Genomic DNA, 230,686 nt, shown 5'->3' with positions numbered 1-230,686 from the left:
TCACTTCAAGCTGCCTTGCATCGCCACCGATAACAGCTACGTTTAATCCTGTTAACATGTTGATCGTTCACCTTCTTTTCGGCATGTTATCTGTTTTGAGTTCTTTGATTTCCTAGAATAACTTACTTCAACATACTATGTAGAAACTTCAATATGGGTGAATAACATGAGGAAATTTGATGGGAGGGACTTCGTTTATGCTCTTTTAAGGAAGACGCTTCATTTAAAAGCGATCTTACATGAATGATGAAAAGTGTTGTGTAAGAATTTAAAAAAAGGCTGTCTCAGTTAAAAGGTTTTATCCTTCCTGAGTCAGCCCAATATGGTTCTATTCAACATTTTCATTCTGATCATCTGGAATATCAAGGATGATCATATCCGTACCAATTTTTTTTATATGCTGCCATGGAACACGAATCTCCTGGCCCTGTTTCCTAAGACCAAACCACTTTAATGAAGGGATAATTAAGGTTGTGATTTGACCAGTCTGTTCATTAATTTCAAGATCTGTTTGGCCTAAAACTCCTAATCGTTCAGCACGCTTAACATCGACAATTTCTTTTCCGCTTAACTCACTTAATCTCATGGCCATTCCCCCTTTTTACTATCATATCGTTTAACATCATAAAAAAATGCCTACAATTTCTATAAAATTGCAGACATTCAATCATTTATTTTAGTTTTTCCGGCAACTGACCATCCGGACTTATTAAGGCAATCGAATAAGCATCTGAAAATAATTGATTTGCGAGCTTATTCACACTATCTTCAGTAACCTCATTGACCTTTTCAATAATCGAATCCAGTGAACGGTGGCGACCAAGCAAAAGCTCATTTTTTCCATTTCTGCTCATCCGGCTATTTGTACTTTCAAGACTAAGCATTAAGCTCCCCTTCATTTGCTCCTTGCTATTGGCTAATTCTTTTTCCGTTATTCCTTCTGCTTTTAAAGTAGCTAATGTTTCTTGAATGGTTTCAAATAACATATTCAACTGGCTGTTTCCAGTACCGCCATAAATCGTAAGCAGACCATTATCCTCATAGGATGAGTGATAAGAAAATACGGAGTATGCAAGGCCCTTTTGTTCTCTCACATCTTGGAACAAGCGGCTGCTCATACTTCCGCCTAAAATATTATTTAGAACAATCAAACTGTAAATATTATCATGTCCTACCTCCAAGCCGTTAAAGCCAATACAGAGATGCGCTTGTTCCGTATCTTTTTTTCTCGCAAGCTTTTGATCCATAAAGCTCGGCTTTTCAAATTCACGTTTTTTCGAACCAGTTTCATAAGCACCAAAAAGCTTTTCAATTTCTTTAATAAAATCTTCATTAACATTACCGGCCACTGAAACAACAACATTATCTGGTGTATAATAGTTATTCATGTATTCTCTTAACATATCGCCATTAAATGTTGCCAGCGTTTCTTCCGTTCCTAAAATAGGGTATCCAAGCGGATGTTCACCATATGTAGCACGACTTAAAATATCATGTACAATATCATCTGGAGTATCTTCATACATTTTGATCTCTTCATAAACTACATTCTTTTCTTTTTTAAGCTCTTCTTCATCAAAGGTGGAATGAAAAAACATATCTGCTAATACATCTAATGCATATTTGGCATGGTCATCAAGTACCTTTGCATAATAGCATGTATATTCTTTAGAGGTAAATGCATTGACCTGGCCACCAATACTATCAAAGGACTCAGCTATTTCTCTTGCTGTTCTTGTTTTGGTTCCTTTAAAAAACATATGCTCTAAAAAATGGGAGATCCCGTTATTTTTCAAGTTCTCATTACGGGATCCAGTCCCGATCCATATACCAATTGCAACAGAACGGACAGTTGGTATGTTTTCTAATACTATTCTTACTCCGTTTTGACAAGTATATTTTTTTATCACACTTGTTCCTCCTTCATAGGTGCTACAATTCTTCATTCGTCTAGTTTGTTATTTTTTCCAATAACTGATAATCTTTTTTCGTCAACAAGCATTGAGACAGAACCGAATGAATAGCCTTTTTCCTTTATGGATAAGATAAGTGTTTCTAAACTTTCAGCTGTCGAGGAAGTTGGATGCATCAAGATTAATGCTCCGTTATGAACCTTACTCATAACTCTTTGAACTAAAACATGTGGTTGAGGCCGCTGCCAATCTATTGTATCCACACTCCACATAATTGTACCCATATTCATTTCGTCTGCAATTTTTACAACTTCATCTCTGAAGCTACCGCTAGGCGGTGCAAACCAGGTAGGTGTTACATCTGTTACAGACTTAATCACTTCATTTGTTTTTAGCAGCTGTTCTCTAATTTTCGCCTGTGACAACTGACTCATATCAGGATGTGTATAGGAATGATTTCCAACCTCGTGTCCGGCATCAACGATCATTTTCGCCATTTCCGGATTTTCTTTTGCCCACCTTCCTTCTAGAAAGAAGGTAGCTTTTACATGGTATTTATTCAACGTCTCTAACATATCTGGAATATACTCATTTCCCCAAGCGACATTAATGATGAATGAAACCATCGGCTTATCAGGATGTCCCCGATAGATCGGCTCTGCAGGCAGATCTTCTAAATGGACAGATGGTTCAACCTGACGATAGACCAGAAGGTTTTCATCAAAGACTCCCTTTGCCTTCATTTTTTTATAGGATTGATCAAGATCTACCTCTATACCATTATAGCCTGGTGTAGCCTTCCATACTTTATGTATTTCCGCATTTTGGGCAGGGATATTATATTCTATCGCTCTTTTTGCAATCTCTTCGTACAATTCATCCTTTTGCTTTGAGACTGTTACACTTGCTGTCTTCATTTGCTCAACATAAGAAGATGTAAATGGATTTTCAATAAACCCTATGCTAACCGTCAAGATTATAAGAAATCCAACGAATTGAATAATTTTCCTTTGCATTATGTATCCCCCTTTTTACTAAAAAATATGTAAAAAGGGGACAAGGTAGAACCGAAATGCGTAAGTGCCTTGATTAGGTCCGAAAATCATAAGACGAGCATGAATAGAAGGTGTACTTTGCCTTCAATTCATGATTGGCTAGACTTTCGAACCTAGGCGCTGGAGCTAGACACCAAAGTAATTTGCAATAATTACCAATTCATAGTGGAAAATCTCATACTAAATCTCTCTAAGTAAAATCGCAATACCTTCATAACCGAAAAAGAAGCCCGGTTACCCCGGCCTCCACGATCAACCTTCTTGCTTTTCTTGTTCCTTTTGTTCTTTTAAGACTGCTTTACGAGATAAATTTACACGGCCTTGCTTATCGATTTCTGTGACTTTTACTAGAATTTCATCACCAATAGAGACAACATCCTCAACCTTGCCAACACGTTCTAAAGCAAGCTCGGAAATGTGAACCAGTCCATCTTTTCCGCTAAAAATTTCAACAAATGCACCGAACTTTTCAATACGTTTTACTTTTCCGAGATACATTTGACCAACGACAACTTCACGAACGAGGTCTTCGATGATTTTCTTAGCTTTTTGATTCATTTCTTCATTAATAGATGAAATGAATACAGTTCCGTCCTGTTCAATGTCGATTTTAACGCCTGTTTCTTCAATAATTTTATTAATTTGTTTTCCGCTTGGTCCTATGACATCTCTAATTTTTTCAGGATTGATTGTCATCGTTAAAATTTTAGGTGCATATTGTGAAAGCTCCTGCTTAGGTGCCTGGATTGTTGCAAGCATTGATTTTAAAATTTCCATACGGCCTTTCTTTGCTTGCTGTAATGCCTCTTCTAAAATCTCCCTGGAAAGACCTTCAATTTTAATATCCATTTGTAATGCAGTTACCCCTGATTCGGTACCTGCAACTTTAAAGTCCATATCCCCTAACGCATCTTCCATACCTTGAATATCTGTTAGCACTGTATAGTGTTCACCAGATTTTACAAGCCCCATTGCAATACCTGCTACAGGAGCTTTAATTGGCACACCTGCATCCATCATCGCTAATGTACTTGCACAAATACTTGCCTGTGACGTTGATCCGTTTGATTCAAGTACCTCTGACACTAGTCGGATTGTATATGGAAAATCCTTTTCAGAAGGTATAATTGGTTCTAATGCTCTTTCACCCAAAGCACCATGACCGATTTCTCTACGTCCTGGCCCTCTCATTGGTCCTGTTTCCCCGACACTAAATTGCGGGAAATTATAATGATGCATGAAACGTTTTGATTCTTCAATTCCCAAGCCATCTAAAATTTGCACATCACCTAGTGCACCAAGTGTACAAATACTTAACGCTTGAGTTTGTCCGCGTGTAAACAAGCCTGAACCATGAGTTCTTGATAAAAGCCCTACCTCTGATGATAAAGGACGGATCTCATCGACACCACGGCCGTCAGGTCTTACCTTTTCTTCAGTAATGAGACGGCGAACCTCAGCTTTTACGATTTTAGACAGGATTTGCTTTACCTGTTTTAATGTATCTTCATCAGCTTCATTCTCTTCAAATTTCATGACAACTGCATTTTTTACTTCATTGATTGTATCTTCTCTTGCATGTTTTTCTTGAACTTGAATGGCTTTTAGTAAGTCATTTTCTGCGATTTCACGAATTTGTTTTTCTAGATCAGCATCTAACTCAAATAATTCAATTGCCATTTTTTCTTTTCCAACAGCTTGAGCGACTTCTTCTTGGAAAGCGATAAGGCGTTTAATTTCTTCATGTCCAAACATGATCGCTTCTAGCATCGTTTCCTCAGGTACTTCTTTTGCACCCGCCTCAACCATGTTGATGGCATCCTTTGTCCCAGCTACCACTAGATGAATATCACTTTGTTCAGCCTGTTCAACGGTCGGATTAATGATAAATTCATTATTGATTCTTCCAACTGTTACACCAGCGATTGGCCCTTCAAACGGGATATCTGAAACACAAAGTGCTAAAGATGAACCAAACATAGCTGCCATTTCAGATGAACAATCCTGATCAACACTCATCACAATGCTGATAACTTGTACTTCATTTCGAAATCCATCTGCAAATAATGGTCTGATTGGACGATCAATTAACCTGCTCGCCAAAATCGCCTTTTCACTTGGACGACCTTCTCTTTTTATAAAACCGCCTGGGATTTTCCCGACCGCATATAAGCGTTCCTCATAATTCACTGTTAACGGGAAGAAATCAAGTGGCTTTGGATCCTTTGATGCAGTTGCTGTACTTAATACAGCCGTATCACCATAACGAACCAGAACAGAACCGTTTGCTTGTTTGGCTAATTGTCCAATTTCAACGGTTAAATTTCTGCCGGCCCATTCTATGGAAAATGATTGCTTATCTTGTCCCATAAAGTTAAAAAACCCCTCTCATATAATAAAGATTATGTATTAGTATGAACCATTTAAATTCAACATATCAATGTTGTTATTGTATGTAAATAGGTTTTAAAAAAACGTAATAAGTTAGTTGTTAGCTTATATCATTTTTGCCTATTTATATTTAAATACACTAAAAAAGCGGGAAAAATCCCGCTTTTAAAGGTATTATCGACGTAAACCAAGCTTGTTGATTAACTCACGATAACGAGTTACGTCCTTATTACGTAGGTAAGTTAGTAAGTTACGACGTTTACCTACCATTTTTAATAGACCGCGACGAGAGTGGTGGTCTTTTTTGTGAACACGTAAGTGATCATTTAAGTTATTGATGTCCTCAGTAAGGATAGCAATTTGAACCTCTGGTGAACCAGTATCAGATTCATGTGTTCTATAAGTAGCAATTAGTTCGTTTTTACGTTCTTGTGTGATAGCCATCCTTTTCACCTCCTTAATTTCAAAAAACCCCAATTACCGAGCAAACGTTGGTGAATCGATTTGCCAAGCAATGGTTTTAAGTTACATCCATTAGAATACTATTTTTCCAAGCAAATTGCAAGGACTAAACGGTTTTTTGTCCAAAGAATTGTTCAACTGCCGCTTTGTCTTTCGCAATTTGACTGATTAGCTCCTCAACATTATTAAACTTTTGTTCACTTCTTATACGTTTAAACCATGATATTGAGATAGTTTGATCATATATGTCCTGTTGGAAATCAAAAATATGCACTTCTATGCTTGGTTTAGCAGCTTTTTCTTTATTAAACGTAGGCTTGTAGCCAATATTGCACATTCCTTTATATTCTTGGCCATTAATTAAAGCAGAAACCGCATAAACACCTGTTGGAGGCATTAAATATATGTCAGGGACATCTATATTTGCTGTAGGAAAACCGATTGTTCTCCCCCGTTTATCACCATGAATAACTGTTCCGGTAACAGTATGAGGTCTTCCGAGAAGATTATGTGCATATGAAACATCACCGCTTCTAATAACCTCTCGTATGAGCGAGGAGCTAATTTTACGATCACGGTCAGTTTGCTTTTCTACAGTTGTTTGCAAAAATTGCTCCCTGGAATGGAATGGCATTGTTTCCATCGTACCCTTTCCTAAGTGGCCATATGTAAAATCAAAGCCTGCAACAACATGCTTAACATTTAAGTTGATAATATAGTCATCAACAAATTGCTGTGGCAATAAAGCTGCAAACTCCTTTGTAAATTCTACAACAAATAAAATATCCACATTTAATTGACTAATTAAATGTATTTTTTCTTCAAGAGGTGTAATATAATCAATTTCCTTTTGGTTTCGCAGGACAACAAGTGGATGGGGATTAAAGGTCATGACTGCACTTTTTCTCCCAAGTCGATCAGCAATCTCTTTTGCTTTTAGGATTACTTTTTGATGTCCTTTATGAACTCCATCAAAATACCCCAATGCAAGCACCATTTCATCAAAATCATCTTTGTTAAAATGATGTGGTTGAGACAGTTTTATTAGTTTCACGGTCACTTCACCTTTTCTCACTTATAACATATTAAGTTTCATTATATAGCACCTTCAAAGGCTTCATTAGATAATCCTTGGTAGGGTGCTTAGAATAGATAGCAATACAGCGGCCATCCTCAGCATAAATGGCAATAGGAGAGCCTGCTTTAATGTCTTGAAATGTTTCAGGCAATTCAAGTACTGCTCCATTTTTAACTTTCTCTGCTAGCGTATCATGGATAACTAGATTCGGCAAATCTTTTAATGCCTGACCAATTGTCAATAATTCACGTTGAAGTGTACCTTTTTCGATTGCAGCTTCGATTTGCTCAAAGGTTAAACAATTGGACAAATCAAATTGCCCAGATTTCGTACGAATAAGATGTGACATATGCGCAGGATATCCAAGTCTTTCGCCGATCATGACAGCCAACGTCCGAACGTATGTACCTTTTGAACAAGTGACACGGAACTTGAATTTAGTTAAACCGGCATCGTTCGTAATGCCACTTATAAGCACTAGTTCAGTAATTGTAATCTTTCGTGCTGGTCTTTCCACCTCAATACCCGCTCGAGCATACTCATAGAGCTTTTTTCCGTTCACTTTTACAGCAGAATACATCGGTGGTATTTGCTCGATCGTACCAACCATCGCATTTAAAACCTGTTCAATCTCTTCTTTTAAAATAGGTGGATTTACAGGTTTTCTTTCAACTTCTTCACCTGAAGCATCTTCCGTTGTTGTAGAATAACCAATCGTTATTTCAGCTTCATATGTCTTTGAAGCTGCTGTTAAATATTCAACAATTTTCGTTGCTTTTCCCAGACAAATTGGCAATACACCTGTTACATCCGGGTCAAGTGTACCCGTATGACCCACTTTTTTCGTTTTAGCAAGCCTGCGCATCTTTGCAACACAGTCATGGGATGTCATGCCAACTGGTTTATTTAATAATAGCACACCTTCCATTTAAAAGACCTCCTAGGGCATCTTTTCATTTTTACATATAGAAAGGGATAGACGAAGGTGTCTATCCCTTTAAAAAAGGAGTTATTCCTCCTCTTTATTTTGAACATTTAACTCATGAATAAGTGTCTCAATACGATTTCCGTAATCGATTGATTCATCAAATTCAAATTGAATTTCGGGCGTTTTTCTTAGTCGAATGCGCTGTCCGATTTCAGAACGAATAAAGCCTTTTGCCTTTGCTAACCCTTTTAGTGTGTTTTGTCTTTGTTCTTCGTCTCCCAATACAGAGATATACACCTTTGCAATTTGGAGATCACCAGATACATTTACATCTGTTACTGTCACAAAGCCAATACGCGGGTCCTTTATTTTTCGGCCGATAATATCGCCCAATTCTTTTTTCATTTGTTCGCCGACACGGTTTGCTCTTAAGCTCATGTCATCACCTCTTCATTAAAACCATTCAAACGAAGTAACAGTTCTTTCAATTTCAGGAAAGGAATCGATGAATTGCAATACCCTTTGCAATTCCCTTTCAGTTTGAACCTTATTGGAACTTACGGCAACAATTCCAAATTTTGTATGCTGCCATGTATCCTGAAAGTCAATTTCTGATATTGACACATTATACTTTTGTTTGGTTCTTGTTAATACTCTTTGTAAGACAGATCTTTTATCTTTTAATGAATGTGAGTCATAAATCATGCATTCACACTCTACATATCCGATCATTTACGTTCGATTTCCTCCATCACAAATGCTTCAATAATATCGCCTTCTTTAATATCATTAAAGTTTTTAATTGTGATTCCACATTCATAGTTGCGCGCAACTTCTTTTACATCGTCTTTGAAGCGTTTCAATGTATCAATTTCACCCTCATAAATGACTATTCCATCACGGATTAATCTTATCCCACTGTCACGGGTGATTTTACCTTCTGTTACGTATGCTCCTGCAATTGTACCGATTTTAGATACTTTAAATGTTTGGCGAATCTCAACTTGACCGATCACTTTTTCTTCAAATTCAGGGTCAAGCATTCCTTTCATTGCCGATTCAATTTCTTCAATAACCTTGTAGATAATACGGTGTAAACGAATATCAACTTCTTCAACGTCTGCTGTTTTCTTCGCACCACTATCAGGGCGGACATTAAAGCCAATGACAATTGCATTTGAAGCAGCTGCAAGGATAATATCAGACTCAGTTATCGCACCTACACCAGTATGGATAATTTTTACGCGAACACCTTCAACATCAATTTTTTGTAAAGCTGCAGTCAAGGCTTCAACAGAACCTTGGACATCTGCTTTCACAATTAAATTAATGTCTTTGATTTCACCTTGTTTAATTTGTTCAAACAAGTCATCGAGGCTTAGTTTTGAGCCTTCACTTCGTTGAGCATCAAGCTGCTTTTGCGCTCTTGCTTCACCTACTTGACGTGCTTGTTTCTCATCTTCAAATACCATAAATTGATCCCCAGCTAAAGGTACATCATTTAAACCTGTAATTTCAACAGGTGTTGATGGTGCAGCCTCTTTAACACGACGGCCAATATCATTTACCATTGCACGAACACGTCCATAGGTATTACCTACTACAATTGGGTCACCAACTCGAAGAGTACCGTTTTGTACAAGTAGTGTTGCTACTGAACCGCGGCCTTTATCTAATTGCGCTTCAATTACTGTACCAGTTGCTCGTCTGTTTGGATTTGCTTTAAGCTCTTCAACTTCCGTCACCAATAGGATCATTTCTAGAAGCTCATCAAGTCCTTGACCTGTTAGTGCAGAGACAGGTACAAAGATAGTATCTCCACCCCAAGCCTCTGGTACTAGGCCATGTTCTGTTAATTCCTGCATAACACGATCGGGATTTGCTGTTGGCTTATCAATTTTATTTACGGCAACAATAATAGGCACTTCAGCAGCTTTGGCATGATTTATCGCTTCTATTGTTTGCGGCATTACTCCGTCATCTGCTGCAACAACTAGGATCGTAATATCTGTTACTTGAGCACCGCGAGCACGCATTGTTGTGAACGCAGCATGTCCTGGTGTATCAAGGAACGTAATTTTTTGATCATTCGCAACGATTTGATAGGCACCAATATGCTGAGTGATTCCGCCAGCTTCTCCCTCAGTTACTTTAGTATTTCTGATTGAATCAAGAAGTGTTGTTTTACCATGGTCAACATGACCCATGATCGTTACAACCGCAGGTCGAAGCTGAAGATCCTCTTCACGATCTTCTTCTTCATATTTTTCAAATTCTGTTTTTTCAAATACAATTTCTTCTTCTACTTCGACACCATACTCACCGGCAATTAATTCAATTGAATCTTTATCAAGCTCCTGATTAATTGTGGCCATTGTGCCTAGGAGAAGGAGCTTTTTAATAATTTCAGAAGGTTCTTTACCAAGCTTTGATGCTAATTCACCTACTGTCAAACTGCCTGTAAATGTAATTTTGCTTGGCAGTTCCTTTTTAGGTTTAGGCTGTGCCTGCTGTTGGAAATTCCCTTTATTTTTCTTATTATTTTTCTTGCCTTTGTATTGGTTAGAAGGTTGATTAGTTGGTTGATTTTGCTTTTTGTTATTTGAATGATTTGGAGTATGCTTTAGTGATTTGTTTTTAGCAGGTTTTTCTCCATTATTTGATTTGACATTTTCTGTATTATTTTGTTTTGTTTTATTCACTTGTTTCCCCAGTTTCTGATTTGATTCATTATTTTTTTTCTCTTGATTTGCTGTTTTGAATTTTTTGTCAAGCTTAATAATCACATCATTTTCAATAGTTGACATGTGATTGTTAACCTCTACATTCATCTCTTTTAACGTAGAAATAATGTCTTTACTAGATACATTTGTTTGTTTTGCATATTCATATACTCGCATTTTTGTCATACGTTCACCCCCAAGAATATTAATCGAGCAAGGTTTTTAACTTTGCAGCAAAGCCTGCATCATTTATCGCTACAACGACTCTCGCTTCTTTACCAATTGCTTGACCTAACTGGTAGCGATTTTCTACTATCATAAAGGGGACCTGATAAAACTTACATTTATCTGTTACCTTTTTCATTGTGTTAGCAGATGCATCCTGAGAAAGAAGAACAAGCTTAGCCCGTTTTAGCCGAACCTCTTTTACAACTAGTTCCTCTCCTGAAATAACTTTTCGTGCTCGATTTGCTAAGCCCAATAAGGACGTCCATTGTTGCTGCTGTTTCATGTTATCGATTATTTCTCCTTCTCCGCCAATTGAAGAAGCTCTTCGTAAACTGAATCTTCAATATTTGCCTTTAAATGATTAGCAAGTGTATTTTTCTTTTTTGCTTGGAGAATACACTCCTTATCGAGTGTGATATATGCACCGCGTCCATTTTTTTTGCCGGTCAGGTCGATAGAAACATCGCCTTCCTTAGAGCGAACAACACGGATTAATTCTTTTTTTGCTTTCATTTCCCCTGTTACAACACATTTACGTAAAGGAATTTTGCGATTGTTCATGTGATTTCACCTCTTATTCAGCAAGCTCATCATTTACACTTGTTAAAAGTGGTTCATCATCAATATCGGATCCAGATGATTGAAGCGGATAAATCCCGGCTTTTTCAGCATCTGATTCGCTTTTAATATCTATTTTCCAACCGGTAAGTTTAGCAGCAAGACGTGCATTTTGTCCGCGCTTACCGATTGCTAAAGATAATTGATAGTCAGGAACAATGACCGTTGTCGCTTTTTCTTCTTCATTGACAAGAACCTCTACTACTTTAGAAGGACTTAAAGCATTAGCAACAAATTCGATCGGATCCTCTGACCAGCGGACAATATCAATTTTTTCCCCTTTTAATTCATTCACAATTGCTTGTACGCGTTGGCCCTTAGGTCCCACACATGAACCAACCGGATCAACTTCGGGATTATCGGAATGAACAGAAATTTTAGAGCGATCCCCTGCTTCACGAGAAACGGATTTAATTTCAACTGTTCCATCATAGATTTCCGGAACTTCAATTTCAAACAACCTTTTTAAAAGACCTGGATGTGTTCTTGATACGAAAATTTGCGGACCTTTTGTTGTTTTTTCTACCTTTGTAATAAAAACTTTAATCCGATCATGCGGCTTATACGTTTCGTTTGGCATTTGCTCACTTACAGGTAATAATGCTTCGATTTTTCCTAAGCTCACATAGATAAATTTTGAATCAATGCGTTGAACGATTCCTGTCATAATATCTTCTTCACGGTCAATAAATTCGCTGTAGATAACACCACGTTCAGCTTCACGAACACGTTGGGTAACAACCTGTTTAGCAGTTTGCGCTGCAATCCGGCCGAAATCCTTTGGTGTAACCTCCATTTCAATGACATCATTTAACATATAATTAGGATTGATTCCTTGTGCCTCACTAAGGGAGATTTCAAGACGAGGATCATAAACCTCTTCAACAACATCTTTTCTTGCAAAAACCCTCATGGTGCCTGTTTCACGATTTAAATCAACGCGTACATTTTGCGCTTGATTAAAATTTCGTTTATAAGCAGAGATTAATGCAGCTTCAATTGCTTCAATAATAACTTCCTTGCTAATGCCCTTTTCCTTTTCCAATATCGTTAAGGCATCTAATAATTCACTACTCATTTCAACGGCTTCCCCCTTAAAAAATTAGCTAAATAAAATTTCTATTGCTTCTCCATACTTCTTTTAGATAATGATAAGAATGATTCATTCGCAGGATATTGTGACCGTGAGCGGATTTGTAAGTCAGATCCCTGGAGATAACAATTTCATTAGTTGAATGTGACGGCTAATCTTGCTTTGGCCACTTTCTCATAAGGGATTTCAACCTGTTTTTTTCTAGTCTTTACCGTTACTGTTACTGTAACCGTTTGACCGTCAAAATCAGCTAAGACACCTTCTAATGTCTTTTCTCCATTAATTGGTTCATATGTTTTAATATGGACATGTTTTCCTATTGCTTTTTTGAAGTCATCTTCTTTTTTTAGCGGTCTCTCCGCACCTGGTGATGATACCTCTAAAAAGTAATTATGTGGAATGGGATCTAATTCATCAAGCTTTTCGCTTAATCGCTCACTTACGATTCCACATTCTTCGATATCAATACCTGTCTCGGAATCAACAAATAATCGAAGAAACCAATTAGAGCCTTCCTTCACATATTCAATGTCGACTAATTCCAATTTCATTTCATCTAAAATTGGTGTAACTAATTGTTCGACAATTTCCGTAACTCTTTTGCTCATTCTCTTCCTCCTTATAAGAAAAGCGGAAGCGCCTGCTCAGCGACTTATGAACTGGATCACTCCGTATGAGATAAAGCGAGACTTATCAGACCTTTACGGGCAGTGTTGTCAACACATACTGCTATACCTTTTCTCTCCAATACTGCACGTTAAAGTGCGGCAAAGGAAACAAGAAGAGCGAGAGCGATTCGATGTTGACTTACGCATGCGAGGAGTGTGAAGTTCATTAATCGCTAGGCGCTGTAGCTAGACACTAAAACTAAGTTCAATAACTTTTTATTTTAGAAATACAAGCTTCTGCGACTAAAACAGCAGTTTTTAATTCCTTTTTAATTGCTGAAAAACCCTGCCTTTTGAGCAGGGAATGGTATGTACTACACTATCCGAATTGCGAGGACGATTACAATACGAAAGAGTGGGTTTCCCCACTCTTTTCCTCTGCTTATCGTTAGCATTTCCAAATAAAGCATAACATAACCGTCATTTTTATGCAAATTAGAATAGCGATAACTGGTTTTGATCTGGCAGTTCATCTAAACAGCCTTGTGTATCAAGATATTCAAGAATTGTTTTTGATACCTTTCCTCGTTGCTGTAAATCTTCTTTTGATAAAAATTCTCCATCTTTTCTAGCTTTCACAATATTTAATGCTGCATTTGTTCCTAAGCCAGGAATAGAATTAAATGGCGGAATCAAGCTATTCCCATCAATAATAAAGTCTGTTGCACTAGATCTGTAAAGGTCTACTTTTTGAAAGCTAAATCCTCGTTCACACATCTCTAACGCTAATTCTAAAACGGTTAGTAAGCTTTTTTCTTTAGGGGCAGCATCCAATCCCTTTTGATTAATTTCTTCGATTTTGGCCCGAATAGAAGTGGACCCTTTTACCATAGTTTCGATATCAAAATCATCAGCACGAACAGTAAAATATGCTGCGTAATAGAGTAATGGAAGATGTACTTTAAAATAAGCAATCCTAACAGCCATTAAAACATATGCTGCCGCATGCGCCTTAGGAAACATATATTTTATTTTCAAGCAAGAGTCGATATACCAGGCTGGTACTTCCTGCTTTTTCATTTCTTCTTCCATCTCTTCAGTCAGCCCTTTTCCTTTACGGACAGACTCCATAATTTTGAAGGCGAAAGAAGGTTCTAGACCTTGATAGATAAGATAAACCATGATGTCGTCACGACAGCCGATAACTTCGCTTAGTGTACAAATATTATTGTGAATTAATTCTTGTGCATTTCCTAGCCATACATCAGTACCATGCGAGAGTCCTGAAATTTGGACAAGTTCAGAGAAGGTTGTTGGTTTTGTATCTTCAAGCATCTGCCTAACAAATCGCGTACCAAACTCTGGAATTCCAAGGGTTCCTGTTTTACACATTATTTGTTCCTCTGTGACACCTAATGACTCGGTACCGCTGAATATTTTCATAACCTCTGGGTCATCTGTCGGAATTGTTTTTGGATCGATGCCGCTCAGATCTTGAAGCATACGAATGACGGTTGGATCATCGTGTCCAAGGATATCAAGCTTCAATAAGTTATCATGAATGGAATGGAAATCAAAATGAGTCGTCCGCCATTCAGATCCTGTTGCATCAGCAGGATATTGAATCGGGGAAAAATCATAGATGTCCATATAATCAGGGACAACAATAATTCCTCCAGGATGCTGCCCTGTTGTCCTTTTCACCCCTGTACAACCTTGAACAAGACGATCTATCTCTGCTCCTCTTAAGGTGAGATTATGATCATTTGCATAGCCTTTTACATAACCATAGGCAGTTTTTTCTGCAACTGTACCAATTGTTCCTGCACGATAAACATTGTCCTCACCGAAAAGGACCTTTGTATAGTTGTGGGCGGTAGGTTGATATTCACCTGAAAAGTTCAAATCGATATCCGGAACTTTATCCCCTTTAAAGCCAAGGAAGGTTTCGAAAGGAATATCATGTCCATCTTTTTGGTATTGCGCCCCGCAATTCGGGCATTCTTTATTAGGTAAATCAAAACCTGAGCCGACAGAACCATCATTAAAAAACTCTGAGTGCTTACAATCAGGGCAAACATAATGTGGAGGCAGCGGATTTACCTCTGTGATTTCCGTCATGGTTGCAACAAATGATGAACCGACAGAACCTCGTGAACCAACGAGATACCCATCATCAAGTGATTTTTTAACGAGCTTATGTGAAATAAGATAGATAACGGCAAACCCATGACCGATGATACTTTTTAACTCTTTCTCTAATCGAGCCTCGACAATCTCAGGAAGATTCTCTCCATAAATGCTTTTTGCCCTTGAATAGCTCATTGCCCGTATTTCTTCATCTGCACCTTCAATTTTAGGTGTGTAAAGATCATCTTTAATCGGTTTAATTTCTTCAATTATATCGGCAATTTTATTTGGATTCTCTATGACAATTTCCTTTGCTTTATCTTTTCCAAGGAACGAGAAACAATTAAGCATTTCATCGGTTGTGCGAAAATGAACATTTGGCAGCTCATGACGATTTAGCGGATTGGCACCACCTTGAGAACTGATTAATATTTTTCGGTAAATTTTATCAACCGGATTTAAATAATGGACATTTCCTGTTGCAACAACCGGTTTTTCCAGTTTGTCACCAAGCTTTATAATATTCGTAACAATTTCTTGCAGGGCATGTTCATCCTTCACATAGTCTAATTGAATAAGATGATGGTAAACCTCTAATGGATGGACCTCTAGATAATCATAATAAGCAGCAATCTCTTCAACTTCTTCAGGAGATTTTTGCATCATCCCTTCAAAGACCTCACCCTTGTCACACGCAGACCCAACAATTAAACCTTCTCTAAATTTATTTAGAACAGACCGCGGAACTCGCGGGACCCGGTAAAAATACTCGATATGAGAGATGGATACGAGTTTAAATAAGTTTTTCAAGCCCTTTTCATTTATGGCAAGAACTGTTGCGTGGTATGGACGTGACCTTTGATAGGCATTCCCCTTACCCATATTGTCATTAAACTGGTTATGGTAGACAATACCCTTTTCTTCGGCATCCTTTAACATCTTAATAAGCAAATATCCCGTTGCTTCAGCATCATAGATCGCTCTGTGGTGCTGGGTTAATTCAATATCAAATCTTTTACAAAGAGTATTTAGTCGATGATTTTTTAATTCAGGATACAAGAACCTTCCCAGCTCCAATGTATCAATTACAGGGTTTTTAGCTTTTTCTTCACCAAGTAGCTTCTTAAAGCCTACATTAATAAATCCCATATCAAAGCTGGCATTGTGTGCGACTAAAATATCATTTGCGATCCAATCCCTAAATTTACGCAACACCTCATCGACATTTGGTGCATCTCTAACCATATCATCGGTTATCCCGGTTAAATCAATGGTCGTCGCCGATAATGGATGATGGGGATTTGCAAATGATTCAAAACGGTCAATGATTTCCCCGCCGCGCACCTTTACAGCAGCCAATTCAATGATCGTATCATATACGGCAGAAAGACCAGTTGTCTCCACGTCAAAAACAACATAGGTTTCTTCAGGTAAATACCGATTATCATCGTTGTATGCAATCGGTACTCCGTCATCTACTAAATTAATTTCGACTCCGTATAACACCTTTATGCCGTTTTTCTTTCCTGCTGAAAAGGCTTCAGGAAAGGATTGAACAACTGCATGGTCGGTTAGAGCAATTGCCTTATGGCCCCATTTTTTAGCTTGTTCAATATACTTGCTAACTGATGTTACGGCATCCATTTGACTCATTGGTGAGTGAAGATGGAGCTCAACCCGTTTTTCATTTTCAGGTGATTGATCAATTCGCTCAATTGCTTTTACTTCATTGATATCATTTGCAATCATCACCAAGTCTCTAACAAAGGTGTCATTTTGAATACTCCCTCGCACCTTAAGCCACATACCTTTTTTTACAGCTTGTACCAATCCCGCATCCTCTTTATCTCGCGCAAACATTTTAACGAGAATGGAACTTGTATAATCGGTAATTTTAAATGTGAGGAGTGTTCGTCCACTTCTTAACTCTTTTGTTTCAGCATGGAACACATATCCCTGAATTGCAATCCTTCTTTCTTCATCCTCTATAGAAGCAAGCGTTCTAATTTCCTCATCATTTTTAATCGTATAACCGATTGTCAATGGACCCGTTATTTCAGTTGGATTAGCTTCTTCCTTGTCAGCATTCTCCATATCTACGAGTGCCTGCAAGCCTCTTTCCTTATCTTCTAGCAGCTTTTGTTCATTAAATTTCTTAATTTCCTCTTCTGTTACGGCCACAGTTGTATCCAACTGAAAAATCGGAAACCCGAGCTGCTGGAAGCTCGCTTGAATTAGCGGTGCATATTTTCGTTTGATTGTTAAAGCTTCGGTATCGTTCTTCGTTTTAACGATGACCTTTACTCCTTGTACAGATGGTATTTGCTCATTTAAAAGGGCAAGCATTGGTGGTGATATCCCGTCCATTTGCTGAATACAAATTGACCAATAATCCTGGATCAATTTTTCATCGAAAGTCTGATCCCTTGATTCAATTGTAAATGTAACATCTGCAATATGAGAAAATGCCTTGACTAGTTTGCTGTGAAACAGCTGATACACATCAAAAGGAAGAATTTTTTCAAACTGAAAATGGAAATGCCATTTTTTTGTTTGTTTATGAACGGTCAACTTGGCAATTGTACCGTTTCTAAAATGGACAACTGCTGCATCTTCAGTTAAGTTTATCTGCTGAAGCAGTAGTTGAAATCGTTCGATTTGGTTAGTCTGATCAGTGCCCATTATCTTTCCCCTCCCCCACTACTAATTTCGTTTCATGGTTTCTAGTAAAATACGTAAATGATTTAACTCATGTTACTTTTTGGATAATCGTTATCACAATTGAAGAGGCTGCCTCCTGTAATAGACAAGGATTTATAAACAACGAGTGTATATAAAGTCATGTCTATTTTTTCGAGTCAGCCTCTTCACGGTATTACACTTGTATTATTTTATCATGCTTTGCAGCTTACTGTAACCTTTTTTAGTTGCCAAGAATTTGCTTCACTTTATTATAAAGCTCTTCAACGGTAACTTCAAATGATTCACCTGTTTTACGAATCTTCACTTCAACAATGCCTTCTTCCGCTTTTTTACCAACGGTTATTCGAACAGGAAGACCAATTAAATCAGAGTCAGCAAATTTAACACCAACACGTTCCCCACGATCATCAAGCAAAACTTCGTATCCGTTTTGGTAAAGTTCTTGATAAAGCTTCTCTGATAAATTCCTTTGTGAATCATTTTTCATATTTACTGGAATTACATGAATTTGAAATGGTGCCACAGCTTCTGGCCATACAATACCATTTTCATCATGATGCTGTTCGATGATGGCAGCTAATGTTCTTGAAACCCCAATACCATAACAACCCATAATCATTGGCTGTGTACGGCCATTTTCGTCCAGGAAGGTAGCATTCATTGCTTCACTGTATCTAGTACCAAGCTTAAATACATGTCCAACTTCGATTCCTTTGGCAAATTTAATGATACCTTCACCATCTGGAGATTTGTCCCCTTCTTGGATAAAACGGAGATCAGCAAATTGCGACACAGCCGCATCTCGTGCAATGTTAACCCCTTTATAATGAAATTGTTCCTCATTTGCTCCGCAAACTCCGTTTACAATTGCAGCAACAGCATGATCTGCAATCACTTCAACACTTTCAGATACATTTATAGGGCCAATAAAGCCAGGCGCACAATTCATCACCGTCTTCGTATCTTCTGGTTCAGCTAGTTCAACAACCGATGCTCCAAAGAGATTCTTTACTTTTATATCATTAACTTCATGGTCTCCACGTACAAGCACTAAAACAAAACGATCATCAACCTTGAACAGCACAGATTTGATACACTCTTCCTTTGATACCTGTAGAAAATCTGTGATTTCTTCAATTGACTTTTGATTAGGAGTTTCAATTTTTTCTAAATCCACCAGCTCTTCAGTACTTTTTTCATACGTAGCAATAACTGGCGCCATTTCAATATTTGCTGCATATTGTGACGTATCGGAATAAGCAATCGTATCTTCACCGATATCTGATAACACCATAAATTCATGGGTATCAGTTCCACCCATAGCCCCGGAATCTGCAATAACAGCTCTGAAATCTAGTGAACAACGCGTGAAAATATTTTGATAGGCTGTAAACATTTTTTCATAACCTTCATCCAGACTCTCCGATGTTGCATGGAACGAATAGGCGTCCTTCATAATAAATTCACGTCCGCGCAATATACCAAAACGGGGACGCTTTTCATCACGGAATTTCGTCTGAATTTGATATAAGGCAAGCGGAAGTCGTTTATATGATTTAACCTCATCACGGATCAAGCTGGTAATCATTTCCTCATGTGTTGCACCTAATGCGAACTCGCGGTTATGGCGATCATGCAATCTCATTAGCTCTGGTCCATAGGAATACCAGCGGCCAGATTCCTGCCATAATTCTGCTTGTTGGAGAGCTGGCATTAATAATTCTGCTGCACCGGCTTTTTCCATTTCTTCTCGGACAATTGCTTCAATTTTCTTTAATACTTTTTGTGCCAAAGGTAAATAGCTGTAAACACCACTTGTGTTTTGTCTAATAAACCCTGCCCGCAGCATAAGCTGATGGCTTTTTACTTCAGCATCAGCTGGAACTTCTCTAAGGGTAGGAATAAACGTCATACTTTGTTTCATAACGAGCACCTCTATTTTATCTCAAACTTTTTTAATTTTTAAAGGAATAATCGTTGAATATCATTCCAGGTCACTACAAGCATCAACAGCATTAATAACGAGAAGCCAATAAAATGAACAATTCCTTCTTTTTGCCGATCAATTGGCTTTCCTCGAAGTGCTTCAATAAATAAGAACAACAGGCGGCCGCCGTCTAATGCAGGAATCGGTAATAGATTGACAATTCCTAAATTGATGCTTAATAATGCTGCCCATCTTAGCAGATTGATTGTTCCAGATTCTGCAACTTGGTCTGTCATATCATAAATCCCAACTGGACCTGAGAGCATATCAATTGAAAATTGGCCGGTCACCAAATGACCAAATCCGATTAATATTTCCTTTGTCCATGTATAAGTTTCGACAAAGCCATATTTTAACGAGCTTCCAAACGATTTATCTACCGGATTATAGGCACCAATTCTCCCCATCGTTTGTTCGCCTACTTTCGTTGATTCTGGAACAACTTCAAAGGTAAGAATATCTCCATCACGTTCTACTTCAAAGGTTAGTTCTTTTTCAGGATTATCACGAATAATGGTAACAACCTCTTCCCAAGTGGATGTAGGCTGTCCATCAATTGACTGAATAACATCGCCTTCCAGCAGCCCAGCTTCCTTTGCAGAACCGTCACTTGTTAACTCTCCTAATCTTGGATCATTGACAGGAGCTCCTTGAATTAAGCCTAGTGCAAACAAAATGACAAACGCAAGTAAAAAATTCATGAATGGCCCTGCAAAAATAGCTGCAATTCTCTGTCCAACTGTTTTTGACTGGAATTGACGGTTATACGGAGCTATTTGAACCTCCTGACCATCTACAATAAAGTATGACGTTTCACTAACTTCAAATCGCTTGATAAACTCTTCTTCCCCATGCTCATAGCCGGATATAAACATGCTATGCTCTAAATCAACATTCTCCACTTCAATGATGCGTGCCTGAGGATATTTTTCTTTATTATTTAAAATAATCTTTTCAACCTTATTCTCTTGGTTAAAAAGCAAGCCTACATTATGACCAGGCTTTACCTCAATCACTTCAGGATCCTCGCCGGCCATTCTTACAAATCCGCCAATAGGCAATAAACGAATGGTATAGACTGTTTCATTCTTTTTAAAAGAGAGAATCTTTGGACCAAATCCAATCGCGAATTCTCGACATAAAATGCCGGCACGATTTGCAAGGATGAGATGTCCTAGCTCATGAAAAAAAACAAGGGCACCGAAAATGAGGATAAACGCTATCACTGTATTCATTTTTGTATGACCACCTTTATGAGATTAATGTTTGTACAAAATTACGTGTTAGTTGATCAACTTCTTGAATTTGCTCCAAACAAGGATCGGCGATATTAACATGATGATCCATCGCTCTTTCAATACAATCTTCAATCTGAAGGAATGAAAGATCTCCCTGTAAAAATGCAGCAACAGCTACTTCATTTGCAGCGTTTAAAACAGTCGGCATTGTTCCTCCTATTTTACCTGATTCAAAGGCAAATTTTAAGCATCGGAATCTGTTAAAATCTGCTTTTTCAAAATGTAATTTGCCAACTTCCCACAGCTCTAATCTTTTAGAATTTTTTAATGGCATTCTATCTGGATAGGTTAAAGCATACTGAATTGGAACCCTCATATCTGGTGTACCTAGCTGAGCAAGAACACTGCTGTCTTTAAATTCAACTAAGGAATGTATAATACTTTCTTTATGTAATAAAACATCGATTTTTTCATAGGAAATATTGAAGAGCCAGTGGGCTTCAATCACTTCTAACCCTTTATTCATCATCGTAGCAGAATCGATCGTGATTTTCGCACCCATCGACCAGTTTGGATGGTTCAAAGCTTGTTCAACAGTAACCCCAACAAGCTCATCCCTTTTTTTATCACGAAAGCTCCCGCCGGATGCTGTCACGATCAGACGCTCGATTGCCTTCGGATTCTCACCCTGTAAGCATTGAAAAATAGCAGAATGTTCACTGTCAACTGGCAATAAATCAACTTTATATTTTTTGGCATGCTCTGTAACTAAATGCCCTGCGGTAACAAGCGTCTCCTTATTTGCTAGTGCAACTGTTATATTATTTTCAATAGCTTTTAGCGTTGGAACAAGTCCTACGCTCCCAACCACTGCATTGACTAAACATTCCACTCCATCATAAATGGCAGCTTCAATAAGCGCATCTTGTCCATAACCAAACTTCACATCAGAATTTGAAAACTCCTGTAAAAGGATTTCATATGTTTCTTTATCCTTAACAGCAACAAATTCAGGTTTGAATCTCTTTATGATTTCCCTTCCAGATTGATAATTACTTCCGAAAGACATGGCTACAAGCTTAAATTGTTCTTGATGGGCTTCAATCACGTCAAGAGTTTGAATTCCAATTGAACCAGTAGCTCCTAACAAGCTGATTTTTTTCACAAAGTCACTTCCAATCAAAACGGTTTAAAAAATAATTCTTAAAAAATGTAATAATGGTAACACAAATAACAAGCTGTCGAAACGGTCTAATATTCCTCCGTGTCCTGGAAGGATGGTACCAGAATCTTTTACTTGGTAGTGACGTTTTAGTGCAGATTCAACAAGGTCTCCCATTTGACCAAAGACTGATAGGAAGATCGTCATAAAAGTTACGACAAGATAATTATCAAGTACCCCTGTGAAATAATGGTAGATCCAAGAAAAGATTACTGCAAAGACTACGCCTCCGACTGCACCTTCAATGGTTTTATTGGGACTGATTTCCGGCCACAATTTTTTCTTACCCATTGCACGTCCAACAAAATAAGCACCTGAATCAGTTACCCATATCAATATTAATGCATAAAAAACAAGTTCTAGACCACCTGGATGAAGGTTTCTCGTTTCGATTAGAAAATAAAAACCAATTCCTAAATAAAAAATCGCAATAACAACAAAACCTACATCATCGAATGTAAACTTATTTTTCGTTACAACCGTATAGGTTAATAACAGAAGCAGAGCTAATAATGCAAATTCCGCTTTAGAAAATTTAACAAAAATCTCAATATATGCAGAAGGGATTAAAAGAACCCATAAAATGACTAAACTGACTAACCCAGGTATACTAGCCAACGAGATTTTTTTCATCTTTAATAATTCATGTAAAGCAATTGTAGCTAATAAATAAACAAAAATCGTAAACGGAAGTTTTCCGTAAATAACGAATGGAAGAAAAATAGCTGCAGCCAATACTGCAGTTAATATTCGTTGTTTCATTGTACATCATCACCTTTTATACGCCGCCAAATCTGCGTCCTCTTTGTTGATATGTGTGAATTGCTTCAAGTAAGTTTTGTTCAGTGAAATCCGGCCAAAGGATATCCGTAAACCAAAATTCAGTATATGCCAGCTGCCACAACATGAAATTACTTAATCGTATTTCACCACTTGTTCTTATTAATAGATCAGGGTCCTTTAGCGGGTTTGTCATTAAGTATTCAGAAAAAAGCGACTCATTGATTGCCGTTTCATCGATTCGCCCGTTTTTTATGTCATTCGCAATTTTTTGCACGGCTGAAATAATCTCGGATCGACTTCCATAATTCAATGCAAAATTTAATATGAGTCCAGTATTTCTCTTTGTGTCGCTCATTGCTTTTTCAACTGCTCTTAACGTATGTACCGGTAGTCTATTTTTTTCACCGATAATTCGGACTTGTACATTTTCCTCTATCAATTCTGGTAAGAAGGTATTTAAGAATTCTTCGGGCAGCTTCATTAAATATTCAACTTCTGTTTTAGGTCTTTTCCAATTTTCAGTAGAGAATGCATATAAGGTTAGAGCTTTAACACCAAGTTCATTCGCCTGTCTAGTAATTCTCCGTACAACCTTCATTCCCTCATGGTGTCCCGCAATCCTTGGAAGAGCACGTTTTTTTGCCCATCTTCCATTCCCATCCATAATGATCGCAATGTGTTCAGGTATTTCTCCCTTTAAAACATCCGCTTTGACTATCGTTTCTTCTTTAGTGGTTTGAGAACTTCCTTTCCACTTTTTTAATATGTTGAGCATGTGTTTCCTCCATCACCCAATAATTCATGATCTCTTTTTACCATGATGATGTTAACAGTATTAACAAAAAAACCCCCTGTAAACATTAGAGGGTCTTTCACATATCTATTGTACCTATTTTTTATTGTTTAGGAAACTATAAATTTCCTTGCACTATGGATTAGCTTACGTGACATCCAGCTCTAGCGACTATTGAACTTCACACTCCTCGCATGCGTAAGTCAACATCGAATCGCTATCGCTCTTCGTGTTTCCTTTATCTCATACGGAGTGCTCTTTTTTCTACGTCGCTGAGCAAGGCGCTTCCGCTTTTGAATTAAACTTCCATGATTTCTTTTTCTTTATCTTTTGCTACATTATCTACTTTAATAATGTATTCGTCCGTTAATTTTTGGACGTTTTCTGTATTGCTTCTTAATTCATCTTCGGTTATTTCGCCATTTTTTTCAAGCTTTTTAAGGTCATCGTTTCCATCTCGTCTAATATTACGGATGGCAACTTTTGCATCTTCTGCATATTTTTTCACTAATTTTACAAGTTCTTTACGTCTTTCTTCTGTAAGAGCAGGTATAGAAAGACGAATTAATGAACCATCATTTGCAGGTGTTAAGCCTAAGTCAGACTTAAGAATCGCTTTTTCAATATCACCTAAAATAGACTTATCATAAGGTTGAATAACAAGAAGACGTGCTTCTGGAACACTGATAGAAGCAAGCTGATTAACCGGTGTAGGAGCACCATAATAATCAACTGATATCTTATCTAATAAGTTAGCACTCGCTCTGCCAGCTCTTACGGATGCTAATTCACGAGTTAAAGACGCAACTGCTTTTTCCATTTTCTCTTTTGTGTTTGCCAATACTTGTTTAGCCAAGATTATTTCCCCCTTACGATTGTTCCAATATTTTCGCCTATAACAGCCCGTTTAATATTCCCTTCTTCCATAATGGAGAAGACAATTAACGGTATATCATTATCCATACATAAAGAAGATGCTGTTGAATCCATTACCGCAAGACCTTCTTTTAGTACATCTAAATATGATAAAGTATCATATTTCACGGCATCTTTATCCACACGAGGATCAGCGTTGTAAACACCATCCACATTGTTTTTTGCCATTAAAATAACATCCGCCTCGATTTCAGCGGCACGTAAGGCAGCTGTTGTATCTGTTGAGAAGTATGGATTTCCTGTCCCAGCTGCAAAAATAACAACGCGTTTTTTCTCTAAATGTCGGATCGCTTTTCTTCTTATGTAAGGCTCAGCAACCTGTCTCATTTCAATAGAAGTTTGAACACGGGTTTGAATACCTAATGTTTCAAGACTGTCTTGTAAAGCAAGGGAATTCATAACAGTTGCCAGCATTCCCATGTAATCGGCAGTCGCACGATCCATACCCATTTCACTACCTATTTTTCCTCGCCAAATGTTTCCTCCGCCTACGACTACTGCAACTTCAACATCTAATTCTGCAATTTCCTTTACCTGTTTTGCAATTGATTGAATAACTGCAGGGTTTATACCAAAGCCGCTGTCACCCGCAAGTGCTTCTCCACTTAATTTTAGAACAATACGTTGATATTTTGGTTTACTCATAATTACCTCCAACTTTGCTTTTGTTACATTTAAAATTTGAAAGAAATAGTATGTATCTCCAAAAGAAGGGAACACAGCCTTGTGTTCCCTTTTTCATTTTAAGAAATGATGTATAATCAATACACACAAACACTATAAGCTATAATGAGAGTGATCGATAATTATACTTATTTTTTCACTTGATTCATTACTTCTTCAGCAAAGTTGTCTTGGCGTTTTTCAATACCTTCTCCAACTTCATAACGGATAAATGTTTTCACAGTACCGCCTTTTGATTCAACAAATTGTTTAACTTTTTGATCTGGATTCTTAACAAAGCTTTGATCAAGTAAGCAAATCTCTTCAAAATATTTTCCTAAACGGCCTTCAACCATTTTCGCTACAATATTTTCAGGCTTGCCTTCGTTAAGAGCCTGTTGAGTTAAAATTTCACGCTCATGCTCAGCTTCTTCTGCAGAAACTTGATCACGTGACACATATTTAGGGTTAACAGCAGCAACATGCATTGCAACATCTTTCGCTGCTTCTTCATCAGTTGTTCCTTCTAATAACGTTAGAACGCCGATGCGTCCTCCCATATGTAAGTAAGCACCAAATGCATCGTTATCTGTTTTATTAACAATAGTAAAGCGGCGAAGAGTGATTTTCTCACCAATTTTGGCAATTGCAGCGTTAATATAATCTCCAGCAGTTTGACCATTGTCCATAGTTTCTGCAACAGCTGCATCAACATCAGCTGGTTTTTTTGCTAATAAGAAATCGGCTAAACCGTTGATTAGCTCTTTGAAGCCTTCATTTTTCGCAACGAAGTCTGTTTCAGAGTTTACTTCTAAAATAACTGCTTCATTGCCGTTAACTTTTACTAATGTAGAGCCTTCAGCTGCGATACGATCAGCTTTTTTAGCTGCCTTTGCAATACCTTTTTCACGTAGGAAGTCGATTGCTTTATCCATGTCGCCATTTGTTTCAGTTAACGCTTTTTTACAATCCATCATTCCTGCGCCTGTTTTTTCACGTAGTTCTTTTACCATTTGTGCAGTTACTGCCATAACGGTATTCCTCCTTAAGGGTCAATTTTTATTGTTATTTGTCATTGAGTGCTTTATGTAAATATGGCTTAAAAAAAGGTGATAAAAGGCCAATTCCCCTTATCACCTTTTGCACATTAAGCAGGTGTTGTTGTTTCTTCACCTTGTTTAGATTCTAAAATTGCATCAGCAATTTTTGCAGTTAACAGCTTAACAGCGCGAATTGCATCATCATTTGCTGGGATTACGTAATCAATCTCATCCGGATCACAGTTAGTATCAACGATACCAACGATTGGGATATTTAATTTACGAGCTTCAGCAACAGCGATACGCTCTTTACGAGGATCGATAATGAATAATGCATCTGGTAATTGCTTCATGTCTTTAATTCCGCCTAGGAATTTTTCAAGACGCTCAAGCTCTTTGTTCAGTTGAACAACTTCTTTTTTAGGAAGTACTTCAAAAGTTCCATCTTCCTGCATTCTTTGAATATCTTTTAAACGCTTGATACGTTTTTGGATTGTTTCAAAGTTTGTTAACGTACCACCTAACCAGCGTTGGTTAACATAGTACATTCCAGAACGTTCAGCTTCTTCTTTCACTGAATCCTGTGCTTGTTTTTTTGTACCAACGAATAGGATTGTACCGCCTTCAGCTCCAAGTTCTTTAACGAATTTGTAAGCTTCTTCAACCTTTTTAACCGTTTTTTGAAGGTCGATAATGTAGATGCCGTTACGCTCAGTAAAGATGTAACGTTTCATTTTTGGGTTCCAACGGCGTGTTTGGTGACCGAAGTGAACACCAGCTTCAAGCAATTGCTTCATAGAAATTACTGACATGTGTTTGTTCCTCCTAATGGTTTTTGATCTCCTCCGCTTACATCATCTTTAAGCATAACTGTTAAAAGAACTAACAGCACCAATGCTTAAATCTATAAGCGTGTGTATTAACACCAAAAATTAATATACCATATCAAAATATGACAATCAAGGCTAAAGTTCAACTTCTTTAGATTTGTTTAGTTCTGTCGAAATTTAAGAAGCAGCTCAATTTCTGTCTTGCCCCTATTTAACTTTTTTGCAATCTGTTCAAGAGTATAACCTTTTTCATAAAGATTTATAGCCTCCATTTCAAAAGGAAGACTTTTTTCCTGTGAAAAATGAGATAGTTCAATAATATCTTCGATTTTATTTACACTGTTTAAATATTCAGGAAGCTCTTTCTGAGTTTTATCCATTTCCGTTCCATGTTCAAGTAGTTTTTTTGAAGAAACTTCTACCCTTTCTTCTGATACGGTCAATTTCTCTTGCTGTTTTAATTCGGAGAGGAGCCGTTCGTTCTCATCCTTTATTTCGATTAAAAAGCCTGTCATCGCTTCTTCCGTTTCCTCAAGTAATTTTTTCTGAGTATTTGCAAGATCTTTTATTGTAGAGTACTTTGTAAACAAAACAATAATAAAATAAAATGAAACAATATGTAGCAGTAAACTAATGATGAAAAGTAAGATTGTCATTTTCAGCATCCCTTGGAATAATCTTCGGTATCCTATTTCAAGGATTGGTATTAAAGTCTATTTAATATTAATGAATCACGTTTGCTAAAATTTTTCTTAATTTAAATAATGCCTTTGAATGGATTTGCGAAATTCTTGATGTAGATAAGTTCATTACTTGACCTATTTCAGTTAACGTTAGTTCTTCTTTGTAAAAAAAGCTAATGACAAGCTGCTCCTTCTCACTCAACTCATTTATCACTTCAGCTAATTGGCAGATAAGTTCATCTTTTAAAATCATTTCTTCTGGACTTGGCTGCTGTTCATCCTTAATGGTAAATCCAATGCCCTCTCCATCATCCTGGTCAAATAGCTGATCATCAATTGAGAGTACATTAGCAAAAAATCCTTCATTCATAACAGTTATTACCTCGCTTTCAGAAAGACCCAGTTCAGAGGCAATTTCTTTTGAGGTAACATTACGAAGATGCTTTTGCTCCAATTTTTCAATGGCAGCTTCCACTCGCTTTGCTTTTTCCCTTGAGCTGCGCGGTAACCAATCTTCTTTTCTCAGTCCATCAATAATGGCTCCTCTTACTCTGAAGGAAGCATATGTATCAAATTTCAAATCACGATTTGGATCAAATTTTTCTAATGCATCATATAAACCAAATAAGCCTAAGCTCATTAAATCATCTTTATTCACGTTTTTTGGAAGTCCTACAGAAATTCTTTGTACATGATAAGAAACAAGGGGCATGTACCGTTTAATGAGGATATCTCCTGCATGTGAATCACGTACACTTATCCATCTTTGCCATATTGCTTGTTCGTCTGTTTTTGTTAATTGTGTCATTTAGATCCCCCTTAGCAAGAGTTTAAGGCCAAACTCTTCTAATCAAATCACTTTTGTACCTTGATTTACTGTTCGTATGGTAAGTTCACATGTTTTTGGATCAAATTCAATGGTTCTTCCACTATTACCACCAACATCCGAACTTATAAGGGTAATATGAAATAAGTTCAACACGTCGATGATGGCCTCTACATTTCTTGGCCCGATCCTCATCATGTCACTGACTGATTGAAATTGAAACATTTGAGCACCGCCCGCCATTTTGGCTTGCAGCGACCTGCTTTTCGCACCAGCTGCTACTAAACGATTAATTAGCTGCGGTATAGCAGTATCAGCATATTTCGCATGATTGAATATCCCTTTATTTGCAAGCGAAGAATCTGGCAGCATAATATGTGCCAATCCTGCAACATCATTTATTTTGTCAAATAAAACCAACCCTACACAAGATCCTAAACCAGATGTTCTGATACGATTAGGAGCCTTTACCACGTTTAGATCAGCAATACCAACTTTTATTATTTCAAAGGAATCATTCTTCATCATTTACACCTAGTGCCTTAAAAAGCTTGTTAAACGAGCTTGGATCAGGCAAAAGAAAAAAATGACCCTTTACGGTATCAAACTTCTGCTGATCTTCTTCTTTTATAACTGTATCGATAATGATTGCATAATCACCAATATCAGATAATTCCAATAAGCCATGACTGATCACTGCACCAAACATATCGAATGATAAAGCAGGAACAGAAGGATAAAGATGTAAATCTGTGAGGTCAGACAAGGATGAAAGGTAGGATCCGGTTAAAATATTCCCTAGTTCCTGAAATGCTGATAATCCTATTTCATTATAAAATGGCTCCTTTAATGTAAAAGTGGAATCCCCGATTAATTGACCAATAAAACGTTCAGCTTGTTCAATACTAAGAACAAAAAATAATGACCCCGGTATGTCTCCTTCAATTCGCAAATACACACTTGCAATCACAACCTCCGGACCGCCAAGCCATTCCGTTAATTCGTTGAAAGAGACTACCTTTACATGAGGAACCATCATGTCAATTTTTTTATTTAACAACTTTGAAAGTGCAGTAGCCGAGTGACCGGCCCCGATATTACCAACCTCTTTTAATACATCTAGATGTTTATTAGAAAGAAGATTTACATATTCCATATTCTGCACCTACATAAGCATGTGGGGTTCTCGTTCCATCTCTAAAATCTCGTCTAAATCAATCATGACGATCAGACGTTTTTCAAGCTTAGCCACACCTTGAATATATTTTTCATGGACGGCACCCACTACTTCAGGTGCAGGTTCGATAAGGTCAGAATCAATATCAATTACATCGTTTGCAGCGTCGACTATAAATCCGACTTCCTTATCATCCTTTGAAACAATAATTATACGGGTGCTTTCATCAGTAGAAAGCTCTTCAAAACCAAAGCGATTACGTAAGTCAATTATTGGTGTCACTACACCTCTTAAGTTAATAACCCCTTTAATATAAGGAGCTGTTCTAGGAACTCTAGTAATTTGTTGAAACTTTTCAATTGATCGAACTTGTTGCACAGGAATACCATATTCCTCATCTTTTAACTGAAACACGATGATTTTTATGTTATCCGATATGAATTCACTCATATGATATACCCCTTCCCGAGCATTTCCTCTATTTTAGCCATCTTAACGGGCAGCAAAATTCCCTCTTCAAGTTTCAAGAAAAGCTAAGAAATAAGTTGGGAATAACTGCCCGTAAAGATCCGACGAAGGACAGGATGTCCAAGTCAGGCGAAGCCACATGATGTGGCGGTTTAAGTGTAATAAGTCTCGAGAACCATCAGTGGGGATGAAGAAAACACCCACTGAAGGAAGTCTCACATAATTAAAGCATTACAATCAATAATTAGAGCAACTTGTCCATCTCCTAATATTGTTGCACCAGAGATTGCAAAAACGGAAGTTAAATAGTTTCCAAGTGATTTTAGAACGACTTCTTGTTGACCAATAAAGGAATCAACTACAAGTGCCGCCATTTTTTCCCCTTTTCGTACAATTATTATAGAAACATAGTCTTCATTCACTTTTTCTACCGGTACTTCAAAGATCTCTGTCAAAAATACTAAAGGTACAATTTTGCCACGGTAATCAATAACCATTTGATTATGGGCATGAAGGATATCTTCATTTTTTATAACCGCTGTTTCAATAATTGAAGAAAGCGGAATGGCGTATTTCTCCTTTTGTAATTCAACAAGCATTACTGAGATAATCGATAAAGTGAGTGGTAGTTGAATAGAGAATAACGAGCCTTTTCCTTGTTCTGCATCGATTGAGATTGAGCCTCCGAGTGATTCGATCGTACTTTTTACCACATCAAGTCCTACACCTCGACCGGATATATCAGAAATTTGTTCTGCAGTTGAAAAACCTGATGAGAATATAAGCTCATACACTTGTTTATCAGTTAAGGCTGCAGCTGATTGCTCTGTAACAACTCCTCGCTCAATCGCCTTTTGTAAAACTTGTTCACGATTAATACCAGCCCCATCATCCTCAATCTCGATGAATACATGATTTCCGCTATGGTATGCTCGTAAACTAACGTTTCCTTCCTCTGGTTTCCCATTTTCCAACCTAACTTGGGGCATTTCTATGCCATGATCAATCGCATTTCGTAATAAATGCACAAGCGGATCACCAATTTCATCAATGACAGTTCGATCCAATTCTGTGTCTGCACCGCTAATTTTCAGGTTTATCTTTTTATTTAGATCCTTTGCAAGCTGACGAATCATCCGAGGGAAACGATTAAAAACTGTTTCGACCGGTACCATCCGCATATTCAAAATAATGGTTTGAAGATCTCCGGAAATCCTCGACATCCTTTCAACCGTTTCATCAAGTTCACTATTATTTAAATCCTTTGAAATCTGTTCTAATCTGCCACGGTCAATCACAAGCTCTTCAAAAAGATTCATTAAGATGTCTAAACGCTCAATATTAACGCGAATCGTTTTGCTACTTGTTGCAGCAACCTGTTTTTTCACCTTTTGCAAATTGGTTTCCTTGTCCTGTTCATCTTTTTCTTCCCTTTTTCTCACATTCTCTCCGCTCTGGACTGTACCAGGAGTTGACTTTGTTTCTAGGGAGCTATTTGCATTGTCGGGGTCTATTATTTGTACAAACACCGCTTCAATTTCAGATACCTTCATAATTTTTTCTTTAATTACATCACTTGGTTCTTTTGAAATAATGGCCACAGTAAATTTGGAATCAAATTTTTCCTCTTCTAAAAGCTCTACAGCTGGAACGGCCTTGATCACTTCACCAATTTGTTCTAAAATTTCAAATACCATAAAAACTCTTGCACCCTTTAATAAACAATCCTCACGAAGAGAAACCGTCAATTCATAGGCGCTAAAGCCTTGTTCTTTTGACTGCTTAATAACTGTATATTCAAACTCATCATATTCATCGATTGCTTGTTTCTTATCTTCATTGCCGGTTTGATCAGGATTGGCCGGATTTTGACTAATTTCACCATGTTCGATTGCTTTTAGCATCTCAACAATAGCAGATACGTTCTTTTTACCATCACCACCTGCTGCAATAGAAAAAACCATTTCCTCAAGCGCATCTAAAGAGGCAAAAACGGCATCAAACAGGGAAGCTGTCACAAAAAGCTTTTCTCTTCTAATTGCATCTAATACATTTTCCATTTGATGGGTTAAATTTGCTATATCTTCATACCCCATCGTTGCACTCATTCCTTTTAACGTATGAGCTGAACGAAAAATTTCATTGACAATAGATAGATCATTAGGATTTTTCTCTAAATCTAGTAATTTTTCATTACATGATTGTAAATGCTCTTTACTTTCTTCAATAAAAACTTCTAAGTATTGATTCATATCCATTCGGACAACACCTCTTATTTTCGAATAAACTCCATGATAGAAGCTGCGATATTATCTAAATGTTCTACTTTATCAACTAAGTTCGTTTTTTGCGCTGATTTAGGCATCCCAAAAACGATGGAAGATTGTTCTGATTCTGTAATGGCATTTACAGCACCTGATAATTTAAGCTTTTTTAGTCCTTCCGTCCCGTCAGAGCCCATGCCAGTGAGAATAACGGCAATTTTCCGATAATCAGGTAGTTCACTTAATGCTTCAAATAACTCATCAACAGAAGGCCGATGACCGTTCCGTGGATCCGTTTTATCCAGAATCACCTTTAAAGAATCGCCGGATTTTTGGACCTTAAGATGAGAACCTCCTGGGGCGATATAAGCTACTCCTTTTTTTACCTCTTCACCATGCCTGGCTTCCTTTACTATAATCCTCGAAATCGAGTTAAGCCGGTTTGCAAGTGATTCCGTAAAACCAGACGGCATATGCTGGACAATAAAAATCGGCACATCAATGTCAGCTGGTAATTTTGGCAAAACTTGCTGCAAGGCTCTTGGTCCCCCTGTAGAGGTTCCTATACAAACAATTGATTTCAAGGAAGTCGATTTCGGAATGTAAAGTTGTCGATTATTAAAATATGAGTCTATTTTACTATATCCTTTTTCCTTGTTGATACTATTTTTTATATTTGGATTCCTTTGTAATTTCCCAATGTTAGCAGACTTAGCAAGCAGCACTTTTTTGATTAGCTGTTCCTTCACTTTATATAAATCTAATGAAATGGCTCCAGAAGGCTTTGCGATAAAATCAAATGCTCCATCTTGCAATGATAAAATCGCATTTTGGGCACCTTCTTTTGTGGTGCTGGACAACATAATAACAGGCTTCGGAAATTGTTTCATGATCTTCTTTAATGCCTCAAGTCCATTCATTATGGGCATTTCAACATCCATCGTAATAACATCAGGATTTAATAATTCAACTTTCTTTACTGCATCTTGACCATTTCTCGCAGTTCCTATCACTTCAATCTTTTCTTCTTCGGAAAGTAAATCAGGAATTAATTTTCTCATGAAGGCTGAATCATCTACGACAAGGACGCGAATTTTCCCCACTCCCTTTACCTCCCTCTCACGAAGAAACTTTTAAGCTTTGAAATAAAAGGTGCTTGTTCAGCTTCCGTAAAAATGAACGTTTGATTCTTTAAATATTCCTTTGACATTTTACTAATCACCTTACTAGCTTGTGAGCTTGGCTGATAGACAATAAAAGGTTTTTGAGCAATTACGGCTTTCAGGATTGCAGAATCATCTGGAATGATTCCTAATAATGAAGCCTCACGCTTAAGAAACTGTGACATTGTTTGTTGAAGTCTACTAAATGCAGCAGCCCCTGTACTGTAATTTAGAGCACGATTAACAACAATTGAAAAGGCAGTTGAATCATGATTGATACAAACATGTTTTATTGCTGCATATGCATCTGTCAGTGCGGTAGGTTCCGGGGTGGTTATCACAATTATTTCATCTACTGAAAGTAAAAAAAGTAAGCTGTCTTCAGAGATTCCAGCACCCATATCAAAAATAATAAAATCATATTCTTTCATTATTTGTTCTAATTCTCTTAAAAATCGCTGAAATTTCCTGTCATTCATTCGAAATATGGTCCCCAATCCGGTTCCCCCAGAAAGATAATCCAACCCAATTACCGATGTTGAGATGGTTTCTTTTAAAGAAAGATTCTTTTCAAAAAAATCAACGATTGTGAATGTTGAGCTTTCCCCCATAAGAATTTCGATATTCCCCATACCGATATCTAAATCACACAATAAAACTTTTTTATGTACATTTTGTAAAGCTAAGGAAAAATTCAAGGAAAAGTTAGACTTTCCGACTCCTCCTTTCCCGCTCATTACTGCTATTGATTTCGATTTTGTATGAAAAGCGTTCAGGCGCTCTCTTAATTTATCAGCTTGATCGTTTCCCATATTCCTTTACCTCAATATCTGTTCGACTATCCGTTCTCTTGTTGCTTCTTCGATATCATCGGGCACATTTTGACCATGTGTAGTATAGGCAATTCCCAAATTTGTTTTCATGATCACATCAAGCAAAGGGCCTCTTGTTGATGTTTCATCCAACTTTGTAAAGATAAGCTTATCTATTGGAATTACTGAGAATTGCTCATAAACAGCGAGCATATCTACTGTTTTTGCAGTAGCAGCTAAAACGAGAAATGTTTCAATTTCATGATTAAAATCAATGATTTTCTGGAGATCCTTAACATATTGGGACTCTAAAAAGTTTCGACCAGCAGTATCAATAAAAATAAAATCATACTGATCAAGCTTTTTTTTCGCAGCAATAAAATCATCTATGTTATAGCAAACCTCAATCGGTACTTTTAAAATATTTGCATAAGTCTTTAACTGATCTATTGCTGCAATACGGTATGTGTCTGTTGTGATAAAAGCTACACTTTTTTTCTTCTCCAATACACATTCTGCAGCTAATTTTGCTAAGGTTGTTGTTTTCCCAACACCCGTCGGACCGATTACATTTATATATTTCTTTTGAAAAGAGATGCCGCCAAACTCTATTCCCTCAAGTTCATTTTTGAAGAGTTCTGCTTCTTTTTCTCTAAGCTGTTCAAAAGTTACATCTCCATTTTCACTATGCCAATACTCTATTAGCTTTGATATCACCCTCCCTCGTAAAGAAGGGTGAACCTCTTGTTTTGTCATTTCTTTTAGTATCATTTTAAGCGGTTCAGGATAAAATTCACTTTTTTTATTAGTAGAAAAGGACTGAATTACCCCCTTTAACTGTTGGATTTCATCCAATAACTGCTGATTTTGTTCTTTCACAAGCGGTTCATTATCAGTCGCAGCCTCCCTCTTTGGCGTTTCAAAAGCAGCAGCGTTACGAACATGCTTCGTCTTTCCTACAAGTTGTTGTGATATTTCAGGGTCAATAGCCGCTATAACTTCAATGTTTTTTTTTGAAAAAAGCCCTAAAAACCCGCCTGTTTGCGTTACTTTTGAATTTAAAATAACAGCGTCATTGCCCATTTCAGAACGAATCTGATTCATTGCTTCCTGCATTGATGAAGCAACATATTTCTTTACCTTCATTCAATATTCACCACCCCAACACTTTGAACTTCTACATTTGATTCCAATTCGTTATAAGATAAAATTGGCACTTGTGAAAAATAGCGGTCTGTAAGCTGTCTTACATACATCCTTACTGCAGGGGAACACAGGACAATAGGTGTTTGCTGCTGCAGTGAAAGTTTTTCAACCTCTTTGGCGATTCCTTCAATAATCGCTTGCGAGACATCAGGGCTTAATGATAAGTAATTGCCATGTTCTGTTTGTTGTACACCATCAGCAATCATTTTCTCAATTCTTCCTGATAATGTGACAACCTTTAGCATTTGATCTTGATCAACATATTGAGCTGTTATTTGTTTAGCTAATGCTTGTCTTACATATTCACCAAGCAACTCTGAATCAGAGGTCATTTTGCCAAAATCAGCCAATGTTTCAAAAATAATTGGGAGATTTCGAATCGAGACCTTTTCTTTCAAAAGCTTAGCAAGCACCTTTTGAATGTCGCCAATCCCAAGTGGTGTTGGTGTGACCTCTTCTACTAAAATAGGATAATTCTCCTTAAGATGATCCACTAATTGTTTTGTCTCCTGTCTGCCCAAAAGCTCATAAGCATGTTGTTTTATCACTTCTGTTATATGTGTTGAGACAACAGAAGGCGGGTCAACAACTGTAAATCCATACATTTCTGCTGAATCCCTTACTTCTTCTGCAATCCATTTTGCTGGCAGTCCGAATGATGGCTCGATCGTATCGATCCCTTCAATGGTTCCATCCTCAATTCCAGGTGCCATTGCTAAATAATGATCGAGAAGAATTTCTCCTCTTGCCGCTTCGTTGCCTTTGATTTTTAATCGGTATTCATTAGGCTGCAGTTGGATGTTATCACGGATACGGACAACTGGTATAACAATTCCTAATTCGATGGCTAATTGCCGTCTTATCATTACGATCCGATCTAGCAGATCCCCCCCTTGATTCGCGTCTGCAAGAGGGATTAATCCATAACCGAACTCAAATTCAATCGGATCGATTGTTAATAAATTGACAACACTTTCCGGGCTTTTCATTTCATCCAACTCATGTTCCTGTTCCAGCACTTCTTCATCTGGCACCTGTTCTATCTTCGATTTTGAAATCATATATCCTCCAAATGCGAGAAGACCTGCTATAGGCAATGTAAGAAATATCCCAATCGGTGTAAAAAGGCCCAATAATAAAATGGTACCTGCAGCAACATAAAGCATTTTTGGAAATGCAAATAATTGTGCTGTTATATCCGTTCCTAAATTCCCTTCAGATGCTGCTCGTGTCACAACAATTCCCGTTGCTGTAGAAATTAAGAGAGCAGGAATTTGGCTCACAATCCCATCGCCAACTGTCAGCATCGTATAATGGGCTGCTGCTTCACTAATTCCCATGCCATTTTGCATCATGCCAATAATAATGCCAAACAGCATATTAATTAACACCATAATAATTCCAGCAATAGCATCACCTTTTACAAACTTACTGGCACCATCCATTGCTCCATAAAAATCTGCTTCTTTTGCAACTTTTTCTCTTCGCTCTCTTGCTTGTTGCTCAGTTATCATTCCAGCATTTAAATCTGCATCGATACTCATTTGCTTTCCGGGCATAGCATCTAATGTAAACCGGGCAGCCACTTCAGAGACACGCTCTGAGCCTTTTGTAATAACAATAAACTGAATAATAATCAGAATGATAAACACGACAAAACCAACTAGTACATTTCCTCCAGTTACAAAGGTTCCAAATGTTTCAACAACCTTTCCTGCATCACCTTCCGATAATATTGCTCTAGTTGTTGAAACATTCAACCCTAGACGGAACAGTGTCAAGAGTAAAATCAGCGATGGAAAAATCGAAAATTGCAACGGTTCATTCATATTCATTGATGTAAGGATCACTAACAATGCAAGAGAAATATTAATGATAATTAAGAAGCTTAATAACCACCCCGGAAACGGAATGATCAGCATGGCAACGATTAAAATAACACTAAGTAATACAGATAAGTCCCTTGCAGACATGTATCTTCTCTCCTTAAATCAATCAATCTTTCATCTATCTTTTATGCATCGAATGTCTATCTATCATTTAATAATACTAATTTCTTTCGATTGCTTTTGCTTGATAGACATAGGCAATTATTTCTGCAACTGCCTGGAAAAACTCCTCAGGTATCGCTTGTCCAATTTCAACTTGTTCATATAAAGCTCTAGCAAGAGGTCTATTTTCAACGAGCATAATATCATTGGACTGAGCAATTTCTTTTATTTTTTGGGCAATAAGATCAACCCCCATCGCTACAACGAAAGGAGCATCCATTTTTGATTCATCATATTTTAATGCAATGGCATAGTGTGTTGGGTTGGTAATGACAACATCTGCAGTTGGGACATCCTGCATCATCCTTCTCATTGCCATTTCACGCTGCCTTTGCTTAATTTTCGATTTTATTAATGGGTCACCTTCAGATTTTTTATATTCATCCTTAATGTCCTGCTTTGACATTCGGAGATTTTTTTCATGATCATAACGTTGATAGAGATAATCTAAAAATGATAAAAACAATAGTGCTGCTGATGCAAACAATCCCATTTTGACGGTTAATGTTGAGATAAACAGAAAAGATTGTTCAATTGCCAATTGCGATAAGCGCAGAATATTATCCATATCAAACCAAATAACTGCAAAGGTGACAAAACCTACAAAAGAAATTTTTAATAATGACTTACATAGTTCAACAATTGCACGAATTGAATAGATCCTTTTAAAACCTTCGATAGGATCCAATTTATTTAACTTCATTTGAAGCACTTCGGTTGAAAACAAAAATCCAACTTGAAGATAATTTCCAAGAATACCAGCTACTAATGCAATAGCCATAATTGGAGCAAGAATTATGACAGCTTGATAGGACATCGTTAATAAAAAATCATGTACATTTTGATCCGTAAGTTCTAAAAGTAGATAGTCCTGGAAGGTCCCCTTCATCATGAGTAAAATGCGATCTCTCATAAAAGCACCGATGAATAAAAACGATAAAAATACAGCTAATAGGGATAGAGCGGTATTAACATCCGCACTTTTGGCAACTTGCCCTTTTTTACGTGCATCCTGTTTTTTGCGCGGCGTAGCTTTTTCTGTTTTTTCTCCTGCAAAAAACTGCAAATTTAGTTTAAGACATTTCATTGCCTACTCCTCCAAGCATTTCCATAAGACCGCGCATTGTTAATGCCATCGTCTCAAATAGCTGCTGCATGAATACAAATAATGCACCCATAACCAAAATAAGCATGATAAAGCTTACTCCAATCTTCAAAGGAAGACCTACAACAAAAATATTTAACTGGGGAACGGTTCTGGCCACGATACCCAATGCAAGATCGACTAAAAATAATGAACCGACTACTGGTATTGACATTTGGAAAGCAATCATAAACATCGAATGAAACGCTCGAACAACGAATTCGATCACATTTTCCTGTCCCAAAGGCAATGATAATTGATCGATCGGAACGAATTGATAGCTATAAAAAACTCCGTCTAATAAAAGATGATGTGCGTTAATGCTGATCATCAATAAAAGAGCAAGCGTATATAAAAATTGACCAATTAATGGACTTTGTACACCAGTTTGCGGATCGATGACGTTTGCAATGATAAACCCCATTTGAAAATCTATAAAGCTGCCGGCGATTTGGACTGCTGATAGGAGAAAGTAAGCAGTAAAACCTATCATTAAGCCGAGGAGTGCTTCCTTTATAATAAGCATAAAATACTGACCATCTATATCAATCGTTGGAAAATCCAAAGCAAAAAACATGATCCATGCTAAAAAGAAAGAAAATCCAATCTTATGCACGGTAGGGATGTTTCGATAAGAAAATAATGGCAAGGTTATAAAAAAAGCAGTTATTCTCATAAAAACTAATAGAAATCCAGGATAGTTTTCAATTATTGTGATCATCCTTTACCCCACAAACCTATTTAAATTCCCAAAAATATCTTGCGCATAAGAGACCAATGTTGAGAGCATCCATGGTCCGAAAAAAATAAGTCCAACTAACACAGCAACGATTTTCGGAATAAATGCAAGTGTTTGCTCCTGAATTTGAGTAGTTGCCTGAAAAATACTTACGACTAGTCCAATCACAAGCGCTAATAATAATAACGGTCCACTAATAATTAACGTAATATATACTGCTTTTTCTGCTAATGAAATGACAAACTCTGAACTCATTCATTCTCACCCATTCTAAAAGCTTTGCAACAAGGATTTAATAATTAAATACCAACCATCAACTAACACGAATAACAGAATTTTGAAAGGCAGAGAAATCATAACCGGCGGCAGCATCATCATCCCCATCGACATGAGGACACTTGCCACGACCATATCAATGACTAGAAACGGAATAAAAATCATAAATCCAATTTGAAACGCCGTTTTAATTTCACTAATGGCAAATGCCGGAACTAGAGCTGTCAATGGTATATCTCCGATTGATTCTGGTTTTTCAACACCTGCATAATTTAAAAAAAGGGCTAGATCCTTCTGTCTCGTATGTTTGCTCATAAATTCCTTAAATGGAACCGCAGCGCGCTCATATGCTTCTTCCAATTGAATCTCTTCATTAAATAATGGTGTCAATGCTTGTTCATTCACCTTTGAAAAGGTAGGTGCCATAATAAAAAAAGTCAAAAATAAGGCAATGCCGATCAAGATTTGATTTGGAGGCATTTGCTGTGTAGCAAGTGAAGTTCTTACAAAAGAAAGAACAATAATAATCCGTGTAAAACAGGTCATCAGAATTAAAATACTCGGGGCAATCGACAAGACCGTTAATAACAATAATAGCTTTACAGACGTACTAACACTTTCCGCATCACTATTATTAAAAAACTCCATAAATTCATTCATGCTTGTTTATTCCCTTTCTTTTAACATCCTCAAGCTGTTTTTTCCGTTCTTTTTTCACTTTTTCCAGTTGGTCTTTAAACGATGACGAAAAAGCTGCTTTTTGATTGGTTGTCTCATTCAGTTTTCTATTCTGTTTTAGAATAAGCTTTTGAATAAAATCCTTTGGTTCGACCATTTGCTGCTTCTTACGTTCAAATTCTTCTACTAATTCGATCCTCTCTTCTTCATCATCAATTTCTTTGAGTAATGATATGGATTCACCGACACCAACCACTAATAAACGCTTTCCAACCTTTATCATCTGAATGGATTTATTTTGTCCTAAACTAGTTCCACCAAGGTTCACAATTATTTGACCTTGTTGAAAAAAATTGTTTCGCTTTGTAACAAACTTTAATAAAAAATAAATTAATAAAAGAACAAAAGCTAAAGCCATAAGCATTTTTATAAAATCAAATGCTGAAACGGAAACGGCATTGTCTTGAGCAGCAGGCTCCTTACTTTGAATTTGATCAATTGGAGCAGCTTCCGCATCCTTTGACTGCTCTTGTTCTATCGTTTCATATACACTCTCATTTCCGGTTTCCTCCGCAAGGACAATTGCCGCTTGCGGAGAAAACAGAATTAGAGCGACAACAAACAACAAAAGATAATGTTTATGAAGCAATTTTACTCCACCTTTAGCCCAATGTTTTTCCGATCGCTTCTAATACTCTGTCTGCTTGAAATGGCTTTACAATAAAGTCTTTTGCTCCTGCTTGAATAGCATCAATAACCATTGCTTGCTGACCCATTGCAGAACACATGATCACCTTTGCATTTGGGTTGATTTGTTTAATCTCCTTTAATGCAGCAATACCATCCATTTCAGGCATGGTAATATCCATCGTTACGAGATCTGGCTGGTGTTCTTTATATTTTTCAACAGCTTGAACACCATCAGCTGCTTCAGCAACGATTTCATAACCATTTTTCGTTAATATGTCTTTAATCATCATTCTCATAAATGCTGCATCGTCAACAATCATAATTTTATGTGCCATAAATTCCACTCCTAATCTATTTAACTTTATTTAAGTTTATTTAAGCGTTCCGTCTGGCTAATAATATCTGTTACACGCACGCCAAAATTTTCGTCAATAACGACGACTTCCCCTTTAGCAACAATTTTACTATTCACCAAAATATCAACTGGTTCTCCTGCGAGCTTATCAAGCTCAATGATCGAACCGGACGATAGTTCTAAAATCTCTTTAACAGAACGCTTCGTTCTTCCTAATTCCACTGTTACCTGCAATGGAATATCAAGAAGCATGTCAAGATTCTTTGTATCCTGACGTTGCAATTGTACTGGCTCAAACGAAGTAAAATCAGCAGGTTTTACATTAACTGTTTGCTGCGGATGATGCCCTGTATACATTTGTTGTTGTGTCCGTTCTATATTTTGCTGGCTTGGTTGTTGCTGTAATTGGTGTGAATACATTTTTTGCTCAAGTTGATTTATTCCGATTCCCTGATTGCTATTACCATGAAGCTTAATGTTTTCTATCAAAGATGACGGCTGCTCAATCACAGCTTCAGCCGTAACAGCCTCATGCTTTGGACTGATTAACTCCTCAATTAAGTTTTTCGCAAAATATAAAGGTAATAATTGCATTATATTTGAATCAATAAGGGTTCCGATCTTTAAGTGAAAGGAAACCTGAACTAATAATTCATCATTGACAACCTCGGGTGTATCATCGCTTTGGTTAACATCAAGCAGTTCAACGCTCGGTGGTGAAATATCAACTTTCTTATTAAATATGGTTGACATCGATGTTGCAGCAGAACCCATCATTTGGTTCATCGCTTCCTGAACGGCACTAATTTGGATTTCACCAAGCATCGCATCAGGATTCATTCCATCGCCACCTATCATTAAATCGGCAATGATAGCTGCATCGTTTTGCTTGATGACAAATAAGTTACTGCCAGAAAACCCTTCGGTATAATTCACTTCAATGGCAACATATGGGTGCAGAAACTGTTCACCTAATTTACTTTTACGGACAATAGAGACACTTGGTGTTGTAATTTCAACCTTTTGTTGTAATAAATTAGATAATGCTGTTGCAGAACTTCCGAATGATATATTTCCGATCTCCCCAATAGCGTCCTCTTCCATCGCATTAAAATAATCCTCAGTTTTCAAGCTTTCTTCCCCGTTCACTTCTACAGTTGTATCAATGCTTGTTCCATTTAACAAAGCATCAATTTCATCCTGAGATAACATATTATGACTCACCTTCTTCGTCACCCCTTGTTACGTGATCAATAATTTGAACCGCTAATTTCTTGTTCAATTTTCCTGGTTGTCCAATAAACTTTGGCTTTTCTCCTACGTTAACTACTAATGGCTGGTCGATGGAGCAGTCCAATTGGATAACGTCCCCTATTTGAAGGTGCAGAAAATCTTGAATTGACAATTCCGAAGAGCCAAGCTCCGCTGACACTGTTAATTCAGTTAATTGAATTTGTTTCTTTAAAGCTTCAATCTCAATTGGTTTAGGCTCTTTACGATCAGATTGCATCCAATAGTGAGCGGAAAGTCTTGGAATGATTGGCTCTAAAACAACATACGGTATACAAAGATTTATCATCCCACTTACTTCTCCAACTTGTATATTTAGTGAAATCACAACAACGGTTTCATTTGGAGAAACCATCTGTAAAAATTGTGGATTTACTTCAAATTCAGCCATTACCGGTTCAATATCAATGATCGAGTCCCAAGCTTCCTGATAGTTATCCAGAGACTTTTCAAATATGTTTGAAATGATTTTCGTTTCAATTTCTGTTAAATTATCAATCTTGTTTATGCTTGATCCAAGTCCTCCCATTACTCGATCCATCATGGCGTATGCGATATTCGGGTTTACTTCCATGAGGACTCTTCCCTCAAGCGGCTGAACTTCAAAAACATTTAATACAGTCATTTTCGGGATCGAGCGAATAAATTCCTCATATGGCAATTGATCTACTGATCCAACAGAAATTTGAATATACGTACGAAGCTGTGCTGAAAAATAAGTGGTTAGTAACCGTGCAAAATTATCATGTATTCTTGTTAAGCTGCGGATTTGATCCTTAGAAAAGCGTAAAGCCCTCTTAAAATCATAAACTTTTACCTTTTTATTGGCCTCTTCCTTCTTTAATTCATCTGCATCCATCTCACCAGCCGAAATGGCAGAGAGCAAGGCATCAATTTCACTTTGTGATAAAATATCACCTGCCAAAGATTTCACCTCCTAATAAATTCTTTTTATCTTATTGAAGGATATAGGAAGTGGTATAAACCTTATTGATCTTGCCTTCTTGCATTAAACCATTTGTTTTTTGCTTAAGCGCTGCTTTCAGCTTGTCCATCCCTTCTTTTCCTTCAAGCTGTTCAGCGGTCATATTGGCTAATTCTGAAATGATAATATCGCGAATTTGAAATTCTCGTTGTTCCAATTCCTCTTTTGCTTTTTTAGAATCGGTTTCGATTTTGAATGATAGGCGTACGATGTTTCCACTAGCTAAATTTGTCGTGATTTCCGGGATATCCACACTTGCCTCAACTACCTCTTCTATTGATGGTTCATTATGCTCCTTATCACCTTGAAATTTCATGACAACAACTAACGCTGTCACACCTATTAAAGTAATCGAAATGATAATGACAAGCATAATGCTTAAAAGCTTTTTATTCATCCTCCAAGACCTCCGAGCCCTTTCTTAACGACAGAACATTAATATCTCTATAAAAAGAGGCAATTCTCATGCAAACCTCTTGTTCTGGCTCTTTTACAACGTATTTATGTCCATTAGTTAACGTGATGGTTGTATCAGGAAATGATTCAATGACTTCAATATATAATGCATTTAGTGAAAATGGTTTTCCATTTAGTCTAGTTAACTGAATCATAGATGCATGGGCTAATAATTATGAAACGGATTTTTTATCAGCCCGCTTCCCCTTTCTTAACGTTTTAGCCCCATTAATTCCTGCAGGATTTCATCTGACGTTGTAATAATCTTTGTATTTGATTGGAATCCGCGCTGGGCAACAATCATTTCAGTGAATTCTTCAGCAAGATCTACGTTTGACATTTCTAAGGCGCCGGAGATGATTGTTGAAGTTCCATCTTCACCGGCAATTGATAGATCATTTAAGGCGATACCATTGTTATCTTGATCTACTGTTCCGGAGTTTGCTGATTCTCGATATAAATTCCCGCCTACTTTTTCCAAACCGCCTTCATTTGCGAAGTTCACGACTCTAATTCGGCCACCAACGTTTAATTCACCATTTTCATTAACGAAATTCACAGTACCATCTGGTCCAATACTAAAGCTTTGAGCTGTTAATGGGATCTGGATGAGACCAGGAATTTCAGTTGGAGTAGTTCCAAAGTTATTCGCGTCCACTTTACCTGATTCTCCGATAACATACATACCATCTGCGGTAACGAGATATCCTTTATCATCTAAATAGAAATTACCAGACCTCGTATAATTTAAATTAATAGCATCTTTAATAGGACCAGTAATTCGATTAGTCCCTGAATTATTACCCTCATCAATGTCTACTGCATCAGGATCATTAAGTGTCCCAACAATAAAAAACCCTTCACCATTTAATGCAAGGTCCAATGATCTAGATGTTATTTGCGTCGATCCAGTTGTGTGAATTGTATCGATTGAGCTGATTTGTGATCCTAAACCAACTTCCTTTGCATTTGTTCCGGATTTATTATCTGTTGCACCAGCTGCACCAGATATTTGCTGACTAAATAAATCAGAAAAAGTTGTACGCGATTTTTTAAACCCATACGTATTGACGTTAGCAATGTTGTTACCAATAACATCTAATTTTGTTTGAAAGTTTTTCATTCCGCTGATTCCTGAGTATAATGAACGTAACATGTCAGATCTCTCCCTTTAGCAATCAAATTTTTCAGTAAGTATCGTTGAATTACTCGGCGTTGCTTATTTTTTTTATAAAATCACTTGATATTTCTTTCCCATCCTCCAGCACTAGCATAATCCCTGTTTCAGATTGTTTAATTGCTTTAACAATGCCGCCTCCAGTTTGTTCTTCAGCATTCATCCATTCGACATGCTTTCCAATCATTTCAGAATATTTTAAGATAGATTCTCCTTGAGTTTGGGTAGTTAAAAATCTCTCCAACATATTTGCCATATTTGTTGTTTGCTCTAATGATGAAAATTGAGCCATTTGCGCGATGAATTCTTTATCCTCCATCGGGTTAAGAGGATCCTGATGTTGCAGCTGTGCCATCAGGATTTTTAAAAATTCATCTTTTCCAAGACTGGAGTTACCTGTAGTGGTTGTACTTGGTTTACTTGTTAACAGTAAACCCGGATCAATTGAAGTCAATTTATTTCCTCCCTACACAGTTGCATTTAAAACTTCTTTTAATGATTCAATAAAGCTCTTCTCATGCTCTTTGTCTTCCTCATCACGTTTTTGCTCAGCATATTCCTTCTCTTGTTTTTGGTCAGAATTATGTTCTTTAGATGGTCTAACATTTTGCTCTGTGAATAGCTCAAACCTTTCAATCTCAATTTGCACTGTCGGAAGTGCCTGCTTTAGCTGATTCAAGCTATGGTCTAGAAGGTCTCTTGCTGATTCGGTTGATGTAATAATTCGTGCTATCATCTCACCTTTTCTTTGAAGTAATCTGACTGTCAATGATCCAAGATGCTCTGGATTCAATTTGATCAATAAACGATTTGCACCATTTGGCAGTTGAGCAAATTTACTCGTTTTAAACGCATTAACCAATTGTTTTGTAAACTCCCGGCGTGTTGACCTATCTGTTTCCTTTCCGCTTGGAGAGATGTCTAATTTATCAAGCACCATATCTAGTTGGATCGTAAATGTTTCTGCTTTGAGTTGGCCTGTTTGCTCAGCTTCATTCGCTTGAATTGGCAGCTTTAATGCTGGTAGCAGCTGATCTGCTCGGCCATTTATTGTTTTGCCGATGAAAGGTTTATATTCTTTAACTACAGAACTTTCATTCTTAACGATTGATTGCTCATGGTCTTTTGTTAGCTTTGTTTTTAAGCTTTCATTAAAAATATGAATATCCTTAGGAATAAAGCCTTTTTGTTCTAACTGCTGATATTCGAACTGGAGAACCTTTATCGCACTTTCTACTTTCTTTACTAAATCATTTAAGTCTCCTTGTGTTGAGGGGATATCCATTTCTTTCATTAACATCTCTACTCGTTTCATGAATGGGTCCATTTTTTGTGTCAACTCATTCGCGTTAAATTCATAGTGAGGTTCCGTTATATTCATAAAGTATGGACTTCTATTCATATCTTTCATGTTTAATAGTGAGAGGATGGATTGTGTTTTTCCTGGAAACCTATTAAATAAATCTGATTGAATGTTTTTTATACTAGCATTGTTATCAATGCCCTGATCATGATTATTACCGATGTATTGATTTATTAAATTGACAACTTCAATTATAAAATTAGAGCTATTTTTGGACACTTCAGGAAGTTGATTAAGTTCTGATTGTAATAAATAGATGGTTTCTTCAATTTTTTTTAATGCTTCTGATTGTTCAGTTTGCTCCTTATTAATTGAATATAGGAATCTCTCTTTTTTTTCGAATTGTATTGGCTTATTAAACAACGGATCCTGTCGATCATTAGATATGGAATTTTTTAAAAAAATTTCTCCGACAACGGACATACTTTGAGTTTTATTAACGTAACTATCTAATTGGCTGTAAAGAGTGTTTTCTGTAAATAGACTGTTAACCGTATTATGAAATATTGTTTTAATTAATGATAAATCTGCGTTACCTATAATATGTTGAAGACTATTTTTACTCTCTAGATTAGTTGTTGATGACAAAATTTCATGTAATATCTCTTTTTTCATTTCGGCATCTACTATTGGCATTCTTTTCATTTCAGCCAATTTATTATTTATTACAATTAATTTTTCACTTTTATGTAATCTGCCCGTTTCATCACTAGTTACCCAGTTTTTTAGCACTATTTGCCCTTCTATTAAAACTTTATCTTGCAAATCCATCTGTTCGATTGCCTGATTCAGGTTTGAAGATGAAAGAGGCTGTGTATTGATATAACTAGGGTACTCCCTTTCTAACATATTGTTTAGCATCGATTTGTATAGGGTGAAATCTACATTTGCTTCTGTTGCTTCTATTGTTTCAAATGCTTTAACGATCGTTAATACTCCAACAGCCTTTGGAGATATTTTTACTTGATTAAACCATTCATCATATGAGGCAGCTTCACTAAAATGCCTGCTTGTTTCATTTTCAATAAGTGAAATAAGCGTATTAAAAGAAAGCGATGGTTTTTCTTGCTGGCACTTAGATAAGATAGCTTGTTCTATTTCAGGCAGTCCAGATAAAAGCTGATTTAGTTCATCTATTATCACATCAAAAGACAGGCCATTGATGAATGAATCTTGATTCTTTATGTGAGATTTAGGATTTTCGTTTATGGTTTCAGCTAAACATTTATGAAATGATAATCCGCTAGATTTAGAACTATTTTTAGTTTCATCAGAAGCTAGATTAAACATTTGTAATATCGGCATGATCTTCACTTAATCACCTCCTTACTCACTGTTTTCAGCTAATAAATTGGTAAACTTAACCGCATCATCAACAGTCATTTTCGCCAAGATGTCCGCTATCTGTGTGTCATCTAGTGAAGTTAAAATAAACAACGCTTCATCATTATTTAGTTTTGGGATAATTTCAGCTGCTTTTTTGCTGGACATGTTTTCGTATAGCTTTGCAAGATCGACTGTATTTTCTTTTGTTTCAGCACTATTTAGACTTTCGATTTGCGTTTGCAATGATTTTATTTCTTGATTTAACTTTTGTATTTCCTTTTCCTTTACCGATACATCTTTCTCAAGGGCATCAATCATCGCCGTTTGTTCTTCAAGCGTGTTCTGAAGCTTTTCACTTTCTTCCTTTTGCTGCTCATCCTGCTCTTTACCTGTTTTTTCGTTGACAACTTGGTCTTCTCCCTTCTTATTAAACAGGTTTTCAACAAGAGATGCTTCAGTTAAAACTTCTTTGGTTTTACCTAGGACATCAAAGCCTGCAACTGAAAAGATAATACCTAGTAATACAACTGTGAAGATGAACGGTATAAAGATGACGAAGAAAAACCATTGAAATTTCCCATATTCTTTCTTTTCACTTTCCATTTACTCACACCTAATTTCCACGATACAAATATGACTGAATTGAAAGGTCATCCATATGCTTGTTTTCAAGCTCGTTCATTGCTGCAAAATAATTCTCTTGCTGCTTTTCTTTAAGTTTTTCGTATTTTTTCACTTCAATATTGTGATGCATTAGCTTTACTTGCTTTTCATTCATTCGCTTTCGCGTCAACTGCACAAGCTTTTGATAATGTGAAATAGACTTTTCCAAATTGCTAACAAATTGCTGATAATGTCTAATTTCTTGTACAGACATCCCTTGATTAAGCTTTGAAAGTGTATTTTCTTCAAGCACTTCTTTCTGTTTAAGAGAATCATAAAGTTGATGTGCAACATGCTCAAAGTCATGTACCGATTGATTAAACTCAGCAAATGATCTCTCTTTTTCACTTTCTTTAATATCCATGATTTTTTGAAATCGGAATTGGAAAGCCATTAAAAATCACCTTTTTCCATTAACTGTATGAGTGAATGAATACTTTGCTCAATTGTCATTTTGTCTTCAACATTTTGCTTTAAGTATGAAATAATCTTCGGATAAAATCTGATTGCCTCGTCAATTTCCCTTGAGGATCCTTTTTTATAAGCCCCAATATTGATTAAATCTTCAGAATTTAAGTATGTAGAAAGAAGTTCTCTTAATTTTGCTGCTGCAATCCTGTGTTTTTCGTCGACAATTTGGCTCATAACACGACTTATGCTTTTTAAAACATTAATTGCAGGAAACTGCCCCTTATTTGCGAGTGCACGGTCTAGTACGATATGTCCATCAAGTATACCGCGAACTGTGTCTGAGATAGGCTCATTTAAGTCATCACCATCAACCAAAACCGTATAAAAGGCGGTGATCGTTCCACTCTCATTTGTTCCAGTTCGTTCTAGCAGCTTTGGCAGAATTGCAAATACTGAGGGCGTATACCCCTTTGTTGTTGGAGGTTCGCCAACAGCTAGGCCAATTTCACGTTGTGCCATTGCTACACGTGTAACTGAATCCATCATAAACATCACATTTAACCCTCTCTCACGAAAATATTCAGCTACTGCAGTTGCTGTATATGCTGCCTTGAGTCTCATTAACGCAGGTTGATCTGATGTCGCAACAATGACGATTGAACGCTTAAGTCCCTCAGGCCCTAAATCACGATCGATAAATTCCCGTACCTCGCGACCGCGCTCTCCTATTAAGGCAATGATATTAATATCAGCATTTGTATTACGTGCAATCATTCCCATTAACGTACTTTTACCAACCCCACTTCCTGCGAAAATCCCGACACGCTGACCTTTTCCCACAGTTAACAGGCTATCAATCACACGTACACCTACTTCGATTTTTTCATGAATCGGCGGTCGTTTCATTGGATTTGGCGGTGATTGATCTGTCGGTACTTTTGCCAGCCCTTTTGGTAAATGAGAATCATCCAAGGGCTGACCAAATGCATCAATTACTTTCCCAATCAATCCTGTTCCTACCTCTATTTTTAATGGAGCTTCAGTCGCTTCAACTATGCTTCCAGGCGATAGGTCTGTCACATGCAGATATGGCATGAGCAGGACATTTTCGTCCTTAAAACCTACTACTTCCGCAGGAATTTTTATCTTTTTCGTCACATCCGTATAGATATAACAAAGGTCACCAATCGAGCTTTCGGGACCTCTTGATTCAATCATTAAACCTACTACTCTTTTGACTTTCCCAAAACGTTTATAGGAATCTAGCAACTCAATTTTATGAATCAAATCTAACGCTCTCAACATAAGGTCACCCTTCATTAAGCAGTTGCAATAATTGCTTCTTTAATTGCTCTAATTGTGTATCAATACTAATATCAATACGGCCAAAAGTAGACTCAATAAAACAGTCATTTACTTTTAATTCTTCATTGGCATAAATACTTACGTCTTGGCTATTAGTAGCTAAAAATGCAAGTTCATCCTTATGAGTGAGTAAAAGCTCATAATTAGCAGGGTGAACATGAATTTTAATATGTTCATGCTCCTTCACTTCATTCAAGCCTTGTTTTACTAACGGCAAAAAGCGTTCAGGTGTTTCACTTAATGAAGAGGCAATAACCTTTTCTGCCAGTTTGATTGAAAGAGCTAATATCTCTTCTTCTGCAGATTGTATTTTTTCAGAGTAATCTTTTCGAGCCAAGTCCACAATTCGCTTAGACTCTTCAATAAAAGCCTGATGCTGTCTTAGAGCTTCTTGCCGCCCCAGCTCCAGTCCTTCTGCATAAGCCTCATGTCTCACCTGTTCAAAAAGCTGTTCTCGTTCTTGCTCCCAAGCCGCTCTTTCCACTTCTATTTGCTGCATAATAGCTGTTTTTTCTTCAAGTGCCGCTTGAATCAAACGTTCTCTCTCTTCTTTAGCAGATTGTATAAGATAGGAAGCTTCCAGCTTTGATTTAGGGTTATCCATTTCTTTAGATGTTTCATGAAGGAGCATCTTGAGACCTCGGACTGCTATCGTCTGTTTTTCATCCTTGTTTGTGTATTGAGATTTTATCAGCCTAGACAATAATATCATCTCCTCCACCACGGGCGATGACGATCTCACCAGCTTCTTCTAATCTCCGGATAACCCCTACAATTCTAGATTGAGCATCTTCCACATCACGAAGGCGGACTGGCCCCATAAATTCCATTTCTTCCTTAAATGTATCGACCATACGCTTTGACATGTTTTTAAAGACAATTTCTCTTACTTCCTCACTTGCAACTTTAAGTGATAGCATTAAATCATCATTCTCCACATCTCTGATTACACGTTGAATTGCACGATTATCAAGCGTAACGATGTCCTCAAAGACAAACATTCTCTTTTTAATTTCCTCCGCCAGCTCAGGATCTTGAACTTCAAGTGCGTCAAGAATTGTTTTTTCGGTTGCGCGATCCACTCCGTTCAGCACTTCAACAACTGCTTCAATCCCGCCGGTTTGTGTGTAATCTTGTGTTACTGTTGAAGATAATTTTCGTTCCAAAATTTGTTCGACTTCATTGATGATTTCTGGAGAAGTTCGATCCATGACCGCAATTCTCCTTGCAACATCCGCTTGTAACTCTTGTGGCAGCTCCGATAGGATTTGACCTGATTGTGCAGGCTCTAAGTAAGATAAAACAAGTGCAATCGTTTGTGGATGCTCATTTTGAATAAAATTCAAGATTTGTCCCGGGTCTGCTTTTCTAGCAAAGTCAAATGGCTTTACTTGTAATGACGATGTTAACCGCTGTATGATGCCTGTTGCCTTTTCTTTTCCTAATGCCTTTTCCAATATTTGCTTCGCATAGGCTATTCCCCCCTGGGAGATATAATCCTGCGCCATTGCAATTTCATGAAATTCTTCAATGATTTCTTCTTTTTTATTCGCTTCAACCGTACGCACTCCAGAGATTTCGAGTGTCAATTTTTCAATTTCATCTTCTGACAAATGCTTGTAAACAGATGCAGAAACTTCAGGTCCCAAAGAGATTAAGAGGATGGCAGCCTTTTGCTTGCCTGTCAGTAGATTTTGTTCCTTTCTAGCCATGTTCTTAACCCCCTATTCCTCTGAAATCCAAGTGCGTAAAAGTTTTGCAAAATCTTCCGGCTTTTCTCTCGCCATTTTTTCTAATTGCCTTTTACGTACTGTTCCCTCAGTTTCAACTACAGTATTAATGTCTTGTACTTTAATTGGCTCTTGTATCGGTAATTCTTCTTCCACTTCTATTTCTATATCATCAAGCTTTTTCTTTCTAATTAATAAGATGACAAGAATGATAATAGCTACCAAAAGAACACCTGCAACAATATAGATCCATATCGGTAAAGCCTGTTGTTGTTCTGTTGTAGCGAATGATTGTTTCCCATCAAATGATTGAACAGATACCACAACCTTTTCAGCTAACTGCTCATCTGTTAATGGAGTGTCTGTCGGTTCTTCATTGATTGACGTCCGAATAATAGTCGAAAGGATTTGTTGAATATCTTCCTCACGTTCAGCAGTAAATGAAAGAGGATCGTCAGGATTAGGCGGTTCAACCATTACTTGGATTCCGATGTCACGGATTTTATAAGGACTTTCAATAATTTCCTTATTAATTCGGTTAACCTCATTATTGATGCGTTCTTCAATTCGTTCATACTCCCCGTCACCAGAGGTTTCCGATGTCGCCTCATAGTTCGGAATATCCGTATTCCCTGTGCCATTGACTCCCCCAGCTGCTACTGCACCATTGCCAGTATAAGCTTCTGTAATTCTTTCAACACTTACTGCAATTCCCTCATCACTATTCTCGGTTACTGGAGAAACAAGATTTTCTTGGCGTTTTTCTTGGGTAAAATCGATATCTGTCGTGACAGAGACAACAACCTTTTCTTGCCCCATCATCGTTCCTAACAGTTTTTGAACGTCACGCTGAATATCTTGTTCAATTTGCGACTTAATTTCTTGCTGGGATGCATAGCTCGTGCCTTGCGATGCATTTTGACCACTATTTAAGTCATAATAGTTAAAGTTTTGATCCATAATGACGATATTGTCAGTAGAAAGATTCGGAATGCTCTTTGAAACTAAATGAAAGAGCGCATTTACTTTTTCTTGATCTAAACTGGCACCTGGCACTAGATTTAGAACGACTGAAGCCGATGACCCTTCTGTCTCTTCACCGACAAAAACAGATTCTTGCGGGAGATTGATCATCACATTTGCATCTTTTACACCTTCAATTCCCTTCATTAAATTAGCAAGCTCTGTTTGTGTCGCTTTAAGTTTAATAACATCAAACTCTTTATCTGTCATACCAAAGCCTGAATCCTGACCAAAAAAGGAATAATCAATAACACCTGTGTCTGGTATCCCTTCGGCTGCAAGTTCTACCATTAACGTATCAACTTGTTCCTTAGGTACAAGTATCGTTGCTCCATTATTTGTGATTTCTGATTGTACACCCTTTGAATCTAGCGTTTCTTTTATTTGGCCGGTCTCAGCAGGTGACAGGTTTGAATATAGTGGTACTAAATCTGGTTTAGACATAAAGTAAGTTAATAATCCGGTAACAGCAAAAAATATTACTGTTCCACTTATGATTAACGTTTTTTGCAGTTTACTTCCTTTTTGCCATATTCCATTAAGCTTATTATTTATATTTTTAAATTTTTCGTTCATTCCATAAAGTCCCCCGGTTATGATGGCATATGCTATTTGTATTTACCGCTAACCGTCCTTAATCGTAAGAACAATTACTACACTTGGATTCTCATCATTTCTTGATAGGCTTCTATCGCTTTATTTCGCAGCTCAATAGCGAGAGCCATTGAAACACTCGCTTTTTGTGCTGATATCATTACATCGTGAAGTTCAACATTTTTACCGGCAGCAAGGGCCTCCGTCATTTTATCTGACTCGATTTGTGATTGATTGACTTGATTAATTGCTTGCTTTAATGTTTCTGCAAAGCTTGTTTTATTAACTCCTTGATTACTTGAGCTAAGAGCAGGCTTATCCTGTATTTGAGCTGGTTGTGTCAGTAGAAAAGGACTTACTTTATTGATCATTTATATCTACCTACTTCCCAATTTCTAAAGCTTTCATTAACATTCCTTTTGTAGCATTCAACACTGTCACATTCGCTTCATATGAGCGTGTGCTGCTGATGAGATCAACCATCTCTTTTAACGGATCAACATTAGGCATTGATACATACCCCTCTTCATCAGCATCAGGATGTTCAGGATCATAAATTAATTCAAATGGCGTTTCATCTTCGACAATTCCCGTTACTTTTACACCAGTCGTATTGGGTGATGAGCCAATAGCCTTGTTCAAAAAGGAAGAGAATTGATTGTTTTTTGGTTCTGTTACAACCATTTTCCTACGGTAAGGCTGCCATTCTCCTTCAATAAGCTTTCCTCGAGTTGTATCCATATTAGCCATATTTGATGAGATAACGTCCATTCTTACTCTTTGTGCTGTTAGAGCAGAGGCAGAGGTATTAATTGAATGAAAGATCGACATGCTTAATTTCCACCTTTTATTACTGTTTTTAATGACGAAAATTTACTGCTTAACCGGTCAATTAAGGCATTATACTGAATTTGATTTTTCGCCATTTCCGTCATCTCTTGGTCTATATCAACATTATTCCCATTATGTAAGTAGCTGGCATTTGCCCTTGTCACAACTTGATAATCTGATGCGACAGAACCAAATTCAAAATGCTTTTCGTCCGTTTTGTAGCTTTGCAGCTTTCGCAGCTCATTGTTTAGCGTTTGATGAAAACGAACATCTTGGGCTTTATAGTTTGGGGTGTCGACATTTGCTATATTGTTTGCAATCACTTTTTGTTTTGTCATCGAATGGCTTAATGCTTGTTCTAAATAATTTATGGTATTTGAAAATAATTTCATCTTATCCCCCTAAAAAACATACACACCCACGAATCGTATAGTGTCGAAATATGTTAATTTGTATTTTTATTGTATGAAATAATAGTCTTAAAGTCTATTAAGCCAATGTAAAAAAAAGTCGGATTTTGAATTTATTTTAAAATAAGGACTATAGACCTATGTCATATACAGCAAAAAAACACCTACCAAAATAAGCTTGGTAGGCATTTTTTACTTTTTGTTAATTTGTTTTTAATTTTTCCAATTCAATTAAAAACTTGTCATTTAAAACTTTAATGTAAGTTCCTTTCATCCCTAAAGAGCGTGACTCAATGACACCAGCGCTCTCAAGCTTACGTAGAGCGTTAACGATGACCGAACGTGTAATTCCTACACGATCTGCAATTTTACTTGCAACTAACAGTCCTTCATTTCCGCTTAATTCTTCAAAGATATGCTCGATTGCTTCTAGTTCACTGTAAGATAAAGAACTTATCGCCATTTGTACAACGGCTTTACTACGTGCCTCTTCTTCAATCTCTTCCGCTTTTTCACGAAGAATTTCCATTCCAACAACAGTAGCACCGTATTCTGCAAGAATTAAATCCTCGTCTTCAAATTGCTCCTGCACTCTTGCTAGGATTAATGTTCCCAGGCGTTCTCCTCCGCCGATTATTGGAACAATCGTCGTTAACCCATTTTTAAATAAATCACGATTTTCTACCGGAAAAGCTGTATATTCACTTTCAACATCAATATTCGAAGATGTCTCGGTAATATTGAAGAGATTGTTTGTATAGCCTTCTGGAAATTGACGATCCTCTAACATTTTTTTCATTCGATCATTTTCGATTTGTTGATTAACTGCAAATCCAAGCAATTTACCTCTGCGGCTGACTACAAAGATATTTGCTTCAATCACTTCACTAAGTGTTTCTGCCATTTCCTTAAAATTAACTGGTTTTCCTGCTGCTCTCTGGAGCATTGCATTAATCTTACGTGTTTTTTGTAATAGAGCCATAATCGGTTCCTCCTGTAACATATTAAATTGTTCAATTTGAAAACAGGCTGCCGCTCTGTTTTCCACTTTATTCTCTTAAAAATAAACTTTCTGATCCTATAAAATAAATTGACTTAGATCTTTATTTTTTGAAATTTTACCCAACTTATCTTCTACATACTGCGGTGTAATCACGATTTTTTCTAAATTGATATCTGGGGCTTCGAAGCTTAAATCTTCTAATAAACGTTCAAGAATTGTATGTAATCTTCTTGCTCCGATATTATCAGTATCCTGATTCACTTCATACGCAACTTCAGCTATTTTACGTATAGCATCGTCAGAAAATTCTAATTGTATACCTTCTGTTTCAATTAATGCTTGATATTGTTTTAATAATGCATTATCTGGTTCTACTAAAATTTTTACAAAATCATCGACGCTAAGCTTTGTTAATTCAACACGGATTGGAAAACGACCTTGAAGCTCAGGAATTAAATCAGATGGCTTTGCAATATGAAAAGCACCTGCAGCAATAAACAAGATATGATCTGTTTTAACAGATCCGTACTTGGTTACAACGGTTGATCCCTCAACAATTGGAAGAATATCACGTTGTACACCCTCTCTAGAAACATCTGCAGTTGATCCCCCTTTTGATTTTCCGGCAATTTTATCAATCTCATCAATAAAAATAATTCCTGATTGTTCTGTGCGAATGACAGCATCTTGTGTAACTTCATCCATATCGATTAATTTACTTGCTTCCTCATTCGTCAAAACTCTTCTTGCTTCTCTTACCGTAAGCTTACGTCTTTTCTTTTTCTTCGGCATTAAGCTTCCTAAAGCATCCTGCATATTCATTCCCATTTGCTCCATACCTGAGCCTTGAAGTAAATCAAACATAGATGCCTGCTGTTCTTCAACTTCAACAGTGACATAGTGATCCTCTAATTCACCTAACGCTAACTGATGAGCAATCCGGCGGCGTTTTTCTTGAAGTGATGACTCTTCTGTGTTATCATCCTGCTCATTCACTTGGCTGCTAGCTCCACCAAATAGCATTTCCAGCGGATTTTTAGCGGCGGATTGCTTCTTTTTCCCTGGTACTAACAACTCAACTAAACGCTTATTTGCGTTTTCCTCAGCCAATCCTTTGACACCTAGCATTTTTTCTTCCTTAACTAGACGTACTGCTGTTTCAACTAAATCGCGTACCATTGATTCAACATCTCTGCCTACATATCCAACTTCTGTAAATTTTGTCGCTTCAACCTTAATAAATGGCGCGCGTGCAAGCTTAGCTATTCTTCTGGCAATCTCAGTTTTCCCAACACCTGTGGGACCAATCATTAAAATATTTTTAGGGACAACCTCTTCACGCAGTTTTTCACTCAACAAACTTCTACGATAGCGATTTCTAAGAGCAACAGCAACCGCCTTCTTAGCATCCTTTTGCCCTATAATATATTGATCTAAACGTTCTACAATTTGTTTTGGTGTCAGCTCTTTATTCATCCCTTTTCCCTCCCTTATGAAAGCTCTTCAACAATAATATTTTGATTTGTATACACACAAATTTCACCAGCAATTGTTAAGGCACCCTCAGCGATTTCTCTTGCAGAAAGGTTATCTCCTGAAAAACGCTTCAACGCTCTGCCAGCAGATAAAGCATAATTTCCGCCTGAACCGATTGCTAATATACCATCATCAGGTTCAATGACTTCGCCTGTACCAGATACAAGCAAAAGATGTTCTTCATTCATAACGATCAGCATTGCTTCAAGCCTTCTTAATACTTTGTCACTGCGCCATTCTTTCGCCAGCTCTACAGCTGCTCGCTGTAAATTGCCGTTATACTCTTCAAGTCTGCCTTCAAAAAGCTCGAATAAAGTAAATGCATCAGCTACAGAACCAGCAAATCCAGCAATAACTTTTCCATTAAAGATTTTTCTGACCTTCTTTGCTGTATGCTTCATGACAACTGCATTGCCAAATGTCACTTGACCATCGCCAGCCATTGCGGCCTTACCGTTATGATGAATAGCAAAAATTGTTGTTGCATGAAATTGAGACATGGTTTCTACCTCCTAAGTATCTCTGCATTAAGCTCGGGGATGATGGGACAAATAAATTCTTTTTAGATGTTCTTTCGTAACATGGGTATATAGTTGTGTTGAAGATAAGTGCGCATGCCCTAACAGTTCTTGAACACTTCTCATATCAGCGCCTTCATTTAGCATATGTGTGGCAAAGGTATGCCGAAACATATGAGGATGGATATGAAGAGTAGAGGAAGCTTTCTTTATCATTTCATTTAATATGTGTCTTATACCGCGATCTGTTAGCTTACAGCCGCGATGATTGACAAATAAATAAGAATGCTGATCAGTATCTTTGTGCCGACTAATCAATTGCTTCCTTCCTTCGTTCATAAAACGTTCAATCGCATCCTGGGCATAGCTTCCAAATGGTACATACCTTTGTTTTCCGCCTTTTCCATGTACAAGAACCGTTCCAATAAACAAATCAAGATCTGATAAGCGGATATTGCAACACTCACCAACACGTATCCCCGTTCCATACAGAACCTCAATGAGTGCCTGATTTCTTTGCCCTAATGGGGTGGTACAATCCGAAACAGTAAATAATTTTTCTATTTCTTCTCCAAAAAGAAATTCGGGAATTTTTTGCTCTTTTTTTGGTAAAGAAACCAATGTAAAAGGATTTTCAGTTAATTTTTCCTCACGAACAAGGAACTTAAAGAAACTTCTTAATGAAGATACTTTTCTTGAAATTGTTTTTCTAGAATACTTTCTCTTATGTAACTGGGTTAAATATAATCGTGTATCATTATATGTAATTTCTTCCAGATGTAGGATCACTTGTTCTTTCATAAAGGAAAAAAAATCCTCAATATCATTGGAATAATTCACAATTGTATATTGTGAATAGTTTTTCTCAATTTGTAAATATTCAATGAAGAAATTTAAATAATTCTTAACATTTTCCATGATAACACCTCACAAGGGCTACTAAATGTTATCATAACTTTAGCAGCCCTTGCAAATGATTTCTATAGATTTTTCGAAATTTTTTGAATTGTTTCCAGAGCCCTATTTGCATGCATTTCATTTCGTTCTTTTTTACTTTTAATCCGCTCAGGTAATTCTGCGAAAATACCGAAGTTTGCATTCATTGGCTGAAAATTATCCGGATTAGCTGCTGTAATATATTTTGCCATGCTGCCGATTGCCGTTTCATTCGGAAATTCAACTAAGTCTTTTCCTAATACAAGATGTGCAGCATTTATTCCAGCAACCAAGCCTGATGCAGCTGATTCTACATATCCTTCAACACCAGTCATTTGACCTGCAAAGAATAAATCCTCACGATCTTTGTATTGGTAGGTTGCCTTTAGCAATCTAGGTGAGTTAATAAAGGTATTACGATGCATAACACCATATCGAACAATTTCGGCATTTTCAAGGCCAGGGATTAATGAAAGAACTTCTTTTTGTGGTCCCCATTTAAGATGTGTTTGAAAGCCTACTATATTATATAAAGTACCTGCTGCATCATCCTGTCGCAATTGCACGACTGCATAAGGTCTTTTCCCTGTTTTTGGATCTTCTAAACCAACAGGCTTTAATGGACCAAACAACATTGTTTTTCTGCCTCGTTGTGCCATTACCTCAATCGGCATACAGCCTTCGAAGAAGATCTCCTTTTCAAACTCCTTTAATGGAACGGTTTCTGCTGAAATCAAAGCTTCATAAAAACGATCAAATTCTTCCTCTGTCATTGGGCAGTTAAGATATGCCGCTTCCCCTTTGTCATAGCGGGATTTTAAATAAACCTTTTCCATATTAATACTATCTTTTTCAATAATTGGTGCTGCAGCATCATAGAAATATAAATATTCTTCACCTGTTAATGTTTTTAATTGCTCTGAAAGACTTTTTGATGTAAGCGGGCCTGTCGCAATGATGGTTGGACCGCTTGGGATTTCACCAACTTCTTCATTTATAACAGTAACATTCGGATGTCCTTTTACAAGTTCTGTTACCTTTCCGGCAAATTCATGACGGTCGACTGCCAAAGCCCCGCCAGCGGGAACTGCACACTCATCAGCTGCTTTAATAATAACAGAATCTAGGATTCTCATTTCTTCCTTTAAGACTCCTACTGCATTTGTTAATGTATTGGCTCTTAACGAGTTACTGCAAACTAATTCTGCAAATTTCTCCGTATGATGTGCAGGTGTTTGTTTTACTGGTCTCATTTCAAACAGACGAACTTGAATACCTCTTTTTGCCAGCTGCCATGCTGCTTCACTTCCAGCTAAGCCTGCACCTATTACATTTACTACCTGATCTTGATTCATGATTGCAATACCCTCCATCTAATCACATAAAAGAGGTGAGCCTTAAGACGCTCACCTACTTTTGTTGTTCTTCTTTATAATCACATTCCATACATTGTACTTGTACGCCTTTTTTCAGTTTTTTCTCTACAAGCATATTGTTACATTTTGGACAACTTCTTGCAATTGGTTTGTCCCATGAGAGGAATTCACATCCCGGATAATTGCTGCAGCCATAAAAAATTCTGCGTTTTTTTGATTTTCGCTCAACAATCATACCATCTTCGCAACTCGGGCATTTAACCCCAATTTCTTTTACAATAGGTTTCGTATTACGGCAATCTGGAAAATTTGAACAAGCCATAAATTTACCGTATCTGCCCATTTTATAAACCATAGGATGTCCGCATTCTTCACAGTCTACTCCGGCAGGCTCATCCTTGATTTCGATTTTTTCCATTTCATTTTCCGCTTTCTCAAGTCTTATGGAAAAATCTTTGTAAAAATCATCAATGATGTTAATCCATTCAATAGATCCTTCTTCCACTTTATCAAGACTGTTTTCCATATTGGCGGTAAATTCCACGTTAATGATTTCAGGGAAAAATTCCTTAATAAGCTCTAATACAATTTCACCTAGCTCTGTTGGTATAAATCGTTTATTGTCTAATGCCACATAACCTCGTTTTTGTATCGTATCTAGTGTTGGTGCATAGGTAGAAGGGCGGCCAATTCCCAGCTCTTCTAATGTTTTTACTAAGCGTGCCTCTGTATAACGCGGAGGCGGTTGTGTAAAATGCTGAGCCGGTTCAATATCTTTTGAAAAAACTTCATCGCCTTCTTTTAAATCAGGCAGCAATCTATCTTTTTCTTCTGTTTGATCGTCACTGCCTTCAACATACACTTTCATGAAACCTGGAAATTTTATTTTTGAGCCATTTGCTCTAAACAGTACTCCATTATTCGTTAAATCAACACTCATTGTATCCAAAATAGCAGGAGCCATCTGGCTGGCAACAAACCGTTCCCAAATCAGCTTATAAAGTCTAAGTTGGTCCCTGCTCAAGAATTCTTTCATTGATGCTGGCTCTCGTAATGTAGAAGTTGGGCGAATAGCCTCATGTGCATCTTGCGCATTGGTATTTTTCTTAGCAGATTTTGATTGTGTGCCACGGAACTCTTTACCATATTTATCATTAATATATTGAGCAGCTTCTGTTTGGGCAGTTTCGGATATTCTTGTCGAATCTGTTCTCATATATGTGATTAAACCAACAGTTCCTTCCTTGCCCAAATCAATCCCTTCGTAAAGCTGCTGAGCAATCATCATTGTTTTCTTAGCGCGAAAGTTTAATTTACGTGCAGCCTCCTGTTGTAAAGTCGAGGTTGTAAATGGGACAGCAGGATTACGTTTTCGTTCTTTTTTTGTTACTTTTTCAACATTAAATTTATTTCCGCTTATTTCTTTTAATATCTCTTTCACATCAGCTTCTGATTTTAACTCTTTTTTCTTTCCATTTACCCCAAAAAACGCTGCTTCAAATTCTTTTTGCCCTTTTAAGAACTGCCCTTCAATAGACCAATATTCCTCTGGAACAAAATCTTTGATTTCATTTTCACGATCAATGATTAAGCGAACGGCTACAGATTGTACCCTCCCGGCACTAAGACCTTTTTTTACTTTTTTCCAGAGAATCGGACTTATTTTATAGCCGACAAGTCTGTCAAGAACACGTCTGGCCTGTTGCGCATCTACGAGATCCATGTTAATGGAACGAGGATGCTTGAATGACTCCTGGATTGCATCCTTGGTAATTTCATTAAATACAACGCGGCAGTCGGAATGTATATCGACATCAAGGCTGTGTGCCAGATGCCATGCAATCGCTTCCCCTTCACGATCAGGGTCGGCTGCAAGGAAAACTTTTTTAGCCTTCTTGGCAGCTGTTTTCAATTCCTTCAAAACAGAACCCTTGCCTCTTATCGTAATGTACTTTGGTTCAAAGTTATGATCAATATCAACTCCAATTTGGCTTTTAGGTAAATCACGAACATGCCCCATTGAGGCTTTCACTTTATACTTTTTCCCTAAATAACGTTCAATTGTTTTCGCCTTTGCAGGTGATTCAACAATGACTAAATAGTCTGACATGCATATTGTCCTCCTTAAGAGGTATTCTCTCTTTAATACTTCTTATTTATTTGATCTTTCATTTTTTGAAAGATTGCATGAATGTAAATGTCTCTTCATTTACCTACGTAAAGTTTGGATGTTTTTTCCATTTTGAAATGATGTGTTTGATTTTAGCTTCATGTATTTCGCTCAGTATAGCAACAAAATCAACAAAAAGCTTAAAATATAGATTTAAATAAGATTTATAGGAACAAATTTAAAATCCTTATTTGATGATTGTTTCACAATATAAATCTCCACTATTATTAAATATTCCCATGCGATTTGTCAAACACAAATAAAGAAATTACCCTTATCATATACTAATTTAATATGAATGAACATGAATATTTTCACTAAAATGACAAATTCTTACGCAATTTTCCCTATCTTTACGGGTAGCAAATCCTTGCTTTTAAAAATTTTAGAACTTAGAGATAACTACCCGTAATGATCCGATAAGTCTCGCTAACCAACAATGAAATTACCCCATTGTTGGAAGTCTCCCTTTATCCCATCTTAACGGGTAGTAAGTCCTTTGCTTTTAAAAATTTTAGAACTTAGAGATAACTACCCGTAATGATCCGATAAGTCTCGCTAACCAACAATGAAATTACCCCATTGTTGGAAGTCTCCCTTTATCCCATCTTAACGGGTAGTAAGTCCTTTGCTTTTAAAAATTTTAGAACTTAGAGATAACTACCCGTAATGATCCGATAAGTCTCGCTAACCAACAATGAAATTACCCCATTGTTGGAAGTCTCGCTTTATCCCATCTTAACGGGTAGTAAGTCCTTTGCTTTTAAAAATTTTAGAACTTAGAGATAACTACCCGTAATGATCCGATAAGTCTCGCTTTATTATCTTAATTTTGTACTTTTTTCAAAAATTTAATCAAGCGAAAGTGGAAATTCTTCCATTATATTTGAAGCATTATGAACTAATTTTGCTCCGCTTTGTATTAGTTCATTTGTTCCAGCGCTATTTTCATCAAATATGGATCCAGGGACCGCAAATACTTCGCGATTTTGTTCCAATGCCTGGTAAGCTGTAATTAATGACCCGCTTCGCTTCTTAGCTTGAATGATGATCGTTCCTAAAGACAACCCGCTAATAATTCTGTTTCTCATTGGAAAATGCCACTTTTGAGGCGGGGTAGCAGGAGGATGTTCAGAGAGGATCAGATGTGATTCCATGAGCTTTTTTGCTAATGGGATGTTTTGTTTAGGGTAGAGATAAAATAAGCCACCTGCAATAACTGCGATCGTTTTTCCACCGTTTTTTATAGCTGTTTCATGCCCTATTGTATCAATTCCTTTTGCCATTCCGCTTACTATTATCCAATTTTCCATAATAAGCGGTTTTAATAGGTACTCTAGCGCTGTTTCACCATAATTTGTTGGATACCTAGTTCCGACTACACTTATCAAATGCGGTTGCTGTGTAAGACGAATATCTCCCTTGTAATATAGGATTGGTGGAGGGTCAGAAATTTCCTTAAGAAGCGGCGGGTAGTTTTTATCATAAAGGGAAACAAAACAAATTTGCTGTTGTTTATATGTTTCCAAAAGGGTGTCAACTTGTAATGAAGCAAACTCTTTTTTGATTGCGAGAGCTTTTTCTTTCGGAATATTAAAATAGCTCGCCCATTCGTTTTCCTTAAGGAAGTGAAAATTAGTTAATGTGGGATCAATCGTTAAAAGCTTGTGAAGAAGATGATGACTGATTCCTTTACAATGTGATAATGTAAAGAGTGTTTTTGTAACAGTATCCATATGGCCTCCTATTTTACCTTTATTTACCTACTATTAATATAGCAATTCATTTAAAAGCATAAGGAAAAGGAACAGGTGAACACCTGTCCCTTCCCTTTCAGAAGAATCTGATTAATGTGTTTTGCATTTTTCATATAACCCTTGCTCTTTAAGCACGGAAATAAGTGTTTCTCCCATTACAGAAGGTGTTTCAGCAACCTTAATGCCGCAAGCGTTCATTGTTTTAATTTTTTCTTCAGCCGTACCTTTACCACCTGAAATAATCGCTCCAGCATGTCCCATACGTTTTCCAGGAGGTGCTGTTTGACCGCCGATAAAGCCAACTACCGGTTTCGTCATATTTGCTTTTACCCATTCAGCTGCTTCTTCTTCAGCAGTTCCGCCGATTTCACCGATCATGATCACTGCATACGTATCTTCATCTTCATTGAAGGCTTTAAGCACATCGATAAAGTTTGTTCCATTTACCGGGTCACCGCCAATCCCAACCGCAGTTGATTGACCAATGCCAGCTTGTGATAATTGATGAACAGCTTCATATGTAAGTGTTCCTGAACGGGAAACAACACCTACATGGCCTTTTTTATGAATGTAACCAGGCATAATACCGATCTTGCATTCCTCAGGTGTGATAACACCCGGGCAGTTAGGGCCAACTAGACGAGTTTTCTTGCCTTCCATATAACGCTTAACATTAACCATATCCATTACCGGAATATGCTCAGTGATACAAATTACCAAGTCTAATTCAGCGTCTACGCCTTCCATAATTGCATCTGCAGCGAAAGGAGCAGGTACATAAATAACTGAAGCGTTTGCACCTGTAGCTTTAACTGCTTCTTGAACTGTATTGAAAACTGGTACACCCTCTACTTCAGTTCCGCCTTTTCCCGGAGTGACACCACCAACAATCTTTGTACCATATTCAAGCATTTGTTTCGTATGGAAAAGGGCTGTTGACCCAGTGATTCCTTGAACGATTACTTTAGTATCTTTATTAATAAATACACTCATGTTTGTCCCCTGCCTTTCTTACCCTACTAATGAAACGATTTTTTGTGCGCCGTCAGCCATAGACTCTGCAGAAGTAATATTTAAGCCAGACTCATTTAAAATTTTCTTTCCTAAATCAACATTTGTTCCTTCAAGACGCACGACAAGCGGGATCTCTAAACCTACTTGTTTTGTTGCCTCTACAACACCTTCTGCAATAACGTCACATTTCATGATTCCACCGAAGATGTTAACGAAAATTCCTTTAACATTTTGATCGGAAAGAATAATTTTGAACGCTTCTGTTACTTTCTCTGCAGTTGCACCGCCCCCAACATCAAGGAAGTTTGCAGGTTCACCGCCGTAGTATTTAATAATGTCCATTGTAGACATCGCAAGACCAGCACCATTTACCATACAGCCAATGTTACCGTCTAAAGAAATATAACTTAAATCGTACTTAGAAGCCTCAATTTCTTTTGGATCTTCTTCTTCAAGATCGCGATATCCGACAATATCTTTATGGCGATATAATGCATTTGAATCAAAATTCAATTTTGCATCAAGTGCCATAACTTTTCCATCACCTGTTACAACTAATGGATTAATCTCTGCAATTGAACAATCCTTTTCTACAAAAACTTTATACAAGCCCATCATAAATTTAACAGCTTGTCCAACAAGTTCTTTTGGAATATTAATGTTAAATGCAATTCTTCTAGCTTGATAGCCTTGTAATCCTACTGCGGGATCAATGACTTCTTTAAAGATTTTTTCAGGAGTTTTCTCTGCTACTTCTTCAATTTCTGTTCCGCCTTCTTCAGATGCCATTAGAACAACGCGTGATGTAGCACGGTCTAAAACAAGGCCGATGTAATATTCCTTCTTAATATCGCACCCTTCTTCAATAAGCAGGCGCTTAACTTCCTTGCCTTCAGGGCCAGTTTGGTGTGTTACTAATGTCTTACCAAGAATTTCTTCAGCATATGTACGAGCCTCTTCCAGGTTTTTAGCAACTTTTACTCCGCCGGCTTTACCGCGTCCACCTGCATGGATTTGAGCTTTTACCACTACTACATCTGTTCCAAGTTCTTTTGCAGCTTCAACTGCTTCATCTACAGAAAAAGCCACTCGTCCGTTCGGTACAGAAACTCCGTATTTACGTAGGAGTTCTTTCCCTTGGTACTCATGGATATTCATTTGCCATCCTCCTAACCAATTTACAATAATAAAAAATATACTGCGCTTTCATTTTATATAATAGTTTTCAGCTTGTCTACCATTCGACACAAAATAGTATGCTCTCCAAGAAAATTAATTTTTATTTTATTAAAATAGATTGATTTAAGATATTAAAACTTATCTAGTACAGCATAAACTAGTACAGTACAGCTAAAAGCCTCTGTAACAGCTTACAGAGGCTTTTATGAAGCGTTTAGAATAATTGGACTACTATTTTACCTTTAACATAATTTCACTAATGATAAGCATTTTAAAGCTTCTAACAACAACTCTTCTTTTTTAAAAGATTATAATCGATCCTTTACAGGTGCATAGCTTTTACGATGATATTCTGTCACTCCATGTCTTTGCAATGCATCCAAATGGTATCTAGTACCATATCCCATATGCTGTTCAAAACCATATTCGGGGAAACGCTTGGCTAAATCCTGCATGAACCGGTCCCTCGTCACCTTTGCAATAACAGAGCTTGCAGCAATTGATACGCTTTTGGCGTCACCCTTGATGATTGACTCTTGAGAAATCGGTAATTCGAGCTTCATCGCATCAAGTAATAAATAATCAGGCTCTATCTCCAATTTTTTAATCGCTTGCTTCATGGCAAGTTTTGTCGCTTCATAAATATTTATTTCGTCGATGACTTCTGCTTGAACGATGCCAATCCCAATAGCTTTTGCATTTGTTTTAATTAAATCGAAATACTTCTCTCTCATTGCCGCTGTTAATTTCTTTGAATCTGTTAACCCTGGTATGTAACACTCTTCTTTTAAAATGACTGCCGCTGCCACAACAGGTCCTGCCAACGGTCCTCTTCCAACCTCATCAACACCTGCAATTAGGTGAAAACCTTGGGCATGCGCTTTTCTTTCATAGCTAAGCATGCCATAAAACTGCTCTTGCAAAGCTTTTTCCTGTTCATAATGTTTCCACCATTTTTGAACAAGCTGTTGAACACCTTTTCTTGAATCATCTTTACATTGCTCTAAAAAAGGATCGTTTTCATTAGTAATCCTCGTTATTCTATCTTGTATTTCCTTAATGGTTAAGTTCATTTCTATTAATCTCCTCACACTTACTCCTTTACTATTATATCTCTTTTTTTCGCTACAAAGAAGGAATTATTTACCGCAGTCAGTAGGTTTACGAAAAAGCCAAATAATAAGAAAAGCACAAGCGCCTTGATCAGCCTAGGGCAAATAAGCCACTCATGAATAGAAGGCGTTCTTTGCCTTCTATTCATGAGTGGCTAGACCCTAGAGGCAGTCAAAAACGCGAAGTCCTTATCTCTTGACTGCACTTGCACGTCCTGTGCTTCGGGGCTAGGCGCTGGAGCTAGACACTAAAACTATGTACAAAATTTTCTTCCCTTTTAAATAAAGACTCGCAATGCTGCGAGCCGTTGGTCTAGCTATTGATTTCGGTAAATTGTTTCGGCGTTTCGAAGGAGAGTCTTCCTAATTTATCAGCTCGTATTTCTCTTAAAACAAGCTCAGAGGTTTTATCGTAATCAATATAACCACCTGGCATGATGCAACCTCTTTTTTTACCAATGACATCAAAAAGCGGAACAACCTCATCAGGCAGCTCTTCAAGATCAAAACGCTCCTTAAGTCTGTGCGGGTAATGTTCCTTTAAAAAATTTAATGCAAATACCGTAACCTCTTGCAAATTCAGAATGGCATCTTTAATAGCACCAGTTGTTGCTAGTTTTAAACCGACTAGCTGATCTTCAAACTTTGGCCAAAGTATACCTGGCGTGTCCAATAGCTCTAGCTCATTTCCGACCTTAACCCATTGCTGAGCAGTCGTTACACCTGGTCTGTCACCAGTTTTAGCAATATTTTTCTTTGCAAGCCGATTGATTAAGGTTGATTTTCCCACATTTGGAATCCCGATGATCAGCGCACGTATTGCACGAGGCTTGATTCCCTTTGCAGCCATTTTATCAAATTTCTCTTTTAATAATTCTTTTGATAATTGAGTTATTTGTTTTAACCCTGTCCCTGTTTGTGCATCAATGGCAAGAGCAGAAATTCCCTTTTCTTTAAAATATTCAAGCCATTGCCTCGTTACAGATTCATCAGCTTTATCAGCTTTGTTTAATAAAACAATACGGGGCTTTGATGATACAATTTCATCGATCATTGGATTCCGCGAAGACATGGGAATTCTTGCATCAACAAGCTCGAAGACAATATCAATTAATTTAAGCTTTTCTGTTACCTGTCTTCTTGCTTTCGCCATATGTCCAGGAAACCATTGAATTGTCATAAAAAACACCTTCTTTTCATTACTCAAATCTAAAGCTTGAGATTGGCCAATAAACCAAGCTTGCTTTACCCATTACTTCTTCTATTGGAATGGTTCCAATATGCCGGCTATCTTTACTTTGCCTTCTATTATCACCCATAACAAAAATATGACCCTCCGGCACCGTTTCTTGTCCAATGATGCTTTCAAGATCAAAGGGCTCAGTTAATGGTCCGTCTACTAGTTGATTTTTATATTCTTCAAGATAAGGTTCTTCATACTTTTTGCCATTAATATAAAGTGTATCATTTTTATACTCAACATGATCTCCTGGTAAGCCGATTACTCTCTTAATATAATCTTTATCAACAGTAGCATGAAAAACAACAATATCAAAGCGATCAGGTTCACCAATTTTATATGAGAATTTATTCACAATCATTCTGTCTTGTGTATGTAAGGTAGGCATCATTGAGTGCCCATCAACTATAATTGGAGCAAAAAAGAAATACCTTATGACAGCCGCTAAGATGACGGCAATTGCTAACGCTTTAATCCATTCGAGCAGTTCATTTTTCTTTTTTGTCATACTTTCACCTACTCTAGTAATCATTATGACCACAGTCTACTTATTACTATACCCTATAAAAAGGCATGACAACCTTAGGATTTCTTATAAGAACAATATATAAAGCATTTTTGGGCACCTAGTTTCTTTTTAACAGCTTTCCGGATTTAGATGAAAAAGGAGCTTGTTCATGAACAAGCTCCTTATCAACTATACGGACAGCATAAGCAAGCTGCGACCCATATATTGAGACCTAGCAAAAGCTAAGCAATCTTATCGAATTTCTTTGATACGTGCAGCTTTACCACGTAATTGACGTAGGTAGTAAAGTTTAGCACGGCGAACTTTACCGCGACGGATAACTTCTAATTTCGCGATCTTTGGTGTGTGTACAGGGAAAGTACGCTCAACACCTACACCGTAAGAGATCTTACGAACTGTAAATGTTTCACTAATTCCACCACCACGACGCTTAATCACAACACCTTCAAACACCTGGATACGCTCACGAGTACCCTCAACAACTTTAACGTGTACGCGTACTGTATCACCAGGACGGAATGCAGGCAGATCAGTTTTTAATTGTTCTTTTGTGATTTCTTCAATTAGTTTTTGCATCGTATTCAACTCCTTCCAACAGATGCTCTTACCAATCTTCTAATTGCAGCGGAACATCGTTTTAAAAGACTTCTGCAGCGAAAAATTTATATAATAAATTTTTATTTGACAGGAAGCCACGAGATTTATCATACCATATAGACGCATTGCCTGCAATAGCTAGTTCTCGTTTTTCCATTGTTTTATGAACGATTTTTGTTCTTCTGTTAAAGGATATGATTCTAATAGGTCCGGTCTTCGTTCAAAGGTTCTGCGCAGCGACTCCTTCTCACGCCATTCCTTGATAAGCTTATGATTTCCTGATAAGAGGACATCGGGAACCTTCATGCCGCGAAAATCGGCGGGTCTTGTATAGTGTGGATGCTCCAGTAGGCCAGAGCTATATGAATCCAATACAGGAGAGTCCTCATTTCCAAGTACACCTGGTAGCAGGCGAACAACGCTATCTGCAATGACCATTGAGGCTAGCTCTCCGCCTGTTAAGACAAAGTCTCCAATCGAGATCTCATCTGTGACAAGATGCTCTCTTATTCGTTCATCATAGCCTTCATAATGACCACAAATAAACAACAGATGCTCCTCTGTAGCTAATTGTTCGGCTTTTGCCTGTGTAAAACGTTCACCTTGCGGGCACACAAGGATCACTTTAGGTGTAGAGTCTGTCTCCTTTCTGATCGCTTCTACAGCATCGAAAATAGGCTGGGGCTTCAATACCATTCCTGCTCCACCGCCATATGGATAATCATCCACAGTATGATGTTTATTTGAGGAGTAATCGCGAAAGTTAATGACGCGAAATTGCACAGCGTTTTTTTCTTGTGCTTTTTTTAAAATCGATTCATTTAATACACCATGAAACATCTCTGGAAATAGTGTCATAAAATCAATTTTCATTAGTCTAGTAATCCTTCCATTGGTGTAATGATCACTTTTTTAACTTCTACATCAACGTCCTTAACAATCTCTTCGATGTAGGGAATAAGAAGATCTTTACCTGCCTTTCTTTTTATCACCCAGACATCATTTGCCCCAGTTGCTAAGATCTCACGAATCGTGCCGATTTCTTCTCCTTCATCGGAGTAAACTTTACACCCTATAATTTCATGAAAATAAAATTCACCTTCATCCAGGTCTGTTAATTGCTCTTCATTTATCTTCAATAATGAACCTTTAAAATGTTCAACATCCTGAATAGAATTCATTCCTTCAAAGGTAAGCAAGTCGAAATTTTTATGTACACGATGGCTTTCGACAACTACCTCAATTGGGTCATTAGAGCCTTCCTTGAATATGTATAATTTGTTGCCAGGCTCATATCTTTCCTCAGCAAAATCTGTTTTCGAAATCACGCGAACTTCCCCTCTAATTCCATGCGTGTTAACGATTTTTCCAACATTAAACCATTTTTCGGACATCATTATCACCTCAGGCGTATTTGATCTACAATCCCATCTTTGATGACAATCGTTTTTTCCTTCATTAATTCATTCCAATTATCACCAATATTTACTTCAATGATCGCTTCAACTTCCTTTTCTTTTAGCTCGCTGCCGATTGGCAACGTATTCGCTTGTTGAAGCTGAAATTCAACCAGTTTAATTTTCTCCCGCCTTTTATCAATCTCTTTTAAAAATTGACTTGCAAGCTGCTTACTCGTTCTCTCAACCTTTTTATATTCAAAGTATAATTGATCACATTCTTGCTCTAGTAGTTGTTTCTTGTTGTTAAACTGCTCGATCAATGATTTTTTGCTAGTTTCGGTTAATATTTGTTTCACGATTACGCGGTGGAGTATATTCATTATTCTTCCTCCCCTATTAAAGCTTCTATACAAAAAAAGCGGAAGCGATTATTTCAGAGAAGCCATTCTATTGGTACAAAAAAAGGGGAGGATCCTTCCTCACCCTTTTTTTAGTCATTGATTTCAAGTTGAATTCTTTTAGATGAATTAGATCCCGCTGCATATACAACAGTTCGAATTGCTTTTGCTATACGGCCTTGTTTTCCGATTACCTTGCCAATGTCCTCTTTATGAACAGAAAGGCGATACGTAATTTGGTTCTCTGTTTCCAGTTCTGTTATTTCAACATATTCTGGTGAGTCAACAAGTGGCTTAACAATTGCTTCGATTAACTCTTTCATCTCATTCACAGACATTACTTGCTATATTTTGCGTTATGGAATTTTTCCATAATGCCTTGTTTAGAGAACAAGTTACGTACTGTATCAGAAGGTTTCGCACCATTTTGCATCCATTTCAACGCTAATTCTTCGTTGATTTTAACCTCTGCTGGTTGTGCAACTGGATTGTATGTTCCAACTACCTCGATATAACGTCCATCACGTGGTGAACGAGAATCTGCTACTACAATACGATAAAAAGGAGATTTTTTTGCTCCCATACGTTTTAAACGAATTTTTACTGCCATTTTATAAAGCACCTCCGAAAATGTTTCAACAAGATAGTATATTATCAAATAAGTGAAGTGATGTAAAGGTTTTTTTCTTGTCAGAAGAAAATTCCTTTAGAAAAAGTGGCTTTTTACTAAGTTTTGGTTGCTAGCTTCAGTGCCTAGCACCTCGAGTCATAAGCCAATTAGGAATTGAAGGTAAAGTACACCTTCTATTCCTAATCGTCTTATGATTGTCGGTGCTGATCGAGGCGCTTCCGCTTTAAATTTACATAAACGGGAATTTAAAGCCTTTTTTCTTGCTTTTTGACATGCTGGTCATTTGCTTCATCATTTTTTTCATATCATCAAATTGCTTTAAAAGACGGTTTACTTCCTGAACAGATGTACCGCTGCCCTTTGCAATTCGCTTTTTACGTGAAGCATTCATAATTTCAGGATTAATTTTTTCCTGTGCAGTCATTGACTTGATGATCGCTTCAACATGGCTGATTTGCTTTTCATCAACTTGAAGATTTTTAAGTCCCTTCATTTTATTGGCTCCTGGAAGCATGCCAATAAGATCTTCGAGAGGACCCATGTTTCGTACTTGGCCAAGCTGCTCTAGAAAATCATCAAATGTAAAGGACATTGTCCGCATTTTCTGCTCTAGCTCTTTCGCCTTTTCAGCATCAACATTTGTTTGAGCTTTTTCAATTAATGTTAATACATCACCCATACCAAGAATTCTTGATGCCATTCGTTCTGGATGGAATGCTTCTAATGCGTCAAGCTTTTCGCCGAGACCGACAAACTTTATCGGTGTATCTGTAACAGAACGTATCGATAAGGCTGCACCACCGCGAGTGTCACCATCAAGCTTGGTCAGAACAACACCAGTTAATCCGAGTTGTTCATTAAAGCTCTGTGCAACATTTACTGCATCCTGACCTGTCATCGCATCGACTACAAGGAATATTTCATCAGGCTTGGCAATGGCTTTCACCTGCTCTAGCTCTTCCATTAAATTTTCATCAATATGAAGCCGTCCTGCTGTATCAATAATGACATAATCATGATGCTCCTCTTTCGCATGTTCAAGTGCCTTTGTTGCAATTTCAACTGGACTAACTTGATCCCCTAATGAAAAAACAGGCATATCAAGCTGCTTGCCTAATGTCTGCAATTGTTTGATTGCAGCAGGACGATAAATGTCAGCTGCAACAAGCAATGGCTTACGATTAAATTTCTTTCGTAATAGGTTGGCAAGCTTTCCCGTTGTCGTAGTTTTACCAGCACCTTGTAAACCAACCATCATAATGACTGTTGGCGGGCGATTGGAAACAGCAATTTTACTTTGCTCTCCACCCATTAACTCAGTTAGTTCCTCTTTAACAACTTTAATGACCTGTTGGCCTGGGGTTAAGCTTTTCATAACCTCTTGACCAACAGCACGTTCACTTACACGCTTAATAAAGTCTTTTACGACTTTAAAGTTAACATCGGCTTCCAAAAGTGCAAGGCGAACCTCCCGCATCATTTCTTTTACATCAGCCTCTGATACCTTCCCTTTACCGCGAATTTTTGCCATCGTATTTTGCAGTCGGTCGGCTAATCCTTCAAATGCCATAATGCCGCCTCCTAATCTAATTTCTCAAGTTCACTTAGCAATGACTCGATTTCAGAGTTTTGATTTGTAAAAACCATATACTCTCGAAGCTTGGTCAATAGCTCTTGCCGCTTTTGAAATTTTTGAAATAATAATAGCTTTTCTTCGTATTGCTCCAGCATTGCTTCAGTACGTTTAATGTTATCGTATACTGCTTGTCTGCTAACATTATATTCTTCCGCAATTTCACCAAGGGAGAAATCATCTAAATAGTACAACGACATATAGCTCTTTTGTTTAGGCGTTAGCAATGTTTGATAGAAATCAAACAGGTAATTTAGCCTTGTCGTTTTTTCAAGCATCATGCCGTTTCACCCCTTTGTTAAGTGAATTACCTTTACATGTTATTAGTCTACAGATGTCAGATTTGCTTGTCAAGTTATATTCGTTGCTTAAGGGAAATATTTCATATGTATAATGGATATAGATGAGAGATTTTAAATAACCCTGGGGGACAAAGGAATGAGAAAATGTTCAATTTATCATGCTTGTTCTCATTGCAGTGATTCTTTGGAAACAACTGACAAAAAATAAACAACAAAGAAATCGTCCATTATAAGATAAAATAGATATAGCAAAAGAGCTAACTTTCCATATCTAATGAAAAGTTAGCTCTTTTTGATTAATTCTCTTCCTCTTGTGCTTCAATAATGCCAGAGAAAAGACCATATACATATTGTTCTGTATTAAATTCCTGAAGGTCGTCCATCTTTTCACCAAGACCAACTAGTTTAACAGGAATGTCCAGTTCGCCTTTAATTGCTAAAACAATTCCGCCTTTTGCAGTGCCATCTAATTTTGTTAATACAATTCCCGATACATCTGTTGCTTGGGAAAATTGCTTCGCTTGTGTCATAGCATTTTGACCAGTTGTAGCATCTAGTACAAGCAAAACCTCATGTGGGGCGCCGGGTATTTCTTTTTCGATAACACGCTTTACTTTTTCAAGCTCCTTCATGAGATTAACTTTGTTTTGAAGTCTTCCTGCTGTATCACATAAAAGTACATCTACTTTTCGTGCCTTTGCAGCCTGTACAGCATCATACATAACAGCTGCCGGATCTGAGCCTTCAGATTGCTTGATTACATCAACACCAACACGTTCTCCCCATACTTCCAGCTGCTCAATCGCTCCTGCTCTAAATGTATCTCCAGCAGCTAACAATACTGAGTTTCCTTCACTTTTAAGCTTGTGTGCTAATTTTCCAATTGTTGTCGTCTTTCCTACTCCGTTGACTCCAACAAATAGCACGACATTTAATCGACCTGGCTCAAGATTAAGTTTGTTGTTTTCTTCAACTTGATCCCCTTGATAAATCTCAACGAGTTTTTCCGAAATAACTGCTTGAACTTCTTTCGTATCATGGATATTGCGTCGTTTTACTTCCATCTTCAACTCATCAATGAGATCCATAACCGTCATTACACCAACATCTGCACTAATTAAAAGCTCTTCAAGCTCCTCAAAAAATTCTTCATCAACTTTACGATACTTTGCAACAAGATCATTCATCTTTCCAGCAAATGAATCTCTTGTTTTCGTTAAGCCTTCTTTAAATTTTTCAGTTACAGAATCTGTTTGCTTTGTAATCTTTTCTTTAAGTTTTTTAAAAAAACTCATGTTTGTTCGTCCTTTCAGCTAGGATTGTACTAATTCTTTGGTTTCTTCAAGTCTTACAGATACAAGCTTAGAAACACCTGATTCCTGCATCGTAACTCCATACAGGACATCAGCTTCCTCCATTGTTCCTTTACGATGTGTGATCACAATAAATTGTGTTTCTTGGCTAAATTTTTTCAAATACTGGGCAAAGCGATGAACATTTGCTTCATCAAGTGCTGCTTCAACTTCATCAAGAACACAAAAAGGCACTGGTCTCACCTTCAGAATTGAAAATAATAGCGCAATCGCTGTGAGTGCTCGTTCCCCTCCTGAAAGGAGACCGAGGTTTTGAAGCTTTTTACCTGGAGGCTGTGCAACAATCTCAACACCAGTGTTTAACAAATCATTAGGGTCTGTTAGTTTTAATTCAGCTCGTCCGCCGCCAAAGAGCGCCTGAAAGACTGATTCAAAATGGGAACGAATGGCATTAAAGGTTTGCTCAAACCTTCTCTTCATTTCTTCATCCATTTCATCGATAACCTGGTAGAGAGTGTCTTTTGCTTCTGTCAAATCATTTCGTTGCTCAGATAGGAAGGTGAAGCGTTCATTTACCCGTTCAAATTCTTCAATCGCCCCTAAGTTTACCGTTCCCAGCTCATCGATTGCAAGCTTGATTAGTTTTACTCGTTTTCTTGCTTCCTCAATTTCGGCCTCTAACGTATATTTCTCTTTAGCAGCTTCAAAGGTTAATAAATATTCCTCACGCAGATGGTTGAGACGATTATCTAATTCAACATCTAAACGATTCAACTTGACCTCTTCATCCTTTAAACTGTCCTGAAGTTGCTTATCCTGACGTTTTAGCTCTTTTAATTCCCGCTCCTCATCCTCAAGCTTTTCTTGTAACTGGACACGTTCATCACGTCTTGAAGAAATTAGCTCAATTGTTTTATTTTTATCCTGCAGCTTTTTCTTAGCAGCTTCTTCTAGCTTTTCCTCACCAGATGAGCTTGAATTCATCTCATTTGAAAGGAAGGAATAATCCTCTTTTGCTTCTTCAAATTTTTGTAGTGATTCCTCAAGGTCTTGGTTTATTCGTGCAACCTTTTCCTTTTGGTTTTCGTATATCTGCTTCTTACTAGCAAAGATGACCTTTAATTCTGTTAATTCACTTTGGAGCTCATCCTTTGATGTTTGCTGAGATACTTTTTTGGCTGATAGCTCCTCAATTTCTTTCTCCAGCTTTTCCAGCGCTGATCCCATTTTTTCTAAGCTTTGACCAAGCTCTTTTTTCCTTGCTGTAAATCGTTCCTTTTCAGATTCAAACGATTCTCGCTCAGCATCATATAATTTCAAATGATCGTTAACATTCTTTTCATTGATTTCAATCTCTCTTATTTCGCTTCTAATCATTTGCTCTTCAAGACGGAGTTTTTCCCCTTTTGCCCGCAACTCTTCAAGAAGAGCTTCATTATTTTGAATGGTTTGCTTTGTCCCCTTAACATCTTGTTCAAGCTGGGCTGTTCTTTCTTCCATTTCCACTAATTTCTCTTGAATCGTTTCTAATTCTCTCCCGCGGCTTAATAAAGAATTATTTTTTTGCTTAACTGCTCCACCTGTCATTGATCCCCCTGGATTCACAACATCTCCTTGAAGGGTAACGAGTCGATAGCGATAATTCATTAGCTTTGCAATTTCATTTGCACCCTTGAGATCAATGGTTACAATTACTGTTCCAAGCAGATTTCCAATAATTGCTTTAAACTGTGGTTGATAGTTTACTAGATCAGTTGCAATGCCAACGAATGCTTGATGGGTTTCAATCATTCTAAGATCATGCGGTACGATTGAACGTGGTTTTATAACAGATAACGGCAGAAATGTTGCACGACCAAAAGAATGTTCCTTTAAATATTGGATCGCTTTCCTGGCTGCGGCTTCATCCTTAACAACGACATGCTGCATTGAACTGCTTAACGCAATTTCAATCGCCGTTTCGTAGTTTTTATCTGTGGAAATCAACTCAGCAACCGCCCCATAAATGCCTCCAAGCTGTTCCTTTGCTTTTAATATCTCCTTAACACCTTGAAAAAATCCTGCATAGTCCTCCTGCATTGATTCGAGGACTTCCTTTCTTGAACGGGTTTGCTGAAGAATCTGATAAGCTTGATATAAAGCAGATTCTTTCTTTTGATAAGCATTTTTTAAATTTTCTAATTTCGCTTGTGCATCGCGATAACTTTTTATTTGATCAGATAACTGACTCTCAACAAGTGAGTATTTTGCTTCAATTTTTGTCTTTCTTTCAAAAATTTCCTGTCTCTCCGTAATATACCTTTTATTAGAATCTTGCAGTCTCGTATTTTTCCGTTCTTGCTGGCTAAGCTGTTCATCAATATAATGAATTTCATTTCGAGCCGCAGCCTGTTCATTTAGCAGTTCAAAATATTCACTTTTTAAGCTCTCAATTAGCTCCTCGATATTTTGATCATAGGTTGTCATTTGCTGCTGCTTCTCAGTCAATTGATCTTGAATTGCTTGCAGCTCATTTTTATAGGTTAATAAAAACGCTTCTTGTTCTTGTTTTTCTCTATTTAACTGTGATAATCGATCATTTAGCTCTTCGATCAATTTCTCTAACTGCGCCTTATTTTGATGGGCATTTTTCTTCCGTTCTTTAAGAACTTCTTTTCTTCCCTCGAGCTTTTCCAATTCCTCACTCGCTAATAGAAGTACCTGCTGCAAATCATTTATGGACTCATCTAATGCGGCAAGATAATCCCTCATCTTCTCCACTTCTGCTTCTTTCTTTTGGATTGTAGCAGAAAGTTTCAATTCGCGATCTTTTCCTTCGGCAACTGATTTTGCCAATGCTTCGTATTTATGATGAAGCTCCTCAATTTCATATACTGTCACGGCTACTTCAATTTGTTCGAGCTCTTCTTTTTTCTGCAAATAATCCTTTGCAATCGATGCTTGAATTTTTAAAGGTTCAACCTGACCTTCGAGCTCGTATAAAATGTCCTGGACACGATTTAGATTTTCTTGCGTTTCCGCTAATTTATATTCAGCCTTCTTTTTTCGCGACTTATATTTTAGCACTCCGGCCGCTTCTTCAAATATACTTCTACGTTCTTCAGCTTTGCTGCTGAGGATTTCTTCAACCTTCCCCTGGCTTATAATGGAAAATGCTTCTTTACCAAGTCCAGAGTCCATAAACAAATCTACAATATCTTTCAAGCGGCAGCTTTGCTTATTAATAAAAAATTCACTTTCTCCCGAGCGAAAAACACGTCTTGTCACACTGACTTCATGATAATCAATTGGGAGAAAATGATCTTCATTATCCAAGGTTAATGTAACTTCAGCAACATTTAACCCTTTTCTAGAATCACTTCCCGCAAAAATGATATCCTCCATTTTTGCTCCACGAAGAGATTTCGCTGACTGTTCTCCTAATACCCATCTAATCCCATCAGTTATATTACTTTTCCCACTACCATTTGGTCCAACTACTGCGGTAACTCCTTTTACAAAATCAACTGTTACCCGTTCAGCAAAGGACTTGAATCCTACAATATCCAACCGTTTGAGGAACATTGTGATTTCCTCCTTACTCTTTTCAATTTGTGATGTGATTCTCTTGTTCAATCACGCTTATGGTGTATCTTTAAGTTTTTTAAAGTGAAATAACATCTAAATCATGATAAATCCTCTCATATTTTATCACATTCTATAAGATATAAGTCATAGGAAAGGGGCAACTTTAGCCATGTCATGTTCATCACTATAAATCATTTTTCATAATGGAAATGATAGAATAGGAAGTACATGCTTTTCTAAATCTGCCCCTAGGTATGCTAGTTATTAAGCTGTTGAAGCTTTGATAATGCTTCTTGTGCGGCGTGCTGCTCTGCTTCTTTCTTCGATCTGCCGCTGCCGGTTCCAAAAACTTCACCATTCAAAGATACTGTCGATACAAATTCCCGATTATGGGCTGGCCCTTTTTCTTGTAAGATTTTGTATTCCAAGACGCCTTTTGTATCCCTTTGAACAAATTCTTGCAATTGACTTTTAAAATCCATCACATGCGAAAAAGCACCTTCATCAATTTTCGGAATCACAAACTTTTCTAAAAATTGCACGACAGCATCTAAGCCCTGATCTAAGTATAAAGCACCGATAAATGCTTCAAATACATCTGCTAATAATGCAGGACGTGCACGCCCTCCAGTCATTTCTTCCCCTTTACCAAGCAATACTAATGTGCCAAAAGAAAGATTGTTAGCAAATGAAACTAGGGAAGGTTCACAAACAATTGCCGCACGCAGCTTTGTCAGTTCTCCTTCACTCATCATCGGATACTTTTTATAAAGAAATTGTGAGACTGTAAGCTCTAGTACTGCATCTCCCAAGAACTCTAGCCTTTCATTATCTTCATAAGGCTTCTTGCGATGCTCATTCACATATGATGAATGAGTGAAAGCTTGATATAAAAGCTTTTCATTCTTAAATGTATGGCCAATACGCTCCTGAAATTTTTTAAATTCCTCTGCCTTCCTTGCGAAGGTTCTTTTCTCTTTATAATTAATATGTCTAGGCATATAATCCTCCAATAAAAGCGGAAGCGCTCTTTTTAGCCTCATTCATATAAGTCGCTTCATAATAAAAGGGGGTTCATACCTTTAATTATGGAGAGGCTTATGAACTAAAAGGCAGTAACAAGTACAATAAATCCGATTGCCTTTATATGCTATCCGGCCAAAAGGCGCTAAAGCAAACTAATTGTTCATCAAATACTATCTTTTCCTATATTAAAAAAACATAATAAAAGGGGTAAAGCCCCGCAATCATACGGGACTTTAACAACAACATTATTGTTGGCTATTTATGTAGTTAACAGCGTCACCCACTGTACTGATTTTTTCTGCATCTTCATCAGAAATTTCCATATCGAACTCATCTTCAAGTTCCATAACAAGCTCAACTACATCTAGGGAATCTGCACCAAGATCATCTTTGAATGAAGACTCTAATTTTACTTCAGACTCATCAACACCTAAACGGTCTACGATAATCTTTGTTACACGATCTAATACTTCTGCCATTTTCCTTCACCTCCCCTCAAGTATTATAAGTTATTTTCCCTTGAAAAACTAGGTTTCCTATTAGCATTTTTTAAATCTTTTCTAAGAGGTGGTATTAAAATAATATCAAGGGTTAGTGCTTTAATAGAATAGCAATATAATGGTTGAGAAACAACCTATTTTACATGACCATTCCGCCATTAACATGCATCGTTTGGCCAGTAATATATTTACTCTTATCAGAAGCAAGAAAACTAACAATATTAGCGATATCGCTAGGCTCTCCTAGTTTTGCTAATGGAATTTGCTTAAGCATTTCTGCCTTCGTTTCTTCTGAGAGCTCATCTGTCATATCTGTTGTAATGAAGCCAGGTGCTACAGCGTTAACTGTAATATTTCTGGATGCAAGCTCCTTTGCAGTCGTTTTCGTTAAACCAATGACACCAGCCTTTGCTGCTACGTAATTGGCTTGACCGGGATTCCCGCTGACACCTACTACAGAAGTGATATTAATGATTCGTCCACTACGCTGCTTCATCATTTGGCGAGTAACAGCTTTTGTACATAGGAAGACACCTTTTAAGTTTGTGTTTATGACATCATCCCATTCATTGTCCTTCATTCTCATTAATAAGTTATCACGGGTGATTCCAGCATTATTAACAAGAATATCTAATTGTCCAAACTGGTTAATAACCTCTTTCACCATTTGTGTGACATCTTCACTATTTGACACATCTGCTTTTATCGCAAAGGCATTTCCGCCACCTGCTTTAATTTCATCAACAACCTCATTAGCTTTTGCTTCATTTCCTGCATAATTGACAGCAACACTTGCGCCATTTTTTGCTAAATCCAGCGCAATCGCTCTTCCAATCCCGCGTGATGCCCCTGTAACTAGCGCTACTTTGTTCTCTAGCATATTTACTCCCCCTTTAGCTTTTCAACAGTTGATTTTATTGTTTCCAGGTCTGAAATCGCATGAACGGTTGCAGAACGATCAATTTTCTTCACTAGACCTGACAATACTTTTCCAGGACCAATTTCAATAAACGTGGTTACACCATTTTCAATCATTGTTTTTACAGATTCTTCCCATCTTACTGGAGAGTATAACTGTTTAACAAGTAATTCCTTGATTTCTTCTTGTTTTGTCACTTGATCGGCTGTTACATTCGCAATTACTGGAATGACGGCGTCCTGAAAGCTCAATTCACTTAATACGTTTTGCAGCTGATCAGCTGCAGGCTTCATTAATTCTGAATGAAACGGTCCGCTTACAACTAGAGGAATGGCACGTTTCGCTCCCTTTTCTTTTGCAAATGCGGACGCCCGTTCCACCCCTTCAGCTGTTCCTGAAATGACAATTTGCCCAGGACAATTCAAATTGGCCAATTGAACAGAATGACCTGTATTCGTTACCTCGGAAGTAATAGCCTCAAGATCCTCAGCAGCCATACCTAAAATTGCAGCCATTGCACCTTGTCCAGCTGGAACAGCCTCATCCATAAACTCCCCGCGTTTTTTTACAGCATAAACTGCATCCTCAAAGCTTAAAACACCTGCTGCTACAAGTGCTGTATACTCACCAAGACTATGTCCTGCAACAAAGTCAGCCGTAATTCCATTCTTTTTAAAATGTTCTAAAATCGCAATGCTCGTGGTGAGCAAAGCTGGCTGTGCATTATAGGTTAATGTTAATGTATCCTGCGGACCTTCAAAAATAAGTTCTGAAAGCTTCTCACCTAATCGATTATCAGCTTGTTCAAAAATTTGTTTTGATTCTTCTACTTGATCAAATAGCTCTTTCCCCATTCCTACTGATTGCGACCCTTGTCCAGGAAATATAAATGCTATTTTCGTCATAAAGCTTCCCTCCGTTTTTTTAAAAGACCAGAAAGTATAATTTTTCACTTAATTTTGGTGTGTAGCTCCAGGGCCATCGGCTCTAGGGTCTTACTCTGCACTTCCTATTAGTGAGGCATGAATGGTTTTTGTTACATTGTACGACACCATTTCACGAGTTTGACGGATTGCGTTATAAATGGCATTGGCATCTGATGAGCCGTGAGCTTTTATTACAGGAGCCTTTAAGCCAAAAAGTGCGGCACCGCCATATTCTGAATAATCCATTTTTTGTTTTATCTGTTTAAATTCAGGCTTTAAAACTCCAGCAGCTAATTTTGACTTAAGATTGCTTGTTAACGCAGATTTCATCATTGAAAAGACGGATAAAGCCGTTCCTTCAATTGATTTTAAGGCAATATTACCTGTAAAACCGTCTGTTACAACAACATCTGCAACAGATTCCATTAAATCTCTAGATTCTACATTGCCAACAAAATTTAACTGTGAATTTTTTAAAAGCTCAAATGTCTGTTTTGTTAATTCATTTCCTTTTTTATCTTCTGTTCCAACATTCAATAACCCTATTCGCGGATTATTAATTCCCCGAACCTTTTCAACATAGATCGAACCCATCAGTGCATACTGAAATAAATGCTCTGGTTTTGCATCTACATTTGCACCGACATCCAAAAATAAAAAACCCTTCCCATCCAAGGTTGGCAAAGTTGGTGACAATGCTGGACGTTCAATCCCTTCGATTCGGCCAACGATAAATAATCCAGCAGTCATTAATGCGCCAGTGTTACCTGCAGATATACACCCGTCAGCCCGGCCTTCCTTTACTTCGTTAGCCATAAGCACCATTGATGCGTTCTTTTTTCTTCTTACTGCCCGTACTGGTTCATCTGTCGCTTCAATAACTTCATCTGTATGTATAACGTTAATTCTCGTTTGATCTGTTAAGTACTGCTTCATTTTATCCTCTTGGCCAATGAGTGTTACCTCTAAATCAGGAAAAGCAGAAATAGCCTTCATAACGCCTTCCACTACTGATTTAGGGGCATGATCCCCACCCATTGCATCAATCGCTAGCTTCATTTATGTAACCTACCTTTGTGCTGGATTTGAGCGATACATGTCAAATTCACCGGAAAATACCAATTCATTCCCAACATAACTGTTAACTTCTACAATTGTACGTCCTTTTTCAGAATCGCCCTTTACAACCTTTGCTTTAGCAATCACACGCTCATTTTCTTTCACTTGCCTTGTAAACCGAATATTTGCTTTAGCAGTTAAGGCTAATTCATCATTGATTACAGCAACAGCTAATGAATTTGCTTGTGCAAACAAGTGATGACCGCGGGCAATTTGATTTCGATTAAAAACATGCTCTTTTTTTATTTCTAAAATCGAAATCGCCGATTCATCTAGCTGAAGGTCGATAATTTCCCCAATAACTTCCTCTATTTGTAACGATTTCACTTCATTATCGAGCTTTTTTTCCGCAACATGTTTAATTCGTTCCCTTAATTCTGGAATGGATAGTTCCAATCGGTCTAATCGAATTGTTTGAATGCTTACTTGAAATTTATCTGCCAATTCCTCATCTGTTATAAATGGTGTTTCACTTATTGTTTCTTGTAATAAACGCTGCCTCTCTTTTTTACTCTTCCTCATATTTTCTAAGACACCATCCGAACTATTAAGACTAGGTACTAATAGTAGTATATAGAGAATGAAAACAGATTGCAAGAAAGAAATGAAGGAGTAAATGCTATAATAAAATGCTTAAGACGCCCAATTGATTAGAGCTTTACCTTGCCTCAATGAACGTCTCATAAAGTAATGACTAATAGTTTTCCCTAAACCTATTAATCTAATTTTTCTCCTTGTAAAATACCTGTTTGGTGCAAATACATTCTTAACCCTTCATATTTATCCTCGATCCAAAAGGCATTTGAACGGATTAGTTCAACAGCATCCTGCCTTGCAACCTCCAGCGCCCTATAATCATGAACCATATCAGCCACTTTAAAAATCGGCATACCGCTTTGCTTCTTCCCAAAGAAATCGCCTGGGCCCCTTAACTCTAAATCTCTTTCAGATAAAACGAACCCATCATTCGTCTCCGTCATAATGGTCATTCTTTCTTTTCCAGTTTCCGATTTTGGATCAGCTAATAAAATACAATAGGACTGTTCGCTTCCTCTCCCGACACGTCCGCGCAGCTGATGAAGCTGGGACAAGCCAAAACGCTCCGCATCATAGATCACCATTGTTGTGGCATTCGGAACATTTACCCCAACCTCAACTACCGTTGTTGAGACTAAAATATTCACTTCATTTTGGCTAAAGCTTCGCATCACTGTATCTTTTTCATCAGAAGTTAATCTGCCATGCATAAGCCCTACCTTAAAGCGCCCTTGGTAATAATGGGTGAGTATGCTATGAACATCAAGGGCATTTTGTACATCCAGCTTATCTGATTCCTCAATTAGCGGGCAAATGACATATGCTTGCCGCCCTTTTGAAACTTCTTTTTCAATAAATGCTAAAATCCGCTCAAGCATAGATGGCTTTACCCAATAGGTTTCAATTGATTTTCTCCCTGCTGGCAGTTCATCAATGACCGAAACATCCATCTCACCAAATGCCGTTATGGCTAACGTGCGGGGAATCGGAGTTGCGGTCATAAATAAAACATCTGTATTCTCACCCTTCTCTCGCAGCATTCTCCTTTGCTCAACACCAAATCTGTGCTGCTCATCAGTAATGACTAAGCCAAGTCTATGAAATTCAATATCGTCCTGGATCAAGGCATGGGTTCCTATTAGTAATTGAATGTTATTATTTTTAACTTTTTCCAGCAGTTCACGGCGTTTTTTGCCTTTCACTGAGCTTGTTAACAATGCGACATTCACATCAAATGGTTCAAATAGGGAGAGCAAGGATTCTGCATGCTGTTCTGCTAAAATCTCGGTTGGAACCATAAGCGCAGCTTGATAGCCTGATAAAATAGCCGCAAAGATGGCTATTGCTGCAACAACAGTTTTCCCAGATCCCACATCCCCCTGAAGCAAACGATTCATTCTATATGGTGACTTCATATCTGTGATGATTTCATTGACCACACGTGTTTGAGCATTTGTAAGCGGGAATGGTAAAGCTTGAATAAATTGTTCATGCTTATTTTCAGAAAAATCATGAGGGATGCCACTTACTTGCTCTCTTTGCACCTTTCGCAATGCTTGCATTTTCAATTGAAAAAGAAGAAATTCTTCATACACAAAGCGCCTTCTTGCTTGCTTTAATTGCTCAGGGCCTTCTGGTAAATGAATTGCTTTTAAAGCTTCCTTTCTTGTTAGCAGCTTATATTTTTGCAATAGCTCAACAGGTATCACTTCGTCTACATCATTCAAATATTCATTTAAAGCAAGGGAAACAAATTTTCTCATCCCTTTAACTGTCAGTTTTCCTTTAATCGAATACACAGGTTCTATCCCAGTTACTGCTTGCTTTGGTCCAAATGCCAATTCCTGAACAGTAATCATTTGCCTATGCTTATCCCATTTTCCGGTAACCGTAACAGTGGAATCAATCGCTAATTTATTTTTAAAATAAGGGCGATTAAAACAAACGGCAGAAACTAAGTAACGGCCGACTAATAAACGAAACGTTAGACGGGACCGTTTTTTTCCAAAATACGTAAGCAAAGGCTCGCTATGGACTTTTCCTTCAACTGTTACCCGCTCATCATGCTTTACATCTGCAAGATCTTTTAAACTATTATCATCGTATCTATATGGAAAATATTCTAACAGGTCATGAATTGTATAAATTCCCATATCATTTAAGAGGTCATTTGTTTCATCTCCAACCCCTCTTATTGCTGATACAGAGTCTTTTAATCTATTTTTCACGGTCACATTGCCTCCCATTACATGCAGCTTATGGACTTCTCTCTATGGAAGACAGCTTACCTCCTTGTACGATTTCTTTGTATGATTGCCCATACACAATACTATTAGTTTAACAGATTTTCGTTTAAGCAGTATTAGATTCGTTTTCCTGTAATTTATTAAAATAAAAAAATGGAGAACGATTCAGTATTAAAAAAACTCGGCAAATCGCCGAGTTTTTTAATCATTATTCTACTGAAAAGATAAATGAGTATAAAGGCTGATCACCTTTATGAGTTTCAACCTCAATGTCTTCAAATTGTTCTTCAATAAATTGTACGAGCTGCTCAAGATCTTCTTCGCTCGCATCTTCACCTTGAATGATCGTTAAAATCTCATCCTCATCAGAGACCATCTCTGTTAGAAGCTTTTTCGAAGCTGATAGCTGGGTTTTGTCTGTAATGATGATCTTACCCTCCAATATCCCCATGAAATCACCTTTTGAAATATCAAGACCTTCAATATTTGTATCTCGGACTGCATAGGTGATTTGACCGCTTTTTACACTATTTAATGCCTCATTCATAGCAGCTGATACATCATTTGGTTCTGCCGTTGGATTAAAAGCTAGTAATGCAGCGATGCCTTGTGGCACTGTTTTAGAAGGGATCACAATAACATTTTCCTCAGCAACAGTTGCAGCCTGTTGTGCAGCCATCACGATATTTGAATTATTTGGAAGAATGATGATATTTTCAGCATGAACGTCTTTAATTGCTTGTACGATATCCTCTGTACTAGGATTCATCGTTTGCCCGCCTTCAATGACTTCATTTGCGCCAATACTTCTAAATAAATCGGCAATACCCTTGCCCATTGAAACAGCGACGATACCATATTTCATTTTTTCCTGCTTCGATTCTGTTTTTGGAGCTGCTTTTGTTTTTTCTCCAACAATATTACTATGCTGTTGCCGCATATTTTCGATCTTCATATTTATAAGGTTTCCATATTTTTGACCATATGAAAGAACTTCACCTGGATATTCTGCATGTATATGTACTTTTGCAAGCTCATCATCGGCGATTACAAGCAGGGAATCACCAAATTGACTTAAGTCAGATCTAAATTTTTCTTCGTCGAATGGTGTTTTACCTTCTTCAAAACGGACCATAAATTCAGTACAATAGCCGAACTCTATGTCTTCAGTATTAATATGGCTTTGGACGCTTTTATGATGTTCAGCATTTACGAGTTCGTCCATTGATGGTGTTGACACTTTTGTAATGGAAAGCTTATCTCCTTTTAAAGCAGCTAAAAACCCTTCATAAACAAAAACTAAGCCTTGACCTCCACTATCTACTACACCAACTTCTTTTAGAACAGGAAGCAGGTCAGGAGTACGTTTTAATGATGCATCCGCTTCTTTTAACGTTACTTCCATTAGCTTGTCGATGGAAGACTCGGTTTCTGCCGCAAGTACCGCTGCTTTTGCAGCATCCTTTGCAACTGTTAAAATTGTACCCTCTACAGGTTTCATTACGGCTTTATATGCTGTATCTACACCTGCTTGAAGTGCATATGCAAATTCCATACTATTGATTTCTGCTTTCGACTCAATTGATTTTGAGAAACCTCTAAATAATTGTGATAGAATGACACCAGAATTTCCTCGTGCTCCCATCAGCAACCCTTTAGAAAGCGCATGGCCAACCTTCCCGATATGATCTGATTGATTGTTTTCAACTTCTTTTGCCCCTGATGTCATTGATAAATTCATATTTGTTCCAGTGTCACCATCAGGAACTGGGAAAACGTTTAATGCATCGACCAATTTTGCATTCATAGACAGGCGGTTTGCACCTTGCAAGATCATCTCAGCAAAACGCTTACCATCTATAGTTGTAATTGACACAGGTCATTTCCTCCTAACTACGGGTTCGCTACACGAACACCTTGAACAAAAATATTAACGGAATCAACTGCAAGTCCAACTGTCTGATCTAACGTATACTTAACTTTCGTTTGAACGTTATGTGCGACTTCAGAAATTTTTGTACCATAGCTGACGATAATATACATATCAATGTGAATGGAGTCATCCTCTTGGCGGACAATCACGCCTCTGCTAAAGTTTTCTTTTCTAAGAATTTCTGTAAGACCATCTTTTATTTGATTCTTTGATGCCATTCCAACAATACCATAGCAGTCAATTGCTGCACCACCTGCAACTATTGCAATGACTTCGTTTGATATATCAATTTGTCCGTACTTCGTTTTTAATTCAATGGACACGATCGGTTCCCCCTTTGGAATTGTTCGCACTGGCTATCCTCATTTTACTATAAGCATGTTCAAATGAAAAGAAGCAGTGACTTTTACAACTAGCAGTTGTAGTCACTTATTCATTATTATATTCAACCAAGCCTGCATTTACGATGTCAAGGGAAAATTCTTGAAAGCTTTATGCAGAGGTATTGCATTCTTGAAACAGGTGTGATAAATTATTAAAGTATCTCATGACTATGTACATGATTCATGTAAAATTCGTTAGGTTTTTTTGTAGTAAGGAGGGAATAACATGGCACGTAAATGCGTTGTTACTGGTAAAAAGACTCGCTCAGGTAATTCACGTTCACACGCGATGAACGCTAACAAACGTACTTGGGGCGCAAACCTTCAAAAAGTTCGCATCTTAGTTAACGGTAAACCTAAAAAAGTATATGTATCTGCTCGCGCTTTAAGATCAGGTAAAGTTGAGCGAGTTTAATTTTGCTATTAAGCTCTCTCAAAAAGTTACAAAACATGAAATGATAGCTTATCTTAGCTTGCTTTTGTAAGCAGCTATGTTTCATATTCATAAAGCGAGACTTCCAACATTGGGGGTTTTTTTCATCCCCCAATGTTCGTAAGCGAGACTTATCGGATCTTTACGGGCAGTTATTCTCCACTTATCTTCATTGCTTCTTTTGAATCTTGAAGTGTCGGTTTTACTGCCCGTTAAGATGGGATTAAATATAAAACGAATAAGCTAAGAAAAAAGCACCGAAATGACGGTGCTTTTTTCTTAATCTTTTTTAAACGAACCGAGCATCGCTCGAACAATTCCTCCTAAAAACTTCGGCAGCTTAATCGTATAAAATTTCATTGTTTCCCTCCTCAACCAAATCATTAAACATACTTGTATAAGGTGCTACCTGCGCCAAGGTTCAATAAAGAAAATCAGTTCTGTAGCATTATATTCAGTCTGTGGAAAAAAAATGACGCGGAACCAATTTCACTAAGAATCCACAAGGCTTAATCTCGGCTTCTTATCATTAATAATATGCCGTCTTGAAATGAAAAAGTACCTAGATCATGAATGAGTTCATTACTTATACATAATGTTGACCCTATGGTGATATGGCAATTTTTCAATGGATATTTAAATCCTTCAAGTGTTATACCTTTTACTTCATGACTGATCGGAATAAAAGATACATACCTTAAATCCTTGTGCTTCTTTATTGTATATGTTCCAGATGTGAAGAGGGTGATATGATTTTGGCGATCAATTATTTCAATATTTCTCTTATCGTTTATTGCTTTTAAAAGGAGATGGATATTTCCTAGCAAATGGTCAATCCTCCCGCCAGTTGCTCCAAATAGAAGAATTTTTTCATGATGTTGCTGTAACGCCCAATCTAAAGCAAGCTCGGTATCGGTTTTATCCTTTTCAGCAGAATACATAGATAGATTTGATAAATTATTTGTTAATTCCTCTTTTTCACGACTAGATATCGAATCAAAATCTCCAAAAGCATATGATATTGGTAAACCTGATTCCTGTATGTAAAAAACACCTTTGTCCACCCCTACCCAAGTAACTTGGGGGTGATGATGGTCAGTCAATTTTGGGAGGTACTCTTTTGGTCCCCCGGCAACAAGTGCAATTGTTTTCATTGTTTCTCCTTTAATAGATCGTTTTATTAATATGAAAAAAGTAAGGCTGTCTCAATTTTACACATTGAGACAGCCCCATTTTTGTTTTAGGTTAAGTTTACTGCACAGTGAGTTTCGAACGAATCAGCAAATTACCGATTGCCTTCTGTTCCTTCTGCAAAACATAGCTTTTAAGAATTAATAGAATGAGCTATCGTTATAATCATAGCGGAAGCCATCCTGTTGTGCTCCAGGTGGATTACTTTTAAGTTTTTTTAGGACTGATTCAAATTGATCGATTTCTTCATAATCAGTGCTATTAAGGATGGCTGCTTGTAACGCACGTTCAATAATTGCAACATCATCAATGTAAACGTAAATAATAAACCCCTCCATTCAATAAAGTAAAGTAAACTAGACTTTATTAGGATGGGTAGGTTGTTAGATTTTTATCCCACTTGATAGAAGTATCAATTTTAAGAATGAATGGCTTCTTTTAGACTTTGAATAGCATGATGGCGGTCAGTTTGGTTGTATATGGCTGATCCTGCTACAAGTACGGTAGCACCTGCGTCCACACAGCGTTTTGCTGTCTCTTCATTTATACCGCCGTCAACCTCGATTTCAACCGAAAGTTGTCTATCCTTAATGATAGTTGAAAGCTGTTTAATTTTAGGCAAAACCTGTGGAATAAAAGCTTGCCCTCCAAAACCCGGATTTACCGTCATAAGTAAAACCATATCAATATCCTCCAGCACATGCTGAATAGACTCAATCGGTGTATGCGGGTTTAAAACAACCCCAGCTTTTATCCCCTGTGATTTTATTAATTGAATAGTCCGGTGAAGATGTTTGCATGCTTCCACATGTACTGTTATGATATCAGCGCCTGCACGAACAAAGTCTTCGATATATCTGTCAGGATCCTCAATCATCAGATGAACATCTAACGGCAGCTGGGTAATAGGGCGGATCGCTTCGACAATTAAAGGTCCGATTGTAATATTTGGGACGAAATGTCCATCCATTACATCGACATGAATATAATCAGCCCCACCTTTTTCTACATCTATAATCTCTTCTCCCAATTTAGCGAAATTTGCCGAAAGAATAGATGGTGCAATTTTTATCATAATTAGTACCTCGGCTTTCTATCTTTAATTTCTTCAACAAAAGTTAAATAATGCTCATAACGGTATTTAGGTATTTCACCGCTATCTACAGCATCTTTGACCGCACACTTCGGTTCCTTAACATGTGTACAGCCACGAAACTTACAGTCGCTGCTTCTTTCCTTCATTTCAGGGAAACAATAGCTCAGATCCTCCACCTCAATACCTGTAAAATCTAAGGAACTAAAGCCAGGTGTATCAGCAACAAAACCGGAGCCTACTGCGATTAACTCAACATGTCTTGTCGTATGACGTCCCCGTCCTAAATGTGTTGAAATATCATTTGTCCTCAGATCAAGATCAGGTCTTAAAACATTTAATAAAGAGGACTTACCTACACCTGATTGTCCTGCAAAAACGGATATTTTTTCATTCAATATTGGTTCCAGTTCTTGATTAACATTTGATTCACTCGTTGAGGTGAGCAATACGATATAGCCTGCTTTTCGATAATCATTTGCATATGACAATACTTTCTCTTTTACATCTTTGGTTTGAATTAAATCTGTTTTACTGATGACAATAATCGGTTCAATGTCATTTGCTTCTATTAAAACAAGAAAACGATCTAGCAATGATGGGCTAAAATCCGGTTCAACCGCTGAGAAAACGAGGATCGCTTGATCCACATTACAAATCGGGGGTCTTACAAGTTCATTTTTACGGTCAAAAACTTCAAGAATATATCCCTCTTGGTCATTTTCAGCTTGATATTTCACCACATCTCCAACTAAAGGAGTGATTTTATTTTTGCGAAAAACACCTCTTCCTCTGCATTGGATCAATCGATCTCTGTCTTGCACATAGTAAAAACCACTAAGAGCCTTCACAATTTTCCCTTGTGGCATGAAAAACCTCCTTGGCACATAGTTTAATCTTTTACATTTAATAAAAAATTCAATAGTAAAAGTTTGTGATTTAAATGATCCTGATATACCAAAAATAATCGCCTTACCTCGAAATTAAAGCAATAAAACGGCATTAGTCTGTTGGATACGGGATAATTTTTGAGGTCACCACTTTACTGTCGATTAATACTTGGTAATATCCTTCATCTCCATGAGCGATTTTTAATACTAATCTTTTCGTTTGCGGACTTGTGATTTTAAAAGTTTCATATAAATCCGAAATGGAATGATCCACGTCATCAATATAAATAGAAACTTCGAGCTGTTGCCCCTCATGCTCTGGCTCATATGGAATTTCAACTATTTCTTCCACTGTTTTTGGTGGATCTGGTTCCGGCCCTAATGAATAGACTAGCTGCAGTGTTGTCTCTTTTGGAACAACCTCATCTCCAGCTTTAGGAGTTTGTGAAATAAGATGACCCTTTGGAATATCAGGTGAATAGCTTTCAGTTACAGTTGAGTAAAACCCATTTGTACTTATATATTCGTCGACCTGTTCTTTACTTTTCCCAACAAGGTTTTCGATTTTCACAAGCTTGGGTCCTGAGCTTACCGTTAATTCAATCGAGTCTTCAGATGGAATAACTTCATCCCCTACTTCTGGAAATTGGGCTAAAATTGTTCCTGCTGGCTGAATTTCATTTGACTCCTCTTTTACTTCAATATTTGAAAAACCTTTCATTTCAAGAATCGCTTTTACTCGGTCAATGTTTCTTCCTACATAATCCTCAAGCACAAATTTTTCTTTACCAGTGCTTTCATAAATGGTAATCATCGAACCTTCCTTCGTTATTTCAGAAGCTTCAGGATTTGTTTTAATAACATGTCCCTCTTCAATTTCCTCATCCGAAATTTGTACTGGCTCCCCTACTTCAAATCCTTCTTCTTGAAGGATTCTTACAGCTTCATCATAGGTTTCTCCAGATACATCGGGCACTTCAATATCCTTTGGCAGCAGCAAAGGGGGAATGATTGTAAAAGCAGCAACACCTGCTATTATTAAAACAATAAAAGTGGTAATAATAAAAGTGGCAAGCTTGCTTTTTCTTTTTTTCGGTTTCTTTTCTTTTTTCTGCTTTTGCTTCTTTTGCTGATTGTCCTGCTTCACTTCTGGCTTTTGTTCGTCAGATAGATTATTTGTTGGAGTGTGAACAATCGTATCATCAGCCTTATGCTGTTCCATCGTTTCATTTGTAATAATTGGTATTGCCTTTGTTGCTTCTTCATCATCAGGTATCGTGAATTTAGGCTCTGATAACCTGCTTACATCAAACGCAGTTTCAAGATCCTTTTCCATTTCTTCAGCTGAATCATAGCGATGAAAGGGATCTTTTGCTGTGGCTTTTAAAATAATATTCTCGATGCTTTGCGGGATATCAGGATTCCATCTTTTTGGAGATGGTGTTTCCGATTGCAAATGCTTTAAGGCGATGGAAATAGCCGTTTCACCATCAAATGGCAGCCTTCCAGTTAACAGCTCAAATAAAACGATTCCAATCGAATAAATATCCGATTTTTTATTTGCTAAACCACCTCTTGCTTGTTCTGGTGATAAATAGTGAATTGAGCCAAGCACAGAATTTGTTTGCGTGATTGTTGTTGAACTAAGTGCCATGGCTATTCCAAAGTCGGTTACTTTTACGTTGCCATCGTGATCAATTAAAATATTATGCGGTTTGATATCTCGATGAACAATATGATTATCATGTGCATGTTGAATGGCCGAAACAATTTGCACCATAATATTTACTGCTTTTCTCGGATGAATAGGAGCAAATTGTTGTATGTATTGTTTTAACGTTTGACCATTTACATACTCCATCACAATGTAATAAATCCCATCTTCTTCACCGACATCATATATGCTAACCACATTAGGATGGGCTAAGCTTGTTGCAGACTGCGCTTCTCTTCGAAATCTTTTAATAAATTCGTCATCGTTAGAAAAATCAAATCGCAACACTTTCATTGCAACTTCTCTTTCTAGAATCATGTCTTTGGCCAGATAAACATTTGCCATCCCGCCTCCGCCAATGACTTCCAGAATTTTATAACGACCACTAATTCTTTTACCTATTAGCACGGCTTTTCACCTAATTCATGATTTGCCGTCTTTCTTACAATCACAAGAGATATATTATCCTCTCCGCCATTTTCGTTTGCTAATTCCACTAACGTTTTTGCTTTTTCTGCAAGCGGCAGGCTATTTGAAAGCTGAAGCTGCATTTCCTGCTCAGATACCTTGTTCGATAACCCGTCAGAGCATAGTAGAAGCACATCATCTTGTTCAAATTCAATCGTGGATACATCTAATTCAACTGTTTGCTCGGTACCTAAAGCCCGCAACAGGACATTTTTTCGCGGGTGGTGTTCCGCATCTTCTTTAGTTATTTGACCAGACCTTACTAATTCATTTACGAGTGAATGGTCTTGTGTTACCTGTTTATAGCCACTATTATTTAATAAATAACAGCGGCTATCACCAATATGGCCGACCGTAGCGAAGCTTGTTGTAACAATCGCTCCAACGATCGTTGTGCCCATACCCTGACATTCCGGATTTGATAGTGAATGTTCATAAACGGCTTTGTTCACTTCCATTACTTTTTCAGTAAACCATGCCTCAGCATCTTGTGGACTCGCAATAGATTCCACTTTTTCCCATAAGACTTTAAAGGTTGAGATGGTCATTTGGCTTGCTATATCACCAGCCAGGTGACCTCCCATACCATCAGCCACTATGGCTAACACCCCTGCCTCGTTTTCAAAAACCCCAACACAATCTTCATTGTGCTGTCTAACCTTTCCCCTGTCAGTTAAATAAAAAGTTTCCACCATGATCACCTCGTCTCCTCTTTACGCTCCTTAGCTCGAAGTTGTCCGCATGCCGCATCGATGTCATGGCCTTGTTCTCTTCTTGTTGTTACGTTTACGCCATGCTTTTTAAGCGTATCTTCAAATAATTTGATTTGTTCTTTTGGTGTACGAACATAATTTCGTTCAGGTACATAGTTAACAGGAATAAGATTGATGTGACACTTCAAGCCTTTTACTAAACGTGCTAATTCTTCTGCATGTTCAACTTGATCGTTTTCACCGCCGAACAAACCATATTCAAAGCTGACCCTTCTTCCGGTTTTATTAATATAGTATTTTACAGCTTCCATTAAATCAGGAAGTTTGTATGCCTTATTAATCGGCATTAACTTTGTACGCAATTCAGTATTTGGTGCATGTAACGAAATGGCAAAATTGATTTGCAGCTTTTCATCTGCAAATTTATAAATTTTCGGAATAATACCACTTGTTGAAACAGTAATATGGCGAGCGCCAATATTTAACCCTTTATTATGATTGATAATTTTCAAGAAGGACATCATTTCATCATAATTATCAAATGGTTCACCGATCCCCATAATGACAACATGGCTGACACGTTCGTCAAATTCATCAAGTGCTTGTTGTACTTTTACGACCTGAGCAACGATTTCTCCTGCTTCTAGATTTCTTTTAAGCCCGCCAAGAGTTGATGCACAAAATGTACAGCCGATTCGACAGCCTACTTGGGTGGTAACGCAAACCGAGTTTCCATACTCATGTCTCATTAATACCGTTTCAATTGAATAGCCGTCATGCAATTCAAATAAAAATTTTATCGTACCATCCTTTGACGTTTGTTGAATAAGGGTTTTTAATGTTGTTAATGTAAAATGTTCACTTAATAACGCCCTTAAGTTCTTAGAAAGGTTCGACATTTCTTCAAAGCTTGCTGCTCGTTTGATGTAAAGCCAATCAAAAATTTGGTTCGCGCGAAAAGATTTTTCCCCCTTCTCTTTTAACCATTCCTCTAATTCATGCAATTCAAGTGAGTAAATCGAGGGATTATTGCTTATTTCTTTGCTGTCTTTTTTCGTTCTTGTTGCTTTTATCTGATCCAATTTTAACCCTTCTTTCGTAAACATGCTATATAAAAACCGTCTGATCCAAAATAATGCGGCAGCAGCTGTATCTCACCATTTTCAATATATGGGTGAAGCTTTTTCGGCAGGGTAACTGTTATGCTTTGATCACGTTCAAATTCTGGATGACTATCTAAAAACTTTTTAACAACATCACTATTTTCTTCATGATCAATTGTACATGTACTATAAACTAACACACCATTCCTCTTTAATAAAGGGGCAACAGCTTGTAATATACTGAACTGCAGGGAAGCAAGCCTATTAACATCTTCACCAGTTTTCGTATATTTAATATCAGGTTTTCTTCGAATTACGCCGAATCCTGAGCATGGGGCATCGACTAAGATACGATCAAAACTCTCTTTTTCAAACCGTTCTCCCGCTTTTCTGCTGTCTAAAGCTTCTGCTTTAATATTTTGCAATTGTAATCGGTCTGCTTGCTGTTTAATCAGCTTAACTTTATGTTCATGTAAATCCAGAGAATGAACGATTCCTGTTCCCTTCATTCGTTCAGCAATATGTGTGGATTTCCCCCCAGGTGCCGCACAAGCATCTAAAACTTTTTCTCCGGGTTGAGGGTTCAGTACTCTTGCTACTAACATGGAGCTCTCATCTTGAATAGTAAGCTTTCCTTCTTTAAATGCATCTGTTAAAGCAAGATTACCCTTCAGTCCTTTAATTGCATCTTCTGATAAGTCGCCGTATTCGATCATGATCCCTTTATTTTGCAACTCTTCCAACAGCCCTTCGACCGTTGTTTTTGTTTGATTCACACGAGCTGTTTGCGATGGAGGCAGTAAATTTTCTTCACACATTTTTTCTGTTTCTTCATAGCCAAATTGCTTTACCCATTTTTTCACAAGCCATAATGGATGGCTTGTTTTAATCGAAAGCTTTTCAATTGGATCCTTCATTTCTTCAAGATTTGGGATGCCTTCTCGTTGAACAGATCGAAGCACACCATTAACAAATGAAGCGATCCCTTTATGGCCGCGTTTTTTCGCAATTTCAACTGCTTCAAATAATACAGCTCTTTCAGGAATACGATCTAGATAGATCATTTGATATATGGAAATACGTAGTAAAATCTGTACCCATGCTTCTATTTTTTTTGCTTTTTTTAAAAACCCGGCTAAAAAATAGTCTAATGTTTCACGTCTTTGAAGGGTCCCATAAACAAGTTCCGTTAATAAAGCGATATCCTTCTCATTAACTTTATACTTATTGATCATCGTATTTAAAAGCAAGTTGCTATAGGCTTGGTTTCTTTCAATTTGTAGTAATGTTTCGACTGCTACATCACGGACATTAGTTTGTTGTTTTTTCATTGTCATCGCCTAACTTTTCCCCAACGGAAATGGTCGCACCTCTCAAATAATCTTCTCCGCTCATTTTCTTTTTACCTGCAGGTTGCAGTTCAGTGATTTTTATCGCAGTTTGATTGCCTGTTGCTACAACAAAACCATCATGGTCCATGCCAATAATTGTTCCAGGCTCAAAATCATTTTTATTTGGCATTTTTTCACCCCACCACAATTTCATCGTTTGCTTGTTATGTGTCGTAAACGCAACAGGCCAAGGGTTTAATCCACGGATTTGGTTATAAATCTCCTCACCAGACTTTGTCCAATCAACCTTTTCCTGTGCCCGTTTAATATTTGAAGCAAATGTGGCTTTAGAATCATCTTGCTTTTGCGGAGTAAGCTTGCCAGCGAGTAATAGCGGAATTGTTTCTGATAAGAGGTTTTCTCCAGCTTTACTTAGTTTGTCATGGAGAGTACCTACTGTATCCCGTTCTTCAATTTCTACTTCAACCTGTGTTAAAATATCACCGGCATCAAGCTTTTCTGCCATATACATGATCGTGATCCCTGTTTTAGTCTTCCCTTGCAAAATAGAATAATGAATCGGTGCACCACCGCGTAATTCTGGCAATAATGACGCATGGACATTTATACAGCCGTATTTTGGAGCTTCTAGTAGTTCATTTGGTAATAACTGTCCAAAAGCTGCAGTGACGATGAGATCAGGTTCTAATGAAAGGATATCATCTAATTCCTCCCGAATTTTTTCGGGCTGCAGCACTTTTATTTGATGTTTATCCGCTTCAACTTTAACAGGCGGGGGAGTTAATGTCTTTTTACGCCCTTTTGGTCTGTCTGGCTGGGTTACGACTCCAACAATGTCATAGCCCTCTTTCACGAGTCTGCGTAAAATCGGCACTGAAAAGTCTGGTGTTCCCATAAATACAATTCTTGTCATCCTATTCATCCTTCCGCACTTTCCAAATCATTTTCATCTAAATATTTTTCTACTTTGGATGTGAATAACACACCATGAAGATGGTCGATTTCATGTTGAATGGCCCTAGCAAGAAAGCCTTCAGCTTCAACAATTTTAACCTTCCCTTTACGGGTAAACGTTTTTACCTTTACATAATTCGCTCTTGTAACTTCACCAAATAATCCAGGAAAGCTTAAACATCCTTCAGGGCCTGTTTGTTCTCCGCGTACTTCAAGAATTTCCGGGTTAATTAACTCAATTGTTCCATGGTGATCATCAATATCCACGATGGCAATTTGTTTTGAAATCCCTACTTGCGGTGCAGCCAATCCAACACCGTCATTTTCAATCATCGTATCATACATATCTGCTAAAAGCTTTGTCAGCTTTCGGTCAAAAATAATTACCTTTTCACAAGGCTTTTCTAACACCTCTGCCGGATACATAACAATTGGTTTCACTGCCAAAAACATTCCTCCAAACTATTTAAAAGCGTAAGCACATTGTTGCTAGGAAAACATTGTACTTTTTGAATCAGTATAAATTTCATAACTGTACATGTATATAGTGCACACAAAACTAGGCGGTAAGAGCTTTAAATCGTTTTTTAGACCCTCGTTACATCATTGTATTAGGGCTTAAATCGATTGAAATCATTAATTGATCTGAACTCATATCTTGTTGATAGTGTTCAATTATTTTTTTAAATGTTCCATATAAGTTTTTTTCCCGCTTGTATTTTACCATGCATTGGTATCGATATCTATCTTTGATCCGCGGGATAGGTGAAGCAACCGGTCCTAGTATTTTTGTTTCGTCTTCAACGTTTCTTCTTAAAAATTTGACAATTTGTTCTGTAACAGCTACAACTTTCGTTATTTCCGGATGTGAAATGGTGAGAAGAGCAAGATAATAATAAGGCGGATAGGCATGATTTTTTCTGGCTAGCATTTCTTGCTGATAAAACAAATCATAATCATACTGGCTTGCTAATTGAATGCTATAATGCTCAGGTGCATATGTTTGAATAATAACCTCTCCCGGCAGTTCATGTCTTCCTGCTCTGCCGCTAACTTGAGTTAATAGCTGAAAAGTCTTTTCGGCTGCACGGAAATCAGGAAGATTAAGCATTGTATCAGCAGTCAACACGCCAACAAGTGTTACATCAGGGAAATCAAGACCTTTTGCAATCATTTGTGTTCCCAATAAAATATCTGCCTCTTTATTTCCAAACTGAGTTAATAGCTTTTCATGGGCGCCTTTTCTTCCAGTTGTATCCACATCCATTCGAATAATGCGTGATTGTGGCAAAACCTTGACTAATTCCTCCTCGACACGTTGTGTTCCCGTTCCAAAGAAACGAATATGCTCGCTTTGGCACTCTGGACAAACTGATGGCATATGTTCTTCATAGCCACAATAATGACATTTTAGCTGTTGTCCATGCCGATGATAGGTAAGGGAAATATCACAGTGCGGGCATTGAATGACATAGCCGCAATCACGGCACATGACGAAGGAAGAATAACCTCTTCGATTAAGAAATAACACCGATTGTTCTCCTTTTTTCAGCCTATCAGTTAATTTTTCAATTAACGATGTTGAAAACATGCTTCGGTTGCCATTTCTTAATTCTTCCCGCATATCAACAATTTCAACATTTGGCATTGATCGTTTATTTACTCTCTCTTTTAAGGTGAGGAGTTTGTATACACCCTTTTTTGCTCGTGCAAAGGATTCGAGAGTTGGAGTTGCACTGCCTAACACAACTGGACAGTTGTGAAGCTGTCCACGATAAATGGCAACATCACGGGCATGGTAGCGAGGATTTTCTTCTTGTTTATAACTTGATTCATGCTCTTCATCGATAATAATCATACCAAGATTTTCAAATGGAGCAAAAATGGCAGATCTTGCTCCAACAACAAGTTGAACTTCTTTCCGCTGAATTTTACGCCATTCGTCATATTTTTCACCTGTAGAAAGGCCGCTGTGTAGGACTGCCACTTTTGAGCCAAAGCGGCCTTTAAATCGATCCACCATCTGCGGGGTTAGGGCAATCTCCGGAACAAGAACAATTGCTTCTTTACCGTTTTTAAGCACCTCTTCGATTGACTGCAAATAGACCTCTGTTTTCCCGCTTCCTGTTACCCCGTACATTAAAAAGACATCATGGCGGTTCTCTTTAATTGTTTTGAGGATTGGTTTTATCGCCCGCTGTTGTTCAAGATTTAATGATAAACTGCTTGTCTTTTTAAATTCTTTATTTTGAAAAGGATCACGGTATACTTCTTTATGTTTTTCAATAAGGATTCCCTTTTTGATTAGTGCTTTTACAGAGCTGTCTGACGTATTTAATATAGTCAATAAGTCTTGTAATGGTATTTCATTTATTTGATGTTCAAGAAAATAGGTGATAATTTCACTTTGTTTTTTCGCATTTGCAGGAATTTCATTCACAATTTGAGATAATCTGGAGAAAGATTCCTTTCGTTTAATATACTTAATAGTTTTTTTATTCCCTTTTTGCTTAACCTTATAAAAAACCTCAACATGCCCTGCTGCAATTTCCTTTTTAATGATGTTAAGCGGAACAGCCTGTTCGATTTCTTTTAAATCAACCTGCATACTTTTTTGAAAAAACGGCTGAATGTCTTCCGATAAATTGGATGAATCCTCTGTCACCATTCTTAGTACCTTACCATATTTCGCCTTCATGGCAGCAGGAAGCATGGCTTGGAATGCAGAAATTTTAAAACACAATGTTTTCTCGGTTAACCATTGGCCAAGTTGAAGGAGCTCAGTTGTTAAGCAAGGTGTTAAATCCAACAGTTCGGAAATAGCTTTTACTCGTTTGAATTCTGAGTGGTCCTTAGTCTCAATGACAAATCCTTGAACCTTTCGCGGACCAAAAGGAACGATGACTCTAATACCTGCTGTTACTAGCTCTTGCCACTCTTCAGGTATTTTATAATCAAATGCCCGATCCGTTTGCATGGCTGGAACATCAACAATGACACTTGCATATTTCATTTACCTTGCTCCCTTAAAAGCATGTGGACTTTTTCTAAAAGTTTTTTGGCTACATCATGCTTTGACATTAATGGAAGCTCAAGCTTTTCAAGGTTTCTCTCATAAATGGTCACAATATTTGTATCTGTTCCAAATCCTGCTCCCTCAGCGGTGACATTATTTGCGACAATCAGGTCTAAATTTTTTGTCTCTAGCTTTTTCTTTGCATATTCATCAATATTGCTGGTCTCTGCAGCAAAGCCTACTAAAAGCTGATGTTGTTTTAACTTCCCTAATTCTTTTAAAATATCAGTTGTTCTCTCCATTTCAATCTTAAGGTCATCCTGTTGTTTTTTCAGCTTTTGATCATAGGTGTCGCGTGGACGATAATCTGCAACAGCAGCCGATTTGATCACAACATCTGAATGAGGATAGTTGGCCAGCACTATTTCATACATTTCCTTTGCAGATTCAATTTGAATCGTTGTTACATTCTCCGGGGGTGTAAGATTCGTCGGACCAGTAATTAATGTAACATTTGCTCCGAGCATTTCAGCTACTTCTGCAATTGCATACCCCATTTTTCCAGAAGAATGATTAGTAAAATACCGTACAGGATCGATTTTTTCCCTTGTAGGTCCTGCAGTTATTAATATCTTTACATTCTTTAACGGCATGCCCAAGTCGAGTTTTGCAAAATGTTTATTTAGGAGGGCAATAATTTTCTCCGGTTCTTCAAGTCTTCCTTTACCAACATAACCACAAGCTAGGAAGCCTTCACTAGGCTCAATAAACCGATAACCATAATCAAAGAGAGTTTTAATATTCTTCTTTACTGCTGGATGATCATACATATGTACATTCATAGCTGGAGCGATCCATACCTTTGCAGTTGTTGCCAGCAATGTCGTTGTCAGCATATCATCAGCAATGCCGTTTGCAAGCTTGCCAATTGTATTCGCCGTTGCAGGAGCAATTAAGACGATATCTGCCCAGTCGGCTAAATCAATATGTGCGATAACCTTAGAATTTTTCTCATCGAAAGTATCAAAAAAAACATCATTCCGTGAAAGCGCCTGGAAGGTTAACGGTGAAACAAATTCCATCGCAGAATTGGTCATAATAACCTTGACTTCAGCACCAGCTTGTACTAATTTGCTTGTTAGGATGCAGGCTTTATATACTGCAATCCCCCCGCTGACACATAATAAGATTTTCTTACCAGCTACCATTCTCTCCACCTACTTTAATAACGAATTCCCTTCTTATATTACCAATAACTTTTCACTTACTGAAAAAAATAACAACCTCTGAAAAGGTTGTTATTTTTTTAAAGTTTTATTTCTCTGGTCTTTGATAATTTAAAAGTCCTGCATTAATTTCTTCTAAAGCCTTCCCAACATATTTATATGATACAGGCTTTGCTATTTGCTGGTCACTTAGCTCCTGCATTTCCCGTGCACGTTTTGCCGCGACAGTTACAAGCGTATATTTAGAATCTAATTTATTCATTAAAACATCAATAGATGGATATAACATAATTATTCAACCTCCAGAATTTTTTTATACCGCGGAGCAACACGTTCGCGACGACAGTGCTCTGCTGTTACGATCGCTTTTATACGCTCGCAAGCTAATAAGACATTATCATTTTCTACAACATAATCATATGCATCCATCATGACAATTTCCTCTTTAGCTACTTTCATACGATTGTTGATTAACTCCTCAGATTCAGTTCCTCTTGTTACAATCCGATTTTTTAATTCATTTAAGCTGGGAGGGCTAAGGAAGATAAATAACCCTTCAGGAAATGCCTTTCGAACCTGCAGGGCACCTTGTACTTCTATTTCAAGAAACACATCTTTCCCTTCGCTCAATGTTTTCTCTACATAATCAACCGGTGTTCCGTAATAATTTCCAACGTATTCAGCCCATTCCAATAGTTTATTTTGGGCAATTAACTTCTCAAATTCTTCTCTCGTTTTAAAGAAATAATCGACCCCATCAACTTCTCCTTCACGGGGCTTTCTAGTTGTCATTGAGATGGAATATTCAAATTTAGTATCCTCTTGTGAAAATAATTCTTTTCTAACTGTTCCTTTTCCTACACCAGAAGGTCCTGACAGGACAATTAACAAGCCTCTTTCTTTTATCAAATTTCTACTCCCTACCCTTCATCTGATAGCTCATCTTTTGTAGATAGCCTTTGTGCAACTGTTTCCGGCTGTACCGCTGAAAGGATAATATGATCACTATCCATAATGACAACGGCTCTAGTACGGCGTCCATATGTTGCATCTATTAACATCCCTCTGTCCCTGGCATCTTGAATAATTCGTTTAATTGGAGCTGATTCAGGACTAACAATCGAAATGATACGGTTTGCTGAAACGATGTTTCCAAACCCGATATTGATTAGTTTAATGCTCATATGTATGCTCCCCCTAGTTCAGGACAAAACTATTTTTGCCTTATTAGCCCATTTATAATCAAAGGTCTAATAACCTATTCTATATTTTGGACTTGTTCTTTTATTTTTTCAATAATACTTTTTAATTCGACAACATCTTTTGCAATTTTTCCATCATTTGCTTTGGAACCGATTGTGTTTGCTTCTCTATTCAGCTCCTGAACAAGAAAATCAAGCTTTCTGCCAATCGGACCGTCTGCTTGTAATGATTCTTGAAACTGATGGATATGGCTATGTATTCTCGTTAATTCCTCACTTATATCCGCTTTATCAGCAAAAAGAGCTACCTCTGTTAAAATTCGATTCTCATCAATCTTTCCAGAGACAAACTCTGTTACGCGTTTTTCAATTCGTTCCCGGTATTGATCAACAACTTTTGGAGCCAATTTTTCAAGATTCACCACGATTTCTGTCATTGCCGCAAGCCGATTTTTTACATCAATCGCAAGCTGCTGCCCCTCAATTTGTCTCATATCTGTTAACTGTTTAACAGCAGCCTCAACAGTTTGTAAAAGCACGGTTTCAATTTTTTCACTTACCGTTGCTTCGTCTCGAATGTCTATGCCCTCACCAAGTGAAAGAATCTGACTTAAGGTAATTTCATCATGAAAAGAAAATCGTTCCTTCAATTGCTGCAATGACTGAACATATTGCGTTAGTAAGTTCCAGTCAATTTGAATAGACCGCTGTGCAAGAGATTCGCCTTCAAAGTTGATGTAAACTTCAACTCTTCCTCTATTCACAGATTTGGAGATAAGCTTTTTTATCCTATCCTCCATACTCATGAACTGTTTCGGCATTTTTAGATTAATATCTAAAAAACGATGGTTAACTGACTTGATTTCAACCGTAATAAGACTTGAATCGATTTCTTTGCTTGAATGGCCAAAACCAGTCATACTTACTACCATTATGTACCACATCACTTTCTATAAGAAAAGCGCCAGTGACTTTGATTATCCAAAACCACTAATAGTCACCTATTAATAAAATATCATGTTTTTTAGTAAACAAGCAAAGGGGATGACTTTTCGGGTCACCCCCTTTAGGATTATATCATACTCTATGACGATTTTCTTGTTAAAAGTGATCCAGCAAGCAAAAAAGTTGGGATAGCAGATAAACCTAAAACTAATAACCAATCTCTTGTCATAATCGGTAATGTATGGAAGATTGGTTGCAGCGGTGGATAATAGATTACAACAAGCATTAGGAGAATCGAAGAAATAACCGCTCCGATTAAATACATATTTTCAAAGGGATTTCGTTCAAAGATTGATTTTTCACTTCGACAGTCGAATACATGGATCAGCTGGGCCATAACAAGAGTTGCGAAGGCAATGGTTTGAGCATAGGCAAGCTCATTTGGATTACGGTAATACACGATCATAAAAGCAGATAATGTTGCAATACCAATTAAAAATCCGCGCGAAACTACTTTCCAGCCAAGACCTCTTGCAAATACCCCTTCTTTTGGATGACGCGGTTTTCGTTTCATTAAGTCGCCCTCTGGTTGATCTAAACCAAGAGCCATTGCTGGAAGGCCGTCTGTCACTAAATTCACCCAAAGAATTTGAATAGGAACAAGAGGTAATGGTAAAGCAAGGATCATAGCAAATAACATGACAAGAATTTCTCCAACATTGGAAGCTAACAAGTAACGAATAAATTTCCTAATATTTTCGTATATATTTCTGCCTTCTTTAATCGCTGATTTAATGGTTGCAAAATTATCATCAACTAAGACAAGCGAGGATGCTTCTTTTGCAACATCCGTCCCTGTTATCCCCATTGAAATCCCGATGTCGGCTGCTTTAATCGCAGGTGCATCATTGACACCATCACCTGTCATTGCGACAATATGACCTCTATTTTGCAGCGCTTTGACGATTTTCAGCTTATGCTCAGGTGAAACCCGTGCAAATACATAGACATCATCAACAACTTCCTCAAGCTCTTCAACAGATAGCGCTGATAAATCCTTTCCTTCCATTACACTGCCGTTTGTAGGAAGAATATTTAATTGTTTTGCAATGGCTTTTGCTGTAATAACATGATCGCCAGTAATCATAACCGTCTTAATTCCTGCATCCCGACATTCCTTTACTGCTTGTTTTACTTCGGGACGCGGCGGATCAATCATTCCTTGTAAACCAATGAAGACCAAATCTTTTTCTGCTTCAAAACTTGTATTTATTTTGTCAGCTGCTTGTAATGGTTTGAAAGCAATGGCAATGGTACGTAAAGCTTGAGAAGCAAGAGCCTCAATGGCTGTTTTTACCTTTGCCTCGTAATCCCGATTTAGTCTCTCTTGTTTTTCATTCCATAAGATGTCCTTCGATAGCCCAAGAAGAACATCAGGTGCTCCCTTTGTTACGACAAATCGCTTTCCTGCTTTATCTTTAATAATTACACTCATCATTTTTCGAGCTGAATCAAATGGAAATTCCTCAATCACTTCAAAATTTCGCATCAATATTTCCTTATAAAGTCCGGCCTTCATTGCAGCTACTAATAGAGCCCCTTCTGTAGGATCACCATCTAAACGATAATCTCCTTCTTTCTCAATGATGGACGCACTATTACACAGAGCACCAAATGTCAAGATTTGCTGCAAGGTTTTTGTTTTAGCTACATCCACTGCTCGGTCATGATAGAGGAACTCTCCATGCGGATGATAGCCAGTACCACTTACATTCCATTGTCTTTCTCCAGACCATACATGTGTAACCGTCATTTTATTTTGTGTCATCGTTCCTGTTTTATCAGAACAAATAACAGACGCACAGCCCAATGTTTCTACAGCTGGCAATTTTCGTACTATTGATTTTTGCTTAATCATTCGCTGAACACCAAGTGAAAGGGCGACTGTTACAATCGCTGGCAAACCTTCAGGAATCGCTGCGACAGCTAATGATACCCCAGCTAAAAACATATTGTAAAGGTCATGTCCCTGAAGTACGCCAATCCCTACAACAAGCACAGTTAAGAAAAGAGCAACAACAATTAGGATTTTTCCTAATTGTTCTAAGCGGCGCTGCAAAGGTGTTTCCATTGTTTCAGCATTTTGCAGAAGATCGGCTATTTGGCCCATAGCCGTATTCATCCCTGTACCTACAACAATTCCTACTCCGGATCCTCTTGTGACAAGAGTCCCCATAAAGACCATGTTTGTTAAGTCACCAATCCCGACTTCCTTGCCGGCAATGGGCTGAGTTGATTTTTGAACAGGAAGGGACTCACCTGTCAGAGCGGATTCCTCTACCTCCAAGCTTTTCGCTTCGATTAAGCGCATATCCGCACCGATTCTGTCACCGCTTGTAAATTTTACAACATCACCAGGAACAAGTTCCTTAGAGAGAATTCTCATCCACTCTCCGTCTCTTAAGGCCATTACCTGGGGTGCGGAAAGCTCTTTTAAGGCTTCAAGCGACCTTTCCGCCTTTCTTTCTTGAAAAAAACCTAGTACGCCATTGACAATGACAATAGCAATGATTGCAATAGCATCAATGTATTCTCCTAATAACCCGGAGATTAGTGTTGCTGCTAATAATACTAAAACCATAAAATCCTTAAATTGACTTAAAAATACGATAATAGCCGAAGGGCGGTCAGCCTCTTTTAATTCATTGTAACCAAATTTCTGTTCTCTTTTTTGAACCTCCTTACTAGTGAGTCCTAAATCACTATCCGTATCAATTGAATTCATTACCTCTTCTGATCTCATTTCATGCCACTTCATGAATCCTCTACACACCCCTTAAACAAAAAAATTTTGCCTTTGATATACCGCATTATTACGCTATAAGTCTTGCTCTAATGGTTTTAGCATTTTGAGATGCCATGGCAGCTTTAGAGTTCAGTCGCTCTTTTACCGCTATAACACAACTTATTCAGACTCGTCCAAAAACATGCTATAATTAAAAACATAAAATTTTGTTAGATACACGCTCATTCGTATTCGAACGATGCACGTTGTCAGAAGGAGTTTATACTATGTCATTCGATGGGTTATTTACATATGCCGTAACGAAAGAATTAAAGGAAGCACTCATTAATGGAAAAGTGACAAAAATTCATCAGCCCTATAAATATGACCTTATCTTTCAAGTTAGGGCAGGAGGAAAAAATCATCGTTTGTTTCTTTCCGCCCATCCCAGCTATGCAAGAATTCATTTAACAAATGAGAGCTATGAAAATCCTAGTGAGCCTCCGATGTTCTGTATGCTTTTGCGAAAGCATCTAGAAGGCGGGGTGATCGAAAATATAGAGCAGCTTGAAATGGAAAGAATCATTATGATCGATATAAAAAGTCGCAATGAGCTTGGAGATTTGACAGAAAAGCGGATAATGGTTGAAATAATGGGGAGACATAGCAATATTGTTCTCATTGATAAAGAACGGAATATGATCTTAGATAGTGTGAAGCATATCTCTCCTGCTGTTAATCGACATCGAACGGTGTTACCAGGTAATGAGTACGTATTACCGCCGAGTCAGGGAAAATTAAATCCATTTAACGCAGATGAAGAAACCGTATTGAAAAAGCTAGACTTTAATTCCGGTAAAATTGATAGTCAGATTGTACAGCAGTTTGCTGGTATCTCTCCTTTATTTGCAAAGGAAGTGATTTATCGGGCGGGGTTGGTCAATCGTACAACCGTCCCGAAAGTATTCTTATCGATGGTAGAAGAACTTAGAAATCATCAAATCCAACCTCAGATTTTTTACCAACTAAATCGCGAACTATTCTATATCATAGATCTCTCACATTTGGAATCCAATGAGAGCAAATTGTTCCCGACAATTTCAGAATTACTGGATCGCTATTATTATGGGAAGGCGGAACGGGATCGTGTAAAGCAGCAAGGAAACGATTTAGAACGATTTATTGTGAATGAAAAGAAAAAAAATGAAAATAAAATCAAGAAATTACAAACTACTCTTTACCAAGCGGAAAAAGCAAATCAATTTCGAGTTTATGGTGAACTATTAACAGCAAATTTATATGCCCTGAAAAAGGGAGATAAAACGGCTGAAGTAATCAATTATTATGATGAAAACAGCCCAACAATTACGATTCCGTTAGACGTTCAAAAAACACCATCAGAAAATGCTCAAAAGTATTTCTCAAAATACCAAAAAGCAAAAAATTCTGTTGAAGTTGTTCAAGAGCAAATAAAAATTGCCCGCAACGAAATCGAATATTTCGAAAGGTTAATTCAGCAAATTGAGTCCGCTTCACCAAAGGATTTAGAAGAAATTCGTGAAGAATTAATGGAAGGAGGTTATGTAAAACAAAGGCAATCGCGAAATCCTAAAAAGAAAAAATCGCTAAAGCCGAGTTTAGAGCTTTATCTTTCAAGTGATGGAACTGAAATTTTAGTTGGTAAAAACAATAAGCAAAATGAATACTTAACAAACAAATTAGCTGCACGGGATGATATTTGGTTCCATACAAAAGACATTCCGGGCTCACATGTTGTCATTCGAAGTAAATATCCAACAGATGAAACGATTTTGGAAGCTGCGAACCTAGCTGCCTATTTTAGTAAAGCGAAAAATTCAAGCTCAGTCCCAGTTGATTATACAGCCATCAGATACGTCAAAAAGCCTAGTGGTGCAAAGCCGGGATATGTGATATATGAAAATCAGCAAACAGTATATGTGACACCTGATGAAGATTTAGTATTCCGATTACGAAAAGGATAACTCTTATTTCCGAAGTCATTCCAAAGGTCAGACGTAAAGAAAAAAGCAACTGCTACTCATCATCCAGTTGCTTTTTTCTTTATCTATTCATATTTATATGCAGGAATATCAAATACGAGTTTATACGAATCTATCAACTTATATAAATTGTAAATTTGATTAACTTGCTTTGCTGCCCAGCCGATGTCTGTGGCATATTGGTTGGAGGCATACCCATGTATTATACTGGAGCTTGGATTCCAGCGCATTTTATAAAGAGTATCCTGTCCTTTATTTATATAGCCATTTGCGATAAACTTTGCGCCTCCAATGATTGCTGCCTCTTTTGTAAACCAGCCGGCTTGATAGGCATATTGTGCCCCGCTGCTAATGGCTGAACCATCATATGCGCCGATTCCATACATGTTATAAACAGTTTTACCATTAACTTTTACACCTTTTGAAAGCTGGGAAGTTCCATTCCCTGTTTCTAATAGGGCATGTGAAATCAAATAGATTTCATTTACATGATAGGTTTCGCCTGCAGTAATAAAAGCAGAAGCTAATCCTTCCAAACTTCCTTTGCCGGCAAGTATTCGTTCATTCACTTCAGAAGCAACTAGATTAGCAGGTACTGATAGTTTAAGAAATTGCAAAGAGTCAACAGTAGAACTTAAAAAATTATTAGGGTTTAAATAATAGTGAACATCTTCTGGGCTTGCATTCACCCATGTTTTGTTATAGTCAACTTGGTACCAGTTATAGCCATCCGTACCCTTAACCTTTGAAATGATGTTCAATCGATCCCCGCCATTTACTTTTCCAACTACCCAAAATGATGTTCCAGCTCCGCCTCTTACATTCCAAGAAGATCCCTTTACTTTAGCGGTTGTAGAATTGATCAGTGTTAATGCATCTTCTCTTAAATATGTACTGTATTTTTTATCTGTTTGGGGATTAGCAGCCATTTGAGCTAAGGTCAAATCACTTAACGTTATATCATACTGTTCAGATATTTTTTCTACCTCTTCATTGGATGTATTTGGCTGATATGGTTTAGTTGTCGACAAATATTGTGAGCTTACATAACCTGTCTTCCCGTTTGCAGAAACCCTTGCCCAATTTTTTTCTTCCGAATACACGGTTACTATTGTACCTCTAGCAAGTTTTGTGATAATGGAAGAGTTGGTAGATGCTGCTGATCGCATATTCAATGAGGAGCCGAACATAACATTGACATATTTTTCACTCACTTTGTCTTGCGTGTTTTCATGCAGATCAGAACTGCTTTCTTCTTGTTTTTCACCTTCTTTATTTGATGAAAGGTATTGCGAACTTACATACCCGATCTTTCCGTATGCTTTAATCTTTGACCAACCATTTGCTTCAGAAAATACAGTGACTTCTAACCCTCGTGGAAGCTTCACCATAATAGATGAATTAGTAGATGCACGATTGCGCATATTTAAACTTGAACCAAGTTCTACTTTGACATATTTTGTTTCTGTTGTTTGTTCCTGATCAATAGCCTTATTCTCATTAGATTTTATTGGTGTAAGATATTGTGAACTTACATATCCTTCTATATTTCCGGCTTTTATTTTAGACCAGCCTGCTTGTTTTGCAGAAACAAGCACCTCAGTCCCCTTTTTTAATTTACTAATCACTGTCGCACTAGTTGCTGGTGATTTCCTTACATTTAAATTTGAATTTATACTTACATCGACATACATCGTTTCATAGTTTGTTTGTTGTTGAGCATTTTCGGGTTCGTTTGGATTTAAAGAAGATAGGTACTGACTTCTCACATAGCCTGTCTGACCAAATGCTTCCACCTTTGACCAGCCCTTATTTTCCTCCAGCACCTTAACTTCCTTTCCTTTAGCAAGCTTAATAATAATGGAAGCATTTAAAGAAGGGGCTTTTCGCATATTTAGCGCCCCGCTTTTTACATTAACATATTTTGAAATAGTCTTTGATGTTTCTGTCTTAACCGGGTTTGCTTCTGAATTTTTCGATGTCAAATAACGGGAACTTACATACCCTTCCTTTCCTGCTGCCTTGACCTTTGACCAGCCGTTTGCTTCTGAATAGACTGTTACGTCCATTCCCTTTTTTAATGATGTAATCACTTGGGAGCTTGTTGATGGATTACTGCGTAAATTTAGTGAGCCGCTTTTTACGTTAACATATTTTGAAATGGTTTTTGATGTTTCTGTCTTAACCGGGTTTGCTTCTGAATTTTTCGATGTCAAGTAACGGGAGCTTACATACCCTTCCTTTCCTGCTGCCTTGACCTTTGACCAGCCGTTTGCTTCTGAGTAGACTGTTACTTCCATTCCCTTTTTCAATGATGTAATCACTTGAGAGCTTGTAGACGGATTACTGCGTAAATTTAGCGAGCTGCTTTTTACATTGACATATTTTTTTGTGATCTTGGCTGATTCAGTTTTAGCTGGGCTCACACTTTGATTTCCCAATGATAAATAACTTGATCTTACATACCCTTCTTTTCTTGCTGCCTTGACTTTTGACCAGCCATTTGCTTCTGAATAGACCGTTACTTCTGTTCCCTTGATTAAAGTTGCCAGAACAGTTGCATTTGTTGATGGTGTTTCTCTTAAGTTGAGAAAGCCACTTTTAATATTTACATATTTAGTTTCAGAATGAAGCGCATTTTCGCCGGAATTTTTCTGATCAGCAAATACCGTTTCTTCAAAGGCGACTGTAGACAAAACCGCAACACAAACAGTAGGTAATAGTACCTTATTCATACTTCCTCCTTACTACTTATCATTTACTAATATATGTATCTTGAACACTAGTAATCTTTCATAAAAGTGCCCAAAATTAGTTTAGCACAATTTGCCAATGATTATAGCGAACTATGTCTAAAATAGGTAAAAATACCTATAAATTTTCTTGAAACTTTTAAAAACTAGTTTACTAATTTTCAATTATGTCTAGCTGTTTCAAAACGCCTAAAAATCAACAGTCATTATTTACAAGGGCAAAAAAATGGATGAACTTCTAAAAGTTCATCCATTGTTCCTACCTATTTTGTTTATGATTTTTACGTAATTCATACATTTTATCTAATTCATTTATGAAGCGATCATCAAATTGCTCTGATAGCTGTTCACAAATTTGTTTTGCCAGCTTTGGGCTTGCCCCATTCGTAGATACAGACAGAGTTAATCTGCCTTTTTTTACCGATTTCGGAACAATTACATTTCCTTTTTCAGCTTTGCTAACGACATTTACAAGCTGATTTACCCCAGCTTGTTCAGCGATCCATTCATTAATTGACGGATCATTGGTTGCGGCAATAATCAAAAATACCTGCTCTAAATCTGCTTGTTCGATCTCTTTTTTGATCCAGTGCAGTTTGTTCTGTCTGGCGTACTCCTCTATTTCAGGGATTACTTCAGGACTAATCAAGGTAATGTTAGCACCTTCATGCAAAAAAAGTAAAAGTCTTCGAAAAGCAATTTTGCCTCCGCCAACGATAAGAATCTGCTTTCCCTTGACATCAATGTGAAGTGGAATCATAGCATTATTCCTTCATCAAAATTGAATTCACCATTTTTATTAACAATCGCTTCATTTATACGTTCTAAAAAAAGTTCCAGCAGTACTGGGTGCGGTCCAAGATATGAACAAATCTCGATGCTGCGTTCTTTCCAATCATACTTTTTAATCTTTTGGTCAATTTCCCTTTTTAATAATCCTGTAAAAATCAAATAAGGAATAACAAAAATTGACTGTTCATTTGTATGATAAATATCTTCTATCATTTGGTCAAAGCTCGGTTCAGCAGCCGTTAGAAAGCAAGTAAAAACATCTTTTACAGTTGTTTGATGATTAAGCAGCATTGAAATTTGATTTAAATCCCGAACAACATCCATATCACTGCTTCCTCTTCCTACGAGTACCGCAACCGAAGATGCTTTAATATCAGCCTTTTCCGTCATTTTGTCGACTAACATATTTGCCAGTCTTCCATCGACACCGATTGGCCTTCCATACGTTACAGAAACATCAGGATACTTAGTCTTCACATGTTTTATCTCTTCTGGAATGTCCAATTTAGCATGAGCAGCTGTTAATAAAAGCAATGGAATAACCGCAATATGAGTTGCTCCTTTTTCAACACATGTTGTAAATCCAACCTCAATTGAAGGTTCAGCTAATTCCAAAAAACATACTTCCTGAATATCCGCCTCTACCTGCGGTTTTACCTTTTCAATAAATTGCATCGCCTCTTCACGAGCTTTTGGTACACGACTACCATGACAAACATATAATACAGCTTGTTTCATAACAATAGTGCCTCGATTCGAGTAATTTTTATTAACATATCCTCATACCATCTAAGTTTATCCCATAAACCGACAACTTTACCAACGATTATAATACTTGGATCAGTAAAATAATGCTTTGCAGGGTAATTGATTGATTCAAAGGGGATCTTATGAATGGCTAAGGCTTCAGCTTTTCCTATACCGCTACCAAATACAAATTGATCTCCAACTACATTAACCTTAGCCATCCTGTCTCCCCCTTTCTTTTTTCATCTAGTATATCATGTTCCAATTAAAGCTTGGCAGGCTTGTTTAATTAAACGGCCCATATTAGGAAAGGTTTTGGTTAATTAATCTCTTTTCAAAAAGAAAATCTACAATTTGTTTAACAGATTCCTCAACAGTCTGTTTTTCTGTATCTACAATAATAGCAGGATTTTCAGGTTCCTCATATGGTGAATCAATACCTGTGAAGTGTTTAATTTCATTGTTTCTAGCTTTTTTATATAAACCTTTCGGATCACGAATTTCACATTCATCTAATGAGCATTTCACATACACTTCAAAAAATTCATTTTCATCAAGAATGTCTCTAACTTGTTGTCTATCCTCGCGGAACGGAGAAATAAAGGCAGTTAATACGATCTGACCGCTATCAACAAATAACTTTGACACTTCACCAATACGGCGAATGTTTTCTTTACGATCCTCATCTGTAAAGCCCAAATCTTTATTTAACCCATGTCTGATATTATCCCCATCAAGAACATAGGTTTGAATGTTTTCATTAAATAAATGTCTTGCAAGTGCGTTAGCTAATGTTGATTTCCCTGATCCTGAAAGACCTGTAAACCATAGTACATAGCTTTGATAATTATTTTTCTTTCTTCTTTCTTCTTTTGTGACAGATGCATCATGCCACACGACGTTTTTCGATGCCATCCTAGGTGACCTCCTATGAATTTACAGTTTCTTTCATACCTTTAATTAACACTTCAACAACTTCTTTACGGCTAAATGTGCTTGGAGGAAGTTCCCCGTTGCGAAGCATCTCACGAACTTTTGTACCTGATAAAATCACGCGATCTTCTTTACCATGCGGACATGTTTTTGAAGATGCCATTGCCTCACATTTCGTGCAATAGAAGCTGTGCTCAAAGAATAAAGGTGTAATCCCTAATTCATCAGCTGTAAAATTAGAGAATATTTTTTGTGCATCGTACGTACCATAATAATCACCAACACCAGCATGGTCTCTTCCAACAATGAAATGTGTGCAGCCATAGTTTTTGCGAACCATTGCGTGGAAAATGGCTTCACGAGGTCCAGCATAGCGCATTGCAGCAGGAAAAACTGCTAAGCGAACACGGTCTTGCGGATAATAGTTTTTCAATAATACTTGATAGCTTTCCATACGGATATGTGCTGGAATATCATCCGATTTTGTTTCCCCAACTAATGGATTTAGGAATAGTCCATCAACTGTTTCTAAAGCCGTTTTTTGGATGTATTCATGTGCACGGTGTACCGGATTACGAGTTTGGAAACCAACGATTGTTTTCCAGTTTAATTCCGCAAACATTGCTCTTGTTTCATTTGGATCAAAATAAAATTCCGCAAATTTCTTTTCTGGACGCTTAACAAGCGTAATTTCGCCACCAACATATACATTGCCGCGTTCAAACATTTTTCTCACACCTGGGTGAGCCAGTTCATCTGTACGATAAACATTGATAGCCTCTTTTTGTTTATCAGGAGTATAAATGTCTGCAATATTAATTGTGCCATATGTTACATTACCTGCTACAAGGCGTACTTCTTCACCGATTTCAAGCGACTCAGCTTTTTCTTCAGAAACTGGTAACGTAATTGGAATACTCCATACACACCCATTTTTTAGTTTCATGTTTTCAACAACAGATTCATAATCCTCTTGCGTTAAAAAGCCTTCAATTGGGCTGTATGCACCTATCGCGATTAACTCTAAGTCACTTAAAGAAGTCGCATCAAGTTCAATTTCCTTCTTGATGTGCGATACATCTGCTCCTAAAGATTGTTTTTGAATTAATGTTCCTCCGTGTGGAAGTAAGCTCATTTTCATGTCCTCCAATTCTATAATTGAAACTTTTATAGGGATTAAATCCCTCCACCTTCTTCATGCACTGTACGACGTTCTTGTTTGCTTGCTTTCATTAAGCTTAATGCACCAATTGTTGCAAGCAAGAGACTGCCTAACACAAAGATTGTATATAAATCACTTTCAATAAATAACTTCACTAGGAAATATGACATTGTTAGTGATATAAGTGGCGAAATCAACCATACCATTAACATGTTTTTCACAATTTTTTGCTGAAACACATTTGTACCCGATTTTGCGATGCCTATTCCTAAAATCGAGGAGGTTGTAATCTGAGTTAGCGGGACAGGCATGCCAAAAATTGAAGCAATAATTACCAATGTGGCGCCAGTTCCAGAAATTAATATCCCCTCAATTTTTGTAAAGCTCGTAATTTTCTTTCCATTTGTTTCAAGCACTCTTTTTCCTAAAATAAGTGCACCTAGCGCAACGAATATGCCGCCAATCAATGTCCCCTTTGAAACAGAAAGAATTTGTGCACTGACTAATGGTCCAACTGCATTCGCTACATTATTCATACCAGCTGAAAAAGCTTCAAAGAAACCTGCCATGATTAGAAGATACGTAATAATCTTCCCTTGAAACGAATATTTAGCCTCTAAATGAAAATAATGTAACACCTTAATAAAGATATATGCAATTAAAAACGCAATGATTGGAATAATGACCCAAAATAAGACAATCCATAGCAGATTGTTGACAAATAATACTCGATAAGCAATACCTACACCAACAACTGCCCCAACTGTGACCTCACTAGTAGAAAGTGGGATTCCTAATATATTAGCTAAAAACAGTGAAAAGGTAGCGGAAAAAAGAATGATGACAACAATTTTTATTGTGATAAGTGATGTTGGTATAATTCCTGAACTTATCGTTTTAACAACCTCTCCCCCGCCAATAACAGCACCCAAGATAACACCTATCCCACATAGGATCAGCGCGTTCCTTGGACGTAAAATCGCACCAGAACCATATGCAATTCCCATTGATGCAGCAGCACCGCTTGCACCAATGTTCATTGCAAAAAAGAGGCTGATAACGATAGCAATGATCTCTAACATCGTTTATAACCCCCTACTGATGGAGGCCGCATTCTGTTTTCATTTGCCCAGTCCATCTGCCAGATCTTAAATCATTTTCATCAAAAGCAGGCTTTGTGCAATGAAAACAACCGATGCTTGGATATCCCCTGTCATGTAATGGATTATAGATTAAATCGTTTTTATGAACGTATCTCCATACATCCTTCCACGTCCAATGAATAAGCGGGCAAACCTTTACTGAATGGAAGCGTTCATCCTTGTTAATAAAATTAACATGTTTTCTTGTTTCTGATTGTTCACGTCTAAGACCAGAAATCCATGCTGTTGCTCCTTGTAATGTCTCATTTAAAGGGATAATTTTACGGATATTGCAGCATTTATTCGGATCTGTTTCCCAAAGCTTATCACCAAATTCTTGAGCTTGTTCTTCTAATGTAAGCTTTGGCTTTTTTAATTCAATATTAAGCAGGGGATACTTTTCCTTTACCTTATCAATTAGCTCATATGTTTCCTTAAAATGAACATCTGTGTCTAAAAAAACAATTTTCGCATCCGGTTTTACTTTAGAAATTAAATCGATTAAAACAATTCCTTCAATACCAAAACTGCAAGCATAAATAATTTCTTCTCCATAGTGGTCATATGCCCAATTTAAAACATTTAGTGCACCTTTATAGGTGTCGTCAACTTCAAAATTCTCGTTGCTTACTTCAACCCAATTCTCATAAGTTAGCATATTATTCACCTCTTTCTTTGTAACTAAAATACTTCAGTTTCAAAACCCTTTATTCACACATTAATAGTCGGAATTAAATTCGAAGACCAACCAATATAGTATGAATTATACACGAAATTTTTATTATGACAATCATTAAGTATTGCCAATCATCGGCTATTTTCCTTTGAACTCTCCTTACTATATAAATCTAGTTTTTAAAAAGCCTCCCGAGCAGAAGACTTTTAAGGACGATCTACACTTATCCTCCCAAATTCGTATAGATTTGGCTGGAATTAGCACCTTGCTCTTACAGCAGGTTGCCGGGCTTCACAGGGCCAGATCCCTTCACCACTCTTGATAAGAACTATGCTATTGATTCAAAATTTTAACACAATTCTTGCAAAAGTCAACCCGACTTTTTCCATCGGATTAATTAATTCATATTTTTTTATCATTCCCTCAAATTCCTTAACAATTTAGACAAATTTAACTTCTCTTGTTTACTCATGAAAGTATAGGTTATATATATACAAAAAACAAAAAAGCGTACTTTGTTCATTACTATTTTTTGCCTGAATCTTAACCAATCTGAGAATATTTAATGTTCTTCAAAAAGTTATCTCCAACCAAAAGAAGCAGGGTTTGATAAACTACCCTGCTTCTTTAAAATATTAATGATGGAGATCCTTTCCTTTAAGTTGGGTTATGATGCTGTATGAGATTGTCTCCCATATTGACTCATCATTTAAATAAGCGTTTCTGAATTTGCTATACATCTCCATTTGTTTTTCTTTAAAATCCGGTGCATCATTTTCTGGCAATGCTCCTCTTTCTTGATCTACCAACTTTTGAATTTTTTGAGCTCTTGGTCCCCAAACTGCTTTTTCCTCACCGTTTTGATCAATAAATATATAGATAGGGATCGCTCTGGATGTTCCATTTGTTAAATATTGGTCCATCAACTCTAGATTTTGATCCCTTAGTAAAAAACGTACTTCCATATTTGAAGCTTCTGCTATTTTCATAAGGATTGGATTATTAACAAGTGCATCTCCGCACCAATCCTCAGTCAAGGCAATCACTTTAAGTTGTTTTCCTTGTAGCTTTTCTAAAAAAGCAAGATCGTCTTCATTTAACGTAAAACGATCATAGATAGAAAGCATTTCTTCTTTATTAATTGTCATCTGATTCGAATATCGTTCAAAAGTAATCCCCTTTGAAAACCAGTCATGTAAATTTATGCTCACTTTTTCCACCCCATTAGTTATTATTTATTTCTTAAAAATAAAGCTATCAAATTTCGATTATAGAAGCCAGCAATAAGCTTGTTATTACTTTGCAAAAAAAGAGACTAGTCAACTAAAGGGTATTCTAGCCTTTAGAGACAGTCTCTTACCAATAACACAGCTTAACTATTTAATTTTGTAACCAAGCTTCTGAAGCAGGATTTTCTCTCCACATTTTTAGCTTGTTAAGGTCTTGTTCACCAACATAGCCTTCTTTAACAGCCACTTCAATTAGTGTTTCATAGTCACATAATGACTTTGCTTCGACATTTGCCTCAGCTAGGCGTTCTGAACCAACAGAGAGACCATAAGTAAAGATGGATACAATGCCAAGTACTTCACAGCCGGCAGCACGCAGCGCTTCAACTGCAGTAATTGCACTTCCCCCAGTTGAAATTAGATCCTCTACAACCACAACTTTTTGATTTTCCTTTACTTGTCCTTCTATTTGGTTACCTTTACCATGTCCCTTTGCCTTGCTACGCACATAACACATAGGCAGATTTAATAGATCGCTCACCCATGCTGCATGTGGAATGCCTGCAGTAGCCGTTCCTGCAATCACTTCTACCTCGGAAAAATGCTCGTTAATTAATCCTGTAAGTCCTTCAGCTATTTGTTTACGAATTTCAGGAAAGGATAGTGTGAGACGGTTATCACAGTAAATAGGCGATTTCATTCCGCTTGACCATGTAAATGGATCGTTTGGCTGGAGAAAGACCGCCTTGATTTCTAATAATTGTTTTGCAATTGTTTGTTTCATTATCCTATTCCTCCCATAATTTTTTAACGTTCAAATAAGCTTCATATGGATTAGGCTGCTTTGTTATACTTCTTCCAACAACGATGGCAGTAGAACCTAATCGACGCGCAAGATCTGGAGTTGCGATTCTTGTTTGATCATCTGCAGAATCCTCTTTCATACGAATTCCAGGTGTTACTGTCATGAAGGATCTGCCAAGTTTTTCATTAAGTATTTCGACCTCATGTGTTGAGCAAACAACACCATCTAGTCCGCTTTCTTTTGCCATTTTTGCATAATGAAGTACAATATTCTCTATGTTTTCATTTATTAACAATTCTTTATCGACCATCTCTTGTGATGTACTTGTTAGTTGTGTTACGGCAATACATGCAGGACGCTGTTTCCCTGCTGGTGTTCCAGCATCCAACCCTGCAATTGCCGCTTCCATCATCTTTTTTCCGCCTGCGGCATGGACATTAACAAGGTCAACATCAAGTTTTGCCAAGCCTTGCATTGCCTGTTTTACTGTATTTGGTATATCATGCAGCTTTAAATCCAAGAAAATATAATGTCCGCGTTGCTTTAAATAGGAGATGATCTGGGGACCTTCCTGATAGAATAGCTCCATGCCTACTTTTACAAATAGCTTTTCATCATGAAAATGATTCAAAAACTCCTCGACTTCTGAACGGTCCTTGAAATCAAGGGCAATTATTAGCGGTCTTAAGTTCATGATTTCCAGCTCCTTCCGATACATTCTGTCACATGCTCAAAGCCTAGCTCTTTTAATCTGTTAGGGAGCTGATTGATGATTTCCGGGCATACAAACGGGTTAACAAAATTAGCCGTTCCAACAGCAACCGCGCTTGCACCAGCATATAAAAATTCAATGACATCATCTACAGTTTGAACACCGCCCATTCCGATAATTGGAATGTTGACAGCTTGACTTACTTCATAAACCATTCTAATCGCAACCGGCTTAATCGCTGGCCCTGACAAGCCCCCTGTTTTATTAGCAATAACAGGTCTACCTGTTTTTATATCTATTCTCATTCCGATCAGCGTATTGATCATTGTTAAACCGTCAGCACCGGCCTGTTCAATGGCTTTTGCCATATCAACGATGTTTGCCACATTAGGTGAAAGCTTAACATAGACAGGAACAGCTGAAACAGCTTTTACGGCTCTCGTTAACTCAGCAGCAACCTCCGGAATTGTACCGAACGCTATCCCCCCTGTTTTAACATTCGGGCAAGAAATATTTAATTCAAGAGCATGAACATTTTTTGACTGGCTGATTTTTTCAGCAACGTATACATAGTCATCAATTTGTGACCCAGCAACATTTGCAATAATCGGCAAATCAAATTGCTCAAGCCATACAAGCTCTTCCGAAACCACTTTTTCTACCCCGGGATTTTGAAGTCCGATGGCGTTTAACATACCTGCTTCTGTTTCCGCAACACGAGGTGTCGGATTCCCAAAGCGCGGTTCCTGAGTGCTTGCTTTAATCATAATAGACCCCAGTTGGCTTAAATCATAAAGCTTGCTATATTCTCTTCCAAAGCCGAAGCAGCCGGATGCTGGCATGATTGGATTCTTAAGGTTTAAACCAGGTAAGCTAACTTGCAACATGATTATAAAACCACCTCTCCGGCCTTAAACACAGGACCATCACTACATACTTTTTTATAGCTTGTACCAGTTGGATCATCACCAGTGTGACATACGCATGCGAAACAAGCACCAATGCCGCACCCCATTCTTTCTTCCAGTGATAAAAATAATGGTTTATGTCCATAAAATCTTTCAAGTGCTTTAAGCATTGGCGTTGGTCCGCAAGTAAACATCGTATCAAATTGTACGCCATAGTCTTTAATTGCATCTGTTACAAATCCTTGATAGCCATATGAGCCATCATCAGTTGAGATGATTGTTTGTCCAAGTTCTGAAAATTCTTTTTCAAGAAAAACTGCAGCTTTTGTTTGAAAGCCTAATACATGCTTAACAGAAACCCCTTTTGCAACAAATTGCCTTGATAATTCAAGTAAAGGAGGAACACCAATGCCTCCGCCAACTAATAGCGCTGCTTGTCCGCTGTCTATGACATCTATTGGAAAACCATTGCCTAATGGACCTAATACATCAACAATGTCATCAGGTTTCTTTTTTGAAAGGAGCTGTGTACCAGCTCCTTCTGCTCTGTAAATCATTGTAAATGTTTGTTGTTCTTTATTGATTTCAGAAATGCTGATCGGTCTTCTTAAAAGTGGTGTAGATCCTTCCGTTACTTTGAGGTGAACGAATTGACCAGGATTACCCATTTCTGCTACAAGCTCACCTTGAAGGGTCAGCTGAAAAATTTGTTCGGCAATTTTCTCATGCTTTGTCACGACCATCAGCTCTTGTTTAATCACGTTAAGCTCACCTCAAGCTGTTTTTTAATCTTTGGCATTGTATCAGTAGAGAATGTCATAGATTCAAGGACACGTAAAATCGCAACAGCCGTATCGAGTGATGTTAAGCATGGGATGCCATTTTCAACTGATTCACGGCGGATTTTAAAGCCGTCTCTAGCTGGTTGTTTGCCTTTTGTCAGTGTATTAATCACAAATTGCGCTTCACCTTTACGAATTACATCAAGTAGATTTGGTTCATCTGTTCCAATTTTGTTTACAACTTTAGCTGGAATATTAAATGATGTTAAATAGTCTGCTGTTCCGCTTGTTGCAAGAATTTGATAGCCAATTTGATGGAATCTCTTTGCGATTTCTAACCCTTCCTCTTTATCTTTATCAGCGATTGTCAGAAGGACTGAACCATGATTTTTAATTTGAATTCCTGATGCGACTAGTGCTTTGTAAAGTGCTTTTTCTAAGGTAATATCTTTCCCCATTACTTCACCGGTTGATTTCATTTCTGGTCCTAACGTAATGTCGACATTGCGAAGCTTTGCGAATGAAAAGACAGGAGCCTTTACATATACACCTTCACTTTCAGGATGTAGACCTGTTTCATATCCTAAGCTGTTCAGCTTTGCACCAAGGATTACTTTTGTTGCAAGGTTCGCCATTGGCACACCGGTAATTTTGCTAAGGAATGGAACGGTACGGCTTGAACGAGGGTTTACCTCAAGTACATACACTTCACCTTTAGATAAAACGAATTGAATGTTTAAAAGCCCTACAATGTTTAAACCTTTAGCAAGTTTTATTGTATAGTCGATAATCTTATTCTTAATTTCCTCAGTTAACGATTGTGGCGGATAAACTGCAATTGAGTCACCAGAATGTACGCCGGCTCGCTCAATATGCTCCATGATTCCAGGGATTAGAACCGTTTCACCATCGGAAATGGCATCAACCTCAATTTCCTTACCTGTTAAATATTTATCGATTAATACTGGATGCTGCGGGTTGATTTTTACCGCATTATGCATGTAATGCAGCAATTCTGCCTCTTGATAAACAATCTCCATTGCACGGCCGCCCAGTACGTATGATGGGCGAACTAAGACTGGATAGCCAATTTTCCCAGCAATTTTTACAGCCTGTTCCACAGATGTAGCTGTTTTCCCAAGCGGCTGCGGAATCTCCAATGATTCAAGTGTTTGTTCAAATTTATCGCGATCTTCTGCACGGTCAAGATCTTCTAAAGTTGTTCCAAGAATTTTAACCCCTCTAGCCTCTAAGTCACTTGCAAGGTTAATCGCCGTTTGACCGCCAAATTGTACGACAACACCTTTTGGCTTTTCTAAATCAATGATGTGCATAACATCTTCGATTGTTAAAGGTTCGAAATAAAGCTTGTCTGAAATACTGAAATCTGTTGAAACTGTTTCAGGATTGTTGTTCACGATAATCGCTTCATAACCTGCTTCTTTTATTGCCCATACTGAATGAACAGTTGCATAATCAAATTCAACCCCTTGTCCAATTCGGATTGGACCTGACCCTAATACAACAACACTTTCTCTATCTGATACAATGGATTCATTTTCGTCTTCAAACGTTCCATAGAAGTAAGGTGTTGCAGATTCAAATTCTGCAGCACAAGTATCAACCATTTTGTACACTGGGATGATATTTGCTTGTTTGCGAAGCTCATACACTTCACGATCATTCGTGTTCCATAAGTTAGCAATAACGGAATCGGCAAATCCCATTTCTTTTGCTTTTTGTAATGTTGTTAACTCGTAAGGATTTTCCTTGATATTCTTTTCAAAAGAAATGATTTTTTCAATTTTCATCAAGAAGAACAAGTCAATTTTGCTCCACTCATGAATTTGTTCTTTTGTTACTCCTCTTCTAAACGCTTCAGCTATATAGAATAAACGCTCATCGCCAGCTTTGCGAATTCTCTTTTCAATTAATTCATCCGTTATGCTCTCTGCATCATTTAAATTCAGATAGTCCACATCTGACTCAAGTGAACGAACCGCTTTTAGTAATGATTCTTCAAGAGTGCGGCCGATCGCCATGACTTCACCAGTTGCTTTCATTTGCGTACCTAGGTGACGATTAGCTGATTCGAATTTATCAAACGGCCAGCGCGGGATTTTTGACACAATGTAATCTAGTGCAGGCTCAAAGCAAGCATATGTTTTGCCTGTTACAGGGTTTTCCATTTCATCAAGTGTTAACCCAACTGCAATTTTTGCCGCCAGTTTAGCAATTGGATAACCAGTTGCCTTCGAAGCCAACGCAGATGAACGGCTTACACGTGGATTTACTTCAATAATATAGTAGTTAAAGCTATCCGGATCTAGGGCAAGCTGAACGTTACATCCGCCTTCAATTTTCAATGCACGAATAATCTTTAGGGAAACATTTCGCAGCATTTGGTATTCACGATCACTTAACGTTTGGCTTGGGGCGAAAACAATGGAATCACCAGTGTGGACGCCAACAGGGTCAAAGTTTTCCATATTACATACAACAATCGCATGATCGTTAGAATCACGCATGACTTCATATTCAATTTCTTTAAATCCAGCAATACTTTTCTCAAGTAGACATTGTGTTACTGGGCTGTTTTTTAAGCCGCTTGTAACGATTTCAACTAACTCTTCCTCGTTATGACAAATCCCGCCGCCGGTTCCGCCTAATGTGTAAGCAGGTCTTACAATCACTGGATAGCCGATTTGCTCAACAAATGCATAGGCTTCTTCAAGATTATGAATGATTTCACTTTCCGGAACCGGCTCGTTTAACTCATTCATTAATGTTCTGAAGAGATCGCGGTCCTCTGCCTGTTTAATAGCAGATAATTTTGTTCCAAGAATTTCAACACCGCATTCTTCTAACACACCAGATTCAGCAAGCTCAACTGCAAGGTTAAGTCCTGTTTGACCACCTAATGTTGGAACTAATGCATCTGGCCGTTCTTTTCGAATGATATTGCTTAAAAATTCCAATGTAAGGGGTTCGATATAAACTTTGTCTGCAATTTCTGTATCTGTCATAATTGTTGCCGGATTTGAGTTAACAAGAACAACCTCGTAGCCCTCTTCTTTTAGTGCGATACATGCTTGTGTTCCCGCATAATCAAATTCTGCTGCTTGACCAATCACAATTGGACCTGAACCGATAACAAGAATTTTATTGATGTCTGTACGTTTTGGCATTATAAAACCCCTTCTTTCTTATTAACTTCTATCATGTCTAAAAATTGATCAAATAACCCGTTTGCATCTTCTGGACCAGGTGAAGCCTCTGGATGATATTGTACTGAAAATGCTGGTGCATGTTTATGTTTTAAGCCCTCTATTGTTCCATCATTTAGAGCTACATGTGTAATTTCTAATTCAGTATTTTTGATTGACTCTACTGTAACTGTATAACTATGGTTTTGTGATGTAATATCAACCTTGCCAGTGCTAAGTTCCTTAACTGGATGGTTTGAACCCCGATGCCCGAACTTCATTTTTTCAGTATCAGCACCGCAAGCTAAAGCAAATAACTGATGACCTAGGCAAATACCAAAGAAAGGAATCTTCCCAATAATACCTTTTATCATTTCGATTGCTTCTGGAACATCCTTTGGATCTCCAGGGCCGTTTGAAAGCATAATTCCGTCAGGTTTTAGTTGTAAAACTTCCTTAGCTGTTACCGAATGTGGAACAACAATGATATCGCAATTTCGTTTATTAAATTCTCTAAGAATGCCATGTTTCATCCCATAATCAACTAAAACTATACGAGGACCTCTACCTGGACTAGGATAAGGAGTTTTAGTTGATACAACTTGCACTTGGTTCCTTGGGAATTCAGTGTCTTTTAGTTTTTTAATAACTTCCTCGGGATTTGCATCAGCCGAACAAATAGCACCTTTCAAAGTCCCATGCATTCTAATAATTCTTGTTAACTTTCGAGTATCTATTCCTGCAATTCCAGGTATATTTTTCATTTTAAAATATTCATCGATTGTATACTCACTTCTCCAGTTAGAAGGATAATCGCAATATTCTTTTACAACAAAACCATTGATAAAAGGAGTGATTGTTTCAAAATCGTCTCGATTAATTCCGTAGTTGCCGATTAATGGATAAGTTAATGTTACAATTTGCCAACAGTATGATGGATCTGATAAAATTTCTTGATAACCTGTCATACCTGTGTTAAATACGACTTCTCCGAATTTTTCTTCATCACTGCCAAATGCTTCACCTAAAAATACTGTTCCATCTTCTAAGATAAGTTGTCTTTTCATATTGTGATGCCTCCTAGTTTCCAAACAATATTTCCATCTACAATTGTTAATGTTGGCCAACCTTTACATGCCCAGCCTGTAAATGGTGTGTTCTTTCCTTTTGATAAGAAGTTTTCTGGATCAATTTTCTCTTCCATTTCTAAATCGATAACCGTTATGTCAGCTGCTTCTCCGACTTTTAGCTGCCCGCCAGGTAATCCAAAAGCCTGTGCTGGTTTAATCGTCAAGAAATCAACGAGTTGTTTTAATGTTAGTTTATTTGTTAGGACAAAATTTGTATATAGTAATGGGAAGGCCGTTTCTAATCCGACGATTCCAAATGGTGCTAACTGCATGCCCTCCGCTTTTTCTTCACTTGTATGTGGTGCATGATCAGTTGCGATAAAATCAATTGTTCCATCAAGCAGCCCTTCGATTAATGCTTCCTGATCAGCCTTCCCTCTTAATGGCGGATTCATTTTGAAATTAGGATCTAGACCTGGAATATCTTCTTCACATAATAAGAGATGATGTGGTGATACTTCAGCAGTTACTTGAATTCCAGCACGTTTTGCGTCTCTCACCACACGGACAGATTCCTTCGTACTAATATGACATACATGGTAGTGACAGCCTGCAGCTTCTGCAAGCAAAATATCTCTTGCGATATGAACAGATTCACATACAGAAGGAATCCCATTAATCCCGTGCTCTTTTGAAAACTTGCCTTCATGAACAGCACCTTTATTAATCAAGGTGTTTTCTTCACAGTGCGCGACAATAGATGCTCCGATTGAAGCCGCCTGTTTCATTGCTTCCAGCATCTTACCTGCTGATTGCACCCCAACACCATCATCAGTAAAGGCAAAAGCCCCTGCTTCTTTTAAAGCTTTAAAGTTCGTCAACTCTTCTCCAAGCTGTCTTGTAGTGATTGATGCATATGGAAGAACCTTTACAACTGCCGTCTCCTTAATTCGATTTTGCAGCCACTCCATTTGCTCCTTTGTATCAGGAACTGGGCGTGTATTTGGCATTGGTGCTATGGTTGTAAAACCACCCTTTGCCGCACTCTTTGTACCAGTTTCAATTGTCTCCTTATGCTCACCGCCCGGCTCTCTTAAATGAACATGTAAATCGATAAAGCCTGTTGATACAAACTGTCCATCTACATTCAAGACTTCATAGCCATCTGCCGTAAGATCATTTCCAATTTCTTTTACAATCCCGTTTTCTATTTTCACATCTGCTTTTTGCAACTCACCAAGCTCATCTAAAATAAATCCATTCTTAAGAATAAATAACATTTCCGTTTACCTCCTGATTATGCTCAATTTGTTGTAAAGCTCTTTTCAATACAGCCATTCTAACGAAAACTCCATTTTCCATCTGTTTAAAGATTCTGGATCGATCACATTCAATTAACGCATCGTCTATCTCTACTCCGCGATTTACAGGGGCTGGATGCATAATGATTGCGTCCTTTTTCATTTGTTTTTCTCTTCCCTTTGTCAAACCATATTGCTGTAAGTAATCATCCGCACTAGCCTTTTGATGATGTCTTTCATGCTGAATTCGAAGCAGCATCACCACATCTGATTTTGTGATTGCTTCATCGATCTCTACATAAGTGCCGTGCGGATTTAAAGGATCCTGCCACTCTGCTGGACCAGAGAACAATACCTTTGCTCCTAGTCTTGTTAATACTTCTGCGTTTGATCTTGCAACACGGCTATGGCGAATATCACCTAGAATGGATACGGTCAAGTCTTGAAACTGTCCAAATTCTTGTTTAATCGTTAATAAATCAAGGAGTGATTGTGTCGGATGATGACCACAGCCATCACCGGCATTTATAATTGGAATCGATACATTACCGATCAAATCCTCAAAAAAATGATCCTCTTGATGTCTAATGACCACTGCATTTGCACCAATAGATTGTAACGTTTTGACGGTATCATATAACGTTTCACCTTTTTGAACACTTGAATGCTCTGCGGTAAAGTTTAAAACCTGAAGGCCAAGTTTCTTTTCGGCTACTTCAAAGCTAAATCTAGTTCTTGTACTTGGTTCAAAGAAGAGATTTGAGACAAATAACATGCTTGTCGGTTTCCAGCCTTTCCCTAATCGGTAGTTTTGAGCATCCTCAAGTATCGAGTAAATTTCCTCATTTGTTAGCTGATTCATTGTCAGCAGGTTTTTCATACCTTAACCACTCCTTTTTTCTTAAAAAAATACCCTGATACTTATCATCAGGGTGTAGAAAGGTAGTGCAAAATTCAGGTATTCATATACCCTGTCTTTGCCTTACACCCTTTTAAGCCTCTCTGGACTTGGATTAAAAGATCTAAGCAAATTATGCTGTTTTATGATTAGTATGTTCTTTATCATAAGGAAGAGCTAGATTTAAAATGATTCCGATGATAGCTGCTAAAGCCATTCCATGTAAATCAAAGTTTTCAAACTTAAGAGTTGCTTCACCAATCCCAATGACTAGTATGACAGAAGAAATAATGAGATTTCGTTTGCTTCCTAAGTTAAGCTTGCTATCAATCATCATTCTAAGTCCTGATGAAGCGATGATCCCGAAGAGAAGGATTGATACACCACCCATTACCGGTGTTGGGATCGTGCTGATAAAGGCAGATATTTTTCCGATGAATCCAAACAATATCGCAAATACCGCTGCACCGGCGATTACATATACGCTGTAAACTCTTGTAATCGCAAGGACCCCGATATTTTCTCCATAAGTCGTATTGGGCGGCCCGCCTATCAGCGCTGCAAGCATTGTTGCCAGCCCATCACCTAATATTGAGCGATGCAGACCAGGCTTTTCAACATAATCTCGGCCAACGACATTTCCTAGTACCAATTGATGTCCGATATGCTCTGAGATCGTAACGACAACTACAGGAACCATTAATAATACGATTTCCAGAGATACAGAAGGTGTGTAATCAATAAATGGTATTACGAAGTCTGGCGCTTGTACCCATTTTGCTTCAGTAACCTTCGAAAAATCAATGATACCGATTGCTAAGGAATAAAGGTAACCTCCAGCAATTCCAATAAGTACCGGGATGAGATTAAAAAATCCTTTTAAAAAGATCGAGCATAAGATTGTGATTAATAATGTTACTAATGCTACTGAAAAGTATTGTAAGCTATATTCACCTGCAGGATCATTTGTTGCCATGTCTACTGCTGTACCAGCTAACCCTAAGCCGATTACGATAATAACGGGTCCCACAACAACCGGTGGAAGGATTTTCATAATCCATTTATGACCTGTAGCTTTTATGATTAATGCAACAATACCATAAACTAAACCTGCTAGGAAGCTCCCTACCATTGCCGCTCCAACACCGCCTGCAGCCTTTGCTACTATAATTGGAGTAATGAATGCAAAGGATGAACCTAGATATGCAGGAACTTGACCTTTTGTTATTAGCAGAAAAGCAATTGTTCCCAATCCGCTGGAGATCAACGCAACAGCCGGATCTAATTCGACAAGATATGGTACTAGGATCGTTGCTCCAAACATCGCAAATAAATGTTGAAAACTTAATGCGAGCCAAGTCATTGGTTTCGGTGTATCTTTAACATCAAGGATAATTTGTTCCTCTTTCACCTAAATACCTCCAGTATGATGAATGTTCGTGTTAGTTATAATGTGTGAAGGAATGATCGTTTTTAACAAAAAACCTCTTTGCTTTTGGGCAAAGAGGTGCATAGAGATCCTATTCTCGCTTAAAAAGCATCCTAGGTCTTTAAGTACCCCTTGAAGCCTCTCTGGACCATCTTTAAAAGGGTGTTTATTTAATTTTCGTGGATTGTCACTTGATCTTGGTTATCTGCTTCACGGAGCTCAACCATAATTTTTTCAGAGCTTGAGGTCGGAATGTTTTTTCCAACATAATCAGCTCTTATTGGCAGTTCACGATGACCTCTGTCAACCAGCACAGCTAGCTGAATATTAGCTGGTCTGCCGATATCAACGAGAGCGTCCATTGCTGCTCTTACTGTTCTTCCTGTATATAATACGTCATCAACTAGTATAACTTTTTGATTTGTTACATCAACAGGAATATCGGAACCCTTTACAAGGGGCTCTAGATCATCTGTCTTTTTTGATAAGTCATCACGATAAAGAGTGATATCAAGCTCACCGATATGGATTTTCTTTCCCTCAATTTGTTCAATGCGGTCCGCGAGCCTTTTCGCTAAATAAATGCCTCGTGTTTTAATCCCTACTAAAACACTATTTTCAATTCCTTTATTTCGTTCAATGATTTCATGTGCAATTCTTGTTAACGCTCTGCGAATTGCTTGTTCATCTAAAACAACAGCTTTTTGCGGCATTTTACAATCTCCTTTCGTTACGTAAGTCTTTAGAAACAAACCTTATAGAAACGAAAAAACCCTCTCACCGTTTTGTGAGAGGGTATACGAAGAGATAGTTGCACTATGTTTAAGCCTAAGCATAGTCAACTTTTCCGTTTTCCTTCTCAGCCTCACGGGACTGTGTTAAAGGTTCTGATTAAGTTAAATTTATTATGACAAACATGTAGAAATGTGTCAACGATTATTTCTTAATTGATTTAATACATCTTCAAATTGCTCTGGAAGCGGTGCTTCAAATTCAAGATACTCCTTCGTACGCGGATGCTCGAAACCTAAAATGCCAGCATGTAATGCCTGTCCATTAATAGAAAGAGTCTTTTTCGGACCATATTTTGGATCCCCGACTAATGGATACCCAATATATTTCATGTGTACGCGAATTTGATGGGTTCTCCCAGTTTCAAGCTGACATTCTACAAATGTATAGTTTTCAAATCGTTCTAATACGTGAAAATGAGTAACCGCTTCTTTACTGCTTTCATTTGTGACGGTCATACTTTGTCGGTCCATTTTATCACGGCCAATCGGAGCGTTGATTGTTCCGTGATCATGGGGGATGCTGCCGTGAACGATTGCTTTATATCTTCTTGTTACCGTTTTATTGACAAGCTGTTCGACTAATGATTCATGTGCCATATCATTTTTTGCCACCATTAATAGCCCTGACGTGTCCTTGTCAATTCGGTGAACAATTCCTGGTCTTAACACACCATTAATACCGGAAAGATCTTGACAATGAGCCATTAAACCATTCACAAGCGTACCGCTCATATGTCCCGGAGCAGGATGAACAACCATCCCTTTCGGTTTATTCACGACTAGAACATCCTGGTCTTCATAATAAATATCAAGATCCATCTCTTCAGCAACAACGTCTAAAGGCTCTGGCTCTGGTATTTCAATGACAATTTTATCATGAAGCTGACATTTATAATTGGTTTTAACTGTTTGCTCATTTACTTTCACAGCACCTTCTTTTATCCAGAGCTGCACTTGAGTACGAGACCATTCTTCATTATAGGATGATAAGTACTTATCGATTCGTTCATTTTGATGCTCTTCACTTACTAGTAATTCAACGATGTCCATTTATGCCTGCTCCTTCTCTTGTTTCCCTTCAAAAAACAACATATGAATAAATAACAAGACAACTCCAATACATAATGATGAATCAGCCACATTAAAAATTGGGAAGTCATAGGTAAAGATATATGTATTAATAAAATCGACAACTTCTTTTCGGAATAAACGGTCAATGAAATTACCAATTGCGCCGCCCAGCATTAATCCAAGCGCAACGCCCATTACCTTATTTTTCTTCGTATATTTTTGAATATAATAGACAATCCCAATAATGACGATCGTTGTTATAATATAAAAGAACCACATTTGTCCTTGCAAGATTCCCCAGGCAGCTCCCCGGTTACGATGTGACGTAATATATAAAAAGTTCTCAATAACCGTAATGCTTTCGCCAAGCTCCATCTTTTTAACAATTAGCCATTTTGTTATTTGGTCAATTACAATTATGATTGCTGCAATAAGATAATAAAACACTACTTTCCCCCCAACTTCTTGCTTTTTCTCTTCATTTTGCGTTTTTGTCCTTTTGAATTGTACCATATAATAATGTTTAAAGCACTAGTAAAGACTGCACCAGCACCTGAAACAACATTTCGTTTAAACGCAAAAAGAAAGACTTAAACTCTCCTTTTTATTGAAGAATTTAAGTCATTTATATCCGGGAGTAAAATTTGTTAATATTCACTGCCGCTCATATATGTTTCATATGGCGTATAATCAAATTGTGGGAGAGATTTACGCTCATACAATTCCTGGAAAAAGAAATCATATTTTGTTCTAGCTGTTGGGAGTATCCTTAATTTTTCAAATGGGATTTCTTCACCCGTTTCTTCGCAGTACCCATAAATTCCTTTATCGATCTTCATTAAGGCACGTTCTACATCTTGAAGTTCCTCTTTTATATGATGCATCAAAGTCTGATCTTTCCCTTGATGATCATCACAAGCAGCATCAAACAAACTGTGCTCAAATAATCGTGCTCGCAGTTCTTCTCTCATCACTTGCAATTCATAACGGATTCCAAAAAATTTATTCAAGATGGACAACTCCTTATCCTTCTCATGTTGTACAAATAGTTTAACCTGATAAATACAACCTCACCCTGTTAAGAATTTTCCTCTAGTTGAAATGGATGTTAAGGTATAATAACAGCTTTATTATCAATGCTAATTTTTACCCCACACTTTTTGTCCGTTAAACCATATTTTAAAAAAATAGGCACATATTAAGTAAAAAGCAAAAAACTGACCCCTAAAAAGGGTAGACTAAAATAATTAGCACTACACTCTTCTGGGGTCAGTCCCTCACAAAGTACAAATTAATTAATAATGATCCTTCACAATACCAGCACAACGCTGACAAAGTGTCGGATGTTCAGCTACTGAACCTACTTCAGGAGTAACAATCCAGCAGCGTTCACACGTTTCACCTTCGGCTTGTGCAATCACGATTTTAACTGTTTCAAATACCTGTGCTTTTTCAGGAGCAGCATCGTAATCGCCAGCAATTTCAAAGCCTGAAACGATAAATAACTGCTTTAAATCTTCATCAACTGAATCAAGTAATGCTTTCGCTTTAGCATTTGGATAAAGCGAAATACTTGCAGTTAGCGATTTACCAATCACTTTTTCATTACGAGAAACCTCTAATGCCTTTAAAACATCATCACGTAATGACAGAAAAGCATCCCATTTCGCTTCCAGCTCCTCTTCTTGAGGATATTGCTTAACCTCTGGCATATCAACTAATTGAACACTTTCTTCTGTTACAGAATCAATATGCTCCCAAACTTCATCAGCCGTATGCGGAAGAATTGGGGCAACTAATTTTACTAATGAAAGCAATGTTTCATATAAAACGGTTTGAATAGCACGACGCTCTTGATTATCTTTAGACTCGATATAGAGAACATCTTTTGCGAAATCTAAATAAAATGAACTTAATTCAATGGTACAGAAGTTATGAACAGCATGGTAAATTGCCGCAAATTCATATTGGTCATAAGCATCTTTTACACGTTTTGTCAGCTTATTAAGCTTAACAAGCATGTAGCGGTCAACATCTCGAAGCCCTTCAAGGCTTACGGTATCTTGAGCTGGATCAAAATCAGCAAGATTACCGATCAAGAAACGGAATGTGTTACGGATTTTACGATACACTTCAGCTACTTGTTTTAAAATTGCATCTGATACCCTAACATCTGCTTGATAATCAACAGATGCAACCCATAAACGCAGAATATCTCCGCCAAGTTGTTTCATGACTTTTGCAGGCACAACAACATTTCCTAGTGATTTACTCATTTTACGTCCTTCGCCATCAAGAGCAAAGCCGTGACTTAATACACCTTTATATGGTGCTTTACCTGTTACAGCAACAGCGGTTGATAAGGAAGAGTTAAACCAGCCGCGATATTGGTCAGAGCCCTCTAGATATAAATCAGCAGGTCTTTGCAGATCCTCTCTTTCAAATAAAACAGCTTGGTGTGAAGAGCCTGAATCAAACCAAACATCCATGATATCATTTTCTTTTGTAAATATACCGTTTGGACTTCCTTCATGGGTAAAGCCATCTGGAAGTAGATCTTTAGCTTCCCGTTCAAACCAAACATTTGAACCAAATTCACGGAATAAATTCGAAACATGTTCAATCGTTTCATCCGTAATAATTGGCTCTCCATTTTCAGCATAAAAGACCGGAATTGGCACACCCCATGCGCGCTGACGTGAAATACACCAGTCTCCGCGATCCCGTACCATATTATATAGTCTTGTTTCTCCCCATGCCGGCACCCATTTTGTTTCCTTCACAGCTGTTAATAAATCCTCACGGAAATCTTTAATCGATGCAAACCATTGTGCAGTTGCACGGAAGATTGTCGGCTTTTTCGTTCTCCAATCATGCGGATAGGAGTGTGTAATAAATTGAAGCTTTAATAATGCTCCAACCTCTTGCAATTTTTCGGTAATTGGCTTGTTGGCTTCATCATAGAATAATCCTTCAAAACCAACTGCTTCTTTCGTCATATACCCTTTTTCATCAACAGGACATAATACATCTAAGCCATATTGCTGCCCGATGATAAAGTCATCTTCACCATGACCTGGAGCTGTATGAACACAACCTGTACCGCCATCACTTGTAACATGTTCACCAAGCATAACAAGAGAATCCCGATCATAGATTGGATGCTTAGCAACGATACGGTCAAGCTCAGCGCCTTTTAAAGTTCGATCTACCTGATAATTCTCCCAACCAATTGTATTTGCTACAGATTCTACTAATGCAGAAGCAACAACGTATTTCTCGCCGTCTACAGCAATAACACTATATTCTAATTCAGGATGAACGGAAATTCCTAGGTTTGCTGGAATAGTCCAAGGAGTTGTCGTCCAGATGACGATTTTTTCATCATTTGTTAATACACCTTTACCATCCTTGACAGGGAATGCGACATAAATAGATGGTGAGCGCTTATCAGCGTATTCAATTTCGGCCTCGGCAAGAGCAGATTCACTTGAAGGTGACCAGTATACTGGTTTTAGCCCTTTATAGATATAGCCTTTCTTGGCCATCTCTCCGAATACTTTAATTTGCTGGGCTTCATATTCGGGCTTTAATGTAACATAAGGATTATCCCAATCACCGCGCACACCTAAACGTTTGAATTGCTCGCGCTGTCCATTGATCTGCTCCCAAGCATATTCTTCACAAAGCTTACGGAACTCAGCAACAGTCATTTCTTTTCGATTTACTTTTTTGTTTTTCGTAAGAGCTGTTTCAATTGGAAGACCATGTGTATCCCATCCAGGAACATATGGAGCACAAAAACCGCTCATTGATTTATAGCGAACGATAAAATCCTTTAAAATTTTGTTTAAAGCATGCCCCATATGAATATCGCCATTTGCGTAAGGGGGGCCATCATGTAAAACAAATAACGGCCGATCTTTCGTACGTTCCTGTACTTTTTCGTAAATGTTCATTTTCTCCCATTTTTCTTGCATGATTGGTTCTCTGTTCGGGAGATTTCCTCGCATTGGAAATTCAGTTTTTGGCATAAGCAAGGTATCTTTATAATCCATGTTCATTCCTCCTGCATTCATGATTAAAAGTTATCACAAAACACAAAAAACCTTCTCATCCCACAAGGGACGAGAAGGTTTATCTCGCGGTACCACCCTATTAGATTAATGGCCTATGCTATTAATCCACTCTACATTCGTAACGTGAATGATTCGCCATTGCTTATTGATCTAAAGATGTTCAGCATGGAACTCAAGGGTGATCTTCATCCTTTGCCTTATATCGAGCTTCCACCATCCTCGATTCGCTAAATAAGGTTATAAAGGAATACTATCCCTTTCACCGTTTGATATAACGTTTTGTAAAGATTATTGATTTTTAAAATAGTCTACGTTTCCGTATTATATGCGAATAAAATTCAAAAAGTCAAGTCTAGCTTTTCGTTTCTTCTGCTTCACCGAAAATTGGCTCAACTTCATATTCCAATAAATGATCCCAATCATCATTTTTTAGAAGATCAAGCTGTGCTTCAATTAGCATTTGAAAACGAGTTCGAAAAACTTTTGATTGTTTTTTAAGTTCTTCAATTTCCATGGCGATTTTTCGAGATTTAGCTAATGCTTCATTAATAATTCGGTCAGCGTTTTTTTCTGCCTCTTTAATGATGAGCTTGGATTCTTTTTGGGCATTCCGCTTTACGTCTTCACCTGCTTCTTGAGCAATAATGATCGATTTATTCAATGTCTCTTCAATATTTGTAAAGTGACCTAATTTTTCAGTTAGCTCTGATACGCGAGATTCAAGTTCTTTCTTTTCGCGGATAATCATTTCATAATCTTTTATCACTTGATCCAAGAATTCATTTACTTCGTCTTCATCATATCCACGAAATCCTTTACTAAACTCCTTATTATGGATATCTAATGGTGTTAAAGGCATGGATGCCACCTCCAATATGTAGTTAAATAGTTAATCATTGACAACATTATAAATCATATTTCGACAGCTTTGTTGAAAATCCTGCTAAAACCTTAAAATTATTTTTGTTTATGTACAACGATCCTCCACTTATCCTTCTTTGTTTTCCCTTCAATAGCCAGCAATTTGCTGCGCCCATATCCGCGAACAGACAGTGTATCACCTAAACGGCATTCAAAAGATACGGAATCTACAGTTTTCCAATTCACTTTCACCAATCCATTTGCAATCAACGGTTGTATTTTTTGACGTGAGAGATTGTAGATTGCTGAGCATACAACATCGAGACGTAATGATGAAACCGTCGTGACTAGCTCGTGAACGTCTTCAACATGAGGAATGAATTCGTTCATTGAGATTACTTTCAAGCTGATTTTTGCACGGCCTACCTCTTGAAAATTCGCTTTTATATAATCTGCCACTTCACTTGCACTAACAAATTGGACAATTGATTCAGAAAAACGGATATCGCCAAATTTTGAACGCTTTAAGCCAAGACTCATTAGTGAACCAAGAACTTGCCTATGTTGCAGGGTAATAAATTTACTAGGATACTGCACCTCAAATACGGTTAACTTAAAGTCCTCAAGTTCCGGCTGGAAATAATCCGGATACAATAACGCTCGTTTCCGTTCTGTATCATCACTGCCCCCTGAAAATGAAACTTTCACATCTGAATTTTCACCAATTACAGAAGCAACAATTTCTTGCTCTCTTGGATCTAAAAAGTCGGTTAGCTTCGGGTGATAATGATCAAGAACGCTTTCCCTCCATTCCAAAACCTGATCGATAAAATGGCGTTCTTCACCCCGAAAATGCTGATAAATATGGTCCATCATCACAACTCCAGTAAGCTCATTCGTATAAGACATAAAGATGATCTAAAACAAAAAGAGGGACGAAAACGTTGTCCCTAGCCAATCATTGTAAAGAGTGATGCAACTCCGTATTCAGCAAAACGCAATGCTAAAATGGCCACTATTGGAGAAATATCAATCATTCCTAATGGAGGTATTATTTTGCGAAATGGTTCTAAATATGGTTCACATATTTTAGCTAAAAATTGCCCAAAACCAGATTCTCTAGCACCCGGGAACCAAGAAAGTAATATGTATACAATAATTGCATACGAGTAAAACGTTAGTAATGTTCTGATTACACTATATAAAATGTCCATTCGTGATTACCACCTTTGATGTTCTTCGTCTGATACCAGCTCAGAAATCGATCCTGAGACATCTACATTATCAGGTGTACATAAAAAGATATTCATCCCGATCCGCTGAATATCACCGCCGATTGCATAAACAGTACCACTTAAAAAGTCAACGATTCGCTTCGCTTGATCCCGCTGAATACTTTGAAGGTTAACAACAACGGCCCGACGATTTTTTAGCTGATCGGCTATTTCTTGTGCCTCCGCATAGACCCTTGGTTCACATAGAATAACTTTAGAGGATTTTTGCACACTTTGCAAACTTACAACATTTTGTTTTGGCGCATGCGACTGAGATTTATGAGGAATTTGCGGCTGCTCCTCGTATTCAGGCTGCTGCTGTTGTTCCTCACTCTCAACATATTCATACTCTTCATCTTCCAATGCAAAAAAACTTTTAAATCTATTTTTAAGTGACATCTTAAACACCTCCGTTTTCATTACCAACAAGTGATGTACCAATACGAATAAAAGTTGCCCCTTCTTCAATTGCAATTTCATAATCATTGGACATTCCCATAGACAGTTCATGGCAAGGTGCAGTAGAAATCTTTAATGCTTGTACCTCTTGCTGGATCATTTTTAGCCTTTTAAAGCATGTACGAATTAGTTGTTGATCATCTGTAAAGGGTGCCATCGTCATTAAGCCAACAACCTTAATGTTTTGATAAGCTTCCAAGCCCTTTACAAAATCAATGACCTCTTCAGGTGAACAGCCATGCTTTGATTCTTCTCCAGAAACATTTACTTGAATAAAGCACTTGATCGGCTTTGTTGCACGTTTATCAATTTCTTTTGCAAGGGAAAGACGATCCAATGAATGGATGTATTCTACCTTATCAATAATGCTTTTCACCTTTCTCGTTTGCAGGGTACCAATAAAATGCCAAATTGCTGTATCTTTAATTTCCTGAAATTTTGCCTGAAGTCCTTCATCGCGGTTTTCACCCAAATGATGGACACCTGCAGCAATTGCTTCTTTTGCCCGTTCAATGCTTACATACTTCGTCACTGCGATGACTTTAATGTCTTCCGGGTTTCGTCCAATACAATTACATATCCTTTTGATGTTTTCCCTGATTGTTAGATAATTTTCCTGAACGTTCATGACTTAAGTTAAGCCTCCTTATTAATGCCGATAAAGCTTAACATTCGTCCTGTTTTTCCGGCATCACGCCGGTGTGAGAAAAACAGGTCATTTTCACAGCTTGTACATTGCTGTGAAATCGTAATGTTTTCTTCCTTTACTCCAGATTCAAGAAGCAAGTATTTGTTAAGCTGTTTTAAATCTAATGTATATTGTCCATCGGAAACTGAGCGATATGGAACAGAATACTTCTTGATAACAATTTTGTTAATTGCAGAAATCACCTTATCATCCACTATGTAGCAGCAATGACCAATTGCAGGTCCAATCGCCACTTTAATGTTCTTGGGATCGGCATCTTCTTCATTGATCCATTTTCTAACCATTTCTCCGCCAATATCATTTACGGTTCCCTTCCAGCCGGCATGGGCAAGACCAATTAAATGTTTTTCGGGGGCTATAAAATAAAGCGGGACACAATCGGCAAAACATAATGACAGCATTACCCCATCATCTTTAGTATATAATCCATCAGAGCCTGAAAGACCATCTTTATATGCTGTTAAGCCTCTTCCACGATCCTGTATGGATACTTTTTCAATATGAGTGGAGTGAATTTGTTCAGCAAATACCCAATTCTTTGTTGGAAAGGAGAGTTTTGATGCTAAAATCTCTCTGTTTTGGACAACCTTTTCCGGCTGGTCCTGCACATGCAATCCAAGATTTAAAGTTGAGTATGCATCACTGCTGACGCCGCCAGATTTTGTGGTAAATCCAACGGTGAGACCTTTTATAAGATTATCCCACTGGGGCAGTGATAAAAATGCTGTATCTTTTTGTTGAAAAGGTTCTGCTGCCATTATCATTCAATCCTTTATTTACGATATTTAAAAACATTGTTTCGCACTTATTTTACCACATCTTATCGATTAGGGTTAGTTTGAATGACAAATTATTCATCTACTCCCTCAATTTGTCGATTTATTCTTACTAGAATAACATCTTCCCCTATCTTCACTATATTTCGCCATGGAATGACGAATTCCTCGTCTTTTCCAAAAAAACCTAACATTTTCCCATGACCATTAATAATAATCGCTTGAATTTTCCCATTTGTCACATTGATATCAAAATCATCGATATTTCCAAGCTTTTTCCCATCTGACACATTTACAACATCTTTTGTCTGAAATTCTGAAATATACATCATAACGCCTCCTGTCCCTTATAACGACACTCTATTACATATCTATGTAGTGTGGAGGATAAACTATTCAATCGAATAGAAATATTTTTTCATTTATAATGAAAAAGACTACTCATATTGAGCAGCCTTAGTTTTGAATATTTTTATTCATTTGTTTAATTGCGGCTTTTTCTAATCGAGATACTTGTGCTTGGGAAATGCCGATTTCTTCAGCGACCTCCATTTGCGTTTTCCCTTGAAAAAATCGTTTCCTGAGAATTAGTTTTTCTCGACTATTAAGACGTCTCATTCCTTCTTTTAAGGCCAATTCTTCAATCCATTGGATATCGCGATTTTTCTCATCGCTTAATTGGTCCATAACAAAAATTGGGTCTCCTCCATCATTATAAATGGGTTCAAATAATGAAACAGGATCCTGAATGGCATCAAGAGCAAAAACAATCTCTTCATGCGGAACTTCCAGTACTCTTGAGATTTCTTCAGCAGTCGGTTCCCTTGATGTTTCACTCATAAGACGTTCTCTAACCTGGAGAGCCTTATAAGCAATATCTCGAAGTGACCGGGAGACACGAATAGGATTATTATCCCTTAAATATCTACGAATTTCTCCGATAATCATTGGTACAGCATATGTTGAAAATTTGACATTCTGGCCTAAGTCAAAATTATCGATTGATTTCATTAATCCAATACAGCCAACTTGAAACAAATCGTCAACAAATTCTCCTCTGTTGTTAAAACGCTGGATTACACTGAGTACCAATCTTAAGTTGCCGTTCACCAGCTCTTCTCTTGCTGATAAGTCTCCATTTTGCATTTGTTTAAATAGCTCTCTCATTTTCTCGTTTTTAAGAACTGGAAGTTTTGAGGTGTCTACTCCACAAATTTCGACTTTATTTCTTGTCACATCTTTCCCTCCTAACAGGAGCTGCTGTACAGTGTTAAGTATCTCCTTGAGTGGAAAAAATATGCACAAGCTAATCATGTCAGGAAGGGATGATATGCTCATTTTATTTGATAAAATAAGGGATTTTTAAATGAAAAAAATTTTTTACACCATTTTATTAAATTCTTTTTGTAATCTTTTAATAATTCTCTTTTCAAGCCTAGAAATATAGGATTGGGAAATGCCAAGCATATCAGCAACATCTTTTTGCGTCTTTTCTTCTCCGCCCTGTAGACCAAAACGAAGCTCCATAATTTGTTTTTCGCGGTCATTTAACTGCTGCAGAGCTTTCATTAATAATTTACGATCCACATTTGCTTCAAGATCCTTTGTTATAATGTCGTCTTCGGTGCCTAACACATCGGATAAAAGCAATTCGTTTCCATCCCAATCAATATTTAACGGTTCATCAAAGGATACCTCTGAGCGCAATTTATTGTTTCTTCGCAAATACATGAGAATTTCATTTTCGATACATCTTGAAGCATATGTAGCAAGCTTGATCTTCTTTTCTGGATTAAAGGTATTAACCGCTTTTATTAAACCGATGGTTCCAATGCTTATCAAATCTTCAATATTAATACCAGTATTTTCAAATTTGCGGGCAATATAGACCACAAGACGTAAGTTTCGTTCAATTAGGATTGATCTGGCTGCCTGATCTCCAGAAGGCAGCTTTTGTAGCAAAAGTTCCTCTTCTTCCTTTGAGAGGGGTGGGGGCAATGCTTCACTGCCTCCGATGTAATATACCTCATCAGTTTTGATTCCTAGCTTGATTAATAGTTTATACCATAAGTAAGTAAGGTGTAATTTAAGTTTTTTCATGTTCCTCCCCCTTCTAAAATAAAAGAAACAGAGTAAAATAGAAGTAACCAAATTTTTGCTGAATATCAACTTTAGTCTATAAAACAAGGATATGCATTAAGATACATGCTCAATTGGTTGACCCTGTAGCATTTTCGGATGGACTATACATTCATATTCATTTTCGGAAGACAAGGTTGTACGGTTTAAGCCAACAATTGTTTTATGAACCTTAATTTTTTCATTTTTTGTCTCGATCCACACTTCATCAGGTTTAAAGCCTAATAAAAACTGATTTTCACTACCTACAACGCGATAAGGAATAATTCGTACACGATGTTCCCAAGGATGACCTTCATTACCGCTCTCACTTAATGATTTCATGACATCCTGCTGAAGGGCTTGATTTACAAGCTGATCTGGTAGATAGTCCTTAGCCTTTAACGTATCAATAATCATAACCGGGCTTCTTGTAATTGGATCATAAAGCTGGTTCCCGCTATCAACCAGACCGTTTAACGTAAACTGGGTTGAATCTACACTTATCGTAACAGTTACCATTTGGTCGAAATGAATCTTTTTGGCTTCAAGACCCTCAAGGCGATTCCTTGAAAACAACCACATAATCGGGAAACCGATTAGTACGAACAGCCAGCTTATTGGATGTCCAAAACCTGAAGAATTTGTCATGAATAGCCCATCTAAATATTCCATTTCTGCTTGTAAAAAATAATGGGCGCCAATCATACCACCACCAACCAAAAATGTTACAAAATAAAAGGTTAGCAAGCTTTGAAAAAAAAAGCGAAACCGTTTAAAACCAAAGGCTATGACAACCATCATCATGGAAATAACCATTTTTCCTAGCGGATGTGTCGCCATAAACGCAAATGGTGAAAACATCATCAGGACTATGCTTGAACCTAAAAGGGCTGCAAGAATAATTCGCAGCTTAAAAATTTTCCTTTTCAATGCAATAGCTGTTAAAAGAAGCAGAAACAAATCAAAGGAAAAGTTTAAAAACCAAATAACGTCTAAGTAAATAGACATTCTCTACTCCTTCCCCTCTGGTATAAAGCGAGGCTTCTCAAAAGTGCGGAATATTCTTCATCCCCCATTTATCTTCTTAGCTCACCTCAATCTTAAAGTGGAAGTTTACTGCCCGTTAAGATTGGGATAAAGTGAAATCTATCCTTTTCATCCTATTACTTAGCCCATTATTAACTGAAATAGATGATGACCTATAGCCACTAGTATAAATCTTCATTGATAGGAAGTCTGTCACTTACTGCCGAGAAAATGTAAGAATTTTTGATAGATTATTAGAATTTTTGTCGAGTTTTTAGAAGAAAAAAGCGAATTGTAAGAGGCCTTACAAGTAGAATAGTAACGTTCACTATTAAAGAAAGGGTTAAAGTGAGAGTTCCATTATTGAGGGCTTTATCCCATTGATGGTTAGCGAGACTTATCGGATCTTTACGGGCAGTTATCCACTACTTATTATTCTTAGATTTACTTGTTTTACTGCCCGTTAAGATGGGATAAAGTGAGTCTTCCGTTATTGGGGGGCTTTTTTATCCCCCTTAATGGTTAGCGAGACTTATCGGATCTTTACGGGCAGTTATCCACTACTTATTATTCTTAGATTTACTTGTTTACTGCCCGTTAAGGTGGGATAAAGTGAGTCTTCCATTATTGGGGGCTTTATCCCATTGATGGTTAGTGAGACTTCTATCAATGAGGTTTTAAACCAGTAAAGATAAATAAAAAAGAGTGCATAAATCGTATGATCTGCACTCTTTTTTCTTACATGATAATTTTTTATCGACGTTTGTTTCGATTTCTTAAGAATGTCGGGATATCTAATGCATCATCGGCTTGTTGAACATTATTGCGAGATGAGGTTTCTTGAACTGGTTCTTCCCGCTTCATTTCACGTTTTGGCATAGCCTTTGCCGTATTGCCAGTGTTAAATTGGCGAGGTTGTTGGCTTAGCGGATTAACCTCTTGTTCAGTAAATCCAGTCGCAATGACAGTAACAACAATTTCATCTTTAAGATTTTCGTTAATAACAGAACCGAAAATCATGTTTACATCTTGATCTGATGCTGTGGCCACAATATCAGCAGCTTCTTGAACTTCATATAAACTCAAGTTTGTACCACCAGTAATGTTCATTAAAACACCTTGAGCACCATCGATTGATTTTTCAAGCAACGGACTTGAAATAGCTTTCTTTGCTGCCTCAGCTGCACGATTTTCGCCAGTTGCAACACCAATCCCCATCAAAGCTGAACCTTTATTTGACATGATCGTCTTCACATCAGCGAAATCAAGGTTAATTAAACCAGGTGTAGCGATCAAGTCAGAGATCCCTTGAACCCCTTGACGTAATACATTATCTGCTTCTCTGAATGCTTCAAGCATCGGTGTGTTTTTGTCGACGATTTCAAGTAGGCGATCATTTGGGATGACAATAAGCGTATCGACAGATTCCTTCATTGAAGAAATCCCGCCAGCAGCTTGCATAGCACGTTTACGGCCTTCGAAAGTAAATGGTCTTGTAACCACCCCAACCGTTAATGCGCCGAGATCCTTTGAAATTTGTGCGATAACCGGAGCAGCCCCAGTACCCGTTCCGCCTCCCATACCTGCAGTAACGAATACCATATCCGCGCCTCGCAATGCTTCTTCAATCTGCTCTCTGCTTTCTTCAGCAGCCTTTTTTCCAACCTCAGGGTTTGCACCTGCTCCCAATCCACGGGTAAGCTTTGATCCAATTTGCATTTTAACTTCTGCTTTAGATAAATTTAATGCTTGGGCATCGGTATTAACAGCAATAAATTCAACACCTTGAACTCCATGCTCTATCATTCGATTGACAGCGTTATTACCACCGCCACCTACCCCGATTACTTTTATGGTAGCTAAGCCGTCAATATTTGTATCAAACTCCAACATGCGAAATCCTCCTAATCCATCAAATGACTAATTGATGTGAACTATTCAAAGAAGTAGCCAAAGAACTTCTTTACTTTATTAACCTTTTTCTCTTCTGGTTGTTGCTTATGATTTGAACGTTGTTGCTGTGGCTGTGGTTCCTTAGCAGCGGCTACCTCCACAGTATTTACTGAAACATTTGAACCTATCTTTCTGCCTTGAATTTTGGCATTTTTATGCGCAAATTGAATTAAGCCTACTCCCGTCATATATTGAGGTTCTCTTACTCCAATGTAATCCGGGCTTGCGATTCTTACACTGTTTTGAAGGACTGCTTGTCCCAATTCAAGAACTCCCGGCATCCTAACAGTTCCACCAGTTAGAACAAACCCGCCTGGCAGTTCACGGACACCAAGCCGTTTTAATTCATAAAGAATCAAATCGTAAATTTCTTCAAGTCTTGCTTCAATAATATCAGCTATTTCTAATTGATTAAAAGATCTCTTTTGATCTGAACCAATGATGGCAACTTCAAATACTTCGTCTTCTGATGCATGATCATAATAAGCATGTCCATATTTGACTTTAATGCGCTCAGCTTCATCTGTAGTTGTACGCAGGCCGATTGAAATGTCCTTTGTAATATTTTCTCCTCCTACTGGAAGAACACTGGTTGCCACTAAATGATTCTGTTCAAATACCGCGATTGTTGTAGATCCCCCGCCGATGTCAACTAAAGCTACACCCAGGTTTTTCTCATCCTTAGACAGTGCTACAGACCCTGCAGCCTGCGGTTGCAAACAAATATCCGTTATTTCTAAGCCTGCACGCTCTACACAACGCAGCAAATTATGTAATATCGTCTTCGATCCAGTAATGATGGAACCTTCCATTTCCAGACGAACTCCAAGCATTCCTCTAGGGTCGTTGATTTCATCTAATCCATCAACAATAAATTGTCTTGGGATGACATCAATAATTTCCCGTTCTGGTGGAATTGATACAACCTGAGCTGCCTCAATAACTCTTCTAACATCCTCATTGGAAATCTCCCTATTTTCGCTTGAAACTGCTACTACACCATGACAATCTTGTAAGTGTACATGGTTACCAGTAACACCGACAACAACTCTTTTTAAGGAGATCCCTACCATTCTTTCGGCTTGTTCAACAGCTTTTTTTATAGAATGAACGGTTTCATCTATATCAACTATAGATCCTTTTCTTAATCCTTCTGATTTTACATTACCTACACCAATAATGTTTAAAGTATCATTCGTCATTTCACCAATAATTACTTTAACACTGGATGTACCGATGTCAAGACTTACGAATAATTCATTGCTGTTCATTCTAAGGCACCTCCCCATCTATCAATACTTTCTATTTTATTCGTTTAAGAACAACATGACAATGAATCTAGTTTTACATATTTGTAACAAAATGATTTTTTAACTATTTACTTGTTTTTCACCATATTAGGTTTATTCGTCAAATACTTAATATTCCCTTTTAAATATTCAATTTTTTTTCAGTTTTTCTCTGGAAATAGACCATTTTGATATTAGGATTCTTCTAATGACAGCAATATTTTGAAATAATCTAACCCCAAAGGCAAATACCGCTACTAAATATAAGTCTACACCAAGATGTACACCGAGAAAAGCTAAACTTGCAGCTAAAATGATGTTAAAGAAAAAGCCTGAAACAAAGACAACTTCATCATATATATCCTGCAGATGTGCTCGAATGCCTCCTAACAGAGTATCAAAGGCAGCTAATATCGCTATTGATAAGTAATTTGAATATTCAGGGGGAATCCGAAGCTCAGATACAAAACCTAAAAACACACCTAGTATTAGACCTAGAATTGGAAGCCACATGTTATTTTCCCCCTTCTTTTGTTTCTAATGGCTTCATATTTTTCACTCGAATTGTATCTTCATAAGCAGGAATAGTGATGTTTTCTAAAGGCTTTGAAACAGTTAGACTTAGGTTATCAATGGCAAAATCTTCGTCAGTTGTTGACGCACTCATTCTATTATATAGTTTATCGGCATCTTCTGAGATTACTTTAATTTCGATTGGATACGTATTTAAACTGTAATTATCCATTTTTGTCTGGCCGTTAATATCTCTAATGACACTGGAATTAATTAAACGTCTGCCTTGAATCGAAATTTCTTCGGCATCATATGAATTTAATTCATTTATAAGCCGTTTTAACAAATCAGGAGAAATGCTTTGCAGTGGTTGTCCAAGCAATTCCTCAGAAAATAAACTGTCGATAGTAATGATGATACCTGGTCCTGTAACTTCAGTAAGGCCTGCCTCTTTTTCGAGAACATTTAATGTTTCCTTTAAAGCTGCTTCAGGATTCTGATTCTTTTCAGCCTCATAAGTTTCAATGGTCTCATTGTATTTCCTAATTTCAGATAGCAGTTCAACCTGAAGCTGCTGTTCCTTTTTCAAGTCTTCTCTCAGCTGCCACATATCCCTTGTATCTCTCACAACAGGCTCTTGTATTGTTCGAAATTGGATCGCAAGCATTAGACCAAATATCATTGTTAAAAGAGAAAAACTAAATCCATTTTTCCAGCTCGTTTGCTTCAATTCAACCACCTGACTGTTCCAAAATTCTTAACTAGGCTTTTAGCGCATTTTATGAAGAGGTCTTGTCCTCTTGTAACAAAGGCTTCATTTTGATTTCGTCTTTTTTCTCAACAGTAACAACAATATTATCATATACAAGTTGATCAAGAATACCTCCGGCAATATTGAGCGCAGGGATTAAAACATCGGGATCACCGATAGCCGAGATAACGAATGGTGCCGGGAATTGATTTCCATCCACGGTTATAACAGGTCCGTTACAATAAATATAGGAATCACTTGATAACCTTTGACCATTAATTGATATCGCATCAGCCCCCGAAATATACAGTTCGTTTATAACATTAAATATATGGCTTTCATGAACAATATAATTATTAACATTTTCGCCATCCGGAATATAGGATGCATCCTCCAAAGTCACTTCCACGCCCTCGCCAACAACCGGGAGGTCACCAACATACATACGAAACTTCTCTACATCTTCAACAAGATTATAATAAACTTGTTTTTGATCCTTTAGAGATTCCTCTATTTTTTTTACTTGATCTTGCTTTTCATATAATTCTTTCTGTAATTCACGATTAATTTCTTCGTTATTGATGAGCTGGGATCTTATTTCGTACTCTTTTTGCCATTGTTCAGCTGATATTACATGCTCTTGATTTTTTTCTTTTGTAAGCTGATATGAATAGGAAATTAAAAAACCTACTACAAGGAGGACAAGGGATAAAATAACATATCTACCCCTCAGTTTCATTCTCGACTTCATTCTCCTCCTCCTCTTCATTTAAAGGTTCATATGATTCAAAATAGGAGCCTACTTCCAGATGAATAATCCCCCGGCTATTTTCATCAAGCTGACTGACAATTTCAGGATAAGAGTCCATTTTTTTAGAAAAAGTACGAACAGAAGCGAGGACTTCATAACCATCATTCATATATAGATGGATCAACCAAGGATCAGTCTTTTTCGGTGTATGATGGATTTCAGAGATCGAGTTTAAGATACCTGGCGGCAGCTTTTTTAGTTCATCTATCATAACCTCAATTGCATTGTCATTTTCCCAATTGATTAAAACAGGAGCATCTGCGGGTGCTTTAACCTGTTTATCCTTTAATACCTTGCCATTTTCAAGAATTGGAAAATAGGAACCGTCACGCTCAATATAGGCAATACTCTCATGCTCTTCTACTTGTAAGACAATATGGTTCGGCAATTTCTTTTCAACTTGTACATCTTTAATTTGCAAAAGACTTTTTACAGATGTTTTTACTTGTTTCGAGTTGACGCTCCAAAATTCTGATGAAGTCGTAATTCCACTTAGTTCAATGATTTTTTTTGACTCAACCGTTTTATTTCCTTCAACTGAAATACTTGCTACTTTACTTAAAGGAGATTGAAAGTAAATTACCAGCAAAATAAGCAGGAAGAAAACGGATAAAAAAGAAATTAGTCTCCGGTTCGTTTTCTGTTTTCTCTGTTGCTGTAATTTTGGTATACGATCCTCTAACGAAACAACTTTTTTCTCCAATCCTGTTCACCCCACACTATCAGTCACTAGGCAAACTCTCATTTCATTTAAAGAATTCATTTTTTCCCTAAAATTAATTCGAACACACAAAAAGCACTCATATGATTACGAAAAAAAACAACTTTTAAAGAGCAGGTTATTTTTTTTCGAAAACAAACGAAGAGTGTTCATTGTTAATTTCTGATGACTTGTCCTAGTTTAACGATTTAATGATAAAATAGGACTGCCTCAAAAACCAAAGGGTCAGACCCTTTCTGAGACAGCCCATTTGTTAACCGAAAACCATTATTTATAAAAGAGCAGAAAAATTGAGCCATTTCCATCATTTCATGAACAATTTTTATATTGTCATTATAACACAGGAAAAGGAAATAATGGTGATGTTTGTTTAATTTAGGCCGATTATTTCGACTTCTGTTTCCAATGTAATCTCGTACTTATCAAAAACCGTCTTTTTTGTGAATGAAATAAGATCTAATACATCTTGTGCCGTTGCCCCTCCAGCATTCACAATAAAGTTCCCATGCATTTCAGATATTTTAGCACCGCCAATTTGATACCCTTTTAATCCAGCTTCTTCAACTAACTGTCCCGCATATTTTGGAAGAGGATTGCGAAAAATACTTCCAGCACATGGGTAATTCCAAGGCTGAGTTTCTCTACGATAATCCTTATTTTTTTGCATAACCGCTACAATATCTTCTTTTTTACCTTTTTGCAAGTTTAATACCGCTTCTATACAAATACCTGGTCTTTTTTCTTGCAAGATAGAGGTTCTGTAGGAGAATTCCATCTCCTCATTCGTTAACCATTCCATCGTACCGTCTTCAAACAAGATATGTGCTTTCTCTAATATTTTTGACATATCGGATCCATGTGCACCAGCATTCATATATACTGCTCCTCCGATAGAACCCGGAATCCCGCTTGAAAACTCTAAACCTGAAAAGCCTTTTTTACTTATAAGCGTTGCGAGCTTAATAACGGAACAACCTCCGCCCACAGTAAGGGTCTCCCCAGCTAACTCAAAATCATCCATTCCCGAACCGAGCTTTATGACAACGCCTTTAATTCCCTTATCCGCAACAAGGAGATTTGAGCCTCTTCCAATTGCTCTCCACTTAACTCCATGTTTTTTTATAATTTGGAAAGCTCTTGCCAGATCGTCTATACTATTCGGTTCAATAAATAGTTCAGCAGGACCCCCAATTTTCATCGTTGTATGCTTTGCTAACGGTTCATTTTCAATAACCTTGCCTATATTCGCATCCGCCAATTCTTTATATAATGTGTTCATAATAACCTCCTTAAGCTTGCCTTTATTTCCTTGAAAGATTCTTCATCACTTGATATAACCTTAAAGCTGCATCTGGGATACCAAGCTTTCTTGAGGCATTCTTCATCTGATCTAATTTCGCCTCGTTTAATAAGATATCATCAATATGTGATAACAATAAGCTTCCGTTAAGTTCTTGTTCACGAAGCATAATTGCCGCATCATGATCACTTAAAGATCTAGCATTTTTTTCTTGGTGATTTGCTGTAACATAGGGACTTGGAATTAATATGCTTGGGATCCCTAATGCAGTTATCTCCGCAAGTGATGTTGCTCCCGCTCTGGAAACAATTAAATCAACACACGCCAATACCTCTGGCATATTATGAATAAATGGTTTAATAACAACATGGGAAGAGTCACCCAATGCATCCATTTCCTTCATGACTTTATCATAATGGACCTCTCCTGTTACATAAACAACCTGGTATGGTTTATCATGTAAAGTCGGAATCATTTCCAAGACAGCTTCATTAATTGCCTTTGCACCACGACTGCCTCCAAAAATTAAGACTGTTTTCTTAAATGCTTTAAGCCCTAAAGAACGTCTGCCCTTTTCAGCATCTTGACCTAAAACCTCAGATGCCCGGGGGTTTCCAGTTAAAACTACTTTATGCTCAGGAAAATACTTTCTTGCATCTTCAAAACAAATGGCGACTTTGTCAACATAACGGGATAAAAATTTATTAGTAATGCCAGGCAAACTATTTTGTTCATGAATGATGGTAGGAATGTTCAGCTTTGAAGCTGCATAGACGACTGGTCCGCAAACATAACCGCCCGTTCCGATTACAACATCAGGTTTAAAATCTCTCAAGTATTTTTTACTTACTTTAACACCTTTTAAAAATCGAGTGACTGTTTTAACATTTTCGAATGATAGTTTTCGTTTAAAGCCTGTAATTTCAATGGCTTTAAAATCGATCCCTTCCCGCTTTACAATGTTATTTTCTAATCCATTATTCGTGCCAATATATAAAAATTCAACATGTGAATGATGTTTTTTAATTTCTTTTATTAACGCAAGGGCAGGGTAAATATGCCCTCCCGTTCCTCCGCCGCTAACGACGATCCTCATTCTAATTCCCCCATTTTATCAATTGTTAAGCATATCGACTAAGTACAATTGTCGCTTCTTCATATGTAAACGTGACGAAGGCTGACTAGTAAGGTACTCACTTAAGGCAAAGATTAAAGCCTAAAGTCTATCGCTTCCCTATCGTCAGCCTCATTATATCATTATCATGATAAATAACCTTTTGATAAAACTTTAATATTTTGAATACCTGCTAACATTTAATAGGACACCGATCGCCATTAACATTAAGGTCAGCGATGAGCCCCCATAGCTTAAAAATGGCAAGGTAATTCCTGTAACTGGCATGAGACCTGTGACAACTCCAACATTAATCATGACCTGAATCGCAACCATTGTAATGATTCCGATTGCTAAAAAACTGCCATATAAATCAGGAGCACCTAGCGCAATCCTCACTCCTCGCCACAGCAGTAAACCGAAAAGCAAAAGGACAAATGATCCGCCGATAAAACCTAACTCTTCAGCCAGGATGGCGAAAATAAAGTCTGTTTGCGGCTCTGGCAGGTAAAAAAACTTTTGTCTGCTCTGTCCGAGCCCTAATCCAAATAATCCTCCAGGGCCTATAGCATAAAGAGACTGAATAATTTGGAACCCGCTCCCTAACGGGTCTTCCCAGGGATCTAAAAACGAAGTAATCCGCTTAATGCGGTATGGAGCAGATAAAACTAATGCTACAAATCCCGCTACACCTAAGAGACCAAGCCATACAAAATGAGTGATTCTAGCACCCGATACAAAAATCATCACAATACAAGTCCCAACCATTACTGTCCCTGTACCTAAATCAGGCTGCATCATAATAATGCCAAATGCCGTAAAAACAAGACCTAAAGAAGGTACCAGACCCTTTTTAAACGAAGTAATCTTCTTCTGGTTTTCAGATAGAAACTTTGCTAAAAAAGCGATCATGGCCAACTTCATAAATTCTGAAGGCTGAATTGAAAAAGCTCCGACCCCAATCCAGCTTCTTGAGCCGTTTCTTTCCATGCCTATTCCAGGAATTAATACGGCGATTAAAAGGAAAAAGCAAATGATGATTAACATTTTTGCCCATGATCTCCATGTCCAATAATCAACATTCATTAAAAAGAACATAGCGATAACACCTACGCCAGCAAATAGGAGCTGCCGCTTAGCAAAAAAGAAAGAATCATCGAATTTATACGTCGCCCACACCGCACTAGCACTGTATACCATAATGAGACCAACTGTTAAAAGGAGCAACGTAAGGATCACTAAAATAAAGTCTGGTGTAGACCTTTTTGCTGTCAACGCCGAACACCCCAGTACCAATTTATTTAAGGGCTTTGGCAAGACAAAAAGCGCAGAGTGCGCCTTTATAAAAATCTAGAAAAAATCGTACAAGCCCTTACTTAAGCTTATGCACGGCATGTATAAAAATGTCTCCTCTTTGTTCAAAAGTTTTATATTGATCCCAGCTTGCACAGGCCGGTGATAAAAGAATAACATCATTTTCTTCGGAGATTTCAAACGCCGTTTTTACCGCTTGTTCCACATTATCGACACGTTTGACAACTTCTATTCCACTTTCGATTGCAATCCTCTCTAATTTTGGAGCTGTTTGACCGAATAAAATCATTGCTTTTACATTTTCCAAATATGGCTTTAATTCATCAAATTCATTTCCGCGATCAAGTCCTCCAGCCAGCAAAATAGTTGGTCCGGAAAATGCTTGAAGAGCTTTACTCGTTGCTAAAATATTGGTTGCTTTTGAATCATTATAAAAACGACGGCTGTTTATCGTTTCAACATATTGAAGTCGATGTTTAACACCTGTAAAGGATGTCAGAACTTTATGGATGGATTCGTTTGCTACACCCCTTGTTTTAACTGCAGAAACAGCAGCAAGGATATTTTCAAGGTTGTGAATACCAGGTAATACGATATCAGCCAAAGAAATGATCTTTTCACCCTTAAACCAAATGCAGTTTTCTTTTATATAGGTGCCGCCATCTAGTTCAGTTGTTGTAGAGAAATAGAGTTTTTTCCCATTCGATTTTTCTGAACGCTCACAAACTTCCCTATCATCAAAATTAATAATCGAAACATCAGATTCCGCTTGGTTCTCATAAATTTTTCCCTTTGCGTAGACATACTCTTTCTTCGTTCCATGATAATCTAAATGTGCATCAAAAATATTTAATATGATTGCAACTGCAGGCTTAAACTCGATCGTACCTAACAGTTGGAAAGATGATAATTCCATCACAATGACATTATCTTTTGTAGCCTTCTGTGCAACCTCACAAGCAACCGTTCCGATGTTTCCTGCAATTAATGGTTGCTGTTGATCTTCCTTAAGCATTTCATATATTAATGTTGTTGTCGTAGTTTTCCCGTTTGAACCAGTAATTGCGATAATGTCAGCTTCAGATACTTTATAGGCTAATTCAACCTCTGTAATAATTGGGAGATTGAGCTCTTCAGCCAGAGAAATCAATGGATTCGAATATGGGATGCCAGGATTTTTCACAACTAAATCTACTGTGTTTTCTTCAAGTAATGAAAGTGGATGTCCCCCGCAAACAACCTTTATCCCGAGTTCTTTTAATTCTTGAACAGCTTCATCCGTTTCCGTTGCTTTTAAATCATTAACTGTTACCTTCGCTCCAAGCTGATGCAACAATTTAGCGGCTGCTAAGCCGCTTTTTGCCAATCCTATAACTAAAATCTCTTTATGTATATAATCACTAATCTTTTTCACTTACATCCACACCTCAATATAGATTCCAAGCACTGCAAAAACAAACCCTATTGTCCAGAATGTAACAACAACCCGCCACTCAGACCAGCCAACTAATTCATAATGATGATGAAGCGGGCTCATTTTAAATACTCTTTTTCCAGTTGTTTTAAATGAAAGTACTTGAATGATCACTGATAGCGTCTCAATAACAAATACTCCTCCGATTAAAACAAGTAGAATTTCCAGTTTTGTTAAAATCGCAATTGTAACAATTGCTCCGCCTAGGGCTAGTGAACCAGTATCACCCATAAATACTTTTGCCGGATGCGCATTAAATACTAAAAATCCTAATACTGCCCCTACAACAGCTACTGAAAAAATTGCAACGTCATATTGAGATTGATTCCAGGCAAGAACAGCAAAAGCACCAAAGGCAACAGCAGCAGTACCTGATAATAATCCATCTAAACCATCTGTCAGGTTTACTGCATTTGATCCCCCGACAAGCATGAAAATGACAAGTACAACATAACCCCATCCTAAATCGAAGGATAAAGCAGTACCTGGAATGGCAATTTCTGTTGAAAACCCATATTGGGTAAAGACTAGGTAAAAGATAACAGCAATGATAACTTGGCCGAGTAATTTTTGTCTTGATGTTAATCCAAGGTTTCTTTTCATAACGACCTTTATAAAGTCATCTAGAAACCCTAGTAATCCATAGCCAACTGTTACAAACAATAGCAAATACATTTCAACACTTAATTGAGAAAATTTTCCTGTCATCACAATGGTTGTTATGATGATCGAAAAGATGATCATAACTCCTCCCATCGTTGGCGTTCCCGATTTTTTTTGATGTGATTTAGGACCTTCCTCCCTTATGCTCTGACCAAATTTTAATCTCCTTAGGAAAGGAATAATGATTGGAGAAAGCAGTACACTTATTAAAAATCCCATGACGAGCGTTATTAAAATTACCTGCTCTAGCATGTATATTCCCTCCCTTCTTTCTTCGTTCCGGTCAAAATCTCGCCCATTTGAACATTGAAACGATCATATAAGCAGTATGCATTAATATGTGTATTTAACTGTATGTCATTCATTTTATCAACTTCTCTTTCTATCCTTTGTACCTATCCTATGATGGAAATGGGGACGAAACGACACCTATTTATCTTACATTCCGGTCCCCATTTCAAGCATAGACTAGTTTTGTTTCATTGCTTTTGTATTTTCCCTACAATATTACAGATCAATATAATGTTTTTTTCTTATTTGAATATTTACTTGCTTTTATTAATGGCTTGTAAAGCAACTTCCTTGTCATCAAAATCAAATGTTTGATTACCGATAATCTGGTATGTTTCATGGCCTTTCCCGGCGATTAAGATGACATCACCTTTTTTCGCTTTATCAATTGCGAAGAAAATCGCTTCTTCCCGATTTGAAATTAATTGATAATGCTCTCCAGTCACCCCTGCTTCCATGTCTTTAAGAATCATCATTGGGTCTTCACTTCTTGGGTTATCTGATGTAAAAATTGGTTCGTCACTATATTTTACTGCAATTTTTGCCATTAGCGGTCTTTTCGTTTTATCTCGATCACCGCCGCAGCCTACTATACAATACACCTTGCCTTCAGCAAATTGCTTTATTGTTTGAAGAACATTTTCTAAACTATCAGGAGTATGGGCATAGTCGACAATTACAGTATAATCCTGACCGCCTGTTACAAGTTCAAAGCGTCCTCTGACTCCCTCAATTTTCTCTATTGCTTTAATAATCGTAGTTAATTCAACACCTGATGCTAAACTAGCAGATACAGCGGCCAAAACATTATAAACACTAAATTTTCCGAGCATCTTAATGATTACTTTTTTCGTGCCGACAGGTGTTATTAATTCAAATTCAGTTCCTTTTGAGGTCATTTTTATTTCTTTAGCCATTATATCAGCATTATTATCAATGCCATACGTGATGATTTTAGCTGCTGTCATTTTCTTGAATTCTTCTGAAGCTTCTTCATCTGCATTTAAAACGGCAATTTTAATATGATCATGATCATAACGATTTCCTAATTGAGCAAATAAAAGCCCTTTTGCATATTTATATGCTTCCATCGTTTTATGATAATCTAAATGATCCTGTGAAAGGTTTGTAAAAACAGCAACATTGAAATCACAACCATGTATTCTCCCTAAATGAAGGGCATGGGAGGAAACCTCCATAACAGCATGGGAAACTTCTTTATCCTTCATCTCCCGGAATGTCTTTTGTAGTGTCAAACTTTCAGGAGTAGTATTTCTTACACTTTTCAATTCCTCTGCTATTTTTATGTACATCGTACCAATCAAACCGGTTGTTTTATTAGCCTCATTTAAGATCTTTTCAATGATATGTGTTGTTGTTGTTTTCCCATTCGTCCCGGTTACTCCAATTAAGTGTAAATCATGAGTCGGCTGACCATAAAAGATATCTGCCAGCACCGCCATTGCCCGTTTTGTATCCTTTACTACAATTACAGGAATTGCTAACCCTTCCAGCTGCCTTTCGGCCAAAATTGCCGCAGCCCCACTTTCCTGTGCCTTCTTTGCATAGTCATGGCCATCAACTGTATAACCTTTTATACAAATAAATAAACTGCCATCCTTAACTTCTCTTGAATCCATCTCAATCGATGTAATAATAGGATTGTCTTTTACTTCAATAGAAGTCTCATGCAAAAATGTAAGTAACTCTTTTAATTTCACGTTTCTTTCCTACTTTCATAAAGGTTCAGGTTGAAATTTAAAAACAGCAGTTGTTGTTTTTAAAAGCCTATACCCTGCTTCATCATGCTCCGTTATTATTTTATCTTACTTAAATAAAAAGAGCTATCCTTCGTTTCATTTTCTTTTGAAAAAGGTAGTTAAAATTTAAATGTTTTATTTTTTTGAATTTTTTGTCCCGCCTATTAAACAGAAAGAAAGCCTGACAATCTTGCTTTCTAAAACGCAATTGCCATGCTTTCTAAAGGATTACTCGTTTACTTCGCTCTCCTTTTTATCGCTTTCGCCTAAATAGACCCGTATTGTCGAGCCCTCTTTTACTTTTACACCTGCTTCTGGGGATTGCTGCACAACAACATCTCCTTCACCAGCAACATCTAGCTTCAAGTTTACAAACTGCTCTGTTAACTCTTGTTTAGTCAGCCCTAAAATATTCGGGATTTCGACTAATTTTGTGTCCAGCCATTTATATTCCTTTTCAATTTGGTTTTTTCTAGGCTTTACACCTAGTTCTGGCAAGACATCACGCATGATATTGCCTACAATTGGAGCAGCGACGGTTCCACCAAATTGGACGGTTCCTTTAGGATTATCAACCGCAACATAGACTACCACTTGGGGATCATCCGCTGGAGCAAATCCGATAAATGAAACGATATGATTGTTTTCCATGTAACGACCATCTTTAACCTTTTGGGCTGTACCGGTTTTTCCGCCTACGCGATAGCCGTCAACATATGCATTACGTCCTGTTCCAAGTGCAACGACACTTTCAAGTGCATAACGGATTTCCTTCGATGTTTCTTCAGAGATGACCCGTTTTTTTGCTACAGGTGTTTGTCTACTGATCACCTCGTTTGTTACGGGGTCTACCCATTCCTTTGCAATATAAGGAGTATATAATATTCCTCCATTAACTGCAGCAGAAACAGCAGCCACCTGTTGGATCGGTGTGACAGAGACACCCTGACCAAAAGCTGTTGTGGCGAGCTCAACTGGACCAACTCTCTCAGGATTAAACAAAATCCCTCTTCCTTCACCTTGGAGGTCGATCCCTGTTTTTTGACCAAAGCCAAAATCCTTAATATATTTAAAAAGAGTTTCTTCACCAAGTCGTTCACCAAGTTCCACAAAACCAGGGTTACATGAGTTTTGTACAACTTCTAAAAAGGTTTGATGACCATGTCCTCCTCTTTTCCAGCATCGAAGCCTAGCTCCGTCTACCTCTACCGAACCGCTATCATTAAATGTATCTTTCGTTAAATTCACCTTATTTTCTTCTAACGCTGCTGCTAATGTAATGATCTTAAAGGTCGATCCTGGCTCGTACGTACTCCAAACAGGTAAATTGCGGTTGTACACGGTCGGGTCAACCTCTCTAAAATTAGCAGGATCGAAATCAGGTCTGCTGGACATTGCTAAAATTTCACCATTATTAGGATTCATCGCAATCGCAATAATACCGTCTGGATTATAGGTTGCTTGTACATTATCCAATTCACGTTCAATAATTGTTTGAACTCGAGAATCAATCGTTAATTTTAAATTATTCCCATCTTCAGGAGGTGTGTAATCATCTGCTTCATCAGGCATTCTTTGTCCTTTCGCATCAGAAAAAAACTTTACATATCCTTTTTCACCCTTTAGCTGCTCATCATAGTAAGCCTCTAGACCTAATAATCCTTGGTTATCAATTCCGGCAAAACCGAGAACATGTGATAAATAGCTTCCGAATGGATAGTAACGTTTTGAATCCTCAGCAATATAAATTCCTTTTAAATTCAAATCCCTTACTTCATTTGCTTTAGCATGTGAAATTTTTCGGCCTTCTGGATTGATCCTGACTATTGATTCATTTTCAGTAACATGTTTATACGCTTTTTCCTCTGACATATTTAATACAGCTGCCAATTGTTTTGCGGTTTCTGCAGGATTTTCAATTTGTCTTGGTACTACATATATAGTAGGAGCACTCATGTTAGTTGCCAATTTTACACCGTTGCGATCTAAAATTTCCCCACGCTCAGGTTCAAAAGGAATATTTCTGCTCCATAAATCCTTAGCACCGGATGTTAAAGTATCCCCAAGAAAAAATTGAACGTACCCTAGACGTATATCAATCACTAAGAAAATGAAAAAACCGAATAGCAACGTTAAAGCAAGCCGCTTTCTAACCGTTACATTTGATACCCGCATATCCTTTACTCCCCCTTGTCTAGGCTCGTTCAAATATATGCTTGTACATGGTTAGATAGAACTTTTTACAGGAGTGTTTTTAGGTCTGGAATCGGATAAAGCGAGACTTCCAACAGTGGGAGTTTTCTCGAAGTACAGGATGTACAAGTGCCGACTTTGCCACAGGACGTGGCGAATTCGGCCATCTCCCATTGTTGGTTAGCTGGACTTATCGGATCTTTACGGGCAGTTATCCCCTACTTATCTTATTAGATTATATCGAATCTTTATTTTGGGGTTTTACTGCCCGTTTAGATTGGGATAAAAAGAGGCTGACCAAAGGGACAACCCCTTTTGAGACAGCCTCTGATTCTTTATTCCGTTTCACTTTCTTCAGTTGTTTCGTTCTCTTCCGTTGTTTCTTTCTTTTCCGTTGCTCCTAAGGTGACTGATAATACATCTCCTTTTTTCAGCGAACTATCCTTTTTGATACTTTGCTCGACAACATAACCGGAGCCTTCCGTCTCAACGGATAAACCTAATAGATTAGCCATCTTCATGACATCCCGTTTTGACCAGCCTGCCATATTTGGCATTTTCACATTTTCAGAGACTTGAAGAAACACTTTTTCATTCACAATAACTGATGTTTCAGCTTCAGGGTATTGTGCTGTTATGTTCTCTCCGCTTCCAAGAAGGATTGGCTCCAATCCTAGTTCTTTCAATTTATTTGCAGCCTCTGTAGTCTTCATTCCGACTAGTGAAGGTAGTGTCATTCCATTATCTGCTTCTTCCTCACTATTTGTCGTATCCGTTTCTTCGGTTGGTTCTATTTGCAAATACTGAAGACTATTTTTCATCACCGTATTAAAAATCATTGACGTTGGCACAGATCCTGCTTTTCCTTCCAATTTAGGCTTTTGAACAGCGACATAAACAATCAACTCTGGATCATCCTTTGGCGCCATCCCAAGAAAGGAAAAGACATGATTATCATTACCAGATAAATAGCGCCCTTTTTCAGGTGAATAAATTTGGGCTGTTCCTGTTTTACCAGCAACTTCATAACCTTCAATTCGGAATGGTTTACCTGTACCGTTTTCAGAGCTAACAACCGTTTCTAAAATATTTAACACTTCCGTTGCTGTTTTTTCGGATATCGGCTGACCAACAACCTTTGGTTTTGTCTGTTTTACGATTTCATTGTTATCGGTATCGACAATTTTATCGATCACATATGGTTTCATCATTTTCCCATTATTTGCAATAGCTGTTGCTGCTTGGATTTGTTGAATCGGTGTAACAGCTGATGCTTGTCCGAATGCAGTTGTCACCCGGTCTCGATGTGTTTTAAAGTTAATGTTGCTATTGGCCTCATTTGGAAGATCGATTCCTGTTTTTGCAAGGAAACCAAACTTATTTAAATATTGATATAATCGATCAGTGCCTAATAGCTTATCTGCAATTAATGAAAAACCAACATTTGAGGAGCGTTGTACCCCTTCATTGTATGTAATCGGTCCCCATCCCGACCCATTATGGTCAGAAATATCCGGCCCTTCAATCGCATATTTCCCTGACTGAAAATAGGCATTACCATTGTATACTCCTTCTTCGATTGCAGCTGCAAGTGTAAAGATTTTCATCGTTGATCCTGGTTCAAATGGATAAGAAATCACGTCATTTGTATATGACGAAATATCTCTGATATTAGGATCAAAGCTTGGACGCTGTCCCATAGCCAATATTTTACCTGTTTTCGGGTCTGCAACAACAGCGATTATCTTCTCAGGTGAAAACTCATCAACAACTTGATTCATTGCATCCTCAAGAAAGGTTTGGATTTTCTGGTCAATTGTTAAATAAACGTCATTGCCATTTTGCGGTGCAACGATTTCATCATCACTATTTGGGAGCTTCCAATTATAATTGTCTTTCTCAAATTTCACATAGCCATCTTCTTCATGCAAATATTTCTCAAGCGTTTTTTCCAGACCCATCATGCCAACAGTTTCTTTCGTCTCCTCTTGAGTTTGAGCATAGCCAATTAAATGGGAAGCAAACACACCATTTGGATAGAAACGTTGTTTATCAGGGATAAACGTAATACCAGGAAGCTCTAATTCTTCAATTTTTTCTTTAAGTGTTTGACTAAGATCCCGGCCGGCTGAACCAAATTCAACTTGGAACAAATCTTCTTTAGAAAGGATCGATTTTACTTCACTAACTTCCATATCAAGTAGTGGGGCAAGCTTTTGAGCAGTTTCATCAACATCAACAACATGCTGTGGTTTTTTAGGATTTGTTGTTACTTTTTCATCTAATATCGCAATAAGTTTATAAGAGGTTTTATCCTCTGCTATAACCTCTCCGCTATGATCCAGGATTTTTCCCCGAGTGGCTTCAATCGGTCGTTGTTCTTCATAAAGTTCCTCCGCTCTTGCAGCCAGGGCTTCACCATGAACTGTTCCTGTTGCTTGAATGTAAAAAAAACGGATAAATATGACTAAAAAAAGAAGAGCAAATAGTAAAGACAAAATCGCTGCTCCTCTATTCATATTTAAGTTTTTATTTGTTATCTTCATGCCTACCTCCTCATTCATTTTTTATTTTATCATAGACTTCCATCAGTGGGGTTTTTCCCCGTTAAGAATGGAGTATGTGTTTTAAGGGGGATATAAAAAAGCTGGCTACACCACCTAAACATGTGTAGCTCAGCTCTCTATATCATCTGTTAGTTAATTAGTTCTGAACACTCTTTACATTGTTTTGATCTAAAGTTAAACCTAGTTCTTTTGCCTTTTCCCAGATGCGTTCGTATGTGCTTAATTCCTCAACTTGTACATGGAGGTCACTATTCAGCTTCGTCTGCTTTTCAATTTTAGCTTCTGTTTTTTGAATTTCAATATTGGTTTGATAGACAGTGTAGCTTTTTGTAATAATCGTTACTGCGCCAAATACGAGAAGGCCGATAAATAAGGCGATAAGGAATTTTTCTCCGGGTGTTACCGAAGCTCTTCTCTTAATAATAATTGGTTCTTGTACGCGTTGCTGCTGTTGTTGCTCCTGCCTTTGTTGTTCTAATTTCATCGCTAAATTGCTCATGTTTGTAACCTCCTTTTATTTTCTAATGGCAATCTATACTTGTTACATTTTCTCCGCAATTCTTAATTTAGCTGACCTTGCCCGGTTGTTTTCCTCAAGCTCTTTTTCTGATGGAATTATAGGTTTTCTAGTTATTATTTTTACTTTTGGTTCATAGCCTTCCGGTATAAATGGCAAATTACGAGGGAGTTCAGGCGGTGTTGCTGCCTCTTTAAAAGCAGATTTACAAATGCGATCTTCTAACGAATGAAAGGTAATGACACTTACTCTGCCATTTGGTTTTAATAAGTCAATTGACTGCTCAATTGCTTCCTCAAAAACCTTCAATTCATCATTAACTGCAATTCGAATCGCCTGAAAAATCCGCTTAGCTGGATGTCCACCTTTTCTCCTAGCTGGAGCAGGTATTGCTTCCTTAATAATTTCTACTAACTCTCCTGTGGTACAAATTGGTTGATTATCTCTATATGCTTCAATTTTTCGTGCAATCTGCTTTGAAAATTTTTCTTCACCATATTTGAAAAAGATCTTTACTAGCTCCTCATATGACCACTTATTTACAACATCATAGGCTGATCGATCAGATTGTTGATCCATCCTCATATCTAATGGCGCATCGTGATGGTAGCTAAATCCTCTTTCAGGTGTATCCAGTTGGGGTGAAGATACACCGAGGTCAAAAATAATTCCATCTACTTTTTCAACGCCATGTTCTGCGAGTTTTTCAGTGAGGTAACGGAAATTGCTTTTTATTAAGGTTACCTGACCCTTATACTGTTCCAGCTTTTTTTCTGCATTCGCTAATGCCACATCATCCTGGTCAAACGCAAACAACCGACCAGCTTTCGATAATTTTGATAACAAATAGCTGCTATGTCCAGCACCGCCTAATGTACAATCCACATATGTACCATCTGGCTTAACTTGTAAGCCATCGACCGTTTCCTTTAACAAGACCGTTGTATGTTCAAACATAAGTTGTACCACCTTTTCAAATCTTTTTTTGATCTGCTTGTCCACTTTACTATTCATTTTTTGCTTAAGAGAGAATTATATATCAAAATCAATCATATTTTCAGCAATTTCTTCAAATGAATCCTCTTGTTCAGCAACATAATTTTCCCAAATGGACTTGCTCCATAACTCAATTCGATTTGAAACGCCGATAACAACACACTCTTTCTCAAGTTTTGCATACTGCAAGAGAGGTGTAGCAATATTAACACGACCTTGCTTGTCCAATTCACATTCGGTCGCACCTGAAAAGAAGAAACGGGTAAATGCACGAGCATCTTTTTTTGTTAGCGGGAGGGCTTTTAATTTTTCTTCAATCTGCTTCCATTCACTCATCGGATATCCAAACAAGCATTGATCTAAGCCTCTTGTTAGGACAAATGTCTCTCCAAGTCCTTCTCTGAACTTAGAAGGGACAATCATTCTGCCTTTTAAATCGATGGTGTGATGGTATTCTCCCATAAACATGCTCGTTGCCCCCACTTTCTCTCCTCATCTCACCACTTTCCCCCACTTATCTCCACTTCCTATTTTACAGATGTTTTCATAAAAAAAAAACCCTGTATAAACAGGATTTTCAAAAAACTTTTATTTAAATTTTGACAATTTTATGTTTACCATTAAAAGAATATGACAAGTTTAGCAATTCTCCTACAAATTCCGGCCCGAATTTATTTAAATAGTAATATATATTCCAAATTCTCTCTTGGGGCTGCAAATTTGGGAGCAACGATAACTCCATTGCTTTAAATTTAGAAATCTGTACCTCATGCTGTTGTTGTTTACGTTTCTCAACAGTACGATGTAAAAAGTCGAGTTGTTCCTGAATAAATAGTCCATTCTTTTTCAATAACGGTTCTAGGCTTTTATCAATTTTTAATGCAGACTCAATTAAACCTTCATGAATACCTGAAATTTTTTGTTTTGCCTCTTCAACTAGTGGAGTCATATCCACTGGTGATACTGATTGTAGAAAATCATCAATTAATTTTCCCACACCATTTTGCAGTACATCTTCTAGCGAGATATTGGCTTCTGTCATATTTCTTTCAATCGATCGTTCTAAAAGAGTGATCGTTAATCTAGGTAAAACAGGAGGCATTTTGATTTCCATGATTGAAAAGACTCGCTTTAGCTCAGCCCAATAGGTTACTTCACCAGGGCCCGCGATAAAGGCAAGTGTAGGAAATAAATGTTCCTGCATGATAGGTCTTGTAACGACATTATTACTTAGTTTTTGTGGATAAGTATTTATTAAATCGATCAATTCTGCCTTTGATAAAGATAAGCCAATTTCAGAAACAAAAAATTCTTCATCATTTTTTCGTTCAATTAAAAAACGCTCTCCCTCATGATGATAAAAAAGATTTGCGCTGTTCTCAGGCATTTCAATAATTGAGCGATAATGATGTGCATGCATTTCCTCCTGTTGTATTTTTACAGCATCATACAAACTGCGATTTTGATCAACAATCGACAGAAAACAGGCTTTTTCAAGTTGACGAAGACCCGGGTCGCCTGAATTAACAAGAACTAAACCTTCATGTTTAAATAACTCCATAATGGCATGCTCAAAGAATTCAACATATGTCGCTGAGTTCTGAATCATACTAATTAGTTGCTCTAATAAATGATTTGAATGGTCCGTTTCTCCAAATGCTTCAAATACTTGTTCGATCCACTCCACTGTTTTTTGCTTGTTTAATGGCAAGTCAGAGACCGGTTGCTTTTTAAGTGGAGAATCTTTAATAGCCATTTTTTTGGGAAGATGGTTCTTTGCAGCAAAAACATGGTTAATTTCCGCAAAATCATGATCTTCTCCAGCAATCCAGAACACTGGAATAACAGGAATACCCAGCTTCTTTTCTTCATTTTTAGCTAATACAAGTATCGAAATAATCTTATGTATCGTATACAATGGGCCTGTTAAGAGACCAGCTTGTTGACCGCCAATAACCACTACACTTTCAGGGTGCTTTAATCGCTCGATATTTTCTAACGTTTTCTCAAGATTTCCTGAAAATCGCTTTGCGTACCGCTTTAAATAAGCTGATAACTCTTCACGCTGAAAGGAACGATTTTTTAAGTCCGCAGCTCTATGTTGAAAAACCTCATTAGTATGGATGTTATAATCGAAGAATTTGTCTTGCTTTAACTTCTGCTCATTGAAGTCGTTCATAAATTGATTTGAAGAGCGCAGGGAGAGTTCAAAAATCTCCATATATGTAACTTCCTTTCTAGATTTATGATATACCAAGGTTGAGTATAGCATTTATAGTGCTGAAACAAAAAAACTTTGCTTAAAAACATCTAGTATCCACTTCTATATTACAAAAAGACATTACTTAAGTAATCCACTTAGAAAAAAGACTATCAACAGCCGGGACTTGGTGTCTGTTAAGATGGGATAAAAGCATTCTGAATGATTCCAGCCGCTATACCATATATGGTTAAAACGATGTAACTGACAAAGAAAAACAAAAATGACATTCGCCAAACCTTTTTTGACGTTCTTGCAATTGATGATTGTGTCCGTTTATTCTCCATATAATAAACAAGTAAAGATAGGCTGAAAATCCCTACTATTATATACAGTAGAAAAGAACGTCCAAATAGGGTTAACAACAGAAAATGAACAGACATAATAAAGAAAATCGTTGATATATCGAAAGTCAAAAGGATCGATTTCTTTTTATTTTTTACGATTAGTCGCAAGGTGAAGAGTAAAAAAATAAAGCAAACGATAGGAAGTGCAAAAGCAATTGAAATGATCCATATAAAGAAATCCATCATCATGTCACCTAACGCTCTCCATTCCTTTTATGGCATGATAAAGAAAAGTAATGTGTGGGTATGATTTGTTGGTATTGACCGCTTGATTTATTAAATAGCCTAAAATAGAATCAATTTCTGTCTGTCGTCCACTTTGAACATCTTTCAACATCGAGGAGCTATTTTCAGAGGTGTTTTTACAAATCGATTGTACATGATCCCATAGATATTTTTCTTTCTCCAACCCCAATATATGGACAATTTCAAGAAAAAGTTCATGCAGTATTTTTTTATAATGGCGGTTCTCTATTAATAAACCATTTTTCACATGTAAAACAGCAGTTAGTGGATTTATTGTTGCGTTAACAACCAACTTCTCTGAAAGCATTTTTTTCCAATCAACTTTTATTTCGATTGGAAAGGAAGGATCTTGTTCCCTTAATAATTGATCAAAAATGAAATGACATTTATTTTTCTGGCTATAAGGAGAGATTTTCGTGACTCCCACTCCAGTATGATGCACTGTGTTATCATCTGCACGTAATGCCCCGTGTTCAGCAATCCCTAACAGAATTTGATGCTCAGTTAATGATGACAAATATGTTATATGCCCCATCCCATTTTGAAGAAATAAGACAGTTCGTGGTGATTGGTTTTTCAAGCGTGAAATAACCTGCTCAATATCATATTGTTTAACTGTTACAATTAACAACTGTTCTTTATAGTTGCTTGAAAAATCGGCTTTTATAGACGTTTTAACATGTGTACCATCTTTTAGCATTGATAAGCCATTTTGATTAATTAGATCTGCTTGTTCTTTTCGCTTTGTATAAAGGGTAATTACATGGTTCTTACTTAGATAAAAGCTATAAAGCAGACCGATTGAACCACCGCCAATAATTCCAATTTCCACCTTAACCACCTACATTTATCTTACTAGTATCTATGTGTATTTCCCATTTTCAGTAAATTGCCATTTTTTACGTATCATTAGCATAATCATATCAAAATAACCGTTGAATTTACTAGAACTTTGCCTAATGATTGAAAATGTAATTCCCATTCGTAAAGCGCTCAAATAGTTGAAAGCGATTAACTTATTAAGCTGCATTAATGATAAGTGTCATGCTATAATATATAGTAGCTTATTTTCATGTTAAATTAAAATATTCTTAATATTTGATTTGCATCAAGGGGGAATAAATCATGTTTAAAGTTGAAAGATTGTTAGTTAATTATAAAACCTTGGAGGAATTTAAGAAATTTAGAGAGTATGGCATTCAAGAGCTTTCCATGCTTGAGGATCTTCAATCAAATATGATTGAAAACGACAGCGACTCACCTTTTTATGGGATTTATTTTGGCGATAAGCTTGTTGCACGAATGAGTCTTTACCGTGTGGACAAAAAATTTGATCAATATTTTAGTCCGAAGCAGGATTATTTAGAGCTTTGGAAGCTTGAGGTTTTACCTGGTTATCAAGGGAATGGCTATGGCAGAGCACTTGTTGAATATGCAAAATCATTTAATTTGCCTATTAAAACGAACCCGCGGGTAAAATCTGGGGATTTTTGGTCAAAAATGGGGTTTGAGCCAGTTAAATATGATATGGAACGTGATAAGGGTGAAAATCCATTAGTATGGTATCCTGCTGGGGTAACGGAACAACAACAATAATAAAAGTGATCCTACCGAATAGACAGAGGGCTGACATGCATCAGCCCCCTCTCAATTATTTCTCTACTCTCTCTAAATTTCCGTTTTTATCCATTTGGAATTTTACTTTTCTATTTCTCTCGTCCTCTTGAAGAATGACCATTTTTCTCGCACGATCCATAATTTCAATCAATGCATGATAATCCTCTTCAATAACGGCTAAATGATTTGTCAGTGTTTCCTTTTCTTGTTGAAGAGTTGCTACTTTTTCTTCTAATTCACGTATTTTCCCTTTTAAATGTTGATTTTCTTGTTGAATTTCTTGGACAGATGGAGCTTCCTCGTATTGCTGAAGAAATGAAATAAGTTCTTTAATGGTATTTTTTGATTGTCCAGTTTGCGTATTGCTTACTTCTTTTACATTCTGCTTCTCCACTGGCTCTTCCTTTTGCTGAGGAAGGGTTCTCAGTTCTTTTCTCTGTTTTTTCGCAACCTCAATCCCCGTCTTATACTGTTTACGGACATGAGAATTCCAGCGAAACCCGCAGGCAGCAGCTGTTCTCGATAACTTTCTGCCTACTTCCTCAAATGCCGCAAGCTGTGTTGCACCTTCGCGGATATGTCTTAGCACAACTTCCGCTAATAATAAATCCTCATCATGTGTCCAAGCATCTTGACGCGTAGTAGTCATCTATAATCCCTCCAATAGTCACTTTTTTTCTATACATATGCAACTACTAGAATAGATAGACTAAATACAATCTATTACTTGTAAAAGAAAAAGCAAAAATGCTCAGATTGCCTTGATAAAGCAAAGAAATACTATGGTGTCAGTCTTTTTCAAATAAACATAATGATGTAACACATATAAAGGTAAACTTATGATATGAAACTTTTTTTCAACAAGGTTTTCGGCACACTAAGGATTGATTTATTCTTGAATTACTCCGTATTAAGCCTGTTTTAGAGTAATTTTTCTAAAAAATAAAAGCGTGAAGATCATTGATCCTCACGCTTTTATTAGCTGTAACAAATAATTATTTGTTCACAACGTCTTTTCCTTTGTATGTTCCACATGCTTTACATACACGGTGAGCAAGTTTGCTTTCACCGCAATTTGGGCATTCTACCATACCAGGTACTTGTAATTTAAAATGCGTACGACGTAGTCTTTTTCTTGTTTTAGAAGTTCTTCTAAAAGGTACAGCCATTATTCCCACCTCCTTAAAGAGCGTTGCATTCAAACCGATGAAAGTCGGTTTCGATTTTGTTATAAGCTAATTTAATTTAGCTATCCTCATTTTCGAAGAATTTTGCCAAACCGGCCAAACGCGGGTCAACCTTGTCTTTCTGTTCTTCTTCAGAAATAACTTGCCAGTCTTTCCCTGATTGCGGAGCAGCGCCTTCTTCATTTGTACCATCATCACAGAATACCTGTATCGGAATTTCTAATAGGATTAATTCTTTAATAACAGGTGTTAAATCAACCATTTCACCTTCAGCAAGATAAAAATCCTCATCCGTATCATAATCTGCTGGTTTTAATAAAATTGTTTCAGTTGTATCAATTGAAAATGGATACTGAACATCCACTAATGTTCGAGAACAAGGCAGAACCATTGAACCTGAAATTGACAAATGAAACGTTACCTTGGTCGAGCTAATATCCGCTCTTCCGTTTACGTTTACTAGAGAAAGATCACGAATATCTTTATGACTTGTGATCAGTTCACTTAAATCAATTTCTTCATCAATCCTCAATCCCTTGCTTTGCAATTGATGTAGTTGACTAATTGTCCATTTCAACATGTTATCACCTCAAGGCAACAAAGGTAATTATAGCCTTCGTAATAATATTTGTCAATATTTTTTCTTTACAGTGTTAGTATTGATGAAAAATGCTTTTTTAACAATGTAAGTAAGCATAACTTTTTGTACTTAGTTTTAGTGTCTAGCTCCAGGCGCCATCGGCGAAGCACAGGACGTGCAAGTGCAGTTAATGCGACAGGATGTAGCGTAGTTAACTGCCTATAGGGTCTAGTCAAATAGGAATTGAAGGTAAAGAACACCTTCTATTCCTATTCGCCTTATGATTGTCGCCGAATGCTAAGCGCCTTACGATTTCTTATTAACATGTCTTATTTTAAACATCCTGTAAAGTCATTTCAAGCTATTATGATATTAAGTTTAAGTTCAATCATTCTTTGCTGTATAATGAAAATCGATACTATAAAAAAAGTGGTGATCTTGTGCACGCTTTAGGTCTAGTTGTTGAATATAATCCTTTTCATAATGGTCATTATTATCACTTAATACAATCCATAAAAAAAACAAATGCGGATATTGTTATTGCAGTGATGAGCGGAAACTTTTTGCAAAGAGGAGAACCTGCTATTGTTTCGAAGTGGGAAAGGGCGAAAATGGCATTGCATTGTGGCATTGATATAGTGGTTGAGCTTCCTTATGCTTTTGCAACACAAAAGGCAGAGACATTTGCGAGTGGTGCGGTTTCGATATTAGAAGCATTACATTGTCGATCACTTTGTTTTGGAAGTGAGTCTGGGGAAATCTACCCTTTTTTAGAAGCGAATGAATTTCTTTTGCATCACAAAGAACAATATAATCACTTTATCAAAAAATATATGAAAACTGGTGTGAGTTATCCTTCAGCCTTAACACTTGCCTTCCAGGAGATATCCAATGGACAAGACATACTTGACTTGTCTTTGCCAAATAATATCCTTGGTTATTATTATGTGAAAGCCATTAACCGACAGCAAGCCAAAATAAAACCATACACAATTAAACGGACTGCTGCAGGTTATCATGAACAAAACTTTGTTTCTCCTTCAATTGCAAGTGCAACTAGTATTAGAAAAGCTATATTTTCAAAAGAAGGGTCTATTACGAATTATGTCCCAAATGATACGCTTCAAATAATGAATCAATATAAAAGTCATTTTGGATTGTTACATAATTGGGAACATTATTTTGACTTCTTAAAATACACCTTGATAACAATGAGTTCGGAGGAGCTGCTTACCATTTACGAAGCAGAAGAAGGGCTGGAAAACAGAATCAAAAAAATCATTCAATCCTCAGAAAGCTTTCAGCATTTCATGGAACAACTCAAAACAAAACGATATACATGGACAAGGCTTCAAAGACTATGTACCCATATTTTAACGAGAACGACTAAACAGCAGATTAGCTATATCAACGAAGGTGAGACAGCCCCATATATTAGGCTATTAGGTATGTCAATAAAGGGACAGGAATATTTGAATGCTGTAAAAAAACAAATCGAACTACCGATCGTTTCGAAACTTTCAACATTTCAGCATCCATTGTTAGAGATTGATATTAGGGCATCAGCTGCATATAACATGATATTTTCTGAACCACTTCGCACCAAGCTTTTAAAGGAAGAATATGCAACCCCGCCCATTAGACTTTAAATGATATTAAAAGAGAAGGGATAATAAAGACTATCCTTTCTCTTTAAGATTTATTAGATATTCGACCACTTCATCAAACGTATCGATCGGAATGATCTTCATATCTGTATTGATTTTTTCTCCTGCTTTTACCGCCTCTTTGTAATTCGATGCAGGGCTATCCTTTTCATTAGGTGCAAAGAAAATATCAATTCCAGCATGATCAGCAGCAACAATCTTTTGAGAAATCCCTCCGATTGGTCCTACTTCCCCTTCCGTATTAATTGTTCCAGTCCCTGCAATTTCATAGCCTTTTGTTAAATCACCTTTTGTTAACTGATTATATATTTCCAGTGACATCATTAATCCGGCAGAAGGGCCGCCTATTTCCTCTGTATCGAGTTTTATATTAGGCTCTACCTCTAGTTTGCGATCTGTTACTAAAGAAATTCCAATCCCAACTTTAGTAGGCTCATCTTTAAAAGCTGCAAGCTTTATCTTCTCTTGTTTTTGTTCTTCATCTCGTTCAAAGGTAATCGATATTTCCTCCCCAGCTTTCTTTTGCGCTACATATTCAATAAATTGTTCAGCTGTTTGAAACTCCTGCTGATCTACTTTAAATATACGATCCCCAACCTTAAGAACCTCTGCTGCCGGCATATCATCGATAATTCCGTCAACATAGATCCCATTGAATGAATAATGCACCGGCTTATTTGCTTTTTTGTAAGCAACAGAAATCGCTGCTTCCTGTGAAGCCTCCATCATATGTAATTGCCTTTTAAAATATTCTTCATCTGACTCTTCTTCTCTTTTAATCTCCTCTAGCGGGTGAATATAATAAAAATCATTCAGCTTTGCCCATATATAAGTAATCGGATTTGCCCTACCAAAGCGGACAGTTGTTAAAGAAAAACTCCCCTCTTCATCCTTATATCCGTTTTCAACCTCGATAATCGGTTCCAGTTCTGAAGCCATTCCTGGCTGTGTCACATAATAAGGAAGCTTTATAAAGGTCATGATAAGTACAATCATTGCTAGCAAAATAATGGAACGTATAAAAGTCTTACTCTTCACAAAAATTAGTCTCCTTCCACTTTGCAATAAGTGTATGTATTTTTTCAACATGCTGCAAGGCTTCCTTCTCACCTATTTCAATTATTTCTTTAATATTAGTAAAAGCGCGGGAGCTATATTGTTCTACATACGGCCGAATCATTATATCTGAAGCTATTTCCCGATGGTGTACTAGCTCATCTTGCATTATATCAAGACTTTGCATGATGACATCAAATATTGACGTAATCTCTTCATTTCGTTTTACATGTGATACATCTACTGCAATGATGATGTCTGCGCCCATTTCTTTTACGACTGAAACAGGAACCCGATCGACAACACCTCCATCAACTAATAGTTTACCATTTATTTTTTCAGGCACAAAAATACCAGGGATTGCAATACTTGCTCTGACAGCATCTGCCACAGGACCATCCTTAAAAATAACCTTACTACCATCATATAAGTCTGTTGCGACTACCGCAACCGGAATGTCTAATTCTGAAAACGTCTTACGATGTGTAAATAAACGGATCAATTCCTTTACCCGGTTACCTGCAATAAAGCCCATTTTCGGAACCGTAAAATCTAAATAATACTTTCGTTTGAAAGCTAAGGCAAATTGATACATTCTTTCTATACTTAATCCAGAAGCATAAAAACATCCAACAAGTGCCCCCATGCTGCTTCCAGCGATTAAATCAACCTGAATCCCTGAATCTCGTAAAACCTTCAATACCCCCAAATGCGCAAACCCTCTTGCTCCACCTGACCCAAGCGCTAGACCGATTTTTGGCTCCTTCGTCAAGGGGATGCCCTCCTTTTGGTTGAAGGAAAGGTTCCTTCAAGAAAAAATTTTTTTATATTAAGTTATGATTAAATGAGCGGATTCATCCAAAATTCTTTTCTAAATAAGATATACGACATTCTTATGGTCTAAAATGCACACCTATTCTCGTATATTGAAATAAAGAGGTTGTACGACAAACATAGAATTCTTTCACATATTTACTACCGTACAAATGCATTCAGATTTTAGGGGGCATCATTTTGAGTCTTTCAAACCTGAAAACCATTTTTATCGCTATTTTTATCGGCGGGCTAACGGTTGCCATTATCCTCAATCCAGAACAATCACTTGTTGCATCAACTAGAGGATTAAAGATTTGGTGGGAGGTTGTATTCCCATCTTTATTGCCTTTTTTTATTGTATCAGAATTACTAATAGGATTTGGAGTTGTGAAGTTTATCGGTGTTTTGCTTGAACCGTTAATGCGGCCGATATTTCGGGTACCTGGTGTGGGAGGCTTTGTTTGGGCAATGGGAATGGCCTCAGGGAATCCGGCTGGAGCAAAGCTGACAGCTAGAATACGACAAGAAAAGCAAATTACTTCCATACAAGCAGAACGTTTAGTTTCATTTACCAGCTCTTCAAATCCTTTATTTATTTTCGGTGCAGTTGCTGTTGGCTTTTTCGGTGAGCCGTCACTTGGATTTTTATTAGCTTCCGCCCATTACTTAGGTAATTTATGTGTAGGATTAACGATGAGATTTTATGGAGGATCAGAAAAACAATTTGAGAGAGGAAAAAAATACAAATTATTGCCTTCACTAAAACTTGCCTTTAAAGAATTGCATGTAACAAGGATCAACGAAACACGTCCTTTAGGAAAAATGCTGGGTGATGCAGTAATATCGTCGATCCAAACATTGCTTATGATCGGAGGCTTTATCATTCTTTTTTCTGTTTTTAATCAGATTTTAGCGCTGGTTCATGTCACCGCATGGTTAGCAGCTGTTTTTTCAGGACTACTATCGCTATTACATCTTGCTACAAGTTTAAGTGTGCCTCTTATTACCGGAATCTTTGAAATTACGCTAGGGAATCAGCTCGTCAGTAAAGCAGCCGCGGATTTATTAGATAAGGTGATGATTGCAAGCTTTATTTTAGCCTTTGGCGGCTTATCAATCCAGGCACAGGTAGCAAGTATTTTAGCAGAGACAGATATTCGTTTTCAGCCCTTTTTTATTGCACGAATTTTACAGGGAATCTACTCATCTATTATCGCATTCTTTTTATTTAAGCCCCTGTATTTAGATTTAAAAGCCGAACACTCAAATTCACTGCCTGTCTTCTTAATGGAACATAGTCCTGATTGGGCAAAAGATTACTGGGAAGTTACGATTCATATCGGCCCGCTTATCACCATTATTTCATTGTTTGTTTATATTTATTTATACGGTAAGCGGAATGTGTTTACGAAGACTACATGATAACAAATAAAGGTGAGGATTCCCCTCACCCTTATTCGTTAAATTTACTTTTCAATGCCTTTTCAACTGCTTCAGGCACTAGCTCCGCAATATTCCCTTTAAATTTAGCAACCTCTTTTACAATGCTGGAACTTAAAAATGAATATTGATTATTTGTCATCATGAAAAAAGTTTCAATTTGATCGTCAAGCACTCTGTTCATAGAGGTAATTTGCATCTCATATTCAAAATCGGATACTGCACGAAGACCTCTTAAAATGGATTTCGCTTGCTTTTCACGAGCATAATCGATAAGCAGTCCTTTATATGACTCAACAATCACATTTGGGAGTTCCTTTGTTACTTCCCTAATTAATTCACAACGCTCTTCTACTGAAAATAAGGGCTGTTTTGAGGAATTGTTTAATACACAAACATATACTTGATCAAATACCTTTGCACCTCTTTTAATAATATCTAAATGTCCGTATGTAATTGGATCGAAGCTTCCTGGACATACTGCTATGCTTCCCATCATTTATTCCTCCTCTAAACGACTCTTATATCCGTAAATGGATATTTTGGTCATGCCGTAAGTTTCATTTTTCATTAAAGAAAATTGAGAAATCCCCTCAGGTAATTGTACATCTGCGGCATGTTCCGTAATAATAAATCCATTTTTCTGCAACAAAAGATTTTCTCCAATCGAGCTGATAAGCGCTTTCAATTTTTGTTGCTTATACGGCGGATCTAAAAAGATTAAATCAAATCGAAGCTCACGTTTTATAATCGCTTTTAATGCCCGCTCTGCATCATTTCGATATACTTCAGCGGCATCTTCAGCATGACATGCCTCAAGATTTTTATGTATCGTTTGAATCGCCTTTTGTTCACGATCTACGAAAATGCAGCGCTCGATACCGCGGCTAATGGCCTCAATGCCCAAGCCTCCGCTTCCAGCAAACAAATCAAGGGCAATTCCTCCTTCAAAATATGGGCCAACCATATTGAAAATGGCTTCCTTCACTTTATCTGTTGTAGGTCTCGTCGTAACACCGGGAACTGCTTTTAATGGCCTGCCTTTATATTGACCTGATACTACTCTCATTTCTTTCACCACTACTTTTTAAATTAACATCATAAAATAGAAAAACTTTATTAGGTTAAAATATATCCAAGCTTTATCCTACCATACGCATTTAATAGGATACAATATGTAACCTATTTGAATCGAAAAAGAAAAATTTTAACATTTATGTATATGGAAAAACCAATTGGTGATAATGAATAGTAACAACATCGATTCGTTGATGTTGTTGCCAACCGCGGAGAAGACTTACGTTTCCCCATAAGTTCTTCCTCCGGTTTCTCCTCTCCCTTTGCCTTCAACCTTTTATCGTTAAAAGGTATTGAAGGACCCTGCAGAGAATATTTGCAGGGTTTTTTTATTTATTCCTTAAAAATTTTCTCTATTCTTCTCATTTATTTCTCTTCATGATATAGTAATGTGTCGGACATTTAAATAAACAAAAAAATTTTACTTGTTAGGGGGAAGGACAATGATTCAACGATTTATAGAAATGGGTGAAGGCTACTCAGATATTTATGAACTTATTGAAAATGCCAAAGCAAATAAACACCGTGTATCGAAACTGATTGCCTTACATACAAAAGTAAATGAACGTGAAGTTTCTTCTTTAGTTGTAGTTATGCGGCCTACTGATCCAGGGAATTTTCAAGCGCTCTATATATGCCGAGAAGGAATTCCAAACCCTAACTTCACGCAAAATAAACGATATGAGTTGTTTGAAGAGATAGCTTCCTTTTTAAATAAGGAGATTATTCAAATTACTGTTAAGCCATCTACAATGTTTAATGAACTGGACCTATATTATCAGTATCTAATTGGGATCCTAAGACTGAATCATTATATCCCGCCATTACAATAGCTTATTGATTGGCATTCTGTTAATTTTAATAAAAGCAGACCTTTAGTTATCCAAAGGTCTGCTTTTTACCATATAATAGTCACAGATTATAAACCAATCTTATAATCATATTCCTTCGCCTTATCCACCTTGGATTCATATTCTAATTTTAAGTAAGGCTTATAAGAAGGCTCTGCATGTTTAACGAACGAATAGGATGTAAGCTTTTGTACAGTTTGTTCCGCCATTTCCATATTGCAATATAGAACAACATATTTCAGCCTTTTTGAAACATAGTGGACGTTTCCGAATTTTCTAAGCATCTTTATATGTTTTAATGAGTGAAGCCAAACAACGATACCTTGTCGCTTTTCAAACATAATGATTCTCCCTTATAAATAAGAAAAACGCTTGCGCTTTTCAATGATGTCGGAAGTCTGTAACCAGACTCAGTGAAAAAGACGAAATAAATTTCTAACTAATCAATCATACAAAGTCTAGCAAAAATTTTCACTTCTCACAATATTTCATCAAAAAAATTTTTAGTAAAACAAATTTAACCATAAAATGAGAGGCTGTCTCAAAAGAGCTGATCCCCTTCAACAAATATCAATATAAGGAAACTTTCGTCCTATATTGTGTTTTTGGGTCTAACTCTTTAGTTTGAGACAACCTCTTAAGAAACCTTGCAACCGCAGCTTCCGCCTGAACCACAACCTCCGCCGCAACTTGAACCTGTATCAAAAAATGGATTTCCGGTCGGAACTTTAATATGTTCAGAAACGGCTTGACCAACTTGAACACTGATTTCATCAAGTAAAGCTTGCAATTCATTTTCAGCTTTTTTAAAAGTAGCTACACTCTCATTTAAATCGAGCTCTCTTTTTATATCTCTCATTTCCTTTGATATCTTTCGATAATCAGGATGATATTTACCAAAACGCTGGACATCTTCATATAAATCCTTTGTTTTTGTAAATTGAGAAATAAGCTGTTGCGCGTTTTTATCATTTTTTAATCTATAATAACTGCGGCGATATGCTTCAGCCGGTTCAGATTGAAGCACTAATTCCGCAAGATGATCTGCTTGATCAAGCAGTAACATGCTTTCCATAGTAGCAAACATAGAGTATTTGCACCTCCGTCATTCATTTTACCACGTTTGCTAAAAAATGAAAAACATCTGCCCTTTGAGTTTGGTTTATTGGATGGTGACTTCCCACGTTTTTTTCAGATTATAACTAGAGGAATCATTATGAACAACCTCAACTGTCATAATATGATTTCCCTGTTCAAGCCCTCTTACTACAAAAGCTGCCGTATTCATATCATCAACTTTTTTACCATCTACATAGACGGTAAGATGACCTTCACCTGCTACTTTTTTTCCGCCTGCTTCTTTAAATATAAAATTCGGAATATAACATTCCACATAAACAGCCCTATTCCTCACATGATGTTTTATGGTGAAAGGTGATTGACTTTTTTGGCTTACAACTTCAATAGCATCCTTTGATACATCTGCAATTTGAATCGGGATTACATTTACGGAACCTTCTGGCCTTGGCTTGTCCTCTGTACAACCTGACAAACAAAGTATGATCACAAAAAGAGCTAATAATCTCTTCATTGTTTCGCCTCCTTTTTAGTATTGTTTACCATAAAGATTAAAATCATGAGTCGTTAAAAAATGACAAAAACGACTTATAAAAAGTCGTTTAGTCTTGTTGCCTCATCGAGTGAAACATTGCAATCATCATCGAGGCCATTTGTACTGAATTTGAAAATTGCTGAACTTTGTGGGGGATTGTTTTTTGATAGTAATTCATCATATTTAGTTCTAATGACTCTAAATCAGTGGGATTTCTTGAAAGTTTTCGGAACCAGATTGGCTGCTCTCTTAAAAATTTTTGCCGTTCTTTATTTGCGCGAATATGTTCTTGTACTTCTTTTCTCATTTAACCACTCCTACAGAAGTCACAATTAGTGATCAATCCTTTCTAAATGAAAAAGGATGTTGATTACCATTAGATGAACTCTGTCTTGAACCCTTTGATAATCCAAATTGATCAAACAATCCTTGTATTGTTGATATTGTATTGCTCATATTTGAAATATGATGGTTAACTGTATTAATATCCATATTTTTTACTGCCGCAAGCACTTGAGACATAATGTCGGTTTTTTTTTCCGCTGTTTGTTCCTCTTCTATATGATCTTCCCGGTATTGCTTCCAAACTTCATCATTTTCACCAAGTAAGTACCAATCCTCAAACACTTCCTGCCATTCTTTGTTTCCTTTTCTCACTTCTTGTACGAGCTTAGGATGCAGTTTGACAAATTCCTTAAATTGTTGAACAGATTGATGTGTTTTTTTCGATGCCATTATCTTCACCTCAATGCTTTTACCTATCATATCTTATCAAAAAAGAAACATGAATGTTCGCCCATTTTTTATTTAATTTGATACTAAATTAATCATTGCTCCTACATTGAATATTTTGGTAAAATATCACTAGCAAAAGGAGAGGGTTAGCCATGACAAAAGAAGAGCTATTGCAATTGACGAAAGAGATTTTACAAGAGGCAGATGATGAGGATCAATATGTCCTTCAGCTTTTACTCAGCGGGTTAAAAAGGAAACAATTTCATGAAAAGGGCTCTTATATCGGTGCACTCCTTCATGCGGAAGGTGAATTTAAAGATAATCATTTCACCATAAAAATCCCAAATACTCCGATTATCCAAAATTCATTACAAATTGTCCATGGCGGTATTACTGCCACTCTGTTAGATTCAGCTATGGGGGGGCTTGTTCATCACGTATTGCCTCCAAACAAGACTGCTGTAACCACAGAAATAAAAATTAATTATGTAGCCCCTGGTGTTGGAAAAGAATTAACATGCAAAACCAACATTATTCATAAGGGAAATAAAACAGTTGTAACGGAAGGAAAAGTTTTCCGAGACGATGGAACACTAATAGCACATAGTACTGCAAGCTTTTTTATTATAAACCGGAGTTAAATTGCCAAAAAAGGTACAACTATATATATAGAAGTTTACCCAAAATAAAAGGGTCGCATCTCCCAAGTACAATATATGGATACCTATAATTCATATATTGGTTAATTGGAGAGATCAGACCCTTTTTAATTTTCAAGCTGTTTTCATTTTTTAATAAAATTTTGCGTGTAATACAAACCATCAACACCTACACCTAAATGAGTAAATTCTTCATTTAATAATGTTTCACGGTGTCCCTTGCTATTCAACCAGCCCTCTGAAGCTGCTATCCCATCTACATATTGTGCGGCAATATTTTCACCAGCCATTTCATATATCACATCTAGATCGGCAAGCCGGTCAACTAATGTTCCTTCAGTTGGGGATTCATGTGAGAAATAATCATTAACCTTCATATCCTGACTGTGTAAAAAGGCAACCTCTGATGTCGAATCGTCCCACTTAACAGCGGGCACATTATGACGGGCACGAATGACATTTGTTATCGACAAAATTTGTTGTTCTGCCCCATTCTCTATTTTTTCCCATTTTGCTTCACTAATTTCGTCAGCTTCAATGAGTTCTCCGCGATATGTTACTTCATATGAACGCTGCTTTATGAATGTTTCGGCATCCAACACACGTATACTTGATAATATTCCATCAAACTTATCAATATATAATTGCACATAAACATCTTCTAGCTTAACAGTAGGTCTTGTATTCATATCTTCCTCAGAAAATTCAAATCGGTATGAATTTCCTTCATATTCTAATGAAATACTTGGGGAAACAGGTGCAATTTTGAATACTTCCTGGACAGGTTGTCCAATTTTAAATGGCTCTGCGTTGACATCACTACCGATGGCATATACAGTTACAACCCGCTGACCTAATATTCCGATTTGCAAGTATTGCTTATCAGACACTTGATAAATCCACCAATCATAATCATACGCAGAAGGGTCAATCCGGTCTGGTTCTCCAAAAAGAGCTGTGATTTCTTCTGAGGATTTATTCATTAAGGACAATATCCCCTCATCAGGCAGCTTAGCTGTTTGAACTTTTTTCTCAGACTCTTCCTTTAATAATTCTTCATTCGAAATCTGAACATTTTCTTCCTCATGTTGCTCAGATGGAGTATATTGGCCAAAATAGATAAATAGGGTGTAACTTAAAAAGATGATTAAAAAAATGACGACCGTTCGAATCAAAATACGCAGTTTAATCCCCTCCTTTACAGCTCTGCTTTCTATCATTATATGAAATGTGACGATTGATATACTAGTTATTTGTAGTGTATATATTAATACTATTGTTCCCGACCAAATAGTCTGTTAAACGTAGTATAGTATATGTTTATCGATTTTTCTAATATAAAGAATCCGTAAGTTCTCCATCTTAATATGGGTTTCTTATTATATTATACTAAATATTTATGATCTGGTGGATAAAAAATAGACACCTGCAAAAAAGGTGTCTACCGAATAACATTGTGACATAAAACTATATTACCTTCCGATAAACATCTGTGTCCAATAGTGACCATATGAACCGCCTTTTGCATACCCAACACCAATTTCTGTAACATCACGCTTCAATATATTGGCACGATGCCCCGGGCTCTGCATCCACGCTTTTACGACTGCCTCAGGAGTTCGCTGCCCAGCAGCAATATTTTCTGCTGCTGTTCTGTAAGAGATCCCAAAGTTTTTCATCATCGTAAATGGCGACCCATATGTAGGTGAAGTATGACTGAAGTAATTTCGGTCTCTCATATCAACAGATTTATAGCGAGCTACTCGTGATAATTCCCAATTTCCTCTTAATGGAGGTAATCCCGCCTTCTGTCTTTCAGCATTTGTTAGTGAGATCACCTGCTGTTCAATTGATTTTGTTCCACTTATTTGTGGAATGTTCACCTTTTGACCCGGATAAATTAAATTAGGATTTTTAAACTGTGGATTGGCATTTATAATTTCTGATAAGCCAACCTGATAACGCTGTGAAATAAGCCATAGAGTATCCCCGCTTCTAACAGTATGAGTAGTCGTTTGGCCAAAAACGTTTTGCGGGAATGAAAATAGCCCAATTAATAAAAAAAGCATCACTAAACGTTGTATTGTTTTAGTCATTGTACACCCTCCTTCATCGAATAGTTTTACCCATAAAGGAAGTTTTAACTCTATAAAAATAAGCCCCTCCATTAAAGTTGATAACTTTGCATTGCATGTTGCATTCATTCGTACTATTATTAAAAAAGATGCTTGATTCTTTAAGGTGCATTTTTTGTTATGCGTTTACACAATGTAAGGTATGGTACATGATTAAGCTAAGCAAACAATATTTTCACTTTAACTTTTTAAGATAATTAAGCTATAATATATTATGGTGAAAAGGCTTTAGGAGGGACATACATATGAGAATGGAAGGTACAGGTATTGAAGGTGTAACACTTGATTTATCTCGTCTAACTGAAATCATGGAAGATCATGGCCTTGTTTTAGCGGGTCAATGGGATTATGAGCGTGTTACATATGATCGCAAAATCGAAACAAAAGGGGAGATTTATTATCTGCGTATCCAAGGGTACGCTGTAGAAGGTGATGTCGGCGGACGTCATGCAGTCATCAAATTAATTACACCACTTTTAGGTAGATATTACTACCCACACGGTGTTGAGTATGGTGAAGGAGAAAACTTCCCAGCAAGTGTTGTTAACACTAGCAAAACTGTATTAAAGCAAGTTTCTGAGGCATTACAAAAAGCTCTATAATTGCAAGTTAAAAAGGGTCAGGCCCCTAAACACGAATAGATGGAGTTTCTAATATTAGATCCACTATATTGTGTTCGAAGGGTTCCGACCTTTTGTTTTGAATTGACTCTTTTGCAGTCTTTTTTAAAAAAAGTCAAATAATACTGATGTCCCTTGAGATGGCAGCATTTCTTTAAGTAAGATCACTTGCTGTTCCTCACCTTGAATCATACCTATTTCAAAGAGTTTTTGTGGATCAGAATGTCCAAGTAAAATGGATGTTAATGTTCCAATATTTATGATTAATCCCTTTTTAGGCGGATTTGTGCATGAACCCTTTTCTTTTTGAAATGTTTTAATCGAATTCCCTTGTAAAAAGAACGTACCATTATTCCATGTACATATCGGATCAGATAGATGCAAAATTAGCGGATCCTCACCTTGAATATAAAACGGATATTTTTCAAAAAACCTTATGATATTAACAATTCTCCCCATAAAATAAGGGTGAATTTCTGTTTTAACCCTAGGGTTTGGGATAAACAATGTCATCCGATCTTCTTCATGTGTTTTCCATTTTACTGACGATACCATTGAGTCATGCTGACAAATAAAGTTCCAAAAATCCTTTTTCGTCGATTCATTTAATACAACAACTTCATGAACAATTAATTCGCGATCCTTCACTGTATAAAGCATATAACCGTCTTCTTGTCTTTGATCATTCACATGTATAATAGCATGCTCAGCTTTCTTTAGTACAACATCTTGCCACCAGCTTTGATCTCGGATTAACAGACCATTATATTTTTCAGAAAAGAACTCGTAAATATTCATTAAAGAAGAAAGTGCCTCTTCCTTTGTCTTTCGGATAAAGGATCCGTTGGAACTATGTATAAAAATTAAATCTTCTTTCGATATGGTATAAGATTTTTCCGAGCAAATCATTTCCCAGCCAAATTTTCGGTAAAAGGGAACAGAAAAAGGATGCAAATATGAAATATCATACCCTTCATTATTCATCCAATGTAAACTTTCATTTAGTAAGCTTGCAACTTTCCGGTTCCTTCTTGCCTCTGGCCATGTTGCTACCGAGGCAACCCCTCCCATTTTAAACACTTGGTTTTTTAGTTTCACTTGTAAAGGGTATACATGAAGCTTTGCAAGAAGCTTATTTTCCTCGAAATCTCCTAGAATATACTGCATATCTAACTTTCTTTTTACCTCAGTCATTTCATGATCAGCAACCTTATATTGAAAAGCATATTCTGATAATGCGATGACATCCTGATAATCCTCATTTGTAATTTCCCGAATCACGTTTATTCACTCCCTTTCGGTGGAAAGGGGAACAAGCCCTCATTCCACCGCTTAATGTTTCATTCTAAATCTTTCTTTTGAATCTCCCATTTTAAAAAGCGGCCATCTTTTTTCGTACAGATCATCCCTAATTTTTCGAAAAGTCTTATTGATTGATCTTGCCTAACATCACACTCCATAACAATCCTTTTAACAAATTTTTGATAGGTTAACCAATCAATAAAGGCATCGACTGCTTCAAATGCGAGCGATTCATCTACATCCTTATCCTCTACATGATAACATAGTTCAACATCACCTTCCTTTGAAGGCTTTCCTAACAATAAAATATCACCAATTATTTTCTTTTCTTCATAAAGAATAATTAACCATAATCCACACTCTTTTTCTGGCTGCTTGTTTTCTAAGCATTCAATGTAAAAAGGAAGGAAGCCCTTTACAAAAGATGATGGCCAACTATAAGGGAATTCAATTGGCGACCGTTTATCCAGCTCCTTTCGATGAAACACTAATGATTTAGCAATGTCGAGAGAACATGGTATTATCATTAGCCGATTCGTTAAAATTTCGATCAAACCATTCTCCCCCCTTTGAATTTTTAATAAATACAACGGACTTTCCAAGCATAGATCAAACATATACAAATAAATAAAAAAGGTGGTTTAGAACAGTTTATTCTAAACCACCTTGTAAATATGTTTAAAACCCTAATATTGCTTTAATAACTGATGTTGTTTCACCACCGCTATAAAACACATACAACAATAAATATACCGCAACACCCGTAATTCCTGAAAAAAACCAGATAATACTCGTTATCGGTCCTAATTTACGATGTCGTTCGTAATTTTTTTTATAACCTGTAACCAAAGTAACAATTCCTAATATAGCTCCTACTGTTGCTAATGTAATATGAAAAATCAAAAAGACTGTATAATAAATTTCAATATTTTCCGGTCCGCCAAAAGCAGTATTTCCAATAAATATCGTTCTAGAAGCATAGATTAGGAAAAACAGAACGGCAAAAATCGCTGCAACCGTCATCGCTTTCCTATGGGCATCAATTTTTCGTTGTTTAATTAAGTACCAGCCAATAGCTACAGTCATTGCACTTAATACTATAAAAGTCGTACTAATAGTAGGCAAAATAGGTAATGAAGTATTCATTTTTATTCCTTCCTTTATGTTATCGAAACAGAAACAATACCGATTTTATGTATGTGGTGACGCAATTTCAAACCCTTCCCCTTACTGCCTTGCCAGAAAGAGCTGCGTCACCATGACCTTATTTTACTGGTTCAGGAGAAAAATCCTTTTTCATATCAATTTCATCTTTTTGACGTTCTTTACGAGCCCATTGGAAAAAGATATAGGCGAGAATAGTACCGTAAACAATTTCTTGGATGATTTTCATTAGAACGCCGCCTAGTTGTTGATCCTCAAGAAGCGGTAACGTATTAAACATTTCAGGGCCAGTTAAATTCAAGCCTGACAACATATCAGCAGGTACACATAATGCCAGAGCATTTATCCATGCTTGAGGCTCTGAGTAGGTCGCATACATTGGGTCTGTTGCAAAAATAATCAATGCGCAGGCAGGAGTAAGCAAAACACCATCGGCAAAGATGTAGCCAACCTTTTTAATACCTGTAAGCGATTTCCACTCAGGCAATGTATTAAGTAATGGAAACCACATAAACAAGGCTGCAAAAAAGATAATCGTTGTTATTGCTGCATGGTAAACAGGGTCTGTTTTCACAAAATCAAATACTAATGGAACATGATAAAGTGAAAATACACCGTTAAAAAGAATTAGAGCAATAATTGGATTTGTAAACACCTTCATTAATGGCTTAATAACCGGACGATAAATGATTGCTTTCCACAACCAAACCGGAATACCAAGAATTAATAATGGTGGAACAACTAAATACAAAATAGCCATTTGCGTCATGTGGGCACTAAACATAATATGTCCAAGTAAATCAACTGGACTGCCTTTGCTTATATATAATGCCACGATACTACTAATAAATAATAATTTCTGTTTTGTGGAGACAGGAGTACTTTCTGAAAATTTCGAACGCCATGGTCCAATAATTAAAAAATACAAAAGAGTTATTAATATCATAACGACTAAAAAATAAGGACTCCATAACGCACGAAATCCAAATATTCCAAAGCTCATTTCCAAATCAGCTCCTTAAGCTAGTCCTTCAAACCAATTATACACATCTGTTTATCCCGTATCAATGAACGTTCTATGACAAACATTGGTCACCACGTAAAAGAAAAAATAAAAGGACAATCAGCATCAAAAGCCAATTGTCCTTTTTCATAATATCTACCACCAGATAATCGTAACAAAGGTTAAGATTGTTAAAGCAGCTACTCCGACACCAGAGTATAAAAATAATGCTGCTGTTTCATGACCTTTGTGACTCATATGCATGAAGTAATATAATTGGAATATTACTTGAATAACCGCTAATGTAATAATAAATGGAACTTTAAACCATTCGCCTATCCCATCATATCCAATCGCAATAAACGCAACAACTGTTAAAAAAATCATCATTGCGAATGTAATAACCTGGTGTTTCATATCCTCTGCATTTTTCTTACGACGATATTCCAAGTCTACTTTTGGGTTTGCTGAATTATGATTATTTGCCATCAGTTTATCCCACCATTCCCATTAAGTATACAACCGTAAAGATGAACACCCAAACAACATCAATGAAATGCCAGTAAAGACTTGCTACGTAATACTTAGGCGCATTGTATAAGCTTAATCCACGTTTTGCATTACGAACGATTAAAGTAGTGATCCACAAAAGACCGAAAGCAACGTGCAAACCATGAGTTCCTACTAGTGTGTAAAATGCAGAACCAAGTGCACTGCTTGTAATGGTAAATTCATAATGATGAACATAGTGGTTAAACTCATAAATTTCTAAAATAAGGAAACCTAGACCTAAAAGAACAGTGATGATTAACCACAATTGCATTTTACCAAAGTTAAAGTTCTTCATATGATACATCGCGTAAACACTTGTTAAACTTGATGTTAAAAGCAGCATAGTTGCCACAAATGTAAGAGGTATCTCAAATAGTTCTTGAGTTGTCGCTCCACCTGCTGTTGACTCTCTTAGTGCTAAGAAAGTGGCAAAGAGACTAGCAAATAAAACAGTCTCTCCACCTAAAAACAACCAAAAGCCAGTAAATTTATTTTTACCTTCGAGGGTAGCTTTTTCAGGCGATGCGGGAAAATTTTCTGCTGTTAATTTTTCTTCAACATTTGCCATTATGCTCTCCCTCCTTTATCCTCTTTAAGTAAATCTTCTTTATGAATATGATAACCGTGATCATCAATAACAGAGCGTAAGAACATTGCTGCAAATGTAATAATGAACCCGATTATAATCGCTGGTAATGCCCAACCATGATCTTCGCGGTAAAGTAAACCGAAAGATACGATGAATAATCCAAACGACATAATAAAAGGTAAAATTGAACTATTTGGCATATGAATGTCACCAAGCGGTTCAGCTGGCGTCATTTCTTTATTGCCTTCCATTTTCTCAATCCAGAGTGCATCAAGTCCACGAACAAGTGGAGTTTGCTTAAAGTTATACTCTGGCGGAGGTGATGAAATGGCCCACTCAAGTGTGCGTCCATCTCCCCATGGATCCCTGCCAACTCTTTCCCCTTTCACAGCTGTATACACAATGTTAATAAGGAAAAGAATGGTTGCAGCAGCCATAAAGAATGCACCTACGGTACTTACAAAGTTACCTGTATCTAAACCTTGCCCAGGTAAGAAGGTAAATATACGGCGCGGCATACCCATTAAACCTAAGAAATGTTGAATAAAGAATGTTAAATGGAATCCAATAAAGAAAAGCACGAACGTAATTTTATTCATTGCTTCATTTAACAATTTTCCAAACATTGTTGGCCACCAATAAATAGCCCCTGCAAATAATGCGAATACAACCCCACCAACGATAACATAGTGGAAGTGAGCTACGACGAAATAGCTATCATGGTATTGATAGTCGGCTGCTGCTGCTGCCAACATAACACCTGTAACCCCACCAATTACGAAGGAAGGAATAAACGCTACAGACCAAATCATAGGTGATGTGAATTTTACTGAACCGCCCCAAATGGTAAATAGCCAGTTGAAAATCTTAATACCAGTAGGGACAGCAATTGCCATTGTTGCAACGGCAAAGATTGCGTTTGCAATTGGACCCAATCCAGTTGTAAACATGTGGTGAGCCCATACCATGAATCCTAAGAAACCGATTAAAACGGTTGCGAATACCATTGAAGAGTATCCAAACAGACGTTTTCTTGAGAATACAGGAAGAATATCTGAGAAAATACCAAATGCAGGTAAGATCAAGATATAAACCTCAGGATGTCCGAAGATCCAGAAAAGATGCTCCCAAATAATCGTATTACCACCTAATGCAGGATCAAAAAATGCTGTTCCGAATAAGCGGTCAAACATAAGCAGCGCTAAACCTACAGTTAATGCAGGGAAAGCAAATAAAATAAGTGCAGATGCTACAAATGTTGTCCATGTGAATAATGGCATACGCATGTACGTCATACCCGGTGCACGCATATTGATGATCGTAGCTAGGAAGTTAATTCCCGCAATCAGTGTACCTAAACCTGAAACCTGTAATCCAAGTAAATAAAAATCTACACCATGGCCTGGGGAGTTTAATGCTAATGAAGCATAAGAAGTCCACCCTGCGTCAGGTGCCCCGCCTAAAAACCAACTTAAGTTTAGGAATAATCCTCCGAAGAAGAATAACCAAAAACCTAAAGAGTTTAAAAATGGGAACGCTACGTCGCGTGCACCAATTTGTAATGGTACAACCGCATTCATTAGTGCGAATAATAAAGGCATTGCAGCTAGGAATATCATTGTCGTTCCGTGCATTGTAAGTACCTCATTGTAAAGGCCTGCACTAACAAAATCATTGTTTGGAACAGCTAGCTGAATGCGGATCAGCAATGCTTCTAATCCACCAACAAGGAAGAAGAAGCCACCGGCTATCAGGTAAAGGATGGCGATTTTCTTATGGTCAACTGTCGTTAAGTAGTCCCATAAGACCCCTTTTTTCTGAGTTAACGTGCTCACAGTGTTACCTCCCTTTTCAATTATGCTAAGAAATTAATTGCTTGAGACTTTAAGTCCCATTAAGTATTCAGTTAGAGCATCTAGCTCTTGATCAGATAATTCTGGGTATGTTCCAGTCATTTTGTTACCAGGCTTATAGCTTTCTGGATCCTTTAACCAATTACGAACGTTTTCTTCGTTATGCGGCAGGATACCAGCAACTCTCGCACGTTCACCGAATGAACCTAAGTTAGGTGCAGTTCTTGCTGCAGCCGGACGCTCATCAGCTGGAGATACTGCGTGACATGCGATACAACCTTTTTCTTCAAATAATTGCTCACCTTGTTTAGCTAAATCAGTTGCAGCTACTGCTTTGGCACCTTTCATGTCAGAGATCCATTGGTCAAAATCGTCTCTGGACAATGCTTTCACTTTAAAGTCCATTAAACCATGTGATGGTCCGCAAAGCTCTGCACATTTTCCATAGAAATATTCTCCTGCTTGATCTGCTCTGTCTGAATCAAACGTTAACCACATTTTGTTTACGTTTTCTGTGTTTGTATCCATCTTACCACCAATTGATGGAATCCAGAATGAATGCTTAACATCAGAAGAAATCAAGTTAAAGTAAACCTTCTCATCAGTTGGAACAACTAAGTCTTGACTTGTAACAACTCCATAGTCTGGATATTCAAATTCCCACCAGTATAGATTAGCTCGCACGTTTACGACGATCGCATCCTCTGGTTTACGATTCTCATCATCAATCGCATCAACTTCTGCAAGTTTAAAAGTTGCAGTAACAACAGGAATTGATAAGACAAGAAGTAAAAGAATAGGAATAACAGTCCAAATGATTTCTAGCTTATGATTCCCTTCAACTTGAACAGGAATTTTATTCTCTTCACCTTTTTTTCTGCGAAATTTCACAACAACAAAAATGAAGATTACTGTTACGACTGCAATGACCACTACCATGATAAGCGTGCTCAGCACCATCAGGTCGTACTGCATATCCGCTACCTCACCAGCAGGCTCTAGCGTGGAAAGAAACGGTTCACCACAGCCGGCTAAAACTAGCGTCATAATAGCAAATAATGAAAACAGACGCCATTTTGTCAGCCATTTTTTCATAGCTAAATCAAACCCCTCTTTCAAAATTTTTAAAGTCCTATCAGTATTTCATTCAGGAACTCTTTTTATAAATAAATTCTTTAAAGAAAGAATTTCGCAATTAAACAATGGTAAAGAGCACCATTGATACAAACATAATTGTTAAGTAATTGATGGAATAAACAAACATCTTGGTTGCCCATTTCATCTCAGTTTCCTTATTTCCAAAGCCTTTCATTCCTATAGCAATCCACCCAATATTTAACACTGTTGCCAAGATTAAAAACCCGATACCCAATTCGTAAAGATAAAATGGCAGCGGAAGTAAGCAAGCAATCCATACCATGATTTGACGTTTTGTTACATCAAAGCCATGGACAACTGGGAGCATTGGAATATTGGCAGCTCGGTATTCCTCTGTTCTGCGCATAGCCAGTGCTAAAAAGTGCGGCGGCTGCCAGATAAACATGATTAAAAACAGCACCCATGCCATTACGCTTAGATTAGCATCAACTGCTGCCCACCCAATTAACGGCGGAACGGCACCGGAAATACTTCCTATTACAGTGTTTATTGTATACAGCCTTTTAGACCACATCGTATAAAGGAAAATATATGTAACAACTCCAATTAATGAGATGATTGTTGCAGTGAATGTTGTCATTAACATAAAGACAAACCCGATTGTTAATAGAAAAATTCCAATCCACAATGCTTGAAGCGGATTTACTTTTCCGGTAACAGTCGGCCTCTCCTTTGTTCGTTCCATCAAATGGTCAATATCACGATCATAATAGTTATTAATGGCACAAGATCCTGCTATGACTAATGATGAACCAATTAATGTAAACAAGACAATATCTATATTAGCTAGAAACCCTTTTCCACTAAAATAGAGTGCTAGCCATATACCGGTAAATGTTGTGATTGCGTTAGAATTGACAATACCTACTTTTATTAAAGAAAGGAAATCCTGCCAAAGCGTTGTTTCATGCACATCGTTTGAATGATGCTTGACAGCAGCATCGTCCAAAACTTTCGTATTTGCCAACTCTGTACCTCCTAACTTTCTTATCATTATGCTAATTCTCTTCATTCATGTATGCCCATTCAATTTCACTCATGATGAAGGCGGTTCCAACCTAGTAATTTTCTATATCCTATGATACTAAAAAATCGACAAATTAAAAACGGTCTACTTGTTATTAAATCATAATTCCACAAGAAATTGTGAACAATTCATGAAGTAATTTTGTCGAAATTGTGAAAGGACATTTTTTGAAAAAAACCTATAGATTTCCACTTAAAAACAAGCCCTCTTATTTTATCATAGATCGACAAGCATTTCTTGATAAATAACGAATTCCGCTTTTCTTTTGCCATTTCACATTAAAGCTTAATTCATTAAGTTGATTGTAGTTGAGGAACCGAAACAGCTGAGACGTTAAATCAACAGGCAAATTAAACAGTGCTATTTCAAAAAATGACAATACTTCAAATTTATCCCCTTTTATTTCTAGCAAACTCCGCATGAATATTCAACCTTTTTTGTATAAAACACTATAAATGTTGTTATAAATTTTATAGTAGAAAAGTTTTACGGAATTGATGACAAAAAGCGTCCTTTATTCCGGATCGTTTTAAGCTTGTAAAGGCTTGACAATGAGCTCCCGCTTTTGCTTATATCTTATAGTTTTGTGAACTTTTCAGCTAATTTATTGTCTTTTTCTATTACATTGTGTACTATCGATGAGTATTTACCAAAATATTTTTTATCATTTAACTATATAAGTAGGTGAACATTTTGCAACGTGCTCTTAAATGGTTTGCCGTATTGACGACAGTTATTATGCTGTTTGTTCTAATTGGTGGAGCCTTAGTGACGAAAACCGAGTCAGGTGCAGGATGTGGAACTTCTTGGCCATTATGTCATGGCGAGTTGGTACCAAGTGAAATTACCTTTGAGCTAGTCGTAGAATTAAGTCATCGGTTAGTTAGTGGACTTGCAGGAATCACAGTTTTAATCCTTTCTATATGGTCATGGAAAAAGATTGGTCATATTAGAGAGACAAAATTCTTAAGTTTACTATCGATTTTTTTCTTAGTTTTACAAGCATTAATTGGTGCTGCTGCTGTTAAGTGGGGTCAATCAGATGCAGTTCTTGCTCTTCATTTCGGTATATCACTTATATCCTTTGCGTCTGTACTACTTTTAACATTGTTAATCTTTGAGGTAGATAAAAAGTTTGATGCAAAGAAACTGATTATTGATAAGCAAATGAAGTTTCATATGATCGGTATTATTGTCTACTCTTATTTGGTTGTTTATACAGGGGCTTATGTTCGGCATAAAGAAGCAAGTCTTGCTTGTCCAAAATGGCCCTTATGCAGCAACCGGACTGGCGGGTTGCCGGCAACATTACATGAATGGATTCAAATGGGGCATCGTTTCGCTGCAGGATTAATTTTTGTTTGGATCGCATATGCGACTTGGCAGGCTATTAAACACCATAAACATCAAAAAATTATTTATTGGGGTTGGGTCATTGCTTTTATTCTTATATCTCTGCAGGTTACTACAGGTGCTCTTATAGTTGTAACGGGCTTAAACCTTTACATTTCATTAGCCCACGCCTTAATCATTTCATGTTTATTCGGGCTTTTGAGTTACTTCCTTCTGCTAGTAAGCAGAAGCAAAATAAATGCTGGAGAGTAAGCGGTTCTGATTCATTCATGGCAAAAGGTTATATTAAGAAAAGCGCAAAAAACTCATTCACCAGGAGCTAGACACAAAAATTAAGTAGAAAAAGTTATACTTACAATTTCAAAAAGGGTTGTCTCAAAACTAAAGGGTCATCTCTCTAACACTTATATAGGAACTGGAATTTCAAATAGTTCCACATATTTAGTGTTTGGTGGGAGATGACCCTTTTGAGACAGCCTTTTTATCCTTTTATAATTTCAATTAATAAATCACCCGTTTGTATACCTTCACCATTTGAGACATGAATCGCATTTACAGTCCCTGCGAACGGTGCTTGGACAGTAGTTTCCATTTTCATAGCTTCCGTAATAATGAGATGGTCACCTTTATTAACCTTTTCTCCTTTTTCAACAAGGACTTTTATAACAGTTCCAGGCATTGTTGCACCAATCTGCTCCTCATTTCCTACTTCCGCTTTTACCTTTGATACAACAGTCGATTTAATACTTTCATCCTTAATAACGACTTCACGCGGCTGTCCATTTAATTCAAAATAAATAATTCTTGTTCCGTCAGCTTGCGGTTCACCAATTGAAACAAGCTTAACAATAAGGGTTTTCCCTTGCTCAATCTCAACCTCTATTTCTTCTCCTAATCTCATACCATATAAAAAGGTTGGTGTATCCAATACGGAAATATCTCCATACGCTTCAAAAGTTTTGATATATTCAGAGAACACTTTCGGATAAAGAGCATTCGCAATTGCTTCAAAGCTTGTTACCGGTCTTCCTAGACTATGGAAGAGCTCCTCCTTCATAGCTTGGAAATTCACTGGCTCCAACCGTTCTCCAGGACGCTCAGTTAATGGCTGACGACCTTTTAAAATAATCCGCTGTAACTCTTTCGGGAATCCGCCATGCGGCTGTCCTAAATAACCTTCAAATAATTCAATAACAGAGTCTGGAAAATCGATACTTTCCCCTTTTTCAAAGATATCATCTTCTGTGAGGTTATTTTGCACCATAAATAAAGCCATATCTCCAACTACTTTTGAAGACGGCGTTACCTTCACAATGTCCCCAAAAAGATCATTTACCCGTCTGTACATTTCTTTTACTTCATTCCATTTTTCCCCTAGCCCTACAGCTTTTGCCTGTTGTTGAAGGTTACTATATTGTCCTCCCGGCATTTCATGCATATAGATTTCAGTATGTGGCGAGTTCATACCGCTTTCAAAAGCAGCATAATATTTTCTAACACCTTCCCAATATTGGGAAAGCTTCTCAAGTGAATTGATATCAACTTTTGGCTGGCGTCCTACTCCTTCTAATGCATAATAAAGCGAATTCGCACTAGGCTGAGAAGTTAGTCCGGCCATTGAGCTAACCGCGACATCCACGATGTCAACACCAGCTTCTATTGCTCTTGCATAAGTAATTATCCCATTTCCGCTTGTATCATGTGTATGAAGATGAATAGGTATATTAACAGACTCTTTAAGTGTTGAAATTAAGTTATAGGCAGCTTGCGGTTTCAGCAGTCCCGCCATATCTTTAATCGCTAGGATGTGGGCTCCTGATTTTTCAAGCTCCATTGCTAAATCCTTGTAATAATTAAGATCATATTTTTGTCTGGCTGGATCAAGAATATCTCCGGTGTAACAGATTGCCGCTTCAGCAATTTTCCCAGTTTCACGAACTGCATCAATGGCTAATGTCATACCTTTTACCCAGTTTAGGCTGTCAAAAATCCGGAATACATCAATACCTGCATATGCAGATTTTTCAACAAACTCTTTTATCACATTATCAGGGTAATTTTTATATCCTACCGCATTTGATGCACGCAATAGCATTTGTAATAATAGATTTGGCACCTTTTCACGAATGGTTAAAAGACGTTCCCAAGGATCTTCTTTTAGGAAGCGATAGGCAACATCAAAGGTTGCACCACCCCACATTTCTAAAGAAAAAAGATCAGGCATTAATCGTGCAGTCGGCTCGGCAATATGCTTTAAATCTGCCGTACGCACTCTTGTAGCTAATAACGATTGATGACCATCCCTGAATGTTGTGTCGGTTAAAAGGACTTGTTTTTGATCCTTAATCCAATTAACAAGACCATCAGCGCCATGCTCAGTTAAAATTTGCTTTGTCCCATTTGGAAACGTCTCGGAGTATTTTACCTTCGGAATGATAGGCTTATCAAATACCGGTTTCTTCTTCTCACCGATTCCGGGAAATCCATTCACTGTAACATTTCCTATATACGTAAGCATTTTCGTTCCACGGTCCTTACGTTTCGGAAACACAAATAACTCCGGTGTGGAATCAATAAACGATGTATTATATTGACCAGATAAAAAATCTTCATGCTTTACGACATTTTCTAAAAACGGGATATTCGTTTTAATTCCACGAATTCGAAATTCCCTTAAATTTCTGACCATTTTGGCTGCAGCTTGTTCAAATGTTAGCGCATGTGTAGAAAGCTTTACTAGTAATGAATCATAGTGCGGTGTGATAACGGCCCCTTGGAATCCGTTTCCTGCGTCTAATCGAACACCAAAGCCTCCGCCTGAACGATAGGCCATAATCTTTCCGGTATCAGGCATAAAATTATTTAGTGGATCCTCAGTTGTTACACGTGATTGTATCGCATAGCCATTGATTTTTATTTGTTCTTGGGAAGTAATTCCTACCTCTTTGCTGGAAAGAGAAAAACCTTGTGCCACCATTATTTGTGTTTGGACAATGTCAATGCCAGTAATCATTTCTGTAATAGTATGCTCAACTTGAACACGCGGATTTACTTCAATGAAATAAAACTCATTCCCAGATACTAAAAATTCTACGGTTCCGGCATTTAAGTACTGAACATTTCTCATTAATTTTACTGCTGCTTCACAGATTTCCATTCTTAAGTCTTCTCCAAGCGATACGCTTGGGGCAACCTCTACTACCTTCTGATGTCGTCTTTGAACAGAGCAATCTCTTTCATAGAGGTGAACAATCGTTCCTTCATTATCCCCAAAAATTTGAACTTCAATATGCTTTGGATTTTCAATAAATTTCTCGACATAAACTTCGTCATTTCCAAAAGCAGCCTTCGCTTCGGATTTTGCACGTTCATAGGATTCCTTTAAACCTGCTTCACTGCGGACGATTCTCATGCCTCTTCCGCCCCCGCCAAGAGCGGCTTTAATAATAAAAGGATACCCATAAGTTTCTCCAAACTGAATGACTTCCTCCAGGCTCGAAACAGGACCGTCACTGCCAGGAATAACTGGAATACCAGCTAATTCAGCCTGTGTACGTGCCTTTACTTTATCACCAAACATATCCAAATGCTTGGATTCAGGACCGACAAAAATAATTCCTTCCTCTTCACACCGTCTTGAAAAATGGATATTTTCTGATAGGAAGCCATACCCTGGATGAATCGCATCTACGTGATTCTTTTTTGCAATTTCAATGATGCCCTCAATATCTAAATAAGCATCAATCGGCTTTTTTCCTTCTCCTACCAGATAAGCTTCATCAGCCTTATAGCGATGGTAGGAGCCTGAATCTTCTTTGGAATAAATTGCAACTGTACGAATATTTAATTCCGTACAGGCACGAAAAACGCGAATGGCAATTTCTCCTCTGTTTGCTACTAATAGTTTTTGAATCTTTCTAAGTGCCATTTTAATCCCCCTAAAGACAATGCAAAAACATCATCATTTTTTAAAAAATAGTATAACACATTAACCAAAAATGCAACATAATATTTTTTTGCTTTAACGTATAGAAGAATTGCGTTTTTGTTGGATTGGCTTGACCACAGCAGCAGGTTGGGTTGTTTGCGGAACTGGTTTTTGATAAGTCTCACGATAATTAGTAAACATTGAAACATTGACTAACAATCCCATTGAAATAAGTAATAGAAGGATCGAAGAACCGCCATAACTGATAAACGGCAGTGGAACACCGGTAATAGGAATTAACCCTGTAAGCCCCCCTAAATTAATCAGCGCTTGAATCGCGATCATACTAGAAATACCAACTGCAAGCAATGTACCGAAAGGATCTTGACATTTCCTAGCAATTGAAAAACCTTTCAATACAATAAAAGAAAGAAGAATCAATACGAATAATACACCAAATATTCCTAGCTCCTCAGCAATGACTGCCATAATAAAATCTGTATGTGATTCTGGCAAATATCCGTACTTTTGTACACTTTGCCCCAATCCTAATCCTGTAAGTCCACCTGAACCAATAGCATAGAAGGAATTAACCAATTGATACCCTGCTCCACCTTCATGGGCAAATGGATCAGCTACTCCAACAAAACGGCTTAGTTGCTCCTTACTAAAAATACCTTTCCAAATGATGTAAGGAGACATTAGCACACCGAATAATAAAACAAGAGAAATAAGTTTACCTATACTCTTAACGGCCATCCCAGAAGAAATGATCATGCATACAGCAATCATTGCTATAATAAACGTTGTACCAAAATCAGGCTGTATTAAAACAAAAAAGCAAATGACCCCTGTAAATATAAGCGGAGGCAAAACCCCTCTGCCAAACTCATCTATGTATGATTGTTTTTTATCATAAACTGCTGCTAAATAAATAATGACACTAAGCTTGACAAATTCACCTGGTTGAAGATTCATTCCCCCAAGTCTTATCCAGCTTTGTGCACCACCTGCAACATGACCGATAAAAAATAAAGATCCCAATAAGCCAATTGATCCAAAGACAATAAGCTTTAAAATATTGCTGTTTAAGAATGCTCTATATGGAAAAATCATCATGGCAATAAATGCCAATCCACCAGCAAGCAGAGCCAGTTTTTGTCGTTGATAAAAATGATCCGGCTCAAATCCGTAACGAGCAACAGCTGTTATCATGCTTGAACTATAGACCATAACAAGTCCAAAAGCACACAATAATATAATTGCTAATATTAATGAATAATCATAGGATTTTAGAATTTTTTTAATCATCATTATCTCTTCCTTATCTAATCATGGGGTTTATTCTATGTTGTTTTTATTTTACTATATCTTCGCTTTGTAAAAATGAAATTCCTTTAAAAACATAACATTTATCAGGAATAATTAACATTACAAATATATTTCATCCATATTTCTTTTCTACTCGCTTTATTTAAAAGGCGTTGTGAAACTCGCTTGTTAAATTCAACAATTAGTGCTTTTAATCTGATGGCACTGTAACCTACTTAATCTTTCACCGTTTAAAAGTACTTTTTTAAACAATGATTTCACGTAAAATAAAAAAACTCAAACTTACTTGATGTTAGTTTGAGTTTTGAATCTTTATTTGGCTGTAAATGCATCATGTAATGCAGACAACTCTCGCTCCAGTGAATCGAGCAGCTCTTTTCCTTCACGTTCCTCAATTAATCCCAGCCTTACAGCGAAGTCTATTTCCCTAGATAAGCCAAACATTTGAGTATCTAAAACCTCTTCATAAAGAGGACATTGAGGCATCGTTAAATTATCCATTTGGACCTTAATCAATTTCATGATCTTATCAGCATCTGCCTTTAAAACCGCAAGTGCCTTTTCTCGATGATCAACAGCAATCTCAGACGCCAATTTAATCCCTCCGTTTCCGAGCGATTACCCTATTCTATGTATTAATATTAAATCCAAATCGTTTAAAAAGCAAGGACAAACCATTTAATCTTCTAAAATTGCATCAATCTAGATGAACTTTGAAATTTCATTGTCATAACAAGTGACAAATTAATTATTAAAGCTTATACTTGCGTGGTAAGGGGTGTATATAATGGAAACAATCGTTATGATTAAAGGCAAGGTGGACTATCAGATCACACTGGATCCAGGAGTATGGATTTTCGATGACAGAAAGGTTGATTTAACCACCTATTTTATTCAAGAGCAAGAAATAAAAGATGAACTTGAAGAGTATACAAAGTCTGTATCAAAGCATTGGGAAAGAGAAATACGTGAAGGGGCCATCTACCCTCCTACCTTAAAATCCGAACAAAAATATGAAAAACAAAAAGTGTTAAATGGAACTTTCGGGATTCCTTTAAAGCCATTTCTAGAAAATGCAGGAATCCAGGCTGGAGCATCAAGCGTACAATTTATGACAGATAGCGGACCTATATCGGTACCGATTGAGGAAGCATTTGACATTATATTAGGATTTAGTATAAAAGGTAAGCCATTAAAAGAAGATGGACCAATTCATGTTTATTTCGGCGATGGATCAAATGCTTCCGAGCCAATCAAGCATGTAAAGGAAATTAATGTTATTTGATGATTACATTCATAAGGGCGGATAAACCGCCCTTTTGCCATTACATGAACAATCCCTACAGGATTATAGAAGATCGGCTGCTAGTTGCGCCAAACCGGAGCGCTCTCCTTTAACAAGTCTGACATGACCTGCGATTGGCTGATCCTTAAATTTTTCAACGACATACGTAAGACCATTATTATATTCATCTAAATATGGATGGTCAATTTGTTCCGGGTCTCCCATTAACACAATTTTACTTCTTTCTCCTACACGAGTTAAAATTGTTTTAACCTCGTGTTTCGTTAAATTTTGTGCTTCATCAATCAGAATAATTTGCTCGGGAATGCTTCTGCCTCTAATATAGGTTAGTGCTTCCACTTCAATCGAACCCATTCCAGCTAAAATCGCATCAAGTTCTCCCGGTTTTTTCGTATTAAATAAGTATTCTAAATTATCGTAGATCGGCTGCATCCATGGCCTTAACTTCTCCTCTTTTTCACCTGGTAAAAACCCTAAATCTTTTCCAACAGGTACAATTGGCCTGGCAACTAATAATTTTTTATAAATACCTAAATCTTCCGTTTGCATCAGTCCCGCTGCAAGGGCAAGCAATGTTTTCCCCGTACCTGCCTTACCGATTAACGTAACCAATGGAATATCGGTTCGAAGGAGAAGCTCCAATGCCATCGTTTGCTGCACATTTCTAGGACGGATTCCCCAAATGTGATCATGGTCAAAAACAAGACGCTGAATTTTTTTTCCAGATTGATCGACTTTGCCAATTGCTGATGAGGAACCGCCTAAAGCGTCCTTCATTACAACAAATTGATTTGGATAAAAAGGATGATTCGTTAATTCAGAAAGAACAAGTTCATTTTTTTCGTAAAAACGATTAAGATTTTCACCACTTATATACAAATCAAGGAACCCCGTATATATATGATCAATTTCAACTACTCGATCACTAAGAAAATCTTCTGCGATTAACCCGATTGCATCTGCTTTAACACGAACTAATGTATCCTTGCTAACTAAAATAACAGCTCGGCCATTTTCCTTTGTTTGCTCCTCTAATGATAAATTTTTTGCAACAGCTAAAATGCGATTATCATTTGTTTTTTCAACAAAGATTTCTTGAAGCTGATGGAATGATCGATGATTCAATTCAATTCTTAATGACCCTCCATTTGGCAAAGGAATTTTTTCATGCAATTTCCCAGATTCTCTTAATTGATCAATAAGTTTTGATACTTGTCTTGCATTACGGCCTATTTCGTCCATATAGCGTTTTTTTGAATCCACTTCCTCTAAAACAACTGCCGGAATGACTACTTCATTTTCTTCAAAAGAAAAAATGGAATTCGGATCTTGCAACAATACATTTGTGTCTAGTACATAAATCTTCCTCAAACCTCCGCCTCCTACTCCGTTGCAATTTTTTAATGGAGTGAAACAAATAGGTAGTGAAAAAAGTCAAGCTGTGAATGAAGCGTTGCTAAAATATATGAAAGAATGAATAAAGATAGAAGGTTTATTAGACAATAAAATTAAAAAGCAAAGAAAAAACCTACATTTCATGGACCTTCATATATGTGATCCTAACTTTTAAGGAGTGATTTTATGCGATATTTATTTGCTGTTTTCTTGATAACAGGTTTTGTACTTACTGGATGTGCAGTTAATCAAGGTGCACCTGAAACCGATAATGAAAGCAATAAAGGTACACCGATTCATGTGAAAAACAGTGTTGACGAAACGGTAGACCGAAAAACCGGGCAACAAATTTCAAATCATTTGGTTGAACTTGCCAGCAAAGTACCACAGGTAAATGATGCAACCGCTGTTGTTTTAGGAAATTTTGCTGTCGTTGGGATTGACGTAAGTTCAAATCTTGATCGCAATAAAGTTGAATCAATTAAATACACTGTTGCAGAAAGCTTAATGCATGACCCATATGGTGCCAATGCAATTGTTATTGCAGATGCTGACACTAATGCAAGACTTCGAGAAATGGGACGTGAAATTCAGGAAGGACGCCCAATCGCTGGTATCCTGGATGAATTAGCAGCAATTGTTGGACGTGTCGTTCCTGAGGTTCCAACTGAAATCCTTGATAATCAACAAAAACAACCAACAAATCAAAATAATGATCAATTAAATCAAAATGAAGAAGAAATGTTAGAAAAGAACCAAGAAAAACAGTCTAATAATCATTTGAAAAAATAACATTAATCATTAATATTTTTTTGTTTCTTTTCACAGCATGCTTTCGGTTTCAGGGTGTCTGGGATCTGCAGCAAATCTTAAATAAGCCAAATGAATGAAAGTGGACTGACCAATATGATGTGAATAGCTAAGAAAAGAATCAAATATCGGTGTTAACTGTGCTTATTCTTAGAGTGTTCATCAGTATTCTGGGCAGTCCATCTTTTTTATGCTTTGCTTTTCATTGCATCTAATACTTGTTTATCTAGCTTAGCGGCAGCTTTTTCATCATATGTTTTTTCATATTGCGGTTCTGTTGCTATTTTAGATCCATAAAACATAGCATCTCGAACCTCAGAAATCGTTAGTTCAATTAATGCTAGCTTGAGTGGTACATGGTCAAGTCTCTCCTCTTTTAAATGTGCATTTCCGTTTATGGAATAGATCGATTCATTTGCAATTAGACTCAAAACAATGGCAGGATGTTTTTTAATATTTTCAACAATTCTTGAACGTTGATCGATAGCGAAAAACACTCGATCTCTATCCGGAGCAAAAACCCAGGAGATCGCGCTGACATTTGGAGAACCTGTTTCATGATCAATCGTTGCTATTGTTACAAATCGTTCTTTCTGTAAACAATCATACAAAGGATCAATTAGTGCTGTTTCAACCTTATTTGCCATCTCAAGCCTCCCTTTCTTCGTTTATACTCATATCATACCTTTTTTTCAAAATTGATCCAACTATTAACAGGCTTTTTCGCTATAATCATTTTTCACCATGTGCATGAAGTAGAAATAAGGTTTTTTGATGAATACGTGATATACTAATAATTAGCAGATTTTATCCTGCTATATTTTTTGTTAGAGGTGCATGATGAGAGTAAAATGTGTTATTTGTGATAAAGTTGAAATGATTGATGATGAAACGTTAATGGCAAAGCGTCTAAGAAACCGCCCTATTCATACATACATGTGCAAACCATGCAATGAGCGAATCGGAGAAAAAACAAATGCCCGTATAGCAACTGGGAAGTTTCGCTTATATCAGGACAAAAAGTCTGAAGATTCCTGGTAAACCATTCTGAAAAATTCACCTTCTGTTAAGATTGTGATAAATGAAAAGGCTGTCTAAAAAGCGTCTGTTCCCTTAAACACAATATATCGAAAGTTTGAAATTCTATATATTGAGTGAAGAGGTCAGCCTTTTTAAGACAGCCTTATTTCATGTTTTCAGCTTCTTGTTTCTTGGATTGATGGAGCCTAATTTTATAAATGATTAATATAAGAGCAGCAACTACTAACCCTTCCGCAACCGGCAAAAATATTCCTAAGAACGTTAATACGGTACATCCAAATGCTAAAAAGAGATAAATAATCGCTGATTTTATGATAGGTAGTTTTTTCGCAAATCCGAGCTTATAAACAACGATAGATAATGCGAGAATGGTGAGATACAGCATCCACATTCCTAATTTTGGATGCTCAATAACGTTATATAAGCTTGGAAAAAACGACAACCTTTCGGTGATATCCATTTTTTCCTCCTCCTTATACAAATAATGATAGAAAGAGGCTGAATCCATATTGAATCAGCCTGCTTTATTTTCTTTCTAATGCATTAAAACGATAATGGTGTTTCTATTTTTTAGATCCCAGCTAATTTTTTCTTTTTCGCTGCTTTTTCCCGTTCATTTTTGTCCAAAATTTTCTTTCTAAGTCTGATTGATTCCGGAGTTAATTCACAATACTCATCATCATTCAAATATTCAAGAGCTTCTTCTAATGACATAATGCGCGGTTTTTTCATGGTGCTTGTTTGATCCTTTGTTGCAGAGCGGATATTGGTTTGTTGTTTCATTTTGCAAATATTGACAACCAGATCATTTTCTCGAGTGTGTTCACCAACAATCATACCTTCATATACATCTACACCTGCTTCAACGAAAATGACTCCACGATCTTCAACACCTTGTATACCGTAGGTTGTAGATTTTCCATTTTCCATTGAGACAAGGACACCTTGACGGCGGCCTCCAACCTTACCAGGCTGCATTGGTTGATAACTATCAAATGTATGATTGATTATACCGAAACCGCGAGTTAATGACATAAACTCTGTTGAGTATCCAATTAAGCCACGAGCAGGTACATTAAAGATCAATCGTACTTGACCATTACCATTATTGATCATATCCAGCATTTCACCTTTACGTGCGCCAATTGATTCCATAACAGATCCAGTATGTTCCTCTGGGACATCGATCTGTACTCGTTCAACCGGCTCACATCTTACACCATCTATTTCTTTTACAATAACCTCTGGTTTTGAAACCTGTAATTCATAGCCTTCACGTCGCATGTTTTCGATTAAGATGGAAAGATGCAGTTCTCCGCGGCCTGACACAACCCATGCATCCGGAGAATCAGTAGGATCCACTCGCAAGCTTACATCTGTTTGTAATTGAGCTAATAAGCGCTCCTCAATTTTACGAGCAGTAACAAATTTTCCTTCTCTTCCGGCAAATGGGCTATTATTTACAGCAAATGTCATTTGTAAAGTTGGCTCATCAATCCGAAGAATTGGCAGAGCTTCCTGATGTTCCACAGGACATACTGTTTCACCAACGTTAATATCTTCCATTCCAGAAACAGCTACAAGATCACCTGCAACAGCCTCTTGAATTTCTACCCGCTTTAAGCCTTGAAAACCAAAGATTTTTGATACACGGAAGTTTTTAACGGATCCGTCCACCTTCATTAGCGCAACTTGTTGTCCAACCTTCATTGTTCCACGAAATACTCGGCCAATTCCAATACGGCCAACATAATCATTATAATCAAGCAGGGCTACCTGGAATTGCAGCGGCTCTTCCCGGTTATCAACAGGAGCCGGAATATGTTCAACAATGGCATCAAATAGAGCTGCCATATTTTCTTCTTGATCAGCCGGGTCAGGACTCGTGCTTGCAGTTCCATTAATTGCACTTGCAAACACAACTGGGAATTCAAGCTGATCTTCATTTGCATCAAGCTCAATAAATAAATCTAATACCTCATCAACGACTTCAGAAGGACGTGCAAAGTCTCGGTCAATTTTGTTAACAACTACGATTGGTGTTAAATTTTGCTCCAATGCCTTCTTTAACACAAATCGAGTTTGCGGCATACAGCCTTCATATGCATCCACGACAAGTAAAACGCCGTCAACCATTTTCATAATACGTTCTACTTCTCCGCCGAAGTCTGCGTGACCAGGCGTATCCATAATATTAATTCGAGTGTCTTTATAATTGATTGCTGTATTTTTAGCTAAGATTGTAATCCCGCGTTCACGCTCTAAATCATTGGAATCCATTGCACGTTCAGCCACTTGTTCGTTAGTACGGAACGTTCCTGATTGATGTAAGAGCTGGTCAACCAGAGTTGTTTTACCATGGTCTACGTGAGCAATTATAGCTATGTTACGGATATCGTTACGAAGTTTCACAATTTCATCTCCTAAAATGTATATTCAAATAGGCTATACTAAAGGATTTGCCATAAATTCTTGTAGTATTCTGATTGAACATCCTAATTAATTTGAAAATCACCTTCGATATTATACCATAAACAATCTAGAAAAGCGGAATGATTTTAAGTAAACTAAAGGAAGTAGGAAAATAATTTTTTTTGCATGTTGGGAGATGTAAGAATAAATGAGACTTGGAAAGTGGATTTTTCTAGTATTTGCTTTTTTAGCGGCGGCTTGTATGATAAGCATCGGAATTGCTATTGGGGAACGTAGTATTCTTGGAATCCTGCTTGCAATAGTTGGTTTAAATGCTGTAATGGCAACTGGCTTTATTTTGAAAAAAAGAATGAGGGAAAAAGGTATTTTATAACGATAACCAAAAACCACCTTTTACGGTATTAGACAAATATTCCAGAAGGGAAAGTGCTTTTTCACCTTTTCCTTCTGGAATAACTGGACATATTCTATTTTTTTTGCAGCTTATGATAAAGGCTTTAAAGTGATCATATACTCTTTAGACGTGGTTTCATCTTTTTCTACTTTGAACTGCTCAAATTCACATTTTCCAAGAAATTGAAGCCATGAATCTTGCTTAATTGGACATGCAGCAAATAAAACTTTATGGCCTTTATGCTTTAGTTCAAGCCCTATCTCCGTTAAAATCCTTCTACCCAATCCTTGTGAGCGTGAAGCTTGATGTATTAAAATCGTGCCGATCCAAGGTTTTTCGTTAGCAGGAGACCATTCCAAGACATAGGAAACTCCTACCTGCATTTCACCTAAATTCCATATTTTCCAATCACCATTATACATCTTATAGGAATTTAAATAAAAATCCAATTCTTCAGCTTTACATTCTTCCTGCTGCCATTCTGGACTGGCAGTTATGATTTCTTTAAGAAACTCAACATCTTCTACTTCCAATGTTCGCGATGAAAGTTCCTTCAATTATGGAGATACTCCTTTAAAATATGCTGATGAAGGTTTTTTTCACCAACGAAGAAAGAATTTTTCGATAACAAATCAAGTTTTTCCCCGTTCATTGTTGACGTAGTGCCGCCAACTTCTTCAATCAGGATGATGCCTGCTGCAAAATCCCAAGGAGCAAGCCTCATTGTCATATATGCATCCAAACGGCCTGAAGCTACATATGCACATTCTAAAGCGGCAGAACCATATGAACGGGTACCGCGAGCTTTTTTTACGATCGGGGTTAAGCGGTTATAATCAATTCGCGGATTCTCAATCAACCATGTTGAATTTATACTTATTACGGATTCTTCTAGCTTGACCTCATCCAATTTAGGCAAAGGCAGGTCATTCATATAAGCTCCTTCACCTTTAAAAGCATGATAAAGTTCATTATGTACCACATCATAAATTAAGCCGATATATCCTACACCGTCACCGTATATACCAACAGATATAGCAAAATTCCGCTGCTGATGAACAAAATTCATCGTACCGTCTATTGGGTCAATAATCCATACAACCCCATCAAGAGAAGTTACCTCATCACCATACCCTTCCTCGCCTAATATTCGGTGATCCGGGTATGCGTCTTGAATTTTCCCAATTAAATATTGTTCAATTTCCTTGTCCATATTTGTTACTAAATCATTGGGGTTTGATTTGTATTGGATGGATAGTGTGGACTCAAAGGATTGACGTATTTTTTCTCCCGCTTCTTGAACCCATTTTTTTGCCTTTTGATCAATGTCCTTCCAATTCGTCATAAAGCAACCTCATTTCTATGTATTAAATCATTCACTATGATAAGGATACTGTATTGATTTAAAGGAAAGCAAGTTTGATCAATTATCGCCCGAGCAGATAAAAACGAACCCTAACGAGGTTCGTTTGCAGATCTTAGAATCTCCTGCTATGCTTGGAGCTTCATCCACTCTTTTCGCAACTTTTCAAGCCTTTGTTTACATTCTATTTTCTTCTTTGTATCTTCATTTTGCATGGCTTCATAAAGGGTGGCTAACTCATAGTCTAATTCAAGCCTTAACACCCCAATACGATTGTTAATGATTTTCTGACCACTGGTTTTCACAATTTGTTTCATCTTTCTACCGCCCCTTTCGTTTTATCTCTTTTCATTTTATTTAGGTATCATGAAATGATTTCAAAGATTCAATCAATGTGTTTAATGATTTTTTTATATAATATGTGAAGCCAAAAAAAGTTGGAACTGCCAGAAGAAAATTGTGTATTTACCTATTTCTTACCACTAAATGTTTAAAATAAAACATCTTAGTTTATAGAAAGCACTCCATTGTGATACGATATGCATATCCATTTAAGACAGCTAAGGAGGAATTATTTCAATGAATTTTAATGGTTTTACTGCCGAGGACTTCCAAACGTTTACAATAGATGGTCTTGAGGAGAGAATGGAAGCAATACGCACGAGGATTCAACCTAAATTCCTTGAGATTGGACAAGTATTAACCGAAGAATTATCGGTATCATTACAAACTGAAATGTATCTTCATATTGCGAAACATGCAAGAAGAACAAAAAATCCGCCTAAGGATACATGGTTAGCAATCGCAGCAAATAAACGCGGATATAAGCAGCATCCGCATTTTCAAGTCGGTTTATTTGACGACCACCTCTTTATCTGGCTCGCATTCATTTATGAATTACCGAATAAAGAGAACATCGCAGAAGTTTTCTTAAATAATATCAACACCATTTCTTCCATTCGTAATGATTTCTATGTATCTTTAGACCATACAAAGAAAGATGCGAAACCGCTAGGAGAAATTGACTTAAAAAGCTCCCTCGAACGCTTTAGGGATGTAAAAAAAGCCGAATTCCTTATCGGACGTCATATCAATGCAGATCGGCCTATTTTACAAGATGGAGATCAATTAGTAAAAGTGATAAGAGAAACGTTTCAAACACTTATTCCTTTATATAAGCTTTCTTTTGAACATAAAAATGTCCATATCTAAACATGGACATTTTTCGTATTACATTTTTACAATCGTAACATCATCCGAAGCCATTGCTTTTTTCATGACTCGATAAGAGGAATACCTGCTAACCTCTTCAAACTCATTACATAGCGTCTTTTCCTCCGCTTTACTTGGGACAATTTCCTTGAACCTACGGTATGCTGCCATTAATTGTTTGCGTTCAATTCCTTTTTCATAAGCATGTTCAATGCATTCAAAAAATTTAATAACATCAACTATTTCTTGTGTACTCCAGTCCAAGGAGATCGGATATTGATAATCCATGATGTATTTTTTCCTCACTCTCTTTAAAGAAGCGAAATAATAGCCCTATGCCCATTCTTTCCTAATAGCTTCCGCTTCTGAAATCATTCTTGCGATTAGGTCATATGCAGATGGTATGTCCGAGATCAGCCCCATAACTTGTCCAGCCCATGCAAAGCCTTCATCTATCTTACCATCATATATATATCTTTTGTTAGCAACACCGCTAATATAATCCTTTAATTCTTCATAACCCCCTGAATTTTTTTCGATATCAAGTATTTTTTCTGTCCACTTATTCGCAATCGCTCTTGCAGGTGCTCCAAGTGATCTCTTAATCACGACGGTGTCATTCTCATCACTTTCTAGCAGTGTTTGTTTATATACTTGATGGGCATGAACACATTCTTTTGTTGCAATAAACCGTGTCCCCATCTCTATCCCTTCAGCACCAAGGCTTAACGCTGCCATTAACCCTCTGCCATCACCAATGCCTCCAGAAGCAATAACAGGGATAGAGACGACATCTACCACCTGGGGAATTAAAACCATTGTCCCCACGTCACTTCTTCCTAAGTGGCCGCCTCCTTCCTGTCCCACAACCATTACGGCATCAGCACCAAGTTCTTCCGCTTTCAATGCTTGACGTTTCGCCGCTACCAATACGAGCTTTTTAACATCAACATCTTTCAGCATATGAAATATGGGCGCCGGGTTTCCCCCTGTCATTGAGATGACAGGGACACTTTCATCAATCGCAACCTCTACTAATTCCTCATATCCGTGTCCATGCTGTCCTATTGCAAAATTCACACCAAATGGCTTTGACGTTTTATCTTTAAGTTTTCTAATTTCATTTCTTAAAGCATCTGCTGTTCCTAAGGACATAGCTGTAATTTGTCCTAATCCACCAGCATTGGATACAGCAGCAGCCAGATCAGAATAGGCCAAATAAGCCAGTCCTCCTTGTATGATGGGATATTGTATTCCTAAAAGCTTTGTTATCCTTGTATTCCAGTTCATCTTTATACCTCCTACTTAGGTTTTATTCTAGATAATCTAAGTAAATCCTTCACGAATGAATGGGATTGTTCATGAGAACATTAAAAAGTAATGGCCATTTAACGAAGGGAAAACACTTTTCCGCCATTCTTCTGATGATATAGAGATTGTAAATGGGATGGTTTAAATTGTTGAAAAAATAACATGTAATTTTTATTGACTGTCACTATTGATAAAGGTATAATTCATTTGTTTTTATAAAGATACAATTTTCGACATAATCTATCTGAGTCTTTTAACCAATATATATACAGTAAAAGGTCAGCAGCTAGCTTTCTATATGTAGAAAGTTAACTGTGACCTTTATCTATAAAGACGGTATTTAGACAAACATGAAACGATTGATAAATAAAGAAGGTGGGAATAACTTTGTTGCAAAATGAAACTCCATTGTTTACAGGTTTAATCGAACATGCTAAAAAAAATCCGATTCAATTCCATATTCCTGGTCATAAAAAAGGGATGGGAATTGCTCCTGAATTTCGAAATTTCATCGGTGAAAATGCCCTTTCAATAGACTTAATTAATATTGGTCCACTTGATGACCTTCATGCACCAAAAGGAATGATTAAAAGAGCTCAAGAATTGGCAGCAGAAGCGTTTGGGGCAGATTATACATTCTTTTCTGTTCAAGGTACAAGCGGTGCCATCATGACGATGGTGATGGCTGTTTGTGGACCTGGAGATAAAATAATTGTCCCGCGTAATGTTCATAAATCTGTTATGTCTGCTATTGTATTTTCAGGTGCCACACCCATTTTTATCCATCCTGAAATTGACAAGAATCTCGGAATCTCCCATGGAATCACTACAGATGCAGTAGAAAAAGCGCTTGAACAACACCCTGATGCAAAAGGGGTACTTGTTATAAACCCTACTTACTTCGGTATTTCAGCTGATCTAAAACGAATCGTAGAAATTGCTCATTCCTACCATGTTCCTGTATTAGTTGATGAGGCACATGGTGTTCATATTCATTTTCATGAGGATTTACCTTTAAGTGCCATGCAGGCTGGAGCTGATATGGCTGCAACAAGTGTTCATAAACTGGGCGGTTCCATGACGCAAAGCTCTGTACTGAACGTAAGAGAGGGATTAGTTTCGCCCCAGCGCGTCCAATCTATTTTAAGCATGATGACAACTACATCAACATCTTATTTGTTGTTAGCATCCTTAGATGTAGCCCGAAAGCAGCTTGCTACAAGAGGACGTGAGTTAATTGAAAAAACGATCGAATTAGCTAATTATACAAGAGAAAAAATTAATGCAATCGATCATATTTCTTGTATTGGGAAAGAAATTCTTGGAACAAAAGCAACCTTTGATTATGATCCGACAAAATTAATTATCCCTGTTTATGAATTAGGCTTAACAGGATATGATGTAGAAAAATGGCTTCGTGAAAAATACAAAATTGAAGTCGAATTATCTGATTTATATAATATTTTGTGCATCATAACTCCAGGAGATACAAAGGAAGATGTTGATACACTCATCACTGCCCTTCAGGATCTTTCAGCTCAATTTAAATTACAACATAAAGAGCAAGGAGCAAAAGCCCGTATTTTATTACCTGATATCCCCGTATTGGCATTAACACCGCGCGATGCATTCTATGCGGAAACTGAAGTTGTTTCATTACAAGAATCGGCAGGAAGAATAATAGCTGAATTTATTATGGTGTATCCTCCAGGAATCCCGATTTTTATTCCAGGCGAAATCATCACAGAAGATAATTTAACTTATATTACGAAAAACCTTGAAGTTGGATTACCTGTACAAGGACCTGAAGATCCTTCTTTACAAACGGTCAGAGTCATAAAAGAACATAGGGCAATACGATAAATAGAAAAGCGCAATCGCCTTGCGCTTTTCTTACTTTCATATGGCATTCATTCACACACAAAAAATAAAGCATGCAACTTGAAAATCGCATGCTTTTTATCCCCTTATTTTATCCTATATAGTAAACCCCTTTATTTGACTTTTAATTTACTCTCTTCTTTTTTGCAATCATGATGACTGCATTTTCCATACAATGTTGTCACTTTTTCTACTTCAATATGACCGATTGTAGAGTTGCAGTGTTGACAAACGATTGTTCCCATCTCCATACCCCTTTTCAATCATGAAATTTATTACTCTCAAAGTCTCTTATTCTTTGAAAGCGGTTAACGATTTGTTATTTATATAATAATATGTCACAATTGATTCGTCAAGTACTAAATTGTATAACACATTTATTTTTTTCGTTAATAATATTCATCATTTAATTGATAATCAAGTAATTGAAAAAATTCTTCAACAGACTGCTCTTCAGTTCAATCTGTAGAAGAATTTTTTCATATAACAATCCATATATTTTGCTTGTTAACTTGCTACTTTGAAATTGTTGAGAACATTCGATTAAACAAATAATAATAAATATACTTGCTTTCCCAGCATAAAAATGATGAGGCTGGCTAAAGAGATGAGGAATGCTGCTTTCTTAGTTTTCAAACATGTATAGGCAATCAAATATGCTAAGTAGAAAAATACAAGGAGCAAAAAGGCCTTTGCTATCACACTATCCTTCTTAGATAGCCAGCCTACTAAACTATAACCACTCCATAAAAGAAGCTGGCAACAATAAACCATCCCAAATATTAACTTCATACCCCTTCTCCCCTTACCTAAACCTATAAAAAGTTTATGCAAACAAAAAATGAAACTTACATCTTTCACAAAAGAAAGAGCGATTTGACCTAAAGAAAAAGTGGGTATATTACATGTAAAACTAGGATAAACGGTTTATTTTTCAATTATGTAACAAATAGATGACAAGAGGAAGAAACTTCAATATTTATGATAAAATAGGTTTAATTTAACAGAATTGAAAGAGGAATAGTCTTAAAGTTTCTGTGAGTACATACTAAATTAGACCTATTTTATCCATAATAAAGAGGTGGGCAGGGATGACAAGATCAATACTCATTGCCTTCATCATTCCAGTTTTTATCCTTTCTTCATGTGAAGGTGTCTTATATTCACAAACTAAACCCGATGAAGAAATGACTAGAGAAAAGCAGCTATTATTTTTCTCGGATGACGAAAATATTGATCGTGAAGCAGTCTACTATGATGCATTATTAGATATTAAGAAAGAGTTTCCTGAGGATTTTAAAAATATGAAGGTCATCTCAGAAAATAGTAATTATGATGACTTTGAGGTAGACATCTATCCTTCTCTCCTTGTCATTGAAGAGGATAAAGTGATCGTTCATATAGAAGGAGCCCTTCTAACAAAGGAAGAAATAATGAAGCCTATTTCCAAGGCACTATCAACAAACAAGTAATCACACTTATTCTACTCTAAGAAGCTGTCACAAATAGCCCTGTCCTTTTAAGACAGCTTTTTTTAAAAAGGTAAGAAAAGTTGCGCTTTAATTGGAGACAACTGCTTAAAAACGAACATATGAAAGAAAAATCCAAAAAGAGGCGTCCTCATAAAATTGAGTCGCCTCTTTTTCATTTATTTTACGATATGAATTGGAGAACCAATCGCTACTTCTGCAGCTTCCATTGTGATTTCACCTAATGTAGGGTGAGCATGAATTGTCATCGCAATATCTTCAGCAGTCATACCAGCTTCGATTGCTAAGCTTAATTCAGAGATCATGTCAGAAGCACTTGGACCAGCGATTTGTCCGCCAATTACTAATCCATCTTCTTTGCGTGTGATAAGTTTTAGGAATCCGTCCGTGTCATTTAATGATAATGCACGTCCATTTGCAGCAAACGGGAATTTAGCAGCAACCACTTCGATTCCATCCTCTTTTGCTTCTGCTTCTGTATAACCAACAGATGCAAGCTCTGGCTCAGAGAATACAACAGCTGGAATACCTAAATAATCAATTTCAGCTTTTTCTCCAGCAATGGCTTCTGCAGCAATTTTCCCTTCGTAAGAAGCTTTATGTGCTAATTGTGGACCCTCAACAATATCTCCAATCGCATAGATGTTTGGAATATTTGTGCGGCATTGCTTATCAATTTTGATAATGCCTCTTTCCGTCATTTCTACACCAACTTGCTCTAATCCAAGCTCATCAGTATTTGGACGGCGGCCAACTGATACTAGTAAGTAATCAGCTTCAATTGTTTTTTCTTCACCTTTTACTTCAAATGTTACTTTTACGCCAGTTTCGCTTTCTTCAACACTTTTAGCTGAAGCATTAGTGTGAATTTCAGCCCCTTTTTTCTTAAGACCGCGTTTAACAAGAGCGCTCATTTGTTTTTCAAAACCAACTAAGATATCATCTGCTGCTTCAATGAAAGTAACTTCGGTACCAAAGTTTGCATAGGCACTTCCAAGCTCGATTCCGATAACCCCGCCGCCGATTACAGCAAGTTTCTTAGGAATTTCAGGAAGGTTTAAAGCCCCTGTTGAGTCAATAACACGTTTTGAATATTTAAACGCAGGGATTTCAACTGGACGTGAACCTGTTGCGATAATAACATTTTTAAATTTGTAAGTTTGCGAAGATGTTTCATCCATTACTTTAACTGTTTCATTATCAACAAAGTAAGCTTCACCGTAAACGACGTCAACTTTATTACCTTTAAGTAAACCAGCAACACCGCCTGTCAGCTTTTTCACAACACCTTGCTTAAATTCTTGAACCTTAGAAAAATCTACTGTTACGTTATCAGCTTTGATTCCCATATCCTCGGAATGTTTAGCAGTTTCATAACGATGACCAGCAGCAATTAATGCTTTAGAAGGAATACAACCAACGTTTAAGCAAACTCCTCCTAATGTCGCTTTTTCAACAACTGTTACCTTTTGTCCTAATTGAGCAGCGCGGATCGCTGCAACGTATCCGCCTGGGCCTGCTCCGATGACAAGAGTATCTGTTTCAATTGGGAAATCTCCAACTACCATCGATTACGCCTCCATTAAAATTAATTGTGGATCATTAAGTAAACGCTTGATGTGGTTAAGAGCATTTTGTGCAGTAGCACCATCGATCATTCTGTGGTCGAAGCTTAATGATAAAGCAAGTACCGGAGCTACTACAATCTCTCCATCACGCACTACAGGTTTTTCTGCAATACGTCCAATACCTAAAATAGCAACCTCTGGGTGGTTAATAACTGGTGTAAACCATTGTCCACCTGCAGATCCAATGTTTGTGATTGTGCAAGAAGCACCTTTCATTTCATTAGGAGCTAATTTACCTTCACGCGCTTTTGTAGCAAGTCCATTAATTTCATCTGAGATTTCAAATACAGATTTGCGTTCGGCATGTTTTACTACCGGTACAAGCAGACCTTTTTCAGTATCAGCAGCAATACCAATATTGTAATAATGCTTTTGAACAACTTCTTCTGTTTTATCATCAAGTGAAGTATTAAGCACTGGATACTTTTTCAACGCAGAGGTAAGAGCTTTCACTACGTACGGTAAATATGTTAACTTAATACCCTGCTCGGCTGCAACATTTTTAAATTGTTTTCTGTGAGCAACTAAGTTTGTTACATCCACTTCATCCATTAATGTTACGTGTGGAGCTGTATGTTTAGAGTTAACCATCGCTTTTGCGATTGCTTTACGGATTGGGCTCATTTTTTCACGAGTTTCTGGGAAATCACCTTCAGGAACTGCAACTGGCTTCGCTTGTTTTTCTTCTTTAACAGCTGGAGCCTCTTCTGCTTTTGCTGGTGCTGCCTCAGACACACCGCCGCCTTGAAGGAATGAGTCTACATCTTCTTTTAAAACCCGGCCGTTTTTGCCGCTGCCAGAAACTTGACGAATATCCACATCTTTTTCACGAGCATATTTGCGTACAGAAGGCATAGCAATAACTCGTTTATTTGGATCAACGTCAACTTCTTGCTGTACTGGTGCTTCTTCTTTCTTTACTTCTTGTCCAGCTTCAGCTGTTGCCTGAACCTGTGCTTCTGTTTTTTCTTCTGCTTTAGGTGCATCATCACCATGGTCGCCTTTAAACTTCAAGTTTTCATATCCAGGAGCATCAAATGTTATGATAGTTTGTCCAACAGTTGCTACCGTTCCTTCCTCAACGTTCACCTCTGTAACAGTACCCTTAACTGGTGATGGAATTTCAACAACTGCTTTATCATTTTGTACTTCTGCTAAGACATCATCTTCTTCAACCTTGTCACCTGGTTTAACGAACCATTTAACAATTTCACCTTCATGGATACCTTCACCAATATCAGGCAGTTTAAATTCGAATGCCAAATCATTCTACCTCCTTATGATTTTAAAAATATGCAAGAAAAATCGGGCTTAACGTCAATGTCTATAACGTAAGCCTATGATATAAACTAAAAACGTACAGTTTAGTATTAGAAATTCACCGCTTTTTTAGCAGTTTCAATAATATCTTTATAAATAGGCAGCCATACATTTTCAGCTTCAGTAAATGCATATACTGTATCTGGTGCAGTAACACGAAGAACTGGAGCTTCTAGGCTAAGGATTGCGCGCTCAGTAATTTCAGCAACAACGTTTGCAGCTATACCCGCTTGTTTTTGTGCTTCTTGGACTACAATTGCACGGCCTGTTTTTTCAACAGAAGCAATGATCGTCTCGATATCTAGCGGGCTGATTGTACGCAGGTCAACAACCTCAACAGATACGCCGTCTTTCTCTAGTTCTTCAGCAGCTTTTAATGACTCATGAACCATTGCACCGTAAGTGATAATAGAAAGGTCAGTACCTTCGCGCTTCACGTCAGCCTTACCAATTTCAATCGTATATTCTTCTTCAGGAACTTCCTGACGGAATGAACGGTATAATTTCATATGCTCTAAAAATACAACAGGATCGTTATCACGAATAGCTGAAATTAACAGTCCTTTTGCATCATAAGGTGTTGATGGAATTACAACTTTTAGTCCTGGTTGTTGAGCTACTAAACCTTCCAAGCTATCAGCATGAAGCTCAGGAGTATGTACGAATCCGCCAAATGGAGAACGAATTGTAACAGGAGCTGTCCAACGTCCGCCAGAACGATAGCGCATACGAGCTAATTGACCATTTAAAGAATCCATTACCTCATAAACGAAACCAAAGAATTGAATTTCCATAACAGGACGGAAACCAGTTAAACCAAAACCAACTGCAAGACCACCGATTCCTGATTCCGCAAGCGGAGTGTCAAAAACACGATCTTCACCGAATTCTTTTTGAAGTCCTTCTGTAGCACGGAATACGCCACCGTTTACGCCAACGTCTTCTCCGAATACAAGGACGTTTTCGTCATTTTTTAGCTCTGTGCGCATCGCATCAGTGATGGCTTGAATCATTGTCATTTGTGCCATGGCTTATTTCGACTCCTTTGCTTTGTAAATTTCATATTGCTCTTTTAAGTTATAAGGCATTTCTTCGTACATGATTTCCATCAAGTCCGTTACCTTTTGTTTTGGATATTTATCAGCTTTTTGAATCGCTTCTTTAATATCTTCTTTTGCTTGTTCAATTGTATTATTTTCTTCCTCTTCATTCCAGATGCCTTTATCTTCTAGGAATTTACGGAAACGTACTAATGGATCCTTCGCTTCCCACTCGTTTTCAGTTTCTTTTGTACGATAACGAGTTGGGTCATCCCCTGCCATAGTGTGTGGACCATAACGGAATGTTAATGTTTCAATTAATGTAGGACCCTCACCATTTAGGGCACGCTCACGAGCATCACGAACAGCTGCATAAACCGCTAATGGATCCATACCGTCTACTTGAACACCTACGATACCTGCAGCAACTGCTTTTTGTGCAATTGTTTGTGCAGCAGATTGTTTTTCAACAGGTGTTGAGATTGCATAACGGTTATTTTGAACAACGAAAATTGCAGGAGCCTTGTATGCACCAGCAAAGTTAATTCCTTCATAGAAATCACCTTGAGATGCTCCGCCATCACCTGTGTATGTAATCGCAACAGCTTGTTTCCCTTTCTTTTTCAATCCTAGAGCAACACCTGCTGTTTGAATGTATTGAGCACCAATAATAATCTGCGGTGAAAGAGCATTAACATCTTCAGGCATTTGGTTGCCATGGAAATGTCCGCGGGAGAATAAGAATGCTTGATATAATGGCAGTCCGTGCCATATAATTTGAGGAACATCGCGATATCCAGGAAGAATCCAGTCTTCTTTTTCTAATGCAAATTGAGATGCTAGTTGAGAAGCTTCTTGACCTGCTGTTGGAGCATAAAAACCTAAGCGTCCTTGGCGATTCAATGAAATTGAACGTTGGTCTAAAATACGTGTATAAACCATACGGCGCATAAGTTCTTTTAACTGCTCATCAGAAAGATCAGGCATCGCCGCTTCATTTACGACTTTACCCTCTTCATTTAAAATTTGGAGTGTTTCAAACTGCTTAGCAATCGCTTCAAACTGTTTTTTACTGTCTACAACAGCGCTTTTTGTTTTTGCAGCCATTTATAACCTCTTCCTTTCCTTTTTAAGAGTGATTGTTCAGGTAATATAAGCTTGCAGCTTCATTGGACATTCATTGACTGTCTGTCCTAATGCTTTCAGTCTGCATGCTTGTCAAACCTCAACTAAATTAGTATTTAGTAAGAGAATTCCATAATGCACAGCATTAGGTTACCCTAAATCGCGAGAGATGACACATTTTTTTGAATTCAAACCTACTTAACTATTTACCACTAAAGAGATCGTCTATAACTTTCTCTATTATCATGTGGTTTAAAAAGCTTCTATGGTTTATTCTGTATCAGTTTTTATTAATAGTCAACTAATACAACCCTTTTAATTCATAACAAGTTTACACCAATGGATTTAGGTCCGTCAATCAGTTTGTATAAGGTTTTTAAAAAGAATATTAAAAAACTTCCGTTTGAATTCCCCTCCTTCACCTCAACTGTATTATTACAAAAGAAAAAACTGTACCAATAATTATTGATACAGTTTTTCTTTAAGTAAAAACAAAACAATTAAGATTTAATTTTATGTTTAATTTTATTTTTCTATTCGTTGTATGTTGTTCCAAATTAAAATAAGCCTGACTCAAACCATATGGACATGAGACAGACTCTTTAGGAAAATTATTCTTTGTTTTCTTCAACATTTAACTCAGCATTTTTATAAAATTCAAGTTTTATTTTATTATATTGCTCAGTTAATTGATTAAATTTTTCATTTTGCTCCATAACTTTTTTATAGGAATCATTAATTTTTTTTACATGCGCTTCCAGCTCTTCTAGTGTTAAGTTCTCTTGTTGAAGCATCGTATAAAGCTCTTTATCAAGAGAAATTGAGGCCTTATACGTTTCATATAAGCTTTCGTATGTGCTGTAGCGTTCTTCCATTATTGCTTTTAATTCATTTGCCTGTTCTTGCAAATTTTCATCATCTATTTTTTCAATTTCCTCGGCTATAGCCTGAAATTCTTTTTTGGAGGATGTTATACTCTTTTGTTCAGCCTCTATTTTCGTTTCTCGTTGTTCTACAAGGGTGTAAGCTTCTTTGGATAAAGCTACAATTTTTTCAAACTCTTTCATTCCGAGGTTCATGATTTGATTATATAAATCGGATTCTTTCTTCTCAAGCTCTAGAAGCGGTTGCTGCTGCTTTTGAAACGGCTCTTCTAATTCGACCACCTTTTCTAATGTTGTGTAAATATTTTCTTCAGGTGTAGGACCAAAACAACCTGAAAGTAAGATTAATAGAATCGATGTTACTAAACCTAAACGTATAAAAGTATTTTTAATAAAGTAAAACAATGATATTCCCCCTAACGTTCAACCAATTTCTACTATAATGCGAATTGCAAATTTTTACAATCTTATTCATATGAGCAATACTATATCTTATGAATGTATCTAGCATTTATACCAGTATCAAATTGGACTACTTCTAGGTAAGAATGATTTTTTGAGAGTCGACATATATTTTTTGTTAATCACTGATTTTATAATACAATTTAATAAAGCTAATGTTCTTTTCGTTTTTCAGATCTTTTTATATAATCTTATATATCCGAAATAATTTAGTACATATAGGTTACATCCACTAGTACGGCCATTTTAAGATTTTAATGTACTGGTTTTGTTAAAATAAAATATTAGTTGGTTTGTTAAAAGGAGTGTACAACATGATTACAATGGAAGATATAATTAGAGAAGGTCATCCAACACTAAGAAAAGTTGCAGAGGAAGTACCTATCCCTGCCTTAGAAAAAGATAAAGAAACATTAGTAAAGATGCTTGATTATGTAAAAAACAGTCAAGATCCGGAAAAATCCGAAAAATATGGGCTGCGACCTGGAATTGGCCTTGCTGCACCACAAATAAATATTTCGAAACGGATGATCGCAATCCATGTCGTTGATGAAAAAGGAGAACAGCACAGCTATGCGCTGTTCAATCCGAAAATTGTAAGCCACTCTTTAGAAAAAAGTTATTTAACAAGTGGTGAAGGTTGTCTATCGGTTGATCGTGCTGTCCCTGGAATAGTTCCCCGCTATGCTCGAATCCGGGTTAAAGCAACTAACCTAGAAGGTGAACAAGTTGATATTCGTTTAAAAGGACTATTAGCCATTGTCTTTCAGCACGAAATAGATCATTTAAATGGTATTATGTTCTACGATCACATCAACGAAGCAAATCCTTTCCAAGAACCAGAAAATGCAATTGCAATTGATCGTTAATAAGAAAAGTGCAAGCGCCTTGATCAGCCTAGGGCAAATAAGTCATTCATGAATAGAAGGCGTTCTTTGCCTTCAATTCATGAGTGGCTAGACCCTAGAGGGGCTAGGCGCTGGAGCTAGACACTAAAACCAAGTACAAAATTTTATACTTTCTTAAAGTGGAACAAAAGCACAAGCGCCTAAACCCAACTAAGTTGAGCCTAGGCGCTTTTTATTATTAATAAAAAATAAGAAGGGCTATCCTCTTTTATTTTAATAATCCCAGTTGTTCACAGCCAAATTGAATGCCGTCTTCATCAACCGGCTTCGTGATAAAATCAGCAATTTCCTTTAAGGATGGCACCGCATTCCCCATTGCTACTCCTGTCCCTACAAATTCGATCATTTCCAGATCATTTAACCCATCGCCAAAAGCATAAATATTTTCTCTCGGGATATTCAATCTTTTCGCTAATTGTTTAATCCCCTCAGCTTTTGAACCATTTGCAGGCAAAATATCTGTTGAAACGTCATGCCAGCGAATAAGCTTTAGCTCTGAATATTGTTTCGTGTAGCGTTCCTCTTCTCCGATTTCACAAAACAATAGCGTTTGATAAATATTTCGTTCAAGATAATAATTACGATTTTTTTCAGGCTGTGTAAATTTCAAACTACCCATACTTTCTTCTATTAGAGGATGTTCGCCTGTTGTGGACATCATATTTTCAGCACTCATAAATACAAGCGGATGATTTTCTTTGTCAGCAAATTGTAAAAGATTTTCTAATGTTTCCTTTTTTATTGGGTTTTCGTATATGACTTCACCTTCAAACACAACATATTGTCCATTAAAACTAACAAATGAATGAATATTTAATTCTTTGCGCAAATCTTCAAACATAAAAGGCGCACGTCCTGTAGCAATCGCAACATGATGGCCCTCACTTTTAAGTTTTTGTATTGTTTCTCTAGTCGTTTTGGGAATTTCCTTATTATGATCTAGAATCGTCCCATCAATATCAAAAAAAATAACTTTTTCGCTCATCATCAAGCTCCTTACTCTAATAACTATAAAAATTAACTAACAACTTAAACTTTACCATATTAGCCGAGTTAAGGACACCTAGCAAGATTTATTAATTTCCACGAATACCCATGTAAGTGATTTATTCATTCTACATATACTACCTTTGAAAAAATATATATTGGACGGATCTCATCGAATTATTTCAAGTATAAAGGGCGTTATTTGCCAGTTATTCAAAAAAGAAGGAGGAAAGCTTACATGTTAAAAAGAATTAAACGATCATTAAAAAGACAATGGAAACATCTCTTAAAACGCAAAATGATTGCCTAGTCTTATCATTTTTCCATGTATCTGAGTACAAATATTAAAAATAAAAGGGTATATTGGAAGAATTGTGTCGCAAATGAAAAGAAGATTCGACACATTCCCCTCTAGGCTTGGCTTGTAAGTAAATATCGCATATAATAGAAAAAGTTAGTCTAACATACGGAAGTTAAGGAGAGATTTGGTAAATGATTTTCAAAGTGTACTATCAAGATGAAATTTCAGAGGTTCCTGTTCGAGAAAGAACAAACACTCTTTATATTGAAGCAACATCTGAAGGGGAAGTACGCTCTAAGCTAAAAGACCGTTCTTATAATATAGAATATATTACGCCTATAGATGGAGCATATTTAGAATACGAAAAACAAAGTGAAAATTACAAAGTATTGGAGATTTGATCGTTATGAAATTTGTAAAAAATGACCAAGTTGCCGTGTTTGCCTTAGGCGGACTCGGTGAAATTGGCAAAAACACGTACGGTGTTCAATTCCAGGATGAAATCGTCCTAATTGACGCAGGAATAAAGTTCCCGGAGGACGAGCTGCTTGGAATTGATTATGTCATTCCCGATTACACATATTTACAAAAAAACGAAGAAAAAATTAAAGGACTATTTATTACGCACGGACACGAAGACCATATTGGAGGCATTCCTTATTTACTTCGCCAAGTAAACATTCCGATTTATGGCGGCAAACTTGCATTAGGGTTATTGAGAAACAAACTAGAAGAGCACGGTTTATTACGTCAAACAAAATTAATTGAGATTAAAGAAGATGACATTATTAAATTTAGAAAGACATCAGTTACGTTCTTTAGAACAACACATAGCATCCCTGATTCATATGGAATTGTCGTCAAAACACCTCCAGGGAATATTGTACATACCGGTGACTTTAAATTTGACTTCACACCAGTCGGAGAGCCAGCAAACTTAACGAAAATGGCTGAGATTGGACGTGATGGCGTCCTTTGTTTACTTTCCGATAGTACGAATAGTGAGATTCCTAATTTTACTATGTCAGAAAGACGTGTCGGCGAGAGCATTCATGAAATTTTCCGCAAGGTGGATGGCCGAATTATTTTTGCAACATTTGCATCAAATATTCACCGCCTGCAGCAAGTTGTTGAGGCGGCAGTTACAAATAATCGCAAAATTGCGGTGTTTGGTAGAAGTATGGAAGCGGCCATTCAAATTGGACAAGATTTAGGATACATTAGCTGTCCTAAAGATACATTTGTTGATGCACATGAAATCAATCGCATGCCAGCACACCGAGTCACAATTCTATGTACCGGAAGTCAAGGAGAACCAATGGCAGCACTTTCACGGATTGCTAACGGTACACACCGTCAAATACAAATTATCCCTGGAGACAATGTAGTCTTCTCGTCTTCACCGATCCCAGGGAACACATTAAGTGTTAGTAAAACAATTAATCAGCTCTTCCGTGCTGGTGCCGAAGTCATCCATGGTCCATTTAATGATATTCATACATCAGGACATGGCGGTCAAGAAGAGCAAAAACTTATGCTTCGCTTAATGAAACCAAAATACTTTATGCCAATCCATGGGGAATATCGCATGCAAAAAATGCACGCAAAGCATGCTGTAGACTGTGGAGTCGAACCAGAAAACTGTTTTATTATGGATAATGGTGAGGTATTGGCAATTGGCGACAATGAAGTAGGGATTGCCGGTAAAATTCCATCAGGCTCCGTTTATATTGATGGCAGCGGTATTGGTGATATTGGAAATATTGTTCTTCGTGATCGAAGAATTCTTTCTGAAGAAGGACTTGTCATTGTCGTTGTCAGCATTAACATGAAAGACTTCAAAATTGCAGCTGGTCCAGATATCATTTCTCGTGGATTTGTTTATATGCGCGAATCCGGTGACCTAATTAATGATGCTCAATCACTAATTACGAAGCATTTATCAAAAATTATGGAACGTCGAACGAGTCAATGGTCAGAAATTAAAAACGAAATTACCGATACACTTGCTCCGTTTCTTTATGAAAAAACGAAACGTCGTCCAATGATCCTGCCGATCATCATGGAGGTATAAATAACTATTCGTAATATTTAAAAGGGCTGTCTCAGTTTGAGACAGCCCTTTTCTATAACAATAAACAGTCAGTACAAGGTCTTTCTGTTAATCACCCATTAACCGTTTCTCAAAACGGTTGATGTCTGTATCTGCGCCAATAACAATCATAATATCATTTTTCCGAATGACCTCATTAGCTTGGGGTGATACAATAATGTCTTTATTCCGTTTTACCGCAACAATATTGATCCCGTATTTTGCACGTATATCCAAATCCATAATTGAATTACCATGAATCCGTTCATTTGCAACGATTTCTACGATACTATGCTCTTCAGAAAGCTCCAAATAGTCCAATACATTGTTGGAAACAATTTTATGGGCAATTCTTCTCCCCATATCACGTTCAGGGTGAACAATGCGATCTGCCCCTATTTTAGAAAGAACCTTTTCATGATAGTCATTCGTTGCTTTTACCGTAATATCCCGAACACCTAATTCCTTGAGTATTAATGTGGTTAGAATACTTGCTTGAATATTATCTCCAATCGCCACTATTACATGGTCAAAATTGCGGATGCCTAAACTTTTTAATACCGTTTCATCAGTCGTATCACCAACTACTGCATGTGAAGCAACATTTGCAAACTCATTAACCTTATCCTCATCAATATCGATTGCCATTACTTCTAAGCCCTCTTCACTAAGAGCCCTACAAATACTACCGCCGAATCGACCAAGTCCGATTACTGCATATTCCTTTTTCATTCGTCTACCTCCGCAAACTATAAACGTGCTGTTGTTAAACATTTAGATAACGTTTACTCACTCAAAAGATCTTAACGAGAAAATCGTACCACAATTTCACTATTTTTTATAGAGCATAAGAGTAAATGCCTAACACTAAACGTCAGCCATACTTTTTCCAAATATTCTTGAATTAATGGTAAAATAATATTAACAAACAAATAAAAGGGGGAGTGAAATGCATAACAAGATATACAATATCCTCTTTCCATACGTGTTAGGTATAGGCGGCGGTTTTCTTTTCCATATATGTCATGTGCCTCTTGCATGGATTTTAGGACCAATGTCCTTTTTGATCATCTGGAGATTGATCTTCGTTAATCAAAAAAATTTAATTCAACCCATTGTATTAAAAAATGGTTCCTTTATCATTTTAGGTATTTCATTTGGCCTTTCTTTCACAAAAGAAACCTTTCTCACAGTTGGACCATATGTGCTTCCATTCTTAGCTACAACAATCATATTGATCATCATTAGTATCATAAATGCCCTGCTGATAAGCAAGATTGTAAATATTGATAAAAATACAAGTATATTTGCTTCAATACCTGGCGGGTTATCAGAAATGGTTGCAGCGAGTGAATCGCTTCAAGCTAATTCATCGTTAGTAACAATTTTTCAAACTGTCAGGCTTTTAACAGTGGTCTTTTTTGTTCCTTTTGCCATACTTCATATGTTTGAGCCACCACAGTCAGGAATGCAGCCAATACAAACGATTACCAATGAAGGCGGGTTTTTATCTTATGGATGGTTTTTATTGGCAGGTTTTGTCGGCTGGTTAATAAGATCAAAAGTACCTGCTGCCTTTGTTATTGGTCCCCTGCTAACGACTGCGTTACTCAATATAAGCGGCATTTCTTTACCTAACTTCAATGATTTATTTTTAGTCTTTGCACAATTAACGATTGGAATTGGGTTTGGATTGATGATCACCTTTACCGATTTGAAAAAGGGTGGTAAGTATTGTGGATTATATTTTGCGGGTACGATTTTGTTAATTGGAACAAGTTTTTGTTTAGGCTATTTGTTCACCTTGTTAACTGATTTGGACCTAGCAACAGCGATGCTATCACTGGCACCAGGCGGTCTTGTCGAGATGGTGTTAACGGCATCAACAATTGGGGCAGATCCCGCTGTTGTCAGCTCCCTGCAATTTATTCGCTTGCTTTTTATTATTAGCTTTGTCCCAAGCATATTAAAGTATGGATTAAAGAGAGTTAGAGTCAATAAACAATTAGGTGAAAATAGTCATTCTGCGTAATAGGACAGAAAAAACCGTTCAATTTTTGAAAAGTGAACGGTTTTTTCATAAAATTATTTAAGGCTTTTTAGCTTCAATTTACAAACTGCAGCTTTTATTTGAAAATAATCAATATCTTCTGGAAGAGCCTCTTTTAATGGTTTAAGCATATCTGTGCCCAGCTCGATTATTTTTTCAGCGATTAATGCTTCTTGTGCTTCTGTCATTATTTCAGACCACTCTATCGGATTCCCTTCTTCAACTGCCCGAATTAAATGGTTTTGCACAGTAATGACCGATAAACCACGTGATTCACTAATCTCCTTTATCGATTTACCGTCTTGAAATAATTGATAGCTAATGAGATGGCTAGCGGTTTTATCACTTACAATGTAGTCAGCAGCTACCCGTCCTTGCAACTGATCCGAACTGGTTCTCTCAACGTTCATGAACTCACATATAGCGGATATGAATTTTTCACCATAATGCTCTAATTTTGTTTTGGCTACACCTTTTACTTGCAAAAACTCATTCTCAGTTGTTGGGCACTTAGAGCTCATATCTCGTAAACTACTATCTGAGAAAATAATATAAGGGGGTACTCCCAGCTGTACAGACAATTCACGTCTAACCAGCTTAAGTCTTTCAAATAAATCATCGTTTACCTCAATCGATTTGATTTTCACTAGTTCTTTCTTAAATATCTGCAGCTTATCGACGATAACTTCTCTTGCTTTGTTGCTTAACATTAAAACTGGATACTTATCATTTGTGAGTGATAGGTATCCTTCTGCTATTAAAAAATCGATTAAATCGACAATTTGTTTTTCTGTTTTTTCCTTCATCAAACTGTAGGTTGATAGTTTGTGAAAACCAAACTGGTTAATTCGCTTATTATTTGACCCTTTTAAAACTTGTGCTACAAGGGTTTTCCCAAATCTCTCACCCATTCGCTTGACACATGAAAAAATCATTAATGCTTCTCTCGTCACATCGATTTTAGAACGGGTATCTGTACAATTCATGCATCGCCCACAAGGAGCATGTGGAGTCGTTTCTCCGAAGTATTCAATGATATAAGTTTGTAGACATTTTTCAGTATGACAAAGATCTACCATCTGTTGAAGCTTTTGATATTCATGTACTTTTTTATCAGGACTTAATGTTGACTGCTCGATTAAAAATTTCTGCAATTGAATATCTTGAGCGGCAAACAAAATCGCACATTCACTTTTTTCTCCATCCCGTCCTGCACGACCCGCTTCCTGATAATACGCTTCAATATTTTTTGGCAAATTGTGATGAATGACAAATCGGACATTGGATTTATTGATTCCCATTCCAAATGCATTTGTTGCCACCATAACATCAAGCTGATCAAAAAGAAATTGATCCTGCTGCTCTGCACGTTCATGTTCTGCTAATCCGGCATGGTATTTTCCCGCTTTTATACCATTCTTTTTTAAGAATTGCGATAAATCGTCTACTTCTTTTCTTGTAGCAGCATAAATAATACCTGCCTGATCACGATTTGCCTTCACATATCGCATAATATAATCACGTTTATTTTCACCCTTAATCACATTAAAGGTTAAATTATCCCGTGCAAAACCTGTTACATACGTAGATGAAGCGGAGATATTTAAAAGCTCACATATATCTTCGGTTACTTCCTTTGTTGCTGTCGCTGTCAGCGCCAATATAAGCGGTTTTTTCACAAAAGCAGTAATCATCCTTTTTATGTTACGATAGCTTGGTCGAAAATCATGGCCCCATTGAGAAATACAATGAGCCTCATCAACCGCAACCATTGAGACATTCATCGTTAAAAGAAACGTACGAAAAGATTCTACTTCAAGACGCTCAGGGGCAATATAAAGGATTTTATACGCTCCCTCTTCTATCTCCGCTATTCTTTCTTTTACTTCTTTTGCTGTTAAACTGCTATTGATAAATGTTGATGAAATACCAATGCTTGTTAACGCATCAACTTGATCCTTCATTAACGAGATTAATGGCGATATCACAATGGTCATACCATCCATAAGTAATGCCGGCACTTGATAACAAATTGATTTTCCTCCACCTGTCGGCATGATCGCTAATGTATCCTTTCCCTTTAAGACACTCTCTATTATCTCTTTTTGTCCCTTTCGGAAAGAAGTATATCCAAAGTATTCCTTTAATCGTTTTTCAGCTTGCTGTAACATTTAATCACCCTAGCTCTAATACATTCTCTTTCCTTTACTATTTTAAGTATATCATGTTTAAATCGTTCCATTTCGAATTCTGTTAAAATCGAATTTTATCTCTTTTGCAAAATCAATTTTATTTCGGTAATATAACAAATTCATGACGATATATTTTCAAAATGATGATAACCCCCAAAAAACAACAAACTTCTACAAATATTATAATTAAAGTATGGAAGGAAAGAGGTATTTTTAAATTATGTTATCAAATACTGAAATTGGGATAGATTTAGGTACCGCAAATATATTGGTTTATAGCAAAAATAAAGGAATCGTTCTTAATGAACCATCTGTTGTTGCCATTGATACAACGACAAAGAAGGTTTTAGCCGTTGGTTCAGAGGCGAAAAGTATGATCGGAAAAACACCTGGTAAGATTGTTGCAGTAAGACCTCTTAAAGATGGGGTTATTGCTGATTATGATATTACCACAGATATGTTGAGACATATTATGAAAATTGCCTCACGTAAACTGGGAATTTCTATGAGAAAACCTACTGTAGTTGTTTGTACACCTTCTGGAGCAACATCTGTTGAAAGAAGAGCGATTCAAGATGCGATCAAAAGCTCTGGCGCAAAGCAAGTTCATTTAATTGAAGAGCCTGTAGCAGCAGCGATTGGGGCCGACCTGCCTGTAGATGAACCGATCGCAAATGTTGTTGTCGATATTGGCGGCGGGACAACTGAAGTTGCGATTATCTCCTTTGGCGGGGTTGTATCAGTTCATTCCATTCGTATTGCCGGTGACCAATTAGACGAAGATATTATTCAATACATTCGTAAAAATTATAATCTATTAATAGGTGAACGTACGGCTGAACAAATGAAGATGGAAATTGGCTACGCATTAGTTGAGCACGAAAAGGAAACAATGGACATTCGCGGCCGAGATCTAGTTACGGGATTGCCAAAGACCATTTCAGTTTCTTCTTATGAAATGCAAGAAGCAATGAAGGAATCCTTACTGCATATTTTAGAAGCGATCCGAGCTACTCTTGAGGACTGTCCTCCTGAACTTAGTGGTGACATCGTTGATCGCGGTGTCATATTATCAGGTGGCGGAGCTTTAATGAAAGGGATTCAGGAATGGTTAAGTCAAGAAATCGTTGTTCCTGTTCATATAGCTCCAAATCCTTTGGAATGTGTTGCAATTGGTACAGGCAGATCGTTAACAGTCATTAGCAAATTATTGAAAACTGCTAAATAGTATAACAACAAACCTACTATTAATAAAGCTCATGAGAGAATTCGATACATTCTCTCATGAGCTTTTTTCGTTGGTTTTCTGTCTTAATCTAGTACACCCTCTTAAATAAAACATTATATTTTTTACAAAAATTTTACAAAATTTATTTGCATCATTTCAATAATTATTGAATACATTATGTGTGGCTTACTTGTTAAACGAAATTTCACTTTCTAGATCTCTTTTTCTTTTTTTAAGAGATTCTATAAGTAATGAAACTTTTCCATTTTCGATTTCGTCTTATATTTGAAAACTTAGGGAGGTAAATTTGTGAAAGATTTAAGCAGAAGAATTATCATTAGCTTAACATTAGCAGGCATTATCATGGGAGGGATGAGTGTTTCACTTGCGAATATGCCATCAAGGCCCACAGATAATAATGAAATGGTCCAAGTCCAAGGTGATTAATTTGAAAGGCGTGTCTTTATCATGGAACATTGTAGTAAACAATCATCTTTATTGAATTTAATTCCGTTTAGTTTCCTGCTTGCGGCAATCTTATTGCTTTTCAAATCTTTATTGGAATTCTTTTGATTGGGTTTATCTACTCACTGATCGTCACACATACAAAAAAAGGAATAATTGGTGCAATTATCAATATCTATGAAATTGGCACCTTAATGTTTGGGAGCGGTGTAATGTATTTACTTACGTTCGCAACAGGTGTATAAGCATATCAGGACTCACGACATAAATACATAATAAGGCTGTCTCAGGTCTTCCTACTTTTTTAGAGACAGCCTCTTTAATTATTTTTAGTTAACCCACCAACACCTTAGCTTCGAAACGCTCGATCAGCAAATATTTTTGATGTTATATCATCTGAAGGCGGGTTATGTAACCCGGCACGTACATCACGATAATGTCTTTGTAACGAATTTGACATAAATAAGCTTTGCCCGCCAACAACTCTCATTGCCAAATCAACAACCTCAACAGCAGTATTTGTTACAACTGTTTTTACTGCTGCTAAGTCATAAGCTAAATTTGCACGATTTGTTGGGTCAGTATCCCACTTATCTGCAACAGCATACATAAAAGTTCTAGCAGTTGTCAGTTTTAAATCAATTTCCGCAACCTTCCTTCTAACCTCGGGAACCTCTTTAATAGGGTGTGTGAGGCTTGTCGGCTGATATGTTTTTGCGAACTCTACAGCTTCATTTCTAGCAGCAATCGCGATCCCGATATAGCATGCAGGAATA

Annotated in this window: 226 protein-coding genes, 2 pseudogenes, 1 riboswitch and 1 other annotated feature (2 of these 230 running past the window's edge); of the genes and pseudogenes, 22 read left to right on the top strand and 206 right to left on the bottom strand. The window is 37.2% G+C overall.

Features of this window, described 5'->3' with window-relative positions; all coding sequences use genetic code 11:
- The 89 genes and pseudogenes from dpaA to ACSVDH_RS11255 all read right to left on the bottom strand — a co-directional run.
- Positions 1-58, bottom strand: the 5' end (the start) of a protein-coding gene (dpaA, locus tag ACSVDH_RS11695) for a dipicolinic acid synthetase subunit A (RefSeq protein ID WP_439249512.1). The gene continues 839 nt to the left of window position 1, outside the view; only the first 58 of its 897 coding nucleotides appear in the window; the start codon lies at positions 56-58; the stop codon falls past the left edge of the window.
- Between the two features lie 270 nt (positions 59-328).
- Complete coding sequence (locus ACSVDH_RS11690) at positions 329-586, bottom strand: YlmC/YmxH family sporulation protein (protein WP_299090167.1); 258 nt, start codon at positions 584-586, stop codon at positions 329-331.
- Positions 587-671: 85 nt separating this feature from the next.
- Positions 672-1,910: a M16 family metallopeptidase gene (locus tag ACSVDH_RS11685; RefSeq protein ID WP_439249511.1), complete on the bottom strand. Its 1,239-nt coding sequence runs from the start codon at positions 1,908-1,910 to the stop codon at positions 672-674.
- A gap of 32 nt (positions 1,911-1,942) precedes the next feature.
- Positions 1,943-2,929, bottom strand: a complete 987-nt coding sequence (locus ACSVDH_RS11680; RefSeq protein ID WP_439249510.1) for a polysaccharide deacetylase family protein — start codon at positions 2,927-2,929, stop codon at positions 1,943-1,945.
- Between the two features lie 291 nt (positions 2,930-3,220).
- Positions 3,221-5,338, bottom strand: coding sequence for a polyribonucleotide nucleotidyltransferase (gene pnp, locus ACSVDH_RS11675; protein WP_439249508.1), 2,118 nt, complete (start codon positions 5,336-5,338; stop codon positions 3,221-3,223).
- Positions 5,339-5,533: 195 nt separating this feature from the next.
- Positions 5,534-5,803, bottom strand: a complete 270-nt coding sequence (gene rpsO / locus ACSVDH_RS11670; protein ID WP_299090158.1) for a 30S ribosomal protein S15 — start codon at positions 5,801-5,803, stop codon at positions 5,534-5,536.
- Between the two features lie 124 nt (positions 5,804-5,927).
- Positions 5,928-6,875 (bottom strand): bifunctional riboflavin kinase/FAD synthetase, encoded by a 948-nt coding sequence (gene ribF, locus ACSVDH_RS11665; RefSeq protein ID WP_299090156.1) that lies wholly within the window; start codon positions 6,873-6,875, stop codon positions 5,928-5,930.
- A gap of 31 nt (positions 6,876-6,906) precedes the next feature.
- Entirely contained in the window at positions 6,907-7,827 is a 921-nt protein-coding gene (truB, locus tag ACSVDH_RS11660) for a tRNA pseudouridine(55) synthase TruB (RefSeq protein ID WP_439249506.1), read from the bottom strand.
- Positions 7,828-7,908: 81 nt separating this feature from the next.
- Positions 7,909-8,265, bottom strand: coding sequence for a 30S ribosome-binding factor RbfA (gene rbfA / locus ACSVDH_RS11655; protein ID WP_299090151.1), 357 nt, complete (start codon positions 8,263-8,265; stop codon positions 7,909-7,911).
- A 15-nt stretch (positions 8,266-8,280) separates the two neighbouring features.
- Positions 8,281-8,559, bottom strand: coding sequence for a DUF503 domain-containing protein (locus ACSVDH_RS11650; RefSeq protein WP_299090149.1), 279 nt, complete (start codon positions 8,557-8,559; stop codon positions 8,281-8,283).
- Complete coding sequence (gene infB / locus ACSVDH_RS11645) at positions 8,556-10,736, bottom strand: translation initiation factor IF-2 (protein ID WP_439249505.1); 2,181 nt, start codon at positions 10,734-10,736, stop codon at positions 8,556-8,558. Before infB ends, ACSVDH_RS11650 begins: the two co-directional genes overlap by 4 nt.
- Positions 10,737-10,755: 19 nt before the next feature.
- A complete protein-coding gene (locus ACSVDH_RS11640; protein WP_299090146.1) occupies positions 10,756-11,061 on the bottom strand; it encodes a YlxQ family RNA-binding protein in 306 nt (101 codons plus the stop codon).
- Between the two features lie 8 nt (positions 11,062-11,069).
- The gene (rnpM, locus tag ACSVDH_RS11635) at positions 11,070-11,339 is read right to left on the bottom strand and encodes an RNase P modulator RnpM (RefSeq protein ID WP_299090144.1); all 270 of its coding nucleotides are present in this window, start codon (positions 11,337-11,339) and stop codon (positions 11,070-11,072) included.
- Positions 11,340-11,352: 13 nt separating this feature from the next.
- Positions 11,353-12,474: a transcription termination factor NusA gene (nusA, locus tag ACSVDH_RS11630; RefSeq protein WP_299090143.1), complete on the bottom strand. Its 1,122-nt coding sequence runs from the start codon at positions 12,472-12,474 to the stop codon at positions 11,353-11,355.
- Positions 12,475-12,623: 149 nt separating this feature from the next.
- Positions 12,624-13,097 (bottom strand): ribosome maturation factor RimP, encoded by a 474-nt coding sequence (rimP, locus tag ACSVDH_RS11625; protein WP_299090141.1) that lies wholly within the window; start codon positions 13,095-13,097, stop codon positions 12,624-12,626.
- 495 nt (positions 13,098-13,592) lie between these two features.
- The gene (locus ACSVDH_RS11620; RefSeq protein WP_439249504.1) at positions 13,593-17,909 is read right to left on the bottom strand and encodes a PolC-type DNA polymerase III; all 4,317 of its coding nucleotides are present in this window, start codon (positions 17,907-17,909) and stop codon (positions 13,593-13,595) included.
- Between the two features lie 241 nt (positions 17,910-18,150).
- Positions 18,151-19,854: a proline--tRNA ligase gene (locus ACSVDH_RS11615; RefSeq protein WP_439249503.1), complete on the bottom strand. Its 1,704-nt coding sequence runs from the start codon at positions 19,852-19,854 to the stop codon at positions 18,151-18,153.
- A gap of 38 nt (positions 19,855-19,892) precedes the next feature.
- A complete protein-coding gene (gene rseP, locus ACSVDH_RS11610; protein WP_439249502.1) occupies positions 19,893-21,152 on the bottom strand; it encodes an RIP metalloprotease RseP in 1,260 nt (419 codons plus the stop codon).
- Between the two features lie 16 nt (positions 21,153-21,168).
- Positions 21,169-22,320 (bottom strand): 1-deoxy-D-xylulose-5-phosphate reductoisomerase, encoded by a 1,152-nt coding sequence (dxr, locus tag ACSVDH_RS11605; protein WP_439249501.1) that lies wholly within the window; start codon positions 22,318-22,320, stop codon positions 21,169-21,171.
- A 24-nt stretch (positions 22,321-22,344) separates the two neighbouring features.
- Positions 22,345-23,139 (bottom strand): phosphatidate cytidylyltransferase, encoded by a 795-nt coding sequence (locus tag ACSVDH_RS11600; protein ID WP_439249500.1) that lies wholly within the window; start codon positions 23,137-23,139, stop codon positions 22,345-22,347.
- A gap of 16 nt (positions 23,140-23,155) precedes the next feature.
- On the bottom strand, positions 23,156-23,935 hold the full coding sequence (gene uppS, locus ACSVDH_RS11595; protein WP_439249499.1) for an undecaprenyl pyrophosphate synthase: 780 nt from the start codon (positions 23,933-23,935) through the stop codon (positions 23,156-23,158).
- Between the two features lie 316 nt (positions 23,936-24,251).
- The gene (frr, locus tag ACSVDH_RS11590) at positions 24,252-24,809 is read right to left on the bottom strand and encodes a ribosome recycling factor (RefSeq protein ID WP_299090131.1); all 558 of its coding nucleotides are present in this window, start codon (positions 24,807-24,809) and stop codon (positions 24,252-24,254) included.
- A gap of 2 nt (positions 24,810-24,811) precedes the next feature.
- Positions 24,812-25,534 carry a UMP kinase gene (gene pyrH, locus ACSVDH_RS11585; RefSeq protein WP_046515046.1) on the bottom strand — a complete coding sequence of 241 codons (723 nt, stop codon included), beginning with the start codon at positions 25,532-25,534 and terminating at the stop codon, positions 24,812-24,814.
- A gap of 167 nt (positions 25,535-25,701) precedes the next feature.
- The gene (gene tsf, locus ACSVDH_RS11580; RefSeq protein WP_299090129.1) at positions 25,702-26,583 is read right to left on the bottom strand and encodes a translation elongation factor Ts; all 882 of its coding nucleotides are present in this window, start codon (positions 26,581-26,583) and stop codon (positions 25,702-25,704) included.
- 116 nt (positions 26,584-26,699) lie between these two features.
- Positions 26,700-27,404: a 30S ribosomal protein S2 gene (gene rpsB, locus ACSVDH_RS11575; RefSeq protein WP_299090128.1), complete on the bottom strand. Its 705-nt coding sequence runs from the start codon at positions 27,402-27,404 to the stop codon at positions 26,700-26,702.
- Positions 27,405-27,583: 179 nt separating this feature from the next.
- Complete coding sequence (locus ACSVDH_RS11570) at positions 27,584-28,078, bottom strand: Swarming motility protein SwrB (RefSeq protein ID WP_439249497.1); 495 nt, start codon at positions 28,076-28,078, stop codon at positions 27,584-27,586.
- A 67-nt stretch (positions 28,079-28,145) separates the two neighbouring features.
- Positions 28,146-28,913 (bottom strand): RNA polymerase sigma-28 factor SigD, encoded by a 768-nt coding sequence (sigD, locus tag ACSVDH_RS11565; protein ID WP_439249496.1) that lies wholly within the window; start codon positions 28,911-28,913, stop codon positions 28,146-28,148.
- A 42-nt stretch (positions 28,914-28,955) separates the two neighbouring features.
- Complete coding sequence (locus tag ACSVDH_RS11560; protein WP_439249495.1) at positions 28,956-29,456, bottom strand: chemotaxis protein CheD; 501 nt, start codon at positions 29,454-29,456, stop codon at positions 28,956-28,958.
- Positions 29,446-30,087, bottom strand: coding sequence for a chemotaxis protein CheC (locus tag ACSVDH_RS11555; RefSeq protein WP_439249494.1), 642 nt, complete (start codon positions 30,085-30,087; stop codon positions 29,446-29,448). The genes ACSVDH_RS11560 and ACSVDH_RS11555 overlap by 11 nt, the downstream gene beginning before the upstream one ends.
- 9 nt (positions 30,088-30,096) lie before the next feature.
- Positions 30,097-30,558 carry a chemotaxis protein CheW gene (locus ACSVDH_RS11550; protein ID WP_299090120.1) on the bottom strand — a complete coding sequence of 154 codons (462 nt, stop codon included), beginning with the start codon at positions 30,556-30,558 and terminating at the stop codon, positions 30,097-30,099.
- Positions 30,559-30,791: 233 nt separating this feature from the next.
- Positions 30,792-32,387, bottom strand: a pseudogene (locus tag ACSVDH_RS11545) (chemotaxis protein CheA); the annotation flags it as partial.
- Positions 32,388-32,603: 216 nt separating this feature from the next.
- Positions 32,604-32,828 (bottom strand): annotated as a pseudogene (locus ACSVDH_RS11540) (Hpt domain-containing protein); the annotation flags it as partial.
- A gap of 20 nt (positions 32,829-32,848) precedes the next feature.
- Positions 32,849-33,943 carry a protein-glutamate methylesterase/protein-glutamine glutaminase gene (locus ACSVDH_RS11535; RefSeq protein ID WP_439249492.1) on the bottom strand — a complete coding sequence of 365 codons (1,095 nt, stop codon included), beginning with the start codon at positions 33,941-33,943 and terminating at the stop codon, positions 32,849-32,851.
- Positions 33,944-33,948: 5 nt separating this feature from the next.
- Positions 33,949-34,815 (bottom strand): MinD/ParA family protein, encoded by an 867-nt coding sequence (locus ACSVDH_RS11530; protein ID WP_439249491.1) that lies wholly within the window; start codon positions 34,813-34,815, stop codon positions 33,949-33,951.
- A gap of 6 nt (positions 34,816-34,821) precedes the next feature.
- Positions 34,822-35,961, bottom strand: coding sequence for a flagellar biosynthesis GTPase FlhF (flhF, locus tag ACSVDH_RS11525; protein ID WP_439249490.1), 1,140 nt, complete (start codon positions 35,959-35,961; stop codon positions 34,822-34,824).
- Positions 35,958-37,994 carry a flagellar biosynthesis protein FlhA gene (gene flhA / locus ACSVDH_RS11520; RefSeq protein WP_439249489.1) on the bottom strand — a complete coding sequence of 679 codons (2,037 nt, stop codon included), beginning with the start codon at positions 37,992-37,994 and terminating at the stop codon, positions 35,958-35,960. Before flhA ends, flhF begins: the two co-directional genes overlap by 4 nt.
- A gap of 76 nt (positions 37,995-38,070) precedes the next feature.
- Positions 38,071-39,159, bottom strand: coding sequence for a flagellar biosynthesis protein FlhB (flhB, locus tag ACSVDH_RS11515; RefSeq protein ID WP_439249488.1), 1,089 nt, complete (start codon positions 39,157-39,159; stop codon positions 38,071-38,073).
- Positions 39,146-39,937 (bottom strand): flagellar biosynthetic protein FliR, encoded by a 792-nt coding sequence (gene fliR / locus ACSVDH_RS11510; RefSeq protein ID WP_439249487.1) that lies wholly within the window; start codon positions 39,935-39,937, stop codon positions 39,146-39,148. The genes flhB and fliR overlap by 14 nt, the downstream gene beginning before the upstream one ends.
- 3 nt (positions 39,938-39,940) lie before the next feature.
- Positions 39,941-40,210, bottom strand: a complete 270-nt coding sequence (gene fliQ, locus ACSVDH_RS11505) for a flagellar biosynthesis protein FliQ (protein ID WP_439249486.1) — start codon at positions 40,208-40,210, stop codon at positions 39,941-39,943.
- Positions 40,211-40,225: 15 nt separating this feature from the next.
- Positions 40,226-40,891, bottom strand: coding sequence for a flagellar type III secretion system pore protein FliP (gene fliP, locus ACSVDH_RS11500; RefSeq protein WP_439249485.1), 666 nt, complete (start codon positions 40,889-40,891; stop codon positions 40,226-40,228).
- The gene (locus ACSVDH_RS11495) at positions 40,884-41,558 is read right to left on the bottom strand and encodes a flagellar biosynthetic protein FliO (protein WP_439249484.1); all 675 of its coding nucleotides are present in this window, start codon (positions 41,556-41,558) and stop codon (positions 40,884-40,886) included. Before ACSVDH_RS11495 ends, fliP begins: the two co-directional genes overlap by 8 nt.
- Positions 41,559-41,571: 13 nt before the next feature.
- Complete coding sequence (cheY, locus tag ACSVDH_RS11490) at positions 41,572-41,934, bottom strand: chemotaxis protein CheY (protein ID WP_299090100.1); 363 nt, start codon at positions 41,932-41,934, stop codon at positions 41,572-41,574.
- Positions 41,935-41,960: 26 nt separating this feature from the next.
- Positions 41,961-43,178 (bottom strand): flagellar motor switch phosphatase FliY, encoded by a 1,218-nt coding sequence (gene fliY / locus ACSVDH_RS11485; RefSeq protein ID WP_439249483.1) that lies wholly within the window; start codon positions 43,176-43,178, stop codon positions 41,961-41,963.
- On the bottom strand, positions 43,168-44,169 hold the full coding sequence (gene fliM, locus ACSVDH_RS11480; RefSeq protein ID WP_439249482.1) for a flagellar motor switch protein FliM: 1,002 nt from the start codon (positions 44,167-44,169) through the stop codon (positions 43,168-43,170). Before fliM ends, fliY begins: the two co-directional genes overlap by 11 nt.
- 31 nt (positions 44,170-44,200) lie before the next feature.
- Positions 44,201-44,626 (bottom strand): flagellar basal body-associated protein FliL, encoded by a 426-nt coding sequence (gene fliL / locus ACSVDH_RS11475; protein WP_299090092.1) that lies wholly within the window; start codon positions 44,624-44,626, stop codon positions 44,201-44,203.
- Positions 44,619-44,840, bottom strand: a complete 222-nt coding sequence (locus tag ACSVDH_RS11470; protein WP_299090090.1) for a flagellar FlbD family protein — start codon at positions 44,838-44,840, stop codon at positions 44,619-44,621. Before ACSVDH_RS11470 ends, fliL begins: the two co-directional genes overlap by 8 nt.
- 56 nt (positions 44,841-44,896) lie before the next feature.
- Positions 44,897-45,841 (bottom strand): flagellar basal body rod protein FlgG, encoded by a 945-nt coding sequence (gene flgG / locus ACSVDH_RS11465; protein WP_439249481.1) that lies wholly within the window; start codon positions 45,839-45,841, stop codon positions 44,897-44,899.
- 49 nt (positions 45,842-45,890) lie between these two features.
- Positions 45,891-46,316: a flagellar hook assembly protein FlgD gene (gene flgD / locus ACSVDH_RS11460; RefSeq protein WP_439249480.1), complete on the bottom strand. Its 426-nt coding sequence runs from the start codon at positions 46,314-46,316 to the stop codon at positions 45,891-45,893.
- 12 nt (positions 46,317-46,328) lie between these two features.
- Entirely contained in the window at positions 46,329-48,530 is a 2,202-nt protein-coding gene (locus tag ACSVDH_RS11455) for a flagellar hook-length control protein FliK (RefSeq protein ID WP_439249798.1), read from the bottom strand.
- 21 nt (positions 48,531-48,551) lie between these two features.
- Positions 48,552-49,154 (bottom strand): MotE family protein, encoded by a 603-nt coding sequence (locus ACSVDH_RS11450; protein ID WP_439249479.1) that lies wholly within the window; start codon positions 49,152-49,154, stop codon positions 48,552-48,554.
- 10 nt (positions 49,155-49,164) lie between these two features.
- On the bottom strand, positions 49,165-49,608 hold the full coding sequence (gene fliJ / locus ACSVDH_RS11445; RefSeq protein WP_439249478.1) for a flagellar export protein FliJ: 444 nt from the start codon (positions 49,606-49,608) through the stop codon (positions 49,165-49,167).
- A complete protein-coding gene (fliI, locus tag ACSVDH_RS11440) occupies positions 49,608-50,930 on the bottom strand; it encodes a flagellar protein export ATPase FliI (protein WP_439249477.1) in 1,323 nt (440 codons plus the stop codon). The genes fliJ and fliI overlap by 1 nt, the downstream gene beginning before the upstream one ends.
- Positions 50,931-50,934: 4 nt before the next feature.
- The gene (gene fliH / locus ACSVDH_RS11435; RefSeq protein ID WP_439249476.1) at positions 50,935-51,693 is read right to left on the bottom strand and encodes a flagellar assembly protein FliH; all 759 of its coding nucleotides are present in this window, start codon (positions 51,691-51,693) and stop codon (positions 50,935-50,937) included.
- The gene (fliG, locus tag ACSVDH_RS11430) at positions 51,686-52,702 is read right to left on the bottom strand and encodes a flagellar motor switch protein FliG (protein WP_439249475.1); all 1,017 of its coding nucleotides are present in this window, start codon (positions 52,700-52,702) and stop codon (positions 51,686-51,688) included. The genes fliH and fliG overlap by 8 nt, the downstream gene beginning before the upstream one ends.
- A 12-nt stretch (positions 52,703-52,714) precedes the next feature.
- Positions 52,715-54,319: a flagellar basal-body MS-ring/collar protein FliF gene (gene fliF / locus ACSVDH_RS11425; RefSeq protein ID WP_439249474.1), complete on the bottom strand. Its 1,605-nt coding sequence runs from the start codon at positions 54,317-54,319 to the stop codon at positions 52,715-52,717.
- Between the two features lie 77 nt (positions 54,320-54,396).
- Positions 54,397-54,708, bottom strand: coding sequence for a flagellar hook-basal body complex protein FliE (fliE, locus tag ACSVDH_RS11420; protein WP_439249473.1), 312 nt, complete (start codon positions 54,706-54,708; stop codon positions 54,397-54,399).
- 10 nt (positions 54,709-54,718) lie between these two features.
- Positions 54,719-55,168: a flagellar basal body rod protein FlgC gene (gene flgC, locus ACSVDH_RS11415; RefSeq protein WP_439249472.1), complete on the bottom strand. Its 450-nt coding sequence runs from the start codon at positions 55,166-55,168 to the stop codon at positions 54,719-54,721.
- A gap of 2 nt (positions 55,169-55,170) precedes the next feature.
- On the bottom strand, positions 55,171-55,560 hold the full coding sequence (flgB, locus tag ACSVDH_RS11410; protein ID WP_299090065.1) for a flagellar basal body rod protein FlgB: 390 nt from the start codon (positions 55,558-55,560) through the stop codon (positions 55,171-55,173).
- A gap of 220 nt (positions 55,561-55,780) precedes the next feature.
- Positions 55,781-56,560, bottom strand: a complete 780-nt coding sequence (gene codY, locus ACSVDH_RS11405) for a GTP-sensing pleiotropic transcriptional regulator CodY (protein WP_299090063.1) — start codon at positions 56,558-56,560, stop codon at positions 55,781-55,783.
- A 96-nt stretch (positions 56,561-56,656) separates the two neighbouring features.
- Entirely contained in the window at positions 56,657-58,057 is a 1,401-nt protein-coding gene (hslU, locus tag ACSVDH_RS11400; RefSeq protein ID WP_439249471.1) for an ATP-dependent protease ATPase subunit HslU, read from the bottom strand.
- 14 nt (positions 58,058-58,071) lie between these two features.
- Complete coding sequence (gene hslV, locus ACSVDH_RS11395) at positions 58,072-58,617, bottom strand: ATP-dependent protease subunit HslV (protein WP_439249470.1); 546 nt, start codon at positions 58,615-58,617, stop codon at positions 58,072-58,074.
- Positions 58,618-58,644: 27 nt separating this feature from the next.
- Positions 58,645-59,553, bottom strand: coding sequence for a tyrosine recombinase XerC (gene xerC / locus ACSVDH_RS11390; protein WP_439249469.1), 909 nt, complete (start codon positions 59,551-59,553; stop codon positions 58,645-58,647).
- A gap of 62 nt (positions 59,554-59,615) precedes the next feature.
- Complete coding sequence (trmFO, locus tag ACSVDH_RS11385) at positions 59,616-60,926, bottom strand: FADH(2)-oxidizing methylenetetrahydrofolate--tRNA-(uracil(54)-C(5))-methyltransferase TrmFO (protein WP_439249468.1); 1,311 nt, start codon at positions 60,924-60,926, stop codon at positions 59,616-59,618.
- 55 nt (positions 60,927-60,981) lie between these two features.
- Positions 60,982-63,057: a type I DNA topoisomerase gene (gene topA / locus ACSVDH_RS11380; RefSeq protein ID WP_299090054.1), complete on the bottom strand. Its 2,076-nt coding sequence runs from the start codon at positions 63,055-63,057 to the stop codon at positions 60,982-60,984.
- Positions 63,058-63,968: 911 nt separating this feature from the next.
- Entirely contained in the window at positions 63,969-64,853 is an 885-nt protein-coding gene (gene dprA, locus ACSVDH_RS11375) for a DNA-processing protein DprA (protein ID WP_439249467.1), read from the bottom strand.
- Between the two features lie 111 nt (positions 64,854-64,964).
- Positions 64,965-65,867 carry a succinate--CoA ligase subunit alpha gene (gene sucD, locus ACSVDH_RS11370; RefSeq protein ID WP_299087108.1) on the bottom strand — a complete coding sequence of 301 codons (903 nt, stop codon included), beginning with the start codon at positions 65,865-65,867 and terminating at the stop codon, positions 64,965-64,967.
- Between the two features lie 18 nt (positions 65,868-65,885).
- Entirely contained in the window at positions 65,886-67,046 is a 1,161-nt protein-coding gene (sucC, locus tag ACSVDH_RS11365) for an ADP-forming succinate--CoA ligase subunit beta (RefSeq protein ID WP_439249466.1), read from the bottom strand.
- Between the two features lie 329 nt (positions 67,047-67,375).
- Positions 67,376-68,140, bottom strand: a complete 765-nt coding sequence (gene rnhB / locus ACSVDH_RS11360; protein ID WP_439249465.1) for a ribonuclease HII — start codon at positions 68,138-68,140, stop codon at positions 67,376-67,378.
- 352 nt (positions 68,141-68,492) lie between these two features.
- Positions 68,493-69,359 (bottom strand): ribosome biogenesis GTPase YlqF, encoded by an 867-nt coding sequence (gene ylqF, locus ACSVDH_RS11355; protein ID WP_439249464.1) that lies wholly within the window; start codon positions 69,357-69,359, stop codon positions 68,493-68,495.
- 19 nt (positions 69,360-69,378) lie between these two features.
- Positions 69,379-69,927, bottom strand: a complete 549-nt coding sequence (lepB, locus tag ACSVDH_RS11350; RefSeq protein WP_299087101.1) for a signal peptidase I — start codon at positions 69,925-69,927, stop codon at positions 69,379-69,381.
- Positions 69,928-70,179: 252 nt separating this feature from the next.
- Positions 70,180-70,524: a 50S ribosomal protein L19 gene (rplS, locus tag ACSVDH_RS11345; protein WP_046514692.1), complete on the bottom strand. Its 345-nt coding sequence runs from the start codon at positions 70,522-70,524 to the stop codon at positions 70,180-70,182.
- Between the two features lie 159 nt (positions 70,525-70,683).
- The gene (gene trmD / locus ACSVDH_RS11340) at positions 70,684-71,418 is read right to left on the bottom strand and encodes a tRNA (guanosine(37)-N1)-methyltransferase TrmD (protein WP_299087097.1); all 735 of its coding nucleotides are present in this window, start codon (positions 71,416-71,418) and stop codon (positions 70,684-70,686) included.
- Positions 71,418-71,939: a ribosome maturation factor RimM gene (gene rimM / locus ACSVDH_RS11335; RefSeq protein ID WP_299087095.1), complete on the bottom strand. Its 522-nt coding sequence runs from the start codon at positions 71,937-71,939 to the stop codon at positions 71,418-71,420. Before rimM ends, trmD begins: the two co-directional genes overlap by 1 nt.
- A 5-nt stretch (positions 71,940-71,944) precedes the next feature.
- Positions 71,945-72,325, bottom strand: a complete 381-nt coding sequence (locus ACSVDH_RS11330) for a YlqD family protein (RefSeq protein WP_299087093.1) — start codon at positions 72,323-72,325, stop codon at positions 71,945-71,947.
- Positions 72,326-72,435: 110 nt separating this feature from the next.
- Entirely contained in the window at positions 72,436-72,666 is a 231-nt protein-coding gene (locus tag ACSVDH_RS11325; RefSeq protein ID WP_439249797.1) for a KH domain-containing protein, read from the bottom strand.
- Between the two features lie 14 nt (positions 72,667-72,680).
- Entirely contained in the window at positions 72,681-72,953 is a 273-nt protein-coding gene (gene rpsP, locus ACSVDH_RS11320; protein WP_299087091.1) for a 30S ribosomal protein S16, read from the bottom strand.
- A 250-nt stretch (positions 72,954-73,203) separates the two neighbouring features.
- A complete protein-coding gene (ffh, locus tag ACSVDH_RS11315) occupies positions 73,204-74,544 on the bottom strand; it encodes a signal recognition particle protein (RefSeq protein WP_439249463.1) in 1,341 nt (446 codons plus the stop codon).
- A gap of 11 nt (positions 74,545-74,555) precedes the next feature.
- Positions 74,556-74,888, bottom strand: a complete 333-nt coding sequence (locus tag ACSVDH_RS11310; protein ID WP_439249462.1) for a putative DNA-binding protein — start codon at positions 74,886-74,888, stop codon at positions 74,556-74,558.
- Between the two features lie 317 nt (positions 74,889-75,205).
- Positions 75,206-76,204, bottom strand: a complete 999-nt coding sequence (gene ftsY / locus ACSVDH_RS11305) for a signal recognition particle-docking protein FtsY (protein ID WP_299087085.1) — start codon at positions 76,202-76,204, stop codon at positions 75,206-75,208.
- An 18-nt stretch (positions 76,205-76,222) separates the two neighbouring features.
- Positions 76,223-79,786, bottom strand: coding sequence for a chromosome segregation protein SMC (smc, locus tag ACSVDH_RS11300; RefSeq protein ID WP_439249461.1), 3,564 nt, complete (start codon positions 79,784-79,786; stop codon positions 76,223-76,225).
- Positions 79,787-80,046: 260 nt separating this feature from the next.
- A complete protein-coding gene (rnc, locus tag ACSVDH_RS11295; protein ID WP_299087081.1) occupies positions 80,047-80,790 on the bottom strand; it encodes a ribonuclease III in 744 nt (247 codons plus the stop codon).
- Positions 80,791-81,060: 270 nt separating this feature from the next.
- Complete coding sequence (acpP, locus tag ACSVDH_RS11290; RefSeq protein WP_299087079.1) at positions 81,061-81,294, bottom strand: acyl carrier protein; 234 nt, start codon at positions 81,292-81,294, stop codon at positions 81,061-81,063.
- Between the two features lie 160 nt (positions 81,295-81,454).
- On the bottom strand, positions 81,455-82,195 hold the full coding sequence (gene fabG, locus ACSVDH_RS11285; RefSeq protein ID WP_439249460.1) for a 3-oxoacyl-[acyl-carrier-protein] reductase: 741 nt from the start codon (positions 82,193-82,195) through the stop codon (positions 81,455-81,457).
- 2 nt (positions 82,196-82,197) lie between these two features.
- Positions 82,198-83,139 (bottom strand): ACP S-malonyltransferase, encoded by a 942-nt coding sequence (gene fabD, locus ACSVDH_RS11280; RefSeq protein WP_299087076.1) that lies wholly within the window; start codon positions 83,137-83,139, stop codon positions 82,198-82,200.
- 90 nt (positions 83,140-83,229) lie between these two features.
- Complete coding sequence (gene plsX, locus ACSVDH_RS11275) at positions 83,230-84,219, bottom strand: phosphate acyltransferase PlsX (RefSeq protein ID WP_439249459.1); 990 nt, start codon at positions 84,217-84,219, stop codon at positions 83,230-83,232.
- A 9-nt stretch (positions 84,220-84,228) separates the two neighbouring features.
- Positions 84,229-84,801: a transcription factor FapR gene (fapR, locus tag ACSVDH_RS11270; protein WP_299087072.1), complete on the bottom strand. Its 573-nt coding sequence runs from the start codon at positions 84,799-84,801 to the stop codon at positions 84,229-84,231.
- Between the two features lie 194 nt (positions 84,802-84,995).
- Positions 84,996-87,044: an ATP-dependent DNA helicase RecG gene (gene recG / locus ACSVDH_RS11265; protein ID WP_439249458.1), complete on the bottom strand. Its 2,049-nt coding sequence runs from the start codon at positions 87,042-87,044 to the stop codon at positions 84,996-84,998.
- A gap of 226 nt (positions 87,045-87,270) precedes the next feature.
- Positions 87,271-88,938 (bottom strand): fatty acid kinase ATP-binding subunit FakA, encoded by a 1,668-nt coding sequence (gene fakA / locus ACSVDH_RS11260; RefSeq protein WP_439249457.1) that lies wholly within the window; start codon positions 88,936-88,938, stop codon positions 87,271-87,273.
- Between the two features lie 17 nt (positions 88,939-88,955).
- Entirely contained in the window at positions 88,956-89,318 is a 363-nt protein-coding gene (locus ACSVDH_RS11255; protein ID WP_299087066.1) for an Asp23/Gls24 family envelope stress response protein, read from the bottom strand.
- 286 nt (positions 89,319-89,604) lie between these two features.
- On the opposite strand from ACSVDH_RS11255, the gene rpmB reads away from it, so the two are divergent.
- Positions 89,605-89,793 carry a 50S ribosomal protein L28 gene (gene rpmB, locus ACSVDH_RS11250; protein ID WP_299087064.1) on the top strand — a complete coding sequence of 63 codons (189 nt, stop codon included), beginning with the start codon at positions 89,605-89,607 and terminating at the stop codon, positions 89,791-89,793.
- 297 nt (positions 89,794-90,090) lie between these two features.
- Here rpmB and spoVM read toward each other — a convergent pair whose 3' ends face one another.
- The 17 genes from spoVM to ACSVDH_RS11165 form a co-directional block, all read right to left on the bottom strand.
- Positions 90,091-90,171: a stage V sporulation protein SpoVM gene (gene spoVM / locus ACSVDH_RS11245; RefSeq protein WP_003328987.1), complete on the bottom strand. Its 81-nt coding sequence runs from the start codon at positions 90,169-90,171 to the stop codon at positions 90,091-90,093.
- A gap of 149 nt (positions 90,172-90,320) precedes the next feature.
- Positions 90,321-90,965, bottom strand: a complete 645-nt coding sequence (locus ACSVDH_RS11240; protein ID WP_439249456.1) for a thiamine diphosphokinase — start codon at positions 90,963-90,965, stop codon at positions 90,321-90,323.
- A gap of 455 nt (positions 90,966-91,420) precedes the next feature.
- Positions 91,421-92,077 carry a ribulose-phosphate 3-epimerase gene (gene rpe, locus ACSVDH_RS11235; RefSeq protein WP_439249455.1) on the bottom strand — a complete coding sequence of 219 codons (657 nt, stop codon included), beginning with the start codon at positions 92,075-92,077 and terminating at the stop codon, positions 91,421-91,423.
- A gap of 2 nt (positions 92,078-92,079) precedes the next feature.
- Positions 92,080-92,964, bottom strand: a complete 885-nt coding sequence (gene rsgA, locus ACSVDH_RS11230) for a ribosome small subunit-dependent GTPase A (RefSeq protein WP_299087058.1) — start codon at positions 92,962-92,964, stop codon at positions 92,080-92,082.
- A gap of 133 nt (positions 92,965-93,097) precedes the next feature.
- Positions 93,098-95,107 (bottom strand): Stk1 family PASTA domain-containing Ser/Thr kinase, encoded by a 2,010-nt coding sequence (gene pknB, locus ACSVDH_RS11225; protein WP_299087057.1) that lies wholly within the window; start codon positions 95,105-95,107, stop codon positions 93,098-93,100.
- Positions 95,101-95,859 carry a Stp1/IreP family PP2C-type Ser/Thr phosphatase gene (locus tag ACSVDH_RS11220; RefSeq protein WP_299087140.1) on the bottom strand — a complete coding sequence of 253 codons (759 nt, stop codon included), beginning with the start codon at positions 95,857-95,859 and terminating at the stop codon, positions 95,101-95,103. The genes pknB and ACSVDH_RS11220 overlap by 7 nt, the downstream gene beginning before the upstream one ends.
- A 5-nt stretch (positions 95,860-95,864) precedes the next feature.
- A complete protein-coding gene (gene rlmN / locus ACSVDH_RS11215) occupies positions 95,865-96,953 on the bottom strand; it encodes a dual-specificity RNA methyltransferase RlmN (RefSeq protein WP_518618296.1) in 1,089 nt (362 codons plus the stop codon).
- Positions 96,954-96,964: 11 nt separating this feature from the next.
- Positions 96,965-98,320 (bottom strand): 16S rRNA (cytosine(967)-C(5))-methyltransferase RsmB, encoded by a 1,356-nt coding sequence (gene rsmB / locus ACSVDH_RS11210; protein ID WP_439249453.1) that lies wholly within the window; start codon positions 98,318-98,320, stop codon positions 96,965-96,967.
- On the bottom strand, positions 98,295-99,248 hold the full coding sequence (fmt, locus tag ACSVDH_RS11205) for a methionyl-tRNA formyltransferase (protein ID WP_439249452.1): 954 nt from the start codon (positions 99,246-99,248) through the stop codon (positions 98,295-98,297). The genes rsmB and fmt overlap by 26 nt, the downstream gene beginning before the upstream one ends.
- A 5-nt stretch (positions 99,249-99,253) precedes the next feature.
- Entirely contained in the window at positions 99,254-99,736 is a 483-nt protein-coding gene (def, locus tag ACSVDH_RS11200) for a peptide deformylase (protein ID WP_439249451.1), read from the bottom strand.
- A gap of 151 nt (positions 99,737-99,887) precedes the next feature.
- Positions 99,888-102,302, bottom strand: a complete 2,415-nt coding sequence (gene priA / locus ACSVDH_RS11195) for a primosomal protein N' (protein WP_439249450.1) — start codon at positions 102,300-102,302, stop codon at positions 99,888-99,890.
- Positions 102,299-103,513 (bottom strand): bifunctional phosphopantothenoylcysteine decarboxylase/phosphopantothenate--cysteine ligase CoaBC, encoded by a 1,215-nt coding sequence (gene coaBC, locus ACSVDH_RS11190; protein WP_439249449.1) that lies wholly within the window; start codon positions 103,511-103,513, stop codon positions 102,299-102,301. The genes priA and coaBC overlap by 4 nt, the downstream gene beginning before the upstream one ends.
- Positions 103,514-103,619: 106 nt before the next feature.
- The gene (gene rpoZ, locus ACSVDH_RS11185; protein ID WP_046514597.1) at positions 103,620-103,820 is read right to left on the bottom strand and encodes a DNA-directed RNA polymerase subunit omega; all 201 of its coding nucleotides are present in this window, start codon (positions 103,818-103,820) and stop codon (positions 103,620-103,622) included.
- Positions 103,821-103,822: 2 nt separating this feature from the next.
- Positions 103,823-104,437, bottom strand: a complete 615-nt coding sequence (gene gmk / locus ACSVDH_RS11180; RefSeq protein WP_299087138.1) for a guanylate kinase — start codon at positions 104,435-104,437, stop codon at positions 103,823-103,825.
- A gap of 14 nt (positions 104,438-104,451) precedes the next feature.
- The gene (remA, locus tag ACSVDH_RS11175) at positions 104,452-104,715 is read right to left on the bottom strand and encodes an extracellular matrix/biofilm regulator RemA (RefSeq protein ID WP_072580098.1); all 264 of its coding nucleotides are present in this window, start codon (positions 104,713-104,715) and stop codon (positions 104,452-104,454) included.
- Between the two features lie 74 nt (positions 104,716-104,789).
- The gene (locus tag ACSVDH_RS11170; RefSeq protein WP_439249448.1) at positions 104,790-105,665 is read right to left on the bottom strand and encodes a YicC/YloC family endoribonuclease; all 876 of its coding nucleotides are present in this window, start codon (positions 105,663-105,665) and stop codon (positions 104,790-104,792) included.
- A gap of 152 nt (positions 105,666-105,817) precedes the next feature.
- The gene (locus tag ACSVDH_RS11165) at positions 105,818-108,496 is read right to left on the bottom strand and encodes a calcium-translocating P-type ATPase, SERCA-type (protein ID WP_439249447.1); all 2,679 of its coding nucleotides are present in this window, start codon (positions 108,494-108,496) and stop codon (positions 105,818-105,820) included.
- 254 nt (positions 108,497-108,750) lie between these two features.
- On the opposite strand from ACSVDH_RS11165, the gene ACSVDH_RS11160 reads away from it, so the two are divergent.
- On the top strand, positions 108,751-110,466 hold the full coding sequence (locus ACSVDH_RS11160) for an Rqc2 family fibronectin-binding protein (RefSeq protein ID WP_439249446.1): 1,716 nt from the start codon (positions 108,751-108,753) through the stop codon (positions 110,464-110,466).
- Between the two features lie 83 nt (positions 110,467-110,549).
- On the opposite strand, the gene ACSVDH_RS11155 is transcribed toward ACSVDH_RS11160, so the two are convergent.
- The 53 genes from ACSVDH_RS11155 to ACSVDH_RS10895 all read right to left on the bottom strand — a co-directional run bounded on the left by ACSVDH_RS11155 (position 110,550) and on the right by ACSVDH_RS10895 (position 168,111).
- Positions 110,550-113,219 (bottom strand): SH3 domain-containing protein, encoded by a 2,670-nt coding sequence (locus ACSVDH_RS11155; RefSeq protein ID WP_439249445.1) that lies wholly within the window; start codon positions 113,217-113,219, stop codon positions 110,550-110,552.
- Between the two features lie 277 nt (positions 113,220-113,496).
- Positions 113,497-113,997, bottom strand: a complete 501-nt coding sequence (locus ACSVDH_RS11150; RefSeq protein WP_299087024.1) for a precorrin-2 dehydrogenase/sirohydrochlorin ferrochelatase family protein — start codon at positions 113,995-113,997, stop codon at positions 113,497-113,499.
- Entirely contained in the window at positions 113,994-114,767 is a 774-nt protein-coding gene (locus ACSVDH_RS11145; RefSeq protein WP_299087022.1) for a sirohydrochlorin chelatase, read from the bottom strand. The genes ACSVDH_RS11150 and ACSVDH_RS11145 overlap by 4 nt, the downstream gene beginning before the upstream one ends.
- On the bottom strand, positions 114,764-114,997 hold the full coding sequence (locus ACSVDH_RS11140) for a hypothetical protein (RefSeq protein ID WP_439249444.1): 234 nt from the start codon (positions 114,995-114,997) through the stop codon (positions 114,764-114,766). The genes ACSVDH_RS11145 and ACSVDH_RS11140 overlap by 4 nt, the downstream gene beginning before the upstream one ends.
- An 82-nt stretch (positions 114,998-115,079) precedes the next feature.
- On the bottom strand, positions 115,080-115,691 hold the full coding sequence (gene cysC, locus ACSVDH_RS11135) for an adenylyl-sulfate kinase (protein WP_299087018.1): 612 nt from the start codon (positions 115,689-115,691) through the stop codon (positions 115,080-115,082).
- 13 nt (positions 115,692-115,704) lie between these two features.
- Positions 115,705-116,844 (bottom strand): sulfate adenylyltransferase, encoded by a 1,140-nt coding sequence (gene sat, locus ACSVDH_RS11130; protein WP_439249443.1) that lies wholly within the window; start codon positions 116,842-116,844, stop codon positions 115,705-115,707.
- 41 nt (positions 116,845-116,885) lie between these two features.
- Positions 116,886-117,953, bottom strand: coding sequence for a sulfate permease (gene cysP, locus ACSVDH_RS11125; RefSeq protein ID WP_439249442.1), 1,068 nt, complete (start codon positions 117,951-117,953; stop codon positions 116,886-116,888).
- A gap of 13 nt (positions 117,954-117,966) precedes the next feature.
- A complete protein-coding gene (locus ACSVDH_RS11120; RefSeq protein ID WP_439249441.1) occupies positions 117,967-118,671 on the bottom strand; it encodes a phosphoadenylyl-sulfate reductase in 705 nt (234 codons plus the stop codon).
- A 238-nt stretch (positions 118,672-118,909) separates the two neighbouring features.
- Positions 118,910-119,017: riboswitch (SAM riboswitch) on the bottom strand.
- A 307-nt stretch (positions 119,018-119,324) separates the two neighbouring features.
- Complete coding sequence (locus ACSVDH_RS11115) at positions 119,325-119,900, bottom strand: thioredoxin family protein (protein ID WP_366945105.1); 576 nt, start codon at positions 119,898-119,900, stop codon at positions 119,325-119,327.
- A 169-nt stretch (positions 119,901-120,069) separates the two neighbouring features.
- The gene (pyrE, locus tag ACSVDH_RS11110) at positions 120,070-120,702 is read right to left on the bottom strand and encodes an orotate phosphoribosyltransferase (protein WP_299087010.1); all 633 of its coding nucleotides are present in this window, start codon (positions 120,700-120,702) and stop codon (positions 120,070-120,072) included.
- A gap of 4 nt (positions 120,703-120,706) precedes the next feature.
- Positions 120,707-121,417 (bottom strand): orotidine-5'-phosphate decarboxylase, encoded by a 711-nt coding sequence (pyrF, locus tag ACSVDH_RS11105; protein ID WP_439249440.1) that lies wholly within the window; start codon positions 121,415-121,417, stop codon positions 120,707-120,709.
- Positions 121,414-122,322: a dihydroorotate dehydrogenase gene (locus ACSVDH_RS11100; protein ID WP_439249439.1), complete on the bottom strand. Its 909-nt coding sequence runs from the start codon at positions 122,320-122,322 to the stop codon at positions 121,414-121,416. The genes pyrF and ACSVDH_RS11100 overlap by 4 nt, the downstream gene beginning before the upstream one ends.
- 2 nt (positions 122,323-122,324) lie before the next feature.
- The gene (locus tag ACSVDH_RS11095) at positions 122,325-123,104 is read right to left on the bottom strand and encodes a dihydroorotate dehydrogenase electron transfer subunit (RefSeq protein ID WP_439249438.1); all 780 of its coding nucleotides are present in this window, start codon (positions 123,102-123,104) and stop codon (positions 122,325-122,327) included.
- Complete coding sequence (gene carB / locus ACSVDH_RS11090) at positions 123,101-126,313, bottom strand: carbamoyl-phosphate synthase large subunit (RefSeq protein WP_299087004.1); 3,213 nt, start codon at positions 126,311-126,313, stop codon at positions 123,101-123,103. The genes ACSVDH_RS11095 and carB overlap by 4 nt, the downstream gene beginning before the upstream one ends.
- Positions 126,313-127,398: a carbamoyl phosphate synthase small subunit gene (locus ACSVDH_RS11085; protein WP_439249437.1), complete on the bottom strand. Its 1,086-nt coding sequence runs from the start codon at positions 127,396-127,398 to the stop codon at positions 126,313-126,315. Before ACSVDH_RS11085 ends, carB begins: the two co-directional genes overlap by 1 nt.
- Positions 127,395-128,681, bottom strand: coding sequence for a dihydroorotase (gene pyrC / locus ACSVDH_RS11080; protein WP_439249436.1), 1,287 nt, complete (start codon positions 128,679-128,681; stop codon positions 127,395-127,397). Before pyrC ends, ACSVDH_RS11085 begins: the two co-directional genes overlap by 4 nt.
- Positions 128,665-129,582 carry an aspartate carbamoyltransferase catalytic subunit gene (locus ACSVDH_RS11075; protein WP_439249435.1) on the bottom strand — a complete coding sequence of 306 codons (918 nt, stop codon included), beginning with the start codon at positions 129,580-129,582 and terminating at the stop codon, positions 128,665-128,667. Before ACSVDH_RS11075 ends, pyrC begins: the two co-directional genes overlap by 17 nt.
- 151 nt (positions 129,583-129,733) lie before the next feature.
- Entirely contained in the window at positions 129,734-130,963 is a 1,230-nt protein-coding gene (locus ACSVDH_RS11070; RefSeq protein WP_439249796.1) for a solute carrier family 23 protein, read from the bottom strand.
- A 236-nt stretch (positions 130,964-131,199) separates the two neighbouring features.
- Positions 131,200-131,742 carry a bifunctional pyr operon transcriptional regulator/uracil phosphoribosyltransferase PyrR gene (gene pyrR, locus ACSVDH_RS11065; protein ID WP_299086994.1) on the bottom strand — a complete coding sequence of 181 codons (543 nt, stop codon included), beginning with the start codon at positions 131,740-131,742 and terminating at the stop codon, positions 131,200-131,202.
- Between the two features lie 216 nt (positions 131,743-131,958).
- Positions 131,959-132,873, bottom strand: a complete 915-nt coding sequence (locus ACSVDH_RS11060; RefSeq protein WP_299086992.1) for an RluA family pseudouridine synthase — start codon at positions 132,871-132,873, stop codon at positions 131,959-131,961.
- Positions 132,874-133,341 carry a signal peptidase II gene (lspA, locus tag ACSVDH_RS11055; RefSeq protein ID WP_439249434.1) on the bottom strand — a complete coding sequence of 156 codons (468 nt, stop codon included), beginning with the start codon at positions 133,339-133,341 and terminating at the stop codon, positions 132,874-132,876. It lies immediately after the preceding gene.
- Between the two features lie 200 nt (positions 133,342-133,541).
- Entirely contained in the window at positions 133,542-133,865 is a 324-nt protein-coding gene (locus ACSVDH_RS11050; RefSeq protein WP_299087133.1) for a TraR/DksA family transcriptional regulator, read from the bottom strand.
- A 324-nt stretch (positions 133,866-134,189) separates the two neighbouring features.
- Positions 134,190-136,952 carry an isoleucine--tRNA ligase gene (gene ileS / locus ACSVDH_RS11045; protein WP_439249433.1) on the bottom strand — a complete coding sequence of 921 codons (2,763 nt, stop codon included), beginning with the start codon at positions 136,950-136,952 and terminating at the stop codon, positions 134,190-134,192.
- A 62-nt stretch (positions 136,953-137,014) separates the two neighbouring features.
- Positions 137,015-137,245, bottom strand: a binding site (T-box leader).
- Positions 137,246-137,325: 80 nt separating this feature from the next.
- Positions 137,326-137,832, bottom strand: a complete 507-nt coding sequence (locus ACSVDH_RS11040) for a DivIVA domain-containing protein (protein ID WP_439249432.1) — start codon at positions 137,830-137,832, stop codon at positions 137,326-137,328.
- Between the two features lie 98 nt (positions 137,833-137,930).
- A complete protein-coding gene (locus ACSVDH_RS11035; RefSeq protein WP_299086984.1) occupies positions 137,931-138,707 on the bottom strand; it encodes a YlmH family RNA-binding protein in 777 nt (258 codons plus the stop codon).
- Between the two features lie 77 nt (positions 138,708-138,784).
- Entirely contained in the window at positions 138,785-139,048 is a 264-nt protein-coding gene (locus ACSVDH_RS11030) for a YggT family protein (RefSeq protein ID WP_299086983.1), read from the bottom strand.
- 6 nt (positions 139,049-139,054) lie between these two features.
- On the bottom strand, positions 139,055-139,507 hold the full coding sequence (locus ACSVDH_RS11025) for a cell division protein SepF (RefSeq protein ID WP_299086981.1): 453 nt from the start codon (positions 139,505-139,507) through the stop codon (positions 139,055-139,057).
- Between the two features lies 1 nt (position 139,508).
- Positions 139,509-140,195: a YggS family pyridoxal phosphate-dependent enzyme gene (locus ACSVDH_RS11020; protein WP_299086979.1), complete on the bottom strand. Its 687-nt coding sequence runs from the start codon at positions 140,193-140,195 to the stop codon at positions 139,509-139,511.
- An 8-nt stretch (positions 140,196-140,203) separates the two neighbouring features.
- The gene (gene pgeF, locus ACSVDH_RS11015) at positions 140,204-141,034 is read right to left on the bottom strand and encodes a peptidoglycan editing factor PgeF (RefSeq protein ID WP_439249431.1); all 831 of its coding nucleotides are present in this window, start codon (positions 141,032-141,034) and stop codon (positions 140,204-140,206) included.
- Positions 141,035-141,126: 92 nt separating this feature from the next.
- Complete coding sequence (locus ACSVDH_RS11010) at positions 141,127-141,384, bottom strand: YlmC/YmxH family sporulation protein (protein ID WP_439249430.1); 258 nt, start codon at positions 141,382-141,384, stop codon at positions 141,127-141,129.
- 124 nt (positions 141,385-141,508) lie between these two features.
- The gene (gene sigG / locus ACSVDH_RS11005) at positions 141,509-142,366 is read right to left on the bottom strand and encodes an RNA polymerase sporulation sigma factor SigG (RefSeq protein ID WP_299087132.1); all 858 of its coding nucleotides are present in this window, start codon (positions 142,364-142,366) and stop codon (positions 141,509-141,511) included.
- 66 nt (positions 142,367-142,432) lie between these two features.
- Entirely contained in the window at positions 142,433-143,152 is a 720-nt protein-coding gene (sigE, locus tag ACSVDH_RS11000; RefSeq protein ID WP_046511010.1) for an RNA polymerase sporulation sigma factor SigE, read from the bottom strand.
- A gap of 96 nt (positions 143,153-143,248) precedes the next feature.
- Positions 143,249-144,181, bottom strand: coding sequence for a sigma-E processing peptidase SpoIIGA (gene spoIIGA, locus ACSVDH_RS10995; RefSeq protein ID WP_299086973.1), 933 nt, complete (start codon positions 144,179-144,181; stop codon positions 143,249-143,251).
- A gap of 771 nt (positions 144,182-144,952) precedes the next feature.
- The gene (gene ftsZ, locus ACSVDH_RS10990; protein ID WP_439249429.1) at positions 144,953-146,092 is read right to left on the bottom strand and encodes a cell division protein FtsZ; all 1,140 of its coding nucleotides are present in this window, start codon (positions 146,090-146,092) and stop codon (positions 144,953-144,955) included.
- A 41-nt stretch (positions 146,093-146,133) separates the two neighbouring features.
- The gene (gene ftsA / locus ACSVDH_RS10985; protein WP_439249428.1) at positions 146,134-147,423 is read right to left on the bottom strand and encodes a cell division protein FtsA; all 1,290 of its coding nucleotides are present in this window, start codon (positions 147,421-147,423) and stop codon (positions 146,134-146,136) included.
- 168 nt (positions 147,424-147,591) lie between these two features.
- Positions 147,592-147,954 (bottom strand): small basic family protein, encoded by a 363-nt coding sequence (locus ACSVDH_RS10980; protein WP_439249427.1) that lies wholly within the window; start codon positions 147,952-147,954, stop codon positions 147,592-147,594.
- Position 147,955: 1 nt separating this feature from the next.
- Positions 147,956-148,636 carry a DUF881 domain-containing protein gene (locus ACSVDH_RS10975; RefSeq protein ID WP_439249795.1) on the bottom strand — a complete coding sequence of 227 codons (681 nt, stop codon included), beginning with the start codon at positions 148,634-148,636 and terminating at the stop codon, positions 147,956-147,958.
- Between the two features lie 97 nt (positions 148,637-148,733).
- Complete coding sequence (locus tag ACSVDH_RS10970) at positions 148,734-149,438, bottom strand: DUF881 domain-containing protein (RefSeq protein ID WP_299087128.1); 705 nt, start codon at positions 149,436-149,438, stop codon at positions 148,734-148,736.
- Positions 149,428-150,219, bottom strand: a complete 792-nt coding sequence (locus ACSVDH_RS10965) for a cell division protein FtsQ/DivIB (protein ID WP_439249426.1) — start codon at positions 150,217-150,219, stop codon at positions 149,428-149,430. Before ACSVDH_RS10965 ends, ACSVDH_RS10970 begins: the two co-directional genes overlap by 11 nt.
- A gap of 388 nt (positions 150,220-150,607) precedes the next feature.
- Entirely contained in the window at positions 150,608-151,516 is a 909-nt protein-coding gene (gene murB, locus ACSVDH_RS10960) for a UDP-N-acetylmuramate dehydrogenase (protein ID WP_439249425.1), read from the bottom strand.
- A gap of 22 nt (positions 151,517-151,538) precedes the next feature.
- On the bottom strand, positions 151,539-152,633 hold the full coding sequence (gene murG / locus ACSVDH_RS10955; protein WP_439249424.1) for an undecaprenyldiphospho-muramoylpentapeptide beta-N-acetylglucosaminyltransferase: 1,095 nt from the start codon (positions 152,631-152,633) through the stop codon (positions 151,539-151,541).
- A 192-nt stretch (positions 152,634-152,825) separates the two neighbouring features.
- A complete protein-coding gene (gene spoVE / locus ACSVDH_RS10950) occupies positions 152,826-153,926 on the bottom strand; it encodes a stage V sporulation protein E (RefSeq protein WP_439249423.1) in 1,101 nt (366 codons plus the stop codon).
- A gap of 97 nt (positions 153,927-154,023) precedes the next feature.
- Positions 154,024-155,379: a UDP-N-acetylmuramoyl-L-alanine--D-glutamate ligase gene (murD, locus tag ACSVDH_RS10945; protein WP_439249422.1), complete on the bottom strand. Its 1,356-nt coding sequence runs from the start codon at positions 155,377-155,379 to the stop codon at positions 154,024-154,026.
- A complete protein-coding gene (gene mraY / locus ACSVDH_RS10940) occupies positions 155,380-156,354 on the bottom strand; it encodes a phospho-N-acetylmuramoyl-pentapeptide-transferase (RefSeq protein WP_299086957.1) in 975 nt (324 codons plus the stop codon). It abuts the gene before it with no gap.
- A gap of 293 nt (positions 156,355-156,647) precedes the next feature.
- Positions 156,648-158,114 (bottom strand): UDP-N-acetylmuramoyl-L-alanyl-D-glutamate--2,6-diaminopimelate ligase, encoded by a 1,467-nt coding sequence (locus ACSVDH_RS10935; RefSeq protein WP_439249421.1) that lies wholly within the window; start codon positions 158,112-158,114, stop codon positions 156,648-156,650.
- 267 nt (positions 158,115-158,381) lie between these two features.
- Positions 158,382-160,328, bottom strand: a complete 1,947-nt coding sequence (locus tag ACSVDH_RS10930; RefSeq protein ID WP_299086953.1) for a stage V sporulation protein D — start codon at positions 160,326-160,328, stop codon at positions 158,382-158,384.
- A 353-nt stretch (positions 160,329-160,681) separates the two neighbouring features.
- The gene (locus ACSVDH_RS10925; protein ID WP_439249420.1) at positions 160,682-162,892 is read right to left on the bottom strand and encodes a penicillin-binding transpeptidase domain-containing protein; all 2,211 of its coding nucleotides are present in this window, start codon (positions 162,890-162,892) and stop codon (positions 160,682-160,684) included.
- A 157-nt stretch (positions 162,893-163,049) separates the two neighbouring features.
- Complete coding sequence (gene ftsL, locus ACSVDH_RS10920; protein ID WP_299086951.1) at positions 163,050-163,412, bottom strand: cell division protein FtsL; 363 nt, start codon at positions 163,410-163,412, stop codon at positions 163,050-163,052.
- A 42-nt stretch (positions 163,413-163,454) separates the two neighbouring features.
- On the bottom strand, positions 163,455-164,387 hold the full coding sequence (gene rsmH / locus ACSVDH_RS10915) for a 16S rRNA (cytosine(1402)-N(4))-methyltransferase RsmH (RefSeq protein ID WP_439249419.1): 933 nt from the start codon (positions 164,385-164,387) through the stop codon (positions 163,455-163,457).
- Positions 164,388-164,462: 75 nt separating this feature from the next.
- The gene (mraZ, locus tag ACSVDH_RS10910) at positions 164,463-164,894 is read right to left on the bottom strand and encodes a division/cell wall cluster transcriptional repressor MraZ (protein ID WP_046511050.1); all 432 of its coding nucleotides are present in this window, start codon (positions 164,892-164,894) and stop codon (positions 164,463-164,465) included.
- A gap of 124 nt (positions 164,895-165,018) precedes the next feature.
- Complete coding sequence (gene bshC / locus ACSVDH_RS10905; protein WP_439249418.1) at positions 165,019-166,647, bottom strand: bacillithiol biosynthesis cysteine-adding enzyme BshC; 1,629 nt, start codon at positions 166,645-166,647, stop codon at positions 165,019-165,021.
- 176 nt (positions 166,648-166,823) lie between these two features.
- Positions 166,824-167,216, bottom strand: coding sequence for a DUF3397 domain-containing protein (locus ACSVDH_RS10900; RefSeq protein WP_299086944.1), 393 nt, complete (start codon positions 167,214-167,216; stop codon positions 166,824-166,826).
- Between the two features lie 7 nt (positions 167,217-167,223).
- Positions 167,224-168,111, bottom strand: coding sequence for a 2-dehydropantoate 2-reductase (locus tag ACSVDH_RS10895; RefSeq protein WP_439249417.1), 888 nt, complete (start codon positions 168,109-168,111; stop codon positions 167,224-167,226).
- A gap of 293 nt (positions 168,112-168,404) precedes the next feature.
- Here ACSVDH_RS10895 and ACSVDH_RS10890 point away from each other — a divergent pair, with 293 nt between their 5' ends.
- The gene (locus ACSVDH_RS10890) at positions 168,405-168,875 is read left to right on the top strand and encodes an N-acetyltransferase (RefSeq protein ID WP_299086941.1); all 471 of its coding nucleotides are present in this window, start codon (positions 168,405-168,407) and stop codon (positions 168,873-168,875) included.
- Positions 168,876-168,930: 55 nt separating this feature from the next.
- Here ACSVDH_RS10890 and ACSVDH_RS10885 read toward each other — a convergent pair whose 3' ends face one another.
- From ACSVDH_RS10885 to ACSVDH_RS10875, 3 genes are all read right to left on the bottom strand, one after another.
- The gene (locus ACSVDH_RS10885) at positions 168,931-169,545 is read right to left on the bottom strand and encodes an RsfA family transcriptional regulator (protein ID WP_439249416.1); all 615 of its coding nucleotides are present in this window, start codon (positions 169,543-169,545) and stop codon (positions 168,931-168,933) included.
- A 346-nt stretch (positions 169,546-169,891) separates the two neighbouring features.
- Complete coding sequence (rpmF, locus tag ACSVDH_RS10880) at positions 169,892-170,065, bottom strand: 50S ribosomal protein L32 (protein WP_046511069.1); 174 nt, start codon at positions 170,063-170,065, stop codon at positions 169,892-169,894.
- Between the two features lie 76 nt (positions 170,066-170,141).
- Complete coding sequence (locus ACSVDH_RS10875; protein ID WP_439249415.1) at positions 170,142-170,660, bottom strand: YceD family protein; 519 nt, start codon at positions 170,658-170,660, stop codon at positions 170,142-170,144.
- 443 nt (positions 170,661-171,103) lie between these two features.
- Between ACSVDH_RS10875 and ACSVDH_RS10870 the strand changes: the two genes are divergently transcribed.
- A complete protein-coding gene (locus ACSVDH_RS10870; RefSeq protein WP_439249414.1) occupies positions 171,104-172,312 on the top strand; it encodes a nucleotidyltransferase in 1,209 nt (402 codons plus the stop codon).
- Between the two features lie 30 nt (positions 172,313-172,342).
- Here the strand turns inward: ACSVDH_RS10870 and ACSVDH_RS10865 are convergent, their stop codons facing one another.
- Positions 172,343-173,368: a SepM family pheromone-processing serine protease gene (locus tag ACSVDH_RS10865; protein ID WP_439249413.1), complete on the bottom strand. Its 1,026-nt coding sequence runs from the start codon at positions 173,366-173,368 to the stop codon at positions 172,343-172,345.
- Positions 173,358-174,158 carry a patatin-like phospholipase family protein gene (locus tag ACSVDH_RS10860; protein WP_439249412.1) on the bottom strand — a complete coding sequence of 267 codons (801 nt, stop codon included), beginning with the start codon at positions 174,156-174,158 and terminating at the stop codon, positions 173,358-173,360. Before ACSVDH_RS10860 ends, ACSVDH_RS10865 begins: the two co-directional genes overlap by 11 nt.
- A gap of 242 nt (positions 174,159-174,400) precedes the next feature.
- Here ACSVDH_RS10860 and spoVV point away from each other — a divergent pair, with 242 nt between their 5' ends.
- Complete coding sequence (spoVV, locus tag ACSVDH_RS10855) at positions 174,401-175,624, top strand: dipicolinic acid transporter SpoVV (RefSeq protein ID WP_299086931.1); 1,224 nt, start codon at positions 174,401-174,403, stop codon at positions 175,622-175,624.
- A gap of 31 nt (positions 175,625-175,655) precedes the next feature.
- Here spoVV and coaD read toward each other — a convergent pair whose 3' ends face one another.
- Together coaD and rsmD are read right to left on the bottom strand one after the other, a co-directional pair.
- Positions 175,656-176,138 carry a pantetheine-phosphate adenylyltransferase gene (gene coaD / locus ACSVDH_RS10850; protein ID WP_299086930.1) on the bottom strand — a complete coding sequence of 161 codons (483 nt, stop codon included), beginning with the start codon at positions 176,136-176,138 and terminating at the stop codon, positions 175,656-175,658.
- A gap of 3 nt (positions 176,139-176,141) precedes the next feature.
- Positions 176,142-176,711, bottom strand: a complete 570-nt coding sequence (gene rsmD, locus ACSVDH_RS10845; protein ID WP_439249411.1) for a 16S rRNA (guanine(966)-N(2))-methyltransferase RsmD — start codon at positions 176,709-176,711, stop codon at positions 176,142-176,144.
- Positions 176,712-177,162: 451 nt separating this feature from the next.
- Here rsmD and ACSVDH_RS10840 point away from each other — a divergent pair, with 451 nt between their 5' ends.
- On the top strand, positions 177,163-177,552 hold the full coding sequence (locus ACSVDH_RS10840; RefSeq protein WP_439249410.1) for a DUF7147 family protein: 390 nt from the start codon (positions 177,163-177,165) through the stop codon (positions 177,550-177,552).
- A gap of 86 nt (positions 177,553-177,638) precedes the next feature.
- Here the strand turns inward: ACSVDH_RS10840 and ACSVDH_RS10835 are convergent, their stop codons facing one another.
- From ACSVDH_RS10835 to ACSVDH_RS10815, 5 genes are all read right to left on the bottom strand, one after another.
- Positions 177,639-177,911, bottom strand: coding sequence for a YlbG family protein (locus tag ACSVDH_RS10835; protein ID WP_299086925.1), 273 nt, complete (start codon positions 177,909-177,911; stop codon positions 177,639-177,641).
- 296 nt (positions 177,912-178,207) lie between these two features.
- A complete protein-coding gene (locus ACSVDH_RS10830; RefSeq protein ID WP_299086924.1) occupies positions 178,208-178,657 on the bottom strand; it encodes a YlbF/YmcA family competence regulator in 450 nt (149 codons plus the stop codon).
- A 75-nt stretch (positions 178,658-178,732) separates the two neighbouring features.
- Complete coding sequence (locus ACSVDH_RS10825; protein ID WP_439249408.1) at positions 178,733-179,161, bottom strand: hypothetical protein; 429 nt, start codon at positions 179,159-179,161, stop codon at positions 178,733-178,735.
- Between the two features lie 88 nt (positions 179,162-179,249).
- The gene (locus ACSVDH_RS10820; protein WP_299086921.1) at positions 179,250-179,489 is read right to left on the bottom strand and encodes a YlbE-like family protein; all 240 of its coding nucleotides are present in this window, start codon (positions 179,487-179,489) and stop codon (positions 179,250-179,252) included.
- A 32-nt stretch (positions 179,490-179,521) separates the two neighbouring features.
- The gene (locus tag ACSVDH_RS10815) at positions 179,522-179,917 is read right to left on the bottom strand and encodes a YlbD family protein (RefSeq protein ID WP_439249407.1); all 396 of its coding nucleotides are present in this window, start codon (positions 179,915-179,917) and stop codon (positions 179,522-179,524) included.
- A gap of 152 nt (positions 179,918-180,069) precedes the next feature.
- Here ACSVDH_RS10815 and ACSVDH_RS10810 point away from each other — a divergent pair, with 152 nt between their 5' ends.
- Entirely contained in the window at positions 180,070-180,558 is a 489-nt protein-coding gene (locus ACSVDH_RS10810) for a PaaI family thioesterase (protein WP_299086917.1), read from the top strand.
- 143 nt (positions 180,559-180,701) lie between these two features.
- Here the strand turns inward: ACSVDH_RS10810 and ACSVDH_RS10805 are convergent, their stop codons facing one another.
- Together ACSVDH_RS10805 and ACSVDH_RS10800 are read right to left on the bottom strand one after the other, a co-directional pair.
- Positions 180,702-181,760, bottom strand: a complete 1,059-nt coding sequence (locus tag ACSVDH_RS10805) for a CAP domain-containing protein (RefSeq protein WP_299087121.1) — start codon at positions 181,758-181,760, stop codon at positions 180,702-180,704.
- Positions 181,761-182,048: 288 nt separating this feature from the next.
- Complete coding sequence (locus ACSVDH_RS10800) at positions 182,049-182,645, bottom strand: YkwD family sporulation-associated protein (RefSeq protein ID WP_439249794.1); 597 nt, start codon at positions 182,643-182,645, stop codon at positions 182,049-182,051.
- A gap of 311 nt (positions 182,646-182,956) precedes the next feature.
- Between ACSVDH_RS10800 and ACSVDH_RS10795 the strand changes: the two genes are divergently transcribed.
- Positions 182,957-183,313, top strand: a complete 357-nt coding sequence (locus tag ACSVDH_RS10795; protein WP_299086915.1) for a YugN family protein — start codon at positions 182,957-182,959, stop codon at positions 183,311-183,313.
- A gap of 123 nt (positions 183,314-183,436) precedes the next feature.
- Here the strand turns inward: ACSVDH_RS10795 and ACSVDH_RS10790 are convergent, their stop codons facing one another.
- The 10 genes from ACSVDH_RS10790 to ACSVDH_RS10745 form a co-directional block, all read right to left on the bottom strand.
- The gene (locus ACSVDH_RS10790) at positions 183,437-184,612 is read right to left on the bottom strand and encodes a GNAT family N-acetyltransferase (RefSeq protein ID WP_439249406.1); all 1,176 of its coding nucleotides are present in this window, start codon (positions 184,610-184,612) and stop codon (positions 183,437-183,439) included.
- Between the two features lie 59 nt (positions 184,613-184,671).
- Positions 184,672-185,187, bottom strand: a complete 516-nt coding sequence (locus tag ACSVDH_RS10785; RefSeq protein ID WP_299086912.1) for a GNAT family N-acetyltransferase — start codon at positions 185,185-185,187, stop codon at positions 184,672-184,674.
- Positions 185,188-185,311: 124 nt separating this feature from the next.
- Positions 185,312-185,779, bottom strand: coding sequence for a DUF420 domain-containing protein (locus ACSVDH_RS10780; RefSeq protein ID WP_299086910.1), 468 nt, complete (start codon positions 185,777-185,779; stop codon positions 185,312-185,314).
- A 118-nt stretch (positions 185,780-185,897) separates the two neighbouring features.
- Entirely contained in the window at positions 185,898-186,800 is a 903-nt protein-coding gene (ctaG, locus tag ACSVDH_RS10775; protein WP_299086908.1) for a cytochrome c oxidase assembly factor CtaG, read from the bottom strand.
- A 156-nt stretch (positions 186,801-186,956) separates the two neighbouring features.
- Entirely contained in the window at positions 186,957-187,289 is a 333-nt protein-coding gene (gene ctaF / locus ACSVDH_RS10770) for a cytochrome c oxidase subunit IVB (RefSeq protein ID WP_299086906.1), read from the bottom strand.
- Between the two features lie 4 nt (positions 187,290-187,293).
- Positions 187,294-187,920 carry a cytochrome c oxidase subunit III gene (ctaE, locus tag ACSVDH_RS10765; protein WP_299086904.1) on the bottom strand — a complete coding sequence of 209 codons (627 nt, stop codon included), beginning with the start codon at positions 187,918-187,920 and terminating at the stop codon, positions 187,294-187,296.
- Positions 187,920-189,776 (bottom strand): cytochrome c oxidase subunit I, encoded by a 1,857-nt coding sequence (gene ctaD / locus ACSVDH_RS10760; RefSeq protein WP_299086902.1) that lies wholly within the window; start codon positions 189,774-189,776, stop codon positions 187,920-187,922. The genes ctaE and ctaD overlap by 1 nt, the downstream gene beginning before the upstream one ends.
- Positions 189,777-189,809: 33 nt before the next feature.
- Positions 189,810-190,889, bottom strand: coding sequence for a cytochrome c oxidase subunit II (gene coxB, locus ACSVDH_RS10755; RefSeq protein WP_299086900.1), 1,080 nt, complete (start codon positions 190,887-190,889; stop codon positions 189,810-189,812).
- Between the two features lie 100 nt (positions 190,890-190,989).
- Entirely contained in the window at positions 190,990-191,919 is a 930-nt protein-coding gene (gene cyoE / locus ACSVDH_RS10750; RefSeq protein WP_299086898.1) for a heme o synthase, read from the bottom strand.
- 268 nt (positions 191,920-192,187) lie between these two features.
- Positions 192,188-192,400, bottom strand: coding sequence for a hypothetical protein (locus ACSVDH_RS10745; RefSeq protein WP_299086897.1), 213 nt, complete (start codon positions 192,398-192,400; stop codon positions 192,188-192,190).
- A gap of 272 nt (positions 192,401-192,672) precedes the next feature.
- On the opposite strand from ACSVDH_RS10745, the gene ACSVDH_RS10740 reads away from it, so the two are divergent.
- Entirely contained in the window at positions 192,673-193,584 is a 912-nt protein-coding gene (locus ACSVDH_RS10740) for a COX15/CtaA family protein (protein WP_299086895.1), read from the top strand.
- Positions 193,585-193,813: 229 nt separating this feature from the next.
- On the opposite strand, the gene pyc is transcribed toward ACSVDH_RS10740, so the two are convergent.
- From pyc to ACSVDH_RS10725, 3 genes are all read right to left on the bottom strand, one after another.
- Entirely contained in the window at positions 193,814-197,260 is a 3,447-nt protein-coding gene (gene pyc / locus ACSVDH_RS10735; RefSeq protein ID WP_439249405.1) for a pyruvate carboxylase, read from the bottom strand.
- Between the two features lie 93 nt (positions 197,261-197,353).
- Positions 197,354-198,571, bottom strand: coding sequence for an FtsW/RodA/SpoVE family cell cycle protein (locus ACSVDH_RS10730; RefSeq protein WP_299086891.1), 1,218 nt, complete (start codon positions 198,569-198,571; stop codon positions 197,354-197,356).
- A gap of 333 nt (positions 198,572-198,904) precedes the next feature.
- Complete coding sequence (locus ACSVDH_RS10725; protein ID WP_299086889.1) at positions 198,905-199,186, bottom strand: Fpa/YlaN family protein; 282 nt, start codon at positions 199,184-199,186, stop codon at positions 198,905-198,907.
- A 193-nt stretch (positions 199,187-199,379) separates the two neighbouring features.
- On the opposite strand from ACSVDH_RS10725, the gene ACSVDH_RS10720 reads away from it, so the two are divergent.
- Positions 199,380-199,877, top strand: coding sequence for a molybdopterin-binding protein (locus tag ACSVDH_RS10720; RefSeq protein ID WP_439249404.1), 498 nt, complete (start codon positions 199,380-199,382; stop codon positions 199,875-199,877).
- Between the two features lie 63 nt (positions 199,878-199,940).
- Here ACSVDH_RS10720 and ACSVDH_RS10715 read toward each other — a convergent pair whose 3' ends face one another.
- The gene (locus tag ACSVDH_RS10715; RefSeq protein ID WP_299086886.1) at positions 199,941-201,269 is read right to left on the bottom strand and encodes a PhoH family protein; all 1,329 of its coding nucleotides are present in this window, start codon (positions 201,267-201,269) and stop codon (positions 199,941-199,943) included.
- A gap of 210 nt (positions 201,270-201,479) precedes the next feature.
- Here ACSVDH_RS10715 and ACSVDH_RS10710 point away from each other — a divergent pair, with 210 nt between their 5' ends.
- A complete protein-coding gene (locus ACSVDH_RS10710; protein WP_439249403.1) occupies positions 201,480-202,085 on the top strand; it encodes a YhcN/YlaJ family sporulation lipoprotein in 606 nt (201 codons plus the stop codon).
- 206 nt (positions 202,086-202,291) lie between these two features.
- Here the strand turns inward: ACSVDH_RS10710 and ACSVDH_RS10705 are convergent, their stop codons facing one another.
- Positions 202,292-202,750, bottom strand: coding sequence for a pyridoxamine 5'-phosphate oxidase family protein (locus ACSVDH_RS10705; RefSeq protein WP_299086883.1), 459 nt, complete (start codon positions 202,748-202,750; stop codon positions 202,292-202,294).
- Between the two features lie 193 nt (positions 202,751-202,943).
- Here ACSVDH_RS10705 and ACSVDH_RS10700 point away from each other — a divergent pair, with 193 nt between their 5' ends.
- Positions 202,944-203,144 carry a YlaI family protein gene (locus tag ACSVDH_RS10700; protein ID WP_299086882.1) on the top strand — a complete coding sequence of 67 codons (201 nt, stop codon included), beginning with the start codon at positions 202,944-202,946 and terminating at the stop codon, positions 203,142-203,144.
- Positions 203,145-203,286: 142 nt separating this feature from the next.
- Here ACSVDH_RS10700 and ACSVDH_RS10695 read toward each other — a convergent pair whose 3' ends face one another.
- The gene (locus tag ACSVDH_RS10695; protein WP_299086880.1) at positions 203,287-203,604 is read right to left on the bottom strand and encodes a YlaH-like family protein; all 318 of its coding nucleotides are present in this window, start codon (positions 203,602-203,604) and stop codon (positions 203,287-203,289) included.
- A gap of 110 nt (positions 203,605-203,714) precedes the next feature.
- Positions 203,715-205,556, bottom strand: a complete 1,842-nt coding sequence (gene typA / locus ACSVDH_RS10690) for a translational GTPase TypA (protein ID WP_299086878.1) — start codon at positions 205,554-205,556, stop codon at positions 203,715-203,717.
- Positions 205,557-205,764: 208 nt separating this feature from the next.
- Here typA and ACSVDH_RS10685 point away from each other — a divergent pair, with 208 nt between their 5' ends.
- Positions 205,765-205,950: a YlaF family protein gene (locus ACSVDH_RS10685; protein ID WP_299086876.1), complete on the top strand. Its 186-nt coding sequence runs from the start codon at positions 205,765-205,767 to the stop codon at positions 205,948-205,950.
- Between the two features lie 110 nt (positions 205,951-206,060).
- Here the strand turns inward: ACSVDH_RS10685 and ACSVDH_RS10680 are convergent, their stop codons facing one another.
- The 3 genes from ACSVDH_RS10680 to ACSVDH_RS10670 all read right to left on the bottom strand — a co-directional run bounded on the left by ACSVDH_RS10680 (position 206,061) and on the right by ACSVDH_RS10670 (position 207,651).
- Entirely contained in the window at positions 206,061-206,528 is a 468-nt protein-coding gene (locus ACSVDH_RS10680; protein WP_299086874.1) for a GNAT family N-acetyltransferase, read from the bottom strand.
- Entirely contained in the window at positions 206,525-207,316 is a 792-nt protein-coding gene (locus tag ACSVDH_RS10675) for an inositol monophosphatase family protein (RefSeq protein WP_439249402.1), read from the bottom strand. The genes ACSVDH_RS10680 and ACSVDH_RS10675 overlap by 4 nt, the downstream gene beginning before the upstream one ends.
- A 146-nt stretch (positions 207,317-207,462) precedes the next feature.
- Positions 207,463-207,651, bottom strand: a complete 189-nt coding sequence (locus tag ACSVDH_RS10670; protein WP_299086870.1) for a YkzI domain-containing protein — start codon at positions 207,649-207,651, stop codon at positions 207,463-207,465.
- Between the two features lie 262 nt (positions 207,652-207,913).
- Between ACSVDH_RS10670 and ACSVDH_RS10665 the strand changes: the two genes are divergently transcribed.
- The gene (locus tag ACSVDH_RS10665; protein ID WP_299086868.1) at positions 207,914-208,546 is read left to right on the top strand and encodes a YktB family protein; all 633 of its coding nucleotides are present in this window, start codon (positions 207,914-207,916) and stop codon (positions 208,544-208,546) included.
- Between the two features lie 18 nt (positions 208,547-208,564).
- Here the strand turns inward: ACSVDH_RS10665 and ACSVDH_RS10660 are convergent, their stop codons facing one another.
- Positions 208,565-208,834 carry a UPF0223 family protein gene (locus ACSVDH_RS10660; protein ID WP_439249401.1) on the bottom strand — a complete coding sequence of 90 codons (270 nt, stop codon included), beginning with the start codon at positions 208,832-208,834 and terminating at the stop codon, positions 208,565-208,567.
- A gap of 45 nt (positions 208,835-208,879) precedes the next feature.
- The gene (locus tag ACSVDH_RS10655; protein ID WP_439249400.1) at positions 208,880-209,836 is read right to left on the bottom strand and encodes an NAD(P)H-dependent flavin oxidoreductase; all 957 of its coding nucleotides are present in this window, start codon (positions 209,834-209,836) and stop codon (positions 208,880-208,882) included.
- A gap of 408 nt (positions 209,837-210,244) precedes the next feature.
- Between ACSVDH_RS10655 and ACSVDH_RS10650 the strand changes: the two genes are divergently transcribed.
- Complete coding sequence (locus ACSVDH_RS10650) at positions 210,245-211,720, top strand: aminotransferase class I/II-fold pyridoxal phosphate-dependent enzyme (protein ID WP_439249399.1); 1,476 nt, start codon at positions 210,245-210,247, stop codon at positions 211,718-211,720.
- Positions 211,721-211,851: 131 nt separating this feature from the next.
- Here the strand turns inward: ACSVDH_RS10650 and ACSVDH_RS10645 are convergent, their stop codons facing one another.
- Together ACSVDH_RS10645 and ACSVDH_RS10640 are read right to left on the bottom strand one after the other, a co-directional pair.
- The gene (locus ACSVDH_RS10645) at positions 211,852-211,983 is read right to left on the bottom strand and encodes a GapA-binding peptide SR1P (protein ID WP_299086860.1); all 132 of its coding nucleotides are present in this window, start codon (positions 211,981-211,983) and stop codon (positions 211,852-211,854) included.
- A gap of 298 nt (positions 211,984-212,281) precedes the next feature.
- Positions 212,282-212,530, bottom strand: a complete 249-nt coding sequence (locus tag ACSVDH_RS10640) for a hypothetical protein (RefSeq protein ID WP_439249398.1) — start codon at positions 212,528-212,530, stop codon at positions 212,282-212,284.
- A 299-nt stretch (positions 212,531-212,829) separates the two neighbouring features.
- Here ACSVDH_RS10640 and ACSVDH_RS10635 point away from each other — a divergent pair, with 299 nt between their 5' ends.
- Positions 212,830-213,210 carry a hypothetical protein gene (locus tag ACSVDH_RS10635; RefSeq protein WP_299086856.1) on the top strand — a complete coding sequence of 127 codons (381 nt, stop codon included), beginning with the start codon at positions 212,830-212,832 and terminating at the stop codon, positions 213,208-213,210.
- Between the two features lie 176 nt (positions 213,211-213,386).
- On the opposite strand, the gene lpdA is transcribed toward ACSVDH_RS10635, so the two are convergent.
- From lpdA to ACSVDH_RS10610, 5 genes are all read right to left on the bottom strand, one after another.
- The gene (gene lpdA / locus ACSVDH_RS10630) at positions 213,387-214,796 is read right to left on the bottom strand and encodes a dihydrolipoyl dehydrogenase (protein WP_299086854.1); all 1,410 of its coding nucleotides are present in this window, start codon (positions 214,794-214,796) and stop codon (positions 213,387-213,389) included.
- A gap of 3 nt (positions 214,797-214,799) precedes the next feature.
- Positions 214,800-216,119, bottom strand: a complete 1,320-nt coding sequence (locus ACSVDH_RS10625; protein WP_299086852.1) for a dihydrolipoamide acetyltransferase family protein — start codon at positions 216,117-216,119, stop codon at positions 214,800-214,802.
- A gap of 107 nt (positions 216,120-216,226) precedes the next feature.
- Entirely contained in the window at positions 216,227-217,204 is a 978-nt protein-coding gene (locus ACSVDH_RS10620; RefSeq protein ID WP_299086850.1) for an alpha-ketoacid dehydrogenase subunit beta, read from the bottom strand.
- 3 nt (positions 217,205-217,207) lie between these two features.
- Positions 217,208-218,323 carry a pyruvate dehydrogenase (acetyl-transferring) E1 component subunit alpha gene (gene pdhA / locus ACSVDH_RS10615; RefSeq protein ID WP_299086848.1) on the bottom strand — a complete coding sequence of 372 codons (1,116 nt, stop codon included), beginning with the start codon at positions 218,321-218,323 and terminating at the stop codon, positions 217,208-217,210.
- Positions 218,324-218,952: 629 nt separating this feature from the next.
- The gene (locus ACSVDH_RS10610) at positions 218,953-219,630 is read right to left on the bottom strand and encodes a YkyA family protein (RefSeq protein WP_439249397.1); all 678 of its coding nucleotides are present in this window, start codon (positions 219,628-219,630) and stop codon (positions 218,953-218,955) included.
- A 371-nt stretch (positions 219,631-220,001) separates the two neighbouring features.
- Between ACSVDH_RS10610 and def (ACSVDH_RS10605) the strand changes: the two genes are divergently transcribed.
- Complete coding sequence (gene def, locus ACSVDH_RS10605; RefSeq protein WP_439249396.1) at positions 220,002-220,556, top strand: peptide deformylase; 555 nt, start codon at positions 220,002-220,004, stop codon at positions 220,554-220,556.
- 247 nt (positions 220,557-220,803) lie between these two features.
- On the opposite strand, the gene ACSVDH_RS10600 is transcribed toward def (ACSVDH_RS10605), so the two are convergent.
- On the bottom strand, positions 220,804-221,580 hold the full coding sequence (locus ACSVDH_RS10600; RefSeq protein ID WP_299086842.1) for a Cof-type HAD-IIB family hydrolase: 777 nt from the start codon (positions 221,578-221,580) through the stop codon (positions 220,804-220,806).
- 494 nt (positions 221,581-222,074) lie between these two features.
- Between ACSVDH_RS10600 and rpoY the strand changes: the two genes are divergently transcribed.
- Positions 222,075-222,284 carry a DNA-directed RNA polymerase subunit epsilon gene (gene rpoY, locus ACSVDH_RS10595; RefSeq protein WP_299086840.1) on the top strand — a complete coding sequence of 70 codons (210 nt, stop codon included), beginning with the start codon at positions 222,075-222,077 and terminating at the stop codon, positions 222,282-222,284.
- A gap of 5 nt (positions 222,285-222,289) precedes the next feature.
- Complete coding sequence (gene rnjA / locus ACSVDH_RS10590) at positions 222,290-223,957, top strand: ribonuclease J1 (protein ID WP_299086838.1); 1,668 nt, start codon at positions 222,290-222,292, stop codon at positions 223,955-223,957.
- An 87-nt stretch (positions 223,958-224,044) separates the two neighbouring features.
- On the opposite strand, the gene ACSVDH_RS10585 is transcribed toward rnjA, so the two are convergent.
- Entirely contained in the window at positions 224,045-224,707 is a 663-nt protein-coding gene (locus ACSVDH_RS10585; protein WP_299086837.1) for a potassium channel family protein, read from the bottom strand.
- A 217-nt stretch (positions 224,708-224,924) separates the two neighbouring features.
- On the opposite strand from ACSVDH_RS10585, the gene ACSVDH_RS10580 reads away from it, so the two are divergent.
- Positions 224,925-226,007, top strand: coding sequence for an AbrB family protein (locus ACSVDH_RS10580; RefSeq protein ID WP_439249394.1), 1,083 nt, complete (start codon positions 224,925-224,927; stop codon positions 226,005-226,007).
- 53 nt (positions 226,008-226,060) lie between these two features.
- Here the strand turns inward: ACSVDH_RS10580 and recQ are convergent, their stop codons facing one another.
- A complete protein-coding gene (gene recQ / locus ACSVDH_RS10575) occupies positions 226,061-228,196 on the bottom strand; it encodes a DNA helicase RecQ (protein ID WP_439249393.1) in 2,136 nt (711 codons plus the stop codon).
- A 241-nt stretch (positions 228,197-228,437) separates the two neighbouring features.
- Here recQ and mreBH point away from each other — a divergent pair, with 241 nt between their 5' ends.
- Both mreBH and ACSVDH_RS10565 read left to right on the top strand, forming a co-directional pair.
- Positions 228,438-229,445 carry a rod-share determining protein MreBH gene (mreBH, locus tag ACSVDH_RS10570; RefSeq protein WP_299086831.1) on the top strand — a complete coding sequence of 336 codons (1,008 nt, stop codon included), beginning with the start codon at positions 228,438-228,440 and terminating at the stop codon, positions 229,443-229,445.
- Positions 229,446-229,754: 309 nt separating this feature from the next.
- Entirely contained in the window at positions 229,755-229,892 is a 138-nt protein-coding gene (locus ACSVDH_RS10565) for a protein YkpC (RefSeq protein WP_299086830.1), read from the top strand.
- Positions 229,893-230,259: 367 nt separating this feature from the next.
- Here ACSVDH_RS10565 and ACSVDH_RS10560 read toward each other — a convergent pair whose 3' ends face one another.
- Positions 230,260-230,686 carry the 3' portion of an acyl-CoA dehydrogenase family protein gene (locus tag ACSVDH_RS10560; protein WP_439249392.1) on the bottom strand. It continues 737 nt past the right edge of the window, so the window shows 427 of its 1,164 coding nt (coding positions 738-1,164); the start codon falls outside the window, past its right edge — the gene reads right to left on this strand; it ends in the stop codon at positions 230,260-230,262.

Origin of the sequence: Metabacillus sp. Hm71 (assembly GCF_051842955.2) — a bacterium.
Taxonomy (GTDB): Bacteria; Bacillota; Bacilli; order Bacillales; family Bacillaceae; genus Metabacillus.
Note: the sequence above shows the minus strand (reverse complement) of the source record. Positions and strands in the feature narration are given on the sequence as shown.

Excerpts from the sequence above, each read along its gene's own strand:
- ACSVDH_RS11030 (WP_299086983.1), bottom strand. The coding sequence starts at position 139,048 with ATGGACATTTTATATAGTGTAATCAGAACATTACTAACGTTTTACTCG.
- xerC (WP_439249469.1), bottom strand. The coding sequence starts at position 59,553 with ATGGAAAATGTTAAGAATTATTTAAATTTCTTCATTGAATATTTACAA.
- ACSVDH_RS11035 (WP_299086984.1), bottom strand. The coding sequence starts at position 138,707 with ATGGACCATATTTATCAGCATTTTCGGGGTGAAGAACGCCATTTTATC.
- ACSVDH_RS11455 (WP_439249798.1), bottom strand. The coding sequence starts at position 48,530 with ATGCCGATATTACAAATGTTTAATCTAGCTTCTGATGAAACTAAAAAT.
- mreBH (WP_299086831.1), top strand. The coding sequence starts at position 228,438 with ATGTTATCAAATACTGAAATTGGGATAGATTTAGGTACCGCAAATATA.
- rplS (WP_046514692.1), bottom strand. The coding sequence starts at position 70,524 with ATGCAAAAACTAATTGAAGAAATCACAAAAGAACAATTAAAAACTGAT.
- ctaF (WP_299086906.1), bottom strand. The coding sequence starts at position 187,289 with ATGGCAAATAATCATAATTCAGCAAACCCAAAAGTAGACTTGGAATAT.
- rnpM (WP_299090144.1), bottom strand. The coding sequence starts at position 11,339 with ATGAACAATCGCAAAATTCCTTTACGTAAATGTGTTGTAACAGGGGAA.
- ACSVDH_RS10780 (WP_299086910.1), bottom strand. The coding sequence starts at position 185,779 with ATGAATACTTCATTACCTATTTTGCCTACTATTAGTACGACTTTTATA.
- ACSVDH_RS11165 (WP_439249447.1), bottom strand. The coding sequence starts at position 108,496 with ATGAAGTGGCATGAAATGAGATCAGAAGAGGTAATGAATTCAATTGAT.
- flgC (WP_439249472.1), bottom strand. The coding sequence starts at position 55,168 with ATGTCGATCTTTCATTCAATTAATACCTCTGCCTCTGCTCTAACAGCA.
- rpmB (WP_299087064.1), top strand. The coding sequence starts at position 89,605 with ATGGCACGTAAATGCGTTGTTACTGGTAAAAAGACTCGCTCAGGTAAT.
- rpoY (WP_299086840.1), top strand. The coding sequence starts at position 222,075 with ATGATTTTCAAAGTGTACTATCAAGATGAAATTTCAGAGGTTCCTGTT.
- ACSVDH_RS11060 (WP_299086992.1), bottom strand. The coding sequence starts at position 132,873 with ATGGACATCGTTGAATTACTAGTAAGTGAAGAGCATCAAAATGAACGA.
- ACSVDH_RS11160 (WP_439249446.1), top strand. The coding sequence starts at position 108,751 with ATGTCATTCGATGGGTTATTTACATATGCCGTAACGAAAGAATTAAAG.
- ACSVDH_RS10810 (WP_299086917.1), top strand. The coding sequence starts at position 180,070 with ATGACAAAAGAAGAGCTATTGCAATTGACGAAAGAGATTTTACAAGAG.
- flhF (WP_439249490.1), bottom strand. The coding sequence starts at position 35,961 with ATGAAGGTAAAGAAATATGTTGCTTCATCAATGCAGGAAGCAATGAAT.
- priA (WP_439249450.1), bottom strand. The coding sequence starts at position 102,302 with ATGAAATATGCAAGTGTCATTGTTGATGTTCCAGCCATGCAAACGGAT.
- ACSVDH_RS11470 (WP_299090090.1), bottom strand. The coding sequence starts at position 44,840 with ATGATTCAGTTAACTAGACTAAATGGAAAACCATTTTCACTAAATGCA.
- pnp (WP_439249508.1), bottom strand. The coding sequence starts at position 5,338 with ATGGGACAAGATAAGCAATCATTTTCCATAGAATGGGCCGGCAGAAAT.
- pyrH (WP_046515046.1), bottom strand. The coding sequence starts at position 25,534 with ATGAGTAAACCAAAATATCAACGTATTGTTCTAAAATTAAGTGGAGAA.
- flgB (WP_299090065.1), bottom strand. The coding sequence starts at position 55,560 with ATGAAATTATTTTCAAATACCATAAATTATTTAGAACAAGCATTAAGC.
- nusA (WP_299090143.1), bottom strand. The coding sequence starts at position 12,474 with ATGAGTAGTGAATTATTAGATGCCTTAACGATATTGGAAAAGGAAAAG.
- ACSVDH_RS11010 (WP_439249430.1), bottom strand. The coding sequence starts at position 141,384 with ATGATGTATATTTCAGAATTTCAGACAAAAGATGTTGTAAATGTGTCA.
- ACSVDH_RS11550 (WP_299090120.1), bottom strand. The coding sequence starts at position 30,558 with ATGAGTGAATTCATATCGGATAACATAAAAATCATCGTGTTTCAGTTA.
- plsX (WP_439249459.1), bottom strand. The coding sequence starts at position 84,219 with ATGAAGCTAGCGATTGATGCAATGGGTGGGGATCATGCCCCTAAATCA.
- smc (WP_439249461.1), bottom strand. The coding sequence starts at position 79,786 with ATGTTCCTCAAACGGTTGGATATTGTAGGATTCAAGTCCTTTGCTGAA.
- ACSVDH_RS11620 (WP_439249504.1), bottom strand. The coding sequence starts at position 17,909 with ATGGGCACTGATCAGACTAACCAAATCGAACGATTTCAACTACTGCTT.
- ACSVDH_RS11020 (WP_299086979.1), bottom strand. The coding sequence starts at position 140,195 with ATGAACGTTCAGGAAAATTATCTAACAATCAGGGAAAACATCAAAAGG.
- ACSVDH_RS11085 (WP_439249437.1), bottom strand. The coding sequence starts at position 127,398 with ATGAAAAGACAACTTATCTTAGAAGATGGAACAGTATTTTTAGGTGAA.
- pyrC (WP_439249436.1), bottom strand. The coding sequence starts at position 128,681 with ATGTTATTTATTCTTAAGAATGGATTTATTTTAGATGAGCTTGGTGAG.
- ACSVDH_RS10815 (WP_439249407.1), bottom strand. The coding sequence starts at position 179,917 with ATGGCATCGAAAAAAACACATCAATCTGTTCAACAATTTAAGGAATTT.
- ACSVDH_RS11155 (WP_439249445.1), bottom strand. The coding sequence starts at position 113,219 with ATGAATAAGGTACTATTACCTACTGTTTGTGTTGCGGTTTTGTCTACA.
- murB (WP_439249425.1), bottom strand. The coding sequence starts at position 151,516 with ATGAACACATTATATAAAGAATTGGCGGATGCGAATATAGGCAAGGTT.
- cysP (WP_439249442.1), bottom strand. The coding sequence starts at position 117,953 with ATGTTAGAGATCATTGCTATCGTTATCAGCCTCTTTTTTGCAATGAAC.
- recQ (WP_439249393.1), bottom strand. The coding sequence starts at position 228,196 with ATGTTACAGCAAGCTGAAAAACGATTAAAGGAATACTTTGGATATACT.
- ACSVDH_RS11325 (WP_439249797.1), bottom strand. The coding sequence starts at position 72,666 with ATGAAAGAGTTAATCGAAGCAATTGTTAAGCCACTTGTTGACTCACCA.
- ACSVDH_RS10800 (WP_439249794.1), bottom strand. The coding sequence starts at position 182,645 with ATGCTTTTTTTATTAATTGGGCTATTTTCATTCCCGCAAAACGTTTTT.
- ACSVDH_RS10890 (WP_299086941.1), top strand. The coding sequence starts at position 168,405 with ATGTTTAAAGTTGAAAGATTGTTAGTTAATTATAAAACCTTGGAGGAA.
- rnhB (WP_439249465.1), bottom strand. The coding sequence starts at position 68,140 with ATGAACTTAACCATTAAGGAAATACAAGATAGAATAACGAGGATTACT.
- ACSVDH_RS10825 (WP_439249408.1), bottom strand. The coding sequence starts at position 179,161 with ATGAAGAGATTATTAGCTCTTTTTGTGATCATACTTTGTTTGTCAGGT.
- ACSVDH_RS10655 (WP_439249400.1), bottom strand. The coding sequence starts at position 209,836 with ATGAACTGGAATACAAGGATAACAAAGCTTTTAGGAATACAATATCCC.
- rpsB (WP_299090128.1), bottom strand. The coding sequence starts at position 27,404 with ATGTCAGTAATTTCTATGAAGCAATTGCTTGAAGCTGGTGTTCACTTC.
- ACSVDH_RS10730 (WP_299086891.1), bottom strand. The coding sequence starts at position 198,571 with ATGATTAAAAAAATTCTAAAATCCTATGATTATTCATTAATATTAGCA.
- coxB (WP_299086900.1), bottom strand. The coding sequence starts at position 190,889 with ATGAAAAAATGGCTGACAAAATGGCGTCTGTTTTCATTATTTGCTATT.
- ACSVDH_RS10700 (WP_299086882.1), top strand. The coding sequence starts at position 202,944 with ATGAGAGTAAAATGTGTTATTTGTGATAAAGTTGAAATGATTGATGAT.
- ACSVDH_RS10665 (WP_299086868.1), top strand. The coding sequence starts at position 207,914 with ATGAATTTTAATGGTTTTACTGCCGAGGACTTCCAAACGTTTACAATA.
- ACSVDH_RS11145 (WP_299087022.1), bottom strand. The coding sequence starts at position 114,767 with ATGAAACAAGCTGTATTATATGTTTGTCATGGTAGTCGTGTACCAAAA.
- def (WP_439249396.1), top strand. The coding sequence starts at position 220,002 with ATGATTACAATGGAAGATATAATTAGAGAAGGTCATCCAACACTAAGA.
- ACSVDH_RS10795 (WP_299086915.1), top strand. The coding sequence starts at position 182,957 with ATGAGAATGGAAGGTACAGGTATTGAAGGTGTAACACTTGATTTATCT.
- rsmH (WP_439249419.1), bottom strand. The coding sequence starts at position 164,387 with ATGTTTGAACATACAACGGTCTTGTTAAAGGAAACGGTCGATGGCTTA.
- hslU (WP_439249471.1), bottom strand. The coding sequence starts at position 58,057 with ATGAATAAAGAGCTGACACCAAAACAAATTGTAGAACGTTTAGATCAA.
- rpsO (WP_299090158.1), bottom strand. The coding sequence starts at position 5,803 with ATGGCTATCACACAAGAACGTAAAAACGAACTAATTGCTACTTATAGA.
- flhB (WP_439249488.1), bottom strand. The coding sequence starts at position 39,159 with ATGAAATGTCTTAAACTAAATTTGCAGTTTTTTGCAGGAGAAAAAACA.
- ACSVDH_RS10580 (WP_439249394.1), top strand. The coding sequence starts at position 224,925 with ATGCATAACAAGATATACAATATCCTCTTTCCATACGTGTTAGGTATA.
- ACSVDH_RS11560 (WP_439249495.1), bottom strand. The coding sequence starts at position 29,456 with ATGAAGAATGATTCCTTTGAAATAATAAAAGTTGGTATTGCTGATCTA.
- bshC (WP_439249418.1), bottom strand. The coding sequence starts at position 166,647 with ATGGAGATTTTTGAACTCTCCCTGCGCTCTTCAAATCAATTTATGAAC.
- rpe (WP_439249455.1), bottom strand. The coding sequence starts at position 92,077 with ATGATAAAAATTGCACCATCTATTCTTTCGGCAAATTTCGCTAAATTG.
- rpoZ (WP_046514597.1), bottom strand. The coding sequence starts at position 103,820 with ATGTTATATCCATCTATTGATGTTTTAATGAATAAATTAGATTCTAAA.
- ACSVDH_RS10980 (WP_439249427.1), bottom strand. The coding sequence starts at position 147,954 with ATGTGGCTTCCAATTCTAGGTCTAATACTAGGTGTGTTTTTAGGTTTT.
- rsgA (WP_299087058.1), bottom strand. The coding sequence starts at position 92,964 with ATGCCACAAGGGAAAATTGTGAAGGCTCTTAGTGGTTTTTACTATGTG.
- sucD (WP_299087108.1), bottom strand. The coding sequence starts at position 65,867 with ATGAGTGTATTTATTAATAAAGATACTAAAGTAATCGTTCAAGGAATC.
- ACSVDH_RS11530 (WP_439249491.1), bottom strand. The coding sequence starts at position 34,815 with ATGGGAAACGATCAAGCTGATAAATTAAGAGAGCGCCTGAACGCTTTT.
- ACSVDH_RS10830 (WP_299086924.1), bottom strand. The coding sequence starts at position 178,657 with ATGTTTGCTACTATGGAAAGCATGTTACTGCTTGATCAAGCAGATCAT.
- cheY (WP_299090100.1), bottom strand. The coding sequence starts at position 41,934 with ATGGCACATAAAATTATGATTGTTGACGATGCAGCATTTATGAGAATG.
- pgeF (WP_439249431.1), bottom strand. The coding sequence starts at position 141,034 with ATGGCAGCAGAACCTTTTCAACAAAAAGATACAGCATTTTTATCACTG.
- tsf (WP_299090129.1), bottom strand. The coding sequence starts at position 26,583 with ATGGCAGTAACTGCACAAATGGTAAAAGAACTACGTGAAAAAACAGGC.
- remA (WP_072580098.1), bottom strand. The coding sequence starts at position 104,715 with ATGAGCATTAAACTAATCAATATCGGGTTTGGAAACATCGTTTCAGCA.
- ACSVDH_RS11640 (WP_299090146.1), bottom strand. The coding sequence starts at position 11,061 with ATGAAACAGCAGCAACAATGGACGTCCTTATTGGGCTTAGCAAATCGA.
- fliF (WP_439249474.1), bottom strand. The coding sequence starts at position 54,319 with ATGAACGAAAAATTTAAAAATATAAATAATAAGCTTAATGGAATATGG.
- ACSVDH_RS10685 (WP_299086876.1), top strand. The coding sequence starts at position 205,765 with ATGAGACTTGGAAAGTGGATTTTTCTAGTATTTGCTTTTTTAGCGGCG.
- pyrE (WP_299087010.1), bottom strand. The coding sequence starts at position 120,702 with ATGAAACAAACAATTGCAAAACAATTATTAGAAATCAAGGCGGTCTTT.
- ACSVDH_RS11555 (WP_439249494.1), bottom strand. The coding sequence starts at position 30,087 with ATGGAATATGTAAATCTTCTTTCTAATAAACATCTAGATGTATTAAAA.
- pyrF (WP_439249440.1), bottom strand. The coding sequence starts at position 121,417 with ATGAACTTAAGACCGCTAATAATTGCCCTTGATTTCAAGGACCGTTCA.
- hslV (WP_439249470.1), bottom strand. The coding sequence starts at position 58,617 with ATGTCTCAATTTCATGCAACAACAATTTTTGCTATTCATCATAACGGT.
- acpP (WP_299087079.1), bottom strand. The coding sequence starts at position 81,294 with ATGGCAGAAGTATTAGATCGTGTAACAAAGATTATCGTAGACCGTTTA.
- rsmB (WP_439249453.1), bottom strand. The coding sequence starts at position 98,320 with ATGACAATGAAAAAACAACAAACTAATGTCCGTGATGTAGCAGTCGAA.
- rbfA (WP_299090151.1), bottom strand. The coding sequence starts at position 8,265 with ATGAGCTTAAGAGCAAACCGTGTCGGCGAACAAATGAAAAAAGAATTG.
- spoVM (WP_003328987.1), bottom strand. The coding sequence starts at position 90,171 with ATGAAATTTTATACGATTAAGCTGCCGAAGTTTTTAGGAGGAATTGTT.
- ACSVDH_RS10620 (WP_299086850.1), bottom strand. The coding sequence starts at position 217,204 with ATGGCACAAATGACAATGATTCAAGCCATCACTGATGCGATGCGCACA.
- ACSVDH_RS10695 (WP_299086880.1), bottom strand. The coding sequence starts at position 203,604 with ATGGATATCACCGAAAGGTTGTCGTTTTTTCCAAGCTTATATAACGTT.
- fliP (WP_439249485.1), bottom strand. The coding sequence starts at position 40,891 with ATGAATGAATTTATGGAGTTTTTTAATAATAGTGATGCGGAAAGTGTT.
- coaBC (WP_439249449.1), bottom strand. The coding sequence starts at position 103,513 with ATGGTAGCTGGTAAGAAAATCTTATTATGTGTCAGCGGGGGGATTGCA.
- lepB (WP_299087101.1), bottom strand. The coding sequence starts at position 69,927 with ATGACAAAAAAGAAAAATGAACTGCTCGAATGGATTAAAGCGTTAGCA.
- trmD (WP_299087097.1), bottom strand. The coding sequence starts at position 71,418 with ATGAAAATTGATTTTATGACACTATTTCCAGAGATGTTTCATGGTGTA.
- ACSVDH_RS11025 (WP_299086981.1), bottom strand. The coding sequence starts at position 139,507 with ATGTCACTTAAAAATAGATTTAAAAGTTTTTTTGCATTGGAAGATGAA.
- ctaE (WP_299086904.1), bottom strand. The coding sequence starts at position 187,920 with ATGGCAAATGTTGAAGAAAAATTAACAGCAGAAAATTTTCCCGCATCG.
- ylqF (WP_439249464.1), bottom strand. The coding sequence starts at position 69,359 with ATGACAATTCAATGGTTTCCTGGACATATGGCGAAAGCAAGAAGACAG.
- ACSVDH_RS10745 (WP_299086897.1), bottom strand. The coding sequence starts at position 192,400 with ATGCGGAGTTTGCTAGAAATAAAAGGGGATAAATTTGAAGTATTGTCA.
- sucC (WP_439249466.1), bottom strand. The coding sequence starts at position 67,046 with ATGAATATCCATGAGTACCAAGGGAAAGAACTCCTACGTAAATACGGA.
- carB (WP_299087004.1), bottom strand. The coding sequence starts at position 126,313 with ATGCCAAAACGTACAGACATCAATAAAATTCTTGTTATCGGTTCAGGT.
- ctaG (WP_299086908.1), bottom strand. The coding sequence starts at position 186,800 with ATGAGCTTTGGAATATTTGGATTTCGTGCGTTATGGAGTCCTTATTTT.
- pyc (WP_439249405.1), bottom strand. The coding sequence starts at position 197,260 with ATGGCACTTAGAAAGATTCAAAAACTATTAGTAGCAAACAGAGGAGAA.
- fmt (WP_439249452.1), bottom strand. The coding sequence starts at position 99,248 with ATGACAAGAATTGTATTTATGGGAACACCAGACTTTTCAGTGCCGATT.
- ACSVDH_RS10975 (WP_439249795.1), bottom strand. The coding sequence starts at position 148,636 with ATGATATTTGGTCTAATGCTTGCGATCCAATTTCGAACAATACAAGAG.
- fliE (WP_439249473.1), bottom strand. The coding sequence starts at position 54,708 with ATGATCAATAAAGTAAGTCCTTTTCTACTGACACAACCAGCTCAAATA.
- pyrR (WP_299086994.1), bottom strand. The coding sequence starts at position 131,742 with ATGCCGCAAAAAGCTGTTGTTTTAGATGAACAAGCAATTCGCAGAGCG.
- spoIIGA (WP_299086973.1), bottom strand. The coding sequence starts at position 144,181 with ATGTCTATTTACTTAGACGTTATTTGGTTTTTAAACTTTTCCTTTGAT.
- sat (WP_439249443.1), bottom strand. The coding sequence starts at position 116,844 with ATGAGCTTACTTCCACACGGAGGAACATTAATTCAAAAACAATCTTTA.
- lpdA (WP_299086854.1), bottom strand. The coding sequence starts at position 214,796 with ATGGTAGTTGGAGATTTCCCAATTGAAACAGATACTCTTGTCATCGGA.
- rnjA (WP_299086838.1), top strand. The coding sequence starts at position 222,290 with ATGAAATTTGTAAAAAATGACCAAGTTGCCGTGTTTGCCTTAGGCGGA.
- sigE (WP_046511010.1), bottom strand. The coding sequence starts at position 143,152 with ATGAAAAAACTTAAATTACACCTTACTTACTTATGGTATAAACTATTA.
- ACSVDH_RS10600 (WP_299086842.1), bottom strand. The coding sequence starts at position 221,580 with ATGAGCGAAAAAGTTATTTTTTTTGATATTGATGGGACGATTCTAGAT.
- ileS (WP_439249433.1), bottom strand. The coding sequence starts at position 136,952 with ATGGATTATAAAGATACCTTGCTTATGCCAAAAACTGAATTTCCAATG.
- ftsY (WP_299087085.1), bottom strand. The coding sequence starts at position 76,204 with ATGAGTTTTTTTAAAAAACTTAAAGAAAAGATTACAAAGCAAACAGAT.
- ACSVDH_RS11680 (WP_439249510.1), bottom strand. The coding sequence starts at position 2,929 with ATGCAAAGGAAAATTATTCAATTCGTTGGATTTCTTATAATCTTGACG.
- ACSVDH_RS11120 (WP_439249441.1), bottom strand. The coding sequence starts at position 118,671 with ATGCTAACTTATGAGAATTGGGTTGAAGTAAGCAACGAGAATTTTGAA.
- flgG (WP_439249481.1), bottom strand. The coding sequence starts at position 45,841 with ATGTTACGTTCATTATACTCAGGAATCAGCGGAATGAAAAACTTTCAA.
- ACSVDH_RS11040 (WP_439249432.1), bottom strand. The coding sequence starts at position 137,832 with ATGCCTTTAACACCATTAGATATCCATAATAAGGAGTTTAGTAAAGGA.
- rseP (WP_439249502.1), bottom strand. The coding sequence starts at position 21,152 with ATGAATACAGTGATAGCGTTTATCCTCATTTTCGGTGCCCTTGTTTTT.
- ACSVDH_RS10585 (WP_299086837.1), bottom strand. The coding sequence starts at position 224,707 with ATGAAAAAGGAATATGCAGTAATCGGACTTGGTCGATTCGGCGGTAGT.
- rnc (WP_299087081.1), bottom strand. The coding sequence starts at position 80,790 with ATGCCTAGACATATTAATTATAAAGAGAAAAGAACCTTCGCAAGGAAG.
- ACSVDH_RS10930 (WP_299086953.1), bottom strand. The coding sequence starts at position 160,328 with ATGCGGGTATCAAATGTAACGGTTAGAAAGCGGCTTGCTTTAACGTTG.
- fliL (WP_299090092.1), bottom strand. The coding sequence starts at position 44,626 with ATGAATAAAAAGCTTTTAAGCATTATGCTTGTCATTATCATTTCGATT.
- ACSVDH_RS10840 (WP_439249410.1), top strand. The coding sequence starts at position 177,163 with ATGATTCAACGATTTATAGAAATGGGTGAAGGCTACTCAGATATTTAT.
- ACSVDH_RS10670 (WP_299086870.1), bottom strand. The coding sequence starts at position 207,651 with ATGAAACAAATTGTGAAAACCAGTGGTCAGAAAATCATTAACAATCGT.
- ACSVDH_RS11100 (WP_439249439.1), bottom strand. The coding sequence starts at position 122,322 with ATGTTGCAAGTTAGCTTACCTGGTTTAAACCTTAAGAATCCAATCATG.
- ACSVDH_RS11650 (WP_299090149.1), bottom strand. The coding sequence starts at position 8,559 with ATGATCGGATATGTAGAGTGTGAATGCATGATTTATGACTCACATTCA.
- ACSVDH_RS11170 (WP_439249448.1), bottom strand. The coding sequence starts at position 105,665 with ATGGTAGTAAGTATGACTGGTTTTGGCCATTCAAGCAAAGAAATCGAT.
- fliR (WP_439249487.1), bottom strand. The coding sequence starts at position 39,937 with ATGATCACAATAATTGAAAACTATCCTGGATTTCTATTAGTTTTTATG.
- coaD (WP_299086930.1), bottom strand. The coding sequence starts at position 176,138 with ATGGGAAGCATAGCAGTATGTCCAGGAAGCTTCGATCCAATTACATAC.
- fliQ (WP_439249486.1), bottom strand. The coding sequence starts at position 40,210 with ATGAGTTCAGAGTTTGTCATTTCATTAGCAGAAAAAGCAGTATATATT.
- trmFO (WP_439249468.1), bottom strand. The coding sequence starts at position 60,926 with ATGAATCAAGATCAGGTAGTAAATGTAATAGGTGCAGGCTTAGCTGGA.
- fabG (WP_439249460.1), bottom strand. The coding sequence starts at position 82,195 with ATGCTAGAGAACAAAGTAGCGCTAGTTACAGGGGCATCACGCGGGATT.
- pdhA (WP_299086848.1), bottom strand. The coding sequence starts at position 218,323 with ATGGCTGCAAAAACAAAAAGCGCTGTTGTAGACAGTAAAAAACAGTTT.
- ACSVDH_RS11600 (WP_439249500.1), bottom strand. The coding sequence starts at position 23,139 with ATGAAACAACGAATATTAACTGCAGTATTGGCTGCAGCTATTTTTCTT.
- sigG (WP_299087132.1), bottom strand. The coding sequence starts at position 142,366 with ATGATTAGCTTGTGCATATTTTTTCCACTCAAGGAGATACTTAACACT.
- ACSVDH_RS11690 (WP_299090167.1), bottom strand. The coding sequence starts at position 586 with ATGAGATTAAGTGAGTTAAGCGGAAAAGAAATTGTCGATGTTAAGCGT.
- rsmD (WP_439249411.1), bottom strand. The coding sequence starts at position 176,711 with ATGAGAGTAGTATCAGGTCAATATAAAGGCAGGCCATTAAAAGCAGTT.
- ACSVDH_RS11330 (WP_299087093.1), bottom strand. The coding sequence starts at position 72,325 with ATGAATATACTCCACCGCGTAATCGTGAAACAAATATTAACCGAAACT.
- ACSVDH_RS11140 (WP_439249444.1), bottom strand. The coding sequence starts at position 114,997 with ATGGCTAAGGTTAATGTAGTTGGAGATCAATTTGTATTTGGTAGCGGT.
- mraZ (WP_046511050.1), bottom strand. The coding sequence starts at position 164,894 with ATGTTTATGGGAGAATACCATCACACCATCGATTTAAAAGGCAGAATG.
- truB (WP_439249506.1), bottom strand. The coding sequence starts at position 7,827 with ATGGAAGGTGTGCTATTATTAAATAAACCAGTTGGCATGACATCCCAT.
- ACSVDH_RS11070 (WP_439249796.1), bottom strand. The coding sequence starts at position 130,963 with ATGACTTGGCTCGCATTAAGTTTTCAACATTTATTTGCGATGTTTGGA.
- ACSVDH_RS10675 (WP_439249402.1), bottom strand. The coding sequence starts at position 207,316 with ATGACGAATTGGAAGGACATTGATCAAAAGGCAAAAAAATGGGTTCAA.
- rimP (WP_299090141.1), bottom strand. The coding sequence starts at position 13,097 with ATGAGCAAAAGAGTTACGGAAATTGTCGAACAATTAGTTACACCAATT.
- ACSVDH_RS10640 (WP_439249398.1), bottom strand. The coding sequence starts at position 212,530 with ATGAAGTTAATATTTGGGATGGTTTATTGTTGCCAGCTTCTTTTATGG.
- uppS (WP_439249499.1), bottom strand. The coding sequence starts at position 23,935 with ATGCTCAACATATTAAAAAAGTGGAAAGGAAGTTCTCAAACCACTAAA.
- cysC (WP_299087018.1), bottom strand. The coding sequence starts at position 115,691 with ATGGCATCGAAAAACGTCGTGTGGCATGATGCATCTGTCACAAAAGAA.
- ACSVDH_RS11310 (WP_439249462.1), bottom strand. The coding sequence starts at position 74,888 with ATGATGCTTGAAAAAACGACAAGGCTAAATTACCTGTTTGATTTCTAT.
- ACSVDH_RS10925 (WP_439249420.1), bottom strand. The coding sequence starts at position 162,892 with ATGAAGATAACAAATAAAAACTTAAATATGAATAGAGGAGCAGCGATT.
- fabD (WP_299087076.1), bottom strand. The coding sequence starts at position 83,139 with ATGACGAAAATAGCATTTATATTTCCTGGACAAGGGTCGCAATCAGTA.
- ftsL (WP_299086951.1), bottom strand. The coding sequence starts at position 163,412 with ATGAGCAATTTAGCGATGAAATTAGAACAACAAAGGCAGGAGCAACAA.
- fliG (WP_439249475.1), bottom strand. The coding sequence starts at position 52,702 with ATGGCTAGAAAGGAACAAAATCTACTGACAGGCAAGCAAAAGGCTGCC.
- dprA (WP_439249467.1), bottom strand. The coding sequence starts at position 64,853 with ATGGATACTGTTACAAAAACACTCTTTACATTATCACATTGTAAAGGA.
- ACSVDH_RS11150 (WP_299087024.1), bottom strand. The coding sequence starts at position 113,997 with ATGATTCCACTTCACATTGATGTCAAGGGAAAGCAGATTCTTATCGTT.
- ACSVDH_RS11615 (WP_439249503.1), bottom strand. The coding sequence starts at position 19,854 with ATGAAACAAAGTATGACGTTTATTCCTACCCTTAGAGAAGTTCCAGCT.
- ACSVDH_RS10635 (WP_299086856.1), top strand. The coding sequence starts at position 212,830 with ATGACAAGATCAATACTCATTGCCTTCATCATTCCAGTTTTTATCCTT.
- sigD (WP_439249496.1), bottom strand. The coding sequence starts at position 28,913 with ATGACACAATTAACAAAAACAGACGAACAAGCAATATGGCAAAGATGG.
- ACSVDH_RS10900 (WP_299086944.1), bottom strand. The coding sequence starts at position 167,216 with ATGGATTTCTTTATATGGATCATTTCAATTGCTTTTGCACTTCCTATC.
- codY (WP_299090063.1), bottom strand. The coding sequence starts at position 56,560 with ATGGCTCTATTACAAAAAACACGTAAGATTAATGCAATGCTCCAGAGA.
- ACSVDH_RS10720 (WP_439249404.1), top strand. The coding sequence starts at position 199,380 with ATGGAAACAATCGTTATGATTAAAGGCAAGGTGGACTATCAGATCACA.
- ACSVDH_RS10660 (WP_439249401.1), bottom strand. The coding sequence starts at position 208,834 with ATGGATTATCAATATCCGATCTCCTTGGACTGGAGTACACAAGAAATA.
- topA (WP_299090054.1), bottom strand. The coding sequence starts at position 63,057 with ATGTCAGACTATTTAGTCATTGTTGAATCACCTGCAAAGGCGAAAACA.
- murG (WP_439249424.1), bottom strand. The coding sequence starts at position 152,633 with ATGAGGATCGTCGTTAGCGGCGGAGGAACGGGAGGGCATATTTACCCT.
- rpmF (WP_046511069.1), bottom strand. The coding sequence starts at position 170,065 with ATGGCTGTACCTTTTAGAAGAACTTCTAAAACAAGAAAAAGACTACGT.
- fapR (WP_299087072.1), bottom strand. The coding sequence starts at position 84,801 with ATGAGGAAGAGTAAAAAAGAGAGGCAGCGTTTATTACAAGAAACAATA.
- flhA (WP_439249489.1), bottom strand. The coding sequence starts at position 37,994 with ATGTCTGCAAGGGACTTATCTGTATTACTTAGTGTTATTTTAATCGTT.
- infB (WP_439249505.1), bottom strand. The coding sequence starts at position 10,736 with ATGACAAAAATGCGAGTATATGAATATGCAAAACAAACAAATGTATCT.
- ACSVDH_RS10705 (WP_299086883.1), bottom strand. The coding sequence starts at position 202,750 with ATGGCAAATAAGGTTGAAACAGCACTAATTGATCCTTTGTATGATTGT.
- ACSVDH_RS11075 (WP_439249435.1), bottom strand. The coding sequence starts at position 129,582 with ATGAAAAACCTGCTGACAATGAATCAGCTAACAAATGAGGAAATTTAC.
- fliI (WP_439249477.1), bottom strand. The coding sequence starts at position 50,930 with ATGTTGAGAGCGTTAGATTTGATTCATAAAATTGAGTTGCTAGATTCC.
- ACSVDH_RS11570 (WP_439249497.1), bottom strand. The coding sequence starts at position 28,078 with ATGACAATCTTACTTTTCATCATTAGTTTACTGCTACATATTGTTTCA.
- rpsP (WP_299087091.1), bottom strand. The coding sequence starts at position 72,953 with ATGGCAGTAAAAATTCGTTTAAAACGTATGGGAGCAAAAAAATCTCCT.
- ftsZ (WP_439249429.1), bottom strand. The coding sequence starts at position 146,092 with ATGTTGGAGTTTGATACAAATATTGACGGCTTAGCTACCATAAAAGTA.
- ffh (WP_439249463.1), bottom strand. The coding sequence starts at position 74,544 with ATGGCATTTGAAGGATTAGCCGACCGACTGCAAAATACGATGGCAAAA.
- ACSVDH_RS10835 (WP_299086925.1), bottom strand. The coding sequence starts at position 177,911 with ATGTTTGAAAAGCGACAAGGTATCGTTGTTTGGCTTCACTCATTAAAA.
- rimM (WP_299087095.1), bottom strand. The coding sequence starts at position 71,939 with ATGTCCGAAAAATGGTTTAATGTTGGAAAAATCGTTAACACGCATGGA.
- ACSVDH_RS11050 (WP_299087133.1), bottom strand. The coding sequence starts at position 133,865 with ATGAGAGAAGAACTGCGAGCACGATTATTTGAGCACAGTTTGTTTGAT.
- ACSVDH_RS10885 (WP_439249416.1), bottom strand. The coding sequence starts at position 169,545 with ATGACTACTACGCGTCAAGATGCTTGGACACATGATGAGGATTTATTA.
- ACSVDH_RS11240 (WP_439249456.1), bottom strand. The coding sequence starts at position 90,965 with ATGAAAACAATTGCACTTGTTGCCGGGGGACCAAAAGAGTACCTCCCA.
- ACSVDH_RS10820 (WP_299086921.1), bottom strand. The coding sequence starts at position 179,489 with ATGAGAAAAGAAGTACAAGAACATATTCGCGCAAATAAAGAACGGCAA.
- mraY (WP_299086957.1), bottom strand. The coding sequence starts at position 156,354 with ATGCTAGAGCAGGTAATTTTAATAACGCTCGTCATGGGATTTTTAATA.
- ACSVDH_RS10710 (WP_439249403.1), top strand. The coding sequence starts at position 201,480 with ATGCGATATTTATTTGCTGTTTTCTTGATAACAGGTTTTGTACTTACT.
- ftsA (WP_439249428.1), bottom strand. The coding sequence starts at position 147,423 with ATGAACAGCAATGAATTATTCGTAAGTCTTGACATCGGTACATCCAGT.
- ACSVDH_RS10645 (WP_299086860.1), bottom strand. The coding sequence starts at position 211,983 with ATGGGAACAATCGTTTGTCAACACTGCAACTCTACAATCGGTCATATT.
- fliJ (WP_439249478.1), bottom strand. The coding sequence starts at position 49,608 with ATGGCTTTCCAATTCCGATTTCAAAAAATCATGGATATTAAAGAAAGT.
- ACSVDH_RS11450 (WP_439249479.1), bottom strand. The coding sequence starts at position 49,154 with ATGGAAAGTGAAAAGAAAGAATATGGGAAATTTCAATGGTTTTTCTTC.